The 178,856-nt window shown below is 56.4% G+C and carries 154 protein-coding genes, 2 tRNA genes, 3 other RNA genes, 1 pseudogene and 1 other annotated feature; of the genes and pseudogenes, 66 read left to right on the top strand and 94 right to left on the bottom strand.

The annotated features are described in order from the left end of the window. Nucleotides 1–83: 83 nt before the first annotated feature. The 9 genes from ABLU87_RS01900 to ABLU87_RS01860 all read right to left on the bottom strand — a co-directional run bounded on the left by ABLU87_RS01900 (nucleotide 84) and on the right by ABLU87_RS01860 (nucleotide 9,984). Nucleotides 84–1,487: a DUF1996 domain-containing protein gene (locus ABLU87_RS01900; RefSeq protein ID WP_122117967.1), complete on the bottom strand. Its 1,404-nt coding sequence runs from the start codon at nucleotides 1,485–1,487 to the stop codon at nucleotides 84–86. An 80-nt stretch (nucleotides 1,488–1,567) separates the two neighbouring features. Next, on the bottom strand, nucleotides 1,568–2,305 hold the full coding sequence (locus tag ABLU87_RS01895) for a polyphenol oxidase family protein (RefSeq protein ID WP_014229693.1): 738 nt from the start codon (nucleotides 2,303–2,305) through the stop codon (nucleotides 1,568–1,570). Nucleotides 2,306–2,446: 141 nt separating this feature from the next. After that, on the bottom strand, nucleotides 2,447–3,643 hold the full coding sequence (gene mhpT, locus ABLU87_RS01890; RefSeq protein ID WP_025108197.1) for a 3-(3-hydroxy-phenyl)propionate transporter MhpT: 1,197 nt from the start codon (nucleotides 3,641–3,643) through the stop codon (nucleotides 2,447–2,449). 74 nt (nucleotides 3,644–3,717) lie between these two features. Continuing rightward, the gene (mhpE, locus tag ABLU87_RS01885) at nucleotides 3,718–4,734 is read right to left on the bottom strand and encodes a 4-hydroxy-2-oxovalerate aldolase (RefSeq protein ID WP_004851699.1); all 1,017 of its coding nucleotides are present in this window, start codon (nucleotides 4,732–4,734) and stop codon (nucleotides 3,718–3,720) included. Continuing rightward, a complete protein-coding gene (mhpF, locus tag ABLU87_RS01880; protein WP_025108198.1) occupies nucleotides 4,731–5,681 on the bottom strand; it encodes an acetaldehyde dehydrogenase in 951 nt (316 codons plus the stop codon). The genes mhpE and mhpF overlap by 4 nt, the downstream gene beginning before the upstream one ends. Beyond that, entirely contained in the window at nucleotides 5,674–6,480 is an 807-nt protein-coding gene (mhpD, locus tag ABLU87_RS01875) for a 2-keto-4-pentenoate hydratase (RefSeq protein WP_004851704.1), read from the bottom strand. Before mhpD ends, mhpF begins: the two co-directional genes overlap by 8 nt. 9 nt (nucleotides 6,481–6,489) lie before the next feature. Then, nucleotides 6,490–7,356, bottom strand: coding sequence for a 2-hydroxy-6-oxonona-2,4-dienedioate hydrolase (gene mhpC / locus ABLU87_RS01870; protein ID WP_122117126.1), 867 nt, complete (start codon nucleotides 7,354–7,356; stop codon nucleotides 6,490–6,492). A gap of 17 nt (nucleotides 7,357–7,373) precedes the next feature. Further along, nucleotides 7,374–8,318, bottom strand: a complete 945-nt coding sequence (mhpB, locus tag ABLU87_RS01865) for a 2,3-dihydroxyphenylpropionate/2,3-dihydroxicinnamic acid 1,2-dioxygenase (RefSeq protein ID WP_004851708.1) — start codon at nucleotides 8,316–8,318, stop codon at nucleotides 7,374–7,376. A 1-nt stretch (nucleotide 8,319) separates the two neighbouring features. Next, complete coding sequence (locus ABLU87_RS01860) at nucleotides 8,320–9,984, bottom strand: bifunctional 3-(3-hydroxy-phenyl)propionate/3-hydroxycinnamic acid hydroxylase (protein WP_102803443.1); 1,665 nt, start codon at nucleotides 9,982–9,984, stop codon at nucleotides 8,320–8,322. Between the two features lie 190 nt (nucleotides 9,985–10,174). On the opposite strand from ABLU87_RS01860, the gene ABLU87_RS01855 reads away from it, so the two are divergent. From ABLU87_RS01855 to ABLU87_RS01840, 4 genes are all read left to right on the top strand, one after another. Then, on the top strand, nucleotides 10,175–10,981 hold the full coding sequence (locus ABLU87_RS01855) for a DNA-binding transcriptional regulator (RefSeq protein ID WP_122117127.1): 807 nt from the start codon (nucleotides 10,175–10,177) through the stop codon (nucleotides 10,979–10,981). A gap of 97 nt (nucleotides 10,982–11,078) precedes the next feature. Then, a complete protein-coding gene (locus ABLU87_RS01850; protein ID WP_064392501.1) occupies nucleotides 11,079–12,137 on the top strand; it encodes an ABC transporter substrate-binding protein in 1,059 nt (352 codons plus the stop codon). Beyond that, nucleotides 12,130–13,134, top strand: coding sequence for an iron ABC transporter permease (locus tag ABLU87_RS01845; protein ID WP_122117128.1), 1,005 nt, complete (start codon nucleotides 12,130–12,132; stop codon nucleotides 13,132–13,134). The genes ABLU87_RS01850 and ABLU87_RS01845 overlap by 8 nt, the downstream gene beginning before the upstream one ends. Further along, nucleotides 13,134–13,883, top strand: a complete 750-nt coding sequence (locus tag ABLU87_RS01840; protein WP_122117129.1) for an ABC transporter ATP-binding protein — start codon at nucleotides 13,134–13,136, stop codon at nucleotides 13,881–13,883. The genes ABLU87_RS01845 and ABLU87_RS01840 overlap by 1 nt, the downstream gene beginning before the upstream one ends. Here the strand turns inward: ABLU87_RS01840 and ABLU87_RS01835 are convergent. The 4 genes from ABLU87_RS01835 to ABLU87_RS01820 all read right to left on the bottom strand — a co-directional run bounded on the left by ABLU87_RS01835 (nucleotide 13,867) and on the right by ABLU87_RS01820 (nucleotide 18,787). After that, a complete protein-coding gene (locus ABLU87_RS01835; RefSeq protein WP_348870657.1) occupies nucleotides 13,867–14,607 on the bottom strand; it encodes a substrate-binding domain-containing protein in 741 nt (246 codons plus the stop codon). The genes ABLU87_RS01840 and ABLU87_RS01835 overlap by 17 nt on opposite strands. 59 nt (nucleotides 14,608–14,666) lie before the next feature. Then, entirely contained in the window at nucleotides 14,667–15,503 is an 837-nt protein-coding gene (locus tag ABLU87_RS01830) for a shikimate dehydrogenase (protein WP_077254493.1), read from the bottom strand. A gap of 31 nt (nucleotides 15,504–15,534) precedes the next feature. Beyond that, nucleotides 15,535–16,854 carry an MFS transporter gene (locus tag ABLU87_RS01825; protein ID WP_004851724.1) on the bottom strand — a complete coding sequence of 440 codons (1,320 nt, stop codon included), beginning with the start codon at nucleotides 16,852–16,854 and terminating at the stop codon, nucleotides 15,535–15,537. A gap of 79 nt (nucleotides 16,855–16,933) precedes the next feature. After that, nucleotides 16,934–18,787 carry a sugar phosphate isomerase/epimerase and 4-hydroxyphenylpyruvate domain-containing protein gene (locus ABLU87_RS01820; protein WP_064375351.1) on the bottom strand — a complete coding sequence of 618 codons (1,854 nt, stop codon included), beginning with the start codon at nucleotides 18,785–18,787 and terminating at the stop codon, nucleotides 16,934–16,936. A gap of 126 nt (nucleotides 18,788–18,913) precedes the next feature. Here ABLU87_RS01820 and ABLU87_RS01815 point away from each other — a divergent pair, with 126 nt between their 5' ends. Next, entirely contained in the window at nucleotides 18,914–19,552 is a 639-nt protein-coding gene (locus ABLU87_RS01815; protein ID WP_014229708.1) for a TetR/AcrR family transcriptional regulator, read from the top strand. Between the two features lie 26 nt (nucleotides 19,553–19,578). On the opposite strand, the gene fumD is transcribed toward ABLU87_RS01815, so the two are convergent. Next, nucleotides 19,579–19,791, bottom strand: a complete 213-nt coding sequence (fumD, locus tag ABLU87_RS01810; protein WP_004851729.1) for a fumarate hydratase FumD — start codon at nucleotides 19,789–19,791, stop codon at nucleotides 19,579–19,581. A gap of 509 nt (nucleotides 19,792–20,300) precedes the next feature. On the opposite strand from fumD, the gene pykF reads away from it, so the two are divergent. Together pykF and lpp are read left to right on the top strand one after the other, a co-directional pair. After that, nucleotides 20,301–21,713, top strand: a complete 1,413-nt coding sequence (gene pykF, locus ABLU87_RS01805) for a pyruvate kinase PykF (protein ID WP_004119183.1) — start codon at nucleotides 20,301–20,303, stop codon at nucleotides 21,711–21,713. A 312-nt stretch (nucleotides 21,714–22,025) separates the two neighbouring features. Then, nucleotides 22,026–22,262: a murein lipoprotein Lpp gene (gene lpp, locus ABLU87_RS01800; protein ID WP_003029373.1), complete on the top strand. Its 237-nt coding sequence runs from the start codon at nucleotides 22,026–22,028 to the stop codon at nucleotides 22,260–22,262. A gap of 64 nt (nucleotides 22,263–22,326) precedes the next feature. On the opposite strand, the gene ABLU87_RS01795 is transcribed toward lpp, so the two are convergent. The 12 genes from ABLU87_RS01795 to ABLU87_RS01740 form a co-directional block, all read right to left on the bottom strand. After that, nucleotides 22,327–23,313, bottom strand: a complete 987-nt coding sequence (locus ABLU87_RS01795; RefSeq protein ID WP_004851735.1) for a L,D-transpeptidase family protein — start codon at nucleotides 23,311–23,313, stop codon at nucleotides 22,327–22,329. A gap of 101 nt (nucleotides 23,314–23,414) precedes the next feature. Then, nucleotides 23,415–23,831, bottom strand: a complete 417-nt coding sequence (sufE, locus tag ABLU87_RS01790) for a cysteine desulfuration protein SufE (protein ID WP_004851737.1) — start codon at nucleotides 23,829–23,831, stop codon at nucleotides 23,415–23,417. 11 nt (nucleotides 23,832–23,842) lie between these two features. Next, entirely contained in the window at nucleotides 23,843–25,063 is a 1,221-nt protein-coding gene (sufS, locus tag ABLU87_RS01785) for a cysteine desulfurase SufS (RefSeq protein ID WP_064375353.1), read from the bottom strand. Then, on the bottom strand, nucleotides 25,060–26,334 hold the full coding sequence (gene sufD, locus ABLU87_RS01780; protein WP_122117130.1) for a Fe-S cluster assembly protein SufD: 1,275 nt from the start codon (nucleotides 26,332–26,334) through the stop codon (nucleotides 25,060–25,062). The genes sufS and sufD overlap by 4 nt, the downstream gene beginning before the upstream one ends. Then, a complete protein-coding gene (gene sufC / locus ABLU87_RS01775) occupies nucleotides 26,309–27,055 on the bottom strand; it encodes a Fe-S cluster assembly ATPase SufC (protein ID WP_004851743.1) in 747 nt (248 codons plus the stop codon). The genes sufD and sufC overlap by 26 nt, the downstream gene beginning before the upstream one ends. Before the next feature lie 16 nt (nucleotides 27,056–27,071). Further along, the gene (gene sufB, locus ABLU87_RS01770; RefSeq protein ID WP_014229711.1) at nucleotides 27,072–28,559 is read right to left on the bottom strand and encodes a Fe-S cluster assembly protein SufB; all 1,488 of its coding nucleotides are present in this window, start codon (nucleotides 28,557–28,559) and stop codon (nucleotides 27,072–27,074) included. Nucleotides 28,560–28,561: 2 nt separating this feature from the next. Further along, the gene (gene sufA / locus ABLU87_RS01765; RefSeq protein ID WP_046877605.1) at nucleotides 28,562–28,939 is read right to left on the bottom strand and encodes a Fe-S cluster assembly scaffold SufA; all 378 of its coding nucleotides are present in this window, start codon (nucleotides 28,937–28,939) and stop codon (nucleotides 28,562–28,564) included. 444 nt (nucleotides 28,940–29,383) lie between these two features. Continuing rightward, a complete protein-coding gene (locus ABLU87_RS01760; RefSeq protein ID WP_025108212.1) occupies nucleotides 29,384–29,896 on the bottom strand; it encodes a fimbrial protein in 513 nt (170 codons plus the stop codon). An 11-nt stretch (nucleotides 29,897–29,907) separates the two neighbouring features. Next, entirely contained in the window at nucleotides 29,908–30,855 is a 948-nt protein-coding gene (locus ABLU87_RS01755) for a fimbrial protein (RefSeq protein WP_122117131.1), read from the bottom strand. A gap of 2 nt (nucleotides 30,856–30,857) precedes the next feature. Then, on the bottom strand, nucleotides 30,858–33,395 hold the full coding sequence (locus ABLU87_RS01750; protein ID WP_064392486.1) for a fimbria/pilus outer membrane usher protein: 2,538 nt from the start codon (nucleotides 33,393–33,395) through the stop codon (nucleotides 30,858–30,860). A gap of 43 nt (nucleotides 33,396–33,438) precedes the next feature. Next, nucleotides 33,439–34,116, bottom strand: a complete 678-nt coding sequence (locus ABLU87_RS01745; RefSeq protein WP_025108215.1) for a molecular chaperone — start codon at nucleotides 34,114–34,116, stop codon at nucleotides 33,439–33,441. Nucleotides 34,117–34,173: 57 nt separating this feature from the next. Then, on the bottom strand, nucleotides 34,174–34,704 hold the full coding sequence (locus tag ABLU87_RS01740; protein ID WP_122117132.1) for a fimbrial protein: 531 nt from the start codon (nucleotides 34,702–34,704) through the stop codon (nucleotides 34,174–34,176). Between the two features lie 433 nt (nucleotides 34,705–35,137). On the opposite strand from ABLU87_RS01740, the gene ABLU87_RS01735 reads away from it, so the two are divergent. After that, nucleotides 35,138–35,797, top strand: coding sequence for a winged helix-turn-helix transcriptional regulator (locus ABLU87_RS01735; RefSeq protein ID WP_025108217.1), 660 nt, complete (start codon nucleotides 35,138–35,140; stop codon nucleotides 35,795–35,797). 78 nt (nucleotides 35,798–35,875) lie between these two features. Beyond that, nucleotides 35,876–36,505, top strand: a complete 630-nt coding sequence (locus ABLU87_RS01730; protein WP_025108218.1) for a helix-turn-helix domain-containing protein — start codon at nucleotides 35,876–35,878, stop codon at nucleotides 36,503–36,505. A gap of 535 nt (nucleotides 36,506–37,040) precedes the next feature. Here ABLU87_RS01730 and ABLU87_RS01725 read toward each other — a convergent pair. The 3 genes from ABLU87_RS01725 to ABLU87_RS01715 all read right to left on the bottom strand — a co-directional run bounded on the left by ABLU87_RS01725 (nucleotide 37,041) and on the right by ABLU87_RS01715 (nucleotide 41,041). Further along, nucleotides 37,041–37,289: a GlsB/YeaQ/YmgE family stress response membrane protein gene (locus ABLU87_RS01725; RefSeq protein ID WP_004102935.1), complete on the bottom strand. Its 249-nt coding sequence runs from the start codon at nucleotides 37,287–37,289 to the stop codon at nucleotides 37,041–37,043. A gap of 288 nt (nucleotides 37,290–37,577) precedes the next feature. Next, entirely contained in the window at nucleotides 37,578–37,988 is a 411-nt protein-coding gene (gene menI, locus ABLU87_RS01720; RefSeq protein WP_048262480.1) for a 1,4-dihydroxy-2-naphthoyl-CoA hydrolase, read from the bottom strand. Continuing rightward, nucleotides 37,985–41,041 carry an FAD-binding and (Fe-S)-binding domain-containing protein gene (locus tag ABLU87_RS01715; protein WP_025108220.1) on the bottom strand — a complete coding sequence of 1,019 codons (3,057 nt, stop codon included), beginning with the start codon at nucleotides 41,039–41,041 and terminating at the stop codon, nucleotides 37,985–37,987. Before ABLU87_RS01715 ends, menI begins: the two co-directional genes overlap by 4 nt. A gap of 203 nt (nucleotides 41,042–41,244) precedes the next feature. Between ABLU87_RS01715 and ydiK the strand changes: the two genes are divergently transcribed. Continuing rightward, nucleotides 41,245–42,366, top strand: coding sequence for an AI-2E family transporter YdiK (ydiK, locus tag ABLU87_RS01710; protein WP_032749896.1), 1,122 nt, complete (start codon nucleotides 41,245–41,247; stop codon nucleotides 42,364–42,366). Between the two features lie 212 nt (nucleotides 42,367–42,578). Further along, nucleotides 42,579–42,686: antisense sRNA RprA (gene rprA / locus ABLU87_RS01705), an RNA gene on the top strand. Between the two features lie 83 nt (nucleotides 42,687–42,769). On the opposite strand, the gene ppsA is transcribed toward rprA, so the two are convergent. After that, the gene (gene ppsA, locus ABLU87_RS01700) at nucleotides 42,770–45,148 is read right to left on the bottom strand and encodes a phosphoenolpyruvate synthase (protein ID WP_014229722.1); all 2,379 of its coding nucleotides are present in this window, start codon (nucleotides 45,146–45,148) and stop codon (nucleotides 42,770–42,772) included. A 342-nt stretch (nucleotides 45,149–45,490) separates the two neighbouring features. Between ppsA and ABLU87_RS01695 the strand changes: the two genes are divergently transcribed. From ABLU87_RS01695 to hemP, 3 genes are all read left to right on the top strand, one after another. Beyond that, nucleotides 45,491–46,324: a pyruvate, water dikinase regulatory protein gene (locus tag ABLU87_RS01695; protein WP_122117432.1), complete on the top strand. Its 834-nt coding sequence runs from the start codon at nucleotides 45,491–45,493 to the stop codon at nucleotides 46,322–46,324. A 153-nt stretch (nucleotides 46,325–46,477) separates the two neighbouring features. Further along, nucleotides 46,478–47,524, top strand: coding sequence for a 3-deoxy-7-phosphoheptulonate synthase AroH (gene aroH, locus ABLU87_RS01690; protein ID WP_025108222.1), 1,047 nt, complete (start codon nucleotides 46,478–46,480; stop codon nucleotides 47,522–47,524). Between the two features lie 165 nt (nucleotides 47,525–47,689). Then, complete coding sequence (hemP, locus tag ABLU87_RS01685; RefSeq protein ID WP_160741222.1) at nucleotides 47,690–47,869, top strand: hemin uptake protein HemP; 180 nt, start codon at nucleotides 47,690–47,692, stop codon at nucleotides 47,867–47,869. Nucleotides 47,870–47,903: 34 nt separating this feature from the next. Here the strand turns inward: hemP and selO are convergent, their stop codons facing one another. The 4 genes from selO to ABLU87_RS01665 all read right to left on the bottom strand — a co-directional run bounded on the left by selO (nucleotide 47,904) and on the right by ABLU87_RS01665 (nucleotide 51,354). Continuing rightward, nucleotides 47,904–49,346 (bottom strand): protein adenylyltransferase SelO, encoded by a 1,443-nt coding sequence (gene selO, locus ABLU87_RS01680; RefSeq protein WP_064358130.1) that lies wholly within the window; start codon nucleotides 49,344–49,346, stop codon nucleotides 47,904–47,906. 161 nt (nucleotides 49,347–49,507) lie between these two features. Beyond that, nucleotides 49,508–49,972 (bottom strand): NlpC/P60 family protein, encoded by a 465-nt coding sequence (locus ABLU87_RS01675; protein ID WP_004134084.1) that lies wholly within the window; start codon nucleotides 49,970–49,972, stop codon nucleotides 49,508–49,510. An 81-nt stretch (nucleotides 49,973–50,053) separates the two neighbouring features. Beyond that, entirely contained in the window at nucleotides 50,054–50,803 is a 750-nt protein-coding gene (btuD, locus tag ABLU87_RS01670) for a vitamin B12 ABC transporter ATP-binding protein BtuD (protein ID WP_014229727.1), read from the bottom strand. Further along, nucleotides 50,803–51,354 (bottom strand): glutathione peroxidase, encoded by a 552-nt coding sequence (locus tag ABLU87_RS01665; RefSeq protein ID WP_025108225.1) that lies wholly within the window; start codon nucleotides 51,352–51,354, stop codon nucleotides 50,803–50,805. Before ABLU87_RS01665 ends, btuD begins: the two co-directional genes overlap by 1 nt. A 224-nt stretch (nucleotides 51,355–51,578) precedes the next feature. Between ABLU87_RS01665 and ABLU87_RS01660 the strand changes: the two genes are divergently transcribed. After that, on the top strand, nucleotides 51,579–52,379 hold the full coding sequence (locus ABLU87_RS01660) for a MetQ/NlpA family lipoprotein (RefSeq protein WP_014229729.1): 801 nt from the start codon (nucleotides 51,579–51,581) through the stop codon (nucleotides 52,377–52,379). 26 nt (nucleotides 52,380–52,405) lie between these two features. Here the strand turns inward: ABLU87_RS01660 and btuC are convergent, their stop codons facing one another. The 9 genes from btuC to thrS all read right to left on the bottom strand — a co-directional run bounded on the left by btuC (nucleotide 52,406) and on the right by thrS (nucleotide 60,756). Beyond that, on the bottom strand, nucleotides 52,406–53,392 hold the full coding sequence (gene btuC, locus ABLU87_RS01655; protein WP_009653750.1) for a vitamin B12 ABC transporter permease BtuC: 987 nt from the start codon (nucleotides 53,390–53,392) through the stop codon (nucleotides 52,406–52,408). A 100-nt stretch (nucleotides 53,393–53,492) separates the two neighbouring features. Then, entirely contained in the window at nucleotides 53,493–53,792 is a 300-nt protein-coding gene (gene ihfA, locus ABLU87_RS01650; RefSeq protein WP_004851790.1) for an integration host factor subunit alpha, read from the bottom strand. Between the two features lie 4 nt (nucleotides 53,793–53,796). Beyond that, nucleotides 53,797–56,184 (bottom strand): phenylalanine--tRNA ligase subunit beta, encoded by a 2,388-nt coding sequence (gene pheT, locus ABLU87_RS01645; RefSeq protein ID WP_122117433.1) that lies wholly within the window; start codon nucleotides 56,182–56,184, stop codon nucleotides 53,797–53,799. Nucleotides 56,185–56,199: 15 nt separating this feature from the next. Continuing rightward, nucleotides 56,200–57,183: a phenylalanine--tRNA ligase subunit alpha gene (gene pheS, locus ABLU87_RS01640; RefSeq protein WP_004851795.1), complete on the bottom strand. Its 984-nt coding sequence runs from the start codon at nucleotides 57,181–57,183 to the stop codon at nucleotides 56,200–56,202. A 153-nt stretch (nucleotides 57,184–57,336) separates the two neighbouring features. Then, nucleotides 57,337–57,462: a sequence feature (Phe leader region), on the bottom strand. Next, nucleotides 57,413–57,457 (bottom strand): pheST operon leader peptide PheM, encoded by a 45-nt coding sequence (gene pheM, locus ABLU87_RS01635; RefSeq protein WP_001386830.1) that lies wholly within the window; start codon nucleotides 57,455–57,457, stop codon nucleotides 57,413–57,415. (Overlaps the previous feature by 45 nt.) Before the next feature lie 118 nt (nucleotides 57,463–57,580). Further along, nucleotides 57,581–57,937 carry a 50S ribosomal protein L20 gene (gene rplT / locus ABLU87_RS01630; protein WP_004102963.1) on the bottom strand — a complete coding sequence of 119 codons (357 nt, stop codon included), beginning with the start codon at nucleotides 57,935–57,937 and terminating at the stop codon, nucleotides 57,581–57,583. A 50-nt stretch (nucleotides 57,938–57,987) separates the two neighbouring features. Then, a complete protein-coding gene (gene rpmI / locus ABLU87_RS01625; RefSeq protein ID WP_001124225.1) occupies nucleotides 57,988–58,185 on the bottom strand; it encodes a 50S ribosomal protein L35 in 198 nt (65 codons plus the stop codon). A 96-nt stretch (nucleotides 58,186–58,281) separates the two neighbouring features. Next, nucleotides 58,282–58,824, bottom strand: a complete 543-nt coding sequence (gene infC, locus ABLU87_RS01620; RefSeq protein ID WP_052746887.1) for a translation initiation factor IF-3 — start codon at nucleotides 58,822–58,824, stop codon at nucleotides 58,282–58,284. 3 nt (nucleotides 58,825–58,827) lie between these two features. After that, nucleotides 58,828–60,756 (bottom strand): threonine--tRNA ligase, encoded by a 1,929-nt coding sequence (gene thrS, locus ABLU87_RS01615; protein WP_004102966.1) that lies wholly within the window; start codon nucleotides 60,754–60,756, stop codon nucleotides 58,828–58,830. A 216-nt stretch (nucleotides 60,757–60,972) separates the two neighbouring features. On the opposite strand from thrS, the gene ABLU87_RS01610 reads away from it, so the two are divergent. After that, nucleotides 60,973–61,185 (top strand): hypothetical protein, encoded by a 213-nt coding sequence (locus ABLU87_RS01610; protein ID WP_071881738.1) that lies wholly within the window; start codon nucleotides 60,973–60,975, stop codon nucleotides 61,183–61,185. A gap of 20 nt (nucleotides 61,186–61,205) precedes the next feature. Here ABLU87_RS01610 and ABLU87_RS01605 read toward each other — a convergent pair whose 3' ends face one another. Both ABLU87_RS01605 and ABLU87_RS01600 read right to left on the bottom strand, forming a co-directional pair. Next, nucleotides 61,206–61,439 (bottom strand): hypothetical protein, encoded by a 234-nt coding sequence (locus ABLU87_RS01605; RefSeq protein WP_004851800.1) that lies wholly within the window; start codon nucleotides 61,437–61,439, stop codon nucleotides 61,206–61,208. 270 nt (nucleotides 61,440–61,709) lie between these two features. Then, a complete protein-coding gene (locus tag ABLU87_RS01600) occupies nucleotides 61,710–62,468 on the bottom strand; it encodes a YdiY family protein (RefSeq protein ID WP_004851801.1) in 759 nt (252 codons plus the stop codon). A 289-nt stretch (nucleotides 62,469–62,757) separates the two neighbouring features. Here ABLU87_RS01600 and pfkB point away from each other — a divergent pair, with 289 nt between their 5' ends. The 3 genes from pfkB (at nucleotide 62,758) to ABLU87_RS01585 (ending at nucleotide 65,045) form a co-directional block, all read left to right on the top strand. Further along, nucleotides 62,758–63,687: a 6-phosphofructokinase II gene (gene pfkB / locus ABLU87_RS01595; protein ID WP_109240588.1), complete on the top strand. Its 930-nt coding sequence runs from the start codon at nucleotides 62,758–62,760 to the stop codon at nucleotides 63,685–63,687. 94 nt (nucleotides 63,688–63,781) lie between these two features. Beyond that, on the top strand, nucleotides 63,782–64,066 hold the full coding sequence (ghoS, locus tag ABLU87_RS01590) for a type V toxin-antitoxin system endoribonuclease antitoxin GhoS (RefSeq protein WP_009653733.1): 285 nt from the start codon (nucleotides 63,782–63,784) through the stop codon (nucleotides 64,064–64,066). A 106-nt stretch (nucleotides 64,067–64,172) separates the two neighbouring features. Then, on the top strand, nucleotides 64,173–65,045 hold the full coding sequence (locus ABLU87_RS01585) for a fructosamine kinase family protein (RefSeq protein ID WP_004851808.1): 873 nt from the start codon (nucleotides 64,173–64,175) through the stop codon (nucleotides 65,043–65,045). Nucleotides 65,046–65,064: 19 nt separating this feature from the next. Here ABLU87_RS01585 and tonB read toward each other — a convergent pair whose 3' ends face one another. Next, nucleotides 65,065–65,802 carry a TonB system transport protein TonB gene (gene tonB, locus ABLU87_RS01580; protein WP_064358135.1) on the bottom strand — a complete coding sequence of 246 codons (738 nt, stop codon included), beginning with the start codon at nucleotides 65,800–65,802 and terminating at the stop codon, nucleotides 65,065–65,067. 211 nt (nucleotides 65,803–66,013) lie between these two features. Between tonB and ABLU87_RS01575 the strand changes: the two genes are divergently transcribed. Continuing rightward, entirely contained in the window at nucleotides 66,014–66,310 is a 297-nt protein-coding gene (locus ABLU87_RS01575; protein ID WP_004103089.1) for a YciI family protein, read from the top strand. 211 nt (nucleotides 66,311–66,521) lie between these two features. Here ABLU87_RS01575 and ABLU87_RS01570 read toward each other — a convergent pair whose 3' ends face one another. Then, a complete protein-coding gene (locus ABLU87_RS01570) occupies nucleotides 66,522–67,622 on the bottom strand; it encodes an NADH:flavin oxidoreductase/NADH oxidase (protein WP_025108230.1) in 1,101 nt (366 codons plus the stop codon). A 282-nt stretch (nucleotides 67,623–67,904) separates the two neighbouring features. Continuing rightward, nucleotides 67,905–68,078 carry a YciY family protein gene (locus ABLU87_RS01565; RefSeq protein WP_004851815.1) on the bottom strand — a complete coding sequence of 58 codons (174 nt, stop codon included), beginning with the start codon at nucleotides 68,076–68,078 and terminating at the stop codon, nucleotides 67,905–67,907. A 143-nt stretch (nucleotides 68,079–68,221) separates the two neighbouring features. Between ABLU87_RS01565 and cls the strand changes: the two genes are divergently transcribed. Further along, on the top strand, nucleotides 68,222–69,682 hold the full coding sequence (gene cls / locus ABLU87_RS01560) for a cardiolipin synthase (protein WP_009653730.1): 1,461 nt from the start codon (nucleotides 68,222–68,224) through the stop codon (nucleotides 69,680–69,682). A 34-nt stretch (nucleotides 69,683–69,716) separates the two neighbouring features. Then, the gene (locus ABLU87_RS01555; protein ID WP_004103097.1) at nucleotides 69,717–70,046 is read left to right on the top strand and encodes an HI1450 family dsDNA-mimic protein; all 330 of its coding nucleotides are present in this window, start codon (nucleotides 69,717–69,719) and stop codon (nucleotides 70,044–70,046) included. A 71-nt stretch (nucleotides 70,047–70,117) separates the two neighbouring features. Here ABLU87_RS01555 and ABLU87_RS01550 read toward each other — a convergent pair whose 3' ends face one another. The 7 genes from ABLU87_RS01550 to ABLU87_RS01520 all read right to left on the bottom strand — a co-directional run bounded on the left by ABLU87_RS01550 (nucleotide 70,118) and on the right by ABLU87_RS01520 (nucleotide 77,982). Beyond that, entirely contained in the window at nucleotides 70,118–70,954 is an 837-nt protein-coding gene (locus tag ABLU87_RS01550) for an ion transporter (protein ID WP_029946974.1), read from the bottom strand. A 45-nt stretch (nucleotides 70,955–70,999) separates the two neighbouring features. Beyond that, a complete protein-coding gene (gene oppF, locus ABLU87_RS01545) occupies nucleotides 71,000–72,004 on the bottom strand; it encodes a murein tripeptide/oligopeptide ABC transporter ATP-binding protein OppF (RefSeq protein WP_004851821.1) in 1,005 nt (334 codons plus the stop codon). Next, a complete protein-coding gene (locus tag ABLU87_RS01540) occupies nucleotides 72,001–73,014 on the bottom strand; it encodes an ABC transporter ATP-binding protein (RefSeq protein ID WP_122117545.1) in 1,014 nt (337 codons plus the stop codon). Before ABLU87_RS01540 ends, oppF begins: the two co-directional genes overlap by 4 nt. Nucleotides 73,015–73,025: 11 nt before the next feature. Next, complete coding sequence (gene oppC, locus ABLU87_RS01535; protein ID WP_004121697.1) at nucleotides 73,026–73,934, bottom strand: oligopeptide ABC transporter permease OppC; 909 nt, start codon at nucleotides 73,932–73,934, stop codon at nucleotides 73,026–73,028. Nucleotides 73,935–73,948: 14 nt separating this feature from the next. Continuing rightward, nucleotides 73,949–74,869, bottom strand: coding sequence for an oligopeptide ABC transporter permease OppB (gene oppB, locus ABLU87_RS01530; RefSeq protein WP_004851825.1), 921 nt, complete (start codon nucleotides 74,867–74,869; stop codon nucleotides 73,949–73,951). A gap of 88 nt (nucleotides 74,870–74,957) precedes the next feature. Beyond that, on the bottom strand, nucleotides 74,958–76,589 hold the full coding sequence (gene oppA, locus ABLU87_RS01525; RefSeq protein WP_004851828.1) for an oligopeptide ABC transporter substrate-binding protein OppA: 1,632 nt from the start codon (nucleotides 76,587–76,589) through the stop codon (nucleotides 74,958–74,960). A gap of 745 nt (nucleotides 76,590–77,334) precedes the next feature. After that, a complete protein-coding gene (locus tag ABLU87_RS01520) occupies nucleotides 77,335–77,982 on the bottom strand; it encodes a YchE family NAAT transporter (protein WP_004851832.1) in 648 nt (215 codons plus the stop codon). Between the two features lie 480 nt (nucleotides 77,983–78,462). On the opposite strand from ABLU87_RS01520, the gene adhE reads away from it, so the two are divergent. Next, nucleotides 78,463–81,138 carry a bifunctional acetaldehyde-CoA/alcohol dehydrogenase gene (gene adhE, locus ABLU87_RS01515; protein WP_004132197.1) on the top strand — a complete coding sequence of 892 codons (2,676 nt, stop codon included), beginning with the start codon at nucleotides 78,463–78,465 and terminating at the stop codon, nucleotides 81,136–81,138. Nucleotides 81,139–81,316: 178 nt separating this feature from the next. On the opposite strand, the gene tdk is transcribed toward adhE, so the two are convergent. Beyond that, entirely contained in the window at nucleotides 81,317–81,934 is a 618-nt protein-coding gene (tdk, locus tag ABLU87_RS01510; RefSeq protein WP_025108233.1) for a thymidine kinase, read from the bottom strand. A gap of 556 nt (nucleotides 81,935–82,490) precedes the next feature. On the opposite strand from tdk, the gene hns reads away from it, so the two are divergent. Further along, nucleotides 82,491–82,898 carry a histone-like nucleoid-structuring protein H-NS gene (gene hns / locus ABLU87_RS01505; protein WP_004121719.1) on the top strand — a complete coding sequence of 136 codons (408 nt, stop codon included), beginning with the start codon at nucleotides 82,491–82,493 and terminating at the stop codon, nucleotides 82,896–82,898. A gap of 134 nt (nucleotides 82,899–83,032) precedes the next feature. Here the strand turns inward: hns and galU are convergent, their stop codons facing one another. The 3 genes from galU to rssA all read right to left on the bottom strand — a co-directional run bounded on the left by galU (nucleotide 83,033) and on the right by rssA (nucleotide 86,135). Further along, nucleotides 83,033–83,935 carry a UTP--glucose-1-phosphate uridylyltransferase GalU gene (gene galU / locus ABLU87_RS01500; protein ID WP_004851836.1) on the bottom strand — a complete coding sequence of 301 codons (903 nt, stop codon included), beginning with the start codon at nucleotides 83,933–83,935 and terminating at the stop codon, nucleotides 83,033–83,035. Between the two features lie 197 nt (nucleotides 83,936–84,132). Then, nucleotides 84,133–85,146: a two-component system response regulator RssB gene (gene rssB / locus ABLU87_RS01495; RefSeq protein ID WP_025108235.1), complete on the bottom strand. Its 1,014-nt coding sequence runs from the start codon at nucleotides 85,144–85,146 to the stop codon at nucleotides 84,133–84,135. 80 nt (nucleotides 85,147–85,226) lie between these two features. Continuing rightward, a complete protein-coding gene (gene rssA / locus ABLU87_RS01490) occupies nucleotides 85,227–86,135 on the bottom strand; it encodes a patatin-like phospholipase RssA (protein WP_025108236.1) in 909 nt (302 codons plus the stop codon). A gap of 112 nt (nucleotides 86,136–86,247) precedes the next feature. On the opposite strand from rssA, the gene ABLU87_RS01485 reads away from it, so the two are divergent. The 6 genes from ABLU87_RS01485 (at nucleotide 86,248) to ABLU87_RS01460 (ending at nucleotide 88,302) form a co-directional block, all read left to right on the top strand. Then, complete coding sequence (locus ABLU87_RS01485) at nucleotides 86,248–86,706, top strand: YchJ family protein (RefSeq protein ID WP_014229741.1); 459 nt, start codon at nucleotides 86,248–86,250, stop codon at nucleotides 86,704–86,706. Between the two features lie 42 nt (nucleotides 86,707–86,748). Next, nucleotides 86,749–87,591 (top strand): formyltetrahydrofolate deformylase, encoded by an 843-nt coding sequence (gene purU, locus ABLU87_RS01480; RefSeq protein ID WP_004121732.1) that lies wholly within the window; start codon nucleotides 86,749–86,751, stop codon nucleotides 87,589–87,591. Nucleotides 87,592–87,746: 155 nt separating this feature from the next. After that, nucleotides 87,747–87,831, top strand: a tRNA-Tyr gene (locus ABLU87_RS01475). A gap of 43 nt (nucleotides 87,832–87,874) precedes the next feature. Continuing rightward, nucleotides 87,875–88,006: non-coding RNA, RtT sRNA (locus tag ABLU87_RS01470), on the top strand. Nucleotides 88,007–88,041: 35 nt separating this feature from the next. Next, a tRNA-Tyr gene (locus ABLU87_RS01465) sits at nucleotides 88,042–88,126 on the top strand. Between the two features lie 45 nt (nucleotides 88,127–88,171). Continuing rightward, a non-coding RNA gene (locus tag ABLU87_RS01460) (RtT sRNA) lies at nucleotides 88,172–88,302 on the top strand. A gap of 233 nt (nucleotides 88,303–88,535) precedes the next feature. On the opposite strand, the gene narI is transcribed toward ABLU87_RS01460, so the two are convergent. From narI to ABLU87_RS01435, 5 genes are all read right to left on the bottom strand, one after another. Beyond that, nucleotides 88,536–89,213: a respiratory nitrate reductase subunit gamma gene (gene narI, locus ABLU87_RS01455; protein ID WP_122117781.1), complete on the bottom strand. Its 678-nt coding sequence runs from the start codon at nucleotides 89,211–89,213 to the stop codon at nucleotides 88,536–88,538. Beyond that, the gene (gene narJ, locus ABLU87_RS01450; protein ID WP_122117780.1) at nucleotides 89,213–89,923 is read right to left on the bottom strand and encodes a nitrate reductase molybdenum cofactor assembly chaperone; all 711 of its coding nucleotides are present in this window, start codon (nucleotides 89,921–89,923) and stop codon (nucleotides 89,213–89,215) included. Before narJ ends, narI begins: the two co-directional genes overlap by 1 nt. Continuing rightward, on the bottom strand, nucleotides 89,920–91,455 hold the full coding sequence (gene narH / locus ABLU87_RS01445) for a nitrate reductase subunit beta (protein ID WP_014838755.1): 1,536 nt from the start codon (nucleotides 91,453–91,455) through the stop codon (nucleotides 89,920–89,922). The genes narJ and narH overlap by 4 nt, the downstream gene beginning before the upstream one ends. Continuing rightward, a complete protein-coding gene (locus ABLU87_RS01440; protein WP_122117779.1) occupies nucleotides 91,452–95,195 on the bottom strand; it encodes a nitrate reductase subunit alpha in 3,744 nt (1,247 codons plus the stop codon). Before ABLU87_RS01440 ends, narH begins: the two co-directional genes overlap by 4 nt. A 397-nt stretch (nucleotides 95,196–95,592) precedes the next feature. After that, nucleotides 95,593–96,981 (bottom strand): NarK family nitrate/nitrite MFS transporter, encoded by a 1,389-nt coding sequence (locus tag ABLU87_RS01435; RefSeq protein ID WP_004851854.1) that lies wholly within the window; start codon nucleotides 96,979–96,981, stop codon nucleotides 95,593–95,595. Between the two features lie 311 nt (nucleotides 96,982–97,292). Here ABLU87_RS01435 and narX point away from each other — a divergent pair, with 311 nt between their 5' ends. Beyond that, a complete protein-coding gene (gene narX, locus ABLU87_RS01430; protein WP_014229747.1) occupies nucleotides 97,293–99,071 on the top strand; it encodes a nitrate/nitrite two-component system sensor histidine kinase NarX in 1,779 nt (592 codons plus the stop codon). Nucleotides 99,072–99,081: 10 nt separating this feature from the next. Next, entirely contained in the window at nucleotides 99,082–99,732 is a 651-nt protein-coding gene (gene narL, locus ABLU87_RS01425; protein WP_004103129.1) for a two-component system response regulator NarL, read from the top strand. Here narL and ABLU87_RS01420 read toward each other — a convergent pair. From ABLU87_RS01420 to nasR, 7 genes are all read right to left on the bottom strand, one after another. Further along, complete coding sequence (locus ABLU87_RS01420; RefSeq protein ID WP_064405798.1) at nucleotides 99,729–101,108, bottom strand: YchO/YchP family invasin; 1,380 nt, start codon at nucleotides 101,106–101,108, stop codon at nucleotides 99,729–99,731. The genes narL and ABLU87_RS01420 overlap by 4 nt on opposite strands. Before the next feature lie 102 nt (nucleotides 101,109–101,210). Then, a complete protein-coding gene (locus ABLU87_RS01415) occupies nucleotides 101,211–103,817 on the bottom strand; it encodes a nitrate reductase (RefSeq protein ID WP_196941973.1) in 2,607 nt (868 codons plus the stop codon). Next, complete coding sequence (gene nirB, locus ABLU87_RS01410; RefSeq protein WP_122117768.1) at nucleotides 103,817–107,887, bottom strand: nitrite reductase large subunit NirB; 4,071 nt, start codon at nucleotides 107,885–107,887, stop codon at nucleotides 103,817–103,819. The genes ABLU87_RS01415 and nirB overlap by 1 nt, the downstream gene beginning before the upstream one ends. A 10-nt stretch (nucleotides 107,888–107,897) precedes the next feature. Beyond that, the gene (locus ABLU87_RS01405; RefSeq protein WP_014838761.1) at nucleotides 107,898–108,686 is read right to left on the bottom strand and encodes an ABC transporter ATP-binding protein; all 789 of its coding nucleotides are present in this window, start codon (nucleotides 108,684–108,686) and stop codon (nucleotides 107,898–107,900) included. Nucleotides 108,687–108,696: 10 nt separating this feature from the next. Further along, on the bottom strand, nucleotides 108,697–109,581 hold the full coding sequence (gene ntrB / locus ABLU87_RS01400; protein ID WP_064405794.1) for a nitrate ABC transporter permease: 885 nt from the start codon (nucleotides 109,579–109,581) through the stop codon (nucleotides 108,697–108,699). A gap of 1 nt (nucleotide 109,582) precedes the next feature. Then, nucleotides 109,583–110,839: a CmpA/NrtA family ABC transporter substrate-binding protein gene (locus tag ABLU87_RS01395; RefSeq protein WP_122117767.1), complete on the bottom strand. Its 1,257-nt coding sequence runs from the start codon at nucleotides 110,837–110,839 to the stop codon at nucleotides 109,583–109,585. Between the two features lie 247 nt (nucleotides 110,840–111,086). After that, nucleotides 111,087–112,277: a nitrate regulatory protein NasR gene (gene nasR / locus ABLU87_RS01390; protein WP_122117766.1), complete on the bottom strand. Its 1,191-nt coding sequence runs from the start codon at nucleotides 112,275–112,277 to the stop codon at nucleotides 111,087–111,089. 68 nt (nucleotides 112,278–112,345) lie between these two features. On the opposite strand from nasR, the gene ABLU87_RS01385 reads away from it, so the two are divergent. Further along, the gene (locus ABLU87_RS01385; RefSeq protein WP_122117765.1) at nucleotides 112,346–112,699 is read left to right on the top strand and encodes a DsrE/DsrF/TusD sulfur relay family protein; all 354 of its coding nucleotides are present in this window, start codon (nucleotides 112,346–112,348) and stop codon (nucleotides 112,697–112,699) included. Between the two features lie 238 nt (nucleotides 112,700–112,937). Further along, complete coding sequence (locus ABLU87_RS01380) at nucleotides 112,938–113,180, top strand: DUF1883 domain-containing protein (protein ID WP_002910387.1); 243 nt, start codon at nucleotides 112,938–112,940, stop codon at nucleotides 113,178–113,180. Nucleotides 113,181–113,215: 35 nt separating this feature from the next. Here ABLU87_RS01380 and ABLU87_RS01375 read toward each other — a convergent pair whose 3' ends face one another. Both ABLU87_RS01375 and chaB read right to left on the bottom strand, forming a co-directional pair. Continuing rightward, the gene (locus tag ABLU87_RS01375) at nucleotides 113,216–113,896 is read right to left on the bottom strand and encodes a gamma-glutamylcyclotransferase (RefSeq protein WP_004851874.1); all 681 of its coding nucleotides are present in this window, start codon (nucleotides 113,894–113,896) and stop codon (nucleotides 113,216–113,218) included. A gap of 150 nt (nucleotides 113,897–114,046) precedes the next feature. After that, nucleotides 114,047–114,277 (bottom strand): putative cation transport regulator ChaB, encoded by a 231-nt coding sequence (gene chaB, locus ABLU87_RS01370; protein ID WP_009651994.1) that lies wholly within the window; start codon nucleotides 114,275–114,277, stop codon nucleotides 114,047–114,049. A 265-nt stretch (nucleotides 114,278–114,542) separates the two neighbouring features. Between chaB and chaA the strand changes: the two genes are divergently transcribed. Beyond that, on the top strand, nucleotides 114,543–115,643 hold the full coding sequence (gene chaA / locus ABLU87_RS01365) for a sodium-potassium/proton antiporter ChaA (protein ID WP_004121802.1): 1,101 nt from the start codon (nucleotides 114,543–114,545) through the stop codon (nucleotides 115,641–115,643). Between the two features lie 87 nt (nucleotides 115,644–115,730). Here chaA and kdsA read toward each other — a convergent pair whose 3' ends face one another. From kdsA to hemA, 6 genes are read right to left on the bottom strand one after another with little or no spacing between them, the layout of a single operon-like run. After that, a complete protein-coding gene (kdsA, locus tag ABLU87_RS01360; RefSeq protein ID WP_004851877.1) occupies nucleotides 115,731–116,585 on the bottom strand; it encodes a 3-deoxy-8-phosphooctulonate synthase in 855 nt (284 codons plus the stop codon). Nucleotides 116,586–116,624: 39 nt separating this feature from the next. After that, nucleotides 116,625–117,437, bottom strand: coding sequence for an invasion regulator SirB1 (gene sirB1 / locus ABLU87_RS01355; RefSeq protein WP_057173985.1), 813 nt, complete (start codon nucleotides 117,435–117,437; stop codon nucleotides 116,625–116,627). A gap of 3 nt (nucleotides 117,438–117,440) precedes the next feature. Beyond that, nucleotides 117,441–117,833 (bottom strand): invasion regulator SirB2, encoded by a 393-nt coding sequence (gene sirB2, locus ABLU87_RS01350; protein WP_004851880.1) that lies wholly within the window; start codon nucleotides 117,831–117,833, stop codon nucleotides 117,441–117,443. Continuing rightward, a complete protein-coding gene (gene prmC, locus ABLU87_RS01345) occupies nucleotides 117,830–118,669 on the bottom strand; it encodes a peptide chain release factor N(5)-glutamine methyltransferase (protein WP_122117021.1) in 840 nt (279 codons plus the stop codon). The genes sirB2 and prmC overlap by 4 nt, the downstream gene beginning before the upstream one ends. Then, nucleotides 118,669–119,751: a peptide chain release factor 1 gene (prfA, locus tag ABLU87_RS01340; protein ID WP_004851884.1), complete on the bottom strand. Its 1,083-nt coding sequence runs from the start codon at nucleotides 119,749–119,751 to the stop codon at nucleotides 118,669–118,671. The genes prmC and prfA overlap by 1 nt, the downstream gene beginning before the upstream one ends. A gap of 42 nt (nucleotides 119,752–119,793) precedes the next feature. Continuing rightward, on the bottom strand, nucleotides 119,794–121,050 hold the full coding sequence (hemA, locus tag ABLU87_RS01335) for a glutamyl-tRNA reductase (RefSeq protein ID WP_004851885.1): 1,257 nt from the start codon (nucleotides 121,048–121,050) through the stop codon (nucleotides 119,794–119,796). 273 nt (nucleotides 121,051–121,323) lie between these two features. Here hemA and lolB point away from each other — a divergent pair, with 273 nt between their 5' ends. The 4 genes from lolB to dauA all read left to right on the top strand — a co-directional run bounded on the left by lolB (nucleotide 121,324) and on the right by dauA (nucleotide 125,842). Continuing rightward, nucleotides 121,324–121,935 (top strand): lipoprotein insertase outer membrane protein LolB, encoded by a 612-nt coding sequence (lolB, locus tag ABLU87_RS01330; RefSeq protein ID WP_004851888.1) that lies wholly within the window; start codon nucleotides 121,324–121,326, stop codon nucleotides 121,933–121,935. After that, the gene (gene ispE, locus ABLU87_RS01325) at nucleotides 121,935–122,783 is read left to right on the top strand and encodes a 4-(cytidine 5'-diphospho)-2-C-methyl-D-erythritol kinase (protein WP_009651969.1); all 849 of its coding nucleotides are present in this window, start codon (nucleotides 121,935–121,937) and stop codon (nucleotides 122,781–122,783) included. Before lolB ends, ispE begins: the two co-directional genes overlap by 1 nt. Nucleotides 122,784–122,965: 182 nt before the next feature. Beyond that, entirely contained in the window at nucleotides 122,966–123,913 is a 948-nt protein-coding gene (gene prs / locus ABLU87_RS01320) for a ribose-phosphate diphosphokinase (protein WP_004103157.1), read from the top strand. A 249-nt stretch (nucleotides 123,914–124,162) separates the two neighbouring features. Further along, complete coding sequence (gene dauA / locus ABLU87_RS01315) at nucleotides 124,163–125,842, top strand: C4-dicarboxylic acid transporter DauA (RefSeq protein WP_122117020.1); 1,680 nt, start codon at nucleotides 124,163–124,165, stop codon at nucleotides 125,840–125,842. Here dauA and ABLU87_RS01310 read toward each other — a convergent pair whose 3' ends face one another. Both ABLU87_RS01310 and ychH read right to left on the bottom strand, forming a co-directional pair. Then, nucleotides 125,843–126,889, bottom strand: a complete 1,047-nt coding sequence (locus ABLU87_RS01310) for a MerR family transcriptional regulator (RefSeq protein ID WP_064392644.1) — start codon at nucleotides 126,887–126,889, stop codon at nucleotides 125,843–125,845. 209 nt (nucleotides 126,890–127,098) lie between these two features. After that, the gene (gene ychH, locus ABLU87_RS01305) at nucleotides 127,099–127,374 is read right to left on the bottom strand and encodes a stress-induced protein YchH (protein WP_004103160.1); all 276 of its coding nucleotides are present in this window, start codon (nucleotides 127,372–127,374) and stop codon (nucleotides 127,099–127,101) included. A 272-nt stretch (nucleotides 127,375–127,646) separates the two neighbouring features. Between ychH and pth the strand changes: the two genes are divergently transcribed. The 4 genes from pth to ABLU87_RS01285 all read left to right on the top strand — a co-directional run bounded on the left by pth (nucleotide 127,647) and on the right by ABLU87_RS01285 (nucleotide 131,312). Then, the gene (gene pth / locus ABLU87_RS01300; protein ID WP_032749932.1) at nucleotides 127,647–128,231 is read left to right on the top strand and encodes an aminoacyl-tRNA hydrolase; all 585 of its coding nucleotides are present in this window, start codon (nucleotides 127,647–127,649) and stop codon (nucleotides 128,229–128,231) included. 117 nt (nucleotides 128,232–128,348) lie between these two features. Next, the gene (ychF, locus tag ABLU87_RS01295; RefSeq protein ID WP_004851898.1) at nucleotides 128,349–129,443 is read left to right on the top strand and encodes a redox-regulated ATPase YchF; all 1,095 of its coding nucleotides are present in this window, start codon (nucleotides 128,349–128,351) and stop codon (nucleotides 129,441–129,443) included. Between the two features lie 75 nt (nucleotides 129,444–129,518). Further along, a complete protein-coding gene (locus ABLU87_RS01290; protein ID WP_122117019.1) occupies nucleotides 129,519–130,526 on the top strand; it encodes a tyrosine-type recombinase/integrase in 1,008 nt (335 codons plus the stop codon). Nucleotides 130,527–130,694: 168 nt separating this feature from the next. Continuing rightward, nucleotides 130,695–131,312 carry a Fic family protein gene (locus ABLU87_RS01285; protein WP_049069127.1) on the top strand — a complete coding sequence of 206 codons (618 nt, stop codon included), beginning with the start codon at nucleotides 130,695–130,697 and terminating at the stop codon, nucleotides 131,310–131,312. On the opposite strand, the gene ABLU87_RS01280 is transcribed toward ABLU87_RS01285, so the two are convergent. Both ABLU87_RS01280 and ABLU87_RS01275 read right to left on the bottom strand, forming a co-directional pair. Further along, nucleotides 131,309–131,479, bottom strand: coding sequence for a hypothetical protein (locus ABLU87_RS01280; protein WP_004900141.1), 171 nt, complete (start codon nucleotides 131,477–131,479; stop codon nucleotides 131,309–131,311). The genes ABLU87_RS01285 and ABLU87_RS01280 overlap by 4 nt on opposite strands. 339 nt (nucleotides 131,480–131,818) lie before the next feature. Then, nucleotides 131,819–133,609 carry a sigma-54-dependent Fis family transcriptional regulator gene (locus ABLU87_RS01275; RefSeq protein ID WP_196941974.1) on the bottom strand — a complete coding sequence of 597 codons (1,791 nt, stop codon included), beginning with the start codon at nucleotides 133,607–133,609 and terminating at the stop codon, nucleotides 131,819–131,821. Nucleotides 133,610–134,098: 489 nt separating this feature from the next. Here ABLU87_RS01275 and ygeW point away from each other — a divergent pair, with 489 nt between their 5' ends. The 5 genes from ygeW (at nucleotide 134,099) to arcC (ending at nucleotide 140,227) form a co-directional block, all read left to right on the top strand. Continuing rightward, on the top strand, nucleotides 134,099–135,286 hold the full coding sequence (ygeW, locus tag ABLU87_RS01270) for a knotted carbamoyltransferase YgeW (protein ID WP_014838770.1): 1,188 nt from the start codon (nucleotides 134,099–134,101) through the stop codon (nucleotides 135,284–135,286). A gap of 64 nt (nucleotides 135,287–135,350) precedes the next feature. Next, nucleotides 135,351–136,550: a diaminopropionate ammonia-lyase gene (gene dpaL / locus ABLU87_RS01265; protein WP_004851905.1), complete on the top strand. Its 1,200-nt coding sequence runs from the start codon at nucleotides 135,351–135,353 to the stop codon at nucleotides 136,548–136,550. A 63-nt stretch (nucleotides 136,551–136,613) separates the two neighbouring features. Then, entirely contained in the window at nucleotides 136,614–137,825 is a 1,212-nt protein-coding gene (locus ABLU87_RS01260; protein WP_004851906.1) for a YgeY family selenium metabolism-linked hydrolase, read from the top strand. Nucleotides 137,826–137,875: 50 nt separating this feature from the next. Then, the gene (hydA, locus tag ABLU87_RS01255; protein ID WP_122117017.1) at nucleotides 137,876–139,282 is read left to right on the top strand and encodes a dihydropyrimidinase; all 1,407 of its coding nucleotides are present in this window, start codon (nucleotides 137,876–137,878) and stop codon (nucleotides 139,280–139,282) included. 12 nt (nucleotides 139,283–139,294) lie between these two features. Then, nucleotides 139,295–140,227 carry a carbamate kinase gene (gene arcC / locus ABLU87_RS01250; RefSeq protein ID WP_122117016.1) on the top strand — a complete coding sequence of 311 codons (933 nt, stop codon included), beginning with the start codon at nucleotides 139,295–139,297 and terminating at the stop codon, nucleotides 140,225–140,227. A 112-nt stretch (nucleotides 140,228–140,339) separates the two neighbouring features. Here the strand turns inward: arcC and ABLU87_RS01245 are convergent. Next, nucleotides 140,340–141,116: pseudogene (locus ABLU87_RS01245) on the bottom strand (XdhC family protein); the annotation flags it as partial. 531 nt (nucleotides 141,117–141,647) lie between these two features. Between ABLU87_RS01245 and ygfK the strand changes: the two are divergent. Together ygfK and ssnA are read left to right on the top strand one after the other, a co-directional pair. Then, nucleotides 141,648–144,752, top strand: a complete 3,105-nt coding sequence (gene ygfK / locus ABLU87_RS01240; protein ID WP_004851914.1) for a putative selenate reductase subunit YgfK — start codon at nucleotides 141,648–141,650, stop codon at nucleotides 144,750–144,752. A gap of 2 nt (nucleotides 144,753–144,754) precedes the next feature. After that, on the top strand, nucleotides 144,755–146,086 hold the full coding sequence (gene ssnA / locus ABLU87_RS01235; protein ID WP_162934476.1) for a putative aminohydrolase SsnA: 1,332 nt from the start codon (nucleotides 144,755–144,757) through the stop codon (nucleotides 146,084–146,086). 104 nt (nucleotides 146,087–146,190) lie between these two features. Here the strand turns inward: ssnA and ABLU87_RS01230 are convergent, their stop codons facing one another. Both ABLU87_RS01230 and ygfT read right to left on the bottom strand, forming a co-directional pair. Continuing rightward, a complete protein-coding gene (locus tag ABLU87_RS01230; RefSeq protein WP_014229768.1) occupies nucleotides 146,191–146,667 on the bottom strand; it encodes a 4Fe-4S dicluster domain-containing protein in 477 nt (158 codons plus the stop codon). Next, complete coding sequence (gene ygfT / locus ABLU87_RS01225) at nucleotides 146,664–148,604, bottom strand: formate-dependent uric acid utilization protein YgfT (protein ID WP_122117015.1); 1,941 nt, start codon at nucleotides 148,602–148,604, stop codon at nucleotides 146,664–146,666. The genes ABLU87_RS01230 and ygfT overlap by 4 nt, the downstream gene beginning before the upstream one ends. A gap of 512 nt (nucleotides 148,605–149,116) precedes the next feature. Here ygfT and ABLU87_RS01220 point away from each other — a divergent pair. Together ABLU87_RS01220 and fdhF are read left to right on the top strand one after the other, a co-directional pair. Further along, nucleotides 149,117–150,589, top strand: a complete 1,473-nt coding sequence (locus ABLU87_RS01220; protein ID WP_032718844.1) for a nucleobase:cation symporter-2 family protein — start codon at nucleotides 149,117–149,119, stop codon at nucleotides 150,587–150,589. A gap of 136 nt (nucleotides 150,590–150,725) precedes the next feature. Next, entirely contained in the window at nucleotides 150,726–152,873 is a 2,148-nt protein-coding gene (gene fdhF / locus ABLU87_RS01215) for a formate dehydrogenase subunit alpha (RefSeq protein ID WP_122117014.1), read from the top strand. 65 nt (nucleotides 152,874–152,938) lie between these two features. Here fdhF and ABLU87_RS01210 read toward each other — a convergent pair whose 3' ends face one another. The 3 genes from ABLU87_RS01210 to ABLU87_RS01200 form a co-directional block, all read right to left on the bottom strand. Continuing rightward, on the bottom strand, nucleotides 152,939–153,544 hold the full coding sequence (locus tag ABLU87_RS01210) for a CTP--molybdopterin cytidylyltransferase (protein ID WP_014838779.1): 606 nt from the start codon (nucleotides 153,542–153,544) through the stop codon (nucleotides 152,939–152,941). 66 nt (nucleotides 153,545–153,610) lie between these two features. Then, a complete protein-coding gene (locus tag ABLU87_RS01205) occupies nucleotides 153,611–154,069 on the bottom strand; it encodes a (2Fe-2S)-binding protein (RefSeq protein WP_025108437.1) in 459 nt (152 codons plus the stop codon). A gap of 12 nt (nucleotides 154,070–154,081) precedes the next feature. Then, complete coding sequence (locus tag ABLU87_RS01200; RefSeq protein WP_122117013.1) at nucleotides 154,082–157,294, bottom strand: molybdopterin cofactor-binding domain-containing protein; 3,213 nt, start codon at nucleotides 157,292–157,294, stop codon at nucleotides 154,082–154,084. A gap of 992 nt (nucleotides 157,295–158,286) precedes the next feature. Between ABLU87_RS01200 and ABLU87_RS01195 the strand changes: the two genes are divergently transcribed. Next, nucleotides 158,287–159,726: a sugar porter family MFS transporter gene (locus tag ABLU87_RS01195; protein ID WP_025108435.1), complete on the top strand. Its 1,440-nt coding sequence runs from the start codon at nucleotides 158,287–158,289 to the stop codon at nucleotides 159,724–159,726. Further along, on the top strand, nucleotides 159,723–160,154 hold the full coding sequence (locus tag ABLU87_RS01190; protein WP_025108434.1) for a PTS sugar transporter subunit IIA: 432 nt from the start codon (nucleotides 159,723–159,725) through the stop codon (nucleotides 160,152–160,154). The genes ABLU87_RS01195 and ABLU87_RS01190 overlap by 4 nt, the downstream gene beginning before the upstream one ends. A 61-nt stretch (nucleotides 160,155–160,215) precedes the next feature. On the opposite strand, the gene ABLU87_RS01185 is transcribed toward ABLU87_RS01190, so the two are convergent. After that, the gene (locus ABLU87_RS01185) at nucleotides 160,216–160,368 is read right to left on the bottom strand and encodes a hypothetical protein (RefSeq protein WP_157835624.1); all 153 of its coding nucleotides are present in this window, start codon (nucleotides 160,366–160,368) and stop codon (nucleotides 160,216–160,218) included. A gap of 182 nt (nucleotides 160,369–160,550) precedes the next feature. Between ABLU87_RS01185 and ABLU87_RS01180 the strand changes: the two genes are divergently transcribed. Further along, nucleotides 160,551–161,996 carry an MFS transporter gene (locus ABLU87_RS01180; RefSeq protein WP_025108433.1) on the top strand — a complete coding sequence of 482 codons (1,446 nt, stop codon included), beginning with the start codon at nucleotides 160,551–160,553 and terminating at the stop codon, nucleotides 161,994–161,996. An 81-nt stretch (nucleotides 161,997–162,077) separates the two neighbouring features. Here the strand turns inward: ABLU87_RS01180 and ABLU87_RS01175 are convergent, their stop codons facing one another. After that, nucleotides 162,078–164,129 carry a GAF domain-containing protein gene (locus ABLU87_RS01175; protein WP_183129349.1) on the bottom strand — a complete coding sequence of 684 codons (2,052 nt, stop codon included), beginning with the start codon at nucleotides 164,127–164,129 and terminating at the stop codon, nucleotides 162,078–162,080. Between the two features lie 105 nt (nucleotides 164,130–164,234). Here ABLU87_RS01175 and ABLU87_RS01170 point away from each other — a divergent pair, with 105 nt between their 5' ends. Genes ABLU87_RS01170 through ABLU87_RS01160 form a run of 3 tightly spaced genes read left to right on the top strand, consistent with a single transcriptional unit; the run spans nucleotide 164,235 to nucleotide 168,033 of the window. After that, nucleotides 164,235–165,494: an MFS transporter gene (locus tag ABLU87_RS01170; protein WP_048262540.1), complete on the top strand. Its 1,260-nt coding sequence runs from the start codon at nucleotides 164,235–164,237 to the stop codon at nucleotides 165,492–165,494. A 12-nt stretch (nucleotides 165,495–165,506) separates the two neighbouring features. Further along, entirely contained in the window at nucleotides 165,507–166,901 is a 1,395-nt protein-coding gene (locus ABLU87_RS01165) for a M20 family metallopeptidase (protein ID WP_122117541.1), read from the top strand. A gap of 55 nt (nucleotides 166,902–166,956) precedes the next feature. Then, nucleotides 166,957–168,033, top strand: coding sequence for a porin (locus ABLU87_RS01160; protein WP_048262544.1), 1,077 nt, complete (start codon nucleotides 166,957–166,959; stop codon nucleotides 168,031–168,033). Between the two features lie 252 nt (nucleotides 168,034–168,285). Here the strand turns inward: ABLU87_RS01160 and uraH are convergent, their stop codons facing one another. Next, nucleotides 168,286–168,696 carry a hydroxyisourate hydrolase gene (gene uraH / locus ABLU87_RS01155; protein WP_064358150.1) on the bottom strand — a complete coding sequence of 137 codons (411 nt, stop codon included), beginning with the start codon at nucleotides 168,694–168,696 and terminating at the stop codon, nucleotides 168,286–168,288. A gap of 238 nt (nucleotides 168,697–168,934) precedes the next feature. On the opposite strand from uraH, the gene ABLU87_RS01150 reads away from it, so the two are divergent. Then, the gene (locus ABLU87_RS01150) at nucleotides 168,935–169,462 is read left to right on the top strand and encodes a lipocalin family protein (protein WP_014229778.1); all 528 of its coding nucleotides are present in this window, start codon (nucleotides 168,935–168,937) and stop codon (nucleotides 169,460–169,462) included. Nucleotides 169,463–169,540: 78 nt separating this feature from the next. On the opposite strand, the gene ABLU87_RS01145 is transcribed toward ABLU87_RS01150, so the two are convergent. Then, a complete protein-coding gene (locus tag ABLU87_RS01145) occupies nucleotides 169,541–170,035 on the bottom strand; it encodes a hypothetical protein (protein WP_014229779.1) in 495 nt (164 codons plus the stop codon). Nucleotides 170,036–170,268: 233 nt separating this feature from the next. Beyond that, nucleotides 170,269–171,909, bottom strand: a complete 1,641-nt coding sequence (gene pckA, locus ABLU87_RS01140) for a phosphoenolpyruvate carboxykinase (ATP) (protein ID WP_014229780.1) — start codon at nucleotides 171,907–171,909, stop codon at nucleotides 170,269–170,271. A gap of 315 nt (nucleotides 171,910–172,224) precedes the next feature. On the opposite strand from pckA, the gene ABLU87_RS01135 reads away from it, so the two are divergent. The 7 genes from ABLU87_RS01135 to ABLU87_RS01105 all read left to right on the top strand — a co-directional run bounded on the left by ABLU87_RS01135 (nucleotide 172,225) and on the right by ABLU87_RS01105 (nucleotide 178,761). Next, nucleotides 172,225–173,118: a LysR substrate-binding domain-containing protein gene (locus ABLU87_RS01135; RefSeq protein ID WP_004851947.1), complete on the top strand. Its 894-nt coding sequence runs from the start codon at nucleotides 172,225–172,227 to the stop codon at nucleotides 173,116–173,118. Nucleotides 173,119–173,177: 59 nt separating this feature from the next. Beyond that, entirely contained in the window at nucleotides 173,178–173,864 is a 687-nt protein-coding gene (locus ABLU87_RS01130) for an RluA family pseudouridine synthase (RefSeq protein WP_014229781.1), read from the top strand. Between the two features lie 178 nt (nucleotides 173,865–174,042). Beyond that, nucleotides 174,043–175,131 carry an ABC transporter ATP-binding protein gene (locus ABLU87_RS01125; protein ID WP_048262569.1) on the top strand — a complete coding sequence of 363 codons (1,089 nt, stop codon included), beginning with the start codon at nucleotides 174,043–174,045 and terminating at the stop codon, nucleotides 175,129–175,131. Then, the gene (locus ABLU87_RS01120; RefSeq protein ID WP_048262552.1) at nucleotides 175,124–175,753 is read left to right on the top strand and encodes an ABC transporter permease subunit; all 630 of its coding nucleotides are present in this window, start codon (nucleotides 175,124–175,126) and stop codon (nucleotides 175,751–175,753) included. Before ABLU87_RS01125 ends, ABLU87_RS01120 begins: the two co-directional genes overlap by 8 nt. Then, nucleotides 175,753–176,421, top strand: coding sequence for an ABC transporter permease (locus ABLU87_RS01115; protein ID WP_122117540.1), 669 nt, complete (start codon nucleotides 175,753–175,755; stop codon nucleotides 176,419–176,421). The genes ABLU87_RS01120 and ABLU87_RS01115 overlap by 1 nt, the downstream gene beginning before the upstream one ends. Nucleotides 176,422–176,462: 41 nt before the next feature. Beyond that, nucleotides 176,463–177,362, top strand: a complete 900-nt coding sequence (locus ABLU87_RS01110; RefSeq protein WP_025108423.1) for an ABC transporter substrate-binding protein — start codon at nucleotides 176,463–176,465, stop codon at nucleotides 177,360–177,362. A 46-nt stretch (nucleotides 177,363–177,408) separates the two neighbouring features. Next, the gene (locus ABLU87_RS01105) at nucleotides 177,409–178,761 is read left to right on the top strand and encodes an LLM class flavin-dependent oxidoreductase (RefSeq protein ID WP_025108422.1); all 1,353 of its coding nucleotides are present in this window, start codon (nucleotides 177,409–177,411) and stop codon (nucleotides 178,759–178,761) included. Nucleotides 178,762–178,856 lie beyond the last annotated feature (95 nt).

Here is a 178,856-nt window from a genome sequence, read left to right as displayed (position 1 = left end):
TGCTCCCGGGGGCGGCGCAAGCGCCTGCCCGGGCTACAGGTCCACCGCCGTCTGCGAACCCGTCGCCCGGGGAAGGGCCGCAATCAGATCTCCGGCGTATTTTTAAAGCCCATCAGCATCAGCATCGGCTCCTGCTGTGAGTCCGCCGGGTCGAAATGGTAGCGATTACCCTGGCGGTCGCCGCCGATATACCACGAGATCTCGGTTTTGCCTTCCGCCAGCGCCTTGCGCACCGCTTTATCGACATCCACCATCCGGTATTCGCGTTTGGAATTGAGGTACAGCGACGCCTCCGAGCTGTAGTTGCAGGGCGGGCGATGATTCCAGGTCACGCTGTTCGCGCTCCAGTCGTTGCTCGCCGGATAGAAAAAGATCTGATCCGCGCCGTTGGTTTCCACTTTTCCGCCGTAGATCCGCAGCTGATATTTAAACAGCGAGGCGTCCTGATCCTGCGGCAGCGGCGGGATAGGGAATTTCACCAGCGTCATGGTTTCCGGATTGTGCGTGCGCCCGCCGTTTTGCCAGTTATCGCTGACCACCAGGTTTTCCGGCGCGGGATGGGCAACCGTCGGCGCGGTGCTGTCCACCAGCGCATTCTCCTTCACCGTCGTGAAGCGATACGGCACCGCGCTGCCGCAGTCGATTCCCTTGTTCATGCAGCGCTCGGTCATATAGTGCGCCCCTTCCACCGTCCAGCCGTTCATAAAATCCGCGTGCGCCGTATAGATACTGCCCCAGCGCTCTTCGCGCTTCTCACCGTCCATGATCGGATCCAGGGAGAGCTGAATCTTCGCGGTATCCAGGGATGTAATCTGCGGCAGAACGTAGGCCACATTCATATTCACCGTCGGGATTTTCACCGGATAGTCGCTCGGACAGGCGCCGTTGACGTCGTATGCCGCGTTACTGTGTCCGTGAGCCGGTTTGAGGTTGACCCCATCCCAGCAGTTGGGGAACTGAATACCGATATTAAACTGTACCGCATCACCACCTTTACGCAGCCCACAGACTTCGCCGGCCTGGTTGCTGTAGCCTTTGCCGTTAGCGCACAAAAAGGTGATGCGCGAGCTGGGCGCCGAACCGTGGTGATCGCCCGCCAGCAGTTCGAGACCCGCCGGGAACGGGTGCAGCGGATACTGTTCCACTTTGGTGGTCTGATAGTAGGTTTTTTGATACGCCGGCGTCACCACCTGACCATCCGGCAGCTTCATCGACGGCACCCAGTAGGCGGAACCGTCGGCCTTGTTATCGCAGGTGGTTTCCGGCTGGTTGCGCAGCGTCTGATAGGTGGAAACCGCATCGGTATGGGTATTACCAAAAAAATCATGCCACATGGCCTGATTCGGTTTGCCGAACATCATGATGGCGTCATCGCCCAACGTATGGTGATAAGCGCAGACCACGTGGGCCTGCGGGCCGGCATGAGCGGAAAACGCGCCGGCAACCAGCAGCGGCGCGAGAGTTAAAGTGAACGCGTTCAATTTCATTTTGCAATCCTCCTTGTTTGAAGGAGTGCAGAGATAGCAAACGCCCGCCGATGTTACACATCATCAAACATCATTTCGTCTCATCGGCCCGCCCCATCAGGCTCGCGCATGATCCATGAGTACTGAAATGACTTCGGCGCCGGGAAATGCGTGCGCCGACGAAACGACCCCAGCCGCTGCGGCGTGCAGTAAGTGCAGCTCCCCAGCCACTCCATGTTTTCCTCCGGCACGCCCGCGCTGCGCAGCAGGAGGTGGGCAAAAGCCCGCAGATCGAACCACGCATTGTCGCCCGCGGTCGCTTTCGCCTGCTCCCCCTCCGACGCCGCCTGATGGGACAGGAAGAGCTGCTCCCGATGGCGTTTTGCCAGCTCGCCGGCGGGCATCGCCAGCAGCGCCTGGTAGAAGTCGCCGGTGACTTCATAGCAGCAGGGGTGAATATGCGGCCCGCTCACCACCACCAGATCTTGCGGGTCGACGTGATAACGCTGAAACAGCGCGAGGCTATTTTCGATAATCCCGCTGGCCGCGCCGCGCCAGCCTGCGTGCACGCTGCAGACATAGCGCCCATCACGCGACGCCATCAGCAGCGGCAGACAGTCGGCGGTCACCACGCCCATCTTTTGCCCGCTGACGGCGGTAAACATCGCATCGGCGTGGGGGCGCTCCGCCTGCGGCGCCCGATACTCATGTACGATATTGCTGTGAACCAGTTTAACCGGCGCCATTTCGCTATAGGGAAAGGCGGCGGTTTCATGAACGTCGAGAAAGGCGTAGCGGATACCGGGGATATCGCTCAGTAAGCGGGATGTAAAAGACATGATGCTCGGAAGAATCAATGGATGATGATTTAACCTATGCCAAAGTAGAGAGATGCGCAAGGCGGATTCCCGGGCTACCAGTCCGGTAGCCCGGGCAAGGCGCGGCTTTACCGCGCCGCCCCCGGGAATCAGCGAAAATGCTCAGGCCAGCGCCGTGCGCTTTTGTCGGCTCATCAGCCAGAACACCGCCGCGCCCGCCAGCAGAATGCCGGGAGCGGACGCGGCCATCACCCCGACGGTGCCGGTGCCCAGCGCCAGCATTTTGCCCGCCAGCAGCGGACCGCTCATCGCGCCGAGACGGCCAATCGCCACCGCCGTCCCTACGCCGGTGGCGCGGATTTCGGTGCGATAGAACAGCGGAGCCAGCGCGTAAAGCACGCTCTGGCCGCCGGTGGCAAACAGTCCGGCGACAAAGCCGGAGAAGAGCATTGCGGTCAGCGAGGACGCGGTCCCCAGCGCCAGCAGCGACGCCAGCATGCCGGTATAGATCAGCAGCGACATCCACAGCGGGCTGAGCTTATCCATCAGCGCCCCCAGCAGCAGCGTGCCGCAGGCGGCGCCGAACTGCAGGACAAACATCACCCCCGCCGCCTCGCTGGGGCTGAACCCCTGGCCGACTAACAGCATCGGCAGCCAGTTGATCAGCATATAGACCACCAGCAGCGTGAAAAAATAGCACAGCCACAGCAGCAGCGTGGCGGTAGCGTTGCCCGGCGCGAGGAGCGTGCGCAGCGGCACGCCCCGCGCGCTGCGCTGAAACACCGGCGATTCCGGCAGCCAGCGCAGCAGCAGCGGCACCAGCAGCAGCGGAACGATACCGCCGATCCAGAACACCGTTTGCCAGGCCGCGGCAAGGCCGAAAAAGCCCAGCGCCGCCGCCAGCGCCGCGCCGATGGGGACGCCGCAGTACATCAGGCTGACCGCCCTTCCGCGAAAGCGGGGGCCGGCGGCCTCGGAGGTTAAGGCAATCAGATTCGGCAGCGCCGCGCCCAGGCCGACGCCGGTCAGCAGCCGGGCCAGCAGCAGCGTGGGATAATTCCACGCCAGCGCGGTAGCGATTGAGAACAGGCCAAAGAGCAGCACCGAGCCCAGCAGAATTCGCTTGCGGCCATAGCGATCCGCCAGCATGCCGCCCACCAGCGCGCCGGGCAGCAGGCCGAGGATCCCGGCGCTGAAAATCCAGCCCATCTGCATTTTATCCAGCGCGAACGCCTGCGCCATGCCTACGGCGGCGATGCCTGCCGCCTGCAGATCCAGCCCTTCCATCAGGGCCACCATAAAACAGAGCCCGACGGTTAACATCAGGCGCGAATTGCTTGCAGTCGTTGTTTGGGTCATAGGGTACCTTTGCGATATCCGGACAAGCGGAGCAGGTGAATGGCGGCTGATACGTTGCCAGCCGCGCGTTGCTTTTATTTGCTGCGGTTAAGCAGATCCAGCGCGACGTCGACGATCATATCCTCCTGACCGCCCACCATCCGCCGCTTGCCGAGCTCGACGAGGATATCCACCGCGCTCAGGCCGTAGCGCCCGGCGGCCGCTTCGCTGTGGCGCAGAAAGCTGGAGTAAACCCCGGCATAGCCCAGCGCCAGCGTTTCGCGGTCAACCCGCACCGGGCGATCCTGCAGCGGGCGCACCAGCTCATCGGCGGCGTTCATCAGAGCATACAGATCGGTACCGTGATTCCAGCCGAGCTTATCGGCGGCGGCGATAAACACCTCCAGCGGCGCGTTGCCCGCCCCGGCCCCCATCCCCGCCAGGCTGGCATCGATACGGTCGCAGCCCTCTTCCACCGCGGCGATGGAGTTGGCCACGCCGAGACTGAGGTTATGGTGCGCGTGCATCCCGGTGGCGGTTTCCGGCTTCAGCACCGCCTTGAGGGCGCGGAAGCGATCGCGAATATCGTTCATGTTCATCGCCCCGCCGGAATCCACCACGTAAATACAGGTGGCGCCGTAGGATTCCATCTTCAGCGCCTGCTGCGCCAGCTGTTCCGGGGAGGTCATATGGCTCATCATCAGGAAGCCGACGGTGTCCATGCCCAGCTCGCGGGCGAAGGCGATATGCTGCGCGGAAACATCCGCCTCGGTGCAGTGGGTCGCCACGCGCACCACCCGCGCCCCGGCCTGATACGCGTTTTTCAGGTCGTGCAGAGTGCCAATGCCGGGTAGCAATAAAGTGGCGATCTTCGCCTGGCTGACCGACTCCGCCGCCGCCTCAATCCACTGCAGGTCGCTGTACGCGCCGAAGCCGTAGTTAAAGCTGGAACCCTGCAGACCGTCGCCGTGGGCCACCTCTATCGAATCGACGCCCGCGCAATCCAGCGCCCGGGCAATCTGGCGCACATTGTCGAGCGAGTATTGATGACGAATCGCGTGCATCCCGTCGCGCAGGGTCACGTCTGAGATATAGAGTTTTTTGCCGTTCATGCTGCTTCTCCCGCCGCGTCGTTCATCGCCTGGGCCATTTTTTCCGCCGTCGCCAGCGCCGCCGACGTCATAATATCGAGGTTACCCGCGTAGGCTGGCAGATAGTGCGCCGCCCCTTCGACCTCGAGATAAACCGCCGTTTTCAGGCCGGAGAAGCGGCCGACGCCCGGCAGGTTTACCGGTTTATCTTCCGGGATGACCTCAAACTGCACCTGCTGCTTCAGGCGATATCCCGGCACGTAGGCCTGCACCGCCGCCGCCATCTCGGCGATCGACGCGGCAATCGCCTGCTGCGATGCCGCTTCGCTCAGGACATAAACGGTGTCGCGCATCATCAGCGGCGGCTCCGCCGGATTCAGCACGATAATCGCTTTGCCTTTCGCCGCGCCGCCCACTTTCTCAATGGCCTGCGAGGTGGTTTCGGTAAATTCATCAATGTTGGCGCGCGTCCCCGGCCCGGCGGATTTGCTGGCAATTGAGGCGACGATCTCCGCATAGTGCACTTTTGCCACCCGAGAGACTGCCGCCACCATCGGGATGGTGGCCTGGCCGCCGCAGGTCACCATATTGACGTTGCCTTCGGCCAGATTGGCCTCGAGATTGACCACCGGCACGCAGTACGGGCCGATGGCCGCCGGGGTCAGGTCGATCACCCGGATCCCCGGCCTGGCTTCCCGCAGCGCGGCGTCGTTTTTCACGTGCGCTCCGGCGCTGGTGGCGTCAAAAACCACATCGATATCGGCGAATTCCGCCATCTGCATCAGGCCGCCAACGCCCTCGTGCGTGGTGGCGACGCCCATGCGCCGGGCGCGGGCCAGGCCGTCGGACTCAGGGTCGATGCCGACCATTACCGCCATCTCCAGGTGCTGCCCGTGGCGCAGAATTTTGATCATTAAATCGGTGCCGATATTGCCGGAGCCGATAATGGCGACTTTACGTTTACTCATCACTCTCTTCCTCTTTGGCGACAAAGGTCGCCGCCACTGAACCTAAACCGTCGATATGGGCGGCAAAACGATCGCCGGCGGTAATCGCCACCATCGGGCCTAACGCCCCGGTCAGCACGATATCCCCCGCCCGCAGCGGCTCGCCGAGGCTGGCCATTTTGCGCGCCAGCCACACCGCCGCGTTCAGCGGATGGCCAAGACATTCGCTGCCGCGCCCGCTGGAGACCTCTTCCTCGTTACGGGTCATGCGCATCGCGCAGTTTTTCAGATCCAGCCCATCCGGGCGCCGCGCCGGGCTACCCAGCACGTAAACGCCGCAGGAGGCGTTATCGGCGACCGTATCGACAAAGCCAATCGACCAGTCGCGAATACGGCTGCCGACCACCTCCAGCGCGGGAAGCACCCAGTCGATGGCGGCGTACAGTTCATCAAAGGTGGTATCGGCATGCGGCAGATCGCGTTTCAGCACCAGGGCGATTTCGGCCTCCACTTTCGGCTGCAGCACCCGGGAGAACGGCACGTCGGCGTTATCGCCGTAGCACATGTCGGCAAAAAGGGTGCCGAAGTCCGGCTGGTCAACGCCCAGCTGCTGCTGCACTTTAGGATGGGTCAGTCCCACCTTGCGTCCCGCCACCCGGCGGCCGTTCGCCACGTGGTGCTGCACGTTCATCCGCTGGATGGCGTAGGCCGCTTCCGCGTTGTCAACGCCGAGCGCATCGCGCAGCGGTTCAATCGCCTGGCCGCGGCTTTCCGCCTCACGCAGACGCTGCGCCAGTTGTTCAAGAGATAAGGTTGTCATCAGCACTCCTCAGGTACGCGCCAGAAAATCGAGCACCAGCTGGTTAAAGCTCTCCGCGTGCTCCCACTGCGCCCAGTGACCGCAGTCGCGATAGATATGCAGTTCGGAACCGTTAATACCCGCCAGCAGGCGCAGCCCGGCGTCCATCGGGACAAAGCGATCGTTACGCCCCCAGACGATCAGGGTCTGCGCGCGGATTTCGCCGAGACGCGGGCTAAAATCCGGGAACTGCTTCGGGTTGGCTTCCAGGCTTTGGACGAAATTATCCAGATGCTCCCGGCGCGACAGCATATTAGTGAGGCGCGCTTCAAACAGCGCGTCGGTCAAATCGCGGGTATCGAAGACAAAGATGTTCATCATCTTTTTCAGGTTTTCGATGGTCGGCTCACGGTACAGGCCGTTCAGCAGCTTGATGCCTTCCGTCGGCATCGGCGTAAACAGGCTCATGCCGCCGGTTCCGCCGCCCATCAGCACCAGTTTGCCGACGCGCTCCGGCCAGCTGAGGGTAAAGGCCACCGCGCTGTGTCCGCCCATCGAATTGCCCAGCAGATGCACTTTGCTGATATCCAGCTGGTCAATCACGCTTTTCAGCACCCTGGCGTTCAGGTCGGAACGGGAGCCGCGGTTGACGATAGAATCGCTTTTTCCCCAGCCGGGGCAGTCCAGCAGAATGACCCGGTAGCCCGCCTCGACCAGCGGGTCGATATTGCGGCTAAAGTTGGCCCAGCCGGTAGCCCCGGGGCCAGAGCCGTGCAGCAGGACCACGGTTTCGTCGCCCTCGCCGCAGTCATTAAAATGGATGCGTAATGTTTCTCCGCCCTCTTCCACGTTGAGGAAACGGCTGGTGGCGGCTTCGGTTTGCGGTTGGTAGCTCATCATATTCTCCCGTTAATTCAGTTCTGCGCGGCGGCGCTCAGCGAGCCAAATCCGGCAATCCACTCGGGGATTGGTCGGTAATAGCGGCCTTCGCAGCGCCAGCGGCCAAATGCGGATAGCGCGGCAAAGGCGGCCACCCAGGTTTTAATTTCGTGCGTCGATTTCCCGGCCATTGCCGACAGCTCTTCGTTACTGACGGCATCCAGCTCCGCCAGCCGCCCCTGCTCCAGAAGGCTCATAAAGCGGGTATCCCAGACGGGGTTGAGCGGATAGAGCGAGTTCTGGTCCTCGATAAACTGCTTCGCCGCGCTAATGACCCGCTGCTGGCGCAGTTCACGCTCGTCCGGCGGCAGCTGCCTGCCGCTGCCCAGCAGCCGGTCGCGCATATGGGCATCGGCCTTCGCCAGCTCCGGTACCGGCGGCTGATGCGACAGGCCGCCGGAGCCAAGGATTAATACCCGTTTATTGAGGGTGGTCAGGAAGCGGCCAATGGCTTCGCCCAGCATGCGGGTGCGCTGAAAGCCCGGCAGCGGCGACGCCACGCCGTTGATAAACACCGGCAGAACCGGCAGGGTATCCAGCCCGCCGAGCAGGAACTCCAGCGGTTGCGCAAAGCCGTGATCCACCTGCATGCAGTAGGAGACCGCCAGATCGATGCCCTCTTTCATCACCGCGTGGGCGCAGGCCTCCGCCAGCGCCGTCGGCACCGGCAGAACGCCGCTGGCGCTGCTGAAGTCGCCGATAGCGGTCGCCCCGATGCCTAAACAGAACGGCGGCATCACATCGTAGAAAAAGCCGTTGTAGTGATCGGGAGCAAACAGCACCACCAGCTCCGGGTCGAAGGCGGCAATGCGCGCCCGCGCGTCGGCGATGGTGCCGTTCACTTCGTCCAGCACCGCCTGTTCCGGGTCAACGTAGCCCACCAGCGGGGTATGGGAGAGGCAATGAAGATATGCGTTCATATCAGGCCACCTGTTCAATCGTTGTTGCCGCCTGCGCGGAAGCCAGCTGCATCTTGCTCGCCAGCGCATCGAGCTTTTTGCTCAGGGTTTGCGGGATGGCCACGGTGGCGACGAAGCGGTCCGGACGCACCACGGCAATTGCGGTATCGTGCTGCGCGAACCAGCTTTTCAGGCGGTTTTGCGTATCGCCGACGCGGATAACGCCGGGCACGTTGTCCTGATCGCAATGAATCTGCACCTCCGGCACCACCTGGATAAAGCGCACCCCGACCGCGCGCCAGCGGGCAATTTGCTCATCGTTGAGCCCCCACTGCGGATTACAGCCCCAGGCGATAATGGCGAATCTGGCGCCAATCACCTCATCGAGCAGCGTCACCTGCCCGTTTTCCAGCGTCACCTTCGGCTGGATAAACATTTTGCCGACCGGGGACGTTTTGCTTTCGCCTTCCGCCAGCAGCGCGCCGTCGCGATACTGCGGCATCGGCTTGAAACGCATTTCAAGGAAGTAGCGTTTAACCGGCGGCAGATAGTTGAGCAGCCACGAAACGCCGTCGCGCACCGCGCCGTGCCAGCGTTTCGGCGGCGCCAGGACGTTGCCGGCGGTGACCGACAGGTCGATCATCGCTTTGGCGTGATCGCGCCGCTCCTGCTGGTAGCTGTCCAGCAGCGCCTCTCCGGCTTTGCCGTTCACCACCAGCGCCAGCTTCCAGGCCAGGTTAAAGGCGTCGCGCATACCGCTGTTGTAGCCCTGCCCCTGCCACACCGGCATGATGTGCGCCGCGTCGCCCGCCAGCAGTACGCGATCGACGCGAAAGCGTTCGGCGATGCGCGCGTTGTGGGTGTAGACGCGCTGGCGAATCAGCTCGACGTTATCCGGGTCCGGCAGCACCTTGCTCAATAGCTGGCGCATCTTGCGCGGCTCGCTGAGCTGGGCTTCGGTTTCTCCGGGCATGACCATAAATTCGAAACGCCGTACCCCGTGCGGCAGCGCGGCGGAGACGTACGGGCGCACCGGGTCGCAGCACAGGTAGACGTGCGGCGTCGCCAGCGGATCGTTGGCGATATCAATAACAATCCATTGATTCGGCGCGGTTTTGCCTTCGAAGGGAATATTCAGCGCGCGACGAATGAAGCTGGCTCCGCCGTCGCAGGCCACCAGCCAGTCGGCGCGCACGGTTTCCCGCTCGCCGTCGCTGCCTTTGACGTTCAGGGTGACACCGTCACTATTCTGGCTAAAGGCCTCTACTTCGCGGGAAAACAGGCAGCGCACGTGGGGGAAACGGCTGAGGCCGTCGTACAGCACCGCGTCCACCTGCGGCTGAATAAACGCATTGCGGCGCGACCAGCCAAACTCGTCGGTCATCGGCTGAATATCGGCAAAGCAGCGCCCTTTCGGGGTGAGAAAGCGCATCGCGTGCCACGGCGTAGTATGCGGCAGCACGTTGTCGACCAGCCCCACCGCCTGCATCGCCCGCAGCGCCTCATCGTCGATACCGATGGCGCGGGGATAATCGATCAGCGACTCGAGCTTCTCAATCAGCACGACGCTGACGCCCATCTGCCCGAGGTAGTTGGCGATGGTCAGGCCAACCGGACCGGCGCCGGCAATAGCGACCTGCGCGCTGTGCTGTACCGCGGGTTGGATATCAGGATTGGATGTTGTCATTTTCAAAACCTCACGCTTCGGACAAATTGCCGTCACCGCACAACCTTCAGCAGGGCAATTTGTTAATTAAATGTGAATTTATTTTTATTGTGAGGTCAGTATAGGGTCGGTAATTTGCGCTACAATCAAAACATTACCGGATGTGCACCAGGTGCACATGATTGTTTATAATGATTTTTATTGAGGACGCATGAACGAAAACGCTTCGGCAGATTACAAAACGGTGCGCGGATTGAGCCGCGGATTATTGTTATTAAATTTGTTAAATAAATTCGACGGAGGCGCGACGGTCGGCACCCTGGCCGAGTTTAGCGGCCTGCATCGCACGACCGTCAGGCGGCTGCTGGAAACGCTACAGGACGAGGGTTACGTGCGCCGCAGCCGCTCCGATGACAGCTTTCGCCTGACGATTAAAGTGCGTCAGTTAAGTGAGGGATTTCGTGACGAACATTGGATTTCTGCCCTCGCCACGCCGCTGCTTGGCGAACTGCTGCGCGAGGTTTTATGGCCGACCGACATCACCACCCTGGACGTCGATGCGATGGTGGTGCGCGAAACCACCCACCGCTTCAGCCGCCTCTCCTTCCACCGGGCGATGGTCGGCCGCCGCCTGCCGCTGCTGCTGACCGCTTCGGGATTAACCTGGCTGGCCTTCGCGCCGGAACACGAACGAAGCCCGATTGTTGAGATGCTGGCTGCCCGACAGGAAGCGGAGTATCAGCTGGCGCGCGAGCCGGAAAAACTGGCCGCCATCCTCGCACGCACCCGGCAAAACGGCTACGGCGAAAACTTTCGCGGCTGGCAGCAGGAGGAGAAAATCGCTTCCATTGCCGTCCCCATTCGCCGCCAGCAGCGGGTTATCGGCTGCCTGAACCTGGTCTATATGGCTAAAGCCATGACCATTGACCAGGCGGCGCAAAAGTACCTCGCCCCGCTGCAGAAGGTCGCTACCCGCATAGAAGAACGGATGTCCGATGAAGAGGTGTTTTACCAATAACCTTGTCCATAGGGGGTAAATAGCCCGCCAGCCATTGCGCCCGGCTTCGTTATATATTTTAATATACAACGATTCTTCCTTTGACGCTGAGCCCATCATGTCCAGACATCCGCGCGTTTTCTTTGCTATGGCGCTGTTAAGCGCCAGCCTGTTCACCGGTCAGGCCTTTGCCGACCGCACCCTCACCGACCAGTTGGGTCGTGAAGTCACCCTCCCCGACCACGTCACCCGCGCCGTGGTGCTCCAGCATCAGACCTTAAACCTGCTGGTGCAGCTTAACGCCGCTGACGACGTCGTCGGCGTCATGAGCAGCTGGAAAAAGCAGCTTGGCCCGCAGTTTGCGCGCTTTATGCCGGCTATTGAGACACTACCGATGCCGGGCGATCTGACGCAGGTCAATATCGAGAGCCTGCTGGCGCTGCATCCCCAGGTGGTGTTCGTTGCCAACTACGCGCCGCCGGCGATGATCCAGCAGATCCAGGGCGCCGGGATCCCGGCGGTGGCGGTCTCTCTGCGCCAGGATGCCGCGGGTGAGAAAAACAAAATGAACCCGACGATGGCCGATGAAGAGCAGGCCTATAACGAGGGGCTGAAACAGGGGATCCGCCTGATTGGCGAAGTGGTCGGGCGTCAGGCTCAGGCCGAAGCGCTGATTCAATACACCTTCAGCGCGCGCAGGCTGGCTAACGCGCCGGTTGCCGATATTCCGCAAAACGAGCGGGTGCGGGTATATATGGCCAATCCGGACCTCAACACCTACGGCTCGGGCAAATATACCGGCCTGATGATGAAGCACGCCGGGGCGCTGAACGTTGCCGCCGCCAGCGTAAAGGGCGCGCGCCAGGTCTCGCTGGAGCAGGTGCTGCAGTGGGATCCGCAGGTGATTTTCGTGCAGGACCGCTACCCGGAGGTGGTCAAACAGATACAAAACGACCCGCAGTGGCAGAGCATTGACGCGGTCAAAAATCACCGCGTGTGGCTGATGCCGGAATACGCCAAGGCCTGGGGCTACCCGATGCCGGAGGCGCTGGCGATCGGCGAGCTGTGGATGGCGAAAAAACTCTACCCCTCACGCTACAACAGCGTCGATGTCGAGGCGAAGGCGCGGGAGTACTATCAGCGTTTCTACCGCGTGAAGTGGACGCCGGATGCGTAGTCATCGTCATCCGGCCCTGCTGCAATGTACCCTCGGGCTGGTGACGATCGTGATTGCAATCGCTTCACTCTGCCTCGGGCAGTATCCGTTAAGCCTGGCGGAAGTTTTTCGCCAGCTGGCGCATCTTTCTCCCCTCGACGGCGTCGCCGGCCAGGTGGTGTGGTCGGTGCGGCTGCCGAGGATCGTGATGGCGCTGCTGGCCGGCGGCGCGCTGGGGCTGTGCGGGGCCACCTTACAGGGCGTGTTCCAGAATCCGCTGGTGGACCCGCATATCATCGGCGTCACCTCCGGCTCCGCCTTCGGCGGGACGCTGGCGATTCTGCTGGGGCTGAACGCCGCGCTGATGATGGCCTCGACCTTTCTCTTCGGCCTTGCCGCGCTGATGCTGGTCTATCTGATAGCCGCGCTGCAGGGGCGCGAAAGCACCCTGGTGCTGATCCTCTCAGGCATTATCCTCAGCGGCTTTTTTGCCGCCCTGGTGAGCCTGATGCAGTACCTGGCCGATAGCGAAGAGACGCTGCCGAATATTGTTTTCTGGCTGCTCGGCAGCTTCGCCACCGCCAGCTGGCACAAAGTCCTGCTGATGGCGCTACCGGTAGCCTGCGCCGCGATGGTGCTGTTTAAGCTCCGCTGGCGGATTAACCTGCTGGCGCTGGAGGAGAAAGATGCCCGCGGTCTCGGGGTTGCGGTGACCGGGCTGCGTCGCGGGGTACTGGTGTGCTGCGCGGTGCTGGTCGCCGCTCAGGTGGCGGTCAGCGGCAGCATCGCGTGGGTCGGGCTGGTGATCCCGCATCTGGCGCGGCTGCTGGCCGGCGCCGACCACCGGCGTCTTCTCCCTACCGCCTTCTGGCTCGGCGGCGGTTTTATGATCGTCGTCGATGACCTCGCCCGCACGCTGATCCAGGCCGAAATCCCCATTGGAATCATCACCGCGCTTCTTGGCGCGCCGCTGTTCACCTGGCTGCTGGTGCAGTCGCGACGCACAGGCGTGCGCTGATGACCCTTTCCCTACAGTTAAGCAACCTGCTCTACGGCCATAGCCGACCGCTGTTCGCCCCGCTGAACCTGCAGTGCCGTTCCGGCGATATCTGGGCGGTGCTCGGCGCTAACGGCCGCGGCAAAAGCACTCTGCTCGATACCCTGACCGGGGTACTGACGCCGCTCGGCGGTGGGTTTACCTGCGCGGGCGGTCTCGCCATCGTGCCGCAGCATTTTCGCCCGGCTTTTGGCTGGCAGGTGCGCGACGTGGTGCTGATGGGACGGGCGCGCCACGTTAATCTGTTCGCTCAGCCAACAGCGGAAGACGAACGTGAGGTGCAGAAGGCGCTGGCGCAGCTGGGGATCGCGGTGCTGGCCGACAAGGCGTTTTGCGCGCTGTCCGGCGGCCAGCAGCAGCTGGTGCTTATCGCCAGGGCGCTGGTGGGCGCCAGCCAGAATATCCTGCTGGATGAACCCTGCTCGGCGCTGGATCTGGCCAACCAGCAGCTGGTGCTGCAGCTCATCAGCGACCTGGCCCATCGCCAGAAGCGGACGGTGCTGTTTACCACGCACGATCCGACCCACGCCCTGCAGGTGGCGAACCAGACCTTGCTGCTGCTGCCCGACGGTGAATGGCTGGCGGGAGAATCAGCCGCCGTGCTGACGGAAGCGAATCTTCAGCGCGCGTATGGTTTAGCGGTACGCAAAGTCCATCCCCCCGGGTCGGCGCTGCCGCTGCTGGCTCCGCAGTTTACGATTCGTCGTTGATAGGCAAAAAACCGGCGTCTTTCAGTAAGCGCTGCCCCTCCGCGCCGAGGATAAAGCGGCACAGCCGCTGCGCCCCGGCGCTCTGTTCAATCTGCGCCAGCAGGTAGTCGCAGCGAACATTCCACGCCGGCGGAATAAGCTGCGTGCGCAGATCGCTGCACGCCGCCATCTTCGCGGCATAGTGAGCATAGCCGATAAACAGGTCGGTTAAGTTTTCACGGATCAGCCACGCCCCGGCGATTTCTCCCGCCGGCACCGGCAGCGAGGCGCGGCCGCCTACCCGCGGCCGCGCGCGCGCCATGATGGCGGCACCGACGCCGGGACAGCGCTCTTCAATGTGGGAGAAAAGCTGCCAGGTGTAGTCGCCTGAAGGGTCGCAGCCCGGCGTTGAGGTTGCCAGGCGTAAGTCCGGGTCGCTGAGCAGCGCCAGCCACTCCCGCGTCTCGGTTGTTGCGCCGCGGCGGGCGGTCAGCATCAGCTGATTCCGGGCGAACAGATAGCACGCCCCGGCCAGCCCGGCCTGACGCAGCGCCTGCGGATGTTGGCTATTGGCCGAGGCGAACACCGAGCACGGCTCTCCGCCCTCAATGCGCTCGCGCAGCAGCCCTGCCGGACCAAAATGGACCTCGACCGGGATGCCGGTCTGTTGCTGAAAGCGCGCCAGCAGCGGAATGAAAGCGCTTTTCAGGCTTCCCGCCGCCAGCAGCGTTAGGGAGGGAGTCATAAGAACCATCGCTATATAGTCATAAATACAGCGCTATAATAACGCAGGTTCAGGTCATTTCAGTAGCGAATTTCCGCCAGTTCGCGCAGCTGTTCCGGCGTTGCCACCGGCAGGTTAAAGAACCGCAGATAGGCCGGGATCATTTCAAACAGCATGTCGGTGCCGCGCTGAATGGGGCAGCCCGCCGCCTGCGCCGCCTGCAGTAGCGGAGTGAACTCCTGGGCCATAACCACTTCACCGACAAAGGTGCCCGGCGTCAGGCGCTGCGGGTCCAGCGGCAGCGGATCGCCCTCTTTCATCCCCAGCGGCGTGGCGTTAACCACCAGATCGTGCCCCTGCGGATCGCGCTGCATCAGCGTAATGTCCAGCCGAGGATAGTGCTCAAGCAGACGCCCGGCCAGCGCTTCCGCCGTCTGCGAACAGATATCGTACAGCGTCAGGGCGCTGACGCCCGCCGCCGCCAGCGATGCGGCAATGGCCGAGCCGACGCCGCCGCTGCCCACCACCAGCGCCCGCGCCCCTCGCGTCTGGAAACCTTTACGCGTGATACCGAGGACAAAGCCTTCGCCATCAAACATATCGCCGCTCAGCGTGCCGTCGGCTTCGGGACGGATCGCGTTACAGGCGCCCGCTATCGCCGCCGTTGGGCTAAGATGCTGCACCAGCCCGCAGGTGGCGATTTTGTGCGGCATGGTGACCAGCGCGCCAATAATATTGGTCATCTTAAACAGCATCGGCACAAAGGCGGCGTAATCCTCAGGCTTGACGCCCATCGGCACCACTTTGGCGTCAACCTGCTGATGAACCAACCACGGGTTGTAAATCATCGGCGCTTTAAACTTCGCGGTCGGATAGCCAAGATGCGCTATCAGCCGCGTATTTCCACTAATCACCATTCCCTGCTCCTTTAACAACGACTGCATCACGTTACTGCGAAAGTTCGATACGCTTGACATCGCCCAGGATAAAGACATAAGCCGCCACGCCCAGCAGCGCTGCGCCGCCGATATAAATCAGCGCGTAAAAGAAGTTGCCGGAGGCGGCAACAATGAAACCGATAATCAGCGGCGTCAGGATCCCGGCGAGGTTAGCGCAGAAGTTAAACAGGCCGCCGGTCAGACCGCCAAGGCCTTTCGGCGCGATGTCGGAGATCAACGTCCAGCCCAGCCCGACCATCCCCTGACCAAAAAAGGCGAACGACATCACCAGAATTACCGCCAGATCGCTGGTCAGCCAGTTGGCGGAGATAATGGTGCTCGCCATCAGCAGACCGGCAATGATCGGTAGCTTACGCCCGAGGTTCGCCGAGCCGGTGGCCTTCAGCAGCTTATCGGAGACCCAGCCGCCGAACATCACGCCGCCCGCCGCCGCCAGAAACGGCATGATGGCGAAGAAGCCGACCTTAATCCACGGCATATGGCGCTCGGTGGCCAGATAGGTTGGAAACCAGGTCAGGAAGAAGACCAGCACCGTATTACCGGCAAACTGCCCGATGCTGGCGCCGAGAATCTGCCGTTTCGCCAGCAGCTGGCGGATCAGCGGCCAGCTAAAGGCGGTATGCTGCTCTGCGCCGGTGGACATTCCGCCGCCGTTGACGATGTGCTCGCGCTCCAGCTGATTGAGGTGTTTATCCTCATGCGGCTCGCGATAGCAGCGCCACCACACCAGCGCGAACATCACGCCGGCGGCGCCGACGCTAATAAACAGCGCGCGCCAGCCAAAGCTGCCCATTATCCAGAACAGCAGCGGCGCAAAACAGGCCAGCCCGAGATATTCGCCGACGGTATAGACCGCCGTCGCCTTGGCGCGCTCCTGCTGCGGGAACCAGGCGCTCACCACCCGGCTGTTCACCGGGAAACAGGGGGCTTCGCTGACGCCGAGGCCAAAACGGCACAGCAGCAGGGTTTTCAGGCCGACCGCCAGGCCGTGGAACATGGTGAATAGCGACCACAGGGTCAGCGCCAGAAAATAGGTGACTTTATTACCGAAGCGGTCAAGAAAGATGCCGCCGGGGATCTGCGCCAGCGCGTAGGTCCAGGCAAAGGCGGAGAATACGATGCCCATCATCGCGGCATCAATACCCAGCTCTGCGGTCAGCTGCGGCGCGGCAATCCCCAGTACCGTGCGGTCGAGATAGTTGATCATGGTGCCGACCGCCAGCAGCGCAAGGATACCGATACGCCGCCGGGAAGGCCGCGCGCCGGACGCGGCGGCCGCCGTCGTGTGATTATGGCTATAAGAGTTCATAGTCGTTTCCTGTCATAGGGTACAGCCGGATGTTGTTATTGTGTTTGCGACGTTGGGTTGTGAACCATTTGCTACATTACTAGGTGTACTGCATTGCTGACAAGCGTACAGCTGCATTTACAGCACCATAAAGTGCGTAACCGTTGCGCCGCTCGGTCAGTTCAAAGAAAAAGCGTCCGGCAGAAAACGGGCGGGTATATAGGTGCAGGAATTCACCGCCGCTTCCGTCACGATCGTAAAGAATTTGATGATTCTTCAGCAGGTTGACCTGAACATCCTCGCCAAAACGGGCCAACAGATCTTCATAGTAGTTCGCCGGGATCGGCAGCGCGTTGACCGCAACCGGAGCCAGGCTGGCGAGCGTGGAGGGTAAATCGTGGCAGGCAAACGCCGCGTGCTGTAAACCTGCTCCCTGATAACAGGCTACCGAACGGGCAATTTGCGTGGCGCGGCTTTGCGAAATATTGAGCGCGAGACGAATGTCGCCCTGCGGACTGCGCACCGCCAGGCTACGCACCAGCCCGTAAGGATCGGGCAGGGTCTGCTCATGTTCGAGCGTAAAGCCGAATACGGTGCGGAAAAAGATGATCCAGTTATCGCGGCTGTCCGCTTCCATGCCGAGTGCCAGGTGATCGATACCCCGATAATCGTCGCGCGGCGTGACGTCCGTGCGCAGATGAAAATCGCGGGTGTAGATATCGTCCCCCATCTCAATCAGATAAATAAGGCTGCCGTCCGGGGCGCAAACCGCCGGGATGGGGCTTTCGTTCGGCCCGGCATCGCCCTGCCAGGTGGCGTAGCCTAAGGCGCGGGCGCGTTCCACGATCGCCGCGCTCTGGCTGACGCGCAGCGCCATGGCGCAGAGGGAAACCCCGTGGCGCTGGTGAAAATGATCGGCCCAGCTATGCGGCTGGGCGTTAACCACCACCCTCGCCCCGCCGTTGCGCCAGAGGGCGACGCGTTTTGAGCGATGCGTCCCCTCTTCGGCAAAGCCGAGCTGCGTCAGCCTGTGTCCGAGTTCGCCCGCCTGCGCCGGCGTGGCGGCAAACTCGATAAACTCCAGCCCGGCGTAGAGGGGCAGTTCAGCGGAGGAAAACAGCGGCGCCCGGCTTTCCGGCAGCCGCTGACGGACCTGCTCTTCCAGCCACAGCAGCGAGCGATAGCCATCTTTCGCCGTCGCGCCGTTGGGCGATGCGCGGAAGCTGTCGTTAAAGATCTCCAGCGACCAGGGGCCGCAGTAGCCGCGGCGGGTAAGATCGCAGGCAAACTCCACCAGCGGCAGCTGCCCCTGGCCGGGAAAACAGCGGAAGTGGCGGCTCCATTCGAGAATATCCATTTTCATCAGCGGCGCGTCGGCCATCTGTACAAAGGTGATTTTTTCCAGCGGCACGTCCGCCAGCTGCGCCAGCGTATCGCCGCGCGCCAGCACGTGGAAACTGTCGAGCACGATGCCCAGCGCCGGGCTATCGACGCTTTTGACCCGCGCCCACGCCTGATGCCAGCGGTTGACGTGGGTGCCCCAGGCCAGCGCCTCGTAGCCAATCGTGATGCGTTCCTGCTCCGCCAGCGCAGCAAGGGCGCGTAAGTCGGCGACCTGCAGCTCGACGTCGGCGGAACAGTCCGGCTGAACGTTGCTGCACAGCAGCAGGGTGTCGCAGCCCAGCTCGTGCATAAGCGCAAATTTGCGCCTGGCGCGTTCCATGTTGGCGGCGAACTGGGCGCGGCTGGCGCCTTCAAAATCACGAAATGGTTGAAAAAGCGTGATTTTTAGCCCTAAATCTGCCGCCAGGTGGCGGATATCGGCCGGCGTACCGGTATAATAGAGCAGATCGTTTTCGAAGATTTCGACGCCCTGATAGCCCGCCGCTGCGATGGCATGGAGCTTTTCGGGTAAGGTACCGGAGATCGAGACGGTGGCGATGGAACGCAACATAGAGTCCTCGGGTCATTAGCTGACTTAGTGACCTGAATATGTATCATTTGGTTCAAATGCGCCATGATTGGTTGCAAAATTGTGATCAATATGTGTATTTTTTGCATCTCAAGAAAAGGAGCCGTTATGTCCGTCGTTGCTCATGATGAAGCGCAGTCTCTGAAAGAGCGGATCTTCGCCGCCGCCATTACCGTTTTCGCCGAGCATGGACTGTCGGGCGCGCGGATGGAGCAAATCGCCACCGAAGCGCAGACTACCAAACGCATGGTGGTCTACTACTTCAAGACCAAAGAGCTGCTTTATCAGGCCGTGCTGCAGCACGTCTACGCGAGGATCCGCGAAACCGAGCAGCAGCTCGGGCTGGAAAACGTACCGCCGGTAGAGGCGCTGGTGCAGCTGGTGAAGTGGAGCGTGCGCTATCACGCCACGCACGCTGACTATATGCGGGTGATCTGTATGGAAAACATGCAGCGCGGGAAATGGCTGAAAAGTTCAGGTCAACTGAAACCGCTGAACCGCACCGCCCTGTCGATCCTGGAAGATATTCTTCAGCGCGGGCAGCAGCAAGGGGTGTTTCAGGCAGGGCTGGAAGCGCGCGATGTACATCGATTGATCAGCAGCTTTAGCTTCTACCAGGTATCAAACTTTTATACGTTCAGCAGCCTCTACCTGGACGATCCGATGCCGGCTATTGATGATGAAGCGATGGTCGCCCACCACTGCGATATTGCCGTCAAGGCGGTTATTCGCTTTGTGATTTCCTGAAGCGCGCGGGAAGCGCCCGGCGGCGGCTAGTTTCCGGAAAGCGCATGGACCACCTTCTCCATCGCTTCCTGCGTCAGCGCGGAACGTTTGATTTTCGGGTTCGCCAGGGCGGTACGCACCACGCCGGCGATAACGATATGCTTTGGTTCCTGACCCAGGTCGCGCATCTCCAGCACGACTTTGCCCACTACGCGGCACATTTCCTGATACAGCGCCTCATCTTTGGCTGTGTTTCCCATTCTATTTCACTCTCAATTTTTCATTATCAATCAAATCATTATTGATATATTTCCTGAGTAAATCAAACCAGCTCCGCGTTTGCGCCTCAGAGACCGCTTTTCCCTGGCAAACTTGTGAATAAACCCGCGTTTCCGCCCTCTTTATCTTGTCAGGTGATGAAAAAATGTGTTGCGCATAAGCGTAGGATTAGTTTGCATTTTGTTAAGTATATAACTATAGAAATGAAACATGGTTTTCATTTTCTTTTTTGGATTTGGCAACGTATAATGCCCAACAAATTCTTATTGAATGGTTTCAGCGCATTGGATTGCATGACTAAACGCATAACACGTTGCCTCTTTTCATGGGCTGAACCGCCAGCACACATTCTTCTGCACGCTCTTTTGTTGTCACCTATCCTTAGAGCGTGGCATAGCAACTTTCGTAATACAGGTTTAACTCTGCGGCAGTGCGCCCACGGAGTCAGATTCCCCATCCCTATCCTTCACAACTTAAAGATTAAACTGTCATGAAAAAGACCAAAATTGTTTGCACCATCGGTCCGAAAACCGAATCCGAAGAGATGTTGACCAAAATGCTGGACGCTGGCATGAACGTTATGCGTCTGAACTTCTCTCACGGTGATTACGCGGAACACGGTCAGCGCATCCAGAACCTGCGCAATGTGATGAGTAAAACCGGTAAGAAAGCGGCAATCCTTCTGGATACCAAAGGTCCGGAAATCCGTACCATTAAGCTGGAAGGCGGCAACGACGTTTCTCTGAAAGCGGGCCAGACCTTTACCTTCACCACCGACAAATCCGTTGTCGGTAATAACGAAATCGTTGCGGTGACCTATGAAGGTTTCACCAGCGACCTGAGCGTCGGCAACACCGTACTGGTTGACGATGGTCTGATCGGTATGGAAGTCACCGCTATCGAAGGCAACAAAGTTGTTTGTAAAGTACTGAACAACGGCGACCTTGGCGAGAACAAAGGCGTTAACCTGCCGGGCGTGTCTATCGCTCTGCCAGCGCTGGCCGAAAAAGACAAGCAGGACCTGATCTTCGGTTGCGAACAGGGCGTTGACTTTGTTGCGGCCTCCTTTATCCGTAAGCGTTCTGACGTTGTTGAAATCCGTGAACACCTGAAAGCCCACGGCGGCGAGAAGATCCAGATCATCTCCAAAATTGAAAACCAAGAAGGCCTGAACAACTTCGACGAGATCCTCGAAGCCTCTGACGGCATCATGGTTGCGCGTGGCGACCTGGGCGTTGAAATCCCGGTTGAAGAAGTGATCTTCGCGCAGAAGATGATGATCGAAAAATGTATCCGCGCGCGTAAAGTCGTTATCACCGCGACCCAGATGCTGGATTCTATGATCAAAAACCCGCGTCCGACCCGTGCGGAAGCAGGCGACGTGGCTAACGCCATCCTCGACGGCACCGACGCAGTTATGCTGTCCGGCGAATCCGCAAAAGGTAAATACCCGCTGGAAGCGGTCACCATCATGGCGACCATCTGCGAGCGTACCGACCGCGTGATGACCAGCCGTCTTGAATACAACAACGACAACCGTAAGCTGCGCATCACCGAAGCGGTTTGCCGCGGTGCGGTTGAAACGGCTGAAAAACTGGAAGCGCCGCTGATCGTTGTGGCAACCCAGGGCGGTAAATCCGCGCGCGCCGTACGTAAATACTTCCCGGATGCCACCATCCTGGCGCTGACCACCAATGAAACGACCGCGCGTCAGCTGGTGCTGAGCAAAGGCGTTGTGGCGCAGCTGGTTGAAGATATCTCTTCTACCGATGCCTTCTATATCCAGGGTAAAGAGCTGGCGCTGCAGAGCGGCCTGGCGCGTAAAGGCGACGTGGTTGTTATGGTCTCCGGCGCGTTGGTCCCGAGCGGAACCACCAATACCGCTTCCGTGCACGTGCTGTAATAATTTACAGGTTAATTAGTATTTCCTTTAAAAGCGCCTCTTCGGGGCGCTTTTTTTTATTCTGGCACTAGCCGCTATTAATAAAAATGCAAATCGGAATTTACTATTTAATGCGAGATTATCTAAGATGAATCCGATGGAAGCGCGCTGTTTTCACTCGCCTTTTTAAAGTTACGTGATGATTTCGATGCTTCTTTGAGCGAACGATCAAAAATAAGTGCATTCAGGTAAAAAAATATTCTCATCACAAAAAAGTTTGTGTAATACTTGTAACGCTACATGGAGATTAACTCAATCTAGAGGGTATTAATAATGAATCGTACTAAACTGGTACTGGGCGCGGTAATCCTGGGTTCTACTCTGCTGGCTGGTTGCTCCAGCAATGCTAAAATCGATCAGCTGTCTTCTGACGTTCAGACTCTGAACGCTAAAGTTGACCAGCTGAGCAACGACGTGAACGCAATGCGTTCCGACGTTCAGGCTGCTAAAGATGACGCAGCTCGCGCTAACCAGCGTCTGGACAACGCAGCTACTAAATACCGCAAGTAATAGTATCTGTGTAATAAAAATGGCGCACATTGTGCGCCATTTTTTTTGCCTTACCTTTTCCCGCCTACTGCACCCTTTTCGCTTCATCTACCGGCGTATTATTCTGTACCGATAGGCTCGACGCGGTGCTTCCGCTAGCCGATACCACCACCGGATATCCTGCCCGCCGGGTCAGCGCGCGTTTAAGCTGCGCCTCATCAACCGCTTTATCCCCCGAGAATTGATGAAACTCCGCCGGAAGCGTATAGGCCATGGTCTGCGCATTGCTGGCCTCATCCGGCGTCAACGGGCGATGAACTTCAACATAGCGCTTACCGTCCGGCTCCACGGCGAACTTGACCGGCTGGTTGATAATCCGTACCGGCGTCCCGCTTTTCACCTGATTGAATAAAGACTGGATATCCGCCGCGTTCATGCGCATACAGCCGGAGCTGACGCGCAGACCCACGCTGTCCGGCGCGCTGGTGCCATGAATCAGATATTCACCGTTACCGTATGCCAGGCGGAGCGCATAGCGGCCTAGCGGGTTATTCGGCCCTGCGGGCACGACCGGCGGCAGTTTAATCCCCTTCTCCAGCGAACGGGCGCGGATGCCCGCCGTCGGCGTCCAGGTGGGGTTCGGGATTTTCTGCCCTATGCGGGTCGTCATCTCCGGCGTCTCCAGCCCCTGCTGACCAATCCCCAGGGGATAGACCTGCACCTGATTGACGCCCGGCGGGAAGTAGTACAGACGCAGCTCGGCCAGGTTGACGACGATGCCCTCGCGCGGCACGTCCGGCAGCAGCATCTGCGAAGGTATCAGCACCTGAGTACCCGGTTTAGGCTGCACCGGCGCAATGGTATCGTTCGCTTCAAGGATCAGCATCGCCGCCGTATCAAAACGACGGGCAATCGCCTGCAGGTTGCGGTCACCCTCCTGTACCGTCCAGAACTGGTTCTCACCAATCAGACGACTGTTGGCAGGAGGAAGGGGATAATCAACGGCCCAGGCGGCGTGGGACGCGCTGAGGGCGCTCAGAAGGGCAATGGTGATAAGAGAAGCGCGTTTCATACTGAGATTCCTTCTTTCGCTGATAAAACGCCAGGCCTGTTATGCACGACGGGAGGCGAGCCTCCCGTCGTGCATAACAGAATGAAATCTACTGTTTTATTCTAGCTAAGATTTGCTGCTTTCGCGCGAATTGCGCGGATCATGGCTTCCAGTCCTTGCGACCGCGAGGGGGTAAGGTGCTGCGTCAGGGCCATTTTTTCAAACCACGGACGCACGTCAAACGCGGTGATATCTTTGGCCGTCATCTGGTCATAGAGGATAAACACCACCGCGATAAGGCCTTTGACGATGGCCGCATCGCTGTCGCCGCGAAGCGCAATCGCGCCGCTCTGCTCCTGCGTCATCACGATCCACACCTGGCTCTGGCAGCCCTGAATGATGTTCTGCGCGGTGTGTTCCTCCGGGCTCAGCGGCGCCAGGCGCTGACCCAGTTCAATAATATAGAGATACTTCTCTTCCCAGTTCGCACAACGGCTAAAGTTGCGCAGCAGTTTGTCTCTGTCCGGTAACGCCGCCATAGTTGCTTCCTTTAGCTTAATAATTTGTGGATCCGCTGTAGCCCCGCTACCAGTCGGTCCACCTCCTCCGTCGTATTGTACATCGCCAGCGATGCCCGACACATGGCCGGCACGCCGTAGAACGCCATCAGCGGCATGGCGCAGTGGTGCCCGGTCCGCACCGCAATACCGTAGTTATCGAGGAAGCTGCCGACATCATAAGCATGATGTTTGCCGAGATTAAAGGCGATCGCTCCCAGGCGATCTTGCGGGCCGTAAAGGGTTAAATCCGCCACGCTCTCCAGCGCCTGCAGCGCGTAGCGCATCAGGGTCTGTTCATATTCCGCGATGTGCGTCAGTCCCAGCGCGCTGACGTAATCCAGCGCCGCGCCCAGCCCGATGATGCCGCCGGTATTCGGCGTTCCCGCCTCGAAGCGCCACGGCGCTTTTGCCCAGGTCGTGCCTTCCGTCAGGCTGACCGTGGCGATCATCGACCCGCCCCCTTCCCACGGCGCCATCTCCTGCAAAATGTCCTGCTTGACGTAGAGCACGCCGATGCCGGTGGGACCGTACAGCTTGTGGGCGGAGAAGGCGTAAAAGTCGCACTCCAGCGCCTGCACGTCCACCGGATGGTGCATCACCGCCTGCGCGCCGTCCACCAGCACTTTGGCGCCGTGCTGATGGGCCAACGCCGTCAGAGCGGCGATGGGATTTTCGGTTCCCAGCACGTTCGATACCTGGGTAATGGCCAGCAGGCGGGTGCGCTCGTCAAACAGGCCGGGGATGGCATCCAGCTGCAGCGTACCGTCCTGGTTCAGCGGGATCACCCGCAGCTGCGCCCCCACTCTGGCGCACAGCATCTGCCACGGCACGATATTGGCGTGATGCTCCATCGCGCTGACGATGATGTTGTCGCCCGCGCCGACGTTGGCGTTTCCCCAGCTGTTCGCTACGAGGTTAATGCCTTCCGTGGTGCCGCGAACAAACACCAGTTCCTCCGCCGAGCGGGCGTTGAGGAACGTCGCCGCCCGCTGGCGCACCTGCTCCATGCTCGCCGTAGCTTCCGCGCTGAGGGTATGAATGCCGCGATGCACCGCCGCATAGCCGTGGCGGTAAAATTCCGCCTCGGCGTTAATCACCGCCTCCGGCTTCTGCGCGCTGGCGGCGCTGTCGAGGTAGGCCAGCGGCTGGCCATTAACCTCGCGATTGAGAAGCGGGAAATCCGCGCGCACGCGTTCCACAGAAAATGTCATGCCTTACCTCCCGGCAAACGCTGGCCAATACGCGCCAGTATCTGCTGCCTGAGCGCCTCATCGTCGATCGCTTCCGTGAGCTCCGCGGCAAAGGCGTAAAGAATCATCTGCTGCGCCGCCTGCTGCGTAATGCCGCGCGAGCGCAGATAAAACAGCTGTTCGTCATCAATACGCCCGATGGTCGCCCCGTGGCTGCACTTCACGTCGTCAGCGTAAATCTCCAGCTGCGGTTTGGTATCCACTTCGGATAAGCGGCCCAGCAGCAGGTTGTTGTTGGTCATCTGGCCGTCGGTTTTGATCGCATGCTGCGCGACGTTAATCAGGCCATTAAACACCGCCCGCCCTTTATCGTTGACGATGGTTTTATGCAGCTGGCGGCTGTTACAGTACCCGACCTGATGATCGAGCCAGGTGCGACTGTCGCAGACTTCGCCGTTGACCGGCATCGCCAGCGAGTTAATCCGCAGGGTGCTGTTTTCCCCCTTCAACTGCGTGCTGGTGTGGTGGCGCAGTACCGAGCTACCGAGCAGAAAACTGCTGCTGAAAGCGGAGGCGTCGCGCCCGAGCGCCAGGTCGTTATGGGCAAAGTGGTAGCTTTGCGCGTTCTCAAACGCCAGCTTGATATGCTGCAGGTGGGCGTTATCCGCCACGGTCATCGTCAGCCTTGCGCCGGTAAAGTGGCGCTCATCGTTCAGGCTCAGATAGTGTTCGATGATGGTCGCCTGCGCGCCGCTCTCCAGCGCCAGATGGTGGCGATAGTGGACGGTGTTCATTTCATCGCTCGCCAGCCCGCGCGTCAGGTGCATAATCAGCAGCGGTTTATCCGGGCGCTGGTTGCGCCTGACCCGGATATGGGTAACGGTGGTCGCCAGGCTTTCGGTCAAATGCAGAAACACTTCGGGCTGAACGGCGTCAGGCAGCTGCTGGCGCTCATTATCCACCTGCACGTCATAGCCGCTGGCGGCCAGATCGTCGCTCAGGCTCTCGCTAAACTGACCATCAATAAACACCAGCCGCCATGCCTCTACCGTTAACGCCAGTTCGTCGCGCCGGGCCGCCGTCAGCGTCTGCGGCTGAGCGGCGACAAAGGTCTGATTCAGTAGCGCGTCCAGCGGGGTATATTTCCAGTTTTCGTGTTTACGCGTTGGCAACCCCAGGCGCAGCAGCTGTTGCAGGTGCTGATGCGCCTGCGGGCTGCGCTGCCCGCTTTGGGACTCAAACAGATGGTGCCACTGCTGCAGCGCGTTACTGCTGTTCGGTAAGCCAGCCATAGCCCTGCTCCTCCAGTTGTTTGACCAGAGTAAAATCGCCGGATTTGACGATTCGCCCCTGGTACAGCACGTGGACGTAATCCGGCTTGATATAATCGAGAATGCGCTGATAGTGGGTGACGATAATAAAAGAGCGCTTGCCGTCGCGCAGGGAGTTGACGCCGTCAGAGACAATCTTCAGCGCGTCGATATCCAGCCCGGAATCGGACTCGTCCAGGATGCACAGCTCCGGTTCCAGCACCGCCATCTGCAGGATATCGTTGCGCTTTTTCTCGCCGCCGGAGAAGCCGACGTTAACCGAGCGGGTCAGCAGATCCTCCGGCATCTTCAGCAGCTTTATTTTGTCTTCCATCAGGTCCTGGAAGTCAAAACGGTCAAGCTGCTCCTGGCCACGATAGCTGCGCACGGCGTTGAGCGCGGTTTGCAGGAAAAACTGATTGCTGACGCCGGGAATTTCCACCGGATACTGGAAGGCCATGAAGATGCCTTCACCGGCGCGATCTTCAGGGGAGAGTTCCAGTAAATCTTTGCCTTTAAACGCCACGCTGCCGCCGGTCACTTCATAGTCTTCACGCCCGGCCAGCGTAGCGGAGAGCGTACTTTTCCCGGAGCCGTTCGGGCCCATAATGGCGTGCACTTCGCCGGGGCGAACCTCCAGATCCAGCCCGCGCAGGATCGCTTTGTCTTCAACGGCGACCTGCAAATTTTTTATACTTAACATCTTATTTCCTTTGTTATCAGCCGACGCTGTGTTCAAGGCTAATCGCCAGTAATTTTTGCGCTTCTACGGCAAACTCCAGCGGCAGCTCTGAGAAGACGTCTTTACAGAAACCGTTGACGATCATCGAAATCGCATCGTCTTCGCTGATTCCGCGCTGCAGGCAGTAGAACAGCTGATCTTCGCCGATACGGGAGGTGGTCGCTTCGTGCTCCAGCTGCGCGCTGTTGTTGCGGCATTCCACGTACGGGAAGGTATGCGCCCCGCTGTCCGGGCCAATCAGCATGGAGTCACACTGGGTGAAGTTGCGCGCGTTTGTCGCCGTCGGCATGATTTTGACCAGACCGCGATAGCTGTTCTGGCTGTGGCCGGCGGAAATGCCCTTCGAGATAATCGTCGAACGGGTGTTTTTGCCGATATGGATCATCTTGGTGCCGGTGTCCGCCTGCTGATGGCCGCTGGTCAGCGCCACCGAGAAGAACTCGCCGATGGAGTTATCCCCGCGCAGAATGCAGCTCGGATACTTCCAGGTGATCGCCGAGCCGGTTTCCGACTGGGTCCACGACATTTTGCTATTCTCGCCTTCGCACAGGGCGCGCTTGGTGACGAAGTTGAGGATCCCGCCGGTATTGTTGTCGCCGGGGAACCAGTTTTGCACCGTGGAGTACTTCACCTCGGCGTCTTTATGAATAATCACCTCGACCACCGCCGCGTGCAGCTGGTAGCTATCGCGTACCGGCGCCGAACAGCCTTCGATATAGCTCACGTAGCTGCCTTCGTCGGCCACCAGAATGGTGCGTTCGAACTGGCCGGTTTTTTCCGCGTTGATGCGGAAATAGGTCGACAGCTCCATCGGGCAGCGTACGCCTTTGGGCACATAGATAAAGGTGCCGTCGGACGCCACCGCCGCGTTGAGGGCGGCAAAGAAGTTGTCGTTGCCCGGCACCACGGTGCCGAGGTATTTCTTCACCAGTTCCGGGTGATCGTGGATCGCTTCGCCGAAGGAACAGAAAATAATCCCCTGTTCCGCCAGCTTTTCGCGATAGGTGGTCGCCACCGAAACCGAGTCAAAAATGGCGTCGACGGCCACTTCTCGTCCTTCCCGCACCGGCACGCCGAGAAGGTTAAACGCCTCTTCGACTTCGCTGGTCAGAAACGCGCTGGACCCCGTTTGCTGCAGCGCGCCGGGCTCAGAGGCGCAGGCGTCATCGCAGTTGCCGCAGGAGGGGGCTGAATAATAGCTGTAATCCTGATAGTTCAGCTTGTCGTAGTGCGCCTTCAGCCAGTGCGGCTCTTCCATCGCCTGCCAGGCCTTAAACGCGTTCAGACGAAACTCCAGCATCCATTCTGGCTCATTGCGGCGCGCAGAAATCGCCCTGACCACCTCTTCATTTATGCCTTTCGCCAGCTCATCGGTCCGTAGCTGAGTGAAAAAGCCCTCTTTATAGTTGAGTGGCCCGCCGCTCCAGGTTTTGACATCGTCAGTTGCTTCAGTATTACGAGACATAGTTACTCCGCCTGAACGCCAAAACTTTCGCCGCAGCCGCATTCGTGCTGGGCTTTAGGGTTATGAAATTTGAAGATTTGATTTAAGCCTTCGCGAACGTAATCGAGCTCGGTGCCGTCGATAAACGGCATCGCCTGAAGCGGCGCCCACAGCTTCGCGCCATCGCGCTCAAATAACAGATCGTCTTTCGCCGGTTCAGCAATTAGCTCGAGAACGTAGCCAAAACCGGCGCAGCCGCTGGTTTTAACGCCAAGCCGCAGCCCCTGCATATCCGGCTGTTTGCGGACCAGATCGCGAATATGGGCGGCGGCGGCTGGGGTCATGGCCAGCCCACGCCAGCTAAAATCTTCGGGATTGAAAGTTCCTGCATGTGAATTCATCGCTCTACCTCATAGGTTGACGCCATCGGGCCATATCGCTATGTTAGTGATAATGATTATCACTTCAACCCATGCAGAGAAGGGGTATTTCCCCATTCAGTGCTTTTTATAAGCATAGACCCTGACAGAAGAGATATCGGAGATGGAATAAATTGTTCAATGCATTGATTAATAATGCATTTCAGTGACAGAAAGGTAGAAATTGCAGGAAAGTTAAAATATGCATCGGAAATACCTATTTTTGAGATAGCGAATTTGCGTTGCACAGAACCCGCCGTGAAGGGCAAAAGAGTCACAATCACGTCCTGCGGGTAAAAAGAAGAAATGGCGGACGTTATTTTTCCCGGTCATGAGGCAAAAAGACCGCGATAACCACGAAAATCAAAAGGGCAGCGCCATGGCGGCGATCAAGGCGCTACCGCGTATCGCTAAACGGATGCCCGTTTAATTGTACTGCAGCGTCATGACCACAACGGCACTGACGCTTCCGGGCGTCGCACCGCCTGACACCGATTTTACCGAGGCCTGCATAGCCAGGGTTGCGGTTCTGTCAGCCGCGATATTGTGGGTGATGCTGGAACCCGTTCCCTTTAGCGCACCGCTGCCCGCTTCACTCATCGCTACCGCCACGTTGGTTGCCGTACCGCTATTCAGATAATAGTCAGGACCGGCAAGCGGATCGGGAGTGCCGGTGAAGGAGGCCGTTACGCTGCGCGTTCCCGCCGGACAGTTGGTAAACAGCAAATTAAAGGCCACAGGGTCGGAGGATGACCCGGGCGTGGCCATGTTGGTTGCCTGAATATCGCCCAGATTGACATCGAGGTTGCTGTTTCCCCCATTGAATATACAGGGCGAGGCGACAATATTTCCCGTCACCCCCATCGTCACGCTGTCGGCAGAAAAAACGTTCCAGCACAGCAGCGTCAGAATAAGCAATTTTTTATGGCGTATTTTCATTTTTTCACCCGTTACTGGTACGTCAAATTAAGCGTGGCGGTCGCATTTGCCGAGCCGGACTCAACGGAAGTTAAGGTCTGATAATAACGGGCCGTCAGCGGCAGCGTTTCTTGCCCGCCCGATGACCGTTTTAATAACAGCGGGCTATTGATGGACAGCGGCGCGCCATTATATAAAAGCTGCACGCCGACGCCTTTTGCCGTCCCGGCGCTGCCCTGCCCCGTTAATGCCATTACGCTGGGGTTGGCGCTATCGGGATTTTGTACGCCGCTCAGCGAAACGGTGATATTGGTGCCGGCGCTGCAGCTTAACCCCAGATTTTGCGTATTCTGCGCGCCAGCGGGCGTGGTGCCTACCGTCGAGCCGAACGTTGAAGCGGGAATATCGCCAATGATGAAGTTCAACTGAGGCGTAGTGATACTGCAGGCCAGGGCGTTGATTGTCCCGTCGGTCAGCGTTGCGGTCAGGCCATCACGGTAGACGCCGTCGCTGCCCTGGAGCGTCACCACCCCGATCGTTCCCGGCGTTAATGCGCCCGATGATACCGGCCCGGTCACCACCAGCTGTATGTTGCCGCCGTACCAGTCGACATAAGAGGTCTGTGCGTTATAGGAGAATGTATTACTTGGATTTTCAAAATAAGCGTTTGATGTAAAACGAATACCAATACCGCTAATATTAGTGTTGTAAACGTGATTACCGTAGCTGCTCAGCGTCGCATTATTATATCGCATGCTGAAACCCAGCATGAGTGGGTTAGTACAGCCGGAAAGGTAAGAGCCCGTATATGTCCCGCCCCCCGAAAAAATAACGGTCCCGACCGGCGCATCACGCGGTACGGTAATCGTTCCCACGGACAGAGTGGAGATCTGCGGGGTAATGGTGGTGCAGGTTCCGGCACGCGCGCTATTCCATCCGGCTATCAAGCCGAGCAAAATAACAGAGTAAATCAATCTCATGTTTAACGTTCCTGGTGGCAACTGGCGCTAACTTCTGTTATTCCAGCGTAGGTTGATTGTTTCGGCAGGCTGAAATCAGCACGGCACTGTTGGCTGGACTGGCGGCCCCACGTGACGACGATCGCCCCCTGCTCGCGCATTCCGCTTAAAAAAACCTGGCCGCGATCGCCAACGATAAAGCTGCTCTTATTATCATCCGCAAGCGTCACCACCGCCCCGAACGGCACGAAGCGGTTATTGTCGGTTAAGGTCATCAGGACCCTGCGCCCCACTTTGGAAAGATAATCGGCGCGCACCACCGCGCCTCGCGTCGGGGTAACCGTGTCGGTGTTTATCTCCAGCTCTACGTCCTCAGGCATATTTTGCGGATCGAGCGTCAGGTCGTTTTTTCGATAAACGGAAATATTGCTGACGACCGTATATCCCCGGTAGTCCGTGCGCGCGCCGGGTTGGTTGCGAATATTCACGCCGTGTGCGCCGGGGGCTTTTATCAGGGCATTGGTTTCACCGAGCGGTTGGGAAAGCGTGATGCCATCGGCGTGGGCGATAACGCCCCCCTGCAGACCATAATTAAGACGCTCGCTGTTTTTGTCGTAGCTATACCCCGCCGTCACTTCGCCGTACGTCCCTTTATAGTCACCGTTCATATTGCCGGTGTAACCCACGCCATCCGTACCGTAACCCTGCTGGACGTTCCAGTTCAGCGAGTTGTTCTCCAGCGCGACCCCGTTCATGCCGATATTATGCGTCGTTCCACCATTCTTACTGGCGTTCATGCCATAGCTGGCCCACGTTTGCGGGAGGAATTTATCCAACGGTACGCTGACGTTAAACGCCAGCAGCTGGTCGTGGGCGCTGTTATTCGCGCTGTCGTTTGACGTCGCGCTGCCATTTTTGCTGTATGTCCAGGTCAGGCCGTAGCTGATATTGCGCCAGTAGTTGTTGTATCCGACGCTCCACGAAGCCATCGACCTGGCGGAGTTCCAGTAATCTTCCCTCGCCGCGCTGAGGGTTAGCGATCCCAGTTCGCGGCTCAGCGTCTGGCTCATCGTCAGCTCCGCGCGGTTACGCCTGCGGTCCTGCAGCGCGCTGCTGTCTCCATATGAGTCCAGAACTTCCTGCATCCCGTAATAGCCGCTGGTGGAATAGCGGTATCCCGCAATGGAAAAGTTGGTCCCGGTATCGATGAAGTTTTTGCTGTATCGCGCTCGCCAGGATTGGCCGCGCGATTTATCCGTTTTATCCGGCGTTGACCAGGCCTGCGTGACATCCGTGGAGATAGCGCCTAACGCCCCCATATTTTTACCCACACCGAATGCCAACGACTGATATTTGCTTGACTCCTGCAGGCCGCCATAGAGGGTAAAGCCATGCTGCAGGCCATAAATTGCCGTTGCCTGCCCGAAAGGGGTTTTATCCACGCTGCTGTTATATGAACGATACTGCCCGCCGGTGATGGCGTATTTGAACCGGCCTTCCCGCTGCAGTACAGGCAGCGAGGCGTAGGGCAGCGTGAAGTGCTGTTCGCTGCCATCGGCTTCTTTAATCGTCACGTCGAGATCGCCTGCCCCGCCGGTAGGATACATATCCGTGATTTCAAAGGCGCCCGGCGCAACGTAGCTTTGGTAGATCTGGTAGCCGTTCTGGCGCACCACGACCTGCGCATTAGTTCGGGCAATACCGCGTACTACGGGCGCATAGCCCTTAAGAGAATCCGGCAGCATGTCGTCATCGGATGCCAGCTGGCCGCCGCGAAACGGCATACTGTCGAACACGTCGGCAGGCGCGGAGCTGTCACCAACGGTAAGCTGGGCTTTCAGAGGAATAATAGCCCGCTGCGCGTAGGTATAAACGGTATCCCATTTATCCTGGCCGGAGGACTCCCGTGACCAGGTGGTATAGTTGCGAAAACGCCACGGCCCGATATTGATCCCCGGACGCAGGTTCGCATACTGGCTGTCGCTTCTGCCGCCCTGGCCCGTTTTCGCTCGAGTGTTCGCTCCGCTCAGGCTGTAATTGAGCAATGCCGCAGTAATCCCCTCATCCCACATTTCCGGCGGTACATAGCCCCTGGCCGGCAGGTCGATCGCCGCCTGGGGAATGCTGATAACCAGCCGCTGGGCGCCAAACTGAAAATCAGCGCTGGCTTGCGGAATAGCCTGGAGATTGGCGCAATTACTATTTTCTACCGACAGCTGGGGAAAAAGTTCGGTTTTCACTCCCCACTGTTTTAATTGTTCCACGCTCAGACAGGGCTGCAATACCTCATTACCGCCCCCGGTCTTTGCCATCGAAAAAGGAATATCCCGGGTGTCCATTAACTGGTCATCAAGAATAATATCCACATGGTATGTTCCCGGCGCCTGAGAGCCCGATTCAAAAGCCGATAAATCCGCTTTGCCCACGCCGGGATTATCCAGCTCTACCAAGGCCGTATTAAACGAATCACTGGCATACAGTTCCGGAGAGAAACCGCTCAACACTATAGCGATAAGCGTAGCCAGACGAGCAGGTCGCAACTTATTATTTTTTATTGTCATCGCTATTACCTATTTAACGCTGGGCTTGCCATTTGTTCAGGGATTACAAACTGGCTTGATGTGACGGACCGGGGCTGCCGTAGTCATTAATAACTTTAAATGTCAGGGCATTGCCGGAGGCCCCGTCCGGCAAGCGGAACCGGGTGGTCGAACCCGGCATGACGTAGGTCACCTGGGCAAGCATTTTTCCGCCCACGGTAATTTCATTGAAATTAATGACGTAAGGCGTTGGGTTATTAACCTGAAGTTCATTGCCGCTTCTTTGCCAGGTGAGTTTATTTGCCTGTTCCTCCGGCGTTGAGGCGCGAAGCGTAACGGGACGATAAATCAGCTTGATACGCGTTTTTACGGCAATTTGCAGGGAGTTCATCTGCTTTGATGCCGAGGGAATCGCTTTAATATTTATCCAGAATAAACTTTCTTTGGCCTGAGGCAGTGAACCTGTCGCGACAATTCGCTCAATATTTTTTTGTCCGCTGTCAAGGCGATACATCGGCGGTGTAATAATAAAAGGCGCTTTACCAGAACCACCTTCCTGCTCATCTATCCATGACTGAATTAAATAAGGCGTCGCATCAGGATTATTAACGCTGATTGACGCTTCTTTTTTTGCACCATCGAAAATGATCCGCGTGCCGCCAATAATTACCCCGGCAGTGGCGGTTGCCTGCACCAGCGTTAACATTGTTATCGCCAGGCCAATTGTTCTGATAAAACGCATTTAATACCTCTTAAAACAAAGGGGCCGGGCCGGCCCCCTACTGATTACTGCAGAAACTTAGTTGTAAACCACTGAGAAGTTCGCGACCGAGTTAGCTGGGCCGGCAACCACCGTCGCAGTGGTCGACACATACTGAGCATAGAAATTCAGCGTATTATCAGCGGTGCTGGTGAGCGGGTAGGAGTAACCGTTGCTGCCGTGCAGAGGCAGATCGGCTTTATCCGCCGTCATCAGATTAATCGCGACACCGGAGGCTGCGCCAGCGACCGACGAGTCAATAGCCAGCAGGCTGGAGTTACTTAAATCAGGCGAGCCATCAAAGCGGACTTTGGCATTGTTAACCGTCACCGGACAGTTCTTCAAAATAATATCGAATTTCGTCGCGGCGGTTCTCGAACCGGCTACCGGAAGTTCAGTTTTATAATAATCGCCCAAAACAACCACCTGGTCCTTTGACGCGACATCGATGTCGCAGGCGGCATCCAAAATATTGCCATTAAAATTAACGGTACCCGCTGCTGCGAAAGCCTGAGTCATTGATAATGCAGAACCTGCTGCAAGTATCGCAATAACAATTTTCTTTTTCATAACGACACATCCTGTTTTACTTTATTTACATTCAGGCAAAATATTTAATAAACGCATTTTGCCATTGCTTTAATATATTGCCGGGAAACAGTGGTATATATCACACCACTATTTCATTTTATTAAAACCGGATTACCCCTGCCGACGAGACAAAATTTATACAACATTTTTTCAGCGCACAATCTATTTCGCGGTCTAAATGTAGACTCGAAATTAACAAAAATAAAACATTCAAATTAAGAAATTACTTAATCACACTGACCCCGGTCTACTTTTGGACTGGCGAGACAAAATCAATAAAATCAATTGATTATAACCATAATCCACCCGAGTCTATTATTAGACCCGGCGCCAATATTCCCTGAGATGCTGTTTTTTAAGATAATTCCCAACATCGATCAAAAAACGATCGCATAAGTTAGTGAGGTATCTTATGAACACGAGAATTATTCCTGAATTCGGCAACGAACCAGCGGAAGTACTTGAGATAAAACCCTTTAAGCACATTGAGAAATTAATTGATAATGTCCTGCCGTACGCCGAGAGACGAATAGTCTCGAAAGGGGAGATCGTCCATTATTACGATAATAACGTTCGTCAGTGTTTTTTACTTATCCAGGGCAGCGTCGCGCTGCATCGTCGCGGAGACGGGATTGTTTTAAATTCTGAGTCATCGCCATTTCTTCTCGGCGTGTGTAGCCAGTTTTCCTCTGAACGACTTTACGTCAGGGTACTGGAAACATCGGAAATTGCGGCCGTTTCGCTGGAAACGTTTAATCGCGTAGTGGCGCAACAGAACTTATGGGAGCATTTTTCAAAGCTGCTGATCTATACCGCATCGCGGGTTTATGAGCACTGCGCGCAAATATCGCAAATGTCAGCCTATGACATCATTCGTTTTCAACTTGTTGAATTAATGCAAGAGCCCGAAGCTATCCGGCAAAGTATCACCGCGGCGGCCTATATCAAAAGTCGAACCTATCTTTCCCGCAGCGGCGTTATGCGCATCCTCGCAGAGCTACGAACGGGTAAATACATTACCATGGAGCGCGGAGTGCTGATTGACATCCACCACCTGCCGCGAAAGTATTGATTGTTCATGTATCTTCGGAGTGGCAAGAGATACGCGCGAGGTTATAATAAGTCCGATCTCCTTCAGGATTTTCTGACTATGCCATCTGCAAATCAACCCTTCCGCGGCTCCCCTTACGCACAGGAATTTATTTCTCATTTGCAGCCCTACTGCACGACGTACCGAACGGGCCGCGGCGAGCAGTTTGATCTTCAGGTTAACGGTCAGGGGATGTGTTATCTCCTTCTGGAGGGGACGATAGCGATATACCGAAGAAGTGACAATATGATGCTTTCCACGGCGCTCAGTCCCGCCCTTTTCGGCCTCGCTAACCTGACGGACATTTACTTTGATGACTATTTTAAAACCGTCACGCCGTGCCAGATTGGCGTACTCACAACCCGTCGCGTCGAGGAAATCATTAGAGAGAAGGCGCTATGGGGACTGCTCTCTAAACAGCTGATGTTTGTCTATAACCGCCTCTATCATAACGTTATGCCCCAGGGCACGCCAACGGCGTACGAGATGATTCGCCAGCAGCTGATCAAGCTCATGGAGGAAGAGGAGGGTTATCGCTACAGCGTGACGGCTGAAAGATATATCAGAGAGAAAACCCGGCTTTCCCGCAGCGGCGTAATGCGCATTCTGGCGGCGCTGAAAACCGGTGGTTTTATCGAAATGGAAGAGGGGAAACTCATAAAAATCAACAAACTTCCTGCTAAGTACTGATTATGCGGATTGGGCTTTCGGCCCTCTCGCGATCCGGCCTGCGCGCCGAAATGCATTCATGCAACAAATTCTATTCGTTTTCATTATAAGTATTGTCATTTCACAGAAATAAAGATTTATTCACTGCTGACTGGCTCATGTAGAATGCGCTGCTAAATTTCCTTCATCTTTTACGCAATGTCGCCCTGGCGACCGTTCGGGAACCTGTGTAGTACTGAATTATGGATATAGAAACAGATGTCATGTCGATGTGTATGGTCGTGTTGTTAATTATTAGCGTGTTGCTCGATTAACCTCTTCCCCCCCGTAAAATCAGTACGACTCGCCGTCGCCGGACAGGCCAGTCTATTCGCTACGAACCCGATCCAAATCGAAATCGTACCGTTCCCCCGCGCGGCCTGACCTGCCAGCGTATTCCGGGATAAGCGTTCAGAGAGGGGATATTGCCCTGTCGGGCATGGTGCAAATATTAAAAAGGCTGCCAACGATGGTGGCAGCCTCTTCACTTTATGGCGTTACTGATACGAAGAGCGAATTAGCTCCTGATCTTCCTGTAGATAAACAGGACAACCAGCGCACCAATCACCGCCACGACAAAGCTGCCGAAATTAAAACCATCTACACGGCCAAAGCCGAAGAAAGTACTAATCCAACCCCCGACAACTGCACCGATGACACCCAGAATTACGGTAACGATAAATCCGCCGCCGTCTTTCCCCGGCATAATCCACTTGGCTAAAATACCGGCAATAAGCCCAAAAATGATCCATGAAATGATACCCATAGCTAACTCCGTCCTCTTGTTACCTTGTAAATATCTGGTATAGAAAGATTAGCATAAATATTAATGATGTTTCATAAAATTATATTTAGCATACATAGACTTGTCAGCACGGGGATAATGGTCTACGCCCTGAACGCGTACCGGGCAAATAATCAGCAAGCGGAAGTATCGCATCGTGAATAATTAAAACCTCGGGAGAGGCAGCAATAAGCCAGGATTTTTCTTATTAAAAGTGAAACTGGAAGCGGAATACAAAAGCAGCAAGGGGGACATTTCCCCCTTGCTAACTTAGATGACTGCGGTTGTCAGCCGCGACGAACAGCAAAGGCGCCCTTGTTCATCAGAGATGTCGATTTGCCACACCTGATGACGGGAGCCGACGTGCAGCGCGCGGCACACGCCGCGAACCCTCCCGCTGCGCACCGAACGGATATGGTTGGCATTGACCTCCAGCCCCACCACCTTCTGCTCGCCTTCGCTGCACAGATAACCGGCCACCGAGCCTAAGGTTTCCGCTAATACCACCGACGCGCCGCCGTGCAGCAGCCCAAACGGCTGATGGGTGCGGCTATCTACCGGCATGGTGGCCTCGATGGCGTCATCGGTAAGGGCCTCGAAGCGAATATTCAGCAGGCCGACCATATTCCCGTCGCCCATGGCGTTCAGCTGTTCCAGGGTGCTCTGACGTTTCCAAATCATCCCATAATCTCCAGTAGCGCCTGCAGCGGATGGCGTACGCCGCTGCCTTCAATACGCTTCACCTGGCTACGACAGGAGTAGCCGGTGACCAGACAACGATTACGCGGCAGGCGCTGCATCGCCTGCTGCCAGGAGAGCGCGTAGATAGCCAGCGAGTTGGCGTGGTTCTTCACTTCATGACCGTAGGTACCGGCCATGCCGCAGCAGCCCACGTTAACGTTTTCCAGCTTCGCGCCAAAACGCGCGAAGATATCCGCCCACTGTTTGGTGGAAGCGGGAAGCGCCGTGACCTCGGTACAGTGGCCAAACAGATACCACGACTCGCCGCCCTGCTCCTGCGCAGCGGTTGCCGACAGCGCCTGCGGCAGCCACTCATGCACCAGCATCACGCGGAAATCGCCGCGCTTGTCGCCGAGCACCTGGTTGTATTCATCGCGATAGCAGAGCACCAGCGCCGGATCGACCCCCACCATCGGCATGCCGAGCTGGGCCACCCGGTTCAGGAAATCGGCGGTTTTCTGCGCGGTGCGCGCGAATCGCGTCAGGAAGCCCTTAATATGCTGGGCTTTACCGTTTGGCGAAAACGGCAGCAGCACCGGCTGGTAGCCTAGCTTTTCGACCAGTTGAACAAAATCGGCAACCACCTGCGCATCGTAATAGCTGGTAAACGGATCCTGAACCACCAGCACCCTTTTCGCTTTCTGCTCTGCGCTCAGCGCTTCCAGCTGCTCCAGCGTGGTATTTGCCGAACGATGGCCGACCATCTGCTGCTTCAGCGACGGGACGGAGAGCAGCGGGAGATCGACCATACCGATATGCTTTTCCGATAGCTTGCGCATCCACGGCTGATTAATAAAGAAGTTGAACGTCTTCGGCGCATGCGCCATCAGCGGCGCGTAGGATTCGACCGCCGCCACTAGATGATCGCGGACCGGCCGCAGGTAGCGGCTGTGGTAAAGCTGGAGGAAACGCGACCGGAACTCCGGAACGTCGATCTTAATCGGGCACTGGGTCGAGCAGGCTTTACAGGCCAGACAGCCGGACATCGCCTCCTTGACCTCATGCGAGAAATCGTACTCTCCCTTACGCGCGTGCCAGCTATTGCGGGTGCGCTCCACCAGGGTACGCAGGCTGGCGCGTTTTTCCGGCAGATCTTTTTCCAGCTGATTGGGGTCGACGCCGCGATCCGCCAGCAGGCGCAGCCATTCTCGCACCAGCGTGGCCCGCCCCTTCGGCGAGTGAATACGGTGGTTGCTGACCTTCATCGACGGACACATCGGGCTTTTGGCATCAAAGTTGAAGCACAGACCGTTGCCATTACACTCCATCGCGCCGCGCCACGAGCTGCGCACGGCAATGGGGATCTGCCGATCGAAGGTCCCGCGCTTAACCGCATCCACCTTCATCATCGGCGCATCCACGCCTTCCGGCGGGCATATTTTACCGGGGTTCAGACGGTTATCCGGGTCAAACGCGGCTTTAATCTTGCGCAGCTCACCAAACAGTTCTGCCCCAAAGAACGCCGGGCTATATTCGGCGCGGAAGCCTTTCCCGTGTTCCCCCCACAGAAGGCCGCCATACTTGGCGGTTAAGGCTACGACGTCATCGGAGATGCGCTTCATCAGCATCTCTTGCTGCGGATCGCACATATCCAGCGCCGGCCGCACGTGCAGCACGCCGGCATCCACATGGCCAAACATGCCGTAGCTCAGGCCATGACCGTCAAGCAGCGCGCGAAATTCCACAATATAGTCGGCCAGATGCTCCGGCGGCACGCAGGTATCTTCGGCAAAGGGTATCGGTTTAGCGGCCCCTTTGGCATTCCCCAGCAGGCCGACGGCTTTTTTCCGCATCGCGTAGATGCGCTCAACGCCGTCCAGATCGTGGCAAACCTGCCAGCCGATAACGCCCGCTTCGCCGCGCGCCATCAGCTCATCCAGGCGCTGGCACAGGGTTGTCACCTGGCCGTCGATCAGTTCGGCGTCATCACCGGCGAACTCAACGATATTCAGCCCCAGCATCTCTTTATCCGCAACGTCGGTAATGAGCTCGCTGACCGAATGCCAGACAATATCTTCCCGCGCCAGATTAAGCACTTTTGAGTCGACGGTCTCGACCGACAGCGCCTTCGCTTCGACCATAAACGGCGCGTTGCGCAGCGCGGAGTTAAAGGAATCGTACTTAACGTTAACCAGGCGGCGTACTTTCGGTAAGCGGGTAATATCCAGCCGCGCTTCGGTAATAAACGCCAGCGTCCCTTCTGAACCGGTCAGTATGCGGGTCAGATCGAATTCGCTCATCTCGTCATTAAAGACGTGGCGTAAATCGTAGCCCGTCAGGAAGCGGTTAAGTTTGGGGAATTTATCGATAACCAGCTGCCGCTGCGCTTTGCAGCGCTGATAGACCGTGCGGTAAATACGCCCGATCGCCGACTGTTCTGCGCCCAGCGTTTCCGCCAGCGCCGCCGGAATCGGCTGCGTATCCAGAATGTCGCCGCCGATCAGCACCGAGCGCACGCCGAGCACGTGATCGGAGGTTTTCCCGTAGACCAGCGAGCCCTGCCCGGAAGCATCGGTGTTGATCATCCCGCCAAGCGTGGCGCGGTTGCTGGTCGACAGTTCCGGCGCAAAAAAGTAGCCGTACGGTTTAAGGAACTGATTGAGCTGATCTTTAATGACCCCGGCTTCCACCCGCACCCACCCTTCTTCGGGGTTGATTTCAATAATGCGGTTCATATAGCGGGACATATCGACGATGATCCCGGCGTTGAGCGCCTGACCGTTGGTGCCGGTACCGCCCCCGCGCGGGGTAAAGATCAGTGATTTAAAACGTTCTTCCGCCGCCAGTCTTGCCAGCAGAGCGACGTCTGCCGTGGAGCGGGGGAATAAAATCGCATCCGGCAACAGTTGATATACACTGTTATCAGTCGCCATCGTTAGCCTGTCGGCGTAGCTGGTGGCGGTATCGCCGGTAAAACCTTGTTGCTCCAGTACCTGCAAAAAATTCAGCACCAGCTGAACGACACCTGGCGCTTGAGAAATCTGTGGGATCATGACGCTCGACCCTGCCTGACTATGTTGTGTTGTAAGTGATTAAACGTTTGCGTAGTGCACACAACTTTTTATCACATTTTTTTCATATGCGCCCGCCAGAATTAAGGGCAAAATCAGGCGCGCGAAGATATTGATATTATTATCAGTACATGGAATTACGCTGCGTCAGCCTTGTGACGCGACTGCAAAGGTAAAACTTTATCATGATTAACCCCAATCAGCCCCGGGACATACCGCAAGTTCTGCTGTCGGTGCTGTTTTTGTCCCTGATTATTATTTCCTGCCTGTGGGTCGTTCAGCCATTTATCCTGTCATTTGCCTGGGCCGGTACCGTGGTTATCGCCACCTGGCCGGTGCTTTTGCGCCTGCAGCGCCTGCTGTTCGGCAAGCGCGCGCTGGCGGTGCTGGTGATGACGCTGCTGCTCTTTTTACTGTTCGTTATCCCTATTGCGCTGCTGGTCAACAGCCTGGTGGATAACAGCACGCCATTAATAAAAGTGATTACCAGCGGTAACTTTACGCCGCCGGATCTGGCGTGGCTAAATAGCGTTCCGCTGATTGGCGATAAGCTGTATACCGGCTGGCACAATTTACTGGAGATGGGGGGAACGGCGATTATGGTCAAAATTCGCCCCTATCTCGGCACCACCACCACATGGTTTGTTGGCCAGGCGGCGCACATCGGCAAGCTGCTGGTCTACTGCGGACTCATGCTGCTGTTTAGCGCCCTGCTGTACTGGCGAGGCGAACAGGTTGCGTATGGGTTCCGCCACTTTGCCACCCGTCTGGCGGCCAAACGCGGCGATGCGGCGGTGATCCTCGCCGGCCAGGCAATTCGCGCCGTGGCGCTGGGGGTGGTCGTCACCGCCCTGGCCCAGGCGGTGCTTGGCGGTATTGGCCTTGCGGTCAGCGGCGTGCCTTACGCCGCGCTGCTCACCGTGGTGATGATCTTTACCTGCCTTGTGCAGCTGGGGCCTTTGCTGGTTCTGGTACCGTCAATTATCTGGCTGTACTGGAGCGGTGATACCACATGGGGCACCGTACTGCTGGTCTGGAGCTGCGTTGTCGGCACCATGGATAACTTTATCCGTCCGCTGTTGATTCGTATGGGCGCCGACCTGCCGATGATTCTGATCCTTTCCGGCGTTATCGGCGGCCTGGTGGCGTTCGGCATGATTGGGCTGTTTATCGGTCCGGTGCTGCTGGCGGTCTCCTGGCGACTGTACGATGCGTGGGTTAACGAAGCGCCGCCGCCGCCGAAGGACCCCGACCTGGTGCTTGAGGAGCTGAGCGAGCTCAATACCCGAGCCGCTCAGGATAAGTAAGTGAAAAGGCGGGGAAACCCGCCTTTTGCCCCTCTGTCCCTATCAATGTCGGGCACGACAGCCTTAAAGCTTAAGAAATCCTAATCTATCTTTCACGTCATTCCACCACCCGCTGCCTGCTAACCGCATTTGCTTCGCAGATTCTTTACCTTAATTTAACTATTGAGAGGAATCCGATCGACGCAAAAAGCCTCAGTGCCTAGTATTAGCTCACGGTTATAAATCAACGCATTGATTTATAAGCATGGAAATCCCCTGAGTGAAACAACGAATTGCTGTGTGTAGTCTTTGCCCATCTCCCACGATGGGCTTTTTTTTGTCCGCTTTCTGTTCCCCAAAAACAAAAAATCCCCGCCACTGCTGAGCTGACGGGGAGTATCCAGTTGCCTGTTTTAGCGAGAACTTACTTATTCAGCTCTGCCAGGCCGAGCCAGGTTTGCACGACCGTGTCCGGGTTCAGGGAAAGGCTATCGATCCCCTCTTCCATCAGCCAGGCGGCAAAATCCTCGTGGTCAGACGGACCCTGTCCGCAGATACCGACGTACTTGCCCTGCTTCTTCGCCGCGCGGATGGCCATCGACAGCAGCGCTTTCACCGCGTCGTTACGCTCATCGAACAGCTCGGAGACCACGCCGGAGTCGCGATCCAGCCCCAGCGCCAGCTGCGTCATGTCGTTAGAACCAATAGAGAAGCCGTCGAAGTATTCGAGGAACTGTTCAGCCAGCAGCGCATTCGATGGGATTTCACACATCATAATCAGCTTCAGGCCGTTTTCGCCGCGCTTGAGGCCCTGGCGTTCCAGCTCTTCAACCACCGCTTTTGCCTGCGCGACGGTCCGGACAAACGGCACCATGATTTCGACGTTGGTCAGGCCCATGTCGTTACGCACCCGCTTAACCGCTTCACACTCCAGCGCGAAGCAGTCGCGGAAGCTTTCTGACACATAGCGGCCGGCCCCGCGGAAGCCCAGCATCGGGTTCTCTTCTTCCGGCTCGTAACGTTCGCCGCCGACCAGGTTGGCGTATTCGTTAGACTTAAAGTCGGAAAGACGCACAATCACCCGTTTCGGGAAAAATGCCGCGCCAAGGGTGGAGATCCCTTCGGTCAGGCGACCGACGTAGAACTCTTTCGGCGAGTCGTAGCCTTTCATCAGCTCGCGGATTTCATTCTGCAGCCCCGGCTCCTGATCGTCGAACTCCAGCAGCGCGCGCGGGTGGACGCCAATCATACGGTTGATGATGAACTCCAGACGCGCCAGGCCCACGCCTTCGTTCGGCAGGCAGGCAAAGTCGAAGGCGCGGTCCGGGTTACCGACGTTCATCATGATCTTCAGCGGCAGATCCGGCATATCGCCAACGGTGGAACTCTTAACGCTGAAGTCGAGGATTTCGGCATACACGTAGCCGGTATCGCCCTCGGCGCAGGAGACGGTCACGTTCTGGTTTTCCTGGATGCGATCGGTGGCGTTACCGCAGCCCACTACCGCCGGGATCCCCAGCTCACGCGCGATAATCGCCGCATGACAGGTACGCCCGCCGCGGTTGGTGACGATCGCCGCCGCCTTTTTCATGATCGGCTCCCAGTCCGGGTCGGTCATGTCGGTCACCAGCACGTCGCCGGGCTCGATGCGGTTCATTTCGCTGATATCGTGAATGACCTTCACCGGACCCGCGCCGATACGATGGCCGATCGCGCGCCCTTCCGAAATAATCTGTCCTTGCGCATGGAGGGTATAGCGCTCCATCACCTGGCCGCGGGAACGGACGGTTTCCGGACGCGCCTGCACGATAAACAGCTTACCGGTATGGCCGTCTTTCGCCCATTCGATATCCATCGGACGGTTGTAGTGCTTCTCGATTTGAACCGCTTGCTGCGCCAGCTCCTGCACTTCCGCATCGGTTAACGAGAAGACGTCGCGCTGCGCCTGCGGCACGTCTTCGATACGCACCTGCTTGCCGTGCTCCTGGGTAGGGGCGTAAACCATGCGGATCTTTTTCGACCCCATAGTGCGGCGTACGATTGCCGGCCGGCCCGCTTCCAGCGTGGGTTTATGGACGTAGAACTCATCGGGGTTCACCGCCCCCTGCACCACCATCTCGCCGAGCCCCCAGGCGGAGGTGATAAACACCACTTGATCAAAACCGGATTCGGTATCGATGGAGAACATCACGCCGGACGAGGCCAGATCGGAGCGCACCATCCTCTGCACCCCGGCGGAGAGCGCCACCCCGCGGTGATCGTATCCCTGATGCACGCGGTAGGAAATGGCGCGATCGTTAAACAGCGAAGCAAACACGTGCTTCACCGCGACGAGCACGGCGTCAAAGCCCTGCACGTTAAGGAATGTCTCCTGCTGACCGGCGAAGGAGGCGTCCGGCATATCTTCCGCCGTCGCGGAGGAGCGCACGGCAAAGGAGGCCTCAGCGTCATCGGCGGACAGCTGGGTATAGGCATCGCGAATCGCATTTTCCAGTTCGCTCTGGAACGGCGTATCAATGATCCACTGACGGATCTGTGCGCCCGCTTTCGCTAATGCGGAAACGTCGTCAATGTCGGTTTCATCCAGCAGTTCATAAATGCGCTGGTTAACACCGCTTTGGTCCAAAAACTGATTAAAGGCATCAGCGGTGGTGGCAAACCCGTTCGGTACGGACACGCCCATACCCGACAGATTTGTAATCATTTCACCAAGGGAGGCATTTTTGCCCCCAACCCTGTCTACATCATTCATGCCGAGTTGGTTATACCAAAGCACCAGCGGTGACGAGCCATTGTTGGACATCGAGACAATCCTTTTGTGATTTAATACCAGTGATAAATAATTCACGATCGACTACGAGATTTATCCTGACATATTTATCCAGCTGAAAGAAACGGTGAATCGTTCAAGCAAATTATTTTTTCGTTTTTAGGATTCTTTGCCAGATATAGCTAAGCTAATGATTCTTCAGAAATCTGATGAAATTTGATACAAAAGATACGCAGTTGCGAAAAATGAACTCACCTTTTCATTAAAAATAAAAATAGCGTTTCATTTTTTAAATATGAGACAAAGCCTGGAGCGTTATGCTTAAATTTAATATCAGCTTTCAGACAATTAAACTCATTATACCGGATGGTCAAAATGGAAAGTGCTGTAGATCGCCACGTATTTTATATTTCCGACGGTACCGCTATTACGGCGGAAGTTCTGGGTCATGCGGTCATGTCGCAATTCCCGGTCGCCACCAGCAGCGTAACCCTGCCGTTTGTCGAAAATATTAGCCGCGCGCGCGCCGTGAAGGAGCAAATCGACGCGATTTTCCAGCAGACCGGCATTAGACCGCTGGTGTTCTACTCCATCGTGCTGCCGGAAATCCGCGACATCATCCTACAAAGCGAAGGCTTTTGTCAGGATATCGTCCAGGCGCTGGTGGCCCCCCTGCAGCAGGAGCTGCGCCTCGATCCGACGCCAATCGCTCACCGCACCCACGGCCTGACGCCCGGTAACCTGAACAAATACGACGCGCGTATCGCCGCTATCGACTACACCCTTGCCCACGATGACGGAATTTCTCTGCGTAATCTCGATCAGGCCCAGGTGATCCTCCTCGGCGTTTCGCGCTGCGGGAAAACCCCCACCAGCCTGTATCTGGCGATGCAGTACGGTATCCGCGCCGCCAACTACCCGTTTATCTCCGATGATATGGACAACCTGATTCTTCCGGCTTCGCTTAAGCCGCTACAGCACAAACTCTTCGGCTTAACGATCAATCCGGAGCGCCTGGCAGCCATCCGCGAAGAGCGGCGGGAAAACAGCCGCTATGCTTCCATGCGCCAGTGCCGGATGGAAGTGACCGAAGTCGAGGCGCTTTACCGCAAAAACAAGATACCTTGCCTGAACAGTACCAACTATTCCGTGGAAGAGATCGCCACCAAAATCATGGATATTATGGGGTTGAGCCGCAGAATGTACTAACACACTAGTACATTATTAAAAATTTGTTTATGCTATCACCTGAGCCCTATACAGGATCATGCCCTGCTCTTGCAATAAGCGGGGATTGGTTTATCGTGATGCGCATCACTTCCCGGCATTTTCGCCGCGGAAGAAACAGATTTTGAGACCCCAATGAATAAAACAGACGAATTGCGTACCGCGCGCATTGAAAGCCTGGTAACTCCTGCGGAACTGGCTCAGCGGCATCCAGTGTCTGCCGACGTTGCCGCACACGTTTCCGCCTCACGCCGCCGAATCGAGAAAATTCTCAACGGTGAAGATCGCCGCCTGCTGGTGGTGATCGGTCCCTGTTCCATTCACGATATTGATGCGGCGATGGAGTATGCGCGCCGCCTGCAGGGTATGCGCGAACGTTACCAGCCGCAGCTGGAAATCGTGATGCGTACCTATTTTGAGAAGCCGCGCACGGTGGTTGGCTGGAAGGGGCTGATCTCCGACCCCGACCTGAACGGCAGCTATCGGGTGAATCACGGCCTTGAGCTGGCGCGTAGCCTGCTGCTGCAGGTCAATGAACTGGGTGTCCCGACCGCCACCGAGTTTCTCGATATGGTGACCGGGCAGTTTATTGCCGACCTGATAAGCTGGGGCGCTATCGGCGCGCGTACGACCGAGAGCCAGATCCACCGCGAAATGGCCTCGGCGCTCTCGTGCCCGGTAGGCTTTAAGAACGGTACCGATGGCAATACCCGTATCGCCGTTGATGCGATCCGCGCTTCCCGCGCCAGCCATATGTTCCTGTCGCCGGATAAGCAGGGACAGATGACCATCTACCAGACCAGCGGCAATCCGTACGGCCATATCATTATGCGCGGCGGTAAAAAGCCGAATTACCACGCCGCCGATATCGCCGCCGCCGGGGAAGCGCTGGCGGAGTTCGACCTGCCGGAACAGCTGGTGGTGGATTTTAGCCACGGCAATTGCCAGAAACAGCACCGCCGTCAGCTGGACGTTTGCGCCGACATCTGCCAGCAGATCCGCGCCGGCTCGACCGCCATCGCCGGGATCATGGCCGAGAGTTTCCTTCAGGAAGGCACGCAGAAGGTCGTCGCGGGCCAGCCGCTGACCTGGGGACAATCGATTACCGATCCCTGCCTGAGCTGGGACGATAGCGAACGGCTGCTGGATGAATTAGCCGCCGCCACCGCCACCCGCCTGTAGTTCCCCTCCCCACCGTACGCGCGGTGGGGAGCGATTTTCCGCCATCGACCGGCCCGACACCTGCTAAATCTGGTATTCCGCTAAATAAAGCTTGCGTGAAAAACAACATTATTGATAATGATTATCATTGTTGCCTTGATTTTTATTTTTAGTGCTATGACGCGTATGGATAACACTGCCACAGCAGAAAAAACAACAGACAATGCCCCGTATCCGGTGCCGACGGACAAAGAGATAAGCAGCCGGACATTATTAGGCAGCGAGGGACGGGTGGTGATTGAACATCGCGGTCAGCGCTACCTGCTGCGTCAGACCCATTCGGGTAAGCTGATCCTGACCAAATAATTATCCCCGCCGATAAAGGCAGGGATAACGATCGCTAGCTGGAACAGCTTACTTCCAGACGCCTTCCCCAGTCCGGTGGACGCTGAATATACTCATCCGTCCGATCGGCAAAGGGGTGAGAGAGTGCGCTATGCAGGCGCTCCAGCTCGCTCATATCCCCCTGCTCCGCCTGTTCAATGGCCCGCTGAGCCAGCCAGTTACGCAGCACGATCGCCGGGTTCACGCTGCGCATCCGCGCCTGCCTTTGCGCATCGTCAACCTGTTCATCGCGCAGGCGCGCGCGGTAAGCGGTAAACCAGCTATCGAACGTCTCGCGGTCGATAAACTCATCGCGTAGCGGCGAGGCGGCGCTCTCCTGCTCGCTGGAGCTGAGCATCCGGAAGGTCCGCGTATAGTCGCTGCCCTCGCGTTCCATCAGCGCAAACAGGCCGTCCAGCAGTTCGTTATCCCCTTTTTGCTGGGTAAACAATCCGAGCTTGTCGCGCATGCGGCGGCCATACGCCGTCAGCAGGGCATGCTGGTAACTATCCAGCGCGCCGTTCAGCGCCTCAGCGCTGATAAACGGCGAGAGCGTCTGAGCCAGCCGTTGCAGGTTCCATAGCCCTACCGCCGGCTGATTATCAAAGCTGTAGCGCCCCTGATAATCGGAGTGGTTACAGATAAAGCCAGGCTGGAAATCATCAAGGAAACCGTACGGACCGTAGTCCATCGTCAGGCCGAGAATCGACATATTGTCGGTATTCATCACCCCGTGGGCAAAGCCCACCGTTTGCCAGCAGGCAATCATCTCCGCGGTTCGGGTGACAACGTCACTGAACCACAGAAGGTACTTATCCGCTTCATTTTGCAGATGCGGCCAGTGGTGACGAATCACGTAATCCGCCAGCTGCTGCACTTTCAGAGGCTCGCGACGGTAGTAAAAATGCTCAAAATGGCCGAAACGAACGTGGCTTTCCGCCAGCCGCATCAGCATTGCCCCGCGCTCGACGGTTTCGCGGTATACCGGCGTATCGCTGGCCACTATCGCCAGCGCGCGGGTGGTGGGAATGCCCAACGCATGCATCGCTTCCGAGGCCAGCGCCTCGCGGATCGTCGAGCGCAGCACCGCCCGCCCGTCGCCCATTCGCGAATAGGGAGTGAGCCCGGCGCCTTTAAGGTGCCAGTCAAAGCGACGACCATCAGCGAGCTGCTGTTCGCCGAGCAGAATACCGCGCCCGTCGCCGAGCTGCCCGGCCCAGGCGCCGAACTGGTGGCCGCTATAAACCTGCGCCAGCGGCGACATTCCCGGCAGCAGCGTTTCGCCGCCCCATACGCCAGCGCCCTTCTGCGGGCTGAATAACGACGCGTCAACGCCCAGCGTTCGCGCCAGCGGAGCGTTGTGCCAGACAAGCCGCGCATTCTCCAGCGGCGTAGGGGTTAAAGCGGTGTAAAAATCCGGCAGTTCATCACGCCAGTGGGTAGTAAAAGACAGGGTCATGGTTCCTCCTGTCTTCAGTGTAGTGCTTTCAACAAATTATTAACACGGAGGATTGGATGGGTTATTGCGATAAAAGACAAGACGGGCGTTGTGGCGCTGCCCGGTAAGGCGTTATCGCCGCCGGGCAAGAAAACGCCACGCTACGCTTTGACGTATCGAGGCTAGATCCTTCGCGCCTGCCAGAATTTTTTATGCCAGTAGACATTATCCAGCGACGATCGCGTCACGCCCTGGCTGGTGGAGGCGTGGATAAACTGGTTATCCGTATCGTAAATACCGACGTGCAGACCGCTCTCTCCGGAACCGGTCTTGAAGAAGACCAGATCGCCGGGCAGCAGTTCGCTCTTATCGATTTTCGTGCCGATCTCCGCCTGTTCACGCGTTTCACGCGGCAGCTGCAACGCGAACTTATCGCGGAAGGTCATCAGCACAAACCCGGAGCAATCAACGCCGCGCGGCGACATGCCGCCGTAGCGATACGGCGCTCCCCGCCAGTTCCTTAGCTGCTCATTCAGGTTAGCAACAACGGTAATCGAATCAGCAAGCCGTGGATTGGGCGGCGGCGCCCGGTGGCTGCTACAACCCGCCAGAAATAACGCAACACACAAAACGAGCCAAAAACGCATCTCAGACGAATCCTCTGTTCCCTATCCTGATAGCAGGATAATTTACCTTGTTTATCAATTCGCTGGCAAGCCGACTGCGTGCTACTGTGACGCAACGAGCATAAGATGACCCGCCACTTCGACCCGCTGGAAGTCCATGGCATAGGCGGCGGTTAAATTCTCTTCGCTTAATACCTCGGCGGTGCTGCCGCAGGCGATCGTCTCCCCCCGGCAGATAAGCCAGGAGCGATGGGCGTGTCGGAGGGTATGATTCAGGTCGTGGCTGCTCATCACGACGGCAATCCCCGAGGCGCAGAGTTCGCTTAACAGTCGGTCAAGCGCGGCCTGCTGCGCCACGTCCAGGCTGTTCATCGGTTCATCCAGCAATAGCAACTGTCCGGACGCGTTAGCCTGACGATGAATCTGCAGTATTACCGCCGCCAGGCGCACGCGCTGCCACTCCCCGCCGGAGATGTGATTCACCTGGCGCCCAAGCTTGTCGCCTAAGCCCAGCTTCTCCGCGATGGTCGTCAGTAGCCCGTTGTGCGCGTCGTCCTGGAGATGCAGCGACAGGTAATGCCAGACCGGCATGGCGAAAGGCGGCATCTGGTGCTGGCTTAAATAGGCCCGATGACGCGCCAGCTCCTGCGCCAGCCAGTCATTCAGCGGGCGTCCATTCAGTTTTACCTGGCCCGGGCCGGTAGAGAGCCCCGCCATACGCGCCAGCAACGTGCTTTTCCCCGCCCCGTTTGGCCCCACCAGATGAACGATCTCTCCCGGCCGGATATCGGCTGAAAACGGCGCCAGCCGCCCCGCCTCTTCTACATCCTGTAGCTGCATCAAAAACGGCATTATTTGGCTAAAGCTCCTTTAATAGCGGCCACCAGCTGCGGATCATCCGGCGTCATATCCGGTGAGAAACGGCCGATGACCTGACCATCGCGGCCGATGAGGAATTTTTCAAAATTCCACAGAATATCATCCACGTACAGCGGCGCTCTGCCTTTGCTGGCCATGCGCTCATAAAAACCGCTGCCTTCCGGGGCGATAGCCTGCGGGGCGGCCTCAACCAGCTTCTGGTACAGAGGCGCGCGATGTTCGCCGTTGACGTCAATTTTGCTGAACATCGGGAAAGTCACGCCGTAAGTCGTGCTACAGAACGTTTTAATCTCTTCTTCGCTACCCGGCTCCTGACCCAGAAACTGGTTGCACGGAAAGCCCAGTACGCTAAAACCTTCGCTTTCTAAATCTTTTTGCAGCGCTTCCAGCTGCTCATACTGCGGCGTCAGGCCGCATTTTGACGCGACGTTGACAATCAACAGGACTTTGCCTGCCCACGGGGTGAGCGTTGTTTTCTCACCATCAATGGTGGTGACTTCAGTATTGAGAATATCGTGTTGCATAGCCTTCCCTCAGTGAATATACCGGTTACTGCTTCAGGTGATCCCTATCTACTGTAGCGGATTCAGACTGGGTCATTCTACTTTGAATCCCCCGGGAGTGTCTCTTGATGTAACAGGCAGCACAACATGAATTCATCTCAACACCGGGAGCGCGCAATTCAGTGTACAGTGGTGGATGGATGTAATAGCATTTCGTTAATTGTTAATTTAAGAGAGTTTTATTGATGAAGAAGATGTTTAGCGCGGTGTTAATCGCGGCCTCCGTTACGCTGCTTTCGGCCTGCTCGCCGGATGAAGATAATAAGATTAAAGTCGCCATTAATACCGGGCCGGATGAGGCTATCTGGAAAGTCGTAGAACAGGTGGCCAAAGAGAAATACAACCTCGACGTCGAGGTAATCTCTTTTAATGATTACGTTCTGCCGAACGAAGCCCTGAACAATAAAGACGTCGATGCTAACGCCTTCCAGACGCTGCCTTACCTTGAGGCACAATCAAAAGAGCGCGGCTATAAGTTTGCCATTGTCGGTAAAACCTTCGTCTTCCCGATCGCCGCCTACTCGAAGAAAATCAAAAATATCAGCGAACTGCCTGACGGCGCGACGATTTCCATCTCTAACGAAACCACAACCCTGGGCCGCAGCCTGCTGCTGCTGCAGGCGCAAGGTTTAATCAAGCTGAAAGAGGGTACAGGCTACCTGCCGACGACGCTGGACATTATCGACAATCCTAAGCAGCTGAAAATCGTGGAAGTCGACACGCCGCAGCTGACCCGTACGCTTGATGACCCGAACGTCGCCCTGTCGATCATCAACACCAACTTCTCCGCTCAGGCCGGTCTCTCGGCTGCCCGCGATGGGCTATTTATGGAAGGCCCGGACTCGCCGTACGTCAACGCCATCGTTGCGCGCGAAGATAATAAAGACAGCAAAAAAGTCCAGGAACTGAAAGAGGCCTTCCAGACTCAGCAGGTTGCCGACAAGGCAGCGGAAGTCTACAAAGGCGATGCGATTAAGGGCTGGTAATACTATCAACCGCTTACGGCCGCCCCTCACTGCGGGCGGCCTGATTTCAGCAATAACCAGATAAACACCGGCGCGCCCAGGGTGGCGGTGACCACGCCAATCGGCAATTCCGCCGCCGAAAGCGCCAGACGCGCGATAATATCCGCGCCCAGCAGCGCGCTGGCCCCCGCTAACAAACAGGCCGGAAGCAGCGCGCGGTGATCGCTTAAACCACATAAGCGCAGGATATGCGGGATAACCAGACCAATAAAGCCGATCGCGCCGGCCAGCGCCACGCTGACGCCCACCAGCCAGCCAGTCGCCACCACCAGTACTTTACGCCATAGCCACAGCGGTAGCCCCAGCTGGCGTGCGGAAACCTCCCCCAGCGCTAACAGATTAAGAGGCTGCGATTGCAGGCACACCCAGGCCAGCACCGGCAGCAGGGCCAGCATCAGCCACAGCTGCTGCCAGTCCACGCCGCCAAAGCCGCCCATCATCCAGTACATCAGCTGGCGAAGATCGAAAGAGGTTGAAAAGTAGACCGCCCAGGTCATCAGCGCGCTGCATATGATACCGAGCGCCACGCCCGCCAGTAGCAGGCGGCTGGTCGAGAGATGCCGCCTGGCAAAACGCAGTAAAATAAAGGTAATGACCAGCGCGCCTGCGATGGCGCACAGCCCCAGCGCCCAGCCCGGAAGCAGCCCTTTTCCCAGCAAGACTGCAGCTATCAGGCCAACCCCAGCGCCGTTTGATACCCCCAGCAGCCCGGGCTCCGCCAGCGGGTTTTCAAACAGCGCCTGCATAATCGCGCCGGACAGGGCCAGCGCCGCGCCCACCAGCAGGACGGCCAGAGTGCGCGGCAGACGAATCTGCCAGATAAACAGCTCGCCTTTGGCGCTAAACCATTCACCGGGGCCAATCCACTGGTCGCCCGCGCACAGGCTGATGGTCGACGTGACCAGCAGCAGCAACGTTAATACCGCAAGCCAGCGCCGGTTGCGGCGCCGTTGAGTTTGAGCAAAGGTCAGCATAGATTTCTGAGTCGAGAAAAAGGATGTGATTGATTTTACGGTATTCGGCCTGGAAAAGAAAAAAGGCCGCATAGCGGCCTTTTTGATTAGTCAGTCCAGATCATTTCTCTCTGGGTGAAGCGTTTTCGACACGGCTTTTTAACTTCTGTCCGGGTCTGAAGGTCACCACACGCCGGGCTGTAATAGGAATATCCTCTCCCGTTTTCGGGTTACGGCCCGGGCGTTGGTTCTTATCTCGCAAATCGAAGTTGCCGAACCCGGAGAGTTTTACCTGCTCTCCGTTTTCCAGAGCGCGACGGACTTCTTCGAAAAACAACTCTACCAGCTCTTTGGCATCCCGCTTGCTAAGCCCAAGCTTATCAAACAGATATTCTGACATTTCAGCTTTTGTAAGCGCCATAGGTTCAATCCCTCAATGATGCCTGGAATCGCTCTTTCAATGCCTCTACACATTTGGCGACGGTAGCGGCAATCTCCTCTTCTTCGAGTGTACGGCTGGTATCCTGGAGGATAAGGCTGATAGCGAGGCTTTTGAAACCTTCCGCTACGCCCTTGCCGCGGTACACGTCAAATAAGTTTACGCCAACTACCTGATTTACGCCAACTTTCTTACACTCGGCTAAAACATCGGCTGCGGGAACGTTTTCTGCCACAACGACAGCGATGTCGCGACGGTTCGCCGGGAAGCGAGAAACTTCACGCGCCTGAGGCACCACGCGGTCTGCAAGCTTGTTCCACTCCAGCTCGAACACCAACGTGCGGCCGTTCAGATCCAGTTTACGTTCCAGCTCGGGATGAACAACCCCAATAAAACCAATACGTTCACCTTTCAGATAAATCGCCGCCGACTGGCCCGGATGAAGCGCATTATTGGCTTCGATGCGGAATTCGATGTCGGACAGTTTACCCGTGAGGTCGAGAACGGACTCCAGATCGCCTTTTAAATCATAGAAATCGACGGTTTCTTTTGCCAGGTTCCAGTGTTCTTCATAGCGGTTACCGCAGATGACGCCAGCCAGCATCACGTCCTGGCGAATACCCAGCGGGGCCTGCGTATCGGGAACAAAGCGTAAGCCGCTCTCAAAGATGCGGACGCGACTCTGCTGGCGATTCTGGTTGTAGACCACCGTCCCGAGCAGACCGGTCCACAATGACAGACGCATCGCCGACATTTCGCTGGAGATCGGGCTCGGCAGAATCAGCGCTTCTTCTCCGGCGTGGATCCACTGCTGTACTTTCGGGTCAACAAAGCTGTAGGTAATCACTTCCTGATAGCCTTTGTCGTTGAGCAGCGTTTTCACGCGCTTAAGCGACAGATCCGCTTCGCGGTGGCTGCCCATGATCAGGCCCGCTTGCACCGGTTCGTCAGGAATATTGTTATAGCCATAGACGCGGGCAACCTCTTCGACCAGGTCTTCTTCGATCTCCATGTCGAAACGCCAGCTCGGCGCCACGGCATGCCACTCATCCTGGCCTTCGGTAACTTCACAGCCCAGACGACGCAGAATGTCGCTAACCTGCTCATCTTCAACGTGATGGCCAATCAGACGATCCAGTTTGCTGCGGCGAAGGCGGATGGTCGCAGGCTTCGGCAGAGTCGCTTCATTGGTCACGTCAATAATCGGGCCCGCTTCACCGCCGCAAATATCCATCAGCAGGCGGGTTGCGCGCTCCATTGCCTGATACTGCAGCGCGGAGTCCACGCCGCGCTCGTAGCGGTGGGAAGCATCGGTATGCAGACCATGACGGCGGGCGCGGCCGGTAATGGACAGCGGGCTGAAGAACGCGCATTCCAGCAGAACGTTTTGCGTTTCATCGTTTACGCCGGAGTGCTCGCCGCCGAAAATTCCGCCCATAGCCAGGGCTTTCTGGTGGTCAGCAATAACCAGAGTATCGGTATCCAGCTTAGCCTCGGAGCCGTCGAGCAGGACCAGGGTTTCGCCTTCATGCGCCATACGCACGATAATTCCGCCTTCAATGCGGTCTTTATCGAAGGCGTGCATCGGCTGGCCGAGCTCGAGCAGAACGTAGTTGGTCACGTCAACCACGGCATCGATGGAGCGAATGCCGCAGCGGCGCAGCTTCTCTTTCATCCATAACGGCGTCGGCGCTTTGACATTAATGCCTTTTACCACACGGCCCAGGTAGCGCGGGCATGCTTCCGGCGCATCGACCTGAATTGGCAGAACATCGTCGATGGTTGCGGCCACCGGAGTCATTTCCGGGACATGTAGTGGCGCCTTGTTGAGCACGGCGACATCGCGGGCAATGCCGATAATACCCAGGCAGTCGGCACGGTTCGGCGTGACGCTGATTTCGATAGTGTTATCGTCGAGCTTCAGGTATTCGCGGATATCGGTACCCAGCGGCGCGTCGGCGGGCAGTTCAATAATACCGCTGTGATCGTCGGAGATCCCCAGCTCGGAGAAGGAGCACAGCATGCCTTCCGACGGCTCGCCGCGCAGCTTTGCCGCTTTAATTTTAAAATCGCCCGGCAGTACGGCACCGATGGTTGCAACGGCAACCTTCAGGCCCTGACGGCAGTTTGGCGCACCGCAGACGATGTCCAGCAGGCGTTCGCCGCCGACGTTAATTTTTGTGACGCGCAGCTTGTCAGCATTAGGGTGCTGAGCGCACTCAACCACTTCCCCAACGACAACGCCGTTGAAGCTGCCCGCAACCGGTTCAACGCCGTCAACCTCAAGGCCGGCCATCGTTATCTGGTCCGACAGCGCTTCGCTATCGATAGCTGGGTTAACCCACTCGCGTAACCACAGTTCACTGAATTTCATTGTTCTGTCCTGCCCTTATTTAAACTGTTTGAGGAAACGCAGATCGTTTTCGAAGAACGCGCGTAAGTCGGTCACGCCGTAGCGCAGCATGGTCAGACGCTCCATACCCATGCCGAAGGCAAAGCCGGAATAGATTTCCGGATCGATACCCACGTTGCGCAGTACGTTTGGATGCACCATCCCACAGCCGAGCACTTCCAGCCATTTCCCGTTTTTCCCCATAACGTCGACTTCGGCCGACGGCTCGGTGAACGGGAAATAGGACGGACGAAAACGAATCTGCAGATCTTCTTCAAAGAAGTTACGCAGGAAATCGTGCAGCGTTCCCTTCAGGTTGGTAAAGCTGATGTTGGTATCAACGATCAGGCCTTCCATCTGATGGAACATTGGGGTGTGGGTCTGATCGTAGTCGTTACGATAGACGCGGCCTGGCGCAATAATGCGGATCGGCGGCTGCTGGTTAGCCATGGTGCGGATCTGCACGCCTGAGGTTTGCGTACGCAGCAGGCGCGTGGCATCAAACCAGAAAGTGTCGTGGTCAGCGCGTGCCGGATGGTGGCCAGGAATATTCAGCGCATCGAAGTTGTGGTAGTCATCTTCGATTTCCGGGCCAGTCGCGACGGTAAAGCCGAGCTCACCGAAGAAACTTTCAATACGATCGATGGTACGGGTCACCGGATGCAGGCCACCGTTCTCAATACGACGCCCCGGCAGAGAGACATCGATGGTCTCCGAGGCCAGGCGCGCGTTAAGAGCGGCGCTTTCAAGATCTGACTTACGCGCGTTAAGCGCCTGCTGGACCTGCTCTTTCGCTTCGTTGATAACCGCGCCGGCTGCCGGGCGCTCTTCAGCAGGCAGCTCACGCAGGGTCGTCATCTGAAGGGTCAGGAGCCCTTTTTTACCCAGGTATTCCACGCGGACGTTGTCCAGCGCAGCAACATCTGATGCCTCGTTAATGGCTGCCTTCGCACTGGCAACCAGCTCTGCGAGATGTGACATGGTTTTCCTCATTATGTCGGTGCAGACACCGGTTATGGTTATTATTTTGCTTTCACTATTTCGAGCCGCAGACGGCGGGTCATTCGCCATTTGCCCGAATGACCCGGTCAATCCACACGTCTGGAGCTTGAAATAGAACAAGCCAGTTCAGATACAAAAAAAGCCTCCACAGTGGGAGGCTTTTTGGCGCTGTTTTCCGTTTCTTCTTTCACGCGCTAGCCTCCTGAGTTCAGGTGCTAAAGTAAAAAAAGAAGCGGAAAATAGCAGCATTCATGCTTGCATTACCTTGTCTGGTAAAAAACGTAAGATCGATATTGAAAAGCTTACGCGGATAAAAGTCAATGTATTGATAGTCTTGAAACGAAAAGAGGGAGACAAGCTCCCTCTTTCAACTGGCTTATGCCAGAGCTGCTTTCGCTTTTTCGACCAGCGCGGTGAACGCTAATTTGTCGAATACGGCGATGTCAGCCAGGATCTTACGGTCGATTTCAACAGAGGCTTTTTTCAGGCCGTTGATGAATTTGCTGTAAGAAATACCGTTCTGACGTGCTGCTGCGTTGATACGCGCAATCCACAGTTGACGGAACTGACGCTTTTTCTGACGACGGTCACGATAAGCGTACTGACCAGCTTTGATAACAGCCTGGAAGGCAACGCGGTATACGCGAGAACGCGCACCGTAGTAGCCTTTAGCTTGTTTCAAAATTTTCTTGTGACGTGCACGGGCAACTACACCACGTTTTACGCGAGCCATATGTGCTCTCCTGTATCTATTCTAATTAAAAAGTTAAAAGGGTTAACGACTTATGCGTACGGCAGGCACGCGATGACCAGGCCCAGATCGCCTTTAGAAACCATGGCTTTCGGACGCAGGTGACGTTTACGCTTGGTAGCTTTTTTGGTCAGAATGTGACGCAGGTTAGCGTGCTTGTGCTTAAAACCACCTTTACCGGTTTTTTTGAAGCGCTTAGCAGCACCGCGTACGGTCTTAATTTTTGGCATTTTAATAACTTCCACTTCGCATTGTTAATAAACGAAACATAGGCGAACAACGGCTGCGGAACCCGCAGGCTCCACAGACATTGCTACTTGAAGGCCTTACTGTTTCTTCTTAGGAGCGAGCACCATGATCATCTGGCGGCCTTCGATCTTCGTTGGGAAGGATTCGACTACTGCCAGTTCACTCAGATCGTCACGGACGCGGGTAAGCACTTCCATACCGATCTGTTGGTGGGCCATCTCACGGCCGCGAAAACGCAGCGTGATCTTGGCCTTATCGCCATCTTCCAGAAAGCGAATCAGGCTGCGGAGTTTTACCTGATAATCGCCATCGTCGGTGCCAGGACGGAACTTAATTTCCTTAACCTGGATAACTTTTTGCTTTTTCTTCTGTTCCTTAGAAGACTTGCTCTTTTCATAAAGGAACTTGCCGTAGTCCATGATACGACAAACTGGCGGTTCGGCGTTAGGGCTGATTTCAACTAAATCTACTCCAGCTTCTTCAGCTTTTTCGATCGCTTCTCTCAGACTCACAATACCCAAAGCTTCGCCTTCCAGACCAGTTAAGCGAACTTCCAGGGCGCGAATCTCGCCATTAATACGATTCGGACGTGCCGTTTGAACTCGTTTTCCGCCTTTAATACCTTATTCCTCCAGTTGTTTTAGACTGCGGCTGCGAATCTCTTGTTGCAGCTTCTCGATAACTTCATTTACGTCCAGGCTGCCCAAGTCTTTGCCACGACGGGTACGCACGGCAACTTTGCCGGCTTCTACCTCTTTGTCGCCACAGACCAACATGTAAGGGACACGACGTAAAGTGTGCTCGCGGATTTTAAAGCCTATCTTCTCATTTCTCAAGTCTGCTTTTACGCGAATGCCCGCATTTTGTAGTTTACGCGTCAATTCGTTAACGTATTCAGCCTGAGAATCAGTAATATTCATGACCACAACCTGCACCGGCGCCAGCCAGCTCGGGAAGAAGCCCGCAAACTCTTCGGTCAGGATGCCAATAAAGCGCTCCAGCGAACCAAGAATCGCGCGGTGAATCATTACCGGTACCTGTCGTTCGTTATTTTCACCCACATAAGAGGCGCTTAAACGCTGCGGCAGGGAGAAGTCCAGCTGTACAGTACCGCACTGCCATGCACGATCGAGGCAGTCATACAGGGTAAATTCAATTTTCGGACCGTAGAACGCGCCTTCACCCAGTTGATACTCAAACGGGATGTTGTTCTCTTCCAGCGCCACGGCCAGATCCGCTTCAGCACGATCCCATGTCTCATCGCTACCGATGCGTTTTTCCGGGCGAGTCGACAGCTTGACGACGATTTTCTCGAAGCCAAAGGTGCTGTACATATCGTAGACCATGCGAATACAGGCGTTCACTTCATCGCGAACCTGATCTTCAGTACAGAAGATATGGGCGTCGTCCTGAGTAAAGCCACGTACGCGCATCAGGCCATGCAGCGCGCCTGACGGCTCATTACGATGGCAGCTACCGAATTCAGCCATACGCAGCGGCAGATCGCGGTAGGATTTCAGCCCCTGGTTGAAGATCTGCACGTGGCCCGGGCAGTTCATCGGCTTGATGCAGTATTCACGGTTCTCGGAAGAGGTGGTGAACATCGCATCTTTATAGTTGTCCCAGTGGCCGGTTTTTTCCCACAGCACGCGGTCCATCATAAACGGGCCTTTAACTTCCTGATACTGGTACTCTTTCAGCTTAGAACGCACAAAAGTTTCCAGTTCGCGGAAGATAGTCCAGCCGTCGTTATGCCAGAACACCATGCCCGGCGCCTCTTCCTGCATATGATACAGGTCGAGCTGCTTACCGATTTTACGGTGATCGCGCTTAGCGGCTTCTTCCAGACGCTGCAGATAGGCATTTAAGGCTTTTTTATCTGCCCATGCGGTTCCGTAGATGCGCTGCAGCATTTTATTGTTGCTATCGCCGCGCCAGTAGGCGCCAGCGGTCTTCATCAGTTTGAAATGATGACAGAAACGCATATTCGGCACGTGCGGCCCACGGCACATGTCGACATACTCTTCATGATGATACAAACCGGGTTTGTCATCATGCGCAATGTTTTCATCAAGAATGGAGACTTTATAGCTCTCGCCGCGCTTCACGAAGGTTTCACGCGCTTCGTGCCAGCTGACTTTTTTCTTAATGACGTCGTAGTTTTTCTCGGCGAGCTCGTGCATACGTTTTTCGAGCGCGTCGATATCTTCCTGGGTCAGGGTATGGTCCAGATCGACATCATAGTAGAAACCGTTGTCGACAACCGGGCCGATCGCCATCTTGGTATTTGGCCACAGCTGTTTAATCGCGTGCCCCAAAAGGTGCGCACAGGAGTGACGAATAATCTCAAGTCCATCTTCATCTTTCGCGGTGATGATAGAGAGCGTCGCGTCGTTTTCAATTAAGTCGCAGGCGTCAACCAGCTCGCCGTTGACGCGGCCGGCGATGGTGGCTTTAGCCAGACCAGGGCCAATATCCAGAGCGACGTCCATCGGGCTCACAGCGTGATCAAAATGGCGTTGGCTGCCATCAGGAAGCGTAATTACAGGCATTTCATGTCCTTATTTGCAGTGGTGCCCCACACGAAAGAGCACATACAAAACAATATAATCATAATTATCAACACGTTCAGGCCCAGTTCCCGCTTCACTCTGCGAAAATATGTGCACGCTCGTTCACCGACGCGTACCCACCTGCAGCCGCCTGTTGATAACACCGACGGTTAGTTTACACATCATTAGTGCGTGATAAAAGTCACATGAGACTAAATGGTTATTGCTGATGGAAAAAAAAGGTCGCGGCGCAACAAACCCAGCGTAATTGCTGCGGAACCGTGCGGCAAAAGAGCGCGGCAGGACGATATGACGCATAAAGAATATTTATGCTTTCACATCAATTATGCATGTTTAACACAAAGTGCGGAAAGCAAAACCGGTACGGCATTACCCGGTTTGCTGCTTCACGAAATAATTAAAGGATGATGTTCAAGTACAATGAAATATCAGGACCATTCGCCGGCGACAAGTTTATGAACATCAAAAGCATCATTCATTGACTGCCCGGTAGACTGTGAGCCCGGCGCTATGTTGGAGCCTGCTTCGACATCGGTAGCTTTGGCAATGCCAACTTGGGTATGCTCGTTATTACCCGGCTGCGGTGCGGGAGCGGCGGCAAATGCGCCAAAAGACAGCGTGCACAGCATCACGGCCGCGAGTGCGATTTTGCTATTTCTCATGATAGTCATTCTCTTATTTGTTTCAGATAAATAGAACGGCGTCGTTATCGCCGCCTGTGTGCAACAGTATAGATCCAGATCACATTTTTGTCCGACCCAATATTTATCTTTTCGTGTCAAATTAACTGCATATTTGTCAGCAAAATAGCAATTGTGGGGAAATTATGAAGACGATTTCTTTTTATAAAAAACAAAACGAGAGACCAAAAATAATAATGTCACTTATTGCCAAATTTAAAACAATCAGGCCAGAATATCTGGCCTGAAATATTACATTTTATAACCGAGCGATAGCGTGGTACGGCGATCGGTGTGTTCCGGCGCCGATGACGGCGGCTCAGAGTTCCACGTCAGGTTATAGGCGACCTTGAGGGCAAAGTGAGCATTGATGGCAACGTTCAGCGCGCTTTCGGAGTTCAGCGTCGTATCTTCAGCGCCGAATACCGAAACACCTTGCGTAAATTTGGCGTTATCGGTCATCTGCCAGGCGTAAGTGCCGGAAGCATAGCCCAACGGCTGAGTATCAGTATCGCCGTCGGTATACTCGTCGTAGCGTACGCCAGGACCAAATTCAAAACGCAGGCTGTGTACCGGTCCGTTCATAATCTGTCGACCATAACCTGCGGTAAACACATCCCGCTGCTGATAACCATTGTAACGATCCGTCAGCCAGCTGGCCTGGCCAAATATATAGTTCTGGTCAGTCAGGTTGTAACGACTACGTCCCCCCACCGCGTACCTTTCCGAAGAGCGCTGATCGTTTGACGACGTATTGCTGGCATTCCCCCACAGCGACCATGCGGTGGTATTGCCATACCAGGTCAACGTGGAGTCGGCGGTCATTGAGGAACTTTTCGTATTGCCGGACTGCGCCAGATAACCGGCGTTAACAGTACCTTCGAAAGGTTTTTTAGCAGAAGATGGGTCATCCATGACAGTAAAAACGGAATCATCGGCCATTGCGCACGCAGACGCAAAAAGCCCTCCCGCGAGCAACGCCGCTGCGGGTACTGTCTTCAAAAGCTTCATTTAATTTTAAGTCCGTACAACCTATAAGGAGACCTGGAGGGTCCCGGGAGCTTTCGCGAGGATCGCGGATAGCCGGTCCTAAGAAAGGGAGTAAATTATAAAAAAGCACGATTAACTTAGCAATCAATTACTCTTTCATTTTTTGTATAAGACGCTTCTCAAAACAATTTTTATTTCATAAAGATAAAAAGAGGTTGCGTTGTATAAGTGGCGCGTCGCTTCCCCTTCCCTCCTTTAAGTGCCATGCTTAAAACCAGAGCAGCTAAATTCGTATTATGGAGGAAACTGGATGACCAAAATCTATACGCTCACGTTAGCCCCCTCGCTCGATAGCGCAACCCAGACCCCGCAAATTTACCCGGAAGGCAAACTGCGCTGTAGCGCTCCCGTGTTTGAACCCGGCGGCGGCGGAATTAACGTTGCGCGAGCCATCACTTTTCTTGGCGGCAGCGCCACAGCCATCTTTCCCGTCGGCGGGGCGACAGGCGAACACCTGACGGCGCTGCTGACGGATGAACATGTTCCCGTCGATACGGTAGAGACCCATGACTGGACGCGGCAGAATCTTCACGTGCATGTGAACGCCAGCGGCGAGCAATATCGTTTCGTGATGCCGGGCGCAGCGTTAACTAAGGAGGAGCTCCAGCTCCTTGAGGAAAAAGTCCTCGCCATCGCCCCGGGTTCCCTGCTGGTGATTAGCGGAAGTCTCCCGCCCGGCATCAGCGTCGATAGCCTGACGCAGCTGGTCAAAAACGCTCAGCAGCATGGATTGCGCTGTATTGTTGATAGTTCCGGTGACGCGCTCGCCGCAGCGCTTGATGTCGGCAATATCGAGCTGGTTAAGCCGAACCAGAAAGAGCTTAGCGCTCTGGTACAGCGGGATCTGAGCCAGCCGGATGATGTGCGTCTTGCGGCGCAGGAGCTCATTCGGTCGGGCAAAGTCCAGCGTGTCGTCGTCTCCCTCGGCGCCCAGGGTGCGCTCGGCGTTGATGCCCAGGGTAGCGTTCAGGTAGTACCGCCGCCGATGAAAAGCCAGAGCACCGTCGGCGCCGGTGACAGTATGGTCGGCGCAATGACCTTAAGGCTGGCGGAAAACGCCTCGCTTGAAGATATGGTTCGCTTTGGCGTTGCGGCGGGTAGTGCGGCAACCATCAATCAGGGCACCCGCCTTTGCTCGCTGGATAATACGCAAAAAATCTACACCTATCTGCGCGGTTGATAACGCTTTCGCTCCCTCTGGGAAGACAGAGGGAGTCGCCAAATCAGCATGATGGTCTATGCTAAAAATGCCATGGATAACAACGGGGTGAAAAATGAGTAGCGAAATTATTGCCTGGGTCGTCACGGTTCGTTTTCACGAAGAGACGTTAACCGAAATTAACGAACTCAGTAATCACCTCACCCGCGCCGGATTTACCCTCGTCTTAAACGATGATGAAGGGAACGTCCACGAGCTCGGCACCAACACCTTCGGCCTGCTTTCTATGCAGAATGCCGAGGAAGTCAACGCCTTAAGCGCAGGTTTAGCCGAAACCGCGCTGGGAAGACCCGTCGACGTCACCGTGGTCACATTCAGCGAGTGGTTAAAAGCTCAATAAGTGCGATTGACGCAACGGAAAACGTCCAGTTGTGCGTCAGTTCGAGTTTTACGCCGGGTTTATGCGCTAACCTTATGAAATGTTGGAAAACATGGGGAGAGACGGCATGTGGCAAGCTATCAGCAATTTGTTACGCGATTTGCATACCGAAGCAGCTGAAATCGAACTGCGAAACGAACTACCCGGTGGAGAGATACACGCTGCCTGGCATTTACGCTATGGCGGGCGAGATTACTTCGTAAAATGCGACGAACGCGAGCTGTTACCCATCTTCACGGCCGAGGCAGACCAGCTTGAACTACTGTCGCGCAGTAAAACGGTGAACGTACCGCAGGTTTTTGCCGTGGGCAGCGATCGAGATTACAGCTTTCTGGTGATGGAATACCTCCCTCCTCGCCCGCTGGATGCGCACAACGCTTTCCTGTTAGGCCAGCAAATTGCCCATTTACATCAGTGGAGCGACCAACCTCAGTTTGGTCTGGATTTTGACAACGACCTCTCCACCACCCCCCAGCCGAACGCCTGGCAGCGTCGCTGGTCAACTTTCTTTGCCGAACAGCGCATCGGCTGGCAGCTGGAACTCGCCGCCGAGAAAGGCCTACATTTTGGTGATATCGATCATCTTGTTGATATTGTTCAGCAACGGCTGAGCAGTCATCAGCCGCAGCCGTCGCTGCTTCACGGTGACTTATGGTCCGGTAACTGCGCGCTCGGGCCAAACGGGCCCTATATTTTCGACCCTGCCTGCTACTGGGGCGATCGCGAATGCGATTTGGCGATGCTCCCGCTGCATCCGGAACAGCCGCCGCAAATCTATGACGGCTATCAGTCCGTATCGCCGCTGCCGTCCGGCTTTCTCGAGCGGCAGCCCATCTACCAGCTCTATACGCTGCTGAATCGGGCGATTCTGTTTGGCGGACAGCATCTGGTGACGGCGCAGAAAGCGCTTGATGAGGTGTTCATGGATAAGGCCCCTTAAGGGGCCTTGTTTTTGAGGGTTAGCTAATTTGTACGCCTTTCAGACGGAACTGAATGGTCATGGTAATGCCGGTTCCCGGTTTACCCGGTTCATAGCGCCATTTACGTAAAGCGTTTTTCACTTCACGCTCAAACATATTGGCAGGCTGGGCGGAGAGGATCTGCACGTTGTCCACGCGCCCGTCCGGCGTGACGTCAAACTTAACCCGTACGCTTCCTTCAATGCGCAGCGCCTGGGCACGAGCCGGATAGCTCGGCTCTCCGCGACTTAGCGCCCGCGGCCCGGAAGGCGCCGTCACGGTGGGTTTAGCGGTCGCGGTTGAGGTGCTCGGCGCGGTGCGCGCCGGCGCCGTATTTGTATTTTCAAACGGCGAGGCCGGGCGCGTTTCCGCCGGTTTTACATCACGCTTCGGTTGTTCGACCTTTTTTTCCGGCTTCGGTTTAGGCTTTGGCTTCGGTTTTGGCTTTGGTTTATGGATAACAACCGGCGCCTCTTTTGGCGGTTCAGGCATCACTTCCGGTTCCGGTTCTGGCTCCGGTTCAACAACGGGCTCAACGACCGGCTGAGCCGCCTGAGGCGGTTCCAGATCTGCCGGGGCCACCATAGTGATTTCAATGGGCTGTGAGGGTGCCGGCCGTTCAATAACCTGATGTACCGAAGTATAGAGCAACCCCGCGATAACACTGCCGTGGATAACCACAGACAGTAGCGTAGGCCACGGAAAGCGGCGAGGTAAATCAAAGGTCATTGCGCTCATAGTCGTTTCTGTTGAAAAATGATGCCCCGATTTTAAATGCAAATAGCAATCATATTCAACTAGGGTTGTTGGCTTGTATCAAAATTTGCCCTGTTTTCTGACAAAAAGCCCCCGGGACGTGGCATTCTGGGGATCGTGATCATCTTTGCATTGCAGTCAACGACGGTTTCACTTAACGTGATTCGCCAATTTATTGATAAGGAGCCATGCCGTGCTTTACGTTATCTACGCTGAAGATATCGCCGACTCTCTGGAAAAACGGACATCGGTACGTCCCGCCCATCTGGCGCGTTTGCAATTATTACATGATGAAGGTCGTTTACTGACCGCCGGCCCAATGCCTGCCGTAGACAGTAATGAACCCGGCGCGGCGGGCTTCACCGGCTCAACGGTCATTGCGGAATTTGAATCGCTGGAAGCGGCGCAATCATGGGCCAATGACGATCCCTATATCGCCGCAGGGGTTTATCAGAAAGTCTCGGTGAAACCGTATAAAAAGGTTTTTTAGCCTATAAAATGCTTAAGCAATAAGAACGCGTTAAAAATTTAATCTATGGCGATCGTTCATTAGAGGACGTTTCTAAGTACGCGAGTACGGAATGGTCGCCATCCTTATGTCTCTCCACTTCCCCGGTTCTGCATTCCGTTCTCTTTAGGACGCGCCCTGATGATAGCCGTTTGCCGACAGTGCATCAGCACCGCCGACTTTCTATGGTTAATTACCTGTTGGACTTCAGCGTTCCCTTAAGACCATGCGGCTCTGAGCGAAGATACTGCGGCGGAACGCTCACCTGAGCGCCCAGCGCTGCCGCGGCATGCCATGGCCAGTGCGGATTGTAGAGCACGGCGCGGGCAATGGCGATGAGGTCGGCGTCGCCATTTTGTAGCGCCTCTTCCGCCTGCTGCGCTTCCGTCACCAGACCCACACCGATCACCGGGATATTCACCTTCTCGCGGATTTCACGCGCGAACGGCAGCTGATAGCCGGGCCCCACCTGAATCGCCTGATGAGGCGACAGCCCGCCGCTGGAAACATGAATATAGTCGCAGCCAAGCGCCTCAAGCTGCTGGCTGAAGATAATCGATTGTGCGTTATCCCAGCCGCCATCCACCCAGTCTGTTGCTGAAAGTCGGACGCCCACCGCGATGTCCTGACTGACGGCCTCACGGATGGCCCGGAATATCTCGAGCGGAAAACGCAAACGGTTCTCCAGCGAGCCGCCGTATTCGTCGGTACGCTGGTTACTGAGCGGTGAAAGGAACTGGTGCAACAGGTAACCATGCGCGGCATGCAGTTCAATCAATTCAATACCCATCCGCTCAGCGCGTCTGGCGCTGTCTACGAATGACTGCTTGATGCGTTTCATGTGGTCCTGAGTAAGCTCAACCGGAGGACGTTCACCTTCACCATAGGCCAGCGCTGATGGCGCAACCGTGTCCCATCCGCCAGAATCATGCGCCAGCTGGTGTCCCCCCAGCCAGGGGGCTGCGGAAGAGGCTTTTCGTCCGGCATGGCCCAGCTGGATACCGATGGGGATTGAAGCGTACTGGCGGATATCGTTCAGCACGGTGCGTAATGCGGCTTCCGTTTCGTCATTCCATAAGCCCAGATCAGCCGGGGTAATGCGTCCGGCGGGCTCTACAGCGCTGGCTTCGATAATCAGTAAGCCCGCACCGGAAAAAGCCAGTTGACCAAGATGGATACGATGCCATGCCGTCGCCTTGCCATTGTCGGCGGAGTACTGGCACATTGGCGCAATGACAATACGGTTCTCAAGTTCCAGCTTACCGATTCGCACCGGACTAAAAAGTTGACTCATAGATACCTCTCAATAATAGAAGCCTTACGGACATTATAAGTAGCACGTGCTGATGCATGGCACTTCCCGTTTTTTGCGTTTATACGCGTTGGGCCAGTCTTATGAGGTATGGCGCGATGCGACTTCCTGCCCGCCGCTGCTGATGCAAACAATAACGCAGGAGCCTGTGAGAAACCGGGTTTCGCCGGCAGAAGAAAGAGAGATGACAGTCTAAGAATATATGCTAAGAACGAAACGCTGATAAAACAGAGGCACCGCGAGCGGTGCCTTTTGTTTCGACTCTCAACATTCAGAGAAGGTGAACAGCAGAGAGTGACGTTGCCGTTTAACCAGCTCCTTTCTGATGGAGAGGATGCGCATATTACGACGCGACTGGCCTTCCAGCCAGCGTGCTTTACGGCGACTCACCTGCCGAAGCATGCGCCAGCGCCCTACTTCCGTTCTACTACGCTTCATTGCAACTACTCTACAAGTAAAAACAGCCTGCATTATAGACCGATGAATCTGGCTAACCAACGCTTTCGCTGCGTTTTTATTTGCCAGATGGATGATGATGCGTAAACTCATGTCATCAAGTCATTCAAAAGGATTTTTCATCTATGACAACCTTTTACACGGTGGTGAACTGGCTGGTTATACTCGGTTACTGGCTACTTATCGCCGGTGTAACATTACGGATATTAATGAAAAGGCGCGCGGTCCCGTCAGCGATGGCATGGCTGCTTGTCATTTATATTCTTCCCCTGGTGGGCATTATCGCCTATCTCTCTTTTGGCGAACTGCATCTGGGTAAACGCCGCGCCGAACGCGCGCGGGCCATGTGGCCCTCAACGGCCAAGTGGTTAAAGGACCTCAAAGCCTGCAAGCATATCTTTGCCGAGGAGAATAGTCCGGTCGCGGAATCCTTGTTCAAGCTCTGCGAACGTCGGCAGGGCATTGGCGGCGTCAAAGGCAATCAGCTCCAGTTGCTCACCGAATCCGATGACGTCATGCAGGCGCTCATCCGCGATATCCAGCTCGCTCGTCACAATATTGAGATGGTGTTCTATATCTGGCAGCCCGGCGGCATGGCCGATCAGGTCGCCGAATCATTGATGGCGGCGGCAAGGCGCGGCGTACACTGCCGGCTGATGCTCGACTCCGCCGGGAGCGTGGCGTTTTTCCGTAGTCCCTGGGCCGCCATGATGCGTAATGCCGGCATTGAAGTCGTCGAAGCCCTGAAGGTCAACCTGATGCGCGTTTTTCTGCGCCGTATGGACCTGCGTCAGCATCGTAAAATGGTCATGATCGATAACTATATTGCCTATACCGGCAGTATGAATCTGGTCGACCCGCGTTTCTTTAAGCAGGACTCCGGCGTTGGCCAGTGGATCGATCTGATGGCGCGAATGGAAGGTCCGGTAGCGACAGCGATGGGCATTGTCTACTCCTGCGACTGGGAGATTGAAACCGGCAAACGTATTTTGCCTCCGCCGCCGGACGCGAACATTATGCCGTTCGAAGAGGCCAGCGGGCACACGATTCACACTATCGCCTCGGGCCCGGGCTTTCCGGAAGATTTGATCCATCAGGCTCTGCTCACGGCCGCCTACGCGGCCAAAGAGCATTTGATCATGACGACCCCCTACTTTGTGCCCAGCGACGACCTTTTGCATGCCATCTGTACCGCCGCCCAGCGCGGCGTCGATGTCAGCATCATCCTGCCGCGCAAGAACGATTCTCTGCTGGTGGGCTGGGCCAGTCGCGCCTTCTTTACCGAGCTGCTGGCTGCCGGGGTAAAGATTTACCAGTTTGAAGGCGGTCTGCTGCATACTAAGAGCGTGCTGGTTGACGGCGAACTTAGCCTTGTGGGCACCGTTAACCTCGATATGCGCAGCCTGTGGCTCAACTTCGAGATTACGCTGGTGATTGACGATGCCGGATTTGGCAGCGATCTGGCCGCGGTGCAGGACGATTACATATCCCGCTCGCGCCTGCTGGACGCCAGGCTGTGGTTAAAACGTCCGCTGTGGCAGCGGATCGCCGAGCGACTGTTTTACTTCTTCAGTCCGTTGCTGTAAAACGTGCCAATCAGATGTTTAATGGGTAGCAATCATGGATATGGATTTAAACAATCGCCTGACCGAAGACGAAACGCTTGAACAGGCTTACGACATTTTCCTCGAACTGGCCGTCGACAACCTCGATCCGGCGGATGTCATTCTGTTCAACCTGCAGTTTGAAGAACGCGGCGGCGCCGAGCTCTTCGATCCGGCGCCTGACTGGGAAGAGCACGTCGATTTTGACCTCAACCCTGACTTCTTTGCTGAAGTGGTCATTGGTCTGGCCGATGAAGATGGCGGCGAAATTAACGATATTTTTGCGCGCGTGCTGCTGTGTCGTGAAAAAGACCACAAGCTCTGTCATATCCTGTGGCGCGAATAAGCTCTTTCTTAAGCAAATAGCTTATATAAAAGAAGAAGCCTGCCTGAGTTAACCAGGGCAGGCTTTTTTAGTTATTCAGGCAGTTCGCTGCCGCAAGCGTTGCAGTAGCGAGCGTCTTTTTCATGAACGTTATGCTGACAATGCGGACACTGGCGCTGAGTCCGGCGATTCTGAAATGCGGTGGTCATATGGCTGGTAATTAAGCCGGTGGGGATCGCAATAATCGAGTAGCCAATCAAGATAAGAATGGAGGCCAAAATTCGCCCCAGCGGCGTATGCGGCGTAATATCGCCATACCCTACCGTGGTTATCGTCACTATCGCCCAGTAAACCGACGCGTTCAGCGTAGTGAAACCGTATCGCGGCCCCTCAACCAGATACATCAGGGAGCCAAAGATCACCATGACGATGGCAATAAAAGAATAGAACAGGATCAGCTGGTGGCGAGCGCTGACGATAGCGGCCCAGAAAATATTCAACGACGGCATAAAGCGCAGCAGCTTAAGGATACGCAACGCGCGAATAGCGCGCATGGCCCGCCAGGCAAACACGTATTCAATACTGATCTCGGGCCACAGCCACATAACGTAAAGCGGTAAAATGGTGGCCAGGTCAATAATGCCCCAGAAGCTGAAAATATACTTTAGCGGATTCGGCCAGCTGATAATGCGCAGAAAATACTCAAAGGTAAAAACCGCCGTCACGACAAGTTCGAGCCAGACGAAAATATGCCATTCGTCTAAGGTCAGATGATATTGCGTTCCGAGCCCGGACTCGATAAATATCACCAGCACGCTAAGCAGGGCAAATACGCCGCAAAGTCCCTCGAAATGCCGACCGGATCGTCGGTTTTGATCGAAGAGTAAATGATACAGCCGCAGACGAGCGGCATGAATATGAAAAGCCACGTTAACCTCGCTAAAAAAAGGGCTGACTAACGTCAGCCCCTGAGATTATAACGGGTCCACCTTCAGGCAGGAAACCGCATGGCGGAAACTGCCCTCCAGCACCGGTCGCGTCTTAGCGCACTCCGGCCCGGCAATCGGGCATCTGGTGCGGAATACGCATCCCGACGGCGGGTTAATCGGCGATGGCAATTCCCCCTCCAGAAGCTGGATCGTTTTATTCTTTTCCTTATCAGGGTCCGGAACCGGCACCGCCGACATCAGCGCTTTGGTATAGGGATGCAGCGGATTATGATACACCTCATCATAGGTGCCGAGCTCCACGGCATGGCCAAGATACATCACCAGCACGCGATCGGAGATATGCTTCACGACCGCCAGATCGTGGGCGATAAAAATCAGCGACAGTCCCATTTCCCGCTGCAGCTGCTGCAGCAGATTCACTACCTGCGCCTGAATCGACACGTCCAGCGCTGACACCGGCTCATCGCAGATAATGAGCTTCGGTTCAAGAATTAGCGCACGGGCAATACCGATACGCTGGCACTGACCGCCGGAGAATTCATGCGGATAGCGGTTAATCAGGTTCGGCAGCAGCCCCACTTTCATCATCATCGCCTTAACGCGATCGCGAACTTCCTGACGCGGCATTTTGGGATGATAGGTGCGCAGCGGCTCGGCGATGATTTCCCCGATAGTCATGCGCGGGTTTAGCGACGCCAGCGGATCCTGAAAGATCATCTGAATATCGCTGCGTACGTCGCGCCACTCGTCGGCCTTCATCCCCAGCAAATCTCTGCCTAACCAGGCGACTTTACCGTCGGTGGCCTTCACCAGACCGATGATGGCGCGCGCGAAGGTCGATTTTCCGCATCCGGACTCCCCGACCACGCCCAGCGTTTCCCCTTCATACAGACGCAGCGTTACGCCATCTACCGCTTTCAGCGTTTTCGACGGCTGCCAGAACCACTGTTTGCCGTCTTTAATATCAAAGTGTACTTTCAGATCGGCGATTTCGAGCAGGACTTTTCTTTGTTCCGTTACGGCGTTCATAGCAAATCCCCCACCGGTTGAAAGCAGGCGCGCAGGCGGCCCGGCGCAAACTCCTCCAGAGGCGGAGCGCTGTTGCAAATCTCCATCGCGTGCGGGCAACGCGGCTGGAATGGACAGCCTTTCGGCAGACGCAGCAGATTCGGCGGGTTGCCCGGAATCGTTAACAGGGCGTCGCCTTCTGCGTCCAGGCGCGGGACCGCATTGAGCAGGCCAATAGAATAAGGATGAGAGGGATGGTAGAAGACGTCGCGCGCCTGACCATATTCCATCGTGCGTCCGGCGTACATCACCAGCACCTTATCGCAGATCCCGGCGACGACGCCGAGATCGTGGGTAATCATAATGATCGCCGTATTGAACTCGCGCTTGAGCTCATTAAGCAATGTCATTATTTGCGCCTGCACGGTTACGTCCAGCGCCGTTGTCGGCTCATCGGCAATCAGCAGCTTAGGCCGGCACAGCAGCGCCATCGCAATCATGACGCGCTGGCGCATCCCGCCGGAAAACTCGTGCGGATACATTTTCATCCGTTTGCGCGCCTCGGGCATTTTGACCGCATCCAGCATTTTCACCGACTCTTCAAAGGCTTCGGCTTTGCTCAGCGCTTTATGCAGCATCAGGACTTCCATCAGCTGTTCGCCTACCCGCATATACGGATTAAGCGACGTCATCGGGTCCTGAAAAATCATTGAGATCTGCTCGGCGCGCAGCTTATTCAGCTCGCGCTCCGGGAGGTTAAGGATCTGCTTCCCGTTAAAGGTCGCTGACCCCCCGATACGGCCGTTGGCGGCCAGCAGGCCCATCAGCGCAAAAGCGGTTTGCGACTTACCGGAACCGGACTCGCCTACGATGCCTAAGGTTTCCCCCGCCCGTAGATTAAAATTGAGATCGTTGACCGCAGTCACATCACCATCGGGAGTCGCAAAGGTGACGCGGAGATCTTTCACATCCAGAAGCAATCCGGATTGTTGTACTGCCTGCGGCGCTTTCGCCGTTTCCATCGTACTCATGTCGGCGCTCCTTAGCGGTCTTTCGGGTCGAGGGCATCACGCAGGCCATCGCCGATAAAGTTAAAACAAAACAGCGTTACCACCAGAAAACCGGCAGGAAACAGCAGCAGCCACGGCGATACTTCCATTGAGTTCGCGCCATCGCTGAGCAGCGCGCCCCAGCTACTTAACGGCTCCTGGGTACCCAGGCCGAGGAAGCTTAAGAAGGATTCAAACAGAATCATGCTCGGGACCAGCAGGGAGGCGTACACCACGACCACGCCAAGCACGTTAGGCACGATATGGCGGATAACGATATTGCCGGTTGAAACGCCGCCGACCTGCGCGGCTTCAATAAACTCTTTTCGCTTCAGGCTTAGGGTCTGACCGCGAACGATACGCGCCATATCCAGCCAGGAGACCATCCCAATGGCAACGAAAATCAGCAGGATATTCTGGCCAAAGAAGGTCACCAGCAGGATGACGAAGAACATAAACGGAAAGGAGTTGAGGATTTCCAGCAGGCGCATCATCACTGAATCCACCTTGCCGCCCAGATAGCCGGAAAGCGACCCGTAAAGCGTCCCCAGAATCACCGCCACCAGCGCTGCAGCCACGCCGACCATCAGCGAGATACGTCCGCCGATCGCCACCCGCACCAGCAGGTCGCGACCCGAAGAGTCGGTCCCAAAGTAGTGTCCGGACTCCATATCCGGGGCGCTGGACATCATGCCCCAGTCGGTATCGTAATAGGAAAACTGCGATACCATCGGCGCGATGGTGACAAAGAGCGCAATGATCACCAGCACAATCAGGCTGGCAACCGCAGCACGGTTATGCATAAAGCGGCGGCGGGCGTCCTGCCAGAGGCTGCGCCCCTCGACTTCCAGCTTTTCACTGAAGTTTTCCAGCGCCTCGTTGTTTTTCTTACTTAACATCATGGCGAACCCCAGCGTTAGTAACGGATCTTCGGATCGATAACGGCATACAGCACGTCAACGATCGCATTAAACAGAATGGTCAATGCGCCAACCAGAATGGTCAGACTGAGTACCAGCGAGTAGTCGCGGTTCAGCGCGCCGTTGACGAACAGTTGACCAATTCCCGGCAGGCCATAAATGGTTTCAATGACCATCGAGCCGGTAATAATGCCGACAAACGCGGGTCCCATATAGGAGAGCACCGGCAGCAGCGCGGGCTTTAACGCGTGACGCAGAATAATGCGGCGCATCGGTAAGCCTTTTGCCCGGGCGGTGCGAATGAAGTTAGAGTGCAGCACTTCGATCATCGAGCCGCGGGTAATACGCGCGATACTGGCGATATAGGCCAGGGATAGAGCCACCATGGGCAAAATCATATATTGCAGCGCCCCACCGTTCCATCCGCCGCCCGGCAGCCAGTGCAGCGTAATGGCAAATATCATGACCAGTAAGGGCGCGACCACGAAACTCGGTATCACAACCCCGGTCATTGCCACCCCCATTACGGCAAAGTCCCATTTCGTATTTTGCTTCAATGCCGCAATCACCCCGGCACTCACGCCAAGCACCACCGCGAGAAAAAATGCGGCGAAGCCTAATTTGGCGGACACCGGGAAGCTGGACGCCACCAGATCGTTGACCGAGTAATCTTTATATTTAAAGGAAGGACCGAAATCACCGTGCGCCAGCTGCTTCAGATAATTGAAGTACTGGGTCATGATGGGGTCATTTAAATGGTATTTTGCTTCAATATTCGCCATGACTTCTGGCGGCAGCGTGCGTTCACCGGTAAAGGGGCTTCCGGGCGCAAGACGCATCATGAAGAAAGAGATAGTAATAAGAATAAATAGCGTCGGAATCGCTTCCAGACAGCGACGTAAGATAAATTTTAACATTGCCCGTACCTTCTGGCGTGTGCCTTCAATAGTGCGATGAAATAAGACACCGTGAGGCAAGCGGTAACGCCTGCCCCACGTATTGCCATTAGTGCTTCACAATGTACATATTTCTTGTATACGTATTATCCAGCGGATCTTTGCCGGTATAGCCACCGACCCACGGTTTAACCAAACGGGCGTTGACATAATAGAAGACCGGTACGATGACGGAGTCTTTATCCAGCTGCTGCTCAGATTGCGCGTAAAGGTCCGCGCGTTTCGCGTCATCGCTGGTTTTCAGCGTTTCAGCGATAATCTTGTCGAAAGCCGGGCTCTTATAATGCGAGGTATTGTTTGAGCTGTCGCTCAGCATCGTATTAAGGAAGGAGGTCGGTTCGTTGTAGTCCGCACACCAGCCGGCGCGCGCAACATCAAAGGTGCCCTGATGGCGATTATCGAGGAAGGTTTTCCATTCCTGATTTTCCAGCTTCACGTTTACGCCGAGGTTTTTCTTCCAGATAGACGCCACCGCGATAGCCAGTTTTTTGTGCAGATCGGACGTGTTATAGAGCAGATTGAAAGTCAGCGGCTTATCAGCGCTATAGCCAGCTTCGGCCAGCAATTTTTTCGCTTCTTCATTACGTTTTTCCTGCGACCACTTGAACCATTCAGGCTCAATCAGCTTCATGCCATCGGTGTACGGCGGCGTATAGCTGTAGGCTGGCAGGTCGCCCTGATTCTTCACTTTATTGACAATAATGTCACGATCCAGCGCCATCTTCAGCGCAGTACGCACGCGAACGTCGGTAAACGGCGCTTTCTGGTTATTGATTTCGTAATAATAAGTGCACAGATACGGATCGACGTGAACTTCTTTCGGGATCTCTTTTTTCAGTTTCTGGAACAGTTCGATCGGCATGTTGTTATAGGTCATATCGATTTCGCCGCTGCGGTAGCGGTTGACGTCGGTGACTTCAGAAGAAATCGGCAGGAAGGTGACCTGATTAATCACGGTTTTGGCGTTATCCCAGTAGTTGGTATTACGCTCCAGAACAATGCGTTCGTTAACAACCCAATCTTTTAATTTATACGCACCATTGCTGACGATATTGGCCGGCTGGGTCCATTTGTCACCAAATTTCTCAATAGCGGATTTAGGTACGGGTGAAACGGATGGGTGAACGAGCAGTTTGTAGAAATACGGCACCGGCTCGCTGAGGGTCACTTCAAAGGTATGATCGTCCAGCGCTTTTACGCCCAGATCGGTCGCGGGTTTTTTCCCGGCGATAATGTCATCAACGTTGGCTAAATGGCCATACTGCAGATAGCTTGCATAAGGAGACGCGGTTTTCGGATCCGCCAGACGCTGCCAGCTATAAACGAAATCTTGTGCCGTGACCGGCGTGCCGTCGGACCACTTTGCATCTTTACGCAGATGGAAGGTCCAGACTTTAAAATCTTTGTTGTCCCATTTTTCCGCAACGCCCGCGACCGGATGGCCGTCCAGGTCGCTCACCAGCAGCCCTTCAAACAAATCGCGGTTAATATTGGACTCCGGCACGCCTTCAATTTTGTGCGGATCGAGAGACTGCACTTCGGAGCCATTGTTACGTACCAGCGTTTGTTTGTCCGCCAGCTGTACCCCTGCCGGTACATCTGCCGCAACGGCGGCGTTGATGGTCATTAACGCAGAGAGGACTCCTGCGGCAACCAGGCTTTTTTTCGTGATGATGGTCATGTGTTTATTACTCCAATCATTATAATTACTGGCTATTTAACCAGCCTGTTTTCTCTTTTCTGGATTCTGAACAGTGCAGGAGTTTATGCTGCTGTCAGAGAGTACTGCTTGCTATCACCGACTTATTTATTACGACCGCTCAAACGGCAGTCTTGACGTCGATTCTTGCCCCCCTGTCCAGGGGCGATGTAGTCCCGATGGGCTATATAATAAAAATTCTCATTTGCGTACATATTCCGCTAAAGATCACGCCGGAAAGTACCAAAACGCTTTATTGTCCGCCAATGCAATTTGCAAATATGTTACCGGATTCTCTTTTGTGGCCTTCTGGCGGCGAAGATTTATCACCCCTCGCGCATGCCAAAAATGATTAATATTCTATTTATCAATCAATTAGTATAAATGTCTCGCACTATGTGCCCTGCATCGCCGAATAGATGCTTTTTTGTACGAAAAATTAACAATCGCTTATTATTTAGCACATTCATCTGCTTCATGAGTGAAATTACTAATATCATTTCGATTATCAGACGGCAAGCACCAGAGAATGGTGTGAGGAAAATAACAGTGATTAATGTGGGTAAAAGGCCGCACTCGTGGCAAATGAAATGGATAACTTATTGATAATAAATAACAATATCAAAACATTAGAAAATAGTATTGCAGGTCGATAAATCACTTTTATTGATATGTTTTGCTGATAATGCGCAAACGCGGAACACGTTGTTCCGCGCGGCAACACAGGTTAATTCACAAGGCCAGGAAAGAGCGCCTTTATTCCGGTAACGATGAACTCGATGCCGAGAGCCATCAGCAACAGCCCCATAATACGGGTAATCACGTTAATGCCGGTTTGCCCAAGCAGGCGAACCAGCCAGGGGGCCATACGGAAAATGCCCCAGCAGCACAGCGCGAAAAGCGCAATCGCAACTGAAAATCCCACAAAATGGGCGATGCTATGGTAACGCGTGCCCCAGACAATGGTTGAACTGATGGCCCCGGGTCCCGCCATCAGGGGCAGCGCCAGCGGCACGACGCCGATACTTTCACGAATGGCCGTTTCTGATTTTTCTTGCTTGTTCTGTTTATCCTCGCCGAGCTTGCCGCTGATCATCGACATGGCGATGGTGACCACCAGAATCCCACCCGCAATACGGAAGGAGTCAATGGAAATACCGAAGATCTGGAGGATCGCATCGCCTAAAAACAGCGACGTGAGCAAGATGATGGCGACCGACAGGTTGGCTGTCAGATTGGTTTTATTACGCACCGCCGCCGTCTGGTAGCTGGTCATACTGATAAAAACCGGGATAATGCCAACCGGGTTTACCAGCGCAAATAGCCCAATGAAAAATTTAAAGTAGGCTGAAAAATCAAACAATGATTGAATCACAGGGTGCTCCGCAGCATCATTAAAAATGGCTGTTGACAGTTACCAGCATAAAATATCCGCGAGAAGATACGCTGTTTGAAAGCATAATTCATCCCTGTTGACGCATAAGTGCATAATTTAAGCTCGGATGTTAGTTATTTGTTTCTGCAATGCTATTTAAGTCTTTAATTAGCATACCGTATCATTACACTTGATCAAACAGGTCAAAAAATGAACTGCTGAAAGGTATCAGCTTGGCTGATTATTGATTTAGATCACATAAATTGTACTCAGAAGTGAGTAACCTTGTTTACACCCAGAAGAGGAGGCAAAGCAGCGGTACCTGAAAGAAAAAACAAAAGCTTTTTTAGTCAATCGGTGAAGTCAGAAGCACAAAATTCTTTACGTTAACATTTAAATGCAAGCCGTTAACACACTGTCTATACTGTCGAATCGAGCTACTGATTCACTAAAAAAGTTTAACATTATCAGGAGAGCATTATGGCTGTTACTAATGTCGCTGAACTTAACGCACTCGTCGAGCGCGTAAAAAAAGCCCAGCGTGAATATGCCAGTTTCACTCAAGAACAAGTAGACAAAATCTTCCGCGCCGCCGCTCTGGCCGCTGCAGATGCTCGAATCCCTCTCGCCAAGATGGCCGTTGCCGAATCCGGCATGGGCATCGTCGAAGATAAAGTGATCAAAAACCACTTTGCTTCCGAATACATTTATAACGCCTATAAAGATGAAAAGACCTGCGGTGTCCTGTCTGAAGATGACACCTTCGGTACCATCACCATCGCTGAGCCGATTGGTATTATCTGCGGTATCGTCCCGACCACTAACCCAACTTCAACCGCTATCTTTAAATCTCTGATTAGCCTGAAGACCCGTAACGCCATCATCTTCTCTCCGCATCCGCGTGCTAAAGATGCGACCAACAAAGCGGCTGATATCGTACTGCAGGCAGCTATCGCAGCCGGTGCGCCGAAAGATCTGATTGGTTGGATTGACCAGCCTTCCGTTGAACTGTCAAATGCGCTGATGCACCATCCGGATATCAACCTGATCCTTGCGACCGGCGGTCCGGGCATGGTTAAAGCGGCGTACAGCTCCGGTAAACCTGCCATCGGCGTAGGCGCAGGTAACACGCCTGTTGTTATCGATGAAACGGCTGATATCAAGCGTGCCGTTGCTTCCGTCCTGATGTCTAAAACCTTCGATAACGGCGTTATCTGTGCTTCTGAGCAATCCGTTGTGGTTGTGGATTCCGTATACGATGCCGTTCGCGAACGTTTCTCCAGCCACGGCGGCTATCTGCTGCAGGGCCAGGAGCTGAAGGCTGTTCAGAATATCATCCTGAAAAACGGCGCCCTGAACGCCGCGATCGTAGGTCAACCGGCGTATAAAATCGCTGAACTGGCTGGCTTCACCGTCCCTGTTTCCACCAAAATTCTGATTGGTGAAGTCACCGACGTTGATGAAAGCGAACCATTTGCCCACGAAAAACTGTCTCCGACGCTGGCAATGTACCGTGCGAAGAACTTCGAAGACGCGGTTGATAAAGCTGAAAAACTGGTGGCAATGGGCGGTATCGGTCATACCTCTTGCCTGTATACCGACCAGGACAACCAGCCAGAACGCGTTGCTTACTTCGGTCAGCTGATGAAAACCGCACGTATCCTGATCAACACCCCTGCTTCTCAGGGTGGTATCGGTGACCTGTATAACTTCAAACTCGCACCTTCCCTGACTCTGGGTTGTGGTTCATGGGGTGGTAACTCCATCTCTGAAAACGTTGGTCCTAAGCACCTGATCAACAAGAAAACCGTTGCTAAGCGAGCTGAAAACATGTTGTGGCACAAACTTCCGAAATCTATCTACTTCCGTCGTGGCTCACTGCCAATCGCGCTGGATGAAGTGATTACTGATGGTCACAAACGCGCGCTGATCGTGACCGACCGCTTCCTGTTCAACAACGGCTATGCTGACCAGATCACCTCTGTGCTGAAAGCGGCTGGCGTTGAAACTGAAGTTTTCTTTGAAGTAGAAGCTGACCCGACGCTGACCATCGTCCGTAAAGGCGCTGAGCTGGCGAACTCCTTCAAACCAGACGTGATTATCGCGCTGGGCGGCGGTTCCCCGATGGATGCGGCGAAAATCATGTGGGTTATGTACGAGCACCCGGAAACCCACTTCGAAGAACTGGCGCTGCGCTTTATGGATATCCGTAAACGTATCTACAAGTTCCCGAAAATGGGCGTGAAAGCCAAAATGGTCGCCATCACCACGACTTCCGGTACCGGTTCTGAAGTTACGCCGTTCGCCGTTGTTACCGATGACGCAACCGGTCAGAAATACCCGCTGGCAGACTATGCCCTGACTCCGGATATGGCGATTGTTGATGCCAACCTGGTCATGGAAATGCCGAAGTCACTGTGTGCTTTCGGTGGTCTGGATGCGGTGACTCATGCCCTGGAAGCTTACGTTTCCGTACTGGCTTCCGAGTTCTCTGACGGCCAGGCGCTGCAGGCTCTGAAACTGCTGAAAGAAAACCTGCCAGCGTCCTACCACGAAGGTTCTAAGAACCCGGTAGCGCGTGAGCGTGTGCACAGTGCTGCGACCATCGCCGGTATCGCGTTTGCGAACGCCTTCCTCGGGGTATGTCACTCAATGGCGCACAAGCTGGGCTCTCAGTTCCACATTCCTCACGGTCTGGCGAACGCCCTGCTGATCAGCAACGTTATTCGCTATAACGCGAACGACAACCCGACTAAACAGACAGCATTCAGCCAGTACGACCGCCCGCAGGCACGTCGTCGCTACGCTGAAATCGCGGACCATCTGGGTCTGACTGCACCGGGTGACCGCACCGCAGCGAAAATCGAAAAACTGCTTGGCTGGTTGGACGAAATCAAAGCTGAGCTGGGTATTCCTAAGTCTATCCGCGAAGCTGGCGTGCAGGAAGCCGACTTCCTGGCCCACGTTGACAAGCTGTCTGAAGACGCATTTGACGACCAGTGCACCGGCGCTAACCCGCGCTACCCGCTGATCGCCGAGCTGAAGCAGATTCTGCTGGATACCTTCTACGGACGTAATTACGTTGAAGGCGGCGTGGAAGAGAAAAAAGAAGCCGCGCCGGCTAAAGCTGAGAAGAAAGCGAAAAAATCCGCTTAATTCCACAGCCGTAAAGTCAGTAACGCTGAGCCCCATCTTTTGATGGGGCTTTTTTGTCTCTGTCGTTCAGCAGCCGGCAAAACGCCTCAGACAGCCGAAACGTATAATCATGTGCCAAAGGCTTAGTAAATGAAAAAAGGCGCTGTAAAAGCGCCTGAGACGATTTAAAGGGTGGGTATTAGCAGCTGCGCTGTTTGTTCTGCACCGCGGTCAGAGAGCCTTCGCTCAGCGCCTCTTTATAATGTTTACGGCATACGGATACATAGCGCTCATTGCCGCCAATCACCACCTGTTCCCCCTCATTGTACGGCCTACCTTCCTGATCGAGGCGCAAAACCATACTCGCCTTACGGCCGCAGAAACAGATAGTTTTTAATTCAACCAGCTTATCGGACCACGCGAGCAAATATTGACTGCCCGTAAAAAGTTCGCCGCGAAAATCTGTCCGCAATCCATAGCACAATACGGGAATATCGAGCTGGTCCACCACCTCGGACAGCTCGCGCACCTGCTCCCGGGTTAAGAACTGGCTCTCATCAACTAATACGCAGTGGATGGGTTGACGCTTATGTTCGTCTGCAATGTCGGTAAATAACGCAGTTTGGGTATTATACAACCGCGCCGGCGATGAGAGACCGATCCTCGAACTCACTTTCCCTGAACCAAAGCGGTCATCAATCTCTGCCGTATAAACCACCGTGCGCATCCCTCGCTCCTGGTAATTGTATGATGACTGCAACAGAGCGGTGGACTTGCCTGCGTTCATTGCTGAATAGTAGAAATAAAGTTGTGCCATCGGCCGCGTAACCCCAATCAATGTGTTTTTTAGCAGTAAAATTGTATCATATATTCACACGCTATCAGCCCTCGCCGTGTGGGTATTGCCGGGAACGTTCACTCGGCGGAGACCTGAAAGATTAAGCCTGTTAATTGAATGGTAATGCCTGCTATTCGTACGACCCAGGCGGCCACGCAGACGTCACTATTGCCCTTTTGTGCTTATCAGCCATTTTCGGATAGCTATAACCGCGCTGGACAAGTGTTTTATATTAAACATCATCGTCGCTGCTGCGCTAATACCCACAATGATATTTATCCATGCAAAGTATAATTTTTCCCACTGCGCATCGGAAAAAGCATACTATCTCAGGGTTTTAGCTTATCCTCTCCATCATCCTATAAGCGAAAAAGATGTGAACCCGCACATAAAATTTAAGTTAAATGAATTAATTCCCGAGACAAATAACAAGTTATTTTGACTTCCTTACATTCTCCCCTATTGCACATCTGAATTTATCGCTCTATTATTAGTCCAACAAACCACCCCACAATATAAGTTTGAGATTACTACAATGAGCGAAGCACTTAAAATTTTGAACAACATCCGTACTCTTCGTGCGCAGGCAAGAGAATGCACCCTTGAAACGCTCGAAGAAATGCTGGAAAAATTAGAAGTTGTCGTTAACGAACGTCGTGAAGAAGAAAGCGCTGCGGCTGCGGAAATTGAAGAACGCACTCGTAAACTGCAGCAATACCGTGAAATGCTGATCGCTGACGGTATTGATCCTAATGAACTGCTGAGCACCATGGCGGCAGTTAAAGCGGGAACTAAAACCAAGCGCGCTGCACGTCCGGCTAAATACAGCTACGTTGACGAAAATGGCGAAACTAAAACCTGGACTGGTCAGGGTCGTACTCCGGCAGTGATCAAGAAAGCGATGGATGAGCAAGGTAAATCCCTGGACGATTTCCTGCTGTAATAAGCCATCCTGTTCGTTTAAAAATCCCGCTGCGGCGGGATTTTTTTTATCCGTTATTCGGGACCGGTTCCGGGCGGGCATAAAAAAACCGGGAAACGAATCTCGCTCCCGGTTTCGCATTCTGCCGCGAACGATTACTTCGCTACGGCTTTATCCAGCCAGGCTTTAAATTCAGCGCCCAGGGACTTGTGGCGTACGCCATATTCAACAAAAGCCTGCATATAACCCAGCTTATTACCGCAGTCGTGGCTCTTGCCTTTCATATGATAGGCTTCTACCGTTTCTTTTTCGATCAGCATATCGATGGCGTCGGTCAGCTGAATCTCATCACCGGCTCCCGGAGGGGTTTTCGCCAGCAGTGGCCAAATATCCGCGCTCAGCACGTAACGACCGACAACCGCCAGATTAGAAGGCGCTACGTCCGCTTTCGGTTTCTCGACGACACCAACCATCGGTACGCTCTCACCCGGCTGCAGGGCCAGGCCCTTGCAATCGACAACGCCGTATGCGGTAACGTCAGCAACCGGTTCAACCATGATCTGGCTTGCGCCGGTCTCATCGAAACGAGCGATCATTTCGGCCAGGTTGTCGCGAGACAGATCGGATTCATATTCATCAAGGATAACGTCCGGTAAAATAACCGCGACCGGCTCATCACCCACTACCGGGTGCGCGCAAAGCACAGCGTGGCCCAGACCTTTAGCCAGCCCCTGACGGACTTGCATAATAGTCACGTGCGGCGGACAAATAGATTGGACTTCTTCCAGCAGCTGGCGTTTTACGCGTTTTTCCAGCATCGCTTCCAGTTCAAAACTGGTATCGAAATGGTTTTCAATCGAGTTTTTCGAAGAGTGCGTAACCAGAACAATTTCGGTAATCCCGGCGGCAATACATTCGTTAACAACATATTGAATTAATGGCTTATCTACCAGCGGCAGCATTTCTTTCGGAATAGCCTTAGTAGCGGGCAGCATCCTGGTGCCTAATCCCGCAACCGGGATGACAGCTTTTCTTACTTTTGAATTAAGCGCAGCCATTGAAATCTCCTGGACTGTTCGTTTTTTAAACTTCTCGTTAATAATATGGTATCGAGTATATCAGCCTGCTCAGTCAAAGCTGTTCCGAAAAGGATTAGATATCTTCGAATTAGGAATTTTACGCATTAAACCCGGCGATAGTACCACCACAAAAGATCGCGTGGTAATCCCACGAGCCTAAAAATAAGCACAATTGTTCACTCCGTGGTCAACATCAGGCGTAAACGTCCGCCAGCCCCCCAAATTTGGCACTGCCATGATGCGCAGCGTTGACTAATTTGGTTGAGGTATGCATTACCTAAAGTGCCTAACGGAACGCCATTACTAATCTGAATTTGATGTTCTCCCGTATTCAAGGTGCCATTCAAACCCGCGGAGACTAAAATTAAATTCTTCAAGCCGCTGTGGTAATACCCTACCAATAATGGGAATTGCCCGGGTAAGTTTGCCTGCCGCAGCAATTGGTTAACCTGTTTTAGCAGGCTGCCCATCTCCGGCAAACGCTGCCCCTGATGAGCGAGCTGCTCCTGCAGTAACCCATTAAACAGCGCGCGCAGCAATAGGGCCGCCAGAACGCCATTATCACCTGCTCGTGTGACATCCAGACAATAAAACGCCAGATCGTTTTCTGATAGCGGCGCAATATCGAGCACGAGCCCTGGCTTATCGACAGAGACAAGCTGGCGATAGTGAATACGGCAACGCGACATCTCCTGCTGCACCGGCGGCTGGAGCTCCTGAAGCAGCCTCGACGCCGCGCTAGGATCGCTTACCAGCGCATCCCAGTCCTCAAACAGGCGCTCTTCTTCTTCGACACGCGAATTAAACATATTGGGATAGAGGCAGGCATACACGGTTTCTCGCAGGCGATCGAAATCTTTAACCGGTTTGAGCAGGATATCCTGAACGCCCAGGCGCAACGCTTTGGCGATGTCCGCCATGTTTTCCGTCGCTGAAATCATCAGAATCGGCAACTGCTCGCCCTGGTTACGTACATGTTCTACCAGCTGCAGGCCGTTCATTCGCGGCATGGAGATATCGCAAATCATCAAATCAGGTTTTGACTCCGCCATTTTTTGCAGTGCATCTATACCATCTTCCGCCTGTACGATGGTCGCACCAAGTGAAGCTAACCAGGTGTGCATAAGAGAGCGGAAAACGGGTTCGTCTTCAACTATCAGAATCTGTTTTCCCGCCAATGGCTGCGTCATGATCTCTCCCCTGACTGACGATAATTTAATAGTGGCATGATATTCACGCTACCGCCTGTCAGAATTTACTTAAGTATGCATCAAATGCGCTCCACGGGGGTACGCACTAAAGGTAATAGTTCATCCATTTTCTTTTCCACTGCCAGATGTCCGGCGGCGATAGCTTCGCCGGCCCGGTGGAAATCAAGCGTGGAGATTTGCGGGCAAAAGGGCTGAATCAGGATATCAGGCGGGTCGCCCGCCATACGATTTCGCTTGAGGCGATTCTCCAGAACCTGAATTGACGTCGACATGATTTCCATCGCCGTTGGCGCCCTCGTCGCCCGACGTGACGTCATACGCGCCAGGCGCGTGCGCAGCCGTGAATGCCACGAAAAATCTTCCTCGCTCTCCGGACGAGGCACCTCCATTGACAGCAAATCCTGCTGCATCAGATGCGCATCGTGCTGCAAATCAACGGCAATGACGATATCTGCGCCCATGGCGCGAGCCAGAGACACCGGCACGGGGTTAACCACCGCGCCATCCACCAGCCAGTAGCCATTATGCATCACCGGCGCCATCAAACCCGGCATACTGCAGGACGCACGGATCGCCAGATGCAGATCCCCTTCCGTAAACCACAGTTCACGACCGGTGCTTAAATTCGTTGTGACCGCCGCGAAAGGACGTTCGCAGCGCTCGATCTCGCTGACGGGCATGAGTTTGCGGTATTGACTAAACACGCGCTCGCCCCGCAGCAGGCCACCCCGTTGCCAGGAGAGATCCATTAACTTCAGTACGTCCCAGTTACTAAAGGAGCATACCCATTTCTCCAGGGCCGGAAGCCGATTGCAGGCGTACGCCGCTCCGACCAGCGAGCCAATGGAGCACCCTGCGATAACATCGACGTCGATACCCGTCCGCCGTAAGGCATTAATCACGCCGATATGCGACCACCCGCGAGCGGCGCCAGCCCCTAACGCCAGGCCAATTTTAAGCTTTCTCATGAGTACCGAAACATATCCTTCCACTCCGGGCATGGCATCATCGCCATACCTCAGTTAACATAATGCGCTTTGGCGGCGTAGCGCCGTCTTTCTTTTTCCTGTGGAGGCCGTTTTGTCGCCATTATGCCCCTGTGGCAGCGCTCTGGAGTATAGCTCATGTTGTCAGCCTTATCTGGCTGGCGCGCAGCTGGCGCCAGATCCGTCACAGCTGATGCGCTCCCGCTATAGCGCGTTTGTTATGAAAGACGCCGACTATCTGATTAAAACCTGGCACCCCTCCTGTCAAGCGCAGCAGTTTCGCGCAGACCTGGAAAACGGTTTTACCCGCACACAGTGGCAGGGTCTCACCGTCTTTGCCGCCGAGACGGGCAAGAACCCGGATGAAGGCTTTGTCAGCTTTATCGCTCGTTACGCTGACGATAACCGCTCCGGAGCCATTATTGAACGATCCCGATTCTTAAAAGAAAACGGACAGTGGTATTATATTGACGGCACGCGACCGCTAATCGGTCGTAACGATCCCTGCCCTTGCGGTTCAGGTAAAAAATTTAAAAAATGCTGCGGTCAGTAAGCCAGCAGCAGAAATAGCAAACACTACAGGATTTTCCCCGCGATGCATTCACAACAACGTAAAGTACTGCGCACTATTTGCCCTGATCAGAAAGGCCTCATCGCGCGTATCACTAATATCTGCTACAAGCACGAACTGAATATCGTGCAGAACAATGAGTTTGTTGACCACCGAACCGGCCGCTTCTTTATGCGCACCGAGCTCGAGGGTATTTTCAATGATTCAATCCTGCTGGCGGACCTCGACAGCGCGCTGCCGGAAGGTTCAATTCGTGAACTCAATCCAGCAGGGCGCCGCAGGGTCGTCATTCTGGTCACCAAAGAGGCGCACTGCCTCGGCGATCTGCTGATGAAAGCTAACTACGGCGGCCTGGACGTAGAAATCGCCGCCGTCATCGGCAATCACGAAACGCTGCGCTCGCTGGTTGAACGGTTTGATATCCCCTTCCAGCTGGTGAGCCATGAGGGTTTAACTCGCGAAGAGCATGATAAACAGATGGGCGACGCGATCGCCGCCCTTGAGCCGGATTACGTTGTGCTGGCGAAATACATGCGGGTGTTGACCCCAGAGTTTGTCTCTCGTTTCCCGAATAAAATTATTAATATTCATCACTCATTCCTGCCGGCTTTTATCGGCGCGCGTCCGTATCACCAGGCCTATGACCGCGGGGTGAAGATTATTGGCGCCACCGCACACTACGTGAACGATAATCTGGATGAAGGCCCAATCATTATGCAGGACGTCATTCACGTCGATCATACCTACACCGCAGAAGATATGATGCGTGCTGGCCGCGACGTCGAGAAAAACGTTCTGAGCCGTGCGCTGTATCAGGTTCTTGCTCAGCGGGTATTTGTTTACGGTAACCGGACGATTATTCTTTAATCTCAGGGAAATGAATTGATTAGCTTTGCACCTTTACGGATAAAAAGCAGGCAAACAGCTTCATTTCCCTAAAGGAATGCTTTACAGGGGCGTCTCATTTGATATGATGCGCCCGCTTCCAGCAGGAAGCAGGCCAGTAAATAGCATTACCCCGTGGTGGGGTTCCCGAGCGGCCAAAGGGAGCAGACTGTAAATCTGCCGTCATCGACTTCGAAGGTTCGAATCCTTCCCCCACCACCATTCTTTACCACGTTGTTGTGGTAATACCGATGAACGTAAACGATGTTTGCACTTATCGGGAAGGGTGAGAATCTTCGACCAAGGTTCGAGTCGAGCGAAAGCGAAACAACGTTGCCGCAGGCAACGGCCCGAAGGGTGAGGAGCGAAGCGACGAATAATCCTTCCCCCACCACCATCTCTCAGCTTGACCTCAAAATTTGAATTACCCCTGGTGGGGTTCCCGAGCGGCCAAAGGGAGCAGACTGTAAATCTGCCGTCATCGACTTCGAAGGTTCGAATCCTTCCCCCACCACCATCACTTCCAGAACACACCGACTCTCATATAGGTACATTGCCTTATATTCTTCCGATGCAGGGAAGGATGAGAAGCTTCGACTAAGGTTCGATTCGAGCGGAGCGAGAAAGCGTTGCCGCAGGCAACGACCCGAAGGGCGAGGCGCAACGCGCCGAGTAATCCTTCCCCCACCACCATCACTTCCTTGCAGTACCTCAGCAAAATCAAATTATCAAAACCGTCTTAGTTAGCTCTTTTATTTCTCCAGAACTGATTCTGTATTTCTGCCATATGTGCCCCGGCGGCGCTACGCTTGGCCGGGCTACAGACTGCATGCCCTTGTAGCCCGGCCAAGCGTAGCGCCGCCGGGAGCAGACCGCACAAATGAAAAACCCTGCCGCAGCAGGGTTTAGCTTTACTCGAAATAGAATTAGCGACGGGCGCGAACAATCTGGTATTTGCGCGTCAGGTACTCCACCGGCGCGCTCCAGATATGCACCAGACGGGAGAACGGGAACAGCACAAACAGCGTCATCCCCAGCACCAGGTGCACGCGGAAAATAAACGCCACGCCGTCCAGGTGCGAAGATGCTCCGCCGTGGAAGGTCACCACCGACTGCGCCCAGCCGACCAGCTTCATCATTTCGCTACCGTCCATATGCTGAGCGGAGAACGGAATAGTCAGCAGGCCCAGGGCGCACTGCGCCATCAGCAGGGAGAGGATCAGAATATCCGCTCCGGTGGTGGTGGCGCGCACGCGCGGGCTCAGCAGACGACGTTTCAGCAGCAGCAGACCGCCCACCAGCGTCATCACGCCGCAGGCGCCGCCCGCAATCATCGCCATCTTCTGCTTCACGTCGACCGGCAGGAAGGATTCGTACATCCAGTGCGGCGTCAGCATACCGAGAAAGTGACCGGCAAAGATCCCCAGAATCCCGATATGAAACAGGTTCGAAGCCAGATTCATCCCTTTACGGTCCAGCATCTGGCTGGAGGCCGCACGCCAGGTGTACTGCCCGTAGTCATAACGCAGCCAGCTGCCGACCAGGAACACCGTACCGGCGATATACGGATAGATGTCAAAGAAGAACATATTCAGGAAGTGCATTATTGCTGTCCTCCGTTAGAGATATTCAAATATTGCGGGGCAACGGCTCCGGCAAAACGACGCTGGTGAGCGGAGATCTCCGACTCGCCGCAGCCCTGATCGGCAAAGAATTTCACCTGTTCTTCTTCCCAGACGGCGTCCAGCGCCTGCGGCGTATCGTCGCGGGCTTCATCGGCGATTTTTTCCGCCACTTTCTGGCTATCGACCTGCGCGTTAGCCAGCTTGAGCAGCAGCTCAAACAGCGCCGCGTAGCCGCTCTCGCGCTGCTGCAGGCGAGCGCTGAGCAGGCCGAGAATCGGCGCGACGTCCTGCAATCCGCCGAGCGCTTCCGCTTCCGGCAGCTGCGCCAGATACTCAAGATACAGCGGGAGGTGATCCGGCAATTCGCGGCTATCCAGCTGCAGACCGTGGCGCTCATACTGCGCCATCAGGTCAACCATCGCCTGGCCGCGATCGCGGGATTCGCCGTGCACGTGCTCAAACAGCAGCAGCGAGGTCGCGCGGCCGCGATCGAACAGTTCGCTGTAGCGAGACTGCGCGTCCAGCACATCCTGAGCGGTCAGGTCACGCAGGAAAACGCTCAGCTTATGGGCATCCTCCGGCGCGAGCTTTCCCGAAGCGGCGATAGCGTCAAACAGCTCCTGCTGATGCTGCCATAAAGCAGCGTCAGGGTACTCGAGAAGGCGCGACACAATGACGAGTTCAATCATGGGTGCGGCTCCGTTTTGCTGGTGACGTCGATAGCATCGATACGGCGGCTGTTAAACAGATTGAACTGGCTGTCAGAACCGTGGCAGCCGTCGCCGAAGGTAAAGCCGCAACCGTTTTTCTCAGGGAAGGCGTCGCGGGCCTGCTCGCGGTGGCTGCTCGGCACCACGAAACGGTCTTCGTAGTTAGCGATAGCCAGATAGCGATACATCTCCTGCGCCTGGGCTTCAGTGAGGCCTACCTCTTCCAGCGCCCGGGTATCCAGTACGCCATCGACGGTTTCCGCGCGTTTGAAGTGGCGCATCGCCAGCATGCGTTTCAGCGCCAGCAGCACCGGCTGGGTATCGCCCGCGGTCAGCAGGTTGGCCAGATACTGAACCGGGATACGCAGGCTTTCCACGTCCGGCAGAATACCGTTGCTGCCCAGTTCCCCCGCGTCGGCGGCCGACTGAATCGGCGACAGCGGCGGCACGTACCAGACCATCGGCAGGGTACGATATTCCGGATGCAGCGGCAGCGCCAGCTTCCAGTCCATCGCCATTTTGTACACCGGCGACTGCTGGGCAGCGTCGATAACGCCCTGCGGCACGCCGTCTTTCAGCGCTTGCTCAATCACTTTCGGGTCGTTCGGGTTGAGAAACACGTCCAGCTGACGCTGATACAGGTCTTTCTCATTCTCCGTGCTGGCGGCATTTTCAATGGCGTCCGCGTCGTACAACAGCACGCCGAGGTAGCGAATACGCCCCACGCAGGTTTCCGAGCAAACGGTCGGCATCCCGGATTCGATACGCGGGTAGCAGAAGATGCACTTCTCCGATTTCCCGCTCTTCCAGTTGAAGTAGATTTTCTTGTACGGACAGCCGGTGATGCACATACGCCAGCCGCGGCACTTGTCCTGGTCGATCAGTACGATGCCGTCTTCTTCACGTTTGTAGATGGCGCCGCTCGGGCAGGTCGCCACGCACGCCGGGTTCAGGCAGTGCTCGCACAGACGCGGTAGATACATCATGAAGGTGTTTTCGAACTGGCCGTACATCGCCTTCTGCATGTTCTCAAAGTTCTGGTCTTTGGCGCGTTTCTCGAACTCGCCGCCCAGAATTTCTTCCCAGTTTGGACCGCTGGTGATTTTATCCATCCGCTGGCCGGTGATCAGCGAGCGCGGGCGGGCGATCGGCTGGTGTTTGCTTTCCGGCGCGTTGTGCAGGTTCTGGTAGTCGTAGTCAAACGGCTCGTAGTAGTCGTCGATGCCCGGCAGATGCGGGTTAGCAAAGATTTTACCGAGCAGCATCGCGCGGTTGCCCATGCGCGGCTGTAGCTTGCCGTTGATCTTACGGATCCAGCCGCCCTTCCACTTTTCCTGATTCTCCCAGTCGTTCGGGAAACCGACGCCCGGTTTACTTTCAACGTTGTTGAACCACGCGTACTCCATACCCTCGCGGCTGGTCCAGACGTTTTTACAGGTGACCGAGCAGGTATGACAGCCGATGCACTTATCGAGATTCAGCACCATGCCGACTTGTGAACGAATTTTCATTTTACGCTCTCCTGTACCTGGTCGTTACCTTCGCCATCTAACCAGTTAATATTCTTCATCTTACGTACCACCACGAACTCATCGCGGTTCGACCCTACCGTGCCGTAGTAGTTAAAGCCGTAGGCCAGCTGGGCATAGCCGCCGATCATATGGGTCGGCTTTGGCGTAATACGGGTCACGGAGTTGTGGATCCCGCCGCGCTGCTCGGTGATCTCGGAACCCGGCAGGTTTACGATACGCTCCTGGGCGTGGTACATCATGGTCATCCCGGCCGGCACGCGCTGGCTGACCACCGCGCGGGCGGTCAGCGCGCCGTTGCTGTTGAACACCTCGATCCAGTCGTTATCCTCAATCCCCAGATCTTTGGCGTCCGCTTCGCTCATCCACACAATCGGGCCGCCGCGCGACAGCGTCAGCATCAGCAGGTTGTCGCTGTAGGTGGAGTGGATACCCCACTTCTGGTGCGGCGTCAGGAAGTTCAACGCCTTCTCCGGGTTGCCGTTGGATTTCGCCCCCATCACCGTTTTCACCGAACGGGTATCAATTGGCGGACGATAGACCAGCAGGCTTTCGCCGAAATCGCGCATCCACTGGTGATCCTGATACAGCTGCTGGCGGCCGGAAAGCGTACGCCACGGGATCAGTTCGTGAACGTTGGTGTAGCCGGCGTTATAGGAAACGTGCTCATCTTCGAGTCCGGACCAGGTCGGGCTGGAGATAATTTTGCGCGGCTGGGCCTGAATATCGCGGAAGCGGATTTTTTCCTCTTCTTTATTCGTCGCCAGGTGCGTATGGTCGCGACCGGTAAACTCGCTGAGCGCCGCCCAGGCTTTCACCGCCACGTGGCCGTTGGTCTCCGGCGCCAGGGTCAGGATCATCTCTGCCGCATCAATCGCGGTGTTAAGCATCGGCTGGCCTTTCGCCGGGCCGTCCGCTTTGGTGTAGTTGAGCTTGCGCAGCAGATCCATTTCGCTCTGGGTATTCCAGGCGATGCCTTTCCCGCCGTTGCCGATTTTCTCCATCAGCGGGCCGATAGAAGTGAAGCGTTCGTATGTCGCCGGATAATCGCGCTCGACGGTCAGAATATGCGGCGCAGTTTTCCCAGGAATCAGGTCACATTCGCCTTTTTTCCAGTCCTTAACGTCCAGCGGCTGCGCCAGTTCGGCGGCGGAGTCGTGCTGGATAGGCAGCGTCACCACGTCGGTCTCTTTGCCGAGGTGCCCCACGCAGACTTCAGAGAATTTCTTCGCGATATCTTTGTAGATATCCCAGTCGCTTTTCGATTCCCAGGCCGGGTCGACGGCGGCTGACAGCGGATGAATAAACGGATGCATATCCGAGGTATTCATGTCGTCTTTTTCATACCAGGTGGCGGTCGGCAGCACGATGTCGGAATAGAGGCAGGTGCTCGACAGACGGAAATCGAGTGTCACCACCAGATCCAGCTTGCCGTCGAGACCGTTGTCTTTCCACTCCACTTCTTCCGGCTTCACGCCGCCCTGCTTACCGAGATCTTTGCCCTGAATACCGTTTTCCGTACCCAGCAGGTACTTCAGCATGTACTCGTGGCCCTTACCGGAGGAGCCCAGCAGGTTAGAACGCCAGATAAACAGGTTGCGCGGATGGTTTTTACCGTTTTCCGGCTGCTCTGCGGCAAAGCGAATGGAACCCTCTTTCAGGGATTTGACGGTGTAATCGACCGGCGTCATGCCCGCTTTCTTCGCCTCTTCCGCGATGCGCAGCGGGTTGGTGCCCAGCTGCGGCGCCGACGGCAGCCAGCCCATACGTTCAGCGCGCACGTTGAAGTCAATCAGGTGGCCGCTGTAGCGGGATTTATCCGCTAACGGCGACAGCAGTTCCTGTGCGGTCACGGTTTCATAGCGCCACTGGCTGGAGTGGTTATAGAAGTACGACGTGCTGTTCATATGACGCGCCGGACGCTGCCAGTCGAGAGCAAACGCCAGCGGCTGCCATCCGGTCTGCGGACGCAGTTTTTCCTGGCCGACATAGTGCGCCCAGCCGCCGCCGCTCTGGCCTACGCAGCCGCAGAAGATCAGCATATTGATAAGACCGCGATAGTTCATATCGAGGTGGAACCAGTGGTTCAGACCGGCGCCGACGATAATCATCGAACGGCCGTGGGTCTTATCGGCGTTATCGGCAAACTCCCGCGCGGTACGGATAATGTGCGCCCGGGAAACGCCGGTGATTTTCTCCGCCCACGCCGGGGTATACGCTTTGACGTCATCGTAGCTGCTGGCGCAGTTTTCATCGCCAAGACCGCGATCCAGACCGTAGTTCGCCATGGTCAGGTCGTAGACGGTGGTAACCAGCACGCTAGAGCCATCGGCCTTCTGCAGGCGTTTGACCGGCAGTTTGTGCAACAGCACGTTTTCCAGCTCGACTTTATTAAAGTGCTCGGTGCCTTCGCCGCCAAAATACGGGAAGCCGACGTTGGCGATATCATCGTGGCCGCCCAGCAGGCTCAGGCGCAGCTCAACGTCTTCGCCGGTTTTGCCGTCGCGCTGTTCCAGGTTCCACTTGCCTTTGTCGCCCCAGCGGAAGCCGATAGAGCCGTTCGGTACGGTGATTTCGCCCTTCTCATCAAAAGCGACGGTTTTCCATTCCGGGTTCGTTTCCTGACCTAATGCATCCACCAGGTCAGCCGCGCGCAGCATGCGGCCCGCCGCGTAATAGCCGTCGCGCTCTTCAAGCATCACCAGCATCGGCATGTCGGTGTAGCGGCGCACGTAATCGGTGAAATACTGGCTCGGTTTGTCGAGATGGAACTCGCGCAGCATGACGTGGCCCATCGCCAGCGCCATCGCCGCATCGGTACCCTGCTTCGGCGCCAGCCACAGATCGCAGAGCTTGGCGATTTCGGCGTAGTCAGGGGTGATGGCAACGGTTTTGGTACCTTTGTAGCGCACTTCGGTAAAGAAGTGGGCATCCGGGGTACGGGTCTGCGGAACGTTGGAACCCCAGGCGATAATATAGCTGGAGTTATACCAGTCGGCGGATTCCGGCACGTCGGTCTGCTCGCCCCAGGTCTGCGGTGACGCAGGCGGCAGGTCGCAGTACCAGTCGTAGAAGCTCAGGCAGGTACCGCCGATCAGCGACAGATAGCGCGCACCGGAGGCATAGGAAACCATCGACATCGCCGGAATAGGCGAGAAGCCCGCCACGCGGTCCGGGCCGTAGGTTTTAACGGTGTAGACGTTAGAGGCGGCAATCAGCTCGTTCACTTCCTGCCAGGATGAACGCACGAAACCGCCGCGGCCGCGCGCCTGCTTAAAGCTTTTCGCTTTGTCGGCGTCTTCAATAATAGAGGCCCAGGCATCCACCGGATCGCTGTGCTGAACTTTCGCTTCACGCCACATTTTCATCAGGCGTTTGCGCATCAGCGGATACTTCAGGCGGTTGGCGCTGTAAAGATACCAGGAGTAGCTGGCGCCGCGCGGGCAGCCGCGAGGCTCGTGGTTTGGCATATCCGGACGGGTGCGCGGATAGTCGGTCTGCTGGGTTTCCCAGGTAACCAGGCCATTTTTGACAAAAATCTTCCAGCTGCACGAACCGGTGCAGTTGACCCCGTGGGTGGAGCGCACAACTTTATCGTGCTGCCAACGTTGACGGTATCCATCCTCCCAGTCCCGGTTGGTTTTTAGAAGCTGGCCGTGCCCATCGGCAAAGGTTTCACCCTTCTGTTTGAAGTAGCGAAACCGGTCCAGGAATTTACTCATCGGGTCTCTCCTGTGTGGAGCCTGACGGCTCTCTGATAAATCGACATTGCTGGATTTGCAGCGAAGGTAACGCTATGAAAGAGGGAGAGAATTGATAACGATCAAGACGATATGGCTTATAAAAACGGGTTAACACAGGAATTACCACCAAAGTAGTATTTATTTCTAATTTTTATTCTATTGATTAACAAAGATATTTTGCATAAAAGCCTGCAGAAAATAAGGATTAGCGATCCGCCATGGTATTAAGGGGTAGATACCCCTGAAGTCATTTTTTCTGTGACTTCAGGCGGCTTTTAAAATTCCCCCACATCATTAGTATGTTGTAACTAAGAAATAAACGCTAAAAAGGGCGCAAATACCGTTGCGCCCTTTTGCAGAAACTCAGAAAGAAATATTATTTCTGCTTGCGTCCGTAGACTGCCCAGGTAATCACCACGCAGGCGATATAGAACACCAGGAAGACCTTCATAGCGCCGGCCGGTGAGCCGGTTAAATCCAGCGAAATACCAAACGCTTTTGGAATAAAGAAGCCGCCAATCGCGCCAATCGCCGAAATAAAGCCCAGCGCCGCCGCCGTATCGGTCGCCGCTTCACGCATGGCCTGCGCTTCGCTGCCGCCCTGCGCCTTAACGCGATCCATGGTCATTTTGCGGAAGATAACCGAGATCATCTGGAAGGTAGACGCGCTGCCCAGACCGGCGGTCAGGAACAGCACCATAAATACCGCGAAGAAGGCAATAAAGTTGCCGCCCTCGCCGTGGGTCGGCAGCGTCAGGAACAGCAGGCCGCAGAAGATAGCCATAACCACGAAGTTCACCAGCGTCACGCGAGTCCCGCCGAGGCGGTCGGAGATCGCCCCGCCGGTCGAGCGCGCCAGGGCGCCGATAAACGGCCCGAAGAACGCGTAATGCAGAATCTGCACATCCGGAAACTGGGTCTTCGACAGCATGGCGAAGCCCGCCGAGAAGCCGATAAACGAGCCGAAGGTGGCAAGATAGAGCAGCGCCATAATCCACAGATGGGCGCGCTTCAGTACCGGTAGCTGCTCGCTCAGCGACGCCTTCGACGCCGACAGATCGTTCATAAAGAACCACGCCGCCAGGGTGAAGATAATCAGGAACGGCACCCAGATCCACGCCGCGTTTTCCAGATACAGCATGGAGCCGTCCGGCTGCTCGCTGCCGGTACCACCAAAGACGGCGAAGATCGACAGCGAAATCACCAGAGGGGCAACCAGCTGCATTACGCTGACGCCCATGTTCCCGAGGCCGCCGTTGATGCCCAGCGCGCCGCCCTGCTTCTGTTTCGGAAAGAAGAAGCTGATGTTAGCCATACTGGAAGCAAAGTTCGCCCCCGCAAAACCGCAGAGCAGAGAAATAATCACGAAAACGCTGAAGGGCGTAGAGGTATCCTGTACCGCGAAGCCTAACCAGACGCAGGGCACGATCATGATCCCGGTACTGAACGCGGTCCAGCGACGTCCGCCGAACAGCGGCACCATAAACGCGTAAGGCACGCGCAGCAGCGCGCCGGAGAGCGCCGGGAGCGCGGTCAGCATAAACAACTGGTCGGTGGTAAACTGAAAGCCGACTTTATTCAGGTTGACGGCAACGGCGCTGAACAACATCCAGACGCAGAATGCCAGCAAAAGACACGGGACGGAGATCCACAGATTGCGGCTGGCGACGCGATGACCGCGCTGCTGCCAGAATTCAGGATCTTCGGGACGCCAGTCGCTAATGACTGAACTGTTAGTCTTCTCCGGGATTGAAGAGTGACTCATAGACACCTCTAATAATTCATATTAACCCTGGCTACCTTATGGGTTACAGGCGGCGGTAAGTTGATATAAATCAAAGGAAAAGTTGGCGCTAATTTGGCTAAAAAAAACGCATCACCCGAAGTGAGTAGCTATTTCTGCGTAAAAAAGTGTGGTTTTTCACGCCAGTGCTGGCATTGCCCGAACGTCTGCCACCAGCCCATCACACCCTGACAATTAAGGGGTAATCCTTTAGGGGTATGGGTATACTCCAGGGGATGTCCGAGAATAAGCGCCACTCCCGGATGATTTGCCGGTCAGGAGCCTCATACCCCATGTTGAAACGTCTTTTTACGCCGCTAACGCTGGTTAATCAACTCGCGTTAATCGTGCTGTTAGCCACGGTCATCGGCGTCGCCGGAATGGCGATCTCTTCTCGCCTGGTGCACGGCGTTCAGGGCAGCGCGCATGCGATTAATAAAGCCGGCTCGCTGCGCATGCAGAGCTACCGCCTGCTGGCGGCAGTACCGCTGGGCGAGAGCGATCAAAAGCTGCTCGATGAAATGACGGCCACCGTTTTTAGCCCGGAACTGCAGTACGCCGCCCGCCATGACGATCAGCAGCGCCAGCTTCAGGCGTTACAGCACTACTGGCAGCTGGAGCTGGCGCCGGGAATGCGCAGGGCGCAAAATCAGGCCTCGGTCGCGACGGATGTCGCTGGCTTTGTCGATCGCATCGACCAACTGGTGACCGCTTTCGATCACACCACCGAGGAGCGGATTAAACACGTGGTCTGGATCCAGCGCATCATGGCCGTGGGGATGGCGCTGCTGCTGGTGTTTACCATCGTCTGGCTGCGCGCCCGCCTGCTACGCCCGTGGAAACAGCTGCTCGGCATGGCCCGAGCGGTGAGCCGACGCGATTTTACCCAGCGCGCGCAGATTAGCGGACGCAACGAGATGGCGACGCTCGGTATGGCGCTGAACAATATGTCTGAAGAGCTGGCGGAGAGCTATTCGGTGCTTGAACGCCGGGTGCAGGAAAAAACCGCCGGTCTGGAGCAGAAAAACGAGATCCTCGCCTTCCTGTGGCAGGCCAACCGCCGACTGCACTCGAACGCGCCGCTCTGCGAGCGCATTTCGCCCGTTCTTAACGGGTTACAGGGGCTAACCCTGCTGCGCGATATTGAAGTTCGCGTTTACGATATGGAAGATGAAGACAACCATCAGGAGTTTTCCTGCCACTCCGATATTCAGTGCGACGACAGAGGCTGCTATCTGTGTCCGCGCGATCTGCCGCCGCTGCCGGATACCGGCACCACCTTAAAATGGCGGCTGTCGGATGCCCATAATCAGTACGGTATTTTGCTGGCCACCCTGCCCGCCGGGCGGCATCTGAGCCACGATCAGCAGCAGCTGGTGGATACGCTGGTTGAACAACTCACCGGCACCCTCGCCCTCGATCGCCATCAGGAGCGCCAGCAGCAGCTTATCGTGATGGAGGAGCGCGCCACTATCGCCCGCGAGCTCCACGACTCCATCGCCCAGTCGCTCTCCTGTATGAAAATGCAGGTTAGCTGCCTGCAGATGCAGGGCGACGATCTGCCGGAAGCGAGCCGCCAGCTGCTGGGGCAAATCCGTAATGAACTCAATACCTCCTGGGCCCAGCTGCGCGAACTGCTGACGACCTTCCGGCTACAGCTCACCGAACCGGGGCTGCGCCCGGCGCTGGAGGCCAGCTGCCGGGAATACAGCGCCCACTTCGGTTTTACGGTACGCCTGGATTATCAGCTGCCGCCGCGTTTTGTTCCATCGCATCAGGCCATTCATCTGCTGCAAATCGCCCGGGAAGCGCTCAGCAACGCGCTGAAACACGCCAATGCCACCGACGTCAGCGTTACCGTGGCGTTGCGGGACAATCAGGTCCGGCTGACGGTGGCCGATAACGGTCGCGGCGTGCCGGATCACGCGGAGCGCAGCAACCACTACGGCCTGATTATCATGCGCGATCGCGCGCAGAGCCTGCGCGGGGACTGTCAGGTTCGGCGTCGGGAAACCGGCGGTACCGAAGTGGTGGTCACTTTTATCCCTGAAAAATCGTTTTCAATCCAATAAGGAGAACTTCATGAGTCAACAGGAACGGGCAACCATCCTTCTCATCGACGATCACCCGATGCTGCGCACCGGCGTCAAACAGCTGATCAGCATGGCCCCGGACATCCAGGTTATCGGCGAAGCCAGCAACGGCGAGCAAGGGATTGCGATGGCGGAATCATTAGATCCCGATTTGATTCTGCTGGATCTCAATATGCCGGGCATGAACGGTCTGGAAACCCTCGACAAGCTGCGCGAAAAGTCGCTTTCCGGCCGCGTGGTGGTTTTTAGCGTTTCCAATCATGAAGAAGATGTGGTGACCGCTCTGAAACGCGGCGCCGACGGCTATCTGCTGAAGGATATGGAACCGGAAGATCTGCTGAAGGCGCTGCAGCAGGCCGCGGCAGGCGAAATGGTGCTCAGCGAAGCGTTAACCCCGGTGCTGGCTGCCAGCCTGCGCGCTAATCGCGCCACCTCGGACCGCGACATCAGCCAGCTGACCCCGCGCGAACGCGATATTCTCAAGCTGATTGCCCAGGGCCTGCCGAACAAAATGATCGCCCGCCGTCTGGACATCACCGAAAGCACGGTCAAAGTCCACGTCAAGCATATGCTCAAGAAAATGAAGCTGAAATCGCGCGTGGAAGCGGCGGTTTGGGTCCATCAGGAGCGCGTATTCTAGGGCAGATGCTGCCACGACACGCCCTCGGCCGGTACCCGTACCAACGGCTCAGTCAGCGCCAGTGCGATCTCATTGGATGAGACGCGCTGACCCGTTTTATCCTCCACCACCAGCGAAAGATGCCAGCGGTTGCTCGCCCCGGCTTCGCTGCTCCAGCGCGGCATAATCACGGTCCAGCCGTCCGTACTGTTCGCCTCAATTGGCGATGTCAGGCTTAGCGCCTGGGTGTCCCCCTGCCAGCTCAGCGACTTAATGCCGTGCAGGCTGCGAATCTGCAGTTTCAGCTGCACCGTCTCCCCCGGCTGAAGATCCCAGGGCGGCGTCGCCAGATAAACTGACAGCGTTTTACGCTGCCGATATTCAACGACCGGCAGGTTATCCCGCTCCGGGCTGTCGTAGCGGCTGCCGCGAAGCGATCGGCTAACGGCGACTTCATCGGCCGCCAGCTGCTGCTTCAGCGGGACGCCGAAACGATAGTTCAGCTTCAGCCCGACATCATTTTGGCTGACGCCGCTCTCGCCCTGCTTATGCTTAGCCGTGACCGTCACCAGCGGAACGGGAGTGTAATTCAGCCCCACCGACACCGCGACCGGGTTATGGTAGCCGGTACCCGAATGGAACAGATCGACGCTATCGCCAAAATACTGCTCCACGCTGACGCTGGTATTAATGTGCTGATAAAACGGCAGCCGCGCCTGGGCGGTGACATCGTAGCCGCTCGCCATACGCTGCTGCTGGGTCAGGCTACTCCCCTGCTGCCAGCCGCCGAGCGGCTGGTAGTAGTTCGCCGACAGGCGCAGCGACTCACCCCAGGCTTCGGCCCCGACGCTGCCGCGCGCCATCCGATCGTCCAGGGCTTTATCGTAGAAAGAGTTGTAGCCCAGCAGCCAGGAGCCCATCCGCCAGCGCTGGCCGAGACCAATATTGCCGACCAGACCCGTATCCCGCTGGGTGACCGAGTACTGATTCCAGGTAAGGTAGTCGCCGTTATCCTGCAGAGGGACAAACCAGCTCCCTTTGCTGCCGGTAAAATGGCCCTCTTTATCCACCAGCAGATCGACGTTGGCGTTGCCCCACGGCGAAAGCCAGTTCTCCAGCTGGTGGCTGACCTCATTCCCCAGTTTACCGATGGCAAATACTCGCGCCTGTTCGCTGGTTGTCAGCCCGTTATCGCTCATACTGGCTTCGCCAAATTTCTTCGCCATCTCGGCAAAGTGCTTTGCGTCGTCGTCGACCTGCGGCGCCAGGCCGAGGTCGGGTAAGCTCTCAGGCGCGCCGGAGAACGCCTGATTGTCCTGCAACGCGCGGGCGGGCGCGCCTGCCAGCAGCAGAAGAAGCGGTAAATACGGGGTTATGCGGAACGACAAGGAGCTCAAATCGGTTACGTCTACTCACGAAGTGGTGGCGGCAAAACCTAAGTTTATCGTTTTTTGCCCGCCCTCGCAGCCTCTGGCGCGATTCCAGGAATATGCTGAATCTCAGGCCTGAACCCGCTTCGCCGCCAGCAGCGCCTTAAGCTCCGGGAGACAGGAACCGCAGCTGGTGCCGCATTTGAGTTTCGCCCCCAGCGCGGCAGGCGTACGGCAGCCGCTGGCAATCGCTTCGCCTATCGCCCGTTCGCCCACGCTAAAGCAGCTGCAGATAATGCGTCCGCGCGGCATCTCATCGCCGCCTTTTCTGCCGCTCAATAGTGCGTGGCGCCGGGCGGCGTTCTGCGGCGGGGTGAGAAACGCGGCGTGAATCCACTCGGCATCGATAGCCGGCTCGCTGGCGTCGCTCCACCAGCCGAGCATCAGCTCTCCCCCCTGCCACGCCAGCAGGTTCCAGACGTTGCCGCCTTCGGCTACCTGCATCTGCCATCCCTGCCGCTGACACCAGCCCACAAGCCAGTCGCGGGAGCGGATATCCCCCGCCAGCGAAAGATGGATAACGCCCTGCGCCGCCCGCCGCCGCCAGTGCAGCGAGGCGGGGAGCGGAACCGGCTGGCGAGCAAAAAGCTCGCCTTTCCACGCCGGCAGCCAGGCGGCTATCGCTACCGCCGCCTGTTTACTCTCCGGCTGCCCGGAGTGCGGGTCGGTGACCGCCCTCAGCAGGTTATTCACCCGTCCCTGGCGAGCATACTGATCATTCCAGTGCATCGGCACAAACAGCGACCCGGGACGCTGGCCAGCGCTGATTGTCACTTTTGCTACCATCACCCCATTCGGTGAGCGGACCCGCGCCAGTTCACCTTCCAGCAGCTGATAGCGCGTCGCGTCCGCTGGCGCGACTTCCACCACCGGTTCGCTAATATGCTGCATCAGACGCGGCACCGCGCCGGTGCGGGTCATGGTGTGCCACTGATCGCGGATCCGCCCGCTGTTGAGGATCAGCGGATAGAACGCATCGGTGACCGCCCGAGTGGGCTGTGGGGTCACCGGGACCATGCGCAGTTTGCCGCTGCGGTGCCACCCCTTGAGCAAACCCCAGCTTGCATGGCTACGGCTCACCGGCCAGCGCACCGGTTCCAGCGCATCCCACGCTTCGCGGCTGAGATCCGCCAGTCCGCCGATGTCAAACGCCCGCTGGCCATCGTTTTCATATCCTGAAAGCGCGGCGTGTTCGCTGAACACCTCGTGCGGATGCTGCCAGGCAAAGGCGGAGCCGAAGCCGAAGCCCAGCGCCTGGGCCACGCGGGCGACGATCCACCAGTCGGCTCTGGCCTCCCCCGGCGGCGGCATGAAAGCGCGCTGGCGTGAGATCCGCCGTTCGGAGTTGGTTACCGTGCCGCTCTTCTCTCCCCACGCCAGCGCGGGAAAGCGGATATGGGCAAAGCGTCCGGTATCGGTAGCGGCAGCGACGTCGGAAACGATGACCAGCGGACAGGCCGCCAGCGCTTCGCTTACCGCATGGCTGTCCGGCAGCGACACCACCGGATTGGTGCCCATAATCCACACCGCTTTCACCTCGCCGCGGCCAATGGCGGCGAACAGATCCACCGCCGTCAGCCCCGGCGTTTGCGCCAGACGTTCGGTCCCCCAGAAGCGCGCCAGACGCCGTAAATCATCGGTTTCAAAATTCATATGCGCCGCCAGCATGGTCGCCAGCCCGCCCACCTCGCGCCCGCCCATGGCGTTAGGTTGTCCGGTCAGCGAAAAAGGCCCGCAGCCCGGGCGGCCAAATTTCCCGCTCGCCAGGTGAACGTTGATGATAGCGTTGCATTTATCGCTGCCGCTGGCGGATTGATTAATCCCCATGGTATAGAGCGTGATGGCGCGCGGAGCGGCGATAAACTCGCTGTAGAACTCGGCGACCTGCTGTCGCGGCAGGCCGCAGAACTGCGCTACTTTGTCGAGGTCCCAGTTCCGGGCGATAGCCAGCGCCTGCGGCGCATCGCTGAAATCACCGCTGATGGCGCCGCTGGCGGCAATGGCGTTCAGCAGGCCGACAAACAGCCCGCCGTCGCTGCCGGGAGCCAGCGCCAGATGCCGGTCCGCGATATCGCAGGTGGCGGTCCTACGGGGATCAATGACCACCACCCGCATCTGCGGATTGTCGCGCTTCGCCTGCGCCAGCCGCTGATAGAGTACCGGATGCGCCCAGGCGGCGTTCGACCCGACCAGCACCACCAGATCGCTGTTTTCCACGTCCTCATAGCTGCACGGCACCACATCAGCGCCCAGTGCCCGTTTGTAGCCGGTAACCGCTGAAGACATGCACAGCCGCGAATTGGTATCGATATTTGCCGCGCCGATAAACCCCTTCATCAGCTTATTCGCCGCGTAGTAGTCTTCGGTCAGCAGCTGGCCGGAGGCATAAAACGCCACCGCCTGCGGCCCGTGACGGTCGATGACCTCCCGCAGGCGCGAACCCGCCGCCGCCAGCGCCTGGGTCCAGGTTGCGCGCTCGCCGTCGACTTCCGGGAAGAGCAATCTTCCCGCCAGGCCGACGGTTTCGCCCAGCGCCGCCCCCTTCACGCACAGGCGGCCAACGTTTGCCGGGTGCTGCTCATCCCCGCGTACGGTAACCTGGCCATCGGCATTCAGGCTGGCGATAACGCCGCAGCCGACTCCGCAATAGGGACACGTGGTCCTGGTTTCCGTCATCAGGAGGCCTCCGCGCGCGCCAGCAGCTGCTGGTTGCCAACCCACACTTTACCGTTCTCCACTTTGACCGGCCAGGCGCGTACCGCCAGTTCGCCGCCGTCGCACTGGCGGCCATCGCGCAGGCGGATACGCTGCTTATACAGAGGCGAAATCACGATCGGTTCGCCGCCCGCATCGCCAAGCAGGCCGCGCGACAAAACGTTGGCCTCGCTGCCCGGTTCAAGGTTATCGAGGGCATACACCTGGTCGCCGAAGCGGAACAGCGCAATCTGCCGCTCGCCGAGCCGCGCGCCAATCCCCGCCTGCTGAGGAATGGCGTCGAGATCGCAAATGGCCTGCCACGGGCGGGACGGCAGCGCCGGTTCGGCCTGCGCCGCGAACGGGGCCAGCTGCGGCTGGCCGCGCAGGGTTTGCCGCTGTACGCTTTCGTCCGGCTCATCGCTGTTCACGTAGGAGCGGAACAGCGCCAGCCGCTGCGGATCGTTAAGGGTGGTTTGCCATTCGCACTGGTAGCTCTCGACCACCCGCGCCATCTCCTGCTCCAGCTCTTCGCCGATGCCGAGGCTGTCTTCGAGGATCACGTCGCGCAGATAGTCGACCCCGCCCTCAAGGTTATCCATCCAGGTACTGGTGCGCTGCAGGCGATCCGCGGTACGAATGTAGAACATCAGCAACCGATCAATACTGCGAATAAGGGTGGCCTCATCAAGATCGCTGGCGAACAGGTCGGCATGGCGCGGCTTCATGCCGCCGTTGCCGCAAACGTACAGGTTCCAGCCCTTCTCCGTGGCGATAACCCCAATATCTTTCCCCTGGGCCTCCGCGCATTCGCGGGTACAGCCGGAGACGGCCATTTTAATTTTGTGCGGCGCGCGCAGCCCCTTGTAGCGATGTTCGAGGGTGACCGCCAGGCCGGTGGAATCCTGGACGCCGTAGCGGCACCAGGTCGAACCGACGCAGGATTTCACCGTCCGCAGGGATTTGCCGTAGGCGTGGCCGGTTTCAAATCCCGCCTCTGCCAGCTCGAGCCAGATTGCCGGGAGCTGCTCCAGGCGCGCGCCGAACAGGTCGATACGCTGGCCGCCGGTCACCTTACTGTATAGCTGATAGCGTTTGGCGATCTGGCCGATCGCAATCAGCCCGTCCGGCGTCACCTCTCCCGCCGCCATGCGCGGCACCACCGAATAGGTACCGTCTTTCTGAATATTGGCGAAGTAGCGATCGTTGGTGTCCTGAAGCGGCAGATGCGCCGGCTTCAGCAGATATTCATTCCAGCAGGAGGCCAGCACCGAGGCCACCAGAGGTTTACAGACTTCACAGCCGTGGCCGTGTCCATAGCGGGCAATCAGCTGTTCGAAGGTGCGGATATGGTTGACGCGTACCAGGTGATAGATCTCCTGCCGCGACCACGGAAAGTGCTCGCAGATATCCTTTTTAACTTCGACGCCCTGCCCGGCAAGCTGGTACTCCATCACCTGTTTCACCAGCGCGCTACAGCCGCCGCAGCCGGTCGCCGCTTTAGTGCAGCTTTTTATCGCCGCCATATCGCCCGCGCCGCCGCTCACCGCCTGGCAGATATCGCCTTTGCTGACGTTGTGACAGGAGCAAATCTGCGCGCTGTCCGGCAGCGCCGCTACCCCGAGCGCTTTTGGCGCGCTGCCCTCCCGCGCCGGAAGGATCAGGCTTTCCGGGTGTTTGGGTAAAGCCATCCCGTTAAGCATCATCTGTAGCAGCGTGGCATAGTCGCTGGCATCCCCGACCAGCACCCCGCCGAGCAGTTTTTTGCCCTCCGCGCTGACCACGATTTTTTTGTAGATCTGCTGCGGCCCATCAGTCCACTGATAGCTCTGACAGCCCGGCGTGCGCCCCTGCGCGTCGCCGAACGAGGCGACATCGACGCCCAGCAGCTTCAGCTTAGTGCTCATATCCGCGCCGCTAAAGCAGCCTGCCTCGCCCGCCAGGGTGGCCGCCGCGGCGCGCGCCATCTGATAGCCGGGCGCCACCAGACCATAAATTTTGTTCTCCCACAGGGCGCATTCGCCGATCGCCAGTACGTCCGGGTCGGAGGTACGGCACTGGTTGTCGATGCAAATGCCGCCGCGTTCGCCTACGTTCAGTCCGCCGCTGCGCGCCAGCGCGTCCTGGGGGCGAATACCGGCGGAGAATACCAGCATATCGGTCGCCAGCGAGGTGCCGTCGGCGAAGTTCAGCTGCAGCCCCTGCTCATTGCGCACAATTTCCGTCGTCGCCTTGCTGGTATGCACCCCGACGCCCAGTTGGCTGATTTTTTCCCGCAGCATCGCCGCGCCGCCGTTGTCCAGCTGCACCGCCATCAGGTTCGGCGCAAACTCGACAACGTGAGTTTCCAGCCCCAGCTGCTTCAGCGCGTTGGCCGCTTCCAGCCCGAGCAGGCCGCCGCCGATCACCACACCCCGTCGGGCGGTTGCGGCGCGGGCGGCAATCTGGTCGAGGTCGTCAAGCGTACGATAAACAAAGCAGCCCTCGAGATTATGACCCGGCACCGGCGGAACAAACGGGTAAGACCCCGTCGCCAGCACCAGCTTATCCCAGTGGGTTTCGTGGCCGAAGGCATCGCGCACCACCCGCGCTTCACGGTCGATGCTGGCGACCGATTCGCTCAGGCGCAGCTCAATACCGTGCTGAGCGAAAAAATCGCCCTCAACCAGCGACAGCGATTCCGCGCTGCGTCCGGCGAAATATTCAGTCAGATGAACCCGGTCGTAAGCGGCGTAGCGCTCCTCGCAGAACACCACAATCCGGTACTGTTGATGAAGGTGACGGTCGACGCATTGCTCAAGAAAATGGTGGCCGACCATACCGTGTCCGACCAGCACTAATACAGGTTTTGTCATCGTAGTTTGTCCCGCAGCGCGCGGCTGCATCGTTGAAGAGGGATCGAAGAGCCACTCTGCCGGCGCCGGCGCATGCGCCCCCAGCAGAGCGGTGAGGGGCGCGGCGCTGCTGCAGTCGCCCAGCAGCAGTACGCCGCGCAGCTTGCCGTCGCGCAGCAGCAGGCGACGGTAGTGGCGGTCCAGCGGATCCCAGCTGGTATATACGTCATCCTGTTCGGCGGCCCGCAGCTCGCCGGCGCTGAAGAGCTCAATGCCGGTGACCTTCAGGCGAGTGCCGCTGTCCTGCCAGCTGAAATCCTCGCCAGGGGTCGCGCACAGGCGGTCCGCCAGCACCTCCGCCTGGCGCAGACACGGCGCCACCAGCCCCCAGGTCTGACCGTCGATTTCACAGCACTCGCCGATGGCGCTGACGCCCGGCTGCGCGGTTGCCAGCTGGCGGTCAACGAGGATGCCGCGGGCGCAGGCCAGCCCGCTGCGCTCGGCCAGCCGTTTGTTCGGCTGCACGCCGGTCGCCAGCACCACCCGCGAGGCGGCAAACGCGCGGCCGTCCTCCAGCCGCACCTGATGTTCATCAATAGCGGCGATACGGCTCTCCATCACGCAGCGAATCCCGCGCTCGGCAAGCAGCATTTGCAGCTGCTCGCCGGCAAAAGCATCGATTTGCTGCTCCATCAGCCCGCTTCCGCGATGGAGTAAAGTGACACCGTCACCATGACGCCGCAGCGCCGCGGCGGCCTCTACGCCGAGTACGCCGCCGCCGATGACCACCGCCGGGCCGTCGATGGCCAGGATGCCCTCAACGTCCGCCAGGGTGCGGAAAGCAAAAACGTGCGGCTGGGTGATGCCCGGCAGCGGCGGCAGAAACGGCAGCGAACCGGTGGCGAACACCAGCTCATCCCAGCCCAGTTCGCCTGCGGTGGTTTGCAGCGTACGGGCCGCAATATCCACCGCCGTAACCGTTTCACCGGCGCGTACCGTCACGTTATGCCGCGGATACCATGACGCGGGCAGCAGCAGCGTCTCGCTTGCCGCTTTTTCGGCGCCAAGCACCGGCGACAGCTGAATGCGGTTATAGGCCTGGCACGGCTCATCGCCGATGAGGGTGATGCTAAACCGCTGCGCATCGCGCTCCACCAGCGCCTGCGCCAGGCGCGTGGCCGCCATACCGTTGCCAATAATCACCAGTTGCCGCCTCATCGCCGCCCCCCTACGCCGCTTTCGGCTGTTTTTCATAGAGGAAGTGCAGGATCTGCTGGCGCAGATGGTGATAACGGCTATCGTCCGCCAGCTGCACGCGATGGCGCGGTCGCGGCAGATTGACGTCGAGGATCTCCCCGACCGTCGCCGCCGGGCCGTTGGTCATCATCAGCACCCGGTCGGAAAGCAGCACCGCTTCATCAACGTCATGGGTAATCATGACGATGGTGGTATTCAGCGACTGCTGGATCTGCATCACCGCGTCCTGTAAATGCGCCCGCGTCAGGGCATCAAGGGCGCCAAAGGGTTCATCCAGCAGCAGCACTTTCGGTTTCATCGCCAGCGCCCGGGCAATGCCTACGCGCTGCTTCATGCCGCCGGAGATTTCTCCCGGGCGCTTGTGCAGGGCGTGTCCCATCTGTACCCGCTCGAGGTTGTGCTCAATCCACTCTTTGCGCTCGCCTTTGCTCATGCTGCGGCGAAAGACCTGATCCACCGCCAGCGCCACGTTGTCAAAGCAGGTCAGCCACGGCAGCAGAGAGTGGTTCTGAAACACCACCGCGCGTTCCGGCCCAGGCCCGGCGATTTCACGGTTGTCGCACAGCAGGCCGCCTTCCGTCGGCAGGGCTATCCCGGCTATCAGATTCAGCAGGGTTGATTTACCGCAGCCGGAGTGGCCGATCAGGCTGATGGTTTCCCCTTCATAGATGTCGAAGGAGACGTTCTGCAATGCCAGGAATTCGCCGCTGGCGGTGTTAAAACGCTGGCTGACGCCCTGGACCTGAATTAATGGTTTCATCTGCGACTCCCTATTTTTCCTGCCAGCTAAAACGACGGGCGAGCAGCATCAGCCCCTGTTCCAGCAGCAGCCCGACCACGCCGATAATGACGATGGCGATGATGATGTTTTCGACGTTGAGGTTGTTCCACTCGTTCCAGATCCAGAAGCCGATCCCTAAGCCACCGGTGAGCATTTCGGCGGCGACAATCACCAGCCAGGCGATACCGATGGAGAGACGAACCCCGGTCAGCACCGCGGGCAATACCGCCGGAAAGAGGATCTTGCGCATCACCGTCCACTCCGACAGCTGCAGCACCCGGGCGACGTTGAGGTAATCTTCCGGAATGCGCCGCACGCCCTCGGCGGTGTTAATGACCATCGGCCAGATCGAGCAGATAAAAATGGTCCAGCTGGAGGCGGGTTCCGCTTTCTGGAACAGCAGCAGGCCGATGGGCAGCCAGGCCAGCGGGCTGACCGGGCGCAGCAGCGCGATCAGCGGGTTAAACATGCGGGCGAAAAAGAGCGAGCGGCCAATCAGGAAGCCGAGCGGAATTCCCGCCAGCGCGGCAAGGCCAAATCCCACCGCTACCCGCTGCAGCGACGCCAGCACGTTCCAGCCGATGCCCATATCGTTCGGCCCGTCCTGATAAAACGGGTCGGCGAAAAGGGTTAGCGCGGAATCCAGCGTACTGAGCGGCGTCGGAAAGCCTTTGCTGTTCATCGCCGCCAGCTGCCAGCCCAGCAGCAGCAATCCCAGCCCAAGCAGCGGCGGCAAAAGACGTTGGGTAACATCCCGCAGCCAGCGGCTGAGCGGAGGCGTGGTTTTGCGCACCTGCAGCGGCGGCAGGGTAATGACTTCGCCGGGCGCGCTGTCGGCGCCGACCTGCGGTTGCGGTTTATATGCGTGTTTCATCTCATGCCCCCTTACGTTGAATCGCGAAACTGCGGGCGTAGCCTTCCGGATCGGCCCCATTCCAGACCTTGCCATCGATCAGCGTGCTGCTGCGCATCGCCTGCCTCGGCGCGCTGATGCCGCCGACCGCCTGCGCAGCCTCTTTCCAGACGTCAATCCGGTTAATGTGCTGGGCCACCGCCAGATAATCCGGCGCCGACTTCAGCAATCCCCAACGGCGGAACTGGGTCAAAAACCACATGCCGTCCGAGAGCCACGGAAAACTCACTTCACCCCGTTCGTAGAAGCGCATCGGGTGCGCGTCCTGCCAGCGGCGGCCGATACCGTTGTCGTATTCGCCGAGCATGCGCCCGCTGAGGTACTGCTCTTTGGTGTTCAGCCACGCGCGTCTGGCGAGAAGGCGCGCCGTTTCGCGAGTGTTCTCGGCGGATGCGTCAATCCAGCGCTGGGCCTCCATCAGCGCCGCCACCAGCGCGCGCGCGGTGTTGGGATGACGCTCAACCCATTCGCTGCGGGTGCCGAGAATTTTTTCCGGATGCTCCGGCCAGATATCCTGCGAAGTGGCGGCGGTGAAGCCGATACGATCGTTAATCGCGCGCGCGTTCCACGGTTCGCCAACGCAAAAGCCGCTCATATTGCCGATACGCATGTTCATTACCATCTGCGGCGGCGGCACAACGACGGTGCGAATATCGTCAAAGGGATGAATTCCACCGCTCGCCAGCCAGTAGTAGAGCCACATCGCGTGGGTGCCGGTTGGGAAGGTGTGGGCGAAGGTGTAGCTGCCCGGCGCCTGCTGGCCGATCAGTTTTTTCAGCCCGCCCAGGTCGGTGACGCCCTTCTCCTGCAGCTCGCTGGAGAGCGTTATCGCCTGACCGTTGCGGTTAAGGGTCATCAGATTGGCCATCGCCTGCGGTTTACTGGCGATCCCCAGCTCAAGGCCGTAGAGCATGCCGTACAGAATGTGCGCGGCGTCCAGCTCCCCGGCAACCAGCTTGTCGCGCACCGCCGCCCAGCTGGCCTCCTTGCTCGGGACGAGGGTGATGCCGTACTTTTTATCGAATCCCTTCAGGGAAGCGATAGCTAAGGGGGCACAGTCGGTCAGCGGAATAAACCCCACCCGCACGGTAGTCTGTTCCGGCTTATCCGACCCTGCCGCCCACGCCGCCTGCATTATGCCGGGGAGCAGCATCGCGCCGCCCAGCGCCGCCCCCGCCTGTAATAAACGCCGCCGTGAAATTGAAAACGTATCGCCCATACCCGCTCCAGAAACGCGCAAAAAAAAAGCGCCCGGCGGTGCTTACGCACCGCTGGACGCCTTTATCCTTAGACATACGTGCCGCCGTTGGCCCGCTGCCCTAAACCTTTATTCACTCGTTTTATTTAATGCAAAGCCAATGCCAGATTTGCGGAGGCCCGGTTCACGCGCGTTGGCTCACTTGCCGGGGGCGTTTGAGGCAAAAACTGCACCGTCGGCTGGCAACATATGCCCACTGATTGTGCATCTACTCCTTAGGTGGTACTTGCCATAGCGACTTCACCGTCAGCAGCGCGCGGGCTATCTCAACCATGCGCTGATTTTTGTCCATCGCCATTTTACGCAGCGCCTGCCAGGCCTGCTCCTCCTGCATTCCCTGGTGGGTCATCAGCACGCTTTTGGCTTTTTCAATCAGCTTGCGCTCTTCAAGCGCATCTTTTAACGACGCGAGCTGGGCGGAGAGCTGCTGTAGCTCATGGGCCTGCTGGCGCACCAGCGGCAACAGCTGCTTATCCAGCCGCAGGGCTATACCGTCCTCCTGCCAGTCGGCGGGCGGCACCTGGACCTCCCGATCGTCTCGCTCCAGCAGCGCATCGGCCGCGTTAAGCAGGTCTGCGATCAGCCGCTCTTCCACGCCGCGCAGCTGCTCAAGACGCTGGGTCTGAACGCAAAACCAGCGCAGCGCCGTTTCTCCCTCGTCCGGCGGCGGTTGGCGGGTGCAGGCGACCCGCCGCAGCTGTTCAATTTCCAGGCCGGCCTGGCACTGTTCAACAAACAGAACGTTTTGCGGCGAACTGGCTAAAGCCTGAAAAGTGTCAAAACAGGGCTGCTGGCCGTCAATGCGGTCCACCAGCTGCTGGCGCAGCTCATCGCTGAACAGTCCGCGGGCAAAGCCCAGCGCGCCCAGCGCGCGCTCCTGTCCGACCAGCTCTTTCCCCTGCATAAAGCTGTAAAGCGCGACCATCCGCCCGGCGATTTGCGGATCGTCGATACTGTCGTTGAGCTGCGGAACGATATTCAACAGGTGGCGGATAATGCGGCTAAACTGCCCGGTGGCCTCTTCGGCGGCAATCTCCAGGCCGCGCACGCGTTTACGCAACGCGACAAGCTGCGTCAGATACCACACCGCGCAGGCAATGCGCCAGCAGAGCGCGCTGCTGGCGGCATCGCGGGCAGGTTCCAGCGCCGCATAAAACCGCGTGAGCTGCTCATCAACCAGCGCCGCGCCCGCCCGGCACTCCGCCGCGTATAGTCTGCCGCCCGAGCATAGCCAGATATTTGACGCGCCGCGCTCGCACTGCAGCATATGCACCAGCGCGCTTATCTGGCCTGCCAGCGCCCCCTGCTGCGCCAGCTGGTGCAGCTGCCGCTTCTGTAAGCGACGCGCGCGCGCAAACCAGTCGACCACCTCAGGCGTATTACCCGCCACATTATTCATACCCTTCCCCCGGGTTAACGCTTTATACTTCAGCCAAGCAATAACCGTGCCTTATAGAAGGAGTCCTTATGCAACGTATTGTGATTATCGCTAACGGTGCCGCCTACGGCAGCGAATCCCTGTTCAATAGCCTGCGTCTGGCTATCGCCCTGCGCGAGCAGCAGTCTGACCTCGAACTGAAATTATTTTTAATGTCTGATGCGGTGACCGCCGGCCTGCGCGGACAGAAGCCAGCGGAAGGCTACAACATTCAGCAGATGCTGGAGATCCTCACCGCGCAAAACGTGCCGGTGAAGCTGTGTAAAACCTGCACTGACGGCCGGGGAATCGGCGCGCTGCCGCTGATTGATGGCGTGGAGATTGGCACCCTCGTCGAGCTGGCGCAGTGGACGCTGGCGGCGGATAAAGTCCTGACCTTCTAAAAATCCTCCATTGAACGGGATTAAATATTAAGCTGGCGGCGTTTGTTAACCGAAAACAATGTCAGCTGAATGCTTTCAGGCACAACGTCATTTTTGTTTAATCTTTATTCCTTTTTTTGATCAAAATCAGCATCTGCCCCCCTCCCCTTTGGTGTTATGCACAGAGCAAAGTGTGAACAATATCACGCGGGTTAATGGGCTGGCAGGATGCTGTAGACAGAAACGGGGTCGAGATTAAATGGCAATGGTAAAAGCAAGTTTAACGTTGTTTGGCGGTGATACGTTGGTGGTGCGTTGTTCCGAACGCTGCCACATTCACCTGATGAGCGCCAAAGTGCCTGGCGATAGTCATGCGGATATTCTGAGTGTGCAGGACAGAGATAGCGCGTATCTGACCGTGCCTTACAGCGGCACCTGGAACGTTCTCATCGACAGCCACAGCCAGTCGCTGGAGCACTCCATCAGCTACGTTCCCGCCTGATAGCAAACGCCCGGGGAAACCCGGGCGATATACTCTTAAGCCAGCCCGGGCTGGCTGCTTTCCCCCAGCAGATGACGCACCTTGCCGACTAAATCGTCGAGGCAGGCATCGTACATCCCGAGTTTGCGTAGCTCCTGATCGAGAGAGAACAGATACTGAGCGTTGGTGCCAAGCGGGCCGCTGGCGCGCGCTATCAGCGGCGCAATCACCTGCGCGCTGGTGTCCGCCTCAAACAGCGGATGACGCGGGTCCATAATAAAAACTAATGCATTGACGGTGCGGCCATCGTCCAGATCCAGCTTGCACCAGGTCGGCAGGTAGCAGCCGGTGATCATCTCCCGCTTCCACAGCAGGGTCAGCTCTTCTTCGAGAGTGTCATCAGGCAGGCGGTAGGCAACGCCGGTGGTGCGCCCGCCCTCTTTCAACGCCAGCATTCGACCCGGCTGAGTGGCGCTACCGCGCCCAGCGGTGAGCCGCAGGCAAAACGCGCGGTGCCAGCCCGGTAGCGTACCGGTACAGGACTCGCGATACTCCAGCGCCGGATTCCACATCAGCGAACCGTAGCCAAAGATCCACACCGAGCCATCGTCCGGACGACAGGCCAGGGTCGCCGCCAAAGAGGCTGCCCGCTGCTCTGCCGACCAAAGAAGCGATTCCTCAATAGCGCCAAACGCCGTTTTACAATCCGCATTCAGTAAGAAATCACGTGTTAACACTTTCTACTACCTCCGCCACTGCCCGCTTCCCGGCGATTATCTGGTGCCATCCGTGAAGTATTGCCGAATTATTATCCAGCTTTATTTGACAATAAGCAATGAACGAGCCGCGGGCAAGGGCTCAGGCAGCACATGACGTAGCAAAAGCGATTACTTCTTCTTATGCCACTTATCATCATCGCCTTTTTGGTACTCATTTTTCACCGCCGCCCAGGCGACTTTGTGCGCCGTCTCTTCACGGCTGGCGTCATCGCGTCGGTCTTCTTTATGCTTATACTGGTCCCAGGCGCTGTTAAAGGCCTCTTTGTAAATCTCCTGGGCATGCGCAGGCAGAACGTGCTGAACGCTGTCGGGTAATTCACTTTTGTTGCTATAGGGCATGGCGACCTCCAGATTTAGGGTGAATAGTCAGTCTGTCAGGCGATTTACCGGCTGGCAAGGCGATGGATAAATGAGAAAGATGTTTTAGTAATTATCTGAATAATAAATACAAAACGATAGTAACCGCAGTTTATGGCAATCTACCACTTTTCCATGGTCAGAGTGGTAAATTTAAGTAAAAAAACAAAGTAGTTCGATCAATGTCTGTTATTTTATTAACTTACAGTATCTATAATTATAACACCTGCACACCTGGAGATAATTCATGACCGATGCACATGAGGCGGTGAAAACCCGCCACAAGGAGACCACCCTCGCCTTTCCGGTTCTGGCGCTGGCGGTGCTGTTTTTCTGGGGAAGCAGCCAGTCACTGCCAGTGGTCGTTGCCATTAATATCCTGGCGCTGGTCGGGATTCTGAGCAGCGCGTTCAGCGTTGTTCGCCACGCCGACGTTCTGGCGCACCGTCTTGGCGAACCCTATGGTTCGTTAATTTTAAGCCTTTCAGTGGTTATTCTCGAAGTCAGCCTGATTTCCGCATTAATGGCCACCGGCGACGCCGCGCCGACCCTGATGCGAGATACGCTTTATTCAATTATCATGATTGTTACCGGCGGGCTGGTAGGTTTTTCTTTATTGTTGGGCGGGCGCAAATTCGCCACCCAGTATATGAATCTGTTCGGCCTTAAACAGTACCTCATCGCCCTCTTTCCGCTGGCGATCATCGTCCTGGTCTTTCCCATGGCGCTGCCCGGGGCTAATTTCACCACCGGCCAGGCGCTGCTGGTTGCGCTGATCTCCGCCGCCATGTACGGCGTGTTCCTGCTGATTCAAACGAAAACGCACCAGAGCCTGTTTGTTTACGAACACGAGGATGACGGCGACGACGATGACCCGCATCACGGCAAACCGTCGGCCCATAGCAGCAAGTGGCACACCGCCTGGCTGCTGGTACACCTGGTTGCGGTTATCGCCGTGACTAAAATGAACGCCAATCCGCTGGAGACGCTGCTGACCAGCATGAATGCCCCCGTCGCCTTTACCGGCTTCCTGGTCGCGCTGCTGATCCTCTCTCCGGAAGGCCTTGGCGCGCTGAAAGCGGTCCTGAACAATCAGGTCCAGCGGGCGATGAACCTGTTCTTCGGCTCCGTGCTGGCCACCATTTCCCTGACGGTGCCGGTGGTGACGCTTATCGCCTTCCTCACCGGCAACGAACTGCGCTTTGGCCTTGGCGCGCCGGAAATGGTGGTGATGGTCGCCTCGCTGCTGCTGTGCCAGATATCGTTCTCTACCGGGCGTACCAACGTGCTGAACGGCGCGGCGCACCTGGCGCTGTTCGCCGCCTACCTGATGACCATTTTTGCCTGAACCTCCCCCGGCGGCGTCCGCCTGTCGGGGAGATAAAAAAAGCCTGCCGGTTTTGCAACGGGCAGGCTTTTGTCATTTCAGCGACGGTTACTTGCTGGTATCCAGCTCATCGAAGCCTTTAACCAGATCGTCGATGGCTTTCATCTGCTTGAGGAACGGCTCCAGTTTATCCAGCGGCAGCGCGGACGGACCGTCGCATTTCGCGTGTTCCGGATCCGGGTGCGCTTCAATAAACAGGCCGGCGATACCCACCGCCATCCCGGCGCGCGCCAGTTCGGCAACCTGCGCGCGGCGTCCGCCGGAAGCGGCGCCAAACGGGTCGCGGCACTGCAGAGCGTGAGTAACGTCGAAGATAACCGGTGAGTTATTGGAGGCTTTCTTCATCACGCCAAAGCCCAGCATGTCGACCACCAGGTTATCGTAGCCGAAGTTCGCGCCGCGATCGCAAAGGATCACTTTGTCGTTGCCGCCTTCGATGAACTTATCGACGATATTGCCCATCTGGCCCGGGCTCACGAACTGCGGTTTTTTCACGTTGATCACCGCGCCGGTTTTCGCCATCGCTTCAACCAGATCGGTCTGACGGGCGAGGAACGCAGGCAGCTGAATAACGTCCACCACGTCAGCGACCGGCTGAGCCTGGCTGGCTTCGTGAACGTCGGTGATGATTTTCACGCCGAACGTTTGTTTCAGCTCCTGGAAAATCTTCATCCCTTCTTCCAGCCCCGGCCCGCGATAGGAGTGGATGGAAGAACGGTTAGCTTTATCAAAAGAGGCTTTAAACACATAAGGAATGCCCAGCTTCTGCGTGACGGTCACGTAGTGTTCGCAGATACGCATCGCCAGATCGCGGGATTCCAGCACGTTCATGCCACCAAACAGCACGAATGGCAGGTCGTTTGCTACGTTGATATCACCAATGCTAACCACTTTTTGTTTCATAAGTTCGCCTTATCAGGGTGTAACCGGAATGGTTTCAGACTAATGCAATGTAATTTGTTTATGCGAAATGGTGTTGATCTGCGCGCGGATCATCTCGCTGATGGGATCCTCCGGGCACTGTTCAACGAAGTAACTGAGGTCCTGCAGCGCCACGTGATCGCAATCCAGCTGGGCGTATATCAGTCCCCGGTCGCGAATTTCGTACGGGTCTTCCGGATTGAACTGCAGCAGCGCTTCGCTGGTCCGTAACGCCAGCTCCATCTGCCGCTCTTCCATCAGCGCCGATTTGAGCGTGTCGAGCAGCTTGCGGATCACTTCCGCGTTGTCGGCTTCATCGAGGTCTTCGTTAAACAGCTCGGCGACCGGACTAATATTGCCCTTCAGCCACACTTCCAGCGTATGCTCGTTGAGCGTTTCGCCGTTAAATGGATTAATGAGCCACATCTCTTCGCTCTCTTCAGGGTCGGCGCGAAGCAGCATCTGGGTCGGAAAAATCACCGGCACCACCGGCAGCGCCAGACGCTGAGCAATCCACAGCAGGATTGCGCCTAGCGATACCGCGCTACCCTGACGATTGTTCAGGACTTTATCAAGCCAGAGCACGTCGGACAGGCGGTAAACGCCGCGCGAATCGCTAAAGCCCCAGTCATGATAGAAAAGCTCCAGCAGACGTTCTATCTGGCGCTCCTGGTCCCACGAAGAGGCAATCTCCTCACGCGCCAGGCCCAGCAGCCGCTCCAGCTCATCCTGCACATAGTGCGTCGGAAAATCGTCGCGGATTAATTCAGAAATGAGGACCATGCCGTCGCATAACGGCGCTTTATTAAATTCGAAATCAGCTAACGACCTCATGCCTTACCCCAGTAACGGTGTTCTTGTGATGGCGAGTTGAATAATGATAAACAACACCACCAGGGCCAGCAGAAAGGCGACAAACCGGCTCTGCTGACTGCGCTGGCGACGACGGCCCAGCGCGATAAATCCCAATGCGATATAAATGATAACGCCAAACAGCTTCTCAGTCAGCCATGTACCCTCTTCGGTAAACGGCAGATAGTGCGTTATTGCCATTAATCCGGCGCCGCTGAGAAACAGCAGCGTATCGCTACAGTGCGGCGCGATACGAACCCAGCGCTGGTCGAGCAGACGGTTTCCGCTCCAGCTCCACCAGTAGCGCAGCACGAACAGGCTCACCGAAACCACCACGCAGGCGATATGCAGATACAGTACCGCGTTAAACAGATTCATACGCCTCCCTGATATTGCCCGAGCGTCAGACGCTCGTTGTCTCCGTAGTCGCGACAGGTGGCAATATTGCCATAACCCGCCGCGCGAAAGATTGCGCGCACCGCTTCCCCCTGCGTCCAGCCGTGTTCCAGCAGCATCACGCCGCCGGCAGCCAGATAGCGGCGGCCTTCGCGGATGATATGCGCCAGATCGGCCAGACCGCCATCGGCGGCGACCAGCGCAGTTTTCGGCTCAAAGCGCACATCGCCCTGCGCAAGATGCGGGTCGGTTTCATCGATATAGGGCGGATTGCTGACGATGATGTCGAACTGCTGCCCGGCGAGCGCGCTAAACCAGTGGCTTTGCAGTATCCTGACGTTAGGGATAGCGAGATGTTCAGCGTTACGCGCCGCCAGCGCCACCGCGTCGGGCATTACGTCAACGGCGGTGACGTGGCAATCGGGGCGTTCGCTGGCCAGCGCCAGAGCGATGGCCCCGGTGCCGGTGCCGAGATCGAGAATGCGGCACGGCTTGTCGGATAACCGCACCAGCGTCTGTTCAACCAGGCATTCGGTATCCGGACGCGGGATCAGCGTGGCGGGAGAAACGAACAGCGGCAGCGACCAGAATTCGCGCTGGCCCACCAGATGAGCCACCGGCTCGCCCCGGGCGCGACGGCTGAGCAGCGTTTCCAGCTCGGCGGCCTGCGCCGCCGTCAGCGCCGTTTCGCCAAAGGCGAGAATATAGGTCCGCGCTTTGCCGGTCACGTGACCCAGCAGGATTTCGGCATCCCGGCGCGGGCTTTCACTTTGGCTCAGGCGGACGATGGCCTGCGTCAGCCACTGCTGAAAAGTCATCATTCCTGCTCGGAAAGGGCGGCCAGCTGATCGGCCTGATATTCCTGAACGATCGGCTCAATCAGCATATCCAGCTTGCCTTCCATCGCTTCGTCCAGACGGTAAAGCGTCAGGTTGATGCGGTGATCGGTCACGCGGCCCTGCGGAAAGTTATAGGTGCGGTTACGATCGCTGCGATCGCCGCTGCCCAGCAGGTTACGGCGCTCTGAGGCTTCCGCCTGCTGGCGCCTTGAAACTTCCGCGGCGCGAATACGCGCGCCAAGCACCGACAGCGCTTTGGCTTTGTTTTTGTGCTGAGAACGTTCGTCCTGACACTCGACGACGATGCCGGTCGGCAGGTGGGTAATACGGATCGCCGAGTCGGTGGTGTTAACGTGCTGACCGCCCGCGCCGGAGGAGCGGAAGGTATCGATGCGCAGATCGCTCGGGTTGATATCCGGCATTTCGGCTTCCGGCAGCTCCGGCATGACCGCCACGGTGCAGGCGGAGGTATGGATACGCCCCTGGGATTCGGTAGCCGGCACGCGCTGTACGCGATGGCCGCCGGATTCGAACTTCAGTCGCCCATAGACGCCGTCGCCGCTGATTTTGGCAATCACTTCTTTAAAGCCGCCGTGCTCGCCTTCGTTGGCGCTCATGATTTCCACGCGCCAGCGGCGTGATTCCGCGTAACGGCTGTACATACGGAACAGATCGCCCGCGAACAGCGCCGCTTCATCGCCACCGGTACCGGCGCGAACTTCAACAAACGCGTTACGCTCATCGTCCGGGTCTTTTGGCAGCAGCAGAACCTGCAGCTGCTGCTCCATCTGCTCACCCTTTTCTTTCGCTTCGCGCAGCTCTTCCTGCGCCATTTCGCGCATTTCCGGGTCGTCGAGCATCATCTGCGCGGCTTCGATATCATCCTGCAGCTGACGCCAGTCGGTGTAGCAGCGGGCGACGTCGCTCAGCTGTGCGTATTCGCGCGACAATGCGCGAAATTTATCCTGATCGGCGATGGTTGCGGCATCGCCGAGTAGCGCCTGAACTTCCTCATGGCGTTCGTAAAGGGCTTCCAGTTTGGCAACAATAGAAGGCTTCATAGGCGTGAATTCACCCTGTCCTAAAAAAGAGAGAAAGGTGCGCTATTCCAGCCCGAGGCTGTTGCGCAGAATATGCAGGCGTTCATCATCCCCGTCACGGGCGGCCTGCTGAAGAGATTTGGTTGGCGAGTGGATCAGGCGGTTAGTCAGCTTACGTGCCAGATCCTGCATGATTTCCTGCGCATCGCCGCCCTGATTGAGCGCAGCCAGCGCTTTTGCCGTCAGCTCCTCGCGGACCTGTTCGGCCTGGGAGCGATATTCGCGGATAGTCTCGCTGGCGCTCTGAGCGCGCAGCCAGGCCATAAATTCGCTGGCTTCCTGCTCGACAATGGTTTCCGCCTGCACCGCCGCGGCTTTACGCTGCGCCAGATTGTGCTGAATGATGTTTTGCAGATCGTCCACGCTGTAGAGATAGGCGTTCGCCAGCTTGCCAACCTCCGGTTCGACATCGCGCGGAACGGCGATATCCACCAGCAGCATCGGCTGATTGCGGCGCGCCTTCAGCGCGCGCTCCACCATCCCTTTGCCAATAATCGGCAGCGGGCTGGCGGTAGAACTAATAATGATATCCGCTTCTTTTAGCCGTTCGTCGATGTCGCTCAGGGCGATCACCTCCGCGCCGACTTCATCGGCCAGCGCCTGAGCGCGCTCGCGGGTGCGGTTAGCAATCACCATCTTGCGCACCTTATGCTCGCGCAGATGGCGGGCCACCAGCTCGATAGTCTCACCGGCGCCAACCAGCAGCACGGTCACGCTGGAGAGTGATTCGAAGATTTGTCGCGCCAGGGTACAGGCGGCAAACGCCACGGAGACCGCGCTGGCGCCGATATCGGTTTCGGTACGCACGCGTTTGGCCACCGAGAACGACTTCTGGAACATGCGCTCCAGCTCGCTAACGTTCAGGTGACCACGGCTGGAGTCGGCAAAGGCTTTTTTCACCTGCCCGAGGATCTGCGGCTCGCCCAGCACCAGTGAATCCAGGCCGCTGGCGACGCGCATCAGATGGCTAACCGCCTCGTTGTCCTGATGCCAGTAGAGGCTTTTGCGCAGGTCGTCTTCATTTAAACCGTGGTAGTCGCACAGCCAGCGGATAAGCACTTCCTGAAGGTTATCCTGCTCTTCGACGCTGAGATAGAGTTCCGTGCGGTTACAGGTCGACAGCACCACCCCGCCCTGCACCATTGGCTGGGCCAGCAAGCTCTCCAGCGCCTGATCGAGCGTATCCGGCGAAAACGTTACGCGTTCTCGCAGCGCTACAGGAGCTGTTTTGTGGTTAATGCCAAGAGCTAAAAGCGTCATTGTGAGGGAGTAGTACCAGCGTTGCTAAGGTTAGTCTGCAGGCATCATACAGGATGCGCGTAATCAATAAAAGAGAGGCTCCCCTTTTGGAGTAATAGCTAATCTGTAATAGCCATTAACGGTAATTTTTTGATTTCAGACAACTTGAACGTAGACGCTACCGTCCGGCAACGCTAGCATTAATGGTTATAATTGTAACCCGCTACACAAATCGGCCGCCTGTTTCTCCCATTCGCCGCATTTCACTGTAGACATCAAGGATTTGTCATCATTATGAATCGACTGTTCCGCCTGTTGCCGCTGGCAAGCCTCGTTCTGACCGCCTGTGCGATTAATGCTCCGAAAGGGCCGGGTAAAAGCCCGGATTCTCCACAGTGGCGTCAGCACCAGCAAGATGTCCGCAATCTTAATCAGTTCCAGACGCGCGGCGCTTTTGCTTATCTTTCTGATGAGCAAAAAGTCTATGCCCGCTTCTTCTGGCAGCAAACCGGCCAGGACCGCTACCGCCTGCTGCTGACTAACCCCCTCGGCAGCACCGAGCTGTCGTTAACCGCCCAGCCGGGCAGCGTGCAGCTGATTGACAATAAAGGCCAGACCTACACGGCGACCGACGCCGAAGAGATGATTGGCCGCCTGACCGGCATGCCGATTCCGCTCAACAGCCTGCGCCAGTGGATTATTGGCCTGCCGGGCGAGGCCACCGACTACTCGCTTGACGACCAGTACCGCCTGCGCGAGCTGAACTACACGCAAAACGGCAAAACCTGGCACGTCACCTACGGTGGCTACACTTCGGACACCAAACCTTCGCTACCGGCCAATATGGAGCTTAACGACGGCAGTCAGCGCATCAAGCTGAAAATGGATAACTGGATTGTGAAATGATGACCCGCTGGCCTTCTCCCGCAAAGCTGAATCTGTTTTTGTATATTACCGGGCAGCGCGCCGACGGTTACCACACCCTGCAGACGCTGTTTCAGTTTCTGGATTATGGCGACACGCTGACGATTGAACCGCGCGACGATGGCCAGCTGCGTCTGCTGACGCCGGTTGACGGCGTGCCGGATGAAGAGAACCTGATTATTCGCGCGGCCAGGCTTTTAATGCAGGCCGCAGCCCAGGCCGGGAAGCTTCCTGCGGGCAGCGGCGCCGATATCAGCATCGACAAGGTTCTTCCGATGGGCGGCGGCCTCGGCGGCGGTTCGTCCAACGCCGCGACCGTACTGGTGGCGCTGAATCACTTATGGGGCTGCCATCTCTCGGAAGATGAGCTGGCGGCGTTGGGTCTGCAGCTGGGCGCCGACGTGCCGGTGTTCGTGCGCGGCCATGCGGCCTTTGCCGAAGGCGTCGGGGAAATTCTCACCCCGGCCGAACCGGAGGAAAAATGGTATCTGGTGGCCCATCCGGGAGTGAGCATTCCCACGCCGATCATTTTTCGCGATCCGGAACTCCCGCGCAATACCCCGTCAAGGTCAATTAATACGTTATTAAAATGTAAATTCGGCAATGATTGCGAGGTTATCGCAAGAAAACGTTTTCGTGAGGTTGATGCAGCGCTTTCCTGGCTGTTAGAATATGCGCCGTCGCGCCTGACTGGCACCGGTGCATGTGTGTTTGCTGAATTTGACACTGAATCCGCCGCTCGTCAGGTGCTTGAAAAAGCCCCGGCATGGCTGCATGGCTTCGTAGCGCGAGGTGTTAATATCTCTCCGCTCAAGCAGGCGCTGCGCTAAGTTCTGCTCATTATAGCAAATTTGGTGAAAACGCCGGGGAAACTGAGTTACGGTGACAACGTCACCCTGTTCCAGACGTTGCATCGGGCTCTTTAAATACACCGCCTGGATGAAATCGTGCCCACCCGCACCGTTTTTGGCCCATTTCATCCACCACTGGACGCATGCCTGAGGTTCTTCTCGTGCCTGATATGAAGCTTTTTGCTGGTAACGCCACCCCGGAACTAGCACAACGTATTGCCAACCGCCTGTACACTTCTCTTGGCGACGCCGCTGTAGGTCGTTTTAGCGACGGCGAAGTCAGCGTACAAATCAATGAAAACGTACGCGGTGGTGATATTTTCATCATCCAGTCCACTTGTGCTCCCACCAACGACAACCTGATGGAACTGGTTGTTATGGTTGATGCTCTGCGTCGTGCTTCGGCAGGTCGTATCACCGCTGTTATCCCCTACTTCGGTTATGCTCGCCAGGACCGTCGTGTTCGTTCTGCTCGTGTGCCTATCACCGCGAAAGTGGTTGCTGACTTCCTGTCCAGCGTCGGCGTTGACCGCGTTCTGACCGTTGACCTGCACGCAGAACAAATTCAGGGCTTCTTTGACGTTCCGGTGGATAACGTATTCGGCAGCCCGATCCTGCTGGAAGATATGCTGCAGCTGAACCTGGATAACCCTATCGTGGTTTCTCCGGACATCGGCGGCGTGGTTCGCGCTCGCGCTATCGCCAAGCTGCTGAACGATACCGATATGGCTATCATCGACAAACGCCGTCCGCGCGCTAACGTTTCTCAGGTGATGCACATCATCGGTGACGTCGCCGGCCGTGACTGCGTAATGGTTGACGATATGATCGATACCGGCGGTACCCTGTGTAAAGCTGCGGAAGCGCTGAAAGAGCGCGGCGCGAAACGCGTATTCGCCTACGCCACGCACCCGATCTTCTCCGGCAACGCCATCCAGAACATCAAAAACTCTGTGATTGACGAATTCGTCGTCTGCGATACCATTCCGCTGACGCCGGAAATCAAAGCGCTGGAAAAGGTACGTACTCTGACGCTGTCTGGTATGCTGGCCGAAGCGATTCGTCGTATCAGCAACGAAGAATCTATCTCTGCTATGTTCGAACATTAATCGAGCCCGGCTCAAAAACCCGCTGCGGCGGGTTTTTTTGTCTCTGAACCTTTTATTCTCCACAAAATCATTCGGCATGCGTCAAGGCGGCAAGTGAATGAATCTCCGGCAGCGTACAGGCAGTACGAGACCGGGATAAATGAACGCAGCCAACACAGAGGCATCCCGAAGGATGACGTGGAAATGACCGATGCCTCCTTCACCTGCCATTTAGTTGACAGATGATGCGCTCATGGATGAAACATTATTGTGAACAGATTATTTTCCTCACATGTGATGCCTTTCCGCGCCCTCATCGACGCTTGTTGGAAAGAAAAATATACCGCTTCGCGGTTTACTCGTGATGTGATTGCCGGAATTACCGTCGGGATTATCGCTATCCCGCTGGCGATGGCGCTGGCAATTGGCAGCGGGGTGGCGCCGCAGTACGGTCTCTATACCTCCGCGGTGGCGGGGATCGTGATTGCGTTAACCGGCGGCTCGCGCTTCAGCGTGTCCGGTCCAACCGCCGCTTTTGTGGTGATTCTCTACCCGGTCTCGCAGCAGTTCGGGCTCGCCGGGCTGCTGGTCGCCACCTTGATGTCGGGGATCTTCCTGATTCTTTTCGGCCTGGCGCGCTTTGGCCGCCTGATTGAGTATATTCCGCTATCGGTCACCCTCGGCTTCACCTCCGGGATCGGTATCACCATCGGTACCATGCAAATTAAAGATTTTCTCGGTCTGCAGATGGCCCACGTGCCTGAACATTATCTGCAGAAAGTCGGCGCGCTGGCGATGGCGCTGCCGACCATTAACCCCGGCGATGCCGCCATCGGCGTTGTCACGCTAGGCACGCTGATTATCTGGCCGCGTCTGGGGATTCGTCTGCCGGGCCACCTGCCGGCCCTGCTGGCGGGCTGCGCGGTGATGGGCGTGGTCAACCTGCTTGGCGGGCACGTCGCCACCATCGGCTCTCAGTTCCACTATATTCTCGCCGACGGCAGCCAGGGCAACGGTATTCCGCAGCTGCTGCCGCAGCTGGTGCTGCCGTGGGATATGCCCGGTTCAGACTTCACCCTCAGCTGGTCCTCACTGCAGGCGCTGCTGCCGGCGGCGTTTTCCATGGCCATGCTCGGGGCGATTGAGTCCCTGCTGTGCGCCGTGGTGCTGGACGGCATGACCGGCACCAAACACAAGGCCAATAGCGAGCTGATTGGCCAGGGGCTCGGCAATATCGTCGCGCCGTTCTTCGGCGGCATTACCGCCACCGCCGCTATCGCCCGCTCGGCGGCCAACGTTCGCGCCGGGGCGACCTCGCCGGTTTCCGCCGTGATCCACGCGCTGCTGGTGATCATGGCGCTGCTGGTGCTTGCCCCTCTGCTCTCCTGGCTGCCGCTTTCCGCGATGGCGGCGCTGCTGCTGATGGTGGCATGGAATATGAGCGAAGCGCACAAGGTCGTTAACCTGCTGCGCTATGCGCCAAAAGACGACATTATCGTCATGCTGATGTGTATGTCGCTGACCGTCCTGTTTGATATGGTCATCGCTATTAGCGTCGGTATTGTGCTGGCTTCCCTGCTGTTTATGCGCCGGATCGCGCGGATGACCCGCCTCGCACCGGTCAACGTCGAGGTTCCCGATAACGTACTGGTGCTGCGCGTCATTGGTCCGCTGTTTTTCGCCGCCGCGGAAGGGTTGTTTACCGATCTGGAAACGCGGATTGCTGGCAAGCGTATCGTCGTGCTGAAGTGGGATGCGGTGCCGGTGCTGGATGCCGGCGGGCTGGATGCCTTCCAGCGCTTCGTGAATAAGCTGCCGGAAGGCTGTGAGCTACGCGTGTCGAACCTGGAATTTCAGCCCCTGCGTACCCTGGCGCGGGCAGGCGTTAAGCCGATTCCGGGCCGCCTGAGCTTCTACCCGGACCGCAGCGCCGCGCTGGCGGATATTTAATTACCCGGCGGCAGGCCCCGGCGCCTGCCGCATCATTACGCCAATCGCCTGCTGAAGCCAGCCAAGCACCTCCGGCGTCATCCACGTTCCCTTCATCAAATGCGGCTCCCGCTCCATGGCATAACGAAACTTCTGCTGCGTGTGCGGATCCTTTCCCGCGTAAGACTGGAATAGCGCCAGCCAGCGCTGCGCCAGCTGCTGACCTTCCGCGGAGGCAGGCTCCCGCTTCTCACGACAGGCCCGATGCAGCTCGGCCACCAGCGCCGGCCACTCCATCAGGCGATCGAAATAGTGCTGCCGTGTAAAAGCCAGCTCCTCGGCGTTCAGATAGCGCGCCCAGATGGCCAGCTTGCTTTCGGCAAAAGCACGGGTAATGAAATCAATCATCTCCGGCGTCACCCCGGTTTGCTCGCGCATCTGCGGTTCGGCGGCGTGCATCTCATTCAGGCGAGTCAGAAACTCCGGCCTGCCGGCGGTATCCTGCTCCAGCTGCGCCATCCAGCGGGTGGCCAGCGCAATCGCCCGAGGCTCATCGGCCGGACAGCGTTCGCCCATAAGCTGCTGCGCTTCACCCACCAGCTCCAGCCATATCTGGTTACGCTGCGCATCCTGCTCTGCGAACGGCAGCACCTGTAATTCCTGTTGACTAAACCAGCGATCGTACATTTTCATCAGCTCCAGCGTTTGTAGCCAGGACTCCAGGTCGGGCTCGTCTCCGCTGTCCAGCTCTTCACGCAGCAGCGCCAGGCGCTGGCGCAGCGTGGAGAGGGTTTGCAGCTGCCGGTCGAGGGTGGCGATCTGCTTGACCAACAGGTCGGACAGCGAGAAGGCGTCCCGGTCGAGATAGTCCTTGATAGTGGCGAGTTCCAGCCCGGCCTGCGCCAGCGCTTTGATCATATGCAGTCGCTGAACGGCCGCCAGATTATAGAGCCGGTAACCCGCCGCGCTTCTGGCCGAAGGCGCCAGCAGTCCCGTTTGTTCATAGTGATGTAGCGTGCGGACGGTTATGCCGGCGCGCTTCGCCAGTTCACCCACCTGAATTAACATGACTGCTCCTTTCGTTTACCAGTGGCGCCACTCTGCTGCCTGACGTGACGTCAGGGTCAAGCGTTCTGTACAGGAATTGTATTAGGCAGGCGGTGCCGAAGAAAGACGAAGAGAGAAAGGAGGATTTGAGACACCAACAGGCGGGCAGCCTGAACGGGCGGCATGAAAACGCACCAGCCGTTCACAACGGCTGGCGGTCTGGAATTCACTCAGCTGTGGCGATGCTGATCGCGGCGGCAGCGTTTATCGTAGTGGCGAACCCACCAGTATCTGTCGCTAACCTGTTCATGACCGCCGATACGGGCGCCAGCCAGCCACAGTACCGCGCCGACAAAGATACTCAAGATCGCGCCGTGTGCGAAAAACTGCGGCAGGTCAAGCTGCGGAAGCTGGTTTAAAATAGAATAACCAACGCCGACAACCATGACGACCAACCCCAACCCCATCAGCACATTACCGAGTAACGAAGCGTTTCTGCGTTTCATATGTCACCTCCGGAACCTTGGGTTGCATGGGAATATCCCCAAATCTTATAGGTGTAGTATAGACAATGGCCAATATAGCGATTGCGTGGACGATCACAGAAGCGAACATCTTGCCAACAAAAGTTTACAAATAACCCACTGAACAACATCAAATTCTAATTATTCAAACCCGTGATTATCTGTGGCAGGTGCGTTTCGCTGGCAGAATTTTGTCAACCGCGCGCGCAGACAGTACACTACGCGCCAGAGAACGATCCAAGCAGGATAAAAAAGTGAGCATAAAATTAATTGTCGGCCTGGCGAACCCCGGCGCTGAATACGCGGCGACGCGACATAACGCCGGCGCCTGGTACGTGGATTTACTGGCTGAACGCCACCGCGCGCCGCTGCGCGAAGAGAGCAAATTCTTCGGCTACACCTCGCGGATTAACCTTGCCGGCGAGGATGTCCGCCTGCTGGTGCCGACCACCTTTATGAACCTGAGCGGCAAAGCCGTCGGCGCGATGGCGACCTTCTTTCGCATCAACCCGGACGAAATCCTGGTCGCCCACGATGAGCTCGACTTACCGCCAGGCGTGGCTAAGTTCAAGCTGGGCGGCGGCCACGGCGGCCATAATGGCCTGAAAGACATCATCAGCAAGCTGGGCAATAACCCGAACTTTCACCGCTTACGCGTGGGAATCGGCCATCCGGGCGATAAAAATAAAGTTGTCGGTTTTGTGCTGGGCAAGCCCCCCGCCAGTGAACAGAAGCTGATTGATGAGGCCGTTGACGAAGCGGTACGCTGCACCGAGGTGTGGCTGAAGGATGGCCTGACCAAGGCGACCAACCGTTTACACGCTTTTAAAGCGCAATAACCGGTCGGCGTGCGGAATTTTTGTCACGCACCGTGTATAATAGGCGAAGCTATTTACTTTTCTGCAATCTGTTCACTGTAACAGGTTGATTATCCAAAGATTAAGGTGATTTAAATCATGGGATTCAAATGCGGTATCGTCGGTTTGCCCAACGTCGGCAAATCCACCCTGTTCAATGCGCTCACTAAAGCGGGTATTGAAGCGGCCAACTTCCCCTTCTGTACCATTGAGCCGAACACCGGTGTCGTGCCGATGCCCGATCCGCGTCTGGACAAACTGGCTGAAATCGTCAAACCACAGCGTATTCTGCCGACCACGATGGAATTCGTTGATATCGCAGGCCTCGTTAAAGGCGCGTCGAAAGGTGAAGGCCTGGGCAACCAGTTCCTGACCAACATCCGCGAAACCGAAGCTATCGGTCACGTAGTGCGCTGCTTCGAAAACGACAACATCATCCACGTTAACAATAAAGTGGATCCGGCTGACGATATTGACGTTATCAACACCGAGCTGGCGCTCTCCGACCTGGACACCTGCGAGCGCGCTATCCACCGCGTGCAGAAGAAAGCCAAAGGCGGCGATAAAGACGCGAAAGCCGAGCTGGCGGCGCTGGAAAAATGCCTGCCGCACCTTGAGAACGCCGGCATGCTGCGTTCGCTGAAGAACCTGACTGAAGAAGACAAAGCGGCGATTAAATACCTGAGCTTCCTGACCCTGAAGCCGACCATGTATATCGCCAACGTCAACGAAGACGGCTTTGAGAACAACCCTTATCTCGATAAAGTTCGCGAAATTGCCGCCGCCGAAGGTTCTGTGGTGGTCGCCGTTTGCGCCGCCGTTGAGTCCGATATCGCCGAGCTGGACGATGCCGACCGCGATGAGTTTATGGCCGAGCTGGGTCTCGAAGAGCCGGGCCTGAACCGCGTTATCCGCGCCGGCTACGAGCTGCTGAACCTGCAGACCTACTTTACCGCAGGGGTGAAGGAAGTGCGCGCCTGGACTATCCCCGTCGGCGCCACTGCTCCGCAGGCCGCGGGTAAAATCCACACCGACTTTGAAAAAGGCTTTATCCGCGCGCAGACCATCGCCTATGAAGACTTTATTACCTATAAAGGCGAACAGGGTGCCAAAGAAGCCGGGAAAATGCGCGCTGAAGGTAAAGACTACATCGTGAAAGATGGCGATGTGATGAACTTCCTGTTCAACGTCTAAATAAAATTTGTTGTCTCATGAGGTTTCATTGAACCTCATGAACATCGAAAAAAACCACAAAATCCACGCAATTGCGTGGATTTTTCATTTCAGCAAGCGCGTAAGCAAGTCGCAGATGGAGTTAGCCCGACACCAGCTCGCCAGTTAGATAAGATCCGCAAGGTCAACGACGTATCCAACACCTTTAAGCTGATCGCTAAAGAGTGGTTGCAGATGAAAGACTGGGCCGAAATTACCAAAACGCGCCGACTGGATATGCTTGAACGTGTGGTTTTCCCCGCAATAGGTAAGCTCCCAATCAGAGAGGTCACTCCACACCACATCCTTAGAATTCTTCAAGAAACTGCTAAACGAGGAGCACCGACAGTTGCCGCTGAAGCTCGCCACACCGTTTCATCAGTTTTTGAGTTAGCAGTTGCAACGCTTAGAGCTGATAGCGATCCTGTACGGCCTGTGCGCAAGGCCCTTCCGGCCAATAAGATACAGCACAAACAAGCACTGAATCCTCAGCAAATCGGAAAGTTATTAAACTGTTTTGATAATAGTCGTGGCTCGTACCAGGTTAACTATTGTATGTGGCTTATGTGGTGGACATTGACGCGTCCTGCAGAAGCCACCGAAGCAGAATGGACAGAATTCGATCTTGATAACGCCCTGTGGACAATTCCGGCAGCGCGAATGAAAGCCCGCAGAGAACACGTTATTCCCCTCCCCTCACAAGCTATCAAAATGCTCAGAACACTACAGGGATTAACCGGGCATCGGCAGCACCTTTTCCCGGGCAGGGATAATCCGTTAGGTCCAATGACATCGCACTCGCTGCGCCAGCTACGTAAAAGCCTCGGCTGGAGTGGTACATATAGCCCACATGCAACCCGAACCACAGGAAGAACCCGTTTAAACGAGATGGGCTATCGACCTGATGCTATTGAGGCCCAACTTGCGCACGCTGATACCAACAATGTTCGTCGCACATACAACCATGCAACTTATCTTGATGAGCGAAAGGTTATGATGCAGGACTGGGCAAATAAACTTGAAGAATGGGTAGGAAGCGCGCGCAGCACTATTGATGTTTCGTAAACCATGATGTATTGGTCTGTTAATGCTGATTATTAACGATAATTTCCCATCAGATTATAAAAACTATATTTCAGCCTACACTTTTGTAACTGTCTGATTATACGACCATTGTTACTCTCCTCACCCAGCGTTATAATTTCTTAGCACCCATTAGCGCAGGATGTTCCCATGAGCCGATACCGTATCTCTGGCAGTGAAGGACAATATGAGAAAAACTCCGATGAGCAAGTTCTGGCAAATAAGCTGGGGATTGCTGATTCTGGTGAGATGGACGAAGCGGAGCTTGTGCTGTTAGAGAAGCTCTATCACTGCATTTTTGAAGAGCAGTTTCCAGCAGGGCAGATCACCATTGCTTTGCTGAAAAGCTGGCATCGCCGCTGGCTGGGAAACATCTATGAGTGGGCCGGGCAAGAAAGGACTGTCAATATCAGCAAAGGGGGCTTTATGTTCGCGCCCTCTGCACAGTTGCCAAAACTAATACACGAATTCGACGCTAAATACCTTGCCCGATATACACCATGCACCAACATGAGCGAAGAACAGATCATAGAGGCTATTGCTGTAACCCATGTAGAGCTGATACTCATCCATCCATTCCGGGAAGGCAATGGACGTTTATCACGACTTTTAGCTGATGTGATGGCGGTTCAGGGGGGACACAGGCCGCTGGATTATCAAAGCTGGGAGCAAAACAAAGCCGAATATATTTCGGCTATCCACGCAGGTATGTCAATGGACTACGGCCCGATGTGTTATTGGGTCGGTACTGCGTTAAGACGTGATTAAACAGCAAGACGAAGATGGGCGAACTTTTTGCGCGTCGCTTCAAGCGAAGCTTCGATCTTCTCAGAAGACTGCCCCGTCTCAACGGCGGTTGACGTTGCTACCGAGCGAACAATGTCAGCGCGAGACGGTTTAACGTAATACACCTGCGTTTTCTTGTCATTGCTCATCGCGATTCCTCAGCTATCGAATGTGTAATCTGTACTCATTATATCAAGGTTTCGACACGACTTCACATCATCTGTAGCCCGACGTCATCAAGGGGCCATCTAGCTCTGATTTAGCACTGCACTGAATTTGGGTCAGGGTCAGTGGTAACTAGCCTCAGATAGCAGCATCAACTAAAGTGAGTACAGACATGAGTATGAAAATAAAAATCAAAAATAAAAACATTAAATATCAATTCAATAAATATCAAATCACGATTCAACGTCTAAGCATTTCTTCGCCGTGATGCCCTCCACAAAATCCACGCGCTCGCGTGGATTTTTTATTGCCCGCAGTTCCCGTCAGTTCTGACCCGCCGCCAGCGAATATTTCTTTATTTTGCGATACAGCGTGGCGATGCCGATGCCCAGCTCATCCGCCGCCTGCTTTTTATTACTGTAGCGAGAGAGCGCATCGCGGATCATCTGCCGCTCCATCTCCTCCAGCGCCGTCACGTTCTCCTCCTGAGTGAGTGTCGCTGACGCTGACGCTGAAGCCGACGACGTCGCCTGGCTCGCCGCTTCACCGCTGCTTAACAGATTCGGCGGCAGCAGCGACATATCGATGATTTCTCCCGACGGCACCACGTTGACCAGGTACTCCATCAGGTTGCTGAGTTCGCGAATATTGCCCGGCCAGCGATAGCGCTTAAGGAAATCGATCACGTCCTGCGCGACGCCGGGATAAACCAGATTGAGACGACCGGTATGCAGATGCAGGAAATAGTGAATCAGCAGCTCAATATCGTCCTGACGTTCGCGCAGCGGCGGCAGGCGCAGCGGAATCACGTTCAGACGATAGTAGAGATCTTCGCGGAACTTCCCTTCCGCGATGTACTGTTCCAGGTTTTGATTGGTAGCGGATATGATACGAATATCGACCTGAACCGGATGGCTGGCGCCCACCGGCTGAATCTCACGTGACTCAATGGCCCGCAGCAGCTTGGCCTGCAGAGTGAGCGGCATATCGCCAATTTCGTCAAGAAACAGCGTCCCGCTATTGGCCGCCTGAATCAGGCCGGTCTTACCGTTTGCCGATGCGCCGGTAAACGCCCCCTTCACGTAGCCAAACAGTTCGCTTTCTAACAGCTGCTCGGGTATCGCGGCGCAGTTAATTGCGATAAAGGGCTTCGCGTGGCGATCGCTGAGCTTGTGGATAGCGCGGGCAACCACCTCTTTCCCGGTCCCGCTTTCACCGGCAATCATCACGCTGGAGGGGCTCGGGGCCACGCGGCTGATCAGCTTTTTAAGCTGCCGCATAGGTCGACACTCTCCCACCATCGCCTCAATCTGCGGCCCTTCCTGCCCGCAGCTGAAATCGGCCGAAGAGTGCGACTGATGGAACGCCATTAAAAATAACCACTGATCCTGCACCGCGTGCAGCTGGCCGATAATGAGCTCCTTGCGATCGTCAAAGGAGATAATGTGCTGCATATGGCCGTGCTTGAAATTATCTTCGAAGGTCAACGGCTGAAACTGGATTGACTTACCAATCACCTGTCCCTGAGTGACGCTCATTATTTTCAAAGCGGCCTGGTTGGCAAATTTGACTCTTTGATCGTTGCCCACGACCAGTACGCCCTGATCCATATTTTCGATCATAGTTAAAAATATTTTATGGATATTGTCGCCGACCGCCCGCTCCTGCAAAAAGCGGGAAACGAATATGGTTGAGACATGACGAACATAATCAGAAAACTCCTGGATATTCGCATTTATACGTTCCTGCTGCTCGCGCGTCAGCGCAACCAGGCTAATAACGCCGACGCAGCGGTCGTGATACATCACCGGCGTGCCAAGAAAGGCTTTCTCTTCGCATTTCTCCTTATTGTTACAGTCTTTACACAGGGGATCGAAGCGGGAGTGGGTAACGACCTTCTCGGTCTGTGTTTCAATAATGTAACGCAGAAGCCGTGAATTTGAATTTAATTTATAGCCAATCTGTTTACTATAAGCGCCAGTTCCGGCGACCCGGTATAATTCGTTATCAACAATCTCGACCTCCAGCTGCAGCACGCTGGATAACATCCTTGCAAACTTTTGAATTGTAGGCTGAATCTGCATTAAAATGGAGGGTGCTTTGGACGGTATCATGTCTATCGGCCTTCTATTATTGCTCACCTGTTCGGCGTCAAGCGAAGCGGCTTTATTTATCTGCGGGGAATGATACCACTCCTTTTAGCCACCCGCGTTGATATAGATAGGGCCAATTTCCCCACCTTATCTTAAATATGCAAGAGCTATCACAGTTTCTTATCATTATGATAAATTTGCAGCGGTTTTTATCATATTGGCGCAATGTGAAGATGATAATCGCATTATTTACGGCGGCAACCCGCGCCTGTCCCGCTGAAATGGACGGTGGGGGAAAAATTTCACCTTTCTCTTCCCGGGACAACTCGCCTGAATTCGTGACAGACCTGGCATAATCTTAACTATTCAATCCTCTCCGCCGCCTCTCCCGGAGGATTTGGCACGCTTATTGTTAGTGGTAATACAGCGCTGGCAGTCGCTAATTCGGCAACTCTGCATATCCGACCGCACAGCAATCAATAAGCCGTCATTCACGACCAGGATTGAAACATGAAAACTGTTAACGAACTGATTAAGGATATCAATAAACTTAACTCTCATCTCAGTGAGAAAGACTTTCTGCTGACCTGGGAACAATCGCCGGATGAGCTGAAACAGGTGCTGGACGTCGCCGCCGCGCTAAAAACGCTACGCGCTGAAAATATCGCCACCAAAGTGTTCAACAGCGGATTGGGTATTTCCGTGTTCCGCGATAACTCAACCCGTACCCGCTTCTCCTATGCTTCCGCGCTTAATCTGTTAGGGCTGGCGCAACAGGATCTGGATGAGGGGAAATCGCAGATTGCCCACGGCGAAACGGTCCGTGAAACCGCCAACATGATCTCCTTCTGCGCCGACGCCATCGGCATTCGCGATGACATGTTCCTTGGCGCGGGCAACGCCTACATGCGCGAAGTCGGCGAAGCGCTGGACGACGGCCACAAGCAGGGCGTCCTGCCGCAGCGACCGGCGTTGATCAATCTGCAGTGCGATATCGACCACCCGACGCAATCCATGGCCGATCTCGCCTGGCTGCGCGAGCACTTCGGTTCGCTGGAGAATCTGAAAGGTAAGAAGATCGCCATGACCTGGGCCTACTCGCCGAGCTATGGCAAACCCCTCTCGGTGCCGCAGGGCATTATCGGCCTGATGACCCGCTTCGGTATGGACGTCACCCTCGCCCACCCGGAAGGGTACGACCTGATCCCTGACGTTATCGAAGTGGCAAAAAACAATGCCCAGGCCTCCGGCGGCAGCTTCCGCCAGGTGAACAGCATGGAGGAAGCCTTTAAAGACGCCGATATTGTCTATCCGAAATCCTGGGCGCCGTACAAGGTAATGGAAAAACGCACCGAGCTGCTGCGCGCAAATGACCATGAAGGTCTGAAGGCGCTGGAGAAAGCCTGCCTTGAGCAGAACGCCGGCCATAAAGACTGGCACTGTACGGAAGAGATGATGAAGCACACCCGCGACGGTGAAGCGCTGTATATGCACTGCCTGCCGGCGGATATCACCGGCGTCTCCTGCGACGCGGGCGAAGTCACCGAGGGAGTCTTCGAGAAGTACCGGATCCCGACCTACAAAGAGGCCAGCTGGAAGCCGTACATCATCGCCGCGATGATCGTCTGCCGCAAATACGCGAACCCGGGCAAGGTGCTGGAGCAGCTGCTCAAGGAAGCGCAGAAACGCATCAAATAATCCCCAGGCTGGCCTGCGGGCCAGCCCCACGACTTTCGCATTTCAAAAAGGATAAGGATCGAGTATGTCTGCTTTCTCACTGAAAATGGATATTGCCGAAAACCGTTTTTTTAACGGAGAGACTTCACCGCTGTTTTCACGCCAGCAAGCGCAGCAGGCTCGCCGCTTTCATCAAAAGATCGCCGGCTATCAGCCTACGCCGCTGGTGGCGCTGAACGAACTTTCCGCGTTGTTTGGGGTACAAAAAATCCTCGTTAAAGATGAATCCCGGCGCTTTGGCCTCAACGCCTTCAAAATGCTCGGCGGCTCTTATGCTATCGCCCGACTGCTGTGTGAAAAATATCATTTAGATATCAACGATCTTTCCTTCGAAACGCTCAAATCCAGCATCAAAGAGAAGATGACGTTCGCCACCACGACCGACGGCAACCACGGCCGCGGCGTGGCGTGGGCAGCCCGCCAGTTAGGCCAGAACGCCGTCATCTATATGCCGAAAGGCTCCGCGCAGGAGCGGGTTGACGCCATACTGCGCCTCGGCGCCGAGTGTATCGTCACCGACATGAACTACGACGACACCGTCCGCTTTACCATGCAGACCGCGCAGAAAAACGGCTGGGAGGTGGTGCAGGACACCGCCTGGGAAGGCTACACAAAAATTCCGACCTGGATTATGCAGGGCTACGCCACCCTCGCCGATGAAACGGTAGAACAGCTCTCCTCAATGGGTATCGCCCGTCCGACGCACGTGCTTCTGCAGGGCGGCGTGGGGGCGATGGCGGGCGGCGTGCTGGGCTACCTGGCCGATGTCTACGGCGCGAAGCATCTCCATTCCATTATCGTCGAGCCGGAGCTGGCCGACTGTCTCTACCGCTCTGCGCTGAAGGGCCAGATCGTCAACGTCAGCGGCGATATGGCCACCATTATGGCCGGTCTCGCCTGCGGTGAGCCCAACCCGCTGGGCTGGGAAGTGCTGCGCAACTGCGCCACGCAGTTCGTCTCCTGTCAGGATGCCGTCGCCGCCCTCGGCATGCGGGTGCTGGGAAACCCGGCGGGCCAGGATCCGCGCGTTATTTCCGGCGAATCCGGCGCCGTCGGTCTCGGCCTGCTGGCGGCGATTCATTTCCATCCGCAGCGCGAAGCGCTGATGCACAAGCTCAAGCTGGATAGCGATTCCGTGGTGCTGGTGATTAGCACCGAAGGCGACACCGACGTTAAGCACTATCGCGAAGTCGTCTGGGAAGGCAAACATCCGGCCGCGCAGTAGCCGATTGATCAACATTTCTCCCGCCCGGCGGGACCCCCGTATTCAGAACTGGAGAACATCCTTATGGCTAAGCAAATTCCGTTCAACGCGATCCTGGAAAAATCAAAACAATACGAAAAAGAGATGACCCGCTTCCTGCGCGATATGATCGCCATCCCCAGCGAAAGCAGCGATGAGAAGCGCGTGGTGCACCGTATCAAAGAGGAGATGGAGAAAGTCGGATTCGACAAAGTGGAAATCGATCCGATGGGTAACGTGCTGGGCTACATCGGCCACGGCCCGCGTCTGGTCGCCATGGACGCGCACATTGATACCGTCGGCATTGGCAACATCAAGAACTGGAACTTCGATCCGTACGAAGGTATGGAGACCGATGAGCTGATCGGCGGACGCGGCGCGTCTGACCAGGAGGGCGGAATGGCCTCAATGGTTTACGCCGGTAAAATCATTAAAGATCTGGGCCTGGAAGATGAGTATACCCTGCTGGTGACCGGTACCGTTCAGGAAGAGGATTGCGACGGCCTGTGCTGGCAGTACATTATTGAACAATCCGGTATACGTCCGGAATTCGTGGTCAGCACCGAACCTACCGACTGCCAGATTTACCGCGGCCAGCGCGGGCGTATGGAGATCCGCGTGGAGGTTCAGGGCGTCAGCTGCCACGGCTCCGCCCCGGAGCGCGGCGATAACGCCATCTTCAAAATGGCGCCCGTTCTCACCGAGCTGGAACAGCTTTCACACAAGCTGGGCGATGACGAGTTCCTCGGCAAAGGCACCCTGACCGTTTCCGAGATTTTCTTCACCTCGCCGAGCCGCTGCGCGGTAGCGGATAGCTGCGCCGTCTCCATTGACCGCCGTCTGACCTGGGGCGAAACCTGGGAAGGCGCGCTGGAAGAGATCCGCGCGCTGCCGGCGGTGAAAAAAGCCGCCGCGGTGGTCTCGATGTACAACTACGAGCGCCCCTCCTGGACCGGCCTGGTCTACCCGACCGAATGCTACTTCCCGACCTGGAAAGTGGAAGAGAACCACTTCACCGTTCGCGCCCTGAGCAACGCCTATGAAGGTCTGTTCGGCAAAGCGCCGGTGGTGGATAAGTGGACCTTCTCCACCAACGGCGTCTCCATTATGGGCCGCCACGGCATTCCGGTTATCGGCTTTGGGCCTGGGAAAGAGCCGGAGGCGCATGCGCCGAATGAGAAAACCTGGAAATCGCATCTGGTAACCTGCGCCGCGATGTATGCCGCTATCCCGCTGAGCTGGCTGGCCACGGAGTAATTGTTCGTCCTGTCTGCCGCCGCGCTCTGCGGCGGTATGTTGAGGTTTCTATGCGCGTACTGATTAAAAATGGCCTCGTCGTCAACGCCGACGGACAGCTAAAGCAGGACCTGCTCATTGAAGATGGCCTCGTCAAGCGCCTTGCCAGTTCTATTGAGGCAGAACAACCCTGCGAAGTGATTGACGCCGAGGGCTGCTACGTGATGCCCGGCGGCGTCGACGTTCATACGCATTTCAATATTGATGTGGGGCTCGCCCGCAGCTGCGATGATTTCTTTACCGGCACCCGGGCCGCGGCCTGCGGCGGTACCACCACCATTGTTGATCATATGGGCTTCGGGCCCGTCGGCTGCCACCTGCGCCACCAGTTCGAGGTCTATCGCGGCTACGCCGCCTATAAAGCCGTTATCGACTACAGTTTTCACGGCGTTATCCAACACGTTAACCACGGCATTCTCGACGAGATCCCGATGATGGTGGATAGCGGCATCAGCAGCTTTAAGCTCTATCTGACCTACCAGTACAAACTCAGCGATGATGAGATATTGCAGGCGATGCGCCACCTGCAGCGCGCCGGCGCGCTGACGACGGTGCATCCGGAAAACGATGCCGCCATCGCCCAGCGCCGGGCGGAATTTATCAACGCCGGTAAAACCGCGCCGCGCTATCACGCCCTGAGCCGCCCGCTGGAGTGCGAGGCGGAAGCCATCGCCCGAACGATCAACCTCGCGCAGCTGGCGGGAAACGCGCCGCTGTATATCGTGCATCTTTCCAACGCCCTGGGCCTGGAGTACCTGCGCCTGGCCAGAAGACGCCACCAGCCGGTGTGGGTGGAGACCTGTCCGCAGTATCTGCTGCTGGACGAGCGCTGCTACGAGCGCGAAGACGCGCTTAACTATCTGCTCAGCCCTCCCCTGCGCAACGCCAGCAACAACGATGCGCTATGGCGCGGTATCCATGATGGAGATATTGACACGGTCGCCACCGACCACTGCGCGTTCTCTGCGCAGCAGCGCAGGCAGATCTCCGGCGGCGACTTTAGCCGCTGCCCGAACGGCCTGCCGGGGGTGGAAAACCGGCTGCTGCTGCTGTTCTCGCACGGCGTGATGACCGGGCGCATCACCCCTGAGCGCTTTGTGGCGCTCACCAGCGCCAACCCGGCGAAGCTGTTTGGCCTGTGGCCGCAGAAGGGGCTGCTGGCGCCCGGCGCCGATGGCGACGTGGTTATCATCGATCCGCAGCGTACCACCACCATCCGTCATCCCATGCTGCACGACAACGCCGACTATTCACCCTATGAAGGCTTTATCTGTCAGGGCGCGATTCGCCAGACGCTCTCCCACGGCAGAGTGATCTTTGATAACGGCACCTTTACCGGCATCGCCGGACAGGGCCGCTTTTTACGCCGACAACCCTTTTCCACCGCTCACCAGGCCGTCAGCGGAACAGAAACGTAATGAGAGGAAGCTATGAGTAAAAAAATTGTTCTCGCTCTCGGCGGGAATGCGCTGGGCGACGATCTCGCCGGACAGATGCAGGCCGTACGACACACCGCCCGGACGATCGTCGATTTTATCGCCCTTGGCCACCAGGTGGTGGTCACTCACGGCAACGGTCCGCAGGTGGGCATGATCAACCAGGCCTTCGAGGCCGCGGCAAAAACCGAGGCCCATACGCCCATGCTGCCGATGTCGGTCTGCGTGGCCCTGAGCCAGGGCTACATCGGCTACGACCTGCAGAACGCGATTCGTGAAGAACTGCTAACGCGCCAGCTGGATATCCCGGTGGCGACCCTGATAACCCAGGTGGAAGTGGATGCTAACGATAAGGCATTTCTTAATCCGACCAAGCCCATCGGCTCGTTCTTCAGCAAAGAAGAGGCCGAAAAGCTGAGCCAAAACGGCTACATCATGAAAGAGGACGCCGGGCGCGGCTACCGTCGCGTCGTCGCCTCGCCCATGCCGGTAGATATTATCGAGAAACAAACGGTAAAAGCGCTGATGGATGATTGCCACGTGGTGATCACCGTCGGCGGCGGCGGCATTCCGGTGATTCGCGAGGGTAACCATCTGCGCGGCGCCAGCGCGGTTATCGATAAGGACTGGGCCAGCGCGAAGCTGGCGGAGATGATCGACGCCGACCTGCTGATCATTCTCACCGCCGTAGAAAAGGTGGCGATCAACTTCGGTAAACCTGACGAGCAGTGGCTGGATAACCTCTCCCTGCGCGATGCCGAACGCTTTATCGAAGAGGGGCACTTTGCCAAAGGCTCAATGCTGCCAAAAGTGGAAGCCGCCGCCGCCTTCGCCCGCTCAGGGCCGGGGCGTAAAGCGCTGATCACGATGCTGAGCAAAGCCAAAGAGGGGATTGAAGGAAAAACGGGCACCATTATTAGCCAATAAGCTGTACGCCACGGGTTGCCGGGAACCTCCCGGCAACATTTCCCCTCGCAGAAGCTCAGACCTCAACCGCCTCAGCCAGACAATCCGGCTGGCACGCTTGCCTCACCTGGTTCATCAGCCCCCCCGGCGCGCCGTTTTTCACCTGCAGGATCTCCGCCAGCACGCTGATGGCAATCTCGTTTGGCGTCTCGGCGCCGATGTCATAGCCAATCGGCGCCCGCAGACGGCTGATATCCGCCTCCGTTACGCCGTTTTCCCGCATCTGGCGGACAAAGGCCTGCACTTTCCGCCGGCTGGCCAGCAGCCCCAGCCACGCCACCGGCTGGGTTATCAGCCTGTCCAGCGCCTCCCGATCCTGGTTGTTGGTGGCAATCAGCACGAAATCCTGCGGCCGGACCGCCATCGCCTCCACTACGTCCGTAAAGCTGGCAGCGTGCACCAGCCGCGCCGAAAGCGGAAAAGCGTCGGGGCAAAGGCTGGCGGAATAGATATCGCCAACGCAGATGTCAAAATCCACCCGCGCCGCGGCGTGGGCAACCGCGCGGTTAACGTGCCCGGCGCCGACCAGCAGCAGGCGCGGGCGCAGGCCGTGCACGCTGATGTAAACCGACATCGCGCCGCCGCAATCGGAGCCCACGGCGTCGCTGCCGGTGCGCGCCATGCGACCGTGAAACATTCGCGACGCCCGTTCGCGCAGCGCTTCCAGCGCCGCATCGATGACTTTACGCTCCACCATCCCGCCGCCAATGGTGCCCACAATCGAACCGTCCTCCCGGATAAGCATCTGAGCGGAGTGTCGGGGGGTGGAGCCCCGACTTTCGACAATCTGCGCCAGGGCAAAGGGGCGATTCTGCTCCTCAAGTCGTGCTGCTTCTGCAAAAATATTCATACTAACCTCAAAGGCGATGTTTACGGCTCTATTTGTTTATCTGCGATATTTCCCCGGGTTCTCAGTTTGAGAGTCTACCCGGCGTTGAAATAGCGTCGCAGCGACCCGTATCGACTATGCAATATTTATACTTAGCCGCCGTTTTTCATCGCAAATTGTGAGACAGGTCATTTCGTTAGCCGTAATGACGCTGCGGCAGGGATCCTACGCCGAATATTTCCTCTGTCGCCGCGATAAAAGAAAGCTGCCCGCTGAAATCACCGCCGAACGGCAGGCATAAATTATCATTCTGATATTCAGGATCTGATTTTGAGAAATCTCGCCGAATGATAAAGCGTATTGATTTGAGTTCTCATTTCCCCGCTGTGGAATTATTCACGCATTCGCGTCGAGTTTCGACCTGGTTCACAAATTAATTATTTCGCCGCCGCGGTTTGAATAACTGGTGTGATTGTTGCTCCTCTTTCGTTATCCGTCGGGATGATTACCACCGGCAATGTCGATCTTACAATGATATCTAAGGAGAGGGTTATGGGAGATATAATGCGTCCCGTGCCGTTTGAGGAGCTTTTAACGCGCATTTTCGACGAGTACCAGAGTCAGCGGACTATTTTTGGCATCCCCGAGCAACAGTTTTATACGCCGCAGGCGCAGCGGTCGATCGGCGTATTCGGCGAAAGCTGCGCGACGCCGCTCGGCCCGGCAGCCGGGCCGCATACCCAGCTGGCGCAGAACATTATTACCGCCTGGCTAACCGGCGGGCGGTTTATCGAGCTGAAAACCGTACAGATCCTTGACCGCCTGGAGCTGGAAAAGCCCTGCATCGATGCCGAAGATGAGTGCTTCAACACCGAGTGGTCCACCGAATTTACCCTCAAAAAAGCCTGGGATGAGTACCTGAAAGCCTGGTTCACGCTGCATCTGCTGGAGCAGGTCTTTCCGCTGGGCACCCATAAAGAGAGCAAGTCGTTTATTTTCAATATGAGCGTCGGCTACAACCTTGACGGTATTAAGCAGCCGCCAATGCAGGAATTTATCGACAACATGATGGACGCTTCCGCCCATCCTAAATTCGCCCAGTACCGCGACACCCTGAACCGCTGGCTGCAAAATAGAACCTTTATCGACAGCCTGCCAACCTGCGCGCGCAAAGACGGGCTGGACAATCTGGCTCAACGCGTGCCGGCCAGGCTGGTTCAGGGCGTCACCCTCTCAACCATGCACGGCTGCCCGCCGGACGAGATCGAAGCCATCTGCCGCTATATGCTGACGGAGAAAAATCTCAATACCTTTGTGAAGCTCAACCCGACCCTGCTCGGCTATCCGCGCGTTCGCCAGATCCTCGACGCCTGCGGCTTCGGCTATATCGGCCTTAGCGAAGCGTCATTTGACCATGACCTTAAGATCGACCGGGCGCTGGAGATGCTGACGCGCCTGATGGCGCTGGCGAAAGCGCGCAGCCTCGGCTTTGGCGTCAAGCTGACCAACACCCTCGGCACCGTCAACAACAAGGGAGCGCTGCCGGGAGATGAAATGTATATGTCAGGCCGCGCGCTATTCCCGCTATCGATCAACGTAGCCGCCCTGCTCTCGCGGGCGTTTGACGGCAAGCTGCCGATCTCCTACTCCGGCGGCGCCAGCCAGCTCAACATTCGCGAGATTTTCGACACCGGCATTCGCCCTATCACCATGGCCACCGACCTGCTGAAGCCGGGAGGATATCTGCGCCTGAGCGAGTGCATGCGCGAGCTGGAGAAAGCCGACGGCTGGAACATGACGCAGATCGACGTCGAGCGCCTCAACGCGCTGGCGGAAAAAGCGGTGAGCATGGACTACACCCAGAAACAGTGGAAGCCGGAAGAGCGCATTGATACCGGCGAGCCGCTGCCGCTGCTGGACTGCTACGTCGCCCCCTGCGTGACGGCCTGCGCCATCAAGCAGGATATTCCGGAGTATATCCGCCTGCTGGGCGAGCATCGCTACGCCGACGCGCTGGAGCTGATCTATCAGCGCAACGCGTTGCCGGCCATCACCGGTCATATCTGCGACCACCAGTGCCAGTACAACTGTACGCGTCTGGATTACGACAGCGCGCTCAACATCCGTGAGCTGAAAAAAGTGGCGCTGGAGAAAGGCTGGGACGAGTACCGCAGCCGCTGGCATAAGCCCGCGGGATCCGGCTCCCGGCACCCGGTAGCGGTGATCGGCGCGGGCCCTGCCGGTCTCGCCGCCGGATACTTCCTCGCCCGCGCCGGGCATCCGGTCACGGTTTTTGAACGCGAAGCCAGCGCCGGGGGCGTGGTGAAGAATATCATTCCGCAGTTCCGCATTCCCGGCGAGCTTATCCAGCACGATATCGATTTTGTCGTCGCCCACGGCGTCAAAATTGAGTACGGCTGCGACCCGCATCTGAGCGTGGAAAAACTGCAGGCGAAGGGTTTTCGTTACGTGCTGGTCGGCACCGGTACCGATAAAAACAGCGGCGTGAAGCTGGGCGGCGATAACCAGAACGTGCATAAGTCGCTGCAGTTCCTGCGCGAGTTTAACCGCGGCGCCGAGCTGAACCTGGGCAAACGCGTGGCCGTGGTCGGCGCCGGCAACACCGCCATGGACTGCGCCCGCGCGGCGCTGCGCGTGCCCGGCGTGCAGAGCGCGACCATCGTCTATCGCCGCTCGCAGCAAGAGATGCCCGCCTGGCGCGAAGAGTACGATGAGGCGCTGCTCGACGGCGTCGACTTCGAGTGGCTATGCAACCCGGAACAGTTTAACGCCGACGGGACGCTCGTCGTACGCGTCATGAAGCTCGGCGAGCCGGATGAGAAAGGCCGCCGCCGCCCGGTGGAAACCGATGAGATTCGCACCCTGCAAGTCGACTCTCTGATTACCGCCATCGGCGAGCAGCAGGACGGCGAAGCGCTGTCGGCAATGGGGATCCCGCTCGACCCGCAGGGCTGGCCGGTGGTCAACGCCGATGGCGAGACCAGCAAACCGAACGTCTTCCTGATCGGCGACGTTCAGCGCGGCCCCTCTTCTATCGTCTCCGCTATCGGCAACGCGCGACGGGCCACGGACGCGATCCTGGCCCGGGAAAATATCGCCAGCAGCTACGGAAACAAAGTCTGGAACAACGTCGATCCGGCGAAGGTGTACCAGCGTAAAGGCGCCATCGCCGTCACGCTGGTGGATAAAAACCAGCGCGAGGCTTTTGTCGAGCAGGAAGCCAGCCGCTGCCTGGAGTGCAACTACGTGTGCAGCAAGTGCGTCGACGTCTGTCCGAACCGCGCCAATATTTCCGTGGCCGTGCCGGGCTTCCAGAATCGCTTCCAGACCCTGCATCTGGATGCTTATTGCAACGAATGCGGCAACTGCGCTCAGTTCTGCCCGTGGCAGGGAAAACCGTATAAAGACAAAATCACCGTGTTCAGCCTGGAGCAGGATTTTGTCAACAGCACCAATCCGGGCTTCTTCGTCGCAGGCGCCAGCGTCAAAGTGCGTCAGGACGACCAGACGTGGCAGCTGGAAATTAACGACCGCGGCCAGTTTAACGAGGTACCGGCCCAGCTGGACGCCATGTGCCGCATCATAAGCCATATTCATCAGCACCAAAGCTATCTTCTGGGAGGCGTTGAAGTATGAGTATCCTGATCCTGAAAAATGCCACCGCCGCGCAGATCTATCCGGCGAAAGTGTGGGAGAACGTCGATATCGCCATTGAGAGCGATAAAATTCTCGCTGTCGGCCCCGGCCTGTGCCAGCGCTATCCGCAGGCGCAGGTGAAAGAGATGCGCGGGCAGCTGGTGATGCCCGGCATGGTCTGCTCCCACAATCACTTTTATTCCGGCCTGTCCCGGGGGATTCAGGCCAATATCGCCCCCAGCCCGGACTTTATCTCCACGCTGAAAAACCTGTGGTGGCGCCTTGACCGGGCGCTGGATGAAGAGTCGCTCTACTACAGCGGGCTGATCTGCGCCATGGAGGCCGTGCGCAGCGGCTGCACGGCGGTTGTCGATCATCATGCGTCGCCCCACTATATCGCGGGCTCCCTGAGCCAGCTGCGCAACGCCTTCCTCAAAATCGGGCTGCGCGGGATGACCTGCTTCGAAACCACCGACCGTAACTTTGGCAGCCGCGAGCTGCGCGACAGCGTTGAGGAGAACATTCGCTTCGCCAGAGAGATCGACGCCGCGCGCGAAAAGGGCGACCAGCCTTATCTGGTCGAGGCCCATATCGGCGCCCATGCGCCGTTCACCGTTCCGGATGAGGGTCTGGCGATGCTGCGCGAAGCGCTAAAAGCCACCGGCCGCGGCCTGCATATCCACGCGGCGGAAGACCGCTACGATGTCTCTCACAGCCATCACCTTTACGGTAAGGACCTGCTGGTGCGGCTGGCGGAGTTCGACCTTATCAACAGTAAGACGCTGATTGCCCACGGCCTGTACATCTCCGATGCCGACGTCGAGCTGCTGAACGCGCAGGACGGCTTCCTGGTGCACAACGCCCGCTCCAACATGAACAACCACGTCGGCTACAACCCCCGCCTGCCGCAGATGCGCAATCTAGCGCTCGGCACCGACGGCATCGGTTCCGACATGTTCGAGGAGATGAAGTTTGCCTTCTTTAAACACCGCGACGCCGGCGGGCCGCTGTGGCCGGACAGCTTCGCGAAGGCGCTGAGCAACGGCAATGAACTGTTGAATCGCAACTTCAACGCCCGCTTTGGCCGCCTTGAGGCGGGCTATAAAGCGGACCTCACCATTTGCGACTACATGGCGCCGACGCCGCTTATCGCGGAAAACATCGCCGGACATATCGCCTTCGGCCTGGGGGCAAACAGCGTGCGCAGCGTCATGGTGAACGGCGTGATGATCTACGAGGATCGCCAGTTCAGCTTCGACTGCGGGCCGATATTCCGCGAAGCGCAGAAAGTGGCGAAAAAAATGTGGGCGCGAATGGATGCGCTCCCCGCGTAGCCCGCATAAAAACGCTAAACCGGCCTGGCAGGCCGGTTTTTTTTGCTGACAGAACGCGGGCGTATGAAATTGCCCGGCAGCTTCCGCGCCGCCGGACGCAAGGTTTACAGCGACAGCAGCGCGGCGGTGGCGATATTGCGCTGCTTTTGCAGCGCGCTGAGCTGCTCTTCGGTCATGATACTCAGCGCCGCCGTCGGGCAGACATCAACGCAGGCGGGGCCGCGCTCCCGGGTGCCGCAAAGATCGCACTTAACGATAACCGGCGTCACACCGGCCTCTACCTCAATGGTAATCGCCCCAAACGGGCAGGCGACCACGCAGCTCTGGCAGCCAATGCAGCGCCCGCCGTCGGCCTCCACTTTCTCCGCCCCCATGCTCAGCGCCCCGGTCGGGCAGGCGCCCACGCAGGGCGCATTCTCGCACTGATGACACATCACCGGCACGCTAAGCTCGTCGAGGCGCATCACCTTCAGGCGAGGATGAAACTCCGCCCCCGGCGCCACGTGTTCCAGCGCACAGGCTACCTCACAGGTCCTGCAGCCGATGCAGGCCTGCGAACTGGCAACGATAAAACGAGTCATATCTCCTCCCAGGCCGTGAATTGCATCAACATCTCGCTGGCCGCCTGCCGCCCGGCAACCATGGCGGTGACCACCAGGTCCGCGCCGGTCACGGCATCGCCGCCGGCAAAGATTTTGTCATGGCTGGTTTGCGTCGTTCCGCGCCCTTTGCCGCCGGTCACTATCTGCCCCCAGCGGTCCAGCTTTATCCCGTGGCCGCGCAGCCACGGCATCTCGTGAGCCTGAAAGCCAAACGCCATAATGAGCACATCGGCTTTAAGTTCAAACCCGGAATCCGGGATCGGCTGCGGCCGGCGGCGGCCGTCCGGGCCCGGCTCGCCCATCTTCGTGCGGATCATCTCCACCGCGCAGACCTGCCCCTTGCGGTTGAGCTGAATGCGCTGCGGCTGCACGTTAAACTCAAATTTCACCCCCTCCTCCCGCGCGTTCACCACCTCTTTTTTCGACCCGGGCATGCTCAGCTCATCGCGACGGTAGGCGCAGGTCACGCTCGCTGCGCCGCGGCGAACGGCGGTGCGCAGGCAGTCCATCGCCGTATCTCCCCCGCCAAGCACTACCACCCGTTTCCCCTTAATATCGGTCAGCGGATACTCAGGGCTCTCTTCGAGCCCCATCACCTCGCGGGTGCTGGCAATCAGGAACGGCAGGGCCTGAATCACGCCGGGGGCGTTCTCTCCCTCCAGGCCGGCGGCCATCAGACCGTAGGTGCCCACGCCAAGGAAGACGGCGTCATAGTTTTTCACCAGATCGGCAAAAGCCACGTCGCGCCCCACCTCCTGGTTGAGATGAAAATTGACGCCCATGGCGCTAAAAATGTCGCGTCGCTTCTCAAGCACGTTTTTATCCAGCTTGAACGGCGGAATACCGAAGGTCAGCAGGCCGCCGATTTCCGGATGGCGATCGAACACGTCAACGTGCACGCCCGCGCGCACGAGAATATCGGCGCAGCCCAGTCCGGCGGGCCCGGCGCCAATCACCGCCACCCGTTCCGGGCGCGGGGCCACTTTGCCGATTGTCGGTCGCCAGCCCATCGCCAGGGCGGTATCGGTGATATAGCGCTCAAGGTTGCCAATGGCGACCGAGCCGCCTTCGTTCTTTAAGGTGCAGGCCCCTTCGCACAGCCTGTCCTGCGGACAGACGCGGCCGCAAATCTCCGGCAGGGAGCTGCTCTGATGGCACAGCTCCGCCGCCTCGATAATCTTGCCCTCGCTCACCAGGCGGATGAAATCGGGAATATGATTATGTAAAGGACAGGTCCAGTTGCACCACGCTTTCTGCGCGCAGTAGAGACAGCGTTCGCTCTCATACTCCGCATCGCACTCGCTCAGCGGCTGATAGATTTCGCCGAAGTGCTGCATGCGATCATCGGCGGGCACTTTTTTCGCGCCCACCCGCGGAGGTTTATTGAGTATCGCGCTGCGTCTGGCGCCGCGAACGGCGCCCAGCGGGGTTTCCAGCGTGGAGCGAATCTGCCGCGCGCTACGCAGCCGGTTAACGGCGGCCTCATCCATCAGTTGCAGCGCCTGGGTTGGACAGCTGGCCACGCACGCCTGCTGACCGGAAGGATGCTGGCTGCAAAGATCGCATTTCTGCGCCAGCTGCGGCGCGTCGTCATCGTTGGCCACCATCTCAATGGCCCCAAAGGGACAGGCGATGACGCAGTTTTTACAGCCGATGCACAGCGCCTCTGTAAACTGAACGCTGTCGTTCGCCACGCGCAGCGCCTGGGTCGGACAGGAGCCGACGCAGGGGGCGTCGTTGCAGTGGCGGCAGGTCGTCGCGCTGCTGGCGTGGCGGTGGAAGAACACCCGAATGCGCGGCAGAAAGTCGCTGCGCTGCCGGGGCCAGCTGTCCTGGCGATGAGAGGTGACGCAGGCCACTTCACAGGCGTGGCAGCCAATACAGTTTGCAGAATCGGCAACAATAAATTTATTCATTTGCTTCCCTTTATTATTCCAGGACTCACCGGGAAGCAATGCAATAATCAGGCGCTTTTGTTCAGGGTATTCATATGGTGCTTATTTTTGCGAGCCGTCTCAAAAAAACAGCCCCACTCCCGCTAAGCGGCGCGATATATATCCGCTCTCGCTGAACAAAAATTATTCTCCGCGCTCAGGGTTTAATCATGTTGATAATTCAACGTATCGCGCGTGATACCAAAATGAGACGCTCCCTGTCTCAATGTGATAGCACGCGTTTATTCACCAAGAGATTTATTTGAGAAGTTTCGCAGCGCGTCGATATTCCCGCCTTTTTCTCGTGAGTTATTTCACACAATTCTCCTTCAATTCTCCAGGTGCTTATTTTTGGCACAGCTTACGCATATTACTTCTCGTGCGCGCAACACGCTGATGAACGCATCGGCTCAGGGAGGCAGCGGCCTTCGAATCGTAACTTCGGCTCTGTTCATGTTTATACAGAGTGAAGTCGTACAGGAGATAACAACTTCATGAAAGATATCGCCAATTCCGCCTCACAAAACGGGAGCTCGACCGCACCGGTCGATGAAATATTACCCGTTACGCAAATGATTCTTTATGGGCTACAGCACGTGCTGGTGATGTACGCGGGCGCCGTGGCGGTTCCGCTCGTTGTGGGTAATGCGGTAGGGCTCCCGCCGGAGCACATTATTTTACTGATCAGCGCCGACCTGTTTATCTGCGGCGCGGCCACCATCGTGCAGTCGCTGGGGGTCGGTAAGTGGCTCGGCTGTCGGCTGCCGCTTATCCAGGGCTGTACCTTCGCCGCGCTGATCCCGATGGTGTTGATCGGTAAGGAGTACGGGATCGGCGGTATTTCCGGGGCGGTGATCGTGTCCGGTATTTTTATCCTCTGCTGCGCGCCGTGGATTAGCAAGCTCATCCGCTTCTTTCCCAAGGTGGTGATGGGCAGCATCGTCACGCTTATCGGCATGTCTATTATGCCGGTGGCAGGCGGGTGGATTGGCGGCGGGAGCAGCGAAATGAGCGGCTTTGGCGCCCCCTTCTCGCTGCTGATGGCGGCAATCACGCTGGTGATTATTCTCAATATTTACACCTTTGCCTCCGGCGTCGTGAAAAACACGTCGGTGCTGATCGGTCTTATCATCGGCACCGTACTCTGGAGCTGCTTTAAGCCTCTCGACTTTAGCCTCGTCCACGCCACCCCCTGGCTCCATCTGCCGACCCTGATGCCCTTCGCCAAACCTGAATTTCATATTATTCCCGTCGCCCTGCTGTCGATGGTGATGGTGGTGGTGATGGTGGAAACCATGTCCTCGATGATGGCGACCGGGGATATCGTCGGGAAAAAGGTGGACGCGAAGATGCTGCGCAACGGCCTCAACACCTGCGGTATCGCGACCACTATCTGCGGCTTCTTCAATCTGTTTCCCTACGCCGCCTTCGCGCAGAACGTCGGCCTGATCGGTTTAACCGGGGTGCGCAGCCGTTTTGTGGTGTCGGTCTCCGGCATCATTCTGATTCTGATGGGCGTGTTCTCGAGGATGGCGGCGCTGGTGGTGCTGATACCGAAACCGATCCTCGGCGGCGCGGGCATTGTCATGTTCGGTATGGTGGCGGTGTCCGGTATTCGTACCCTGGGACAGGTCAACTACCGCAACAATAATAACGGTATGGTGGTGGCATTAACGCTCGGCCTCGGCATGATGCCGGTGCTGGTGCCCAATCTGTTTACCCAGTTTCCGCCGATGGTTCAGCTGTTTCTGCACAGCGGGATTACGATTGGCACCCTGACGGCTATCGTCGCCAACCTCACCCTCAACGGCAGCGTGCCATTCCGCGTTAACCACGAAACGCCGGTCCCCGATCCGGCCCCGCCAAGCTCGGCGGCGCGCAACATGGCCGTCAGAACCGTCAGAATGTGGCTCCTGCTGCGCAAAGTTCAGAAGGAGAGACAGCCTGAAGAAGCGCAGGAGGGGTAATGATGCTCACCAGACTCCTGTTTGCCTTGATCACCCTGCTGCTGCTGGCGATTCCCGTCGTGCAGCAGGGTATCGCGCAGGGCCTGAACGGCCGTTTTAGCTATGCCCTGCTGTTCTAAGTTTAAGGACCACTGCTATGAAAAGAGTCACGACCGTCTGCCCCTACTGCGCCTCCGGCTGCAAAATGCAGCTCACGGTAGAAGAGGGAAAAATTACCCGCGCCGACGCTGCGATGGGGAAAAATAATCAGGGCACCCTGTGCCTGAAGGGCTACTACGGCTGGGATTTTATTGACGACCCGCAGATCCTCACGCCGCGCCTGAAAACGCCGATGATCCGCCGCCAGCGCGGCGGTAAGCTGGAGTCCGTCTCCTGGGAGGAAGCGCTCGATTACGTGGCAAACCGCCTCAGCGACATAAAAGCGAAGTACGGGCCGGATGCGATTCAGACCACCGGCTCTTCGCGCGCCACCGGCAATGAAACCAACTACATCATGCAAAAATTTGCGCGCGCCGTTATTGGTACCAATAACGTCGACTGCTGCGCACGCGTCTGACACGGCCCTTCGGTTGCAGGTCTGCACCAGTCGGTCGGCAACGGCGCGATGAGTAATGCCATCACCGAGATCGATAATACCGATCTGGTGTTTATTTTCGGCTATAACCCGGCGGATTCGCACCCGATCGTGGCGAATCACATCCTCAATGCCAAACGCAACGGGGCCAAAATCATCGTCTGCGATCCGCGTAAAATCGAAACCGCGCGCATCGCCGACCTGCATCTGGCTCTGAAAAACGGCTCCAACATTGCGCTGCTCAACGCCATCGGGCAGGTGATTATCGAAGAAGATCTCTACGATAAATCCTTCGTCGCCGGGCGTTCCGAAGGCTTCGAAGCGTATCGCAACATCGTCGAAGGCTATACGCCGGAGTCGGTGGAAGCCATCACCGGCATCAGCGCCAGGCAGATTCGCGAATGCGCGCGGCTGTACGCCAGCGCCGGAAACGCCATGATTCTGTGGGGGATGGGCGTAACCCAGTTCTGGCAGGGCGTCGAAACGGTGCGTTCCCTGACCAGCCTGGCGATCCTCACCGGGAATCTGGGGAAACCGCACGTCGGCGTCAATCCGGTGCGCGGCCAGAACAACGTCCAGGGCGCCTGCGATATGGGCGCGCTGCCGGACACCTATCCCGGCTATCAGTACGTGAAATCCCCGGAAAACCGGGAGAAGTTCGCCAACGCCTGGGGCGTTGAGAGCCTGCCGGAGAACCCTGGCTATCGCATCAGCGAGCTGCCGCACCGCGTGGCGCACGGCGAAGTGCGGGCGGCGTACATTATGGGGGAAGATCCGCTCCAGACCGACGCCGAGCTTTCCGCCGTACGTCAGGCCTTCGAAGAGATGGAGCTGGTTATTGTCCAGGATATCTTTATGACCAAAACCGCCGCGGCGGCCGATGTGATTCTGCCCTCGACCTCGTGGGGCGAGCATGAGGGCGTCTATACCGCAGCGGACCGCGGCTTCCAGCGCTTTTTCAAGGCGGTGGAGCCGAAGTGGGATCTGAAGACCGACTGGCAAATCATCTGCGAAATCGCCACCCGGATGGGGTATCCAATGAAGTACGACAACACGCAGCAGATCTGGGATGAACTCCGCCATCTGTGCCCCAACTTCTTCGGCGCGACCTACGAGAAGATGGGAGAACTGGGCTACGTGCAGTGGCCGTGCCGCGACGAGTCGGAGGCGGACCAGGGCACTTCGTATCTGTTTGCGGAACGGTTCTCCACGCCGAACGGGCTGGCGCAGTTCTTCACCTGCGAATGGCAGGCGCCGGTCGATAAGCTGAGCGATGCCTATCCGCTGGTGCTCTCCACGGTGCGCGAAGTGGGCCACTACTCCTGCCGTTCGATGACCGGCAACTGTGCGGCGCTGGCCAAACTGGCGGACGAACCGGGCTACATCCAGATCAACACCGCCGACGCCAAACGGCTCGGCATTGAGGACGAAGAGCTGGTGTGGGTTAACTCGCGCAAAGGCAAGGTGATTTCCCGGGCGAAAATCAGCGACAGGCCGAATAAAGGGGCGGTCTACATGACCTATCAGTGGTGGATTGGCGCCTGCAACGAGCTGGTCACCGAGAATCTCAGCCCGATAACCAAAACCCCGGAGTACAAGTACTGCGCCGTTAACGTTGAGCGTATTGCCGATCAGCGCGCCGCCGAACGGTACGTCAGTGAGGAATACAGCCAGTTGAAAGCCCGTCTGCGCGAAAGCGCCGCGGGGTAAAAAATATCGCCCCGGCGCTGTGCGCCCCGGGGCGATATTGTCTTTTCTTCTTCCCTGCGCTAGCGCTAACCGACGGCGGCCAGATCTTTGCGGCAGCGGCGCGCGACCTCAAGATACTGCTGCGGAGTGTCAACATCCCAGTGAATCCCCTGATTCGCCACGGGGATAACGCGCGCCGCCATCTGACCGATAACGTCCCGCAGGGTGGCCCCTTGCGGCGCGCGACGAATCAGAGAAATCGCCCGCTGGGGCAGAAGAACCGGATGGCCTTTACCGCGATCGTAGGCCGGTATAATGCAGCTCCCGGCGTCGGCGTTGGCCCACAGCCGGCGGTAGACGCCCGGCGTGACCTCCGGCATATCGCCCAGCGCCAGAAAGAAGCGCGAAGCGCGAATATGGCCTACCCCGCACTGAATAGAAGAGAACATGCCGTCCTGATATTGCGGGTTAAAGACCACCTCAACGCCCGGATGATCCCGATAGCACGCGGCCAGTTCGTCGCCGCGAAACCCCGTCACCAGCACCACCCGATCGCAGAAGGCCAGGGCGCTGGCAAGGGCGCTATCGAGAATCGTTCCCTCGCCCCACGGCATCATCATTTTCCATTTGCCCATCCGGCTGGAGAGCCCGGCGGCCAGCATAACGCACTGTTTATCCATTTTTTTGCTCATCGTCATCCTCCCCCTGAAGCCGAATACAACGCCGCCGTCGGCTGGCGACGGCGGCGCTTGCGGCGATCAGGATTTCAGCACCGCTTTAATCGAGGTAATGATCGGCTGATATCCCGTACAGCGGCAGATATTCCCCTCCAGCGCCTCTTTCAGCTCATCGTCGCTGGGGGCCGGGTTGGCATCCAGCAGCGCCTTGGCGCTCATCAACACGCCGGGCGTGCAGAAGCCGCACTGAACGCCGCCGTGACGAATAAAGGCGTTCTGCAATTTTTTACCGACCGGATCGTGATGCAGCGCTTCGACGGTAGTGACCTCCGCCCCGCTGCACTGGGCGGCCAGCAGCAGGCAGGAGCAGACGGATTTGCCGTCCATAATCACGGTGCAGGCTCCGCACTCGCCCACCGAGCAGCCCTCTTTGGTGCCGGTGAGCTTCAGCTCCTCGCGCAGAAAATCGATCAGGCGGACATTGTCTTTCACATCGCGGGCAATGCGGATGCCATTCACTTTTAGCTCAATATGGTTCATGTTCATGGCTCCTTATTTTTTCTGCTCTGTCATAACTTCCTGCAGCATCTGCCGGAACATATCGATAAATACGGGGACTTTATAAGGCGCAGACCAGCGTCCGCCGATGGCTTTTTCTACCTTGTCGTGCAGTACCCCGGCCGCATAGTCAATGGCGGCGGCGTCTAACGCCTTCCCGGTGAGCGCCTGCTCAACCTCAGTCAACCGCTGCGGTTTGGCCATCAGCGCACCATCCACCAGACGGCACAGGCGAACCACGCCCTTATCGACCATAAACTGCCCGGTTAAGCTCTGGCGCGTAATGTTCAACGCATTGCGCCGGCCAAGCTGCAGATAGCGATTGATCAGCGGCTGCTGCGTCGGCGCCGGCAGGATAAAGCGGACAACCAGCTCATCTGGCTCAAGAAGGGTGCGATAGCCGCCCATGACAAATTCGCTGACCGGCATCCGGCGCGTTCCGCGCGCGCTGCGCAGCTCTACTTCCGCATCGTAGATAATGAGCGGCGGCATGGAGTCCGCGCACGGGGCGGCGTTGACGATATTGCCGCCGATCGTTGCCCGGTTGCGCAGCTGCAGGGAGCCGACGGTTTTACAGGCCGTAACCAGTAGCGGATAGCGCTGCTGAATCAACGGATGCTTAACCAGGTCGGTAAAGCAGACGCCGGAGCCAATGGAGATCCCGCCCTCAACGTCAAAAATCTCTTTCAGCTCCGCCAGTCCGGCAATGTTGACGAGCGGCACCTCGCCGGACAGCATCCGGGCCTGCACCAGCACATCGGTGCCACCGGCAATAGGCATTGCCCCCTTCTCGGCCATCAGCGTCAGGGCCTCTTTCAGGGTTTGCGGGACGCTCAGCGATAGGGTGTTGAGGCGGTGAACCTGTTTCTTATCGCCAGACTCCAGCATCTGCTCGCTCTGGCGCTCCGGCTTCTTGAGGTTATAACCCAGGCGAACCTGCTCGAGGGTCAGCGGCAGGATCCGGTTGGGGCGGTCGATGGCGAAGCTCACCGCGTTATTGAGAGCCGCAGCGCCCAGTTCAAGTACCGGTTCGCCGATAACTTTCGCCCCCATCGGGCCCGCTTTATCGTAGTTTTCCACCGCAATGATATCGATGTGCGGCATATCCTTGATGGTCGGCAGCAGATAGGTATCGAAGTTTTCCGATTTCACCACGCCGTGCTCGGTGTTGAAATCCTCCAGCATGCCGTAGCCGATCATCCCCTGCAGCACGCCGCCGTAGACCTGGCCGCTAAAACCAACCGGGTTAATGACTTTACCGACATCGTGGGTGGCGACGACGTTATTGACGGTGATTTTGCCGGTGCGCATATCCACCGCCACGTCGGCCAGCTGGCAGCCGTACACCCAGGTGAAATAGGGGCTGCCGCAGCCCTTCTCTTCATCCCAGTGAATATTCGGCGCCACGTGCCAGCCGTAGGCGGAGAGGTTTGCCCCGGTAGCCCGGGTCATATCGCACACCTGCTGGAAGCTGAGGCTCAGCTCCGGGCTGTGGCGGTTGAACACTTTGCCATTTTGCCAGGCGATATCGTCGATGCTCTGCGCTTTCAGCGTTTCCCTGACGGCGTCCGCCATGCGTTGTTTAATTTTGTTCGCCGCGCTCAGAATCGCCTGCCCGCCCATCAGGGTACCGCGCGAAGCGACCGTTGAGCCGCCGTCGGCGATCATCGCGGTGGCCGGTTCGCTAAACATCACCCGGTCGAGCCCAATACCAAAGGCTTCCGCCGCCAGCAGCGACATGGTGGTCTGCAGCCCTTGCCCGTTCTCGGATACCGAGGTGGAGATGTTCACGCTGGCGTCGGCATTCACCTGAATCAGCGCCGAGGACGCATCCAGCCCCTCGGCCCCCAGAGAGCAGCCGCGATGGCTCAGCGCGAAGCCAATCCCGTAGCGGATCGGGCCGTCTTCCGCGTTAAGCTTTTTGTAGTGCTCGCGTTTGGCCTCGTATTCGGCCTTGAGCAGCGTCTTCTCCAGCACCTCCTGCGCGGAGACGGTGTGCTCGCTGAAGACCTGCCCGGCCATGCTGGTATCGCCCTGCTTGAGAATATTGCGCAGGCGGAACTCAACGGGCGACAGGCCCAGTTCGCCCGCCACGTCATCCATCAGCGATTCGTTGGCGAAAATGACCTGCGGCGCGCCGTAGCCGCGATAGGCCGAGGTATAGTTGTTGTTGGTGTAAACGCCCACCAGATCGACGCGCACGTTAGGAATGTTGTAGGGGCCCGCCGCCTGCACGGAACTGCGCCAGGTGACAAACACCGTCTGGCCGCAGTAGCTGCCGCCATCGGCGATAATCTCGATTTTAATCGCCTGAATGCGCGCGTCGTCGTCCACGCCAATGCGGTATTTCATCTTATAAGGATGCCGCTTGTAGCTCTCGCGCATCGACTGTTCGCGGTTATAGGAGATCTTAACCGGCCGCCCGGTCAGGTGCACCAGCAGCGCCGCGCGGCAGGAGACGTTATCGATAATGTCATCTTTACCGCCGAAGGAGCCGCCGAGGACGGAGCGCTTAATGTTGACCTTCGCCTGGGGCAGGTCGAGATATTTGGCAATCACCGCCCGGGTGCGGTGAGCGTTCTGAATCGACCCTTCGATGGTCATGATCTGTTCATTATTGTCCAGGTAGGCGGTAATCGATTCCGGCTCAATATAGCCGTGCTCCTGGAACCCCACCTCATACTCACGTTCGAAGATATGGGTGGAGGCGGCAAAACCGGCATCGATATCGCCCTTCGCCGTGTGGTGGCGGTTGATGATATTGCTATCGAGTTCGCTGTGAATAAGGCGCGCCCCGGGCTTCATCGCCTCTTCCGGGGAGGTAATCGGCTCCCACGGGGTGTAGGTGATTTTGATTTTATCGACGGCGATGCAGGCTGCCTCGTAGGTTTCCGCCGCCACTACGGCAACCACGTCGCCGCGGTAGGCGATCTCCTTGTCGATAATTGGCGGATGATCGGGAACAATCGCTCCCAGCTTGCGCTGACCGGGGATATCGTTCCAGGTGGCAATACGCACGACGCCGGGCACTTTTTCCGCCTCCGACAGGTCGAGCGCATCGATGCGCCCGGCAGGAATATCCACGTAGCGACAAACGCCATACAGCATATTGTTCATAATAATGTCATCGCCGTAGACCGCTTTACCCGTCACCTTGGCGAGCCCGTCTACGCGGGGCACCTCACTGCCAACTAGCAATGTATCCATATTTTTCAGTCTCCACTCACAAAGAAAGATAACGGATTAAAGCAATGGCTATGCCACCTATAAATAAAGGGTTATTTCAGGCTGAGTTATGTGAGGCGTATCTAAAAATAGCGGCCGGTTAACGAATAAAAAGCGCATGAGGTCGCCGCTGATTATCAAAACGAGAGCATGAGTATCACTATGATAATTGGCGGTTCTCAATTGTGTTTCCAGGGTGACGCCAGCGGTGCATCCGCAGCTCCTGCCGCCGCCGGGCATTGAGCGCAACCGTCACCCTGCGGCAAAACGCGTATCGAGGTGATGAAGCTTTTTGACGCCCCCCGATTTCGAATAAAAAATAAAACAGACGCAATAATGAAATTTAAATTTCATAACCGAATGTGTTAACAAATGTGATATATATCATAATTTTAACAATTCATTTTCCTGACGCCGGGCTGCACACCCGTAAACAATCCTAAAAATTGCCATATATATCAATTAATTATAAAAATAGCCATTCTATACACAAGGCTGTTACACATAGCCCACAAAACCAAATCGAAATAAAACTTTCAAAATGTGATCTGTTTGTATTTTTATTTCACTTATAGCGGTAATAATCACCTCTCACTAAACGCACTCTGCCCGCCTTGATGGCGCTGCAGAAATCCTAACCCCCCGGAGGATGCAATGAAGGAAGTGAGATCAGGACTTATCCGAACCGTTTATATTGGCCCGCCCCTTTTCCACCCTCACGCTGCCGGGGACTTTCTGAACGTCAACCACCCCGGAGGCCCCAGCCCCGCATCTACCGATGATTCATCATTAATCAAAAAGAAACCTCTTTGATCGGTTTTATTTAGCGCATAGCAATCGCGCTAAATAGTTGCACTAAGAACAAAAAAACATTTCATCCCGGCCGTGCTTCGCCAGGCGCAAAGGCATGCCGTGACAAGGATGGGATGACACGTTTTTATCTCGTGCCGTTAATCAAAACAAAAGGTATAGAAATGTCTCTTATTATGAATCTGAACCTACAGCAGAGAAAACGATTACACCAGATAACCCTGGTTGCGACATTTGGCGGCCTGCTATTCGGTTATGACACCGGCGTTATTAATGGCGCATTTTCCTCTCTGAAACAATATATGGCCCTGACCCCGACTACAGAAGGTCTGGTCATGAGCGTATTGCTGATCGGCGCCGCGTTAGGCAGCGTATTCGGGGGAAAATTCGCGGATTTCTTTGGCAGAAGAAAGTACCTGCTCTTTTTATCCTTTATCTTTTTCATCGGCGCATTAATGTCCGCTCTGGCGCCGGATATCACCGTACTGCTTATTTCACGTTTCATCCTCGGCTATGCCGTGGGTGGCGCCTCGGTGACTGCCCCCACCTTTATTTCCGAAGTGGCGCCAACCGAAATGCGCGGTAAACTGACCGGCTTAAACGAAGTCGCCATTGTTATCGGGCAGCTCGCCGCATTTGCCATCAACGCCATTATTGGCATCCTCTGGGGCCATCTCCCCGACGTCTGGCGCTATATGCTGATGGTGCAGACCATTCCCGCCATCTGCCTGTTTATCGGTATGCTGCGATCGCCGGAAAGCCCGCGCTGGCTGATTAGTAAAAACCGTCATGAAGAAGCGCTGGAAATATTAAAACAAATCCGCCCTCTGGAACGCGCAACCAAAGAATTCAATGATATCACCACCTTAATTAAGGCCGAAGCGGACAAAAAGCTTCATTCGCAGAACGCCTTTGTCACCATTCTCCAGACGCCATGGATTTTCAAACTCCTGCTGGTGGGCGTCATTTGGGCGGCGCTGCAGCAGACCACCGGGGTCAACGTCATTATGTACTACGGTACTGAGATCCTCAGCAGCGCCGGATTCTCAGAAAGAACCTCCCTCATCTGCAACGTACTCAATGGCGTGTTCTCCGTCGGCGGCATGCTATTTGGCGTGCTGTACCTCGTCGATCGTTTTAAACGTAAAACCATCATTATTTATGGTTTCGCGATCATGGCTACCCTGCACCTTATCATTGCCGGCGTAGACTACACGCTGGTCGGCGACATCAAAGCCACGGCCATCTGGCTGCTCGGCGCGATGTTCGTTGGCGTTATGCAGGGAACGATGGGCTTTATCACCTGGGTGGTGCTGGCTGAGCTGTTCCCGCTCAAGTTCCGCGGACTGTCGATGGGCATATCGGTATTTTTCATGTGGGTGATGAACGCCATCGTCAGCTATTTGTTCCCATTATTGCAGGCCAAGCTCGGGTTAGGTCCGGTATTCCTGATTTTTGCCGCGATTAACTACCTGGCGATTGTTTTTGTCATCGCGGCGCTGCCTGAAACGTCCAATAAATCGCTGGAGCAGCTGGAAGAGGAGCTTTCAGCAAATAAATCTGCAGCGGGATTCAATACGGCCACCAAGGAAAACGGATTATGATCGATACTATTACGCAGGATAATCTCCATCTGTCGTGCCGGGCGAAAAATAAAGCAGAAGTCCTGGCCATGATTGGCGCTGAATTTAAATCTAAAGGCTATGTCAGTGAAGATTGCGTTACTTTTCTTGCTGAAAGAGAGCGCCAGGTCTCCACCTTTTTAGGCAATGGCATTACGCTGCCGCACCTGCCTAAATCAGCAACCAATATCATTGCTAAAACCGGGGTTGAAATTTATCAGTTCCCCGATGGCGTTATCTGGGACAGAAGTAATGTCATGTTCATTGCCATTGGCGTGATTGCCAAAGAAAGTGAGCATATTGATGTACTGAGAGAAGTTGCTTCTATTTTTAGTGATGAAATTATCGCCAAGGCGCTATCATTAATCTCCAGCAAGCAGGATTTCCTGCGGATCCTGCAACAAAATTGAGGGTGGAGGATATATTTGATACGAACAGAAATTGAGTGTCGTAGCCAACCCCAATGATTCATCATCGGTCAAAACGCTTAGTATATCCATGTAATCCCTGTAAAAAGCCTGCTCGCGAGCAGGCTTTTTTACTGACGTTGACCAAACCAAATACGCTTATCAGGGCCATCCCACCCAAAATCATCTTCCGCGCTGAACCGATATCAATATTCATATAATTTACCTTGGTGATGGTAACGGATTGGTATCTATAAAACGCGTACATTCATTGCCCAATATCAAGATTTATATAACAGGGATTAAAAATGAGTTCTCAGCAAATTTACTTATTTGGTATAACAACTTCCCATCTTGTCACACCTTTACCACGTCGTAGCGAATTGCTGAGGACGGTATATGGCTTTAACAGATTCATCGCGGGACGAAACGCCCCGGCAGGAACGCTCTGGCTCAGGGAGGATTTCGGGGCTAGCGCTGCTGGTTGCCAGCGCATTTTTTATGGAGTTTCTTGATGGAACGGTGATTGCTACTGCTCTGCCGGATATGGCAAAGGCGTTTGGCGTCACAGCGATAGACCTTAATATTGGTATCAGCGCCTATCTATTAACTCTGGCAGTGCTGATCCCGGCCAACGGCTGGGTTGCGGAGCGTTTTGGCGCACGAAACGTCTTTACTCTGGCACTGTGCATTTTTACGCTTTCATCCCTGCTATGCGGTCTGACCCATAATGTGACTGAGTTCGTTCTGATGCGTATCCTTCAGGGGATTGGCGGCGCGATGATGGTTCCTGTAGGACGTCTGGTCGTTCTGCGCACCACCCCGAAAGATCGGCTTATTAAGGCCATTGCCACGCTAACCTGGCCCGCGCTGGTTGCCCCCATCATTGGGCCGCCGCTTGGTGGATTTATTACCACCTACGCCAGCTGGCACTGGATCTTCTTTCTCAACGTCCCCCTGGGGCTGATCGCCATTGTACTATCATTGCAGATGATGCCAAACCAATCGGCTAACGAACGCAGACCGTTTGATTTTACAGGATTTGTCGCCACTGGCGTAACGATGCTGTGCCTGGTTGCAGGGCTGGAAATGCTCAGCCAACAAAACGTTAGCCTGATCGGGGCGGCAGTAACCATTACTGTTGGCTTCGCTACCCTGGTCTGGAGTATTCATCATCTTTTGACCAGTAAAACGCCGCTGATTGGCCTGTCATCGCTCTCAGTCCCCTCATTTCGCATCAGCATGCGCGGAGGATTTATCCTTCGTGCGACGATTAGCTCAGCCCCCTTTATGCTGCCTCTGATGTTTCAGGTTGGTTTCGGAATGAACGCGTTTGAAGCCGGCTCGATGGTACTGGCCGTTTTTGCAGGCAACCTGGCGATGAAACCCGCTACAACGCCGCTAATTCGCTATTTTGGCTTCCGTAAGCTGCTTATCGGTAACGGTGTCGCCTGCGTATTGACGCTGTTACTCTGCGCACTGCTAACGCCTGACTCGCCGCATCTGATAACGCTGGTGCTGTTGTTCCTCGGCGGATTAAGCCGTTCCATGCAGTTCACCGGTATCAGTTCACTGGCCTTCGCTGAAGTTCCGTCACAGGAGATGAGCTCAGCCAATACGCTGTTCAGTACTTCACTTCAGCTCGCCAGCGGACTGGGAGTGACAATGGGAGCGCTAAGTATTCGCATGGGCAGCATCCTCAGTGAGGATCTTGGTTACGCCACTGTTCCTGGAATGGGGTTTCGCCTGGGATTTGTCGTCATCGCGATTATCACTGCGCTCGGAGTGTATGATATGACGCGGCTTGCGCCGAATGCGGGTATCAACGTCTCACAGAAAAAATAGCTTAACGCCGGTCAGCCGATTGCTTTTCATTGCGTGCTCGCTCAACGATAGGATGCATTACAATCAGTTACCGGCTACCATTTAACTAAGATAAAACCGACTCATATGGCACGTCAGGGCAATCATAATAAATTCGTCTGCATTATTGAGGCTTAAACCGGTTAGCGTTTCGAACTTCTTAATCCGTTGATACAGCGTATTGACGTGAATGCCCATCTCCTCTGCAGTATTCACTGCGGACTGCCTGTTTTTTAAAAAACAGATAATCGTCACCAACAATATACCAGGTTTGTTATTCTCTTCCAGCACAGGTGAAAGCAGATCCAGGATAAAGTCTTTTAGTTCCTCAGGGGTATGTTTTATAAACAAGCGATCAATACCTGAATGACGAAAACTCATTACGCCACTTTTATTTCTGGTTTTAAGAACATCAAGCGCAGTATTAGCTTGTTTAATGCTGGTGATAACCTCCTGGCGTCGCAGAACTGAACTCACCCCCACTTTATAAAGCTTGTCCTGCTGATAGCGCGCGATTACTTTTTCCTCAAGAGTGAAAAGCTTTTGCTCATTCATATCAAATATGATTAACGTTATCACGTCAGCGTCAAAATAATGAAAAACGTTTTTCAATGCGAAGTCTCTGGTGAGAACGTTGATTGTCGACAAATAGTGTATTTCATCGCTGGTCACTTGTGGTGCTGTTAGCTTAATGCACAGTACTGATTTATGCAGAACGATGCCCCTGCGGGCAAATGATATTTCACTTTCTGCCGTCAATCCAATCACCATAATCTCAGCGATAAGATCCAGATTCTTTTTATTCTCCAGCGCAACAGAACCCGCCTGCTTGACGATCTCCATTATCACAAACTCTTTTAGTCTGGAGATAATCGATGATACATGTTCATTTAAGTCCGGGTTTCTCATGATAAAAAAGGCGAGCAAGCGCCCCTCATTTTCAAGAGGAAGCAGGCAATAGTCTCTATCGCCCACAATGATTGTCGACACATTTTTTTCGCCGGCAGAGGCGCGCAAGTGACTCCACGTCAATGCACTAAGCGATTCACTTAAACTCTGGTTTCCCAGTACATCCAGATAGTTAAGATCCAAAGAGAGATGTGAAGCGATCGCCGCGATAAAATCACCTAGTCTATTGTATTTAATAGACAATGAGACCATCAAATTATAAAAATCCACGCTCGCGTTCAGCAACGTGTTTTGCGCCTGCAGCTGATTGCGTAGGTCTTCAACGACCCGCAGACTTTCCGTGCGTTCATCATAGAGACGGGCATTGCGCCAGGCCAGCGCCACCTGCGATGAATAGGTTTCGAGTAGCGATTTTGCTAAAGAGTTAAATACAAACTGTCGGCTAAATGAAAGCATAGTCAATGTGCCATAGCATGCCGACTGATCGTATACCGGCACGCAAATAAGCGAAGTTGCCAGCGGGTTATCTTTAAGTATTTCATCACGCAAGGAAGAGCTTGCCGTAAAGCTGTGGTTAATTTCTTCCCGTGAGTTCAAGACCGCCGTCTGCATTGATTTAAACACTTTACCGGATATCGATTCATGCAGACCTACAATATAATCATAATAATTATTTTTAAATCCTGTCATTGCAACCGGAACCAGCCGGTCGCTTTTATCATCATAAATACGAAAGATTGCCGCATCGCTATATGCAATAGTCTTCAGCGCGCCGTCAATAACATGCTGCGTAACAACCTCATGCGAAAGCCCGGAGGCGAGATGCCAGGTATTGTCGCTAATCTTCGTGAACATCGTATTTTGATAATTAATTACTTCAGTTAAAAGTAGTATTTTCACTTCACTGAGAAATACTCTGACATTTTCTTCACTTAGTAGCGCGCGTTCCGTCCGGATGGCAATACGCAATGATTCAATATGCAGGCAAATAATATTAATCACCATGCAATCACCATCCCTTTCACGAATTAATATGTACGATTCATTTTTATCTTCAAAACCGGACGTGTCTCCCGCCATTAGCGAGTCGTAACGTAAATCGGAATGTTCAATATGCACATTCGACTGTGGAAAATACCGTATAGACACAACACTCAAGGATTTACGTAATGAGTCAGAATTATTATCAAATGTAGGATTGTACATAAAAATCATCTCTTGAGTGTATGGTTACACATAGATATTTATCATCACTTCTGTAAGGGTAGCAAGGACAAAATCACATCATCTCATGTCTTATGAGGGAACTTTATGCTCAGTGCTACATTCAAGAATAAAAACAATTTGATAATCCTGATATTGTTTCTGTGTTGGGTCGTAGGGTTTATCGATAAAGCCGCTATTAATATTGCGATCATTCCAATTTCTGCTGATTTTGGACTGGGAAGTGAACAAACCGGTATGGTCATCAGCGGTTTTTTCCTTGCCTATTCGCTCACCCAGCTTATTGGCGGCTACCTTGTTGACCGGATGGGCAGTAAAACCATCTTAACCGGTGCGGTTGCCCTGTGGTCCGTTGCCACCGCTATGGGCGGAATGGCAAGCAGCGTTTTCACGCTGGCAGTTACGCGTTTTTTTGTCGGAATGGGGGAAGCGGTTTTCCCTGCAGGAAGCTCCGTTGTCATCGCCCAAAGGTTTGAAAGAAGCAAAATGGCGCGCGCTAAATCATTTCTGCAATCTGGCGCATCGGTCGGGTTCGCCGTTGGCTCGGTGGTCGTATCTACGCTGATTACCTGGTACAACTGGCGAATCATGTTCTTTGTTTTGGGTATCGCTGGCCTGATTCTGGCTTTCTGCCTGTGGTGCGTCCTGCGCTCCAGCGCCCCGGACACCGCTGGCGTTACGATGCCACAGCCATCCGCAGCGCACGGTAGCATCCCCGAAAAGCAGCGTTTGTTGAATATTATTCGCCGCCCATTAACATGGCAAATCGCCGCCTGCTACTTCTTTACCAATATTGTATTCTGGGGTTTGCAGTCCTGGCTGCCATCCTATTGGGTGAAAGTCAAAGGGATGAGCATGGTATCCATGGGCGCATGGTCAATGCTGCCGCCGGCCCTGGGCTTTGCCTCATTTTTGTTTTGTGGGTGGCTGCTCGACAGGTATTTTCAGGGTCGCGAAAAATACCTGATTGCGATTGGCTCTTCTGTCTCAGCGCTGTTCATCTGGCTGATGTTTAACGCCTCTTCCGTGCCGATTGCCTTTGCCTGGCTTTCGCTATCTAACATATTCCTTAACGCCATCAGCATCAGCGTGTTCGTTACCATCATCAAACAATTTCCAAAGGCCTCAGTAGGTACCGCAACGGGGTTTATTAACTCAATTGCGCAGATAGGTTCCTTCTTATCGCCGCTTATGATCGGATACTTACTGAAGCTGACCCAACAAAACTACGCCACCGCTTTCCTGTCGATCATTGCCTGCGCGGTCATCACCTGCCTGATCGCACTGTCCATTACTCATTCTACTGGCGCGGCTCAGGCCGAAGCGACATCTAATGTATCCCAATAAAAGAGAGAAACGATGAACTACTTATCGATTATTGAACGTACGATTGAACAACAACGTGAACGTATTACCGCCGTTAGCGACAAGATCTGGGAATTTGCCGAAGTGCGCTATGAAGAAGCGCAGTCTGCTGAACTGATGGCGCAAGCGCTTGAAGACAATGGCTTTCAGGTCACACGAAAGGCTGGCGGCATCGATACGGCGTTTGTCGCCACCTACGGCAGCGGCGAACCGGTCATTGCTTTTCTCGGCGAATATGACGCCCTGCCCTCATTAAGCCAGCAGGCCAATTGCGATATTTTTTCTCCCGTCGTCGCTGCGGGAAACGGCCACGGCTGCGGGCATAACCTTCTTGGCGCAGGTGCGCTGGCAGCTGCGCTAGCGACCAAAGCCTGTATGCAAGAACTCGGCCTGGCGGGAACGGTGAAATACTTTGGCTGCCCGGCTGAAGAAGGCGGCGGCGGCAAGGCCTATATGGCGCGTGCCGGGCTGTTTGACGGTGTTGACGTCGCGTTCACCTGGCACCCGTGGGACGAGAATCTGGCCTACAACGCCAGAATGCTTGCGACTAACCAGGTGAAATATCTGTTTAAAGGCAAAAGCACCCACGCAGCATTCAGTCCGCACATGGGGCGCAGCGCGCTTGACGGCGTTGAGCTGATGAACGTTGGGGCCAATTTCCTGCGTGAACATATTATTCCTGAAGCGCGGCTCCACTACGCCATCACCAACGCGGGTGGCAACGCGCCAAACGTGGTGCAGTCTGAGGCCCATGTTCTGTACAAAGTACGCTCACCCAAAATGCAGGAAGTTCGAGAAATCACTCAGCGCGTTGACGATGTCGCTCGCGGCGCGGCGCTGATGACCGGAACGGAAGTCACCATTGAATTTGATGCGGCCTCGGCCGATCTTATCCCTAACGTCACCCTCGCCAGCGTAATGAACGAAGAGTTGCTCAAAACTGGCCCGGTCACCTTTAGCCCTGAAGAAAAAGCCTTCGCCCAGGCGATACAAGAGACCTTTTCTGAGGAAGAAAAGCGCAAAGTCGCCAAAAGGGGCCGCACGCTATCCGAAGACATCACGCCGTTTCGCCAGGAACCTGATTTCCTCAATGGCTCAACGGACGTTGGTGACGTGAGCTGGCTGCTGCCTGTCGGCCAGGTCTATATCACCACCTGCGCCTGGGGCACACCACCGCACTCATGGCAGATGGTTACCCAGGGAAAAACCTCCTACGCCCACAAGGGGCTGCTGCTGGCTGGTCGTGTGATAGCCGCCTCGGCAATTCGCGTTCTCACCACCCCAGCGATCATTTCACAAGCGAAGGAAGAACACCTTGAGCAAAGAGACCACGAAGAGTACCGCTCGCTAATTCCTCAAGACGCAAGGCCACGCTCACTAAACAGATAACTAATGCAAAGGCGGTTCCATACCGCCTTTATTCTAAAATGATGAGGCGCTAAAAATGAAAATGTATAAAAACACACTGCTTGCGGTGGTTATTCTTACGTCCGCAGCAGCCCCTGCGGCAGAAATATATAATAAGGATGGCAATAAATTAGATCTATATGGTAGCATTCGTGCTCGCCACTATTTTAGCGATGATACAACCATTGATGGCGATAATACCTATTTCAGATTAGGTATTAAGGGCATGACTAAAATTAATGACGAGCTCACCGGCTTTGGTCAATGGGAATATAATATTCAGGGAAATCGCGCGGAATCTGACGGTTCAGACGGTACCAAAACCCGCTATGCTTATGCCGGGTTAAAATACGCTGACCTGGGTTCCATCGACTATGGAAGAAATTCCGGCGTGCTCTATGACGTCGCCAGCATAACCGACTATGCGCCAATCTTTGACATCATGACCGATAGCTATACCGATGGCTTTCTTACGGGCAGAGCCAACGGGCTGTTAACCTGGCGTAACACCAACTTCTTCGGCCTGAACGATAACCTTAAATTCGCTCTGCAATATCAGGGAAAGAACGGATCCGGGAGTAACAATAGCAGCCGTTCAGTCTATGGTTCTAACGGTGATGGCGCAGGCGCATCGGTTAGCTACGATTTCGACTGGGGCGGCTCTCTGCTGGCCGCTTACGGCAACTCACGACGCACGGCGGAACAGGAGGCTTTGGCCTACGGTGGTGGTAAGCACGCGGAAATGTGGGCTACCGGTTTTAAATACGATTCTGGCAGTCTTTATGCGGCGGTAAAATATTCTCAAGGATATAATATTACACCTATCAAAAATTATGGCTATGCGAATAAAAGTGAAAACTTCGAAGTTTATACCCGCTATGTTTTTGATAACGGCATTATTCCCGGCATTGGTTGGTTCCAGTCGCGAGGAAAAGATATCGAGAATAGCGGTGATATCTATTTAATGAAATATCTCGATATTAACCTGTCCTGGTTCCTGAACAAGAATTTCTTTACCTATGTCGATTACAAAATAAATCAGCTGGATAAAAATACGCCTTTCAGTATTTCGACCGACGACACTTTTGGCGTTGGCATGACCTGGCAGTTTTAATATCCAGCCGCCACGCAAGCAGGTCCGGTCAACGAGCCCAGACCTGTTTCTGGTTTTTAATGTGCAAGATCTTCTGCGCCATAATCCCCGACAGGGGATGCGGTTGATAGCACGCTTCCAGATAATAATCCAGAGAAGAGGATTTTTAAGGATCCTCCAGCAGAATCACTCAGCACGGCTATCTCCCGATAGTCGCCCGATAAAAGCCTGCTTGCGCGCAGGCTTTTTGCTTATTCAGAATGGACGTAGCGATTAGCTGCCTTTATAGGTGGAGTAACCATACTGGCTGAGCAGCAGTGGAATATGCAGCTTTTCATTGGTGCGCGTGACGGTGAAGAGAACCGGGATCTCCGGGAAAAACGAGGCCAGTTTCTGTTTGCTGAAGTCATCGCCGGTTTTGAAGGTCACTTTATAAATCCCCGGCTGCATATCCCCTTCAGCTGGATAGAGCGATTTAATACGACCATCGTTGTCGGTGACGCTGGTGGCCAGCGCTGTCCATTTATTCGCCTGCTGTTTTTCAAGGGTGACCGTCACGCCCGATGAAGGCAGACCCGTCTGCTGATTGAGAATATGCACGCTGAGCGTCCCGACGGGGGCGCTAAATGCGGCTGGAGCGACAGACATAGCAGATAACAAAATCAAACTGGATAATTTTTTCACGATGTTTTCCCGTTGTGAATAATAACGTTCAAACGTTAGCACCTGGGCCGCTAAAATATATTCAACTTTTTGTGATAATCACCTTAACGGAAGCAGGACGAGGAAAATAGCGAGCAGGGCAACAGCCCATTCGAAGTGATAGAATTATCTGAATATAAGGTGCATCCCTGGGGCGTGAATAAAGGCCCGCGCGCTTGCGCTATACTTATTTTCCTCCGCGTTCACAAAAGGAATTCACATGAAGATATGGCCAGTTCTGACGGGTGTGGCTATCGCCCTGACGCTTGTCGCCTGTAAATCCCCCACTCCGCCCAAGGGGGTCCAGCCGATAAATAACTTTGACGCAAGCCGTTATCTGGGGAAATGGTATGAGGTTGCCCGGCTCGAAAATCGTTTTGAACGCGGCCTGGAGCGGGTTACCGCAACGTATGGTCAGCGCAGCGATGGCGGCATCAGCGTGGTTAACCGCGGTTACGATCCGCGGAAACAGAAATGGAGCGAGAGCGAAGGTAAAGCGTATTTTACCGCAGCGCCAACCACCGCCGCGCTGAAAGTCTCCTTCTTTGGCCCGTTTTACGGCGGCTACAACGTGATCGCGCTGGATAGCCAGTATCAGTATGCGCTGGTCAGCGGTCCCGATCGCGGCTATCTGTGGATCCTGTCGCGCACGCCGACCATCCCGGAATCCATTAAGCAGGAGTATCTGCGCATCGCGCGGGATCTCGGCTTCCCGGTAGAAAAATTAGTCTGGGTGAACCACGGGTAACAGGCTGAATCCACACTATCTTCAGCGAACCAACGAGCTGAAGATAGTGTGGCGATAAGGCTGGAAGACGATAAATAATTAGTGCGATGACGGCTGGCTGGAGTCGGCCGCCTCTTCTGCGGTTTTAGCGGGAGCAATACTCTCTTTAATCTCTTTGGTTTTATTCGCCGCATCGTTGGCCAGGTTATTGGCATCAACAATCGCGCTGTCTTTAATTTTTCCCGCTTCCTGCACGATTTGGTCGCTTTTCTGCCGGGCATCCTGCTTCACGGCATCAGCCTGGGCCTGGGCTTGCTGAGCAATAGCTTCCGCTTTTTTATCCGCTTCCGCCTTGATGCTGGAGGCCTGGCTGCTGAGATTGTTCGCCTCGTCCGCCGCCTGTTTTTTTATCGCATCAATGTGTTTATCCGCTTCATCCTTAATTGCTTCGGCTTTATCGGACGCCGCCTCTTTAATTTGCTGCGCGTTATCTTTTGCTTTATCCAGATTTGCATCAACTTTTGATGAATCATCACAGCCGGCGAGAATTAAGCAAACGGCAGAAGCGATCAGCGTTTTACTCCAGAGTTTCATAGTCATTCCTTTATTTATTAATATCAGCGTATCGGGGAAGTCATCGCCGCAGGGTTGCCAGGATAATTCTCATAACAATGATGTCATGAAATTATTTAGCCCCAATACTTAGCCCTGCATCCCTTTATTTATAATCGCTAACCAGGCAGAGTCAAGTTCCTGCGCCACTCCCCCGGCGAGGGCTGACGTAAAAAACCCGGGCGGCTGCCCGGGTTGGTCACTGAAAAAAGAGTTTAGGCGGTGACGGCTGATTTTGTCAGCGTTGGGCCGGCTAACGCCAGCCGCGCGCCGGCATCGGTATCGGTATATTGCTTAAAGTTATCCATAAACAGTTGCGCCAGACTCTCGGCCTTCTCCTGCCATTTGTCGGCAGAAGGCCAGCCGCTACGCGGGTCAAGCAGCGCGCTGTCCACGCCAGGCACGCTTTGCGGGATAGCGAGACCGAATACCGGTACCGTTTCTTCGCGAAGCTCGCCGGTGGTCCCGTTTAAAATCGCGCTGATGATATTGCGCGTGTCGCGCAGCGAAAGGCGCTTGCCTTCGCCGTTCCAGCCGGTGTTAACCAGCCAGGCCTCGGCGCCGGCCTCCGCCATTTTGGCCGCCAGAACGCTGGCGTACTGCGTCGGGTGCAGCAGCAGGAACGCCGCGCCGTAGCAGGCAGAGAACGTTGGCGTGGGCTGAGTAATGCCGCGTTCGGTACCGGCCAGCTTCGAGGTAAAGCCAGACAGGAAGTGATACTGCATCTGCTCGGTCGTCAGACGGGATACCGGCGGCAGGACGCCAAAGGCATCGGCGGCAAGGAAAATCACCTTCGACGGATGGCCCGCGCGCGACACCGGTTTCACGATGTTTTCAATATGCGATAGCGGATAAGAGACGCGGGTATTTTCGGTCTTGCTGCCATCGGCGTAATCCACGCTGCCATCGGCTCTGACCACCACGTTTTCCAGCAGCGCGTTACGACGAATCGCGCGATAGATTTCCGGCTCGGCCTGCGGGTCAAGATTAATCGTCTTGGCATAGCAGCCGCCTTCGAAGTTGAACACGCCGTCATCATCCCAGCCGTGCTCGTCATCGCCGATCAGCTGACGCAGCGGATCGGTGGAAAGCGTGGTCTTACCGGTGCCGGAAAGACCGAAGAACAGGGCCACGTCCCCCGCTTCACCGCGGTTCGCCGAGCAGTGCATCGAGGCGATGCCCTGCTGCGGGAGCAGATAGTTCATCACCGAGAAGAGGCCTTTTTTCATCTCGCCGCCGTACCAGGTGCCGCCGATAAGCTGAATTTTTTCGCTCAGGTTAAACGCGACAAAGTTCTCGGAGTTGAGCCCCTGCTCCTGCCATTTATCGTTGGTGCAGCCCGCACCGTTGAGGACGACGAAGTCCGGCGTAAATTCAGCCAGCTCCTCTGCGCTCGGCGCAATAAACATGTTTTTGACAAAGTGCGCCTGCCAGGCCACTTCGGTGACGAAGCGGACGCCCAGGCGCGTTGCCGGGCTGGCGCCGCACCACGCATCAACGACATATAATTTCTTGCCGCTCAGCTGTCCGGCGACCAGCGCCTTCAGATCTGCCCATATCTCGGTGGATAGCGGCTTATTGTCGTTGCGGCCAAGGCCGGAGTCGGCCCACCAGACGGTGTCACGCGTCAGATCGTCCCTGACAATATATTTGTCGCGCGGCGAGCGCCCGGTAAAGATCCCGGTATCCACGGCAACGGCCCCGGACTCGGTCATGACGCCGCGCGCCGCGCCGGTTAATTCCGGGCTGGTTTCATGCGCAATCAGCAAGTCGTAATCGGGGTTATAAAACAGCTCGCTGCTCTCCTGAATACCGAGCGAAAGAAGAGCGTCTTTTACTGATTCAATACGTGACATGGCACTCCTGACAAACTATTGGCTGGATAAGATGCTATTAGGGTATTTCAACCTGTCAGCTAAGCGGATGGATTTATTTTAATAAAAAAACCATCGTGAAATTAAATAAACAGGATGAACAGACCAGAGCCGGCGATGTAAAATCGTGCTCGTGTAGGGTGTCGCCTGAACTTTAGAAATATCGTTTGCACGAATAAGTCATAAGCTAACTCTGCAAAAAATGTTAACACCTGTAGATAATTATGTTAATTGCATAGTTTCTATACGTCATGCTAAAATTGCATAGCTATTATTGCAGGGCAGAGGAACGGATCGGTGCTGGCGAATCTTGAAGTAAAATGGCTTTACGATGTGATTGCCCTTGAGGAATCCAGAAGCTTTACCCTGGCGGCAAAAAGCCGCAATATTTCCCAGTCCTCCTTCAGCCGCCGCATCCAGGCGCTCGAGGCGTCGCTGGGCTTCAGCATCTTCGACCGTTCGGCAAACCCGCTGCAGCTGACCAACCGCGGGAAGATTTTTGTCGGCTATGCGCGAAATATGCTCGACGACATGGACTTCCAGATTAGCCGAATTAAAGGGCTGAACAACACCACCCAGAAAATAAGAATCGACGCGGCGCCGTCGCTTTCCGTTTTATTACTTCCGGAAATCATCGCCGGTTATACCGACCGAAAGAATAAAACTTTTCATGTTGAATCGATTAACGTCAACGATGCGGTGTTCAACCTGAAAGAAGGCAAAAGTGATTTTATCCTGTCATTTTATAATGAAGAGCTGATGAACTATCCGTTTATCAATCACAAAATTTTTGACTCGGCGCTGCACCTCGTTTCTCCCTGCGATAAACACGGCAGGCCGCTTTTTCATTTACACCGCGGGGTGCTGCCGCTGATGAAATACGCCAACGACAGCTATATGGGGCGCCAGGTGAATCAGGTGATCGACCGCAAGCCGGAGATCACCTTCTCGCTGACCTTTGTCTCCTCGATGAGCGAGCTATTAAAACGCATGATCCTCAACGGAGACGGCGTGGGCTGGCTGCCGCAGTACTCTATCAAGCGCGAGCTTGAGGAGGGCCGCCTGACGATTATGGATGAGAGCCTGTCGCTGCCGATCGGCGCCTATATTTACCGCTCCGGCGCGCGGCTCAACCAGTCAGCCGAGCGCTTCTGGCAGCATATTAAGTCTATGAATACCGTGACCGCATAACTCGCATGGCGGCGGGAAATTCGCTATCATCCGCATCCACTCCCTCTCCGTGCAGCCTGATGTCTACGATTATCGATACCTTTATCGCCCCGCCGTGCCACGCTGAAATCGACATCCTCTACGAGGATGACCATCTGCTGCTGATCGATAAACCCTCGGGCCTGCTGAGTCTGTCGGGGAAAAATCCGCGTAATCTCGACTCGGTGCATTATCGGCTGGTACAGCGGTTTCCCGGCTGCACTCTGGCGCATCGTCTTGATTTCGGCACCTCCGGACTGATGGTGATTGCGCGCAACAAGGCCATCAACGCCGCGCTCTGCCAGCAGTTCAGCCAGCGTGCGGTGAGCAAAGTCTACAGCGCGCTGCTGTGCGGGCATCTGGCGGATGATGAAGGAACCGTTGACGCTCCGATAGCCAAAGATCCGGCGCTGTTTCCGCTGATGACGATTTGCCCGCGCCGCGGCAAGCCTGCCCGCTCCGGCTATCGGGTGGTTGAGCGCCTGCGCTATCAAGGTAGCGTGCCGGTGACGCGGGTCCAGCTGACGCCGGAAACCGGCCGCACCCATCAGCTGCGTATCCACTGCCAGTGGCTTGGCCACCCTATTCTGGGCTGCGATCTGTACGGCGGTCTGTTGCTTCCGGGAACAGAACAGGCGCCGCGTCTGATGCTGCACGCCAGCGAACTGCATTTCGTGCATCCGGTTAGCGGAGAGCGGATCGATGCGATAAGCCCCAGCGGGTTTTAACTCGCCCGCTCGCCAGCCCTTTTACCGAATCTCTCCCGCACGCTGATTGACGTCGACGCTTTAATTCGAATCGCGGCATTGCAAATGCAAATATCATATTTGCTCGTTAATCACCGCCTCTGTAGCTTGTGCTCTATTCATGCTTTTCATGAAAGAACATTCAGGGCGCAACGGCTTTATGATTAAACTCGATAATATTCGCAAGACCTACCCCGGCAGCGCGCATGCGGCTATTCGCGGCCTTAATCTGGTGATTAATAGCGGCGAACTGTGCACTTTCGTTGGCCCCAGCGGGTGCGGAAAAACAACCATTCTGCGGATGATTAATCAGCTGGATATTCCTGACGCCGGTGACGTATACGTTCAGGGCGTTAAGCTTGCCGCTGCCGATATTATTCAGGTGCGCCGCCAAATTGGCTTTGTCATGCAAAGCGCCGCCCTCTTTCCGCATCGTACGGTCGCGCAAAATATAGCCACGGTTCCGCGCCTTCTCGGCTGGAGCAAAAAGCATATCCAGGCGCGCATCGACGAATTAGTGGATTTGATGTCTCTCGACCGCAACGTCCTGCCCCGCTATCCGCACCAGCTTTCCGGCGGCCAGCAGGGGCGCGTAGCGATCGCCAGAGCGCTGGCCGCCGATCCGCCTATTCTCCTGATGGACGAACCATTCGCCGCCATCGACCCGGTGGTTCGCGAGCGCCTGCAGGACGAGCTGCTGTTGCTGCAACAGCGTCTGCGCAAAACGATCGTCCTGGTGACCCATGATATCAATGAAGCGATTCGCCTTGGCGATAGAATCGCTATCTTCCAGGAGGGCGGCGAGCTGGCGCAGTTCGCCACGCCTGACCATATTTTGTCGCATCCGGCCAGCGACTTTGTGCGCCGTTTTATCGGCCCCGAACCGAATCTGCAGCGGCTGGGGAGAATTCAGGTCGGACAGCTCCCACGCCATGACGTGCCGCTTATTGATGAGAGCCTCTCCCCCATCGCCAGCCCGCATCCGCCGGTCGCCAGTCCGCTGCGCCTGGTGCTGGACAAAAAACGGCGTCCGCTGAACTGGTTCGATCCGGTTAAGCGCCGCACGCTGCCGGTCGACGCGCCGCTGGCGGCCATCAACACGCTGCGCTTTGCCTACAGCGCACTGCTGGATGCGCCCGGCGGCGTAGTGGTTCATGTCGATACCGACGGTGAATATCAGGGCAGCATCTCCCACGCTCTGCTGCAGAACGTGCTGGAAGGCCGCGTGGATCTTCGCCGCTATGATTGACTGGCCGTGGATCCTCGACAACAAAATCATGATCGGTGAACTGCTCTGGCAGCATATACAGCTGGTGATCGTTTCGCTGTTTTTCGGCACCCTCTTCACCGGCGTATTGATTAGCCTGACGCTGCGCTGGCCCGCGGCCGCCCAGCCGCTGATCTACCTGTGCGGGATACTGTTCACCATCCCGTCTCTGGCGCTGTTTATTCTATTACTGCCGTTTACCGGACTGTCGCTGATGACCTCAATCATCGGCCTGACGCTCTACTCGCTGCTGATCCTGCTGCGCAACGTTATCGCCGGAATAGAGAAACTCCCGGCGACGGTGCTGGAGTCGGCGCGCGCGCTGGGCTATACCCGCTGGTTTCGTTTTGTCGATATAGAGCTGCATCTGCTGCTGCCCTCGCTGTTCGCCGGGTTACGCATCGCTTCGGTGACGCTGGTCGGGCTGGTGACGGTCACCGCCTTAATTGGCCAGGGCGGTCTCGGGCAGCTTCTGTTAGCCGGGTTTAACCAGAACTTTGTCACGCCTATCGCGGTCAGCCTGGTGCTCAGCGTTGCGCTATCTCTGCTGTTGGATTCGCTGATTGCCCGCGTCGGCTATTGGCTAACGCCGTGGGCCCGCTAATGGATATCCTGCAAGCAACATTTCACTGGTTATTACAACCGCAGCACTGGACAGGCGATGCGGGAATATTACTTCGCCTGCGCGAGCATCTTTATTATGTGCTGATCAGCATCGTCGTTGCCTCGGCGATTGCGCTGCCGCTGGGGATTATTCTCGGCTACTGGCGCAAGGGCGCGTTTGTGATTATTAATCTGTTTAATATTGGTCGCGCCATTCCCTCTTTAGGTTTAATTCTTTTATGCATTATTGTGTTTGGCTTTAATGATATTCCGGTCTTTACCGCGCTGGTGGCGATGTCGATTCCGCCGATCCTCACCAACGCCTGGGTTGGCATTTATCATGCCGACCGTCAGCTGTGCGATGCGGCAAGAGCGCTGGGCATGACGCCACTCCAGAGCCTGTGGCAGCTGCGGATACCGCTCGCCGCGCCGCTGATACTCGCCGGCCTGCGGACCGCGCTGGTACAGCTGATCGCGACCGCCGTCGTCGCCGCCTACGCCGGCCTTGGCGGCCTCGGGCGCTTTCTGATCGACGGACTTGGCCAGCGCGATATTCCCCAGGTCATTGCCGGTTCGCTAGTGGTATCGCTGCTGGCCATCGGCTGCGAGCTGCTTTTTTCATTACTCTCCCGGCGCATCGTTCCGGCGCCGGTCACGCAAATAAATTAATTTCCCAACAACAAAAAACCACCTGCAGGTAAAGAGGTATTATGAAGCAGCTATTTAGCATTTCCGCGCATCGTCGCCGCTTGCGTCTTTCGGTATTCACCGCGGGATTATTAAGCTTAAGTTTTAACGCCCTGGCGCAGGACGTCACCATTGGCGGAGCGAATTTCACCGAAAGTTCAATCCTTGCCAATATTTACGCCAGCGCGCTAAAGAAAAACGATATTGCGGTGAAAACCCGTCTTAATCTCGGTAATCGCGAGATTATTATTCCGGCGCTGCAGAGCGGCGAAATTGATATTGTTCCGGAATATCTCGGTGCCCTGCTGAACTATTATGACGGCAAAACGCTGGCTACCAGCCAGAGCGACGTTAGCGCTGAGTTAGCTAAAGCGCTGCCGGCGGACTTTACGCTGCTCACCCCCTCCCCGGCCTCGTCCATTACCGCCTGGGCCGTGCGCGCGGAAACGGCAAAAAAATATCACCTCAGCAAGCTTTCCGACCTGCAGCCCGTGGCCCATCAGCTGACTATCGGCGGCCCGCCGGAATTCCCGGTGCGCGCCCTGGGCCTGCCGGGCCTTAAGCGCGTCTACGGGCTTGAATTTAAGGCGGTGAAATCTCTGGATATGGGCGGGCCGCTGACCCGTCTGGCGCTGAACTCCGGCAAAATCGACGTCGCCACGGTCGTCTCTACTCAGGGCAACCTCGCGAAAGAGGATTGGGTGGTCCTGGAGGATGATAAGCATGAGCAGCCGAGCCAGAACGTGGTGCCGCTGGTGCGCAAAGCCAGCCTGACGCCGAAAATCAGCGAAGTGCTCAATGAGGTCTCCGGCAAGCTGAACAACGCCGCGCTGATCGAACTTAACCAGCAGGTCGATCTGCAGCATAAAGATCCGGCGGCGGTGGCCGAACAGTGGGTCAAAACGCACCTCAACGGCAACTGATTGCCGCCATGCCAGGGAAGGCATCACCTCCAACTGAGCCGAGAAAATGCCAAATAATCCTATGATCCTGAACCTTTTCTTCTTCAATCCCCAGGGTGACTACCGCTTTTCCTGGCGTCACCCGCAGGCGCCGGAGAAGGAAATTTTCAGCCTCAAGTACTATGCCGATCTGGCCCGTAAAGCGGAGGCCGCGACGCTCGACGCCATTTTTATCGCCGACCATATCGCTATCTGGGACACGGTGCCCAGCGGCTTAACCCACTACGCTAACGCCCGGCTGGAGCCCATCACTCTCCTCTCGGCGCTGGCGGCGGTGACGGAACATATCGGCCTGATGGGCACGGCGTCCACCTCTTATAACGAGCCCTATAATCTCGCCCGCTATTTTGCCTCCCTCGATTTTCTCAGCAACGGGCGGGCCAGCTGGAATATCGTCACCTCATGGCTGGAGGAGGAGGCGGCCAACTTCGGCCTTGACCACCTGCCGCAGCACGGCAGCCGCTACCAGCGCGCCGGTGAGTTTATTGATGTGGTCACTCAGCTGTGGGACTCGTGGGAAGACGGCGCGGTGCGCTATGACAAAGCCAGCGGGCTGTTTGCCGATTCCAGCAAGGTGCATCATCTTGATTTCGCGGGCGAGTTCTTCCGCGTGCGCGGGCCGCTGAACGTCCCTCGCCCGCCGCAGGGGCACCCGGTCCTGGTGCAGGCCGGCTCGTCGGAGGCGGGTAAAAACCTCGCCGCCGCCTGGTCAGATATGCATTTTGTGTTTATCAAATCTATCGCTGAGGGGCTGGCCTACCGCGAAGAGATGAACCAGCGTTTGCGCAGCCACGGCCGGGATCCGGCGCATTTCAAAATCATCGCCGGCGTTTTACCGGTGGTGGTGAATTCAAACGCGGAAAAGGAGGAACGCCAGCGGCTTAACGAGCAGCTAATGAGCGACCAGATGGCCATCGACCTGCTCTCTTCCTATCTGCGCATGGATTTATCCGCATATCCCGTCGACCAACCGCTGCCGCCGCTGCCGGAGGAAGAGACCTTTGATGGGATCCGCACCGCCCTCAGGCTGATTCGTGATTACGATCCGCAGTTGACGATCCTGGCGTTGGGCAAGCTGCTGTTGCAAAGCTCCGATAGCTGGCTGCTCATCGGCAGCGCCGAGGAGATCGCCAGCGCGCTGACGGAAACCTGGCGCGCCGGCGCCGCCGATGGTTTTAACCTGATGTTCCCGCTGCTGCCGGGGGACTTCGACCGCTTCGTTGAGCAGGTAGTGCCGATTCTGCAGCGCAGCGGCGCGATGCGGGATCGCTATCCGACCGGCACGCTGCGCGAGAAGCTGGGTCTGCCGGTCGTCGAAAACCGCTTCGCCCGCGGGGATGGCAAACCGCTGGCTTCATAGCGCGGCTGTTCCCCGGTGGCGCTGCGCTGACCGGGCTACGGGTTCACAACCGTCTGCGGATCGGTAGCCCGGACAGGCGCAATGCGCCGCCTCCG

Source organism: Klebsiella sp. CB_Kp196, assembly GCF_040061575.1.
In the GTDB taxonomy this organism is placed as follows: domain Bacteria; phylum Pseudomonadota; class Gammaproteobacteria; order Enterobacterales; family Enterobacteriaceae; genus Klebsiella; species Klebsiella michiganensis.
Note: the sequence above shows the minus strand (reverse complement) of the source record. Positions and strands in the feature narration are given on the sequence as shown.

Bases quoted from the DNA above. Each gene is read 5' to 3' on its own strand.
- ABLU87_RS01565 (WP_004851815.1), bottom strand. From the start codon at position 68,078: ATGAAGCGTAGTAGAACGGAAGTAGGGCGCTGGCGCATGCTTCGGCAG.
- sufS (WP_064375353.1), bottom strand. From the start codon at position 25,063: ATGACATTTTCTGTGGAACGCGTGCGCGCGGATTTCCCGCTTCTCAAT.
- ABLU87_RS01275 (WP_196941974.1), bottom strand. From the start codon at position 133,609: ATGATACCGTCCAAAGCACCCTCCATTTTAATGCAGATTCAGCCTACA.
- ghoS (WP_009653733.1), top strand. From the start codon at position 63,782: ATGAGTAGCGAAATTATTGCCTGGGTCGTCACGGTTCGTTTTCACGAA.
- ABLU87_RS01170 (WP_048262540.1), top strand. From the start codon at position 164,235: ATGCTCAGTGCTACATTCAAGAATAAAAACAATTTGATAATCCTGATA.
- mhpE (WP_004851699.1), bottom strand. From the start codon at position 4,734: ATGAACGGCAAAAAACTCTATATCTCAGACGTGACCCTGCGCGACGGG.
- ntrB (WP_064405794.1), bottom strand. From the start codon at position 109,581: ATGAAACACGCATATAAACCGCAACCGCAGGTCGGCGCCGACAGCGCG.
- ABLU87_RS01820 (WP_064375351.1), bottom strand. From the start codon at position 18,787: ATGTTGCGTTCCATCGCCACCGTCTCGATCTCCGGTACCTTACCCGAA.
- arcC (WP_122117016.1), top strand. From the start codon at position 139,295: ATGAGTAAAAAAATTGTTCTCGCTCTCGGCGGGAATGCGCTGGGCGAC.
- tdk (WP_025108233.1), bottom strand. From the start codon at position 81,934: ATGGCACAACTTTATTTCTACTATTCAGCAATGAACGCAGGCAAGTCC.
- ABLU87_RS01600 (WP_004851801.1), bottom strand. From the start codon at position 62,468: ATGAAGCTTTTGAAGACAGTACCCGCAGCGGCGTTGCTCGCGGGAGGG.
- ygfT (WP_122117015.1), bottom strand. From the start codon at position 148,604: ATGAATAAATTTATTGTTGCCGATTCTGCAAACTGTATTGGCTGCCAC.
- mhpT (WP_025108197.1), bottom strand. From the start codon at position 3,643: ATGACCCAAACAACGACTGCAAGCAATTCGCGCCTGATGTTAACCGTC.
- oppA (WP_004851828.1), bottom strand. From the start codon at position 76,589: ATGACCATCATCACGAAAAAAAGCCTGGTTGCCGCAGGAGTCCTCTCT.
- ABLU87_RS01435 (WP_004851854.1), bottom strand. From the start codon at position 96,981: ATGAGTCACTCTTCAATCCCGGAGAAGACTAACAGTTCAGTCATTAGC.
- prmC (WP_122117021.1), bottom strand. From the start codon at position 118,669: ATGACTTTTCAGCAGTGGCTGACGCAGGCCATCGTCCGCCTGAGCCAA.
- ABLU87_RS01105 (WP_025108422.1), top strand. From the start codon at position 177,409: ATGCCAAATAATCCTATGATCCTGAACCTTTTCTTCTTCAATCCCCAG.
- btuD (WP_014229727.1), bottom strand. From the start codon at position 50,803: ATGCCGTTTTTGATGCAGCTACAGGATGTAGAAGAGGCGGGGCGGCTG.
- ABLU87_RS01115 (WP_122117540.1), top strand. From the start codon at position 175,753: ATGGATATCCTGCAAGCAACATTTCACTGGTTATTACAACCGCAGCAC.
- ABLU87_RS01385 (WP_122117765.1), top strand. From the start codon at position 112,346: ATGCAACGTATTGTGATTATCGCTAACGGTGCCGCCTACGGCAGCGAA.
- ABLU87_RS01730 (WP_025108218.1), top strand. From the start codon at position 35,876: ATGCCATCTGCAAATCAACCCTTCCGCGGCTCCCCTTACGCACAGGAA.
- ABLU87_RS01310 (WP_064392644.1), bottom strand. From the start codon at position 126,889: ATGTTAATTCAGGTGGGTGAACTGGCGAAGCGCGCCGGCATAACCGTC.
- ABLU87_RS01855 (WP_122117127.1), top strand. From the start codon at position 10,175: ATGAACGAAAACGCTTCGGCAGATTACAAAACGGTGCGCGGATTGAGC.
- ABLU87_RS01725 (WP_004102935.1), bottom strand. From the start codon at position 37,289: ATGGGTATCATTTCATGGATCATTTTTGGGCTTATTGCCGGTATTTTA.
- narH (WP_014838755.1), bottom strand. From the start codon at position 91,455: ATGAAAATTCGTTCACAAGTCGGCATGGTGCTGAATCTCGATAAGTGC.
- ABLU87_RS01110 (WP_025108423.1), top strand. From the start codon at position 176,463: ATGAAGCAGCTATTTAGCATTTCCGCGCATCGTCGCCGCTTGCGTCTT.
- fumD (WP_004851729.1), bottom strand. From the start codon at position 19,791: ATGGGAAACACAGCCAAAGATGAGGCGCTGTATCAGGAAATGTGCCGC.
- ydiK (WP_032749896.1), top strand. From the start codon at position 41,245: ATGATTAACCCCAATCAGCCCCGGGACATACCGCAAGTTCTGCTGTCG.
- hydA (WP_122117017.1), top strand. From the start codon at position 137,876: ATGCGCGTACTGATTAAAAATGGCCTCGTCGTCAACGCCGACGGACAG.
- menI (WP_048262480.1), bottom strand. From the start codon at position 37,988: ATGATTTGGAAACGTCAGAGCACCCTGGAACAGCTGAACGCCATGGGC.
- thrS (WP_004102966.1), bottom strand. From the start codon at position 60,756: ATGCCTGTAATTACGCTTCCTGATGGCAGCCAACGCCATTTTGATCAC.
- ychF (WP_004851898.1), top strand. From the start codon at position 128,349: ATGGGATTCAAATGCGGTATCGTCGGTTTGCCCAACGTCGGCAAATCC.
- ABLU87_RS01740 (WP_122117132.1), bottom strand. From the start codon at position 34,704: ATGAAAAAGAAAATTGTTATTGCGATACTTGCAGCAGGTTCTGCATTA.
- ABLU87_RS01555 (WP_004103097.1), top strand. From the start codon at position 69,717: ATGGATATGGATTTAAACAATCGCCTGACCGAAGACGAAACGCTTGAA.
- ABLU87_RS01675 (WP_004134084.1), bottom strand. From the start codon at position 49,972: ATGCGTTTTTGGCTCGTTTTGTGTGTTGCGTTATTTCTGGCGGGTTGT.
- sirB2 (WP_004851880.1), bottom strand. From the start codon at position 117,833: ATGAATCTGTTTAACGCGGTACTGTATCTGCATATCGCCTGCGTGGTG.
- ABLU87_RS01190 (WP_025108434.1), top strand. From the start codon at position 159,723: ATGATCGATACTATTACGCAGGATAATCTCCATCTGTCGTGCCGGGCG.
- ABLU87_RS01735 (WP_025108217.1), top strand. From the start codon at position 35,138: ATGAACACGAGAATTATTCCTGAATTCGGCAACGAACCAGCGGAAGTA.
- ABLU87_RS01750 (WP_064392486.1), bottom strand. From the start codon at position 33,395: ATGACAATAAAAAATAATAAGTTGCGACCTGCTCGTCTGGCTACGCTT.
- tonB (WP_064358135.1), bottom strand. From the start codon at position 65,802: ATGAGCGCAATGACCTTTGATTTACCTCGCCGCTTTCCGTGGCCTACG.
- hemA (WP_004851885.1), bottom strand. From the start codon at position 121,050: ATGACGCTTTTAGCTCTTGGCATTAACCACAAAACAGCTCCTGTAGCG.
- ABLU87_RS01220 (WP_032718844.1), top strand. From the start codon at position 149,117: ATGAAAGATATCGCCAATTCCGCCTCACAAAACGGGAGCTCGACCGCA.
- cls (WP_009653730.1), top strand. From the start codon at position 68,222: ATGACAACCTTTTACACGGTGGTGAACTGGCTGGTTATACTCGGTTAC.
- ABLU87_RS01695 (WP_122117432.1), top strand. From the start codon at position 45,491: ATGGAAAGTGCTGTAGATCGCCACGTATTTTATATTTCCGACGGTACC.
- ABLU87_RS01840 (WP_122117129.1), top strand. From the start codon at position 13,134: ATGACCCTTTCCCTACAGTTAAGCAACCTGCTCTACGGCCATAGCCGA.
- ABLU87_RS01185 (WP_157835624.1), bottom strand. From the start codon at position 160,368: ATGAATATTGATATCGGTTCAGCGCGGAAGATGATTTTGGGTGGGATG.
- ABLU87_RS01145 (WP_014229779.1), bottom strand. From the start codon at position 170,035: ATGAAACTCTGGAGTAAAACGCTGATCGCTTCTGCCGTTTGCTTAATT.
- ABLU87_RS01860 (WP_102803443.1), bottom strand. From the start codon at position 9,984: ATGACAACATCCAATCCTGATATCCAACCCGCGGTACAGCACAGCGCG.
- oppB (WP_004851825.1), bottom strand. From the start codon at position 74,869: ATGTTAAAATTTATCTTACGTCGCTGTCTGGAAGCGATTCCGACGCTA.
- ABLU87_RS01130 (WP_014229781.1), top strand. From the start codon at position 173,178: ATGTCTACGATTATCGATACCTTTATCGCCCCGCCGTGCCACGCTGAA.
- ABLU87_RS01160 (WP_048262544.1), top strand. From the start codon at position 166,957: ATGAAAATGTATAAAAACACACTGCTTGCGGTGGTTATTCTTACGTCC.
- ihfA (WP_004851790.1), bottom strand. From the start codon at position 53,792: ATGGCGCTTACAAAAGCTGAAATGTCAGAATATCTGTTTGATAAGCTT.
- ABLU87_RS01900 (WP_122117967.1), bottom strand. From the start codon at position 1,487: ATGAAATTGAACGCGTTCACTTTAACTCTCGCGCCGCTGCTGGTTGCC.
- narI (WP_122117781.1), bottom strand. From the start codon at position 89,213: ATGCACTTCCTGAATATGTTCTTCTTTGACATCTATCCGTATATCGCC.
- mhpF (WP_025108198.1), bottom strand. From the start codon at position 5,681: ATGAGTAAACGTAAAGTCGCCATTATCGGCTCCGGCAATATCGGCACC.
- ABLU87_RS01200 (WP_122117013.1), bottom strand. From the start codon at position 157,294: ATGGATACATTGCTAGTTGGCAGTGAGGTGCCCCGCGTAGACGGGCTC.
- ABLU87_RS01605 (WP_004851800.1), bottom strand. From the start codon at position 61,439: ATGAGAAATAGCAAAATCGCACTCGCGGCCGTGATGCTGTGCACGCTG.
- rplT (WP_004102963.1), bottom strand. From the start codon at position 57,937: ATGGCTCGCGTAAAACGTGGTGTAGTTGCCCGTGCACGTCACAAGAAA.
- nirB (WP_122117768.1), bottom strand. From the start codon at position 107,887: ATGAGGCGGCAACTGGTGATTATTGGCAACGGTATGGCGGCCACGCGC.
- ppsA (WP_014229722.1), bottom strand. From the start codon at position 45,148: ATGTCCAACAATGGCTCGTCACCGCTGGTGCTTTGGTATAACCAACTC.
- selO (WP_064358130.1), bottom strand. From the start codon at position 49,346: ATGACCCTGTCTTTTACTACCCACTGGCGTGATGAACTGCCGGATTTT.
- ABLU87_RS01570 (WP_025108230.1), bottom strand. From the start codon at position 67,622: ATGAGTCAACTTTTTAGTCCGGTGCGAATCGGTAAGCTGGAACTTGAG.
- ABLU87_RS01440 (WP_122117779.1), bottom strand. From the start codon at position 95,195: ATGAGTAAATTCCTGGACCGGTTTCGCTACTTCAAACAGAAGGGTGAA.
- dpaL (WP_004851905.1), top strand. From the start codon at position 135,351: ATGTCTGCTTTCTCACTGAAAATGGATATTGCCGAAAACCGTTTTTTT.
- ABLU87_RS01660 (WP_014229729.1), top strand. From the start codon at position 51,579: ATGAAGAAGATGTTTAGCGCGGTGTTAATCGCGGCCTCCGTTACGCTG.
- chaB (WP_009651994.1), bottom strand. From the start codon at position 114,277: ATGCCCTATAGCAACAAAAGTGAATTACCCGACAGCGTTCAGCACGTT.
- kdsA (WP_004851877.1), bottom strand. From the start codon at position 116,585: ATGAAACAAAAAGTGGTTAGCATTGGTGATATCAACGTAGCAAACGAC.
- ABLU87_RS01180 (WP_025108433.1), top strand. From the start codon at position 160,551: ATGGCTTTAACAGATTCATCGCGGGACGAAACGCCCCGGCAGGAACGC.
- ABLU87_RS01165 (WP_122117541.1), top strand. From the start codon at position 165,507: ATGAACTACTTATCGATTATTGAACGTACGATTGAACAACAACGTGAA.
- mhpC (WP_122117126.1), bottom strand. From the start codon at position 7,356: ATGAGCTACCAACCGCAAACCGAAGCCGCCACCAGCCGTTTCCTCAAC.
- sirB1 (WP_057173985.1), bottom strand. From the start codon at position 117,437: ATGAGGTCGTTAGCTGATTTCGAATTTAATAAAGCGCCGTTATGCGAC.
- hns (WP_004121719.1), top strand. From the start codon at position 82,491: ATGAGCGAAGCACTTAAAATTTTGAACAACATCCGTACTCTTCGTGCG.
- hemP (WP_160741222.1), top strand. From the start codon at position 47,690: ATGGATAACACTGCCACAGCAGAAAAAACAACAGACAATGCCCCGTAT.
- ABLU87_RS01795 (WP_004851735.1), bottom strand. From the start codon at position 23,313: ATGAAACGCGCTTCTCTTATCACCATTGCCCTTCTGAGCGCCCTCAGC.
- narL (WP_004103129.1), top strand. From the start codon at position 99,082: ATGAGTCAACAGGAACGGGCAACCATCCTTCTCATCGACGATCACCCG.
- ABLU87_RS01395 (WP_122117767.1), bottom strand. From the start codon at position 110,839: ATGGGCGATACGTTTTCAATTTCACGGCGGCGTTTATTACAGGCGGGG.
- narJ (WP_122117780.1), bottom strand. From the start codon at position 89,923: ATGATTGAACTCGTCATTGTGTCGCGCCTTCTCGAGTACCCTGACGCT.
- pykF (WP_004119183.1), top strand. From the start codon at position 20,301: ATGAAAAAGACCAAAATTGTTTGCACCATCGGTCCGAAAACCGAATCC.
- ychH (WP_004103160.1), bottom strand. From the start codon at position 127,374: ATGAAACGCAGAAACGCTTCGTTACTCGGTAATGTGCTGATGGGGTTG.
- ABLU87_RS01585 (WP_004851808.1), top strand. From the start codon at position 64,173: ATGTGGCAAGCTATCAGCAATTTGTTACGCGATTTGCATACCGAAGCA.
- rssB (WP_025108235.1), bottom strand. From the start codon at position 85,146: ATGACGCAGCCATTGGCGGGAAAACAGATTCTGATAGTTGAAGACGAA.
- lpp (WP_003029373.1), top strand. From the start codon at position 22,026: ATGAATCGTACTAAACTGGTACTGGGCGCGGTAATCCTGGGTTCTACT.
- ABLU87_RS01175 (WP_183129349.1), bottom strand. From the start codon at position 164,129: ATGTACAATCCTACATTTGATAATAATTCTGACTCATTACGTAAATCC.
- ABLU87_RS01195 (WP_025108435.1), top strand. From the start codon at position 158,287: ATGTCTCTTATTATGAATCTGAACCTACAGCAGAGAAAACGATTACAC.
- ABLU87_RS01260 (WP_004851906.1), top strand. From the start codon at position 136,614: ATGGCTAAGCAAATTCCGTTCAACGCGATCCTGGAAAAATCAAAACAA.
- pckA (WP_014229780.1), bottom strand. From the start codon at position 171,909: ATGTCACGTATTGAATCAGTAAAAGACGCTCTTCTTTCGCTCGGTATT.
- narX (WP_014229747.1), top strand. From the start codon at position 97,293: ATGTTGAAACGTCTTTTTACGCCGCTAACGCTGGTTAATCAACTCGCG.
- chaA (WP_004121802.1), top strand. From the start codon at position 114,543: ATGACCGATGCACATGAGGCGGTGAAAACCCGCCACAAGGAGACCACC.
- purU (WP_004121732.1), top strand. From the start codon at position 86,749: ATGCATTCACAACAACGTAAAGTACTGCGCACTATTTGCCCTGATCAG.
- ABLU87_RS01760 (WP_025108212.1), bottom strand. From the start codon at position 29,896: ATGAAAATACGCCATAAAAAATTGCTTATTCTGACGCTGCTGTGCTGG.
- ispE (WP_009651969.1), top strand. From the start codon at position 121,935: ATGACCCGCTGGCCTTCTCCCGCAAAGCTGAATCTGTTTTTGTATATT.
- ABLU87_RS01125 (WP_048262569.1), top strand. From the start codon at position 174,043: ATGATTAAACTCGATAATATTCGCAAGACCTACCCCGGCAGCGCGCAT.
- ABLU87_RS01150 (WP_014229778.1), top strand. From the start codon at position 168,935: ATGAAGATATGGCCAGTTCTGACGGGTGTGGCTATCGCCCTGACGCTT.
- ABLU87_RS01230 (WP_014229768.1), bottom strand. From the start codon at position 146,667: ATGACTCGTTTTATCGTTGCCAGTTCGCAGGCCTGCATCGGCTGCAGG.
- ABLU87_RS01895 (WP_014229693.1), bottom strand. From the start codon at position 2,305: ATGTCTTTTACATCCCGCTTACTGAGCGATATCCCCGGTATCCGCTAC.
- ABLU87_RS01815 (WP_014229708.1), top strand. From the start codon at position 18,914: ATGTCCGTCGTTGCTCATGATGAAGCGCAGTCTCTGAAAGAGCGGATC.
- ABLU87_RS01415 (WP_196941973.1), bottom strand. From the start codon at position 103,817: ATGACGGAAACCAGGACCACGTGTCCCTATTGCGGAGTCGGCTGCGGC.
- btuC (WP_009653750.1), bottom strand. From the start codon at position 53,392: ATGCTGACCTTTGCTCAAACTCAACGGCGCCGCAACCGGCGCTGGCTT.
- ABLU87_RS01540 (WP_122117545.1), bottom strand. From the start codon at position 73,014: ATGAGTACGATGGAAACGGCGAAAGCGCCGCAGGCAGTACAACAATCC.
- mhpB (WP_004851708.1), bottom strand. From the start codon at position 8,318: ATGAACGCATATCTTCATTGCCTCTCCCATACCCCGCTGGTGGGCTAC.
- sufD (WP_122117130.1), bottom strand. From the start codon at position 26,334: ATGGCTGGCTTACCGAACAGCAGTAACGCGCTGCAGCAGTGGCACCAT.
- sufA (WP_046877605.1), bottom strand. From the start codon at position 28,939: ATGAATTCACATGCAGGAACTTTCAATCCCGAAGATTTTAGCTGGCGT.
- ABLU87_RS01830 (WP_077254493.1), bottom strand. From the start codon at position 15,503: ATGGTGATTAGTGGAAATACGCGGCTGATAGCGCATCTTGGCTATCCG.
- ABLU87_RS01755 (WP_122117131.1), bottom strand. From the start codon at position 30,855: ATGAGATTGATTTACTCTGTTATTTTGCTCGGCTTGATAGCCGGATGG.
- galU (WP_004851836.1), bottom strand. From the start codon at position 83,935: ATGGCTGCGCTTAATTCAAAAGTAAGAAAAGCTGTCATCCCGGTTGCG.
- aroH (WP_025108222.1), top strand. From the start codon at position 46,478: ATGAATAAAACAGACGAATTGCGTACCGCGCGCATTGAAAGCCTGGTA.
- sufB (WP_014229711.1), bottom strand. From the start codon at position 28,559: ATGTCTCGTAATACTGAAGCAACTGACGATGTCAAAACCTGGAGCGGC.
- rpmI (WP_001124225.1), bottom strand. From the start codon at position 58,185: ATGCCAAAAATTAAGACCGTACGCGGTGCTGCTAAGCGCTTCAAAAAA.
- prfA (WP_004851884.1), bottom strand. From the start codon at position 119,751: ATGAAGCCTTCTATTGTTGCCAAACTGGAAGCCCTTTACGAACGCCAT.
- sufE (WP_004851737.1), bottom strand. From the start codon at position 23,831: ATGGCGGCGTTACCGGACAGAGACAAACTGCTGCGCAACTTTAGCCGT.
- ABLU87_RS01845 (WP_122117128.1), top strand. From the start codon at position 12,130: ATGCGTAGTCATCGTCATCCGGCCCTGCTGCAATGTACCCTCGGGCTG.
- ABLU87_RS01280 (WP_004900141.1), bottom strand. From the start codon at position 131,479: ATGAGCAATGACAAGAAAACGCAGGTGTATTACGTTAAACCGTCTCGC.
- oppC (WP_004121697.1), bottom strand. From the start codon at position 73,934: ATGATGTTAAGTAAGAAAAACAACGAGGCGCTGGAAAACTTCAGTGAA.
- pheT (WP_122117433.1), bottom strand. From the start codon at position 56,184: ATGAAATTCAGTGAACTGTGGTTACGCGAGTGGGTTAACCCAGCTATC.
- ABLU87_RS01210 (WP_014838779.1), bottom strand. From the start codon at position 153,544: ATGAGCAAAAAAATGGATAAACAGTGCGTTATGCTGGCCGCCGGGCTC.
- pheS (WP_004851795.1), bottom strand. From the start codon at position 57,183: ATGTCACATCTCGCAGAGCTGGTTGCCAGTGCGAAGGCAGCCATTAAC.
- pfkB (WP_109240588.1), top strand. From the start codon at position 62,758: ATGACCAAAATCTATACGCTCACGTTAGCCCCCTCGCTCGATAGCGCA.
- ABLU87_RS01850 (WP_064392501.1), top strand. From the start codon at position 11,079: ATGTCCAGACATCCGCGCGTTTTCTTTGCTATGGCGCTGTTAAGCGCC.
- lolB (WP_004851888.1), top strand. From the start codon at position 121,324: ATGAATCGACTGTTCCGCCTGTTGCCGCTGGCAAGCCTCGTTCTGACC.
- nasR (WP_122117766.1), bottom strand. From the start codon at position 112,277: ATGAATAATGTGGCGGGTAATACGCCTGAGGTGGTCGACTGGTTTGCG.
- ABLU87_RS01825 (WP_004851724.1), bottom strand. From the start codon at position 16,854: ATGAACTCTTATAGCCATAATCACACGACGGCGGCCGCCGCGTCCGGC.
- ABLU87_RS01835 (WP_348870657.1), bottom strand. From the start codon at position 14,607: ATGACTCCCTCCCTAACGCTGCTGGCGGCGGGAAGCCTGAAAAGCGCT.
- ABLU87_RS01120 (WP_048262552.1), top strand. From the start codon at position 175,124: ATGATTGACTGGCCGTGGATCCTCGACAACAAAATCATGATCGGTGAA.
- ABLU87_RS01665 (WP_025108225.1), bottom strand. From the start codon at position 51,354: ATGCAACACGATATTCTCAATACTGAAGTCACCACCATTGATGGTGAG.
- ABLU87_RS01610 (WP_071881738.1), top strand. From the start codon at position 60,973: ATGGTTATTGCTGATGGAAAAAAAAGGTCGCGGCGCAACAAACCCAGC.
- ABLU87_RS01205 (WP_025108437.1), bottom strand. From the start codon at position 154,069: ATGAACCATATTGAGCTAAAAGTGAATGGCATCCGCATTGCCCGCGAT.
- adhE (WP_004132197.1), top strand. From the start codon at position 78,463: ATGGCTGTTACTAATGTCGCTGAACTTAACGCACTCGTCGAGCGCGTA.
- ABLU87_RS01405 (WP_014838761.1), bottom strand. From the start codon at position 108,686: ATGAAACCATTAATTCAGGTCCAGGGCGTCAGCCAGCGTTTTAACACC.
- sufC (WP_004851743.1), bottom strand. From the start codon at position 27,055: ATGTTAAGTATAAAAAATTTGCAGGTCGCCGTTGAAGACAAAGCGATC.
- ABLU87_RS01715 (WP_025108220.1), bottom strand. From the start codon at position 41,041: ATGATCCCACAGATTTCTCAAGCGCCAGGTGTCGTTCAGCTGGTGCTG.
- ABLU87_RS01745 (WP_025108215.1), bottom strand. From the start codon at position 34,116: ATGCGTTTTATCAGAACAATTGGCCTGGCGATAACAATGTTAACGCTG.
- rssA (WP_025108236.1), bottom strand. From the start codon at position 86,135: ATGAGAAAGCTTAAAATTGGCCTGGCGTTAGGGGCTGGCGCCGCTCGC.
- ABLU87_RS01380 (WP_002910387.1), top strand. From the start codon at position 112,938: ATGGCAATGGTAAAAGCAAGTTTAACGTTGTTTGGCGGTGATACGTTG.
- ygfK (WP_004851914.1), top strand. From the start codon at position 141,648: ATGGGAGATATAATGCGTCCCGTGCCGTTTGAGGAGCTTTTAACGCGC.
- oppF (WP_004851821.1), bottom strand. From the start codon at position 72,004: ATGAACGCCGTAACGGAACAAAGAAAAGTCCTGCTCGAAATCGCCGAT.
- ABLU87_RS01285 (WP_049069127.1), top strand. From the start codon at position 130,695: ATGAGCCGATACCGTATCTCTGGCAGTGAAGGACAATATGAGAAAAAC.
- mhpD (WP_004851704.1), bottom strand. From the start codon at position 6,480: ATGACAACCTTATCTCTTGAACAACTGGCGCAGCGTCTGCGTGAGGCG.
- ygeW (WP_014838770.1), top strand. From the start codon at position 134,099: ATGAAAACTGTTAACGAACTGATTAAGGATATCAATAAACTTAACTCT.